The organism is Serratia sp. DD3 (assembly GCF_000496755.2).
Genome location: NZ_AYKS02000071.1, coordinates 230,687 through 410,784, shown reverse-complemented (window position 1 = coordinate 410,784; position 180,098 = coordinate 230,687). Strand labels below are relative to the sequence as shown.

General features: G+C 48.4%; 168 protein-coding genes, 1 tRNA gene, 7 pseudogenes and 1 other annotated feature (1 of these 177 cut by a window edge). Of the genes and pseudogenes, 75 read left to right on the top strand and 101 right to left on the bottom strand.

Translation table 11 applies throughout. The annotated features are described in order from the left end of the window. Positions 1–242 precede the first annotated feature (242 nt). The gene (locus IO95_RS23565; RefSeq protein ID WP_051791244.1) at positions 243–1,097 is read right to left on the bottom strand and encodes a winged helix-turn-helix domain-containing protein; all 855 of its coding nucleotides are present in this window, start codon (positions 1,095–1,097) and stop codon (positions 243–245) included. 789 nt (positions 1,098–1,886) lie between these two features. Between IO95_RS23565 and IO95_RS23560 the strand changes: the two genes are divergently transcribed. Together IO95_RS23560 and IO95_RS14340 are read left to right on the top strand one after the other, a co-directional pair. After that, positions 1,887–2,267 carry a helix-turn-helix domain-containing protein gene (locus IO95_RS23560; protein ID WP_023492931.1) on the top strand — a complete coding sequence of 127 codons (381 nt, stop codon included), beginning with the start codon at positions 1,887–1,889 and terminating at the stop codon, positions 2,265–2,267. An 840-nt stretch (positions 2,268–3,107) separates the two neighbouring features. Beyond that, complete coding sequence (locus IO95_RS14340) at positions 3,108–3,488, top strand: helix-turn-helix domain-containing protein (protein ID WP_023492932.1); 381 nt, start codon at positions 3,108–3,110, stop codon at positions 3,486–3,488. Between the two features lie 327 nt (positions 3,489–3,815). Here the strand turns inward: IO95_RS14340 and rsmC are convergent, their stop codons facing one another. Next, positions 3,816–4,856: a 16S rRNA (guanine(1207)-N(2))-methyltransferase RsmC gene (gene rsmC / locus IO95_RS14335; protein ID WP_023492687.1), complete on the bottom strand. Its 1,041-nt coding sequence runs from the start codon at positions 4,854–4,856 to the stop codon at positions 3,816–3,818. A 153-nt stretch (positions 4,857–5,009) separates the two neighbouring features. Here rsmC and IO95_RS14330 point away from each other — a divergent pair, with 153 nt between their 5' ends. Next, a complete protein-coding gene (locus IO95_RS14330; protein WP_023492688.1) occupies positions 5,010–5,441 on the top strand; it encodes a DNA polymerase III subunit psi in 432 nt (143 codons plus the stop codon). Then, complete coding sequence (rimI, locus tag IO95_RS14325) at positions 5,392–5,835, top strand: ribosomal protein S18-alanine N-acetyltransferase (RefSeq protein WP_023492689.1); 444 nt, start codon at positions 5,392–5,394, stop codon at positions 5,833–5,835. The genes IO95_RS14330 and rimI overlap by 50 nt, the downstream gene beginning before the upstream one ends. A 246-nt stretch (positions 5,836–6,081) precedes the next feature. On the opposite strand, the gene IO95_RS14320 is transcribed toward rimI, so the two are convergent. The 4 genes and pseudogenes from IO95_RS14320 to IO95_RS14305 all read right to left on the bottom strand — a co-directional run bounded on the left by IO95_RS14320 (position 6,082) and on the right by IO95_RS14305 (position 9,083). Then, positions 6,082–7,398, bottom strand: coding sequence for a type II toxin-antitoxin system HipA family toxin (locus IO95_RS14320; protein ID WP_037385738.1), 1,317 nt, complete (start codon positions 7,396–7,398; stop codon positions 6,082–6,084). Beyond that, the gene (locus tag IO95_RS14315) at positions 7,392–7,715 is read right to left on the bottom strand and encodes a helix-turn-helix transcriptional regulator (RefSeq protein ID WP_023492708.1); all 324 of its coding nucleotides are present in this window, start codon (positions 7,713–7,715) and stop codon (positions 7,392–7,394) included. Before IO95_RS14315 ends, IO95_RS14320 begins: the two co-directional genes overlap by 7 nt. Before the next feature lie 213 nt (positions 7,716–7,928). Then, positions 7,929–8,159 (bottom strand): annotated as a pseudogene (locus IO95_RS14310) (hypothetical protein); the annotation flags it as partial. 60 nt (positions 8,160–8,219) lie between these two features. Next, complete coding sequence (locus IO95_RS14305) at positions 8,220–9,083, bottom strand: LysR family transcriptional regulator (protein ID WP_023492748.1); 864 nt, start codon at positions 9,081–9,083, stop codon at positions 8,220–8,222. 183 nt (positions 9,084–9,266) lie between these two features. Here IO95_RS14305 and IO95_RS14300 point away from each other — a divergent pair, with 183 nt between their 5' ends. From IO95_RS14300 to IO95_RS26115, 4 genes and pseudogenes are all read left to right on the top strand, one after another. Further along, positions 9,267–9,776, top strand: coding sequence for a YgjV family protein (locus IO95_RS14300; RefSeq protein WP_037385735.1), 510 nt, complete (start codon positions 9,267–9,269; stop codon positions 9,774–9,776). A 68-nt stretch (positions 9,777–9,844) separates the two neighbouring features. Continuing rightward, positions 9,845–10,894, top strand: a complete 1,050-nt coding sequence (gene dctP, locus IO95_RS14295; protein ID WP_023492130.1) for a TRAP transporter substrate-binding protein DctP — start codon at positions 9,845–9,847, stop codon at positions 10,892–10,894. Positions 10,895–11,080: 186 nt separating this feature from the next. After that, entirely contained in the window at positions 11,081–13,087 is a 2,007-nt protein-coding gene (locus tag IO95_RS14290) for an alpha-glucosidase (RefSeq protein ID WP_037385732.1), read from the top strand. Between the two features lie 62 nt (positions 13,088–13,149). Next, positions 13,150–13,363 (top strand): annotated as a pseudogene (locus tag IO95_RS26115) (IS256 family transposase); the annotation flags it as partial. A 390-nt stretch (positions 13,364–13,753) separates the two neighbouring features. Here the strand turns inward: IO95_RS26115 and IO95_RS14280 are convergent. Beyond that, the gene (locus IO95_RS14280) at positions 13,754–14,494 is read right to left on the bottom strand and encodes a sulfite exporter TauE/SafE family protein (RefSeq protein WP_037385820.1); all 741 of its coding nucleotides are present in this window, start codon (positions 14,492–14,494) and stop codon (positions 13,754–13,756) included. 277 nt (positions 14,495–14,771) lie between these two features. On the opposite strand from IO95_RS14280, the gene IO95_RS14275 reads away from it, so the two are divergent. From IO95_RS14275 to IO95_RS14265, 3 genes are all read left to right on the top strand, one after another. Next, positions 14,772–17,303: a formate C-acetyltransferase/glycerol dehydratase family glycyl radical enzyme gene (locus IO95_RS14275; RefSeq protein ID WP_051791242.1), complete on the top strand. Its 2,532-nt coding sequence runs from the start codon at positions 14,772–14,774 to the stop codon at positions 17,301–17,303. A gap of 94 nt (positions 17,304–17,397) precedes the next feature. Beyond that, positions 17,398–18,357, top strand: coding sequence for a glycyl-radical enzyme activating protein (locus IO95_RS14270; RefSeq protein WP_037385729.1), 960 nt, complete (start codon positions 17,398–17,400; stop codon positions 18,355–18,357). A gap of 77 nt (positions 18,358–18,434) precedes the next feature. Continuing rightward, positions 18,435–19,496: an aldose epimerase family protein gene (locus tag IO95_RS14265; RefSeq protein WP_037385726.1), complete on the top strand. Its 1,062-nt coding sequence runs from the start codon at positions 18,435–18,437 to the stop codon at positions 19,494–19,496. 113 nt (positions 19,497–19,609) lie between these two features. Here IO95_RS14265 and IO95_RS14260 read toward each other — a convergent pair whose 3' ends face one another. Together IO95_RS14260 and IO95_RS14255 are read right to left on the bottom strand one after the other, a co-directional pair. Beyond that, on the bottom strand, positions 19,610–20,368 hold the full coding sequence (locus IO95_RS14260; protein WP_037385721.1) for a DeoR/GlpR family DNA-binding transcription regulator: 759 nt from the start codon (positions 20,366–20,368) through the stop codon (positions 19,610–19,612). 18 nt (positions 20,369–20,386) lie between these two features. Continuing rightward, a complete protein-coding gene (locus tag IO95_RS14255; protein ID WP_023492828.1) occupies positions 20,387–21,274 on the bottom strand; it encodes a PfkB family carbohydrate kinase in 888 nt (295 codons plus the stop codon). A gap of 209 nt (positions 21,275–21,483) precedes the next feature. Between IO95_RS14255 and yihU the strand changes: the two genes are divergently transcribed. The 6 genes from yihU to IO95_RS14225 all read left to right on the top strand — a co-directional run bounded on the left by yihU (position 21,484) and on the right by IO95_RS14225 (position 27,747). Continuing rightward, positions 21,484–22,377 carry a sulfolactaldehyde 3-reductase gene (yihU, locus tag IO95_RS14250; RefSeq protein ID WP_023492829.1) on the top strand — a complete coding sequence of 298 codons (894 nt, stop codon included), beginning with the start codon at positions 21,484–21,486 and terminating at the stop codon, positions 22,375–22,377. Between the two features lie 660 nt (positions 22,378–23,037). Next, positions 23,038–23,898 (top strand): class II fructose-bisphosphate aldolase, encoded by an 861-nt coding sequence (locus IO95_RS14245; protein WP_023492125.1) that lies wholly within the window; start codon positions 23,038–23,040, stop codon positions 23,896–23,898. A gap of 215 nt (positions 23,899–24,113) precedes the next feature. After that, positions 24,114–24,734, top strand: coding sequence for a TRAP transporter small permease (locus IO95_RS14240; RefSeq protein WP_037385717.1), 621 nt, complete (start codon positions 24,114–24,116; stop codon positions 24,732–24,734). A gap of 13 nt (positions 24,735–24,747) precedes the next feature. Then, the gene (locus IO95_RS14235) at positions 24,748–26,037 is read left to right on the top strand and encodes a TRAP transporter large permease (RefSeq protein ID WP_037385716.1); all 1,290 of its coding nucleotides are present in this window, start codon (positions 24,748–24,750) and stop codon (positions 26,035–26,037) included. Positions 26,038–26,153: 116 nt separating this feature from the next. Then, entirely contained in the window at positions 26,154–26,423 is a 270-nt protein-coding gene (locus IO95_RS14230) for a PTS transporter subunit EIIB (RefSeq protein WP_023492867.1), read from the top strand. 73 nt (positions 26,424–26,496) lie between these two features. Next, positions 26,497–27,747, top strand: a complete 1,251-nt coding sequence (locus tag IO95_RS14225) for an AGE family epimerase/isomerase (RefSeq protein WP_037385714.1) — start codon at positions 26,497–26,499, stop codon at positions 27,745–27,747. An 86-nt stretch (positions 27,748–27,833) separates the two neighbouring features. Here IO95_RS14225 and IO95_RS14220 read toward each other — a convergent pair. Next, positions 27,834–28,211 (bottom strand): annotated as a pseudogene (locus tag IO95_RS14220) (transposase); the annotation flags it as partial. 177 nt (positions 28,212–28,388) lie between these two features. On the opposite strand from IO95_RS14220, the gene prfC reads away from it, so the two are divergent. Continuing rightward, positions 28,389–29,978, top strand: a complete 1,590-nt coding sequence (gene prfC, locus IO95_RS14215; protein WP_023492444.1) for a peptide chain release factor 3 — start codon at positions 28,389–28,391, stop codon at positions 29,976–29,978. A gap of 163 nt (positions 29,979–30,141) precedes the next feature. Here prfC and IO95_RS14210 read toward each other — a convergent pair whose 3' ends face one another. The 5 genes from IO95_RS14210 to IO95_RS14190 form a co-directional block, all read right to left on the bottom strand. After that, positions 30,142–30,594: a hypothetical protein gene (locus IO95_RS14210; RefSeq protein ID WP_037385711.1), complete on the bottom strand. Its 453-nt coding sequence runs from the start codon at positions 30,592–30,594 to the stop codon at positions 30,142–30,144. Positions 30,595–30,844: 250 nt separating this feature from the next. Continuing rightward, positions 30,845–31,930 (bottom strand): fimbrial protein, encoded by a 1,086-nt coding sequence (locus tag IO95_RS25245; RefSeq protein ID WP_023492842.1) that lies wholly within the window; start codon positions 31,928–31,930, stop codon positions 30,845–30,847. Between the two features lie 234 nt (positions 31,931–32,164). Continuing rightward, positions 32,165–34,840 carry a fimbria/pilus outer membrane usher protein gene (locus tag IO95_RS14200; protein ID WP_023489416.1) on the bottom strand — a complete coding sequence of 892 codons (2,676 nt, stop codon included), beginning with the start codon at positions 34,838–34,840 and terminating at the stop codon, positions 32,165–32,167. 75 nt (positions 34,841–34,915) lie between these two features. Then, positions 34,916–35,632, bottom strand: coding sequence for a fimbria/pilus periplasmic chaperone (locus IO95_RS14195; protein ID WP_023489417.1), 717 nt, complete (start codon positions 35,630–35,632; stop codon positions 34,916–34,918). A 48-nt stretch (positions 35,633–35,680) separates the two neighbouring features. Next, the gene (locus IO95_RS14190; RefSeq protein ID WP_023489418.1) at positions 35,681–36,226 is read right to left on the bottom strand and encodes a fimbrial protein; all 546 of its coding nucleotides are present in this window, start codon (positions 36,224–36,226) and stop codon (positions 35,681–35,683) included. A 982-nt stretch (positions 36,227–37,208) separates the two neighbouring features. Between IO95_RS14190 and IO95_RS14185 the strand changes: the two genes are divergently transcribed. From IO95_RS14185 to deoD, 6 genes are all read left to right on the top strand, one after another. Next, on the top strand, positions 37,209–37,988 hold the full coding sequence (locus tag IO95_RS14185; protein WP_023489419.1) for a TatD family hydrolase: 780 nt from the start codon (positions 37,209–37,211) through the stop codon (positions 37,986–37,988). Between the two features lie 258 nt (positions 37,989–38,246). After that, entirely contained in the window at positions 38,247–39,512 is a 1,266-nt protein-coding gene (locus IO95_RS14180) for a NupC/NupG family nucleoside CNT transporter (RefSeq protein WP_200874174.1), read from the top strand. A gap of 505 nt (positions 39,513–40,017) precedes the next feature. Further along, positions 40,018–40,194 (top strand): hypothetical protein, encoded by a 177-nt coding sequence (locus tag IO95_RS25640; RefSeq protein WP_160165618.1) that lies wholly within the window; start codon positions 40,018–40,020, stop codon positions 40,192–40,194. Positions 40,195–40,218: 24 nt separating this feature from the next. Continuing rightward, positions 40,219–41,541, top strand: coding sequence for a thymidine phosphorylase (gene deoA / locus IO95_RS14170; RefSeq protein WP_023489422.1), 1,323 nt, complete (start codon positions 40,219–40,221; stop codon positions 41,539–41,541). A 68-nt stretch (positions 41,542–41,609) separates the two neighbouring features. Next, positions 41,610–42,833, top strand: a complete 1,224-nt coding sequence (deoB, locus tag IO95_RS14165) for a phosphopentomutase (RefSeq protein ID WP_023489423.1) — start codon at positions 41,610–41,612, stop codon at positions 42,831–42,833. Between the two features lie 77 nt (positions 42,834–42,910). Beyond that, positions 42,911–43,642, top strand: a complete 732-nt coding sequence (gene deoD, locus IO95_RS14160) for a purine-nucleoside phosphorylase (RefSeq protein ID WP_037385708.1) — start codon at positions 42,911–42,913, stop codon at positions 43,640–43,642. A 56-nt stretch (positions 43,643–43,698) separates the two neighbouring features. Here deoD and IO95_RS14155 read toward each other — a convergent pair whose 3' ends face one another. Further along, entirely contained in the window at positions 43,699–44,373 is a 675-nt protein-coding gene (locus tag IO95_RS14155) for a YtjB family periplasmic protein (protein WP_023489425.1), read from the bottom strand. Positions 44,374–44,508: 135 nt separating this feature from the next. On the opposite strand from IO95_RS14155, the gene serB reads away from it, so the two are divergent. The 3 genes from serB to nadR all read left to right on the top strand — a co-directional run bounded on the left by serB (position 44,509) and on the right by nadR (position 48,247). Then, positions 44,509–45,486: a phosphoserine phosphatase gene (serB, locus tag IO95_RS14150; protein WP_023489426.1), complete on the top strand. Its 978-nt coding sequence runs from the start codon at positions 44,509–44,511 to the stop codon at positions 45,484–45,486. Between the two features lie 3 nt (positions 45,487–45,489). Then, entirely contained in the window at positions 45,490–46,875 is a 1,386-nt protein-coding gene (gene radA / locus IO95_RS14145) for a DNA repair protein RadA (RefSeq protein ID WP_023489427.1), read from the top strand. A 106-nt stretch (positions 46,876–46,981) separates the two neighbouring features. Continuing rightward, on the top strand, positions 46,982–48,247 hold the full coding sequence (gene nadR / locus IO95_RS14140) for a multifunctional transcriptional regulator/nicotinamide-nucleotide adenylyltransferase/ribosylnicotinamide kinase NadR (protein ID WP_037385807.1): 1,266 nt from the start codon (positions 46,982–46,984) through the stop codon (positions 48,245–48,247). A 200-nt stretch (positions 48,248–48,447) separates the two neighbouring features. Here nadR and IO95_RS14135 read toward each other — a convergent pair whose 3' ends face one another. From IO95_RS14135 to IO95_RS14125, 3 genes are all read right to left on the bottom strand, one after another. After that, on the bottom strand, positions 48,448–49,449 hold the full coding sequence (locus tag IO95_RS14135; protein ID WP_023489429.1) for a zinc-binding alcohol dehydrogenase family protein: 1,002 nt from the start codon (positions 49,447–49,449) through the stop codon (positions 48,448–48,450). Between the two features lie 154 nt (positions 49,450–49,603). After that, positions 49,604–51,271: an energy-dependent translational throttle protein EttA gene (gene ettA, locus IO95_RS14130; protein WP_023489430.1), complete on the bottom strand. Its 1,668-nt coding sequence runs from the start codon at positions 51,269–51,271 to the stop codon at positions 49,604–49,606. 283 nt (positions 51,272–51,554) lie between these two features. Further along, positions 51,555–52,328 carry a class I SAM-dependent methyltransferase gene (locus tag IO95_RS14125; protein WP_023489431.1) on the bottom strand — a complete coding sequence of 258 codons (774 nt, stop codon included), beginning with the start codon at positions 52,326–52,328 and terminating at the stop codon, positions 51,555–51,557. A gap of 163 nt (positions 52,329–52,491) precedes the next feature. Between IO95_RS14125 and IO95_RS14120 the strand changes: the two genes are divergently transcribed. The 22 genes from IO95_RS14120 to IO95_RS14015 all read left to right on the top strand — a co-directional run bounded on the left by IO95_RS14120 (position 52,492) and on the right by IO95_RS14015 (position 72,424). Then, the gene (locus IO95_RS14120) at positions 52,492–53,289 is read left to right on the top strand and encodes a helix-turn-helix transcriptional regulator (RefSeq protein WP_023489432.1); all 798 of its coding nucleotides are present in this window, start codon (positions 52,492–52,494) and stop codon (positions 53,287–53,289) included. Positions 53,290–53,517: 228 nt separating this feature from the next. Further along, positions 53,518–54,912 carry a Xaa-Pro peptidase family protein gene (locus IO95_RS14115; protein ID WP_023489433.1) on the top strand — a complete coding sequence of 465 codons (1,395 nt, stop codon included), beginning with the start codon at positions 53,518–53,520 and terminating at the stop codon, positions 54,910–54,912. A gap of 487 nt (positions 54,913–55,399) precedes the next feature. Continuing rightward, a complete protein-coding gene (locus tag IO95_RS14110; RefSeq protein ID WP_023492883.1) occupies positions 55,400–55,789 on the top strand; it encodes a hypothetical protein in 390 nt (129 codons plus the stop codon). Between the two features lie 246 nt (positions 55,790–56,035). After that, positions 56,036–57,094, top strand: coding sequence for a methyltransferase (locus IO95_RS14105; RefSeq protein ID WP_037385704.1), 1,059 nt, complete (start codon positions 56,036–56,038; stop codon positions 57,092–57,094). Between the two features lie 80 nt (positions 57,095–57,174). Further along, the gene (locus tag IO95_RS14100; RefSeq protein WP_023488900.1) at positions 57,175–57,897 is read left to right on the top strand and encodes a beta-ketoacyl synthase chain length factor; all 723 of its coding nucleotides are present in this window, start codon (positions 57,175–57,177) and stop codon (positions 57,895–57,897) included. Continuing rightward, positions 57,876–58,757, top strand: a complete 882-nt coding sequence (locus IO95_RS14095; protein ID WP_081878565.1) for a lysophospholipid acyltransferase family protein — start codon at positions 57,876–57,878, stop codon at positions 58,755–58,757. The genes IO95_RS14100 and IO95_RS14095 overlap by 22 nt, the downstream gene beginning before the upstream one ends. A 59-nt stretch (positions 58,758–58,816) precedes the next feature. After that, positions 58,817–59,074, top strand: a complete 258-nt coding sequence (locus IO95_RS14090; RefSeq protein ID WP_023488902.1) for a phosphopantetheine-binding protein — start codon at positions 58,817–58,819, stop codon at positions 59,072–59,074. 13 nt (positions 59,075–59,087) lie between these two features. Next, positions 59,088–59,336: an acyl carrier protein gene (locus IO95_RS14085; RefSeq protein WP_023488903.1), complete on the top strand. Its 249-nt coding sequence runs from the start codon at positions 59,088–59,090 to the stop codon at positions 59,334–59,336. Between the two features lie 8 nt (positions 59,337–59,344). After that, positions 59,345–59,926 (top strand): membrane protein, encoded by a 582-nt coding sequence (locus IO95_RS14080; protein WP_023488904.1) that lies wholly within the window; start codon positions 59,345–59,347, stop codon positions 59,924–59,926. Continuing rightward, the gene (locus IO95_RS14075; protein WP_023488905.1) at positions 59,923–61,284 is read left to right on the top strand and encodes an acyl-CoA synthetase; all 1,362 of its coding nucleotides are present in this window, start codon (positions 59,923–59,925) and stop codon (positions 61,282–61,284) included. Before IO95_RS14080 ends, IO95_RS14075 begins: the two co-directional genes overlap by 4 nt. Beyond that, the gene (locus IO95_RS14070; protein WP_023488906.1) at positions 61,271–61,624 is read left to right on the top strand and encodes a hypothetical protein; all 354 of its coding nucleotides are present in this window, start codon (positions 61,271–61,273) and stop codon (positions 61,622–61,624) included. Before IO95_RS14075 ends, IO95_RS14070 begins: the two co-directional genes overlap by 14 nt. 20 nt (positions 61,625–61,644) lie before the next feature. Continuing rightward, complete coding sequence (locus tag IO95_RS14065) at positions 61,645–63,348, top strand: glycosyltransferase (protein ID WP_037385802.1); 1,704 nt, start codon at positions 61,645–61,647, stop codon at positions 63,346–63,348. A 3-nt stretch (positions 63,349–63,351) separates the two neighbouring features. Further along, positions 63,352–63,774 carry a thioesterase family protein gene (locus tag IO95_RS14060; RefSeq protein WP_023488908.1) on the top strand — a complete coding sequence of 141 codons (423 nt, stop codon included), beginning with the start codon at positions 63,352–63,354 and terminating at the stop codon, positions 63,772–63,774. Then, positions 63,771–64,376 (top strand): outer membrane lipoprotein carrier protein LolA, encoded by a 606-nt coding sequence (locus IO95_RS14055; protein WP_023488909.1) that lies wholly within the window; start codon positions 63,771–63,773, stop codon positions 64,374–64,376. Before IO95_RS14060 ends, IO95_RS14055 begins: the two co-directional genes overlap by 4 nt. Further along, positions 64,348–66,666 carry an MMPL family transporter gene (locus tag IO95_RS14050; RefSeq protein WP_235186771.1) on the top strand — a complete coding sequence of 773 codons (2,319 nt, stop codon included), beginning with the start codon at positions 64,348–64,350 and terminating at the stop codon, positions 66,664–66,666. The genes IO95_RS14055 and IO95_RS14050 overlap by 29 nt, the downstream gene beginning before the upstream one ends. Then, positions 66,663–67,250: a DUF3261 domain-containing protein gene (locus IO95_RS14045; RefSeq protein ID WP_023488911.1), complete on the top strand. Its 588-nt coding sequence runs from the start codon at positions 66,663–66,665 to the stop codon at positions 67,248–67,250. The genes IO95_RS14050 and IO95_RS14045 overlap by 4 nt, the downstream gene beginning before the upstream one ends. A gap of 1 nt (position 67,251) precedes the next feature. After that, positions 67,252–68,421 (top strand): beta-ketoacyl-[acyl-carrier-protein] synthase family protein, encoded by a 1,170-nt coding sequence (locus IO95_RS14040; RefSeq protein ID WP_023488912.1) that lies wholly within the window; start codon positions 67,252–67,254, stop codon positions 68,419–68,421. After that, entirely contained in the window at positions 68,418–68,894 is a 477-nt protein-coding gene (locus IO95_RS14035; protein WP_023488913.1) for a 3-hydroxydecanoyl-ACP dehydratase, read from the top strand. The genes IO95_RS14040 and IO95_RS14035 overlap by 4 nt, the downstream gene beginning before the upstream one ends. Then, complete coding sequence (locus IO95_RS14030; RefSeq protein ID WP_023488914.1) at positions 68,891–69,622, top strand: 3-ketoacyl-ACP reductase FabG2; 732 nt, start codon at positions 68,891–68,893, stop codon at positions 69,620–69,622. Before IO95_RS14035 ends, IO95_RS14030 begins: the two co-directional genes overlap by 4 nt. Continuing rightward, positions 69,619–70,848, top strand: a complete 1,230-nt coding sequence (locus tag IO95_RS14025; protein ID WP_023488915.1) for a beta-ketoacyl-ACP synthase — start codon at positions 69,619–69,621, stop codon at positions 70,846–70,848. The genes IO95_RS14030 and IO95_RS14025 overlap by 4 nt, the downstream gene beginning before the upstream one ends. 46 nt (positions 70,849–70,894) lie before the next feature. Beyond that, on the top strand, positions 70,895–71,728 hold the full coding sequence (locus IO95_RS23545) for a mechanosensitive ion channel family protein (RefSeq protein ID WP_023488916.1): 834 nt from the start codon (positions 70,895–70,897) through the stop codon (positions 71,726–71,728). A 195-nt stretch (positions 71,729–71,923) separates the two neighbouring features. Then, positions 71,924–72,424, top strand: coding sequence for an AmiS/UreI family transporter (locus tag IO95_RS14015; RefSeq protein ID WP_023488917.1), 501 nt, complete (start codon positions 71,924–71,926; stop codon positions 72,422–72,424). Positions 72,425–72,750: 326 nt separating this feature from the next. On the opposite strand, the gene IO95_RS14010 is transcribed toward IO95_RS14015, so the two are convergent. The 11 genes from IO95_RS14010 to IO95_RS13955 all read right to left on the bottom strand — a co-directional run bounded on the left by IO95_RS14010 (position 72,751) and on the right by IO95_RS13955 (position 87,162). Further along, positions 72,751–73,788, bottom strand: coding sequence for an ABC transporter ATP-binding protein (locus IO95_RS14010; RefSeq protein ID WP_023488918.1), 1,038 nt, complete (start codon positions 73,786–73,788; stop codon positions 72,751–72,753). After that, a complete protein-coding gene (locus IO95_RS14005) occupies positions 73,785–75,335 on the bottom strand; it encodes an iron ABC transporter permease (RefSeq protein ID WP_023488919.1) in 1,551 nt (516 codons plus the stop codon). Before IO95_RS14005 ends, IO95_RS14010 begins: the two co-directional genes overlap by 4 nt. 174 nt (positions 75,336–75,509) lie before the next feature. After that, on the bottom strand, positions 75,510–76,526 hold the full coding sequence (locus IO95_RS14000) for an iron ABC transporter substrate-binding protein (protein WP_023488920.1): 1,017 nt from the start codon (positions 76,524–76,526) through the stop codon (positions 75,510–75,512). Positions 76,527–76,907: 381 nt separating this feature from the next. Next, positions 76,908–79,040 carry an alkyl/aryl-sulfatase gene (locus IO95_RS13995; protein WP_023488921.1) on the bottom strand — a complete coding sequence of 711 codons (2,133 nt, stop codon included), beginning with the start codon at positions 79,038–79,040 and terminating at the stop codon, positions 76,908–76,910. A gap of 65 nt (positions 79,041–79,105) precedes the next feature. Continuing rightward, positions 79,106–79,921 carry a hypothetical protein gene (locus tag IO95_RS13990; RefSeq protein WP_051791237.1) on the bottom strand — a complete coding sequence of 272 codons (816 nt, stop codon included), beginning with the start codon at positions 79,919–79,921 and terminating at the stop codon, positions 79,106–79,108. 707 nt (positions 79,922–80,628) lie between these two features. Further along, positions 80,629–82,593, bottom strand: coding sequence for a U32 family peptidase (locus tag IO95_RS13980; protein WP_023492187.1), 1,965 nt, complete (start codon positions 82,591–82,593; stop codon positions 80,629–80,631). Positions 82,594–82,733: 140 nt separating this feature from the next. Further along, positions 82,734–83,162 carry a glutaredoxin-dependent arsenate reductase gene (arsC, locus tag IO95_RS13975; protein ID WP_023492188.1) on the bottom strand — a complete coding sequence of 143 codons (429 nt, stop codon included), beginning with the start codon at positions 83,160–83,162 and terminating at the stop codon, positions 82,734–82,736. 62 nt (positions 83,163–83,224) lie between these two features. Further along, positions 83,225–84,514, bottom strand: a complete 1,290-nt coding sequence (locus tag IO95_RS13970) for an arsenic transporter (protein ID WP_037385693.1) — start codon at positions 84,512–84,514, stop codon at positions 83,225–83,227. Between the two features lie 53 nt (positions 84,515–84,567). Beyond that, positions 84,568–86,328 carry an arsenical pump-driving ATPase gene (gene arsA, locus IO95_RS13965; RefSeq protein WP_023491705.1) on the bottom strand — a complete coding sequence of 587 codons (1,761 nt, stop codon included), beginning with the start codon at positions 86,326–86,328 and terminating at the stop codon, positions 84,568–84,570. A 39-nt stretch (positions 86,329–86,367) separates the two neighbouring features. Further along, positions 86,368–86,730, bottom strand: coding sequence for an arsenite efflux transporter metallochaperone ArsD (arsD, locus tag IO95_RS13960; protein WP_023491704.1), 363 nt, complete (start codon positions 86,728–86,730; stop codon positions 86,368–86,370). A gap of 90 nt (positions 86,731–86,820) precedes the next feature. Continuing rightward, complete coding sequence (locus tag IO95_RS13955) at positions 86,821–87,162, bottom strand: metalloregulator ArsR/SmtB family transcription factor (protein WP_023491703.1); 342 nt, start codon at positions 87,160–87,162, stop codon at positions 86,821–86,823. Positions 87,163–87,559: 397 nt separating this feature from the next. Between IO95_RS13955 and tnaC the strand changes: the two genes are divergently transcribed. From tnaC to tnaB, 3 genes are all read left to right on the top strand, one after another. Beyond that, entirely contained in the window at positions 87,560–87,637 is a 78-nt protein-coding gene (tnaC, locus tag IO95_RS26510; RefSeq protein ID WP_072011683.1) for a tryptophanase leader peptide, read from the top strand. 269 nt (positions 87,638–87,906) lie between these two features. Next, a complete protein-coding gene (gene tnaA, locus IO95_RS13950; RefSeq protein WP_037385690.1) occupies positions 87,907–89,322 on the top strand; it encodes a tryptophanase in 1,416 nt (471 codons plus the stop codon). Positions 89,323–89,712: 390 nt separating this feature from the next. Continuing rightward, complete coding sequence (gene tnaB / locus IO95_RS13945; protein WP_037385688.1) at positions 89,713–90,966, top strand: low affinity tryptophan permease TnaB; 1,254 nt, start codon at positions 89,713–89,715, stop codon at positions 90,964–90,966. Positions 90,967–91,364: 398 nt separating this feature from the next. On the opposite strand, the gene IO95_RS13940 is transcribed toward tnaB, so the two are convergent. After that, on the bottom strand, positions 91,365–92,126 hold the full coding sequence (locus IO95_RS13940) for an IS5 family transposase (RefSeq protein ID WP_037385687.1): 762 nt from the start codon (positions 92,124–92,126) through the stop codon (positions 91,365–91,367). 530 nt (positions 92,127–92,656) lie between these two features. Further along, the gene (locus tag IO95_RS13935) at positions 92,657–93,301 is read right to left on the bottom strand and encodes a YchE family NAAT transporter (RefSeq protein ID WP_023489994.1); all 645 of its coding nucleotides are present in this window, start codon (positions 93,299–93,301) and stop codon (positions 92,657–92,659) included. Between the two features lie 612 nt (positions 93,302–93,913). Here IO95_RS13935 and adhE point away from each other — a divergent pair. The 6 genes and pseudogenes from adhE to trpA all read left to right on the top strand — a co-directional run bounded on the left by adhE (position 93,914) and on the right by trpA (position 103,506). Continuing rightward, positions 93,914–96,586 (top strand): bifunctional acetaldehyde-CoA/alcohol dehydrogenase, encoded by a 2,673-nt coding sequence (gene adhE, locus IO95_RS13930; RefSeq protein ID WP_023489995.1) that lies wholly within the window; start codon positions 93,914–93,916, stop codon positions 96,584–96,586. Positions 96,587–96,831: 245 nt separating this feature from the next. Beyond that, positions 96,832–96,936 (top strand) — a sequence feature (Trp leader region). A 21-nt stretch (positions 96,937–96,957) separates the two neighbouring features. Next, complete coding sequence (locus IO95_RS13925) at positions 96,958–98,520, top strand: anthranilate synthase component 1 (RefSeq protein WP_037385684.1); 1,563 nt, start codon at positions 96,958–96,960, stop codon at positions 98,518–98,520. After that, positions 98,520–100,115, top strand: a pseudogene (gene trpD / locus IO95_RS25825) (bifunctional anthranilate synthase glutamate amidotransferase component TrpG/anthranilate phosphoribosyltransferase TrpD). The gene IO95_RS13925 and the pseudogene trpD overlap by 1 nt, the downstream one beginning before the upstream one ends. Before the next feature lie 3 nt (positions 100,116–100,118). Continuing rightward, complete coding sequence (gene trpCF, locus IO95_RS13910) at positions 100,119–101,480, top strand: bifunctional indole-3-glycerol-phosphate synthase TrpC/phosphoribosylanthranilate isomerase TrpF (RefSeq protein WP_023489999.1); 1,362 nt, start codon at positions 100,119–100,121, stop codon at positions 101,478–101,480. Positions 101,481–101,506: 26 nt separating this feature from the next. Further along, a complete protein-coding gene (gene trpB, locus IO95_RS13905) occupies positions 101,507–102,700 on the top strand; it encodes a tryptophan synthase subunit beta (protein WP_200874173.1) in 1,194 nt (397 codons plus the stop codon). Next, the gene (trpA, locus tag IO95_RS13900) at positions 102,700–103,506 is read left to right on the top strand and encodes a tryptophan synthase subunit alpha (protein ID WP_023490001.1); all 807 of its coding nucleotides are present in this window, start codon (positions 102,700–102,702) and stop codon (positions 103,504–103,506) included. Before trpB ends, trpA begins: the two co-directional genes overlap by 1 nt. 63 nt (positions 103,507–103,569) lie before the next feature. On the opposite strand, the gene ompW is transcribed toward trpA, so the two are convergent. Further along, entirely contained in the window at positions 103,570–104,211 is a 642-nt protein-coding gene (gene ompW / locus IO95_RS13895; protein WP_023490002.1) for an outer membrane protein OmpW, read from the bottom strand. A 345-nt stretch (positions 104,212–104,556) separates the two neighbouring features. Here ompW and IO95_RS13890 point away from each other — a divergent pair, with 345 nt between their 5' ends. Together IO95_RS13890 and IO95_RS13885 are read left to right on the top strand one after the other, a co-directional pair. After that, the gene (locus tag IO95_RS13890) at positions 104,557–105,309 is read left to right on the top strand and encodes a YciC family protein (RefSeq protein ID WP_023490003.1); all 753 of its coding nucleotides are present in this window, start codon (positions 104,557–104,559) and stop codon (positions 105,307–105,309) included. Between the two features lie 287 nt (positions 105,310–105,596). Next, complete coding sequence (locus IO95_RS13885) at positions 105,597–105,833, top strand: major outer membrane lipoprotein (RefSeq protein ID WP_023490004.1); 237 nt, start codon at positions 105,597–105,599, stop codon at positions 105,831–105,833. A gap of 223 nt (positions 105,834–106,056) precedes the next feature. On the opposite strand, the gene IO95_RS13880 is transcribed toward IO95_RS13885, so the two are convergent. Then, the gene (locus IO95_RS13880) at positions 106,057–106,983 is read right to left on the bottom strand and encodes a L,D-transpeptidase family protein (protein ID WP_023490005.1); all 927 of its coding nucleotides are present in this window, start codon (positions 106,981–106,983) and stop codon (positions 106,057–106,059) included. A gap of 398 nt (positions 106,984–107,381) precedes the next feature. Here IO95_RS13880 and IO95_RS13875 point away from each other — a divergent pair. Continuing rightward, positions 107,382–107,456: transfer RNA gene (locus tag IO95_RS13875), tRNA-Arg, on the top strand. Between the two features lie 162 nt (positions 107,457–107,618). Then, positions 107,619–108,800 (top strand): tyrosine-type recombinase/integrase, encoded by a 1,182-nt coding sequence (locus tag IO95_RS24200; RefSeq protein WP_023490006.1) that lies wholly within the window; start codon positions 107,619–107,621, stop codon positions 108,798–108,800. Positions 108,801–108,985: 185 nt separating this feature from the next. Here IO95_RS24200 and IO95_RS23540 read toward each other — a convergent pair whose 3' ends face one another. The 24 genes and pseudogenes from IO95_RS23540 to IO95_RS13755 form a co-directional block, all read right to left on the bottom strand. Continuing rightward, positions 108,986–110,683 (bottom strand): prophage tail fiber N-terminal domain-containing protein, encoded by a 1,698-nt coding sequence (locus IO95_RS23540; protein WP_051791235.1) that lies wholly within the window; start codon positions 110,681–110,683, stop codon positions 108,986–108,988. Between the two features lie 60 nt (positions 110,684–110,743). Next, on the bottom strand, positions 110,744–114,202 hold the full coding sequence (locus tag IO95_RS13860; protein ID WP_081878564.1) for a host specificity protein J: 3,459 nt from the start codon (positions 114,200–114,202) through the stop codon (positions 110,744–110,746). Between the two features lie 59 nt (positions 114,203–114,261). Then, on the bottom strand, positions 114,262–114,876 hold the full coding sequence (locus IO95_RS13855; RefSeq protein WP_023490568.1) for a tail assembly protein: 615 nt from the start codon (positions 114,874–114,876) through the stop codon (positions 114,262–114,264). A 52-nt stretch (positions 114,877–114,928) separates the two neighbouring features. After that, positions 114,929–115,714 (bottom strand): hypothetical protein, encoded by a 786-nt coding sequence (locus IO95_RS13850; protein WP_023490567.1) that lies wholly within the window; start codon positions 115,712–115,714, stop codon positions 114,929–114,931. A gap of 69 nt (positions 115,715–115,783) precedes the next feature. After that, the gene (locus tag IO95_RS13845) at positions 115,784–116,488 is read right to left on the bottom strand and encodes a C40 family peptidase (protein WP_023490566.1); all 705 of its coding nucleotides are present in this window, start codon (positions 116,486–116,488) and stop codon (positions 115,784–115,786) included. 2 nt (positions 116,489–116,490) lie between these two features. Next, positions 116,491–117,243: a phage minor tail protein L gene (locus tag IO95_RS13840; RefSeq protein ID WP_023490565.1), complete on the bottom strand. Its 753-nt coding sequence runs from the start codon at positions 117,241–117,243 to the stop codon at positions 116,491–116,493. A gap of 7 nt (positions 117,244–117,250) precedes the next feature. Beyond that, the gene (locus IO95_RS13835; RefSeq protein ID WP_023490564.1) at positions 117,251–117,604 is read right to left on the bottom strand and encodes a phage tail protein; all 354 of its coding nucleotides are present in this window, start codon (positions 117,602–117,604) and stop codon (positions 117,251–117,253) included. Further along, entirely contained in the window at positions 117,604–120,936 is a 3,333-nt protein-coding gene (locus tag IO95_RS13830; protein WP_023490563.1) for a phage tail tape measure protein, read from the bottom strand. Before IO95_RS13830 ends, IO95_RS13835 begins: the two co-directional genes overlap by 1 nt. Positions 120,937–120,972: 36 nt before the next feature. Continuing rightward, positions 120,973–121,254 carry a DUF4035 domain-containing protein gene (locus IO95_RS13825; protein ID WP_023490562.1) on the bottom strand — a complete coding sequence of 94 codons (282 nt, stop codon included), beginning with the start codon at positions 121,252–121,254 and terminating at the stop codon, positions 120,973–120,975. Between the two features lie 20 nt (positions 121,255–121,274). After that, on the bottom strand, positions 121,275–121,664 hold the full coding sequence (locus IO95_RS13820) for a phage tail assembly chaperone (RefSeq protein WP_023490561.1): 390 nt from the start codon (positions 121,662–121,664) through the stop codon (positions 121,275–121,277). Between the two features lie 15 nt (positions 121,665–121,679). Next, entirely contained in the window at positions 121,680–121,919 is a 240-nt protein-coding gene (locus IO95_RS26505; protein WP_369794355.1) for an Ig domain-containing protein, read from the bottom strand. Between the two features lie 21 nt (positions 121,920–121,940). Next, positions 121,941–122,378: pseudogene (locus IO95_RS26500) on the bottom strand (phage tail tube protein); the annotation flags it as partial. A gap of 62 nt (positions 122,379–122,440) precedes the next feature. Continuing rightward, entirely contained in the window at positions 122,441–122,788 is a 348-nt protein-coding gene (locus tag IO95_RS13810) for a DUF3168 domain-containing protein (protein WP_023490559.1), read from the bottom strand. Then, complete coding sequence (locus IO95_RS13805; protein WP_023490558.1) at positions 122,785–123,201, bottom strand: HK97-gp10 family putative phage morphogenesis protein; 417 nt, start codon at positions 123,199–123,201, stop codon at positions 122,785–122,787. The genes IO95_RS13810 and IO95_RS13805 overlap by 4 nt, the downstream gene beginning before the upstream one ends. Next, positions 123,198–123,536 carry a phage head closure protein gene (locus IO95_RS13800; RefSeq protein ID WP_023490557.1) on the bottom strand — a complete coding sequence of 113 codons (339 nt, stop codon included), beginning with the start codon at positions 123,534–123,536 and terminating at the stop codon, positions 123,198–123,200. Before IO95_RS13800 ends, IO95_RS13805 begins: the two co-directional genes overlap by 4 nt. A gap of 3 nt (positions 123,537–123,539) precedes the next feature. Continuing rightward, positions 123,540–123,863 carry a head-tail connector protein gene (locus IO95_RS13795; protein WP_023490556.1) on the bottom strand — a complete coding sequence of 108 codons (324 nt, stop codon included), beginning with the start codon at positions 123,861–123,863 and terminating at the stop codon, positions 123,540–123,542. A gap of 35 nt (positions 123,864–123,898) precedes the next feature. After that, a complete protein-coding gene (locus IO95_RS13790) occupies positions 123,899–124,141 on the bottom strand; it encodes a hypothetical protein (RefSeq protein ID WP_023490555.1) in 243 nt (80 codons plus the stop codon). A gap of 40 nt (positions 124,142–124,181) precedes the next feature. Next, positions 124,182–125,390 carry a phage major capsid protein gene (locus IO95_RS13785; RefSeq protein WP_023490554.1) on the bottom strand — a complete coding sequence of 403 codons (1,209 nt, stop codon included), beginning with the start codon at positions 125,388–125,390 and terminating at the stop codon, positions 124,182–124,184. Between the two features lie 17 nt (positions 125,391–125,407). Further along, complete coding sequence (locus IO95_RS13780) at positions 125,408–126,061, bottom strand: HK97 family phage prohead protease (RefSeq protein WP_023490553.1); 654 nt, start codon at positions 126,059–126,061, stop codon at positions 125,408–125,410. Beyond that, on the bottom strand, positions 126,048–127,277 hold the full coding sequence (locus IO95_RS13775) for a phage portal protein (protein ID WP_023490552.1): 1,230 nt from the start codon (positions 127,275–127,277) through the stop codon (positions 126,048–126,050). Before IO95_RS13775 ends, IO95_RS13780 begins: the two co-directional genes overlap by 14 nt. Further along, complete coding sequence (locus IO95_RS13770; protein ID WP_023490551.1) at positions 127,277–127,465, bottom strand: hypothetical protein; 189 nt, start codon at positions 127,463–127,465, stop codon at positions 127,277–127,279. Before IO95_RS13770 ends, IO95_RS13775 begins: the two co-directional genes overlap by 1 nt. A 13-nt stretch (positions 127,466–127,478) precedes the next feature. Next, positions 127,479–129,227: a terminase large subunit gene (locus IO95_RS13765; protein WP_023490550.1), complete on the bottom strand. Its 1,749-nt coding sequence runs from the start codon at positions 129,225–129,227 to the stop codon at positions 127,479–127,481. After that, positions 129,227–129,724: a phage terminase small subunit P27 family gene (locus IO95_RS13760; RefSeq protein ID WP_023490549.1), complete on the bottom strand. Its 498-nt coding sequence runs from the start codon at positions 129,722–129,724 to the stop codon at positions 129,227–129,229. The genes IO95_RS13765 and IO95_RS13760 overlap by 1 nt, the downstream gene beginning before the upstream one ends. 143 nt (positions 129,725–129,867) lie before the next feature. Next, positions 129,868–130,218, bottom strand: coding sequence for an HNH endonuclease (locus IO95_RS13755; protein WP_023490548.1), 351 nt, complete (start codon positions 130,216–130,218; stop codon positions 129,868–129,870). A gap of 140 nt (positions 130,219–130,358) precedes the next feature. Here IO95_RS13755 and IO95_RS13750 point away from each other — a divergent pair, with 140 nt between their 5' ends. Beyond that, positions 130,359–130,601 carry a hypothetical protein gene (locus IO95_RS13750; protein ID WP_023490547.1) on the top strand — a complete coding sequence of 81 codons (243 nt, stop codon included), beginning with the start codon at positions 130,359–130,361 and terminating at the stop codon, positions 130,599–130,601. A 41-nt stretch (positions 130,602–130,642) separates the two neighbouring features. On the opposite strand, the gene IO95_RS13745 is transcribed toward IO95_RS13750, so the two are convergent. From IO95_RS13745 to IO95_RS13655, 22 genes and pseudogenes are all read right to left on the bottom strand, one after another. Then, positions 130,643–130,867: a hypothetical protein gene (locus IO95_RS13745; protein ID WP_051791233.1), complete on the bottom strand. Its 225-nt coding sequence runs from the start codon at positions 130,865–130,867 to the stop codon at positions 130,643–130,645. Next, the gene (locus IO95_RS23535; RefSeq protein ID WP_023490546.1) at positions 130,839–131,162 is read right to left on the bottom strand and encodes a DUF2570 family protein; all 324 of its coding nucleotides are present in this window, start codon (positions 131,160–131,162) and stop codon (positions 130,839–130,841) included. The genes IO95_RS13745 and IO95_RS23535 overlap by 29 nt, the downstream gene beginning before the upstream one ends. Then, complete coding sequence (locus IO95_RS13740; protein WP_023490545.1) at positions 131,159–131,566, bottom strand: M15 family metallopeptidase; 408 nt, start codon at positions 131,564–131,566, stop codon at positions 131,159–131,161. Before IO95_RS13740 ends, IO95_RS23535 begins: the two co-directional genes overlap by 4 nt. After that, positions 131,559–131,852, bottom strand: a complete 294-nt coding sequence (locus IO95_RS13735; RefSeq protein WP_023490544.1) for a phage holin family protein — start codon at positions 131,850–131,852, stop codon at positions 131,559–131,561. The genes IO95_RS13740 and IO95_RS13735 overlap by 8 nt, the downstream gene beginning before the upstream one ends. Beyond that, complete coding sequence (locus IO95_RS13730; protein WP_023490543.1) at positions 131,839–132,216, bottom strand: putative holin; 378 nt, start codon at positions 132,214–132,216, stop codon at positions 131,839–131,841. Before IO95_RS13730 ends, IO95_RS13735 begins: the two co-directional genes overlap by 14 nt. A 155-nt stretch (positions 132,217–132,371) precedes the next feature. Beyond that, positions 132,372–133,670 (bottom strand): DUF6575 domain-containing protein, encoded by a 1,299-nt coding sequence (locus IO95_RS13725; RefSeq protein WP_037385675.1) that lies wholly within the window; start codon positions 133,668–133,670, stop codon positions 132,372–132,374. Beyond that, the gene (locus IO95_RS13720) at positions 133,670–134,098 is read right to left on the bottom strand and encodes a hypothetical protein (RefSeq protein WP_037385672.1); all 429 of its coding nucleotides are present in this window, start codon (positions 134,096–134,098) and stop codon (positions 133,670–133,672) included. The genes IO95_RS13725 and IO95_RS13720 overlap by 1 nt, the downstream gene beginning before the upstream one ends. 267 nt (positions 134,099–134,365) lie before the next feature. Beyond that, a complete protein-coding gene (locus IO95_RS13715) occupies positions 134,366–135,409 on the bottom strand; it encodes a site-specific DNA-methyltransferase (protein WP_023492270.1) in 1,044 nt (347 codons plus the stop codon). Positions 135,410–135,788: 379 nt separating this feature from the next. Next, entirely contained in the window at positions 135,789–136,277 is a 489-nt protein-coding gene (locus IO95_RS13710) for a hypothetical protein (RefSeq protein ID WP_037385670.1), read from the bottom strand. A gap of 133 nt (positions 136,278–136,410) precedes the next feature. Further along, positions 136,411–136,578 carry a hypothetical protein gene (locus IO95_RS25635; RefSeq protein WP_023492311.1) on the bottom strand — a complete coding sequence of 56 codons (168 nt, stop codon included), beginning with the start codon at positions 136,576–136,578 and terminating at the stop codon, positions 136,411–136,413. A gap of 183 nt (positions 136,579–136,761) precedes the next feature. Beyond that, on the bottom strand, positions 136,762–136,911 hold the full coding sequence (locus tag IO95_RS25235) for a YHYH domain-containing protein (RefSeq protein WP_023492310.1): 150 nt from the start codon (positions 136,909–136,911) through the stop codon (positions 136,762–136,764). A gap of 165 nt (positions 136,912–137,076) precedes the next feature. Next, positions 137,077–137,475 carry an antiterminator Q family protein gene (locus IO95_RS13705; protein WP_037385780.1) on the bottom strand — a complete coding sequence of 133 codons (399 nt, stop codon included), beginning with the start codon at positions 137,473–137,475 and terminating at the stop codon, positions 137,077–137,079. A 14-nt stretch (positions 137,476–137,489) separates the two neighbouring features. Next, the gene (locus IO95_RS13700; RefSeq protein WP_023492308.1) at positions 137,490–138,479 is read right to left on the bottom strand and encodes a DUF968 domain-containing protein; all 990 of its coding nucleotides are present in this window, start codon (positions 138,477–138,479) and stop codon (positions 137,490–137,492) included. Beyond that, positions 138,476–138,847: a RusA family crossover junction endodeoxyribonuclease gene (locus tag IO95_RS13695; protein WP_023492306.1), complete on the bottom strand. Its 372-nt coding sequence runs from the start codon at positions 138,845–138,847 to the stop codon at positions 138,476–138,478. Before IO95_RS13695 ends, IO95_RS13700 begins: the two co-directional genes overlap by 4 nt. Next, positions 138,844–139,713: a phage N-6-adenine-methyltransferase gene (locus IO95_RS13690; RefSeq protein WP_023492304.1), complete on the bottom strand. Its 870-nt coding sequence runs from the start codon at positions 139,711–139,713 to the stop codon at positions 138,844–138,846. The genes IO95_RS13695 and IO95_RS13690 overlap by 4 nt, the downstream gene beginning before the upstream one ends. Continuing rightward, positions 139,710–139,895 (bottom strand): hypothetical protein, encoded by a 186-nt coding sequence (locus IO95_RS13685; protein ID WP_023492302.1) that lies wholly within the window; start codon positions 139,893–139,895, stop codon positions 139,710–139,712. Before IO95_RS13685 ends, IO95_RS13690 begins: the two co-directional genes overlap by 4 nt. Beyond that, positions 139,892–140,602 (bottom strand): replication protein P, encoded by a 711-nt coding sequence (locus IO95_RS13680; RefSeq protein WP_023492300.1) that lies wholly within the window; start codon positions 140,600–140,602, stop codon positions 139,892–139,894. Before IO95_RS13680 ends, IO95_RS13685 begins: the two co-directional genes overlap by 4 nt. After that, positions 140,599–141,444 carry a conserved phage C-terminal domain-containing protein gene (locus IO95_RS13675; RefSeq protein WP_023492298.1) on the bottom strand — a complete coding sequence of 282 codons (846 nt, stop codon included), beginning with the start codon at positions 141,442–141,444 and terminating at the stop codon, positions 140,599–140,601. The genes IO95_RS13680 and IO95_RS13675 overlap by 4 nt, the downstream gene beginning before the upstream one ends. Next, on the bottom strand, positions 141,441–141,620 hold the full coding sequence (locus tag IO95_RS13670) for a DUF4222 domain-containing protein (protein ID WP_023492297.1): 180 nt from the start codon (positions 141,618–141,620) through the stop codon (positions 141,441–141,443). The genes IO95_RS13675 and IO95_RS13670 overlap by 4 nt, the downstream gene beginning before the upstream one ends. A gap of 171 nt (positions 141,621–141,791) precedes the next feature. Then, positions 141,792–142,362 (bottom strand): annotated as a pseudogene (locus IO95_RS13665) (YmfL family putative regulatory protein). Positions 142,363–142,400: 38 nt separating this feature from the next. Next, on the bottom strand, positions 142,401–142,643 hold the full coding sequence (locus tag IO95_RS13660) for a hypothetical protein (RefSeq protein ID WP_037385665.1): 243 nt from the start codon (positions 142,641–142,643) through the stop codon (positions 142,401–142,403). A gap of 46 nt (positions 142,644–142,689) precedes the next feature. Further along, the gene (locus IO95_RS13655; protein ID WP_023492295.1) at positions 142,690–142,914 is read right to left on the bottom strand and encodes a YdaS family helix-turn-helix protein; all 225 of its coding nucleotides are present in this window, start codon (positions 142,912–142,914) and stop codon (positions 142,690–142,692) included. 139 nt (positions 142,915–143,053) lie between these two features. Here IO95_RS13655 and IO95_RS13650 point away from each other — a divergent pair, with 139 nt between their 5' ends. Then, positions 143,054–143,740: a helix-turn-helix transcriptional regulator gene (locus tag IO95_RS13650; protein WP_023492294.1), complete on the top strand. Its 687-nt coding sequence runs from the start codon at positions 143,054–143,056 to the stop codon at positions 143,738–143,740. Here the strand turns inward: IO95_RS13650 and IO95_RS13645 are convergent. Continuing rightward, entirely contained in the window at positions 143,732–144,610 is an 879-nt protein-coding gene (locus IO95_RS13645) for a BRCT domain-containing protein (RefSeq protein WP_037385663.1), read from the bottom strand. The two genes, IO95_RS13650 and IO95_RS13645, sit on opposite strands and share 9 nt — an antisense overlap. An 862-nt stretch (positions 144,611–145,472) precedes the next feature. Then, positions 145,473–146,354 (bottom strand): YecA family protein, encoded by an 882-nt coding sequence (locus IO95_RS13640; protein WP_037385661.1) that lies wholly within the window; start codon positions 146,352–146,354, stop codon positions 145,473–145,475. Between the two features lie 433 nt (positions 146,355–146,787). Here IO95_RS13640 and IO95_RS13635 point away from each other — a divergent pair, with 433 nt between their 5' ends. Together IO95_RS13635 and IO95_RS13630 are read left to right on the top strand one after the other, a co-directional pair. Next, on the top strand, positions 146,788–147,159 hold the full coding sequence (locus IO95_RS13635; protein ID WP_023492427.1) for a hypothetical protein: 372 nt from the start codon (positions 146,788–146,790) through the stop codon (positions 147,157–147,159). A gap of 40 nt (positions 147,160–147,199) precedes the next feature. After that, positions 147,200–148,027: a YfdQ family protein gene (locus IO95_RS13630; RefSeq protein ID WP_023492428.1), complete on the top strand. Its 828-nt coding sequence runs from the start codon at positions 147,200–147,202 to the stop codon at positions 148,025–148,027. A 161-nt stretch (positions 148,028–148,188) separates the two neighbouring features. On the opposite strand, the gene IO95_RS13625 is transcribed toward IO95_RS13630, so the two are convergent. Then, on the bottom strand, positions 148,189–148,872 hold the full coding sequence (locus IO95_RS13625; RefSeq protein ID WP_152554943.1) for a hypothetical protein: 684 nt from the start codon (positions 148,870–148,872) through the stop codon (positions 148,189–148,191). A 69-nt stretch (positions 148,873–148,941) separates the two neighbouring features. Here IO95_RS13625 and IO95_RS13620 point away from each other — a divergent pair, with 69 nt between their 5' ends. Next, on the top strand, positions 148,942–149,523 hold the full coding sequence (locus IO95_RS13620; RefSeq protein ID WP_023492750.1) for a 3'-5' exonuclease: 582 nt from the start codon (positions 148,942–148,944) through the stop codon (positions 149,521–149,523). Between the two features lie 816 nt (positions 149,524–150,339). Here IO95_RS13620 and IO95_RS13610 read toward each other — a convergent pair. From IO95_RS13610 to IO95_RS13595, 5 genes are all read right to left on the bottom strand, one after another. After that, positions 150,340–151,116: a hypothetical protein gene (locus tag IO95_RS13610; protein WP_023492751.1), complete on the bottom strand. Its 777-nt coding sequence runs from the start codon at positions 151,114–151,116 to the stop codon at positions 150,340–150,342. Positions 151,117–151,567: 451 nt separating this feature from the next. Beyond that, positions 151,568–152,602 carry an MBL fold metallo-hydrolase gene (locus IO95_RS13605; protein WP_200874172.1) on the bottom strand — a complete coding sequence of 345 codons (1,035 nt, stop codon included), beginning with the start codon at positions 152,600–152,602 and terminating at the stop codon, positions 151,568–151,570. A 453-nt stretch (positions 152,603–153,055) separates the two neighbouring features. Then, positions 153,056–153,430, bottom strand: a complete 375-nt coding sequence (locus tag IO95_RS26105; protein ID WP_072011677.1) for a copper resistance protein — start codon at positions 153,428–153,430, stop codon at positions 153,056–153,058. Positions 153,431–153,591: 161 nt separating this feature from the next. Next, a complete protein-coding gene (gene menI / locus IO95_RS13600; protein ID WP_023490298.1) occupies positions 153,592–154,008 on the bottom strand; it encodes a 1,4-dihydroxy-2-naphthoyl-CoA hydrolase in 417 nt (138 codons plus the stop codon). Further along, a complete protein-coding gene (locus tag IO95_RS13595) occupies positions 154,005–157,064 on the bottom strand; it encodes an FAD-binding and (Fe-S)-binding domain-containing protein (RefSeq protein ID WP_023490299.1) in 3,060 nt (1,019 codons plus the stop codon). Before IO95_RS13595 ends, menI begins: the two co-directional genes overlap by 4 nt. Before the next feature lie 287 nt (positions 157,065–157,351). On the opposite strand from IO95_RS13595, the gene ydiK reads away from it, so the two are divergent. From ydiK to IO95_RS13560, 7 genes are all read left to right on the top strand, one after another. Further along, positions 157,352–158,452 (top strand): AI-2E family transporter YdiK, encoded by a 1,101-nt coding sequence (gene ydiK, locus IO95_RS13590; RefSeq protein ID WP_023490300.1) that lies wholly within the window; start codon positions 157,352–157,354, stop codon positions 158,450–158,452. A 611-nt stretch (positions 158,453–159,063) separates the two neighbouring features. Next, complete coding sequence (locus IO95_RS13585) at positions 159,064–161,220, top strand: FAD-dependent oxidoreductase (protein WP_023490303.1); 2,157 nt, start codon at positions 159,064–159,066, stop codon at positions 161,218–161,220. Beyond that, a complete protein-coding gene (locus IO95_RS13580; protein ID WP_037385770.1) occupies positions 161,220–162,305 on the top strand; it encodes an FAD-dependent oxidoreductase in 1,086 nt (361 codons plus the stop codon). The genes IO95_RS13585 and IO95_RS13580 overlap by 1 nt, the downstream gene beginning before the upstream one ends. Before the next feature lie 23 nt (positions 162,306–162,328). Continuing rightward, positions 162,329–163,516, top strand: a complete 1,188-nt coding sequence (locus IO95_RS13575) for an ABC transporter substrate-binding protein (protein WP_072011682.1) — start codon at positions 162,329–162,331, stop codon at positions 163,514–163,516. Next, positions 163,489–165,108, top strand: a complete 1,620-nt coding sequence (locus IO95_RS13570) for an ABC transporter permease (protein ID WP_023490306.1) — start codon at positions 163,489–163,491, stop codon at positions 165,106–165,108. The genes IO95_RS13575 and IO95_RS13570 overlap by 28 nt, the downstream gene beginning before the upstream one ends. Position 165,109: 1 nt before the next feature. Beyond that, positions 165,110–165,751 (top strand): ATP-binding cassette domain-containing protein, encoded by a 642-nt coding sequence (locus IO95_RS13565; protein WP_023490307.1) that lies wholly within the window; start codon positions 165,110–165,112, stop codon positions 165,749–165,751. Further along, complete coding sequence (locus IO95_RS13560; protein WP_023490308.1) at positions 165,744–166,367, top strand: CDP-alcohol phosphatidyltransferase family protein; 624 nt, start codon at positions 165,744–165,746, stop codon at positions 166,365–166,367. The genes IO95_RS13565 and IO95_RS13560 overlap by 8 nt, the downstream gene beginning before the upstream one ends. 83 nt (positions 166,368–166,450) lie before the next feature. Here IO95_RS13560 and IO95_RS24800 read toward each other — a convergent pair. Continuing rightward, positions 166,451–166,656 (bottom strand): annotated as a pseudogene (locus IO95_RS24800) (putative PEP-binding protein); the annotation flags it as partial. Between the two features lie 201 nt (positions 166,657–166,857). On the opposite strand from IO95_RS24800, the gene IO95_RS13555 reads away from it, so the two are divergent. After that, positions 166,858–167,904 (top strand): 3-deoxy-7-phosphoheptulonate synthase, encoded by a 1,047-nt coding sequence (locus IO95_RS13555; protein ID WP_023490309.1) that lies wholly within the window; start codon positions 166,858–166,860, stop codon positions 167,902–167,904. Positions 167,905–167,996: 92 nt separating this feature from the next. On the opposite strand, the gene IO95_RS13550 is transcribed toward IO95_RS13555, so the two are convergent. From IO95_RS13550 to pheT, 12 genes are all read right to left on the bottom strand, one after another. Then, a complete protein-coding gene (locus IO95_RS13550; RefSeq protein ID WP_023490310.1) occupies positions 167,997–168,455 on the bottom strand; it encodes an NlpC/P60 family protein in 459 nt (152 codons plus the stop codon). Between the two features lie 183 nt (positions 168,456–168,638). Continuing rightward, entirely contained in the window at positions 168,639–169,034 is a 396-nt protein-coding gene (arnF, locus tag IO95_RS13545) for a 4-amino-4-deoxy-L-arabinose-phosphoundecaprenol flippase subunit ArnF (protein ID WP_023490311.1), read from the bottom strand. After that, positions 169,031–169,372, bottom strand: coding sequence for a 4-amino-4-deoxy-L-arabinose-phosphoundecaprenol flippase subunit ArnE (gene arnE / locus IO95_RS13540; protein ID WP_023490312.1), 342 nt, complete (start codon positions 169,370–169,372; stop codon positions 169,031–169,033). Before arnE ends, arnF begins: the two co-directional genes overlap by 4 nt. Next, positions 169,372–171,036, bottom strand: coding sequence for a lipid IV(A) 4-amino-4-deoxy-L-arabinosyltransferase (arnT, locus tag IO95_RS13535; RefSeq protein ID WP_023490313.1), 1,665 nt, complete (start codon positions 171,034–171,036; stop codon positions 169,372–169,374). The genes arnE and arnT overlap by 1 nt, the downstream gene beginning before the upstream one ends. Positions 171,037–171,049: 13 nt before the next feature. Then, positions 171,050–171,943 (bottom strand): 4-deoxy-4-formamido-L-arabinose-phosphoundecaprenol deformylase, encoded by an 894-nt coding sequence (gene arnD, locus IO95_RS13530; protein ID WP_023490314.1) that lies wholly within the window; start codon positions 171,941–171,943, stop codon positions 171,050–171,052. Further along, complete coding sequence (gene arnA, locus IO95_RS13525) at positions 171,940–173,922, bottom strand: bifunctional UDP-4-amino-4-deoxy-L-arabinose formyltransferase/UDP-glucuronic acid oxidase ArnA (protein WP_023490315.1); 1,983 nt, start codon at positions 173,920–173,922, stop codon at positions 171,940–171,942. The genes arnD and arnA overlap by 4 nt, the downstream gene beginning before the upstream one ends. Continuing rightward, positions 173,919–174,902: an undecaprenyl-phosphate 4-deoxy-4-formamido-L-arabinose transferase gene (gene arnC / locus IO95_RS13520; RefSeq protein WP_023490316.1), complete on the bottom strand. Its 984-nt coding sequence runs from the start codon at positions 174,900–174,902 to the stop codon at positions 173,919–173,921. Before arnC ends, arnA begins: the two co-directional genes overlap by 4 nt. Further along, entirely contained in the window at positions 174,889–176,043 is a 1,155-nt protein-coding gene (gene arnB, locus IO95_RS13515; RefSeq protein ID WP_023490317.1) for a UDP-4-amino-4-deoxy-L-arabinose aminotransferase, read from the bottom strand. The genes arnC and arnB overlap by 14 nt, the downstream gene beginning before the upstream one ends. A 342-nt stretch (positions 176,044–176,385) precedes the next feature. Continuing rightward, complete coding sequence (gene btuD, locus IO95_RS13510; protein WP_023490318.1) at positions 176,386–177,141, bottom strand: vitamin B12 ABC transporter ATP-binding protein BtuD; 756 nt, start codon at positions 177,139–177,141, stop codon at positions 176,386–176,388. A 138-nt stretch (positions 177,142–177,279) separates the two neighbouring features. Beyond that, complete coding sequence (btuC, locus tag IO95_RS13505) at positions 177,280–178,314, bottom strand: vitamin B12 ABC transporter permease BtuC (RefSeq protein ID WP_037385765.1); 1,035 nt, start codon at positions 178,312–178,314, stop codon at positions 177,280–177,282. 104 nt (positions 178,315–178,418) lie between these two features. Further along, a complete protein-coding gene (gene ihfA, locus IO95_RS13500) occupies positions 178,419–178,715 on the bottom strand; it encodes an integration host factor subunit alpha (RefSeq protein WP_023490320.1) in 297 nt (98 codons plus the stop codon). Between the two features lie 4 nt (positions 178,716–178,719). Next, on the bottom strand, positions 178,720–180,098 hold the 3' portion of the coding sequence (pheT, locus tag IO95_RS13495; RefSeq protein WP_023490321.1) for a phenylalanine--tRNA ligase subunit beta. 1,009 nt of this gene lie beyond the right edge of the window; 1,379 of the gene's 2,388 nt are visible here — the last part of the coding sequence; the start codon falls outside the window, past its right edge; it ends in the stop codon at positions 178,720–178,722.

Genomic DNA, 180,098 nt, shown 5'->3' with positions numbered 1-180,098 from the left:
ACACTAACACCTGAAGCTAGCGCGTCTACCAATTCCGCCACCTTCGCAGTACCAAAACGTTACCGGAGTAACACAACCACGGTGGCGAATTCTAGAGATTTTGCAGGTTTCGTCAACCGTTATTTCCCGGTTTAGCAGCGTTTGCTGTAAAAAACGCCATCTTCTTGTTGGTGCAGGGCTGGGCGATGCGACGCCGGTAATGCGCTGTTTTTGGTTCACGCAGTGTTATCGACATATCGCGGTTATTGATAAAGATAAGGGGGTATCGTTAACAGGCTTGAACAGCGTTCTATTTGATTGCCAGAGTTACAGCGTAGGGCAATAACGTCATCATTGTGATGTTGTGTATGTCTAGTAAGAAAAATAAAATCATTGGATTTACAAATGATATTTTGCCCTTTTAGATATTCAATGATCTTACTTAGATCGACGCGTCTATTGCCATTACTCAGGTAGATAGGGCAGCCATTTACCCTGCCAACAATCTGGAACTCACGTGTGAAGCGCCTTTCCGTATCGGAACGCAATAGAATGGGTGTCATTAGTGTGAATATTACTAGCGTAATATAAAAAAAATGAAGGTTGCGAATGCTGCTTTTGCGGACTAACCAATTAATAACCCTTTTTTTTCCAGTTGGTAACTCTATTTCTGGTTGTGCTTGTATTGGGATTTCTTGATTGTTTTGAGTAGTGTCGTCCACTTCTTGGTTAGTTTTTGTCTGATGCTCAATACTCGGTTCGATGCTTTGGTGTTCATCGTCCGGCAATACCTGCACCTGCCCATGGAATGAAAAACCAGATTTTGGGTAGGTTCTAATGGTCTGGGTAAGCAGGCCCGATTTTTTTAATGCCTTACGCAATAAGGAGATATTTTGATAGAGCGTATTGGGGGCAACCTGTTGCCCATGTTTTTCCCAGACTTCTTTGAAGATCTCTTCCTGTGACACGATAGTACCGTTTTTGAGTAATAGAAGATGTAAAAATCGGCTGACTGGTGCATGCAAAATAACCTCTGTGCCACGAACAGCCAGAGGACTGAGTTTGTACTCATCAGGCGAAAACAAAACCCTGTCGTTAATGATATATTTTGTATGCATTTCTAATAGCCTGAAAAAAAATGTGAAGAACCGCGATCTACTGCATCAAGTATAGTCTCAAGTCTATCCAGGTTGCAGCGCTGATTGTCGCATTATGTGGTTCTCTGACTAACCCGGTGACAATTTTTGAGATTGTCCCATTGTCCCAATGGATGGAACTGAATTGATAGCCTATTCCCTTCACCAACATTGACCACTGAAGATCGCTGTTGCCATGTTGTTTTTTTTGCAGCTACGGGTACAACTATAGTATTTCTTCTTTATGTTGAATGTGAGGTGGAAGAAAGATTAATGCTTTATTTTATTGAATTTATTTGATTTTTTATTTTTTTTAGTGGAAGGTTTTTTTTCCTGCATTACCCCCAAAAAAAGATAGAAAAGCTACTAAATTAATTGTTAGTAAAATAAGATCATTTCACTGCGATCAGTCCATTATATCAAATCAATTATCTAATTTTATTTAATTTTTCAGTTTTTTATTCTTATTTTTTTAGTTTTAAGGTTGTGAATATGGGTTCTAGCCATGGTGTTGTTAAAGATTATGCTATGTCTATACTGTTCCAGTACCGTCGTGATATTTATTTTCTTTATTATAGATGTCAGGGAGGAAGAGACTTGGCCAGGAAATTTTTTATGGTTGTTGTATCCTGAGCGGGAAGTTTTTAAATATTTCGCCAGGATAATATTAAAATTATTTATAATAATGATAAATATGTTCAAACTGATAGGTATTAGGGTTGCTTTATTCTGGCTGTTTTCATCTGGTGAAAATCCGAGCTAATATATATTATGTCATATAGAACTTATGGTTTTATACTTAATAGTAACGTTTTATTTAATATTTCCAATAGAAAGCTCATACTGTATCAAGAGGAGGGGAGTGCATTGCCATTTTCCATTAAGATCGTGTCCTTGAATGATACACAATCAAGATTGTTGTCATTTTTACTACACAATCGTTCGGACGATATTATTGATAAAGATACAATAATGAAAAACGTTTGGGATGATTTTAGCCTTTCTTCTTCTAGTCAGCGTTTGTGGCAGTCAATAAATGATTTACGTAAAAAATTATCTGCAGTAGGGGTTGAAGAGGACATTATTATTAATGTTCATGGGAGTGGTTACAGGATAGACGAGTCAAAGGTATTGTTATTACATATATCCTGAGTTTGATAAATTTTAGGTGTTTTATGGATGAAGTTTTCATTGGATGGGGGGCAACCAATCACAAAAATTTTATATTCTAACTGGATGCTAAACACATTTATAAATTAATATGAATATTACATCGTGAGTTGTTTTTTTGGCTTGTCACTTTTTTATGAAGGGAGGACTGTTCTGGTTTTCCCATTTTTACCTAGTCATGGTTGTTCCCCCCATAAAATAGTCAGGCGATAAATAATAGAGCTGTTGGTCTAAAAAAGATGGCTATCGCTACTCAAGTTACAATGCTACTGATGACATTAGCTCTTAAAGGACCATTTTACACGGTGTTATGGAATTTTTTTAATCACCTTATGGTGGTTTTCCTAAAGAGATGCGGGTTATCGATAACTGAATTGGCGAAAAATCTATGATATTAGCCCTCGCTATGACTGACAGATTTCTCAAGTCTTTCTTTTGTTCATGACATTTCCTTATTGAATTATTTTTATTTAATTTCAATGTCTTATGGTTTTCATTCGGATTTCATAGCTCATTTTATTAAGTTTTTTCGCATGTTAGGTAAATATCTGAATTGGTATAATTAATTTAAAATCAGACAGTTATATTGAATCTATCAACTAAAGTCACTTTTGGCGAGAAAAAAGAACGTTGGCGTGGGGTTTCTACGCAATACATTGTATTTAAAGTTATTCTTTAAATCTCACAATAAGTCATGATAATTCAGTGAAGGAATCGATCTTGCATGGCTAATATATATCTCAAGCAAAAGGGCAGGGTGATTCTCAGGTGGTATTAAAGTCACGGCTGTCAATATAAATTGAGAACTGTTTGAGGTTTACTATGCCAACTGAAGTTTATGGGTTTATTATTAATGGCTGTGTTATTTTCAACGTGGAGAAGAGAAAGCTTATCTGTTATCAGGATGAAAGTGCAGATATGGCATTTTCTATTAAGATCGTCTCACTGAATGATACTCAGTCAAGGTTACTGTCTTTTTTGTTGCGTAATCGTGGTGATGACTTTATTGATAAAGAGAATATCATGGAAAGTGTTTGGGATGATTTTGGTCTTTCTTCTTCTAGTCAGCGCTTATGGCAGTCAGTAAATGATTTGCGCAAAAAGCTGTTTGTGGTGGGTGTTAAAAATGACATTATTATTAATGTTCATGGGGCGGGTTATAAGATAGATGACTCACAAGTGTTGTCGCTATATGCTTATTGAGCTGTTATCAAGATTAGATTCTTATAAAACCTTAATCGAAAAATCCGGGAGTGATTTTTTTATGATTCAAGGGTAAGAGTAATGCTTGCATTTTAAGGCGCTGGTACCTAAATTTTTATGCATGATGAGGTATAGATAAAGTGCTTATATCCCTATGTTCATTCAAGTTGCAGCGTAAAAACGCGATGCGTTATTGAATCACGTTTGCATTCTTCCTAGTGGGGGAAAAACGCAAACGTCTACTACAGCTTGAATGACACGGAGACCATATTAGAGCAATACAGGCCGATTTTTTTGCTCTTTCGGTCATAAAGCAGAACCGATTAATTATCTCTTTTTTGCTTCCCGCGCTGGGCGGCCCACCGTCGCTTTATAGACTTTAAAACGGCCATTTTGCGCTAATACTTCATGGCTGCCAAACGTGGCATCCAGAATCTTCGGGTAAGGTAAAAAGGCATTGGCCACAATGCGTAATTCGCCACCAATCGGCAGGTGTTTTACCGCACCACGGATGAGCATTTCTGCGGCAGTCAGGTCGGTGGCCAAACCATCGTGGAACGGCGGGTTGGAAATAATCAGGTCAAAACGACCAGTGATATCCGAATAGACATTACTCACCAAAACTTCACCGGCTATGTCGTTGGCTGCCAGCGTGGCGCGGCTGGACTCAACCGCCGCTGCGTTCACATCGCTCAGGGTCAGCTTCAATTTCGGTGACAGCCGGGCCATTACGGCGGCGACCACGCCAGCACCGCAACCGACTTCCAGCACTTTGCCTTTCTGGTGTTTTTCCAGCGTTGACAGGAGCAGCGCGCTGCCAACATCCAACCCATCGCGGCTAAATACACCCGGCAATGTTTTCACTTCCAGATCATGTATCGGGTAGCTTTGCCACCACTCCGCTAGCTCAAATTGAGTCTGCACATCTAGGCTGCCGTGGTATAACCCACAGCGGCGGGCACTGTCGATTTTGGTTAACTGAACATGGCCTGCCAACAGTTGTTCCGCGCTACGCACCCCACTGCGGTTTTCACCCACCACAAAGACTTCTATCCCCACCGGCAGTAGAGCCAGAATATTGCACAGTTGGAATTGCGCTTCCGGTTTGTTCTTCGGCCAGTAATAGATAAGCGTGTCGCATTCGGCGATAAACTCGGGTTCCACCGTCAAGCCGAACTGTGCATTGTCACCCATGCTGCGGTTGAGTAGCTGCCAATGATGATATTGCTGAGTATGAACCCGCACATCTGCAGCGTCGAATTGGGTGGGCAGGCTATCCTGCAGGTCACCAGCGAACAGTACGCGGCGTTTAATAAATTCATCACTGTGGCGCAGTATCACTTCACTGGCGGGGGTCATGGCAGACATCAGTTTTCAGCTCCTCAAAATTGAACCGGGATTATATACCTAAAAGGGGGGCAGTTGCAGAGTAGAACTAAAGCAAGCATGGCGCAGAGCTTGAGGGTTTGTTAGCATGACGCGGCAGAAAATAGCTAACGCACTTAACTCACGGGGAGCAGCATGGCAGCAAAACGCGACTGGCTGTTACAACAATTAGGCATTACGCAATGGGTATTGCGTCGTCCTGGTGTGTTACAGGGGGAAGTGGCGGTCAGCGTGCCACCGGAGGTGCGTTTGCTGGTGGTGGCGCAGGTTTTGCCGCAACCGCATGATGAGCTGTTTTGTGATGTGCTGCGCAGCCTGGGGTTAACAGCGGCACAAACCTATGGTTTGACACCGGACCAGGTGGCCATGTTACCGGAAGATATTAAGTGCAACAGTTGGCGGCTGGGCATTGAGGAGCCGCTTGCGGTACCCGGTGCTCAGTTATTTAGCCCGGCATTGGCCGAGCTTTCTCAAGATGCCGGTGCCAAACGGGCACTGTGGCAGCAGATTTGTCATCATGAACACGATTTCTACCCTGACCACGGCCGACCTGGCCACCGCGTTTAAAATTGAACAAGCCAGCCATGCATTTCCCTGGACAGCAGCGACCTTCGCCAGTAATCAAGGTGAGCGTTACCTTAACCTGAAACTGGAAGCGGATGGGCAGATGGCCGGTTTCGCTATAACCCAGATAGTGCTTGATGAAGCGACGTTGTTTAATATCGCCATTCACCCCACCTGGCAACGCCAAGGGCGAGGGCGCACCCTGTTGACAGCGGTGATCGAACAGTTAACTGCACGCGGCATTGCCACTCTGTGGTTGGAAGTGCGCGCCTCTAATCTGGCTGCCATTGCGCTTTACGAAGAGTTTGGTTTTAACCAGGTGACGGTGCGCCATAACTACTACCCGGCAGTGAAGGGGCGTGAAGACGCAATAGTCATGGCGCTGCCTTTGGGTTAACAAGCCGTGGGGTTTGACCTGGCAACCATTGATTGTCAGCGGTGGGTAAATCGGCGGAAATAGCCGCCAATACTCTTTTTATTACCGCTTTGTTTCGTATCTCTACCGAAGCTCAATGAAGATGCTTGTCCCGGGTATCTCGGGTTATCAGGCAACTCGAATGATTTTGGGTATATAGGCAGATGGACTAACTACAGAAACGTAATAAGAGGCCATCCTTTTTCGCATGCAGGAATAGTCACCTCACTAAATATCGAGGCGCAAGTTTTCTTTTATTTCATCTATCAGTGTTTTTGGTACTTCCCATTCCTGAGCAAGCTGACGCCAAGTTGATACGTGCTCAATCGTTGTATCAATAATATCGTCGATCTTTCTTTTGTTAAAAATAGGGCTTAGTTTCTCTAAGCTATAGAAATCACTTCGTGTAAAGTTATCTCTTTTACCATTCAAGCTCATCCAATGGTTATTCACCCATTTACTGCCTGGTTTGTAGCTATAGGCTAAATCATAAGCTGGTGCGAGAGACCATTTGTCTTTTTTCAGAATAAAGGCAAAGTTCTTTGAGTGGTCGTCATGATTTCGCGCAATGATATTGAACGTCATGCGCTTGAATAGCTGCTCAGCTTCAACAGCGGAAAGCTTCAACTGTCTGGCAATGCCGAATAATTCTGCGTAAGAAAATGACCCCGGCTTTTTATAATCAACGTGGGCAAGACCGTTTAGGGTTTGAACGTGTACCTTGCTGTTTTTAATTCGATCAAACCGCTGTGTAATGAAGTGTCGTCGATTGCCTTCGTGGAGTAAGCGGCATGGCATCATATCGACGCCGCATTTGTTAGCCATTAAATGATAAACAAACTCCATTGCTCCATAACCTAATGGGTCACCGAAGGTTTCATGATTCTTGTTGTGCTCACTAACACCATCAAATTTCATTAAATAATGAGTAAAACCACTTGGCACTTTGGCTTGGCCGGAGCGGACTTGAGTAAAATCTTCATTAAATGCTAATACGGCTTTCGGTCTTGCTCCTCCAGCACTCATACCAACAGATAATAAAGACATCATTGCCTCTCTATCGTCTTGGCCATTTTGTTTGAGTTCTACTTCAAAATTACCTCGTGAATCTAAGATTTCTTGTGCAATTGAAACGAGCGATTGGATTTCTACCTGTTGTGAAGCATTTAAACTTCGTAACTGTGTAGCTGGCGCATATTCAAGAGCTCCCATGCCTCGCTTTCCCGTACATTGGAGGCGTTGCAGTGGTGTAATGTCACTTGGTGAACGGCCCTGACCTGCAACCCATGCGTTGACAACCGAGTTACCAAAATCATCAGGTAATGAGTCAGCAATTAAACCTGGTAGTCCTTTAAACGTATTGAAATCCAGCTCGGGAAAGCTATAAATGCGATTCGATAATGGCATTTTGATCGGGGACAGCTCGACACCATTTTTTACGAAGCCTGGATCGTATTCAAATGACCCAAGTCCCTTTTCAGTGTCAAAACTCACTGCGCCAACGACATCGTCTTGGTAAGTGATCTTAATGACTTCCATTACCATTCTGGTGTTTCCTCATCTTTGTTACTGCGCTGGCCAGAGGCTCTCTGTCTTTTCTTTCCTTGTAATTTGGCCAGCTGTAAGGGAGAAATTTCTTGTTTAGGGAGAAATAGGTCAATATGTTCTGTGAGGTCTAATGCCATTAATATCGCAATCATGATGTCGAGCTGCACTTTTCCTTTTTCTGCATTCAAAACCGTTTTGCGTGCAATGCCAGCAAGCTCTGCAACTTCGGACTGTGTTAGGTCGCGATTTAGTCGAGCTTGCTTCAACCTGTCGCCGATCTCTTCTGCTAATGCTGTAGCTGTCACGCCTTTCATTTTAAAGTTCTACTTTGGTTACTTTATTGCCATTTTACTCGCTTAATGGTCTTAATTTAGGACTTTATGCAAGCGTTGTCAAATATTGTATTTAGTATCCTTTATTAGTTACATTAAATTGGTTTTAATTGGCTAGAGTGACTTTTTAGGGACTTTGTGGTGTTTGTGTGAAGCCCTTCGAGAGGGGCTGAGTGATGGGAGCCTGGTTGGCTTGTTGGAGGGACTATCTGTATCTTCTTCAGTAAAATCTTCATCGGTGGCAGGCACAGCTTGTTCAACTTCTGCTTCTTTACCCTTGGCTTGTGCAGATTTTCGCGCTCGAATTTCAATATCAATAATGCGTCGAGCAAGTTTGATGATGCGCTGTTGCCATGCGTAGTTGCCATCAACACGTTGTTTGTTGCTAAGGACGCCAGATAGCCACAATGTGTCCATTGAGGTCATCTTGTTATTTATTCAATCCTGCTTTTGCTTACTATCTTATAGTCAGCGCTGAGAGCGGTTTTACTTGCTGACCACTTTCTTAATAAACGCTTCACGCACCGGATCGGTGATCTCGCTGTTCCAAAGTAGCCCAATTTCCCACACGGAGTGTTTGCCTGTTAGCGGAATAAAGCGAATATGCGGCTGGCTGATCCGCGCTACGCTTGCAGGAATGATGGTGTAACCCAAACGGGCTGAAACCAGTGCTAACGCCGTAACAATGTCGTTGGCTTCTTCAAACACGGCTGGGCGCTGCTTTGCTTCCCATAAATAATTGGTGATGTGCTTATTAAGGGTCGGGTTTTTATCACGACTCAAGCCTAGATAGTTGTAGTGACTAAGCGAGGCCCACAGATCATCAAAGTTTAACATCTCTTCATTATGAATCGCGATGGCCAGGCGGTCCGAGTATAGCGGGATAGCTTTAAGCGGCGGATCGACTGATAAACGGTCAAAACCCAGTTGCAGGTTACCTAATTGCAGCTCTTCAACCAGTTGGTGAGAAGGGTAGTCATTAAGCGTGACGTGAACATCGGGGCAATCTTGCTTGAACTTAGCAATATAGTTTGGCGCTTCGTGGAAAGAAGAGATACCAAAGCCGATATTAAGATGACCGGAGGTACCTTCAGCAACGAAGGTTGCTAAGCGTTGAAATGATTCAAAGCCTTTAAGAACCCGCTTTGCCTCTGGCAGGAGAACCTTACCCATGGGGGTTAATTCTGCGCCATGTCGACCGCGTTCAAATAATGAAACTTTTAGCTGTTCTTCGAGGCGCTGAATCTTCTTAGTTAGCGCGGATTGAGTGATATAGAGGTGTTGCGAGGCAACACGGAAGTTCTTGTCATCGGCAAGTTGGCAAAAAGTGCGAAGTAAATCTGTATCCATTCTGGTTTGGAATCGAAAGCTGAATTTTATTCATTATAACTAATCGAATATGTAATTTATAGTCAATCCGCGTAAGAAAAACGACAAACCCTTGCAATTATAAGCTCTTGAACTTTATATATATTTTTTGCCAAGAATTGTATTGAGCGAAATTGAAAACAAAAGTTGAGCGTAGAAAATTAGATGAATGAGACACTGGTTCAAGCATTGGGATTTGTGGCATTAGGTTTAAACCTATTTGCATCATTTACAACTAACGACAATCGCATGCGAGCTGTTATCTGCCTCTCTTGTTTGACGTTCTCAATTCACTATACCTTGCTTGGCGCTGTCGTGGCTGGGTTGAATTTATTAATAAACTCGTTCCGTGCGCTAGTTTCATTGAAATATAAAGGACTTAAAGTCTTTTACCTGTTCCTTGCGGTGCAGATAGCGATGAGTGTTTATTTCTACTCAGAGCCACGTGATGTGTTACCGGCGATTGCATCAATCATTAGTTGCTACGCACTGTTTATTGCCGAAGGCATGCGAATGCGAATTGCATTCCTGATTTGCACCTTAACTTGGATGGTCAATGCGGTCTTGGTTGGATCTTATGGTGGCTTACTAAACGATATGTTTAACGCGACTATGCTCTCAATCACCATTTTTAGGTTAAAAAAACAACAAAAAATACAAATACAGACAAATTAATTCTCAATTAGTCCCACGGCTCTTTGCCCTAATAAATGAGCCGCACCAATAATGAGTAAGGAAACAACATGAAGAAAACACTACTGGGCCTTGCCACTGCATCTCTTCTTGCGGCTGGTGCTGCAAACGCAGCGGATTACAAACTAACTATTCCACACGTAACGACAGCAGATAGCTACAACCACCAATCGCTACTTGTATTGAAGAATTATGTAGAGTCTCGTTCTAACGGTAAAATTCAAGTTGATATCTACCCCGCAGGTCAGCTGTGTGCCAACGCAAAAGAGTGTATCGCTGGGGTACAAGCGGGTATGTTCGATTACTTCCAAACAACGATTCCTGAGCTAGGCGGTTTCTGGCAACCAGTTGGTGCATTCGACCTGCCATACCTACTACCAAATGACCGCGTAGCAGAGTGTGTGTACGACAACGAACAACTCATTGCGGACGTGCGTAAAGAGCTCATGCAACGTGCACCAAACGTGCGTCTAATGGCAGTATCGAACTCTGGCGGTTGGCGTAACATCGCAACAACCAAGAAAGAAGTAAAAGTACCGGGTGACGTAAAAGGTCTAAAACTTCGTACGGTACCGGCAAAAACTCAGCAAGACCTTGTTAAAGCACTTGGCGGTGCACCAACACCAATCGCATGGCCAGAAGTGTACACAGCACTTTCAACGGGTATGGTTGACGGTACTAAAAACGGTATCGTAGATATCATCATGAACAAGTTCCATGAAAGTATCCATTACATAATCCTTGATGGTCACGGTTACATGGGCGGCGCTTGGGTATTCAACGACATGAAATTTAAGTCGCTCCCGGATGAGCTAAAACAAGTGGTAATCGATGGTATCGCGGCACAAAACCAATACCTACGTTCATACCCTAAACACCGCGAATACACAGCGTATGAAGAATTCAAGAAAGCTGGCGGTAAAGTTTACAGCCCAACAGAAGCTGAAAAACAAGCATTTGTTACGGCTGCGGCACCTGTTAGAGAAGAATTTTTGAAAGAGACAGGCCCGGAAGGTAAGAAATGGCTAGAACGTTTTGAGAACGAAATCAAAATGTGTGAAGCGAAGATCAAAGCAGAATACGACATCCAATTTAAGTAATCAGTACCTAATCTAACTCGATTGACGCTGTAGCGGTGTTCACTAGCAATCTTATTGCAGCGTCAATTCGTTAAGAGCAACAAATTTCATCTATACGCTAGCTAGGCGCAGCACACCGAAGGCTTTTTCCTTGGGTGAACACCCAGGTTGCGCCAAAATTTTATCTCTATTGCAGAAGATTTTCGAATGAAACTTATCCAAACGCCATCAGGTTTTACCATTAGCCACAAAAACAGAACTGTATTTGAACACTCACAAGTTAGCCCCTCTTTGTACCTAGGTATTGGGCAAGGCACTTTTGATATGTACCGCGGTAACTTTGATATTTCTGATTATGTGTCAGAGCGTTTACCGCTGAAGAAATTCGCAATCACAGAAAACTCAGATGACGTCGTCGTTACTTTTAGTCTTGATGGTGAGGCTGTATTGCAAGCTAGGATATTTGAAACGGCAGAGGCACGCCTTAAAGTTGAATTCACTGCATTTGATGAAAAGTACAACCGTTTTTGGGTTCGTATTGCAGCAAGTGAATCAGAATCGGTGTACGGCTGTGGCGAACAACTAAGCTACCTCAATCTTCGTGGCAAAAGCTTCCCACTATGGAGTTCTGAACCAGGGGTTGGTCGTAACAAAAATACTTACACAACTTGGCAAGCAGATGTTAAAGATAAGGCGGGCGGTGATTATTACACCACAAACTACCCACAACCAACGTTTGTTTCTGATAAAAAATACTTCTGCCATCTAGAAACGTGCGCTTACGCTGATTTCGATTTTACTCACGCTGACTATCATGAGTTGCAATGTTGGAATATTCCGGAGTATCTACTGTTTGATGCCGAAGAGTCATTCCCTGCACTGATGACCAATATTACTGGCGTATTTGGACGTCAACCAGCACTGCCTGAGTGGGTTTACAATGGTGTGATCCTTGGTATTCAGGGGGGGACCGACATCACAATTGCAAAAGTTGAAGCAGCCAAAGCGGCTGGGATTGAAGTTGCCGGTGTTTGGTGTCAAGACTGGCAAGGCATCAAAATGACTTCATTTGGTAAGCGTCTGCAGTGGGATTGGCAGTGGAACAAGGTTCTTTACCCTGGTCTAGATGCTAAGATTCACCAGTTAAAAGAGCAGGGTATTCGCTTCCTAGGCTACATCAACCCTTACGTATTGGAAGATTTCCCGCTGTACAAGGAAGGGTTTGAGAAAGGCTACCTAGCAACAAAAAAAGACGGTTCAAAATACGTTGTAGACTTTGGTGAGTTTGAGTGTGGCGTGGTTGACTTTACGAACCCTGAAGCGTGTGAATGGTACAAGGGTGTTATCAAGCAGAACATGATCGATTTCGGTCTTGATGGTTGGATGGGGGACTTTGGTGAATATCTACCAACAGACTGCTCGCTCTATAACGGTGTTAGTGCTGAAATTGAGCACAACAAATGGCCGTACCGTTGGGCAAAAATACAGCATGAAGCGATTGAAGAAGCTGGCAAAACTGACGACATTCTGTTCTTCATGCGTGCTGGTGCTACTGGTATCCAAGGTTACTGTCACACTCTCTGGGCAGGTGATCAATCAGTAATTTGGGAAAAAGATGACGGTTTAGCATCGGTCATTCCAGCTGCGCTCTCTGCTGGTCTAATGGGTAATGGTATTAGCCACAGTGATATCGGTGGCTACACAACATTGCATGGTAACACGCGTTCTAAAGAGTTGTTTCAACGTTGGGCGGAAATGGCAGCATTTACGCCAATAATGCGCACTCATGAAGGCAATCGACCAGATGATAATCACCAATTTGATACGGATACAGATACGCTAGCCCACTTTGCACGTATGACTAAGATTTACAAGCACCTTATGCCGTACATCAAAGCAGCGGTAGAAGAGAATGCAACTAAAGGTATGCCAGTTCAACGCCCACTGTTTATGCACTACGATCAAGACTCTGAAGCGTATCAAATTCAATACCAATATCTGTTTGGTCGCGATTTGATGGTGGCTCCGGTTTACAACCAAGGCGAAACAGTGAAAGAGATTTACCTACCTGAGGATGAATGGGTACATATATGGACTGGTGAAACGTTCACTGGTGGCTGGATTAAGGTTGATGCACCTATTGGACAACCACCAGTATTCTTCCGCAAACAAGCCCAAGATGCTGAGCTGCTAGCCGCTATCAAGCAATTCTAATTAATTGGGGAGTGTTAGAAATCCTGTGTCATTCCAGTAATATATCCAAAAAGGAATGACACATTTCCCAACCCTTCGATTTCGATAAAGCCCTGAAAGACTTCAGGATGGCCAAGCCTTAACGGGAAAAGATAGCATTTTAACGCCGTTAATCAAACAGTTGACGGAAGCTGCTTTGGCTGCTGAACTTGATTCACATCTGGCTCAAGACATTGAAGCCAACCGGAAAAATGGCTCAACCAAAAAACAGTCAAAACACCCACTGGCGCTTTTGAATGAGCCGCATCGAGTGCTACCTTGGCTTTAAATTCAGGAGAGTTGTTTCTACGTTTTCTAGTCATAATCTGTCCCTGTATTGTTGGGTACTATCAAAACAGATCAATCACTTAAAGTTATGTCCGAAAATTGGGGGCCACTTCGGTGACATGCCCATACCACAATTTTAAGCATCACCAAACAACACTAAAAGCGAGATTCCCGCATGCGCAAGAATGACAATATTCGAGCTTAGTGATGATTACCGCATAGTTGAAGGTTAGTGTTCAACACCTGAGAGCTTGAGTCTAGCGATGAAACCTATTGAGCTAGCAACCACATAACAAAAAACAAAAACGACACTCAACAGGAGTGCCGTTTTACCAAGAACTGATCAAATCACCAAAATGTCTAAAAACTTACATTTTTGAACACCAGCATCAAGCCCATCATTAACAAGAAACTGTGCACGATTTTGTGGTAATTGATTTTGTACTTCTGTAGGAAGTGGTAGCCAATCATACCGCCAGTTAAACCAAGCACGAACGCTGGTATTGCCGACAGAACGTGTGAGATAACTTGCTCAGTAAATAACCCTTCATTCCAGAAACTAACGTTGGCACCGATCATTTGCAGCATAAAGAAGAACGCTAGTGTCGACTTAGTTTGGTCTGCTGTCCAAGGCTGCATTGATGTGTATGCAATTACTGGTGGACCTGACTCACCCACGCTCGCCCCAAGCACGCCTGAAGTAAAGCCTACACCAACAGTTAATGGCACGGAAGCCTTTTTAAACAAAGGCTTAGTCGCGCGTAGCGAGTGGATACTAGAAATAATTAATACTGCCCCCATCGTCAATAGAATGTACTGAGATGGCATGCTTGCCAGCAGTTTTGCGCCGACAAAAGAAGCCGGTACTGAGCCTGCAAACAAGATCAAACCTGTTTGGCGTTGAATAGAATGTCGCATTTTCCACACGATTGGTAGCGTCACCAACCAGCCGAAAATACCCGCAATAGGAACTGCCGTTTGAGCACCAACAATGAGTGACAGTAAAGGTACGGAAACGAGTGCTGAGCCAAAGCCAGTCAAGCCTTGAGTAAAGCCTGCTAGTGCTATGATCAGCGAAATAAGAATTATCGTGGTGTCCATAAATCCATGTTTAGAGCTTAGTGAATGTAGGATTACTATAGATTTATTATAATTAATTACCATTATTTGTGTCACATTTTGTTGTTTTTTGTCTGCATCGTTTCGCTTTGTGACCATCCTCCCATACAACGTCTACCTCTTTCGTATAATAAACCTCAGTAGTTTCGGGTATTGCGTGCAGTCAAAATGCCAATGTTTAAATAGTGACTTTGAACCGCCTAGTTGGTTCAAAGAGTTGAGCATTGGCATTTTGATTCTTTATTTTATGAGGTTATCTATGGAAAACTTCCAAGCAGACAAAGAGACGTTATTTGAACTAAAAACAACCGCCCGCACTGATGCAATAGGTACAGAGGCATTTGATAAGGTTTATGGTTTGGGTTACGAAGTGGGGCATGCGGATTGGTCTCCGTTCCCACGCGTAAATCGTCTGCGCCAAACTTTTTTAGATCGCCCATACGACATTGATGTTGAAAGATTGCGTTTAGTAACAGAAGCGTATCGTGACAATGAAACCATGCCGCGTATCGTTCAATGTGCATTGGCGTTTCAAAATATCCTGCTTAACAGTACGTTGCACATCTACGAAGAAGATTTGATTCTTGGTGAGATTGCAGCGCCTGCTAAAGCATCACCAATTTACCCTGAGTTCTCGGTAGACTGGATCATTGATGAAATTCTTAACTCGCCATTTGAAGAGCGCCCAAACGATCAGTTCTATATTCGTAATGAGCAAGAGCGTGCTGAGATTCTTGAGTTGTGCGCTTACTGGAAAGGCAAGAGTGCCAATGAGTTCATCACGGCGAACTTAGATGATGATCAGAAAAAAGGCTCTCACATGGGTGAGAAAGTGTTCCAAACCAACAACTATCACTTCGCTGGTATTGGTCACTTCGCAATGGATTTCAACAAGCTGATGACGCTTGGCTACAGCGGCGTATTGCAGCAGGCAAAACAAGCTTTTGCAGAGTTGTCAAAACAAGATCCAGATTATGGTGATAAGCGTGATTACTACACCGCAACGATCATTGCGCTAGAAGCAGCAATTAAATACATCACACGTTACGCACTGCTAGCTGAAGATATGGCGTTTGCCGCGACTGATGAAGCTCGTAAGCAAGAGTTGCAAGGGATGTCGGCGAACTGTTACCAAATTGCTGGTGGCGTACCGCAAACATTTTGGCAAGCGGCTCAGTTGTTTAACTTTGCCGTGACGATGACGCAAATCGAAGGTAATGGCCACTCAATTTCTTACGGTCGTATGGACCAGTGGATGCTGCCGTTCTATGCCAAAGATCGCGCTGAAAATGGCGTGGCAAAAGAGTTCGTTTTAGAAGTGCTGGAAGTGCTTTACGTTAAGATGAACAACCCAACCAAGCTGAAAGACAAAGGCACGGTGAAAGTGCGCAATGGTCGCGGCTTTGGTGGTGAAAGCCTGACCATTGGCGGCGTTGATCTGCAAGGCAATGATGCAACCAACGATCTGACAATGCTGATGCTTGAAGCGTCAGTGCATACTCGCATGATGAACCCATGGGTGTGTGTGCGTTTGCACGACAAAACGCCCTATGAGCTTAAAGTCAAAACCATTGAATGTATTCGCGCAGGCTACGGTCATCCGAAGTTGTTCAATGATGGTCCAGCAATTAAAGCGATGTTAGGTAAAGGTGTTACGCTTGAAGAAGCGCGTGATTATGCGGTTGTTGGCTGTGTTGAACCGACGATTCCTGGTAAAGAGCACGGTTGGCTTGATGCGGGCTATGTTAACACCGTAAAAATGATGGAAATGGTGATCAACGGCGGTCGTATTTTGTCTGGTCCTAATGCTGGGATGCAGCTTGGCCCTGATACTGGCAGCCTTGAAACTTATCAATCGTTTGAGGACGTGTTAGAGAGTGTGGACAAGCAGTTTGCTTATTGGTGTGACCAACTGTGTAGTTGCCTCAATATTACCGACAAGATGCATCGCATGATAAAACCAACGCCTTACATTTCAGCGTTTTTTGAAGGGTGTATCGAGTCAGGTAAAGACATGACTTATGGTGGCGTTAAATACAATGGCACAGCACCACAAGCTGCGGGTATTGCAAGCTGTGCAGACTCATTGGCAAGCATCAAAAAGCTAATGTTTGATGATAAGAAATACACAGGTAAAGAGCTGTTAGACGCAGTAAAAGATAACTGGGATGGTCACCAAAAACTGTATGCGTTGGTCAATAGCTCAAAGATCCCACACTATGGCAATGATATCGACGAAGCGGATGAGCTATTTAACTACATGTTCGAATGTTACTGTCGTCATATTAAAGGTCGCCAAAATCCACGTGGTGGTAAGTTCAGCCCAGGTGTTTACACTGTAAACGCTAACGTAGGGATGGGGCTATACACTAACGCGTCATTGGATGGACGCAAAAACGGTGAGCCTATCTCTGACAATATGGGACCTGTGCACACCGCGGGTGGCTCACACGATATTAGCGGCCCAACGGCAGTGATCAACTCAGTAACCAAAGTCGACCATAGCTTGGCGACAAACGGTACGCTGCTAAATTTGCGTTTCCCTGAAGATGCGGTTTCCGGCGTTGAAGGACGCGATATTCTGTTGAGCTTTGTTGATGAGTACATGGGTAAGCAGGGTATGCACGTGCAATTCAACATCATGAGTTCGGAAAAAATGCGCGCAGCGCAAAAGAATCCAGAACTTTTCCGCGATATGTTGGTGCGAGTAGCTGGTTATAGCGCTTACTTTGTCGAGCTTGGTAGACCGCTGCAGGACGATTTGATCCAACGTACAGAACTACGATTCTAATTAACCCATAGTGATACCCAAACCATTGCCCAATAGTATGCAGGCTAAAAAGTGGTTTGGGTTTTCACGTTTTAACACAAGGTTGAGGTGAATTGTGTCAAATCAGGCGATAGTGCTAAATATCCAAAGGTTCACGCTGCATGATGGGCCAGGTATTCGCACTGAAATATTTCTTAAAGGTTGCCCTTTGCGCTGTGATTGGTGTGGTAACCCTGAAAGCTTTAAACGTGATATTGAAGTAGGCGTATACCACAACAAATGTATTTCCACTGAGCATTGTGGCTCGTGTTTTGATGTCTGTCCTGATAACAAAATGCTGATCTATTCAGACGCGATGTTGCAGCAAATCGATAGACACCAATGCACCAGTTGTTTGCACTGTGTCGAAGAGTGCCCTTCGGAAGCAATAAAACAGTGGGGCGAGTCGATGTCTGTCGACGAGTGCATGGAGCTGATACGCAAAGACCGCGGATTTTATGACCGCTCAGGCGGTGGTGTGACGGTTTCTGGCGGAGAACCTCTGCTGCAAAGTGATTTTGTGGTTGAGTTGTTCAAAGCCTGTAAGCAAGAGGGCATCCATACTTGTCTTGAGTCGAGCTTCCATGTCAATTGGAACCGGATTGAAAAGGTTCTGCCCTATACGGACCTGTTTATTTCTGATCTCAAGTTAATGGACAGTGCCAAGCATAAGAAATACACCGGTGTTGATAATCGTAAGATTTTTAATAACTTAAAAGCGCTTAGTAAACTCGATAAAGAGCTGATTTTAAGAATTCCTGTGATACCAAGTATCAATGACGATGATGCCAATATTTCAGCCACCGCTGATTTTATCGAGCAGGAACTCAATGGTCGAGTAAACATCTTGCAACTGCTCAGTTTTATGCGCTTGGGTGAAGAAAAGTATCAGTCGTTGGGTTTGCCTTACAAAATGAAATCGCTGCTATTCGACCGTCATGAATTTCAGGCTCGAGTGAGTGACATTGCCAACTACTTTAATCAACGCGGTATTCGCTGCTCAGTGGGAACGAAAGAGCAAACTGAAGCGGTTTAGATAGAACAAATAGAAATGCTAAGTGATAGTGATGGTATCACTTGGCTAACAGATAAAGTGGTAAATGAGGTAACTACGTGGAACTGAAGATTGAAAATTGGGGACAAGTTGAAGGTCAAACTGCACCGGTAAAGCTGATTACGCTTACCAATAGCCAAGGTATCTCACTACAGTTGACCAACTATGGCTGTATTGTGACTTCAATTAAAGTGCCAGATCGCAATGGTGTCGCAGCGGATGTCGTGCTTGGTTACGAAAGTCTAGAAAAATACCTAGGAGGTCATCCTTTCTTTGGTGCTGTAGCGGGTCGGTATGCTAACCGTATTGCGCAGGGGCGTTATGAGCTAGATGGTGAAGTGTTTCAATTAGAAACCAACGAAGCACCAACTGGGCAACACCTTCACGGTGGCGCTAAAGGCTTTGATAAGTACGTATGGGATTTCGAGATTGAGGAACAAGAAGAGGCAACATACGTTCATCTAACGCGAGTATCGCTCGATGGTGAAGGTGGTTACGGTGGCACTTTGAATGTTACTCACACCATCGGTTTGGATGAATTCAATCAAGTTCACTATAACTTCCAAGCTGTTACTAATAAGCCTACCGTAATTAATTTAGTTAACCATAGTTACTACAACTTAGCTGGCCATGATTCCGGCACAGTTGATCAACATGAATTGAAGCTTTATTCCCAGTTTTACACCCCGGTTTATGATAATTGCATTCCAACCGGTGAAATTCTATCGGTTAAGGGAACCGGCCTCGATTTCACCGAGACCAAGCAGATTGCTTTGAATAAAGCGATGATGCCGTTAGGCGGTTTTGACCACAACTGTATTCTCGATGGTTCGAAAAAAGAAGGGGAGTACAACTATGCGGCGGAGCTTTATGAACCGCAAAGTGGACGTATGATGACGGTTCTGACAACTCAGCCAGCCGTGCAGTTTTATAATGGATTCAAGCTGTCAAACAAGTGTTGGGTAGGGCGTCATGGTGAGCGTTATGAGTCATGCCATGGTATGTGTTTGGAAACCCAACACTATCCAGATAGCCCGAATAACGTGCATTTCCCATCGACCCGATTAAACCCAGGCGAAGTGTATCAAGAGAAAACAATTCATCGCTTTGCGCAAAAATGATCAACTGAGTACAAATAATGCTCTATTTATCGAAAAAAAGGTAGATAGAGCGTTTGAGTACAGCACCAAAACAAAAACGGCTCCACGAGGAGCAGTTTCTCTTGAGAATATACTTACGAGCAAATCACCAATTTGGTATCACCTTGTTTCGCCACAGTTTCAATTGAAGGGCTGGGTTTGGAATCAGTGAAGAAGTAGGTCACATCTTTAATGTTCGCTAAGGTAATAGACCCTTTAGGAATGAACTTGCTTGAATCCATCGCGACTAAAACGTGACGAGCCGATTTCATGACCGTCTGAGTGATCATTGTTTCATTCAGGTCATACTCAAGTAAGGTACCATCAACATCCAATGATGCTGCACTGGTAATGAGATAATCAAAGCGGAAGTTAGAGATGAAATCCATAGCTTCAGTTCCAACAATACCCCCGTTGAACGCTTTCACCTTACCACTAGGTATCAATACATCTATAGACTTATTCGTATGCAAAACACTTGCTACGCGAAGGCTATTGGTAATGACCTGCAAATTATTTTTCTTGGCTAAATGACTGGCTATGACTTCCACAGTTGTTCCTATAGTGATGAACACTGTTGAATTATCAGGGATCAAATCGGCAATTGCTTTGGCTATTGCATGCTTTTGCTCGGTGTCTGACACCTGACGCACTTCATAATCAAGGTTAGTTTTGGTTGCCGGTGAGCTTGCACCACCATGGTGACGAATCACAAAACGATCATTGCTGAGCTTCTTTATATCGCGGCGAATCGTTTGTGTAGAAACGTCTAGCATTTCTGCTAGTTCTTCTACACTGTAATAACCTTTGTCATTAACTAGCTGAATTAACTTATCTTGTCTGGGATTAGTCACGTCAGTCCTTCATTTTGTTTACTTTTGTAGTTTTTGGTCCACTTCTGATCTAGCCGGGATCCCTTCTCGACCACCTCTTTTAGTGCATTTTAACGCTGCCACTAGGTTTGAGAAAGCAATCGCCTCACGGCTTTGTTTCGATTCTGCGACCGCAACCGCTAAAGCACCATGAAAAACATCGCCTGCACCAGTAGTGTCCACAACATCTACTTTGATTACTGGCTCATGATAAATTTCGTCACCTTCTAGCCAGTAGCAGCCCAGTGAACCTACTGTAACATAAACTTTACCATCTGTTTGTTTTTTAGCAACTTTTAGACCTTCAATTGGGTCACTGCAACCAGTGAATTTTTCAAGGCCAGGCTCAGAGAACGCCACATGATCGGCTAGTTTCACAAGCTCGTAAATTGGATCTGGTGCTAGGTCAGCGTCAAGAACAGAAGGGATGTTGAACTTTTTCGCTTGTTCTAAAGCGTACTTCGCACCTTCTGGCCAACGTACGTCAGTCAGAATAGTTTCATATTGTGAAAAGTCGATATGTTCAATTTGCTTTGTATCGCGGCTGAGTGATTGATCTTGGTAATTTATGATCATTCGCTCACCTTCATCATCCACAAGAACTGTGGAGAAAGCAGAAGAAGCACCGGTCACATGAACTGCTTTATCGACGTTAACACCGTAACTGGCAAGCTCTGATAACATGGTATCTGCCACGCCATCTTGACCAACACGCCCGATGAAATCTACTTGGTGCCCCATCTTGGCAACCGCGATAGCCGCTGTCGCAGCAGGTCCGCCACCCACTTCAAAGTAGTCTTTTGCGACGTATTTACCGCCTGTTGTTGGCAAAGTGGCGACACGTTGAATACGGTCAAGTACCGCAATACCTAAACATGCAATTGTCATAACTCTAATCTCTATGTGTTTACTTTTTGGAGTGCGATTTTGCAAATTGATGTCTGCAGTATATTCACATCTGTAGTTTTAACTAGGACTACAATCACAAAACGACCAAAGTAAACAAAAAACAACAAAATGTGACATTGATTGTGGTTGCAATGTCATTTTATGTTTATATTTGTCTCAAGTTAATCGCTAACGTGAAGGAAAGAACAATGTCTACTATTGGATTTATTGGTTTGGGTCAAATGGGTACGCCCATGGCGCTCAATTTAATCAAGGGCGGCCACTCAGTAAAAGTTTTTGACATCAACCAAGATGCAGTCCAGCAGCTAGTTGAACAAGGCGCTACAGCAGCGACATCACCTGCTAATGCAGCATTAGATTCAGAATTCGTTATCACTATGCTGCCAAACGGCACGCTGGTTAAAAATGTAATCTTAGGTGAGAACGGCGTTACCACGACACTAGACAAAAATTCGCTACTTATCGACATGTCGACCATCCACCCGCTTGAAACGGATAGCTTAATCAAACAGATGTCAGAGCTTGGTTTCTCAATGATGGAAGCTCCGGTTGGCCGTACTTCTGAGCATGCTGTACGCGGTGAGCTTCTTATCATGGCTGGTGGTACGAAAGAGCAGATAGAGCGCGCTAAGCCACTGTTCGATTGTATGGGCAATGAAACCGTTGACTGTGGCGGAGCAGGTAAAGGCATTCGCGTTAAGATCATCAACAACTACATGAGTATTGCTCTAAACGCTTTGTCTGCAGAAGCGGCAACCTTGTCTGAGGCAATTGGTCTAGATTGGGAAACGTCAATGAAAGTGATGAGCGGCACACCTGCAGGTAAAGGACACTTTACAACCACGTGGCCAGGTAAGGTGCTAGCGGGCGATTTATCCCCAGTATTTATGGTAGACCTAGCGCATAAAGATTTAGGCATTGCACTGGATCTTGCTAACCAAGTTAAGGTTCCAATGCCTTGTGGCGCAGCGGCTCGAGAAATGTACAACCTAACTCGTGCGGCGGGTCGTGGTCGTCAAGACTGGACTGCTGTACTAGAACAACTTCGCGTAAGTTCAGGTCTTGAGCCAAAAGTGAAATAAAAACTGACAGTTAATTGGTTTATCTGAGGTGAAGGTTAAGCAACATTTTCTGACATTTTGGTATGGAATTTGTTGATTATTGTTCCTTCTAACTATCAATTTCTCATTGCTTTAAATGTATGTTTTTTCGGTTCTTTTGACGATACACAAAATAATTCGAGTTGCCTGTAGGCGGCAACTGAGCGAATCCCTGGGAGCATAGCTAACTATGTGACTAGGGTGAACGAGGGCAGCCAACACCCAAGCAACTTGAAGTATGACGAGTATAAGAAGGGCCATAAATACGCAAGGTATCTTCACGGTCAAAATGAAGGGCTACGCTGTCGAAATCATGAATGTTGATAAGTGGTCTATTGTTGTTTGGCCTCTAACTCAAAAGGAGTGGGGCGTTATTTTGCGGTTGTTGATTTAACCAAAAATATCTATTTGAAACAGTTAGTTGCATGTAGATGGCAAACGACAAGATGACAATGGATTGAGTTCTAGCAGAAATTTATGCTTATTGAGTGTTTTGTGACTCCGTGTACATTTATGGTAATGAATGTCATTAAAGTGACAGAAAGTGTTATCCATCTAACAGAAATTGACAACTTGAATTGGTAACTTCTGTCTTAACAAAATCAAAGTCGATGAGACTAAAAAATATTACGAGGAAATAAAATGGCTTACGTATCTGGTAACACAATGATTAACGAAGCGTGGAAAAATGGTTATGCAATCGGTGCTTTCACAGCTCACAACCTAGAAACGATCAAAGCAATACTATTAGCGGCCCAAGAAGAGCAAGCGCCAATCATAATTCAAATTGGTCAAAAAGCAATTAACGAAATGGGCATGAAGCCACTTCGTACTGCGATTGACTCATTAATCGAATACCACCAAATCACTGTTCCAGTGTGTGTTCACTTAGACCACAGCCGTAAGTTTGAGCAATGCATGCAAGCTGCGACATGTAACTTCCAATCTCTTATGTTCGATGGTTCAGCGCTAGATTTCGAAGAGAACGTACGTATTACGAAAGCAGTTGTCGGCGTAGCTAACGCGCTAGGTCTAGGTGCTGAAGGTGAAATCGGTAAGATCGGTGGCACAGAAGATGACATCACAGTTGATGAAAAAGACGCGATGATCACCACAGTTGCTGAAGCTCTGGATTTCTCCGAGCGCACGGGCGTTCACTATCTTGCAGTTTCAATCGGTACTGCACACGGTCTTTACAGAACAACCCCACAACTGAAATTTGACCGTCTATCAGAAATCAAAGAAGCAGTTCGAAAACCAGTCGTTCTTCACGGTGGTTCAGGTGTGCCAGATGAGCAAGTTATTGAAGCGGTGAAACGCGGTGTAGCGAAGATCAACGTTGATACCGAACTACGCCAAGGCTTCATTGAGGGATTACAAGCTCACTGGCAAGCACACGCAAAAGACTACGTACTTGCAGACGCAATGAATACTGGTATTGCATCAATGAAAGAAGTGGTTCGCCACAAAATCCGCCTGTTTGGTTCAAACGGCAAAGCGTAATTTAACAATAAATATAATAAAACAGGGTGCTATTTACCTCTGCACCCAATTTTTCCGAAAGGCCTATACCCAAAATACTTTGAATTGCTTGAAGGCAGCAAGCGATGTAATCCCTAGAAGCATAGCCAACTATGTGACTAGGGTGATAGAGCACAGCTAACACCCAAGCGGTTTGAAGAAACAGGAAGGGTATATAAAAAAATAATGGTGATTCTATGTTACGTACATTAGAAAAAGCATTGAATACAGTAACGACCCCTGTGGCAAAAGTACTGCGCGCAGTCGCTGGTATTTTGTTGCTAGTAATGACAGTGGCGGTTGTTTTCCAAGTACTCTGTCGTTATGTATTTAATGAGCCTTTAAGCTGGACAGACGAAGCTGCACGATTCTTGATGATCTACATGACTTATCTATGCCTGCCGTTCGTGTACTTGGCCGACAAAAACATCGCAATGACTTTCGTCACTGAAATTGTTGAGAAGAAGTCTCCTCGTATGTTTGCATTGTTAGGTTTAGTTGCTCATATTTCGGCGATTCTTGTTTTTTCGGTTTGGATTAAATTTGGCTGGAACTTCTTTAACACAGGTTCGGTAATGGCCGACAGCTTGCCAATTCCAATGTATGTAATCTACATCATTCCGCCAGTAATGATGGCAGTCACCATGGTCTATGCACTGCAGAAAATCATTCAATGTCTTCGTGGCATATTAGGCGACTTTACTGATGTCTCTCTAACTCAAGCAACGGTTGCACTATACGAGCCATCAGCAATTAAAGACACAAGTTCTGAAGCGGAAGAAAAAGACGAAAAAATCGAACCTGCAGTAGCATCTTAAGAGGGCGTTAAAAATGGTTTCTCCAATTTTTATAATTTATTTCTTAGTACTGCTTATTGTCGGTGTACCAGTACTATTTACATTGGGTTTATCTCCAATGATTACGCTGTTCCAAAACGACCAAATGTTGTTTGCGAACATGCTCTACCAGCGTCTTTATTCTGGTTTAGATAGCTTCCTACTACTTGCTTTGCCATTTTTCATGCTAGCGGGTGAGTGTATGACCGCTGGTGGTATCACACCACGTATCGTCGCGTTTGCTCAAACCATGGTTCAGCATCTACGTGGTGGTTTAGGTCATGTAGTTATCCTTGCTGCAACAATATTTGGCGCACTTACCGGCTCTGCGGTAGCGGCGACGTCAGCGATCGGCGGCATGCTTATCCCGGAGATGCAAAAGTATAAATACGATACGGGTTACGCTGCAGCGCTAACGGCTGCGGCTACAGTTCTGGGCAATATCATTCCTCCATCAGGAATAATGCTAATTTACGCATTCGTAATGAATACTTCTGTAGCTGCAATGTTTTTAGCGGGTGTGGCGCCAGGCCTTATTCTCTGCATCGGTTTGATGATCGTAAATCGATTCCAAATTACAAAATATCCCGACGTACAGCCGATGGAACGTGCGCCTGCTATGGAACGCCGTCAAGCATTACGTCTTGCTATCGTACCACTAATGACACCAGTCATTATTCTTGGTGGTATCTACGGCGGTATCTTTACTCCTACGGAAGCAGCCGCGGTAGCAGTGGCATACGCAATCGTAGTATCGCTATACATCATCAAAGCAACCAACGTTAAGGCTACATACGCTATATTTGCAAAAGTTGCAGTAAACGCAGCATCGATTCTGATTATCGTAGCAGCAGCAAGTGGTTTTGCGTCACTCATCAGTCTATCTGGTGTGTCGACTATGGTTGCTAACTTTATGAATGGTATTACTGATAACCCTTACTTACTGTTTGCAATTATCAACGTACTGCTTTTCATCATTGGTATGTTCTTAGATGCGGGTCCTGCAATCCTAATCTTTGCTCCGATTTTTGCACCAATTATGACAGCCGCGGGTATCGACCCAGTTCACTTCGGTGTGGTTATGTGTGCAAATCTTTCAATCGGTTTGGCAACACCGCCAATGGGTCTAGTATTGTTCGTAGCATCAGGTGTATCGAAAGTATCTGTATCTGAAATCTCTAAGAAAATCATTCCATTCCTAATCGTAGAAATGGCAATTATCTTCCTGATTTCATTCTTCCCATCATTGGTAATCGGTCTACCTCAACTGGCTGGCATCATGTAGTCAATTGAGTAAACGCGGCACGTAAAAGGTGCTGCTTCTAGACAGCAAATGTAGCTACACACTATTTCACTAAGCATCAAAGAGTCTTTGGTTCTTCGTTATAAGAGAGAAAGTCGATGATTAACGATAAAGGCAACTTACAGGCTAAGGCGCAAAAAATCCTTAAAGCAATGGGCGGTATTGAGAACATCGTTGCTGGCAGAATCGACAACTGCGCAACACGCCTACGTATTCAGGTTAAAGATTTAGAAATTATCAACGAAGGTTTACTGCGTCGCCAAGGTGCACTCGGGTTTATCCGTTTACCGGACAACAAGATTCAAGTGGTGTTCTTTGATGTGCACAACCTGGCTGAAGAAATTCGAACTCAAGTCGCGAACGGATAATTCAAAACAAGCAAATCGCCGCTTAAGTTAAATACCCAAATTAAATGGATATAAGAAATAATAGGAAACAAATATGAAGTGGATTAACACCAAATCTCACACCTCTTGGTTAGATACTGAAACAGATCGTATCTTTGAATTCGGCCGTCGTTCAGTTGTTCCTAACGGATTTGGTTGGGTGGGTAACAACGGTAACATTCGTGAAGAGATGGGCACTCGTCTTTGGATCACTGCACGCATGCTACACTGTTACGCACTTGCTGCACACATGGGGCGTCCAGGCGCGTATGACCTAGTAGAGCACGGCATTGCTGCTCTTGAAGGCCCACTAAAAGACCACACTCATGGTGGTTGGTACGCGACAATCGATAACTCAGGCGATGGTATCGTTGACTCATCTAAACAAGGCTATCAACACGCATTCGTACTATTAGGTGCGGCAAGTGCGGTTACAACGGGGCACCCACGTGCTCACGCTCTACTTGATGAAGCGATTACCGTGTACGAAAAACACTTCTGGGTTGAAGAGAAGCAGATGTGTTACGAGTCGTGGGATCAAACGTGGACTGAAACGGAAGATTACCGTGGTGGTAACATGGCAATGCACTCTGTGGAGGCATTCCTAATCGTTTACGATGTAACCAAAGATAAGAAGTGGCTAGATCGCGCTCTAAACATCACTGAGTTCATGATCAACAAAACAGCGAAGAGCCTAAGCTACCGTGTAAACGAACACTTTGATGCTAACTGGAATCCACTTCCAGACTACAACAAAGAAACCCCAGCAAGTCACTTCCGCGCCTACGGCGGTACACCGGGTCACTGGATTGAGTGGGGCCGTTTAATCTGTCACCTACGTGCAACGCTATTAGAAATCGGTGCAGATTGCCCAGAATGGTTGCTAGAAGATGCAATTGGTCTGTTTGATGCCACTGTACGTGATGCATGGCATGTAGATGGCGCACCGGGCTTTGTTTACTCAGTTGACTGGGACGGTAAGCCAGTTGTGCGTCAGCGTATTCGTTGGGCTCCTGTTGAAGCGATTGGTACTGCTTACGCACTATACGCAGTGACAGGCGAGAAGAAATACGAAGATTGGTACCGCACATGGTGGGACTACTGCCGTACTTACCTCATCGACTACGAAGGTTGTTCATGGTGGCAAGAGCTTGATGTAAATAACCAAGCAGGTACAAGCGTAGTATGGGATGGTAAACAAGATATTTACCACTTAATGCACTGTCTAGTCATTCCTCGCTTGCCACTAACTCCGGGCCTAGCGCCTGCGCTTGCTGCTGGTCTACTAGACGTAAACCTTAAGTAATCATGGTTAGTTAAAAAATGCCTCGTGCAGTTCTAATGTATGTTGGAGCTGCACGTTTTTATTATATGCATAAGCTTTCTACCCAATCAGTCGACATTCCACGGTAACATTGCTTCTATCTTGTCCACCGTATCCGCTTCACCAATGCGTTCCAGCACATGTTGGATATAGGCCGCAGGTTCCAGCTTGTTGGCTTTCGCTGTTTCAATCAGTGAATAGCAGCAGGCACTGGCTCGGGCCCCTTGCGAACTGTCGGCAAACAACCACGCTTTTCTGCCCACCGCAAACGGGCGTATCGCATTCTCCGCCAGTGCATTGCTCATATTCAGGTAACCGTGCTCACAATAGCCGACCAGCGATGTCCAGTGATTCAACGTGTACTCCATCGCCTGGCGTGTCAGCGAACCTTTCATCAGTGAGCCAACATTCTGCTCCAGCCAAGTCTTGAATAGATTGAGTACGGGTGCACGCTGAGACTAAATGGTAACCGATTAGACAACCATTGATTGTTTATAAAGTCATGATCAGCGAAAATAGCCGCCAATTACGATTAACACGACGGATTTGACAAGCGAAGAACTGAAAAGAGAGTACTTCCAAAAGTGTGTACAAATCCGTGTACAAACTAAAAGAATTTATATATGGCAAACCAAGATTTTCTTAATGAAATCAACAAAAGAAGAACCTTCGCCATCATTTCGCACCCTGATGCCGGTAAAACCACCATTACTGAAAAAGTACTGTTATTCGGGCAGGCTATCCAGACCGCCGGTACGGTAAAAGGCCGTGGTTCCAATCAGCATGCCAAATCAGACTGGATGGAGATGGAAAAGCAGCGTGGTATTTCGATTACCACCTCGGTGATGCAGTTTCCTTACCAGGATTGCCTGGTTAACCTGCTGGATACCCCAGGGCACGAAGACTTCTCCGAAGATACTTACCGCACGCTGACCGCCGTGGACTGCTGCCTGATGGTGATCGACTCGGCTAAAGGGGTGGAAGACCGGACGCGTAAACTGATGGAAGTAACCCGTCTGCGTGATACGCCGATCCTCACCTTTATGAACAAACTGGACCGTGATATTCGTGATCCGATGGAAGTGATGGATGAAGTGGAGCGCGAGTTGAAAATCGCTTGCTCACCCATTACTTGGCCCATTGGCTGCGGTAAGTTGTTTAAAGGGGTTTATCATCTGTATAAAGATGAAACTTATCTCTATCAGAGTGGTAAAGGCCATACCATTCAGGAAGTGCGCATTGTGAAAGGGTTGAATAACCCGGATCTGGATGCCGCGGTGGGTGAAGATCTGGCCGCCCAGTTGCGTGATGAACTGGAACTGGTACAAGGGGCGTCCCACGAGTTTGATCAGCAAGCCTTCCTGGCAGGTGAACTGACCCCAGTATTTTTTGGTACTGCGCTGGGTAACTTTGGTGTTGACCATATGCTTGATGGGCTGGTGTCTTGGGCGCCCGCACCGATGCCACGTAAAACCGACACCCGCGAAGTGGTGGCCGCAGAAGAGAAATTCACCGGGTTTGTGTTCAAAATCCAGGCCAATATGGACCCTAAACACCGTGACCGTGTGGCATTTATGCGCGTGGTATCAGGCCGTTATGAGAAGGGGATGAAACTACGCCAGGTACGTATTGGCAAAGACGTGGTGATCTCTGATGCTCTGACGTTTATGGCAGGTGACCGCTCCCACGTTGAAGAAGCCTACCCTGGCGATATTATTGGCCTGCATAACCACGGTACCATTCAGATTGGCGACACCTTTACCCAGGGTGAAGATATGAAGTTCACCGGCATTCCGAACTTTGCCCCTGAACTGTTCCGCCGTATCCGTTTGCGTGACCCGCTGAAGCAGAAACAACTGCTGAAAGGGTTGGTGCAACTCTCGGAAGAGGGGGCAGTCCAGGTGTTCCGCCCCATTGCCAACAACGACCTGATCGTGGGGGCCGTTGGGGTGTTGCAGTTTGATGTGGTGGTTGCCCGCCTGAAAAGCGAATACAACGTGGAAGCGCTGTATGAGTCAGTGAACGTCTCCACTGCCCGTTGGGTAGAGTGTGATGACGTGAAGAAATTTGAAGAGTTCAAGCGCAAGAGTGAGCTGAACCTGGCGTTGGATGGCGGTGAAAATCTGTCCTATATTGCCCCCACCATGGTGAACCTCAACCTAACGCAAGAGCGTTACCCCGAAGTGGTGTTCCGCAAAACGCGGGAACACTAAGTCTTGTCAGTGTTGCCCCGCGTGATGAACTTTATGGATGAGGTTCATCACTCCTCAGCAGCATAGATCATTATGTGATGGTGGGATTTGTGCTTGTTTTATCCAGAGTAAACGTGGTCAGTAAATCTATGGTATTGACTACGTTGTTAGGAATACCGGCTCATTACATCACGATAGGCGAAGATTGAACGGTATCGGGCTGAACGTTGTTTGGTAACGTTAGGATCTTTGTTAAACACTGACGCATTTGCTGCAGTGTTCTTGGTTGCTCCAGAACTGCATAGACATTATTAAATTGCAACAAAGAATCCTTTAATGTTCCCTGATTGTTAAGTTGCGTCATAATAACCACTTTAACTTTAGGGGAAAGTGAGGGTAGTATATTCATAATAAAAGAGAGTCTCTCGCTCGCATTGTTACCGGTACTCTGCAACTCCAAAATAAAAACATCAATGTCCTGTTCGGGCTTTAACCATGATAAGTCGTGTGATAATTGTTTTTGTTCTGCAACGACATTAATAGATGAGATGGAGTTTAACTCTGCCAAAATCGATTTTATACCCTCGCGGGTGTAGCTGCATGAATGTTGTAAAAATACATTTGTTATTTTTTTCATGGTTAATTATTCCTGAGGTATTTTTATACATAGATATGATTTTATCTTGCATGTATTGGTGAATCTATCAGTACGCAGATATATACCCTTCTTACTTCAAACCGCTTGGGTGTTAGCTACGCTCAGTCACCCTAGTCACATAGTTGGCTATGCTCCTAGGGATTCCATTGCTTGCTGGCTTCAAGCAATTCGAAGTATTTTGGGTATAGGCCATTTCTGTACATTTCATTTCATGGCTATATTGAATTAATTAATAGTAATTAATAGTAAATGTTATCTTCCCATTAGCTGTTCCCGGAGTGACTTGAGGCGATGTTTGAATATAACGTGCAACCAAGGGGATGCTGACGTTGCTTCCCTGTGTGCTCAGCATCGCTTGTTGTGTTACTGAGTTAAAGTTAAATAAAGTGGGTGAACTTGCAGTGCCTGCAGCCACTTGAATCCCTACCCCACTGGCAGCATTTTGAGCGGATGTATCAATACTCATAATACCATTGGTTGCATTAATAACTGATGTATTTGGTGTTAACGTCAGGCTGATCTTGTTATTCACCGGAGTTCCTAATGATGAAGATCCACTCTCACTCCAAGAAACATAAGTATTCGACCCTGTATCAGGGTAAGTACCATAAAAGACAGGGCAGTTCGTCAGTTTGATACTTGAATCAATCCAACTGGTTGTCGAGTTGAGGCCTGTAAATTTTTTAACATCATAATTCCCCAATGACACTGATATGTCTGGGGTGGTACAGGTTCGAGATACGATATTGATAGCACCAGTAAAACAAGCTGAAACAGCAGGAACCACAGAGCCTGCCTGGCCAAGTTTATGGGATATGCAAGGCAAACTGGCTCCGGTTAAACTACCAGGGCTGACATTGCCTATTTTTATCAAAGAAATATCAAAAGTGAACCAACTTGGGCCATAAGTCAAAATGGTGCTATTACTACCAGCTAAATTGACTGTGAATGGGAAGGCAGTCCCAGCATTCCATATGGCAATGCCTATCCCTGGAATATTTGTGTTATAGACATGCCCTGGGTAGGGGGAGCCACTCCAACTTGAAAGTGGATAAGGGGTAACAGTCACTGCACGCTCCAGTATAAACCCTGCTGTCGTAGTGCATTCCACCATCTTATCATTAAAGCTCGGCTTGTATGTTTGCCGGTATATAACTGTTCCATTCGCTGTGTCTGGCCCTACGGTAATATTACTGGCCTGAAGCGGAATATTCATATTCAGTGGGGGGGACCTAGATGCCATGGAGCAAGATGCACTCACTGACTTTATCACTATTATTTGTAATAATAGGCACATTAAAATAATTTTTTTCATAAAGTTCACCTTTTAATTACTCTAAGAAACTGAGGTGGAAGTATCTTGTCTGTACACAGGTGACGGTTTTAGCCCTGAGAACGAAACTGACCAGCATTAATAGTAGACTGTACTGCGGCCAAGTGATTAGGCTTATCAGTAATAACTTCAGGGTGCCTATTATTGCTATGTTGTATTGCATATCATTATTCTCTTGTTATTGTTACACCAATAGTGTGGAGTCTGTGGATATCACTATCGGGTGGTATTCAGTGTTGTGGGGACATTGCCGGGGATTTCTACCCGGGCCAGATGACCCGTTTGTAAGGACGATGTGTCTGGCTGGCATACAGAATTAAACTGCTGCATCGGCGTTTGTTTCTGCTCTTTGGCTACCGGCATCAGGATATAACTGACACGACACTGCATATCACTGCCATCTCCCCATTTCACGCTCAGTTGCCCCTTATCTTCAACCACACGTGCATATAACTGCCCCCCCTGGCCGACAGAACCAACGTTGTTATCTTTGTTATCAAACACATCAGCGCCAAAGGGTAGGGGTTCTCCTTGATAGGTGGCATTCACCAGAATTGGCGTACCCTGCTTGGTGTTGTATTTCACTTTCACTACTGCACCGGAATACGGTGCTACTTTCTGACTGGTATTATCCAGCTCGACATTGGCCGCCGTGCCCTTCGGATCGATACTGATGTCATTCATCTGGTATGGGGTCAGGTAAGGCACCAGTGCATAGCCATGTGAATCCACTTTCACCCCAGGATACGACGAGACACCAGCCCCTGCTGCCCCTTTGGCCTCGACCAGCGCAAAAGTATCGGAGGTATAGGGCGTAAAAGTTACTCCCCCCGAATGCGCGACGACCGTGCCGCTTATCCCAGCGGCGGCACTTTGGTAACCTTTACCGGTACTATAAGTTCCGCTTAAGGCCGTAGCCGGAGTACGGTAGTTACCGCTCACTGACCCACTAGAGCCCATACTCTGGTTAGCGTTCATTGCCGTCACACCGTAGCTGAACTGGCTTTCTGCCCCGGCAGTGCCGGACACGGTGGCCTGCTGACCGTAACGGCCAGTACTGTCATGTGACAAATCCATACGCAGTTGTGGTGTGTGCGTTTGGTCATTGCGCCCCAGTGGCAGGCTGAAGCTCAGCAGATAGTTGGTTTGTGCGGTACCCAGGCTGGAAAAACTGCGATTGATGCTGAAACCATACGACAGGCTTTTGTAATGGTTGTTGTACCCCATTTGGTACTGCTTATCGCTACCGTCTTTATTCCAGTAGTTCTGCAGTGAGCCACTGATATACAATTGACCCCAATCACCCGGCAACCCTTGGCTGGCGGTGGCCGTCAGGCGGTTTTTAGCCCTTGAAACTGAATCTGGCGAATACCCTTGCGCTACCGCATCGCGGGTTTGCATCGCGGTCATAAAATCCATATAGCCATCGGTGGAGAAGCGGTACGCTGCCAGCGACAGGTTGCTGTTAGTCTCGCTGATAAGCTTACTGTAGCTCACCTGATAACTTTGTCCGCTGAGACTGTTGCTCGACGAATGTTGGCCGTTGTCATCGTTACTGCTCCCCAGTTGTGTCCGGGCCTGAGTGATATCAAAGGCAACTGCCCCAATAGGGGTACCCACCGCGGTGCCGAGTTGCAACGCGTAGTAGTTTTTACTAACTTGCAAACCAGTATAACCAGTAATGGCGTTGGTCAACCCAAGCTGATAGGTAGTCTGGTAGAGGGCTGGCTTTTCACGCAGATTATCGCTGCGCAGTTTACCCGCTGTAAAAGAATAGCGTGATGAGCCCGGGCGCAGCAATTGTGCTACCGAGGCATAGGGCACGGTGAAGGTTTGTACCGTGCCATCTGATTCACGAACCGTTACGTCAAGGTTACCGCCGTAACCAGTGGGGTACAGGTCATTAATCAGAAACTCCCCCGGTGTAACGGTGGTTTCATACAACACCTGACCGCCCTGGCTCACGGTGACACGCGCGTTGGTGCGCGCAATCCCGCGGATATCTGGCGCATAGCCACGCAGGGATTCCGGCAACATCCGTTCGTCACTGGCCAGTTGAATACCGGTGAACGGCAGTGTGTCAAACAATTGACCGGTAGTATTCGACTGACCCAACAACATCTGTCCCTTGACCTGCGGAATATCGCGCTGCAGATAGGTATTAAGGTTGCTGTACTGGCTGGGTCCGTTACTCATCTGGCTATAGGAACCGTTGTGGCGTAAATACCAGGCTCCAACGTTCAGCCCCGCATTCACTCCGGCAAACAGTGAGTTGAAAGTGGTGCCGTGCGATTCGCTGGTATAGCCATTGGCGTTATAACCGAGCAACAAGGCTGGCACGCCGCTGTCCCATAATTCCGGGCTGACGGTGCCTTGGGCTGTACTTAGCATATATACCTGGGGAATAAGAATATCCAGACGCTGCTCACTACTGTCGAAATTGACCTGGGTTTCTGGCAGTTTAGCCTGAAGATCCAGGCATTGTTCTGACTTATCTGACGAGTGTAAAAAATCCTTGGGTAATTTCTCGTAATTAAACGCGATATTTTTAATTAGCTCTTTTGTTAGGCAGGGATACACGGATTTGTCCGCCCGCACCTTGAATTCAATATCAATATTACTGACTGGCTGATTATTGACATAGACGTTAGTTTTATATACACCGGGTAATGCCGAAGATCCATTGGCAAAACGGCTCAGATCAACTGATTTATTATCATCAATATTTAGGAACGAAGGATCGAATTCCACATTCTTTGCGATGGGCGCTGGTGTATTCACCGCATTAATCTCATTTTCAGCAATAGCACTATCCATAAAAAAGGTTGATAGTATAGCCATGGCTAAAGGAGATAAGCAGCTGTGGATATTCTTTTTCAAAGAATTTGACATAAGATGTCCCTTCAAAATATTTTTCCCAAATAGTGATGGTATTATTATTTAATAATATTAATGCGTTGAGCGTTGTTATTTTATAACGGTACTGAACTCCCTAATTGCGCCATGATCATCAACGAAATCACCGGATAAAGTATTGCCGACCTGTGCTGGTAAATTAAACGTCATGGTGGCATGAGGTGCGATCATATCCCCCTCAATTTTCTTGCCGTTAACTGTCAGGGTGACCATGGACACATAATAGGGTGTCGGGTTTGATGCTTGAATCCGATTACCTTGCGCACTCCAGGTGACTGCTTTGGCGGCATCATTGGCGTTGCCTTGTAGCCCGGTAGGGCGATAAAACAATTTGATACGTGAGCGGAAGGCCATCTGCAGGCGATTTTCTGCTTCTTTTGCTTCATTTTTAGCGGGTACTTCCAAGACGTTGAGCCAGAAGACCGACTCTTTATCCATAGGAAGCGCCCCACCGGTATAGCTTATCCGTAGCGTCTGGCCTTTACTTGGATCTATCCGGTTCATCGGCGGCGTCAGTACAAAAGGCACCTGAATGGCGGAGGGTTTAGCATTGGCGTCCCCTTTGTCGATCCAGCTCTGAACAAGAACGGGGGAAGAGCCCACATTGCTTAGCTTAACGCTGACTTCCTTGGCATCTGATGGATAGATTACCCGTGTTCCGCTGATGACCACGCTGGCCAGACTGTTGGAACTAAATAAGGCAATGACAGCGAGTCCACATAGTTGCCGAATATTTAGTTGCCGAATATTGCAAAAAAGAAATGTCATAATATATTCCTGAAAACTGGGAGAGGATTTTCCTCTCCCAACATCTTATTACTTGTACTGAATTGAATAGACAACGTTACTGACTACGGTACCAGCAGTGGTTGCACCATCGGCGTAATATTCCACTGCGTACGGCAGGGTGGCGCTACCGCTTGATACATCTACATAGCTAGCGCTACCTACTTGACTGGTATTACCGGCTTTGATCACGGCTTGCGTAGCACTTAAACCGTCACGCAGTTGCAGACTTACATTTGTCGCAGTACCTGACAGGTTTTTCAAATGGCCGGTGACTAGGTCAACGGAAGGACCTGCTTCAAAGAAGGCCGATGCTGTTTTCAGCGTACCAGCACAGTCGGTTAGTGCCATATCGAAGCTAGTGCGTCCTGCAGTTTGGGTTGCAGCAGTTAACTGGTTGGTACCTACGGTTGGCAGTATCACCGTCCCATTTGCGCCTCCTCCATTCACGTTAACGTCACAGGTACTGGCGGTTAATTCACCGTTAAAGGTGATGGTACCCGTTGAGGCAGCCTGAGTTAGGCCAATAGAACCCAATACAGCAGCTAAAGAAACAACAATTGCTAACTTTTTCATATATATTCCTACTTACTTTGTTAAGCCATTCTAATATCCATTAAAATGGCGGGTGATTACCTATAAGATATAGGTGTCTTTTGTGGTTGTTAATACAACACACAGAGTAATAAATTAATATAAAATGGATGTATTCTTTACCACTAAAATTCATTGTTGGTTGTGAATATTAATCAAATGTTAATTTGCCATTCTTAGTTAAAGTATTAGATTGATGAAAATTAATTTAAAGCATAAAAAATCACCAGCATTAATTTTTGCCAGAATATATTCTTTTCATGCTTCAATTCTTTTTGGGTTTTAACTGCGCTCTGCCCCCCAGTCGCATAGTTATCTATGCTCCTCAGAATTTCATCATTCGCGGTTTACAAGCAACGAAAATTATTTTTGGTATGTATGGCTATGGTTCAGAGAGAAGAATAACTAGATATAAAGCATCCGAATCAGATGGGGCTATTTTAAACTTTAACTCAACGGAGTCAAATAACTGTAAAAAAAGTTTTCATGCTTGTTTCTGTTTTTTGTTGGGGTATAATTTCGTTAATTTTAATTAAATAGAATTAAATATTATGAAATTAAATAAAATCAGCATAAAATTCCGCTTATTTATTTAGTCACTCATTCTTATTTTGTTAGCGTTAAGTGCTTTTTTAAATTAAATTACGATATTTTATGTTGATTATAGTGGCTTTCCCATAAGGTTTGATACTTAAAGCGACTTTTTATCAAAATTGATTTTGGTTTAGCTAAACCCTGTTTTTCATAATGCCATGAATTTAATTGATAATATGGCCTCTCTGGACTGTTTGATTGGAAATGGGAAGAGTCTCTTTGCGACCCAAAGGGTGAGCGACGAGTCGGTTATTTTGAGTTTGCCGGGTGAAGGGATGCAACTGTATAACGTTACGGTTTAGAACGACATTTTGTTATACAGGAAAAACGACAATCTGATGACGATACCAGTGAGAAAACAGGGGGTGCTGTGAGCTACATTTTTACAGATACCCATTGTCACTTTGACTTTCCCCCTTTTAGTGGTGATGAACCCGCCAGCCTACTCCGGGCTGCTCAAGCGGGCGTGCGGCAGATTATTGTGCCAGCGGTCACCGCTGAAAATTTTGCCCGTGTGCTGCAGTTAGCCGCTGACCATACGCCGTTATTTGCTGCATTGGGCCTACACCCGTTGTATATCGCCGAGCATCAGGATCAACAGCTGGAGCAACTGGCCGGTTTACTGGCCACCAAGCCCGCCAAACTGGTGGCGGTGGGGGAGGCGGGTTTGGATCTGTTTATGGCCAACCCACAGTTTATGCGGCAACAAGCGTTGCTCAAGGCGCAACTTAAGTTAGCCAAACAGTACGATCTGCCGATGATTTTGCATTCCCGCCGTAGCCATGATCAACTGGCAGCGATCCTACGCCGATGCGATGTTCCCCGTGGTGGGGTGGTGCATGGTTTTGCTGGTAGTTTGGCGCAGGCCGAGGCGTTTGTTGGCTTGGGTTATTACATCGGTGTTGGGGGCACCATCAGCTACCCGCGTGCGCAGAAAACCCGTAGCGTGGTGGCTCAGTTGCCACTGAGTTGTCTACTGCTGGAAACGGACGCACCAGATATGCCATTAGCCGGTTACCAAGGGCAAGCAAACCGGCCAGAGCGGGTGCTGGAGGTGTTTCAGGCTCTTTGCCAACTTCGGCCAGAACCGCCAGATGAAATTGCTGAACATCTCCAGCAGAACGCCTGTTCCCTGTTTGCATTGAATTAACGGCGCTTTTTGCGATTGAGATTGACTCATATGGCAGTCAATCCCCTGTGGGCGACATGTTTACGGCTTGAAATGTGCGATACATCACATTAAGTGGCATTGGTTTACCTCAAGTTGTATATGTTTGTGACATAAATCGAGTCTTGCGATAGTTGGCCCAGTATAATTGCGCAGGTTATCACCCTTAGGCTATTCGTTACATTGAACGGCACTTGGGGTTTCTTTTTCGCAACAGGGGTATTTTCCATGCAACTCATCATGAGCCTGGTCGGTATGATGGTACTGATCGCCATTGCTGTGCTGCTTTCCAGCAACAGACGCGCCATTAAGCTGCGTACTGTGCTCGGTGCTTTTATTATTCAAGTCGCTATTGGGGCGTTGGTCCTTTATGTCCCGGTGGGGCGGCAAATTCTTGGCGGTATGTCGTCAGGGGTGACCAATGTCATCGCTTACGGTAATCAAGGGGTCAATTTTATCTTTGGCGGCCTGGTTTCCGACAAAATGTTTGAAGTCTTTGGTGGCGGCGGTTTTATCTTTGCATTACGTGTGCTGCCGGTGATTGTGTTTTTCTCTTCGCTGATTGCGGTGCTCTATTATCTGGGGATTATGCAGTTGGTGATTAAAGTCCTCGGTGGTGGTTTGCAGAAATTGCTGGGCACTTCGCGTACTGAATCACTGTCAGCCACCGCCAATATTTTCGTCGGTCAGACCGAGGCCCCGTTGGTGGTGCGCCCCTATATTGCCACCATGACCCAGTCTGAGCTGTTTGCCGTGATGTGCGGTGGCTTGGCATCTGTAGCGGGTTCGGTATTGGCGGGGTTCTCACAAATGGGCGTGCCGCTGGAGTATCTGATTGCGGCTTCATTTATGGCAGCACCGGGTGGGTTACTGTTTGCCAAGCTGATGATGCCGGAAACGGAAAAAACCCGTGATAAAGATAATGCCTTGGATTTGCTCACCGCAGAGGATCGCCCAGCCAACGTGATTGAGGCCGCCGCTTCAGGGGCAGCATCTGGTATGCAACTGGCACTCAATGTCGGGGCAATGTTGTTGGCCTTTATTGGGTTGATCGCGTTACTCAACGGTATCTTGGGGGGCGTTGGTGGTTGGTTTAATTATCCACAGCTCTCGTTGGAGTTGATCCTGAGTTGGATTTTCTCCCCACTGGCTTACCTGATTGGTGTGCCGTGGCATGAAGCCATGACGGCGGGTTCATTTATTGGCCAAAAAATCGTGCTTAATGAATTTGTGGCCTTTATGAACTTTAGTGCTTACCTGCGTCCAGACGATGTGGTGGCAGCTGCCGGGTTACAGGTACTGTCACCCCATACCAAGGCGATTATCTCGTTTGCGTTGTGTGGCTTTGCCAATCTCTCTTCGATTGCTATTCTGATTGGTGGTTTGGGTGGCATGGCCCCTAATCGCCGCCAAGATATTGCCCGTTTCGGCTTGAAAGCCGTGGCAGCGGGGACGCTTTCTAACCTGATGAGTGCCACTATTGCCGGGTTCTTCCTGGCTTTGTAACGACGAACAGCAAGGCGTCAGGTTATCGATAAGGGCAGGCCTGCGGGTCTGCCCTTATGTTTCAGAAGGTCTGGCTGTTTAATGATGATATCTGATGCGACCTAGTTACAACGTGAATTCCCAGAACGGATAACATCATTTTGCGTGATAAAAGTCACAAAAATTTATGTTATATTGCAATTCGTTTTACTGTGTTGTGATGTTAATCACTAATGACCTGGCGTTATCATGTTCAAATAGTACGACAGGCTATTCAATATTGAAGGGCTATACCCAAGCTTATTCAAGTTTGCAGGTAGGCGGCAATCGAATGAATCCCTAGGAGCATAGCTAACTATGTGACTAGGGTGATTGAGAGCAGCCAACAACCCTGCAGTTTGAAGGGCGCCGGGTATATACGCGGTGAGAAGGATCTCAGTTGCCGCCGTGAGGTACTCATCTCATGCGCTATCTTCAAGGAACCAAGTCCGCTCGCCAACACCAAAGTGATAAGTTGGAGAGTTTTATGACTGAATTAACCACCTCAGTGCTATCTGCGCTGAATTTACTCGCATTTAACCAAGATGACACCAACAGCAACGTGTTGGCCTGTTGTCGTCAAATGGGCAGCCAGGCAGGTTACCCTGCAGCAATCGGCATTTCCCCCGTGTTTCCCTCAGTCAGCTTGAATAGCCCTGAATAAATGCCTTTTTAATAGGAGGATGCCTTGTTCCTGGCACAAGAAATAATCCGTAAAAAACGTGATGGTCAGCCACTGAGCGAAGCGGAGATCCGCTTTTTCATTAATGGGATCCGTGACAATGTGGTTTCCGAAGGGCAGATTGCCGCACTGGCAATGACTATCTACTTTCACGATATGACTATGGCAGAGCGTGTGGCGCTAACCATGGCAATGCGTGATTCCGGCACCGTGCTGGACTGGCAAGATTTATCCCTCAATGGCCCGGTTATAGATAAGCACTCCACTGGTGGGGTGGGGGATGTGACCTCATTGATGCTTGGCCCAATGGTGGCCGCCTGTGGCGGTTATGTACCGATGATCTCTGGCCGTGGTCTGGGGCACACCGGCGGTACACTGGATAAACTGGAATCCATCCCGGGTTTTAATATTTTCCCTGATGACCCGCAATTCCGCAAAATCATCAAGCAAGTGGGGGTGGCGATTATCGGCCAGACCAGTTCGTTGGCTCCGGCAGACAAACGTTTCTATGCCACACGCGATATCACTGCCACCGTTGACTCAATTCCACTGATTACTGCCTCTATTTTGGCGAAAAAACTGGCGGAAGGGCTCGACGCTTTGGTGATGGATGTTAAGGTTGGTTCCGGGGCTTTTATGCCGACCTATCAACTTTCAGCAGATTTGGCGCAGGCGATTGTTGCTGTGGCCAATGGTGCTGGTTGCAAAACCAGCGCATTGTTGACGGATATGAGCCAGGTGTTGGCCTCCAGTGCCGGTAATGCCTTGGAAGTGCGGGAAGCGGTGCGTTTCCTGACTGGGGAATACCGTAATCCACGCTTGTTGGAAGTCACCATGGCGCTGTGCGTGGAAATGCTGCTCTCTGGTGGTCTGGCGCGCGATGAGGCGGATGCCCGGGATAAATTGCAGACGGTATTGGATAATGGTCAGGCAGCGGAACGCTTTGGCCGTATGGTGGCCGCGCAGCAAGGGCCGGTCGATTTTGTTGAGCGCTACCAACACTACCTGCCGGAGGCGACACTCAGTAAGCCGGTTTATGCTGAACAGCCAGGAATCATTACCGCTATGGATACCCGGGCGTTAGGTATGGCGGTGGTTGCTCTGGGGGGCGGTCGCACTCGCGCGGCTGACAGCATTGACTATAGTGTTGGCTTGACGGATATGGTTCGCTTAGGAATGTGTGTGGATAACCAGCAACCGTTAGCGGTGATCCACGCCAACGATGAACAGAGCTGGCAACAGGCCGCAGATGCGCTACGTAATGCGATAGTCTTGGGTGATCAAGCCCCAGAGGTGACACCGGTGGTGTACCAGCGCATCGCTCAATAATTTATATCAGTTGCAGCCAATACTGTTGCAGCCGAAATAACCAAGTGTGAAAGCACGCAGGAGAGATAATGAAGCGTACATTTATAATGGTATTAGACTCATTCGGCATTGGTGCCAGCGAAGATGCCGAGCGTTTTGGCGATCAAGGCTCTGATACTTTGGGCCATATTGCTGCTGCTTGTGCGCGTGGTGAAGCCAATGTGGGTCGTAGTGGCCCGTTGACGTTGCCAAATTTGAGCCGTTTGGGGCTGGGTAAGGCGGCAGAAGAGTCTAGTGGCCACTTCCCGGTGGGGCTGGATAACCATGCCGAGATTATTGGCGCCTATGGTTATGCCAGCGAGCTCTCATCGGGCAAGGATACGCCTTCTGGGCATTGGGAGATCGCCGGTGTGCCGGTACTGTTCGAGTGGGGGTACTTTTCTGATCACCAGAATAGCTTCCCGCAGGCCCTGCTGGATAAGCTGGTTGCCCGGGCTAATCTGCCGGGTTACCTCGGCAACTGTCACTCTTCCGGTACGGTGATCCTTGATCAACTGGGTGAAGAACATATGAAGACCGGCAAGCCGATTTTCTACACTTCTGCAGACTCGGTATTTCAAATCGCCTGTCATGAACAGACCTTTGGCCTGGAGCGTCTCTACCAACTGTGTGAAATCGCCCGCGAAGAGCTGACGCAAGGGGGTTATAACATCGGTCGGGTGATTGCGCGGCCATTTGTCGGTGACCAACCGGGTCACTTCCAGCGTACCGGTAATCGCCACGATCTGGCTGTTGAACCCCCGGCACCGACGGTGCTGCAAAAACTGGTGGAAGAGAAGGGCGGAGAAGTGGTGTCTATTGGCAAGATTGCCGATATCTATGCCAACGTGGGGATCACCCAGAAAGTAAAAGCGACCGGCATTGACGAGTTGCTGGATGCTACCTTGGTCGAGATGGAAAAGGCCGGTGATAACACCATTGTCTTCACCAACTTTGTGGATTTTGACTCTTCCTATGGGCATCGCCGTGATGTGGCCGGGTATGCTGCAGCACTGGAACAGTTTGATCGTCGTCTGCCAGAATTACTCCAGCGGGTGACCGGCGATGACATCATTTTTTTCACCGCCGACCATGGTTGTGATCCTACCTGGCCAGGTTCAGACCACACCCGTGAGAATATTCCGGTGCTGGTTTATGGCCCGCAAGTCAAACCCGGTTCATTAGGCCACCGGAAAACCTTTGCTGATATCGGCCAGACCGTTGCCGTTTATTTTGGTCTGTCGCCGATGGATTATGGTCAATCGATGCTGTAATAACGCCAACATCCGTCGTCTGGCTACCCTCTGAATGACGACGGAAATCTAACAATTTGACGTGGAAGGAAAAGAAAATGGCTACACCACATATTAATGCCGAAATGGGCGATTTTGCTGATGTTGTCCTGATGCCGGGTGACCCGTTACGGGCTAAATATATTGCAGAAAACTTTTTGGACAATGCGGTAGAAGTTAACCAGGTGCGTGGCATGCTGGGATTTACTGGCACTTATAAAGGCCGCAGAATTTCTGTTATGGGCCATGGTATGGGCATCCCTTCCTGCTCTATTTATGCCCGTGAGCTGATTGCCGAATTCGGCGTGAAGAAGATCATCCGCGTGGGTTCCTGCGGTGCGGTACGTGACGATGTTAAACTGCGTGATGTGGTGATCGGTATGGGGGCTTGTACTGACTCTAAAGTGAACCGTATGCGCTTTAAAGATCATGACTATGCGGCTATCGCCGATTTCGACATGGTGCGCAATGCCGTTGATGCCGCAGCAGCGCAGGGAATACCGGCGCGGGTAGGTAATATTTTCTCCGCTGATCTGTTTTACACCCCAGACCCAGATATGTTCCAGGTGATGAAGAAGTACGGCATTTTGGGCGTGGAAATGGAGGCGGCAGGTATTTATGGCGTCGCAGCAGAACTCTATGAAGAGTTTGGCTGTAAAGCGCTGACTATCTGTACCGTATCCGACCATATCCTGCGTCACGAAGCGACCACCGCCGATGAGCGCCAGACCACGTTTAACGAAATGATTGTGATTGCGTTGGAGTCGGTGTTGTTGGGGGATCAGGAATAAGATACCCACGAGTAGGGGCACACCTGCGAGTGTGCCTCATAAATTTAGGGTAGAGGTTACTTGGGGGGCTCACCCGCATTATCTTCTACCGCAGGCTCAACTGTGGCCTGTTCTTCTGCCAGCGGTGTATTGGCAGTCAGCAAGTAGGGTGACTGCTGCCAGTTGCTACGGCGCCCTTGGAGTAGTGTGTGCGCCAGAATAATGCCGATAGCCAGCGCCATCAGGATCATCAGGCGCAGCAGGTTAGTGGTGTTATCCACCTGCTTGGATTCTGTTGCCAGCGTATGGGTATCCAGCGTAACGCGAATAAAACCCAGCGGCCCCTCTTTACTCTCAATCGGTTCCACTAACTGATGGGTGAAATAGCTGCCCGCACGTTTACCATCCAGTGACAGGCGGTCACGAACATTAATCAGCTCTCCTGCTCGGACAACAAGTGAACCATCCAACTGATAGACACTGGCATCCAGAATTCGACTATGTGCGGTCAACTGCTTGAGAATAGCGTCAATATTCTGACTATCAATATTGCTGTTATCCATTAATGGCACCAGGCTGAAAGCAACTTGCTTGGTTAGCGTTTGTGCCAATTCTTCCACCTGTTCAGATCGCGCCATTTGATTACTCAGGCTAAAATAGGAGGCGCCCTGCATTAACAACACCAGTAATACTAGGCAAATCAAGATAATAGCAGTGCGATGCAGGCGGAATTTCAGTTTAGCTTTAGCCATAAGGCTTCCTTCAACGATTGGACGCTTTATGTTGCCAGAACCGCCAACGATAGGATAGTTTTACCCACTCTCTTTCAAGTTGCTTTTTTGTGGTTTGAAGTGACGTATTGATGCGCGTTTTTTCAGGAGTAAATGATGCCAAATAGTCTGACCTATTGTGATCTTCCCGCTGAGATCTCTCAATGGCCGGGGCTACCGCTTTCGCTAAGCGGTGACGAAGTGATGCCACTGGATTATCGTGCCGGTAATACCGGTTGGCTATTATATGGCAGAAAACTGGATAAAGCGTGTATCACGCAGTTCCAGCGCAAACTGGCCGTCCCGATGGTGATTGTCACCGCCTGGTGTGTGGAGGACTATCAGATTGTCCGTCTGGCGGGGACATTATCGACACGCGCCAAATTGCTGGCGGCGGAGAGTGGGTTGGATGTGGCGCCGTTGAGCCATATTCCGCATTTGCGCACCCCGGGTTTGCTGGTGATGGATATGGATTCAACGGCCATTCAGATTGAATGCATTGATGAAATTGCCAAGCTGGCGGGGGTGGGTGAGCAGGTAGCCGAGGTGACTGAGCGTGCGATGCGCGGTGAGCTCGACTTTGCCGCCAGTTTGCGCCAGCGAGTGGGCACACTAAAAGGTGCTGATGCCAATATTCTCAAGCAGGTACGGGATGAACTGCCATTGATGCCAGGGTTGACCAGTCTGGTCCATAAACTGCAGGCGCTGGGTTGGCATGTCGCCATTGCCTCTGGCGGGTTTACCTACTATGCCGAGTACCTGCGTGACAAGTTGAAGCTGGTTGAAGTCGCGGCCAATGAGTTGGAAATTCGTGACGGTAAATTAACCGGTGAAGTGTTAGGGACGGTGGTGGATGCGCAATATAAAGCCAATACCCTACAGGCACTGGCTGAAAAGCTGCAGATCCCGCCACAACAAACGGTGGCAATTGGTGATGGTGCCAACGACCTGAAGATGATGCAGGTTGCTGGGTTGGGCATTGCCTACCATGCCAAACCCAAGGTTTATGAGCAAGCGCAGGTGTCGATTCGCCATGCTGACCTGATGGGCGTATTTTGTGTACTCAGCGGCAGTTTGAAATTTGATTTGAGGTAACTTGTGGCAAAAGCAGCCAAACGAGCGTTTGTGTGTAATGAATGCGGCGCAGATTATCCGCGTTGGCAGGGGCAATGCAGCGCCTGTCACGCCTGGAACAGCATTACTGAGGTGCGTCTGGCTGCTGTCTCTTCTTCGGCTGCTCGCAATGAGCGCTTCAGTGGTTATGCCGGGGAGACCGGGATCAGCAAAGTACAGAAGCTTTCGGACATCAGTCTGGAAGAGCTGCCGCGCTTTTCCAGTGGTTTTGTCGAGTTCGACCGCGTGTTGGGTGGGGGCGTAGTACCAGGCAGTGCGATCCTTATCGGCGGTAACCCCGGGGCCGGGAAAAGTACCTTGCTGTTGCAGGTACTGTGCAAACTTTCCCAACAGATGAAAACCCTGTATGTCACCGGTGAAGAGTCTTTGCAGCAGGTCGCGATGCGTGCTCACCGCCTTGGCCTGCCTACCGGTGGTTTGAATATGTTGTCGGAGACCAGCATTGAGCAGATCTGCCTGATTGCCGAGCAGGAACAACCCAGGCTGATGGTGATCGACTCGATTCAGGTGATGCATATGGCGGATATCCAATCATCACCGGGGAGTGTGGCGCAGGTGCGTGAAACCGCGGCTTATCTTACTCGTTTTGCCAAAACACGCGGTGTCGCCATTGTGATGGTGGGCCATGTGACCAAAGATGGTTCACTGGCTGGCCCGAAGGTGTTAGAGCACTGCATCGATTGTTCGGTACTGCTTGATGGTGACGCCGATTCCCGTTTTCGTACCTTGCGCAGCCATAAAAATCGCTTTGGTGCGGTCAATGAGCTGGGGGTGTTTGCCATGACCGAGCAGGGGCTGCGTGAAGTGAGCAATCCTTCTGCCATCTTCCTGAGCCGGGGGGATGAAGTAACCTCGGGGAGTTCGGTGATGGTGGTATGGGAAGGAACCCGACCATTGCTGGTGGAGATACAAGCGCTGGTGGACCATTCAATGATGTCTAACCCGCGCCGTGTTGCGGTGGGGCTGGAACAGAATCGCCTGGCGATTTTGCTGGCGGTATTGCACCGCCACGGTGGTTTGCAAATGTCCGATCAGGATGTGTTCGTCAACGTGGTCGGCGGTGTCAAAGTGAGTGAAACCAGTGCTGACTTGGCGTTGTTATTGGCGTTGGTTTCCAGCTTTCGTGATCGCCCATTGCCAAATGATTTAGTGGTCTTCGGGGAAGTGGGGTTGGCAGGGGAGATCCGGCCGGTGCCAAGTGGTCAGGAACGTATTTCTGAAGCAGCCAAGCATGGTTTCAAACGAGCAATAGTCCCGCACGCCAATGTACCGAAAAAGCCACTGGCTAATATGCAAGTATTTGGGGTCAAGAAACTGGCGGATGCCTTGAGTATTCTGGATGAGTTTTAATAGGCCGTAATCATACTCTGTTTAGTATATTATACTCGTCAGGTTTCAAGTTATTGCCATCACTCCGGCAGCTTGCAGGGTGACGGGGATACATGGAGAGGGAATGATGCGGCAGTTCGATTACCTGAAAGCAGCGATTAAGCAAAAGGGCTGTACCTTACAACAGGTGGCTGAAGTCAGTAATATGACCAAAGGTTATCTCAGCCAACTGTTGAACGATAAAATCAAAAGCCCGAGTGCGCAGAAACTGGAAGCGTTGCACCGTTTTCTGGGGTTGGAATTCCCCCATAGCGAAAAGAAAGTGGGGGTGGTGTTTGGTAAATTTTACCCACTGCATACCGGGCATATCTACCTGATCCAACGTGCTTGCAGCCAGGTTGATGAGCTGCATGTGATCCTGTGCCATGATGAACCCCGTGACCGAACGTTGTTTGAAAACAGTTCCATGTCACAGCAGCCGACCGTCAGTGACCGCTTACGTTGGTTATTGCAAACCTTTAAGTATCAGAAAAATATCCGTATTCACTCTTTTGATGAGCAGGGGATTGAGCCTTATCCCCATGGCTGGGATGTCTGGAGCAACGGCGTAAAGCGTTTTATGGAGCAGAAGGGGATTGTGCCCGGTTTTGTCTACTCCAGTGAAGAGTTGGATGCTCCCCGTTACCGTGAATACCTGGGTATTGAAACCATCCTGGTGGACCCTGAACGTTCCTTTATGAATATCAGTGGCAGACAGATCCGTCAGGATCCGTTCCGTTATTGGGATTATATCCCCACAGAGGTCAAACCGTTCTTTGTGCGTACCGTGGCGGTACTCGGAGGAGAATCGAGCGGTAAGTCAACGCTGGTTAACAAGTTGGCGAATATCTTCAACACCACCAGTGCCTGGGAATATGGCCGCGATTATGTGTTTTCGCACCTGGGGGGTGACGAAATGGCCCTGCAGTACTCCGATTACGACAAAATAGCTCTTGGGCAAGCTCAGTATGTGGATTTTGCGGTGAAATATGCCAATAAAGTGGCGTTTATCGATACCGACTTTGTCACGACTCAGGCGTTTTGCCGGAAATATGAGGGGCGCGACCATCCCTTTGTGCAGGCGTTGATCGACGAATACCGTTTTGATCTGGTGATCCTGCTGGAAAACAACACCCCTTGGGTGGCGGATGGCTTGCGTAGCTTAGGTAACCCGGTTGACCGCAAAGAGTTTCAACATCTGCTGGAAGAGATGTTGCGAGCAAACAATATTGAATATGTTCATGTTGAATCCAGCGACTATGAAGAGCGTTTTTTGCGCTGTGTTGAACTGGTGCAGCAACTGTTAGCGGCGGATGCCAGCCGTTTGAGTGGCTCCCCTGCAATCGCACGCTAAGCATAAACCATCGGCGCAGCATGCTGCGCCTGAATAGTATGCTCGTCTCCCTGCGGTTTGATTGACGACGGGTATATCCCTAAGTTCAATCAATTTGCAGGTAGGCGGCAATTGAGCGAATCCCTAGGAGCATAGGCCACTATGTGACTAGGGTGAGAGACCGCAGCCAACAACCCTGCGGTTTGATTGACGACGGGATATTAGTAAGTAATCACCAACTTGCCCAACATATGCCCCGCCAGCAGTTTATGGTGCGCGGCAGTGAGTGTTTCCACCGTCAACCCAGTCAGTGTTTCCCTGAGGGTGGTGGTCAATTTGCCCTCATCAAGTAGCTGCGCCATCTGTTTGAGGATCTCCCCTTGTTGGGCGATATCCGGCGTGGTGAACATGCTGCGGGTAAACATAAACTCCCAATGTAACGCCGCGCTTTTTGTTTTTAATGCACTCTGGTCCAGAGGCTGGCGGTTTTCCACAATGGTACAGATATGGCCAAGCGGAGCGATCAAATTGCTGATGGTTTGCCAATGGGCATCGGTATCGTTCAAGCACAGAATATAATCCACCCGTTCAATGCCAGCTTGTGCCAGATTGTTTTGCAGGTCACGATAATCCACCACCAGATCGGCACCACGCGCTTGGCACCAGGCGATTGATTCCGGGCGTGAGGCAGTAGCAATCACCTTCACTTGGCTACGCAATGCCGCCAGGGAGATAGCCAAAGAACCAACACCACCGGCACCGCCGATAATTAACAGCGTTTTGCCTGCCTCAGCATGCTGAATATTCAGGTGTTCAAACAGCGCTTCCCAGGCGGTTAGCGCGGTGAGGGGGATAGCCGCTGCTTCTGCCCAGCTCAATTTACTCGGCTTGTGGGCAGCAATGCGCGCATCAATCAATTGATAGGTGCTGTTACTACCTGGGCGGGTAATATCCCCGGCATACCAGACCTCATCACCCGGTTTGAACTCCGTGACACCACTGCCAACGGCCACCACCACACCACTGGCATCCCAGCCGAGAATGCGTGGTTGTTGCAAACTATTTTTTTGCAGACCGGCATGGACCTTGGTATCCACCGGGTTAACAGAAACCGCTTTTACCTCTACCAGCAGGTCATACTGCCCAGGGGTAGGTTGATCGGTAGTGATCTCAATAAAGTGGGCTGGGTTGTTTGGGTCGACGGCGATAGCTTTGATTAACATAGTGCGCTCCTTCAATAAATGCCGACAGTATATACCCAGGATTTACGTCATACACTGGGCACATAGGCAGAGATACAGGGGGAAGAAACAAAAAGCCCGTGGAGTACACGGGCTGGTCATAGGCAGTGGGGCAAGATAATCGCCCCAGCAGGGGTTATTTGGTGATTTTTTTATACTTGATGCGGTGAGGCTCCAACGCATCGGCACCCAACGTACGCTTTTTATACTCTTCGTATTCGGTAAAGTTACCTTCGAAAAACTCCACCTTACCCTCATCCTGATAATCCAGAATATGAGTAGCAATACGGTCAAGGAACCAGCGGTCGTGGGAGATCACCATGGCGCAACCCGGGAATTCCAATAAGGCGTTTTCCAGTGCGCGCAGGGTTTCGATATCCAGATCGTTGGTAGGTTCGTCAAGTAGCAATACGTTACCGCCAACTTGCAACAGTTTGGCCAGATGCAGACGGCCACGCTCACCACCGGACAGCTCACCCACACGCTTGCCTTGGTCAACCCCTTTGAAGTTGAAACGGCCAACATAGGCGCGGCTTGGCATTTCAGTCGTGCCAATGCGCATAATGTCCTGCCCGCCAGAAACTTCTTCCCAAACGGTTTTGGCGTTATCCATGCTGTCACGGAACTGATCGACGGAAGCCAACTTAACGGTATCCCCCAGCACAATGGTGCCAGAATCCGGTTGTTCTTGACCGGACATCATGCGGAACAGCGTAGACTTACCGGCGCCGTTCGGGCCGATAATCCCGACGATGGCCCCTTTGGGTACCGAGAAGGAGAGATCGTCGATCAATACGCGGTCACCGTAGGATTTACGCAACTGACTAACTTCAACCACTTTATCCCCCAGACGTGCGCCTGGTGGAATAAACAGTTCGTTAGTTTCGTTACGTTTCTGGTATTCGGTATTGTTCAGTTCTTCAAAGCGAGCCAGACGCGCTTTACCTTTAGACTGGCGGCCTTTAGCACCTTGACGCACCCACTCCAGCTCTTTCTCGATGGACTTGCGGCGTGCGGCTTCGGTAGAGGCTTCCTGCGCCAGACGCGCATCTTTCTGCTCCAGCCAGGAAGAGTAGTTGCCTTCCCATGGAATACCTTCGCCACGATCCAGCTCCAGTATCCAACCTGCCACGTTATCCAGGAAGTAGCGGTCGTGGGTAATAGCGACCACGGTCCCTTCAAAGTCGTGTAGGAAACGCTCTAGCCAAGCAACGGACTCGGCATCAAGGTGGTTGGTGGGTTCGTCCAGCAACAGCATGTCTGGCTTTTCCAGCAACAGACGGCACAAGGCGACACGACGGCGTTCACCACCGGAAAGGTTGGCGATTTTGGCATCCCACTCCGGCAGGCGTAGTGCATCGGCAGCGCGCTCAAGCTGGGCATTGAGGTTATGGCCATCATGGGCTTGAATGATCTCTTCCAGGCGACCTTGTTCGGCGGCCAGTTTATCGAAATCAGCCCCTTCCTCAGCATAAAGTGCGTACACCTCATCAAGGCGTTTTAGCGCCCCCACCACTTCTGCCAGCGCTTCTTCTACCGACTCACGAACGGTGTGCGCCATATTGAGTTGCGGCTCTTGCGGCAGATAGCCGATCTTGATGCCCGGTTGTGGGCGCGCTTCCCCTTCGATATCGGTATCGATGCCCGCCATAATGCGCAGCAGGGTTGATTTACCGGAGCCGTTCAGGCCCAGCACACCAATTTTGGCCCCAGGGAAGAAACTCAAGGAAATATTTTTCAAAATATGACGCTTCGGCGGCACGACTTTGCCGACGCGGTGCATGGTATAGACGTATTGAGCCACTTTGCTCTAGCCTCTCTATCAGTTTTTCTACCCTTCCTACTTCAAAATTGCTTGGGTGTTAGCCGTACTCTGTCACCTCAGTCACATAGTTATCTATGCTCCTGGGGCTTCCATCGTTTGCCGCCTACAAGCAACTCGAAGTATTTTGGGTATATAGGGTGTCTTTCTGCAAGAGTGTAGCCCGTTTCATAATCAGATCCCAGACCCGACACCACGATAGGCAAATGTATATCCGTCATCAAGCAAGTTGCCGGGGCTGCAGTGGCTCGCCTTACCCATAAGGCTAGCGGTTTTTGTTCACCTCAAACATCATAATATCGCTGGTAAACGAGCCATCGTCCTGGATGGCAAAATGCTGTTGTACCTCTGCGGTTACCCCTTGCTGTAGCGCCCGAATCGCCGTAACGAAATGCTCCGGGGTACGCATTCGCGCCACCCAACTGGTGAACTCCAATGGCAGGCGGTCTGAAGTGACCTGCTGCACCACCAGCCCGGCGTCAGTGAACATGCTTAGCCATTCGCCTGGTGTATAGTCGCGGACATGTGAGGTATCACGCAACACTTCTACTGTTTGCAGATAAACATCTAACAGCGGGTGCCCCGGGGAAACCACATCCATCAGGATGGCACGACCACCGGGTTTCAACACGCGCTTCACTTCACGCAGTGCCTGGCCGACATCATGCCAGTGATGTGCCGAATAACGGCTAATCACAATATCGAAGCTGGCATCGTCAAACGGCAGTGATTCTGCCACCCCTTGTTGCACGCGAACGTTTGCCAACCCTTTTTCTGCGGCAGCGGTACTCACTACCGTTAGCATCTGTGCCGACAAATCATAGGCCACCACCTGCGCTACTTTTGCTGCCGCAGTGAAACTGGCATGCCCTGCGCCACAGCCCAAGTCCAGCAATTGAGCGGTGTTACAGTTTTCCAGCAGGTTCGACAAACGTTGCAGATCTTTCCCTTGAGCATGTACGGCACTGTTTAAGTAGGCTTGCGCCTGTTCGCCGAATTGACGTTCCACAGCGTTCTGATGGCTATTCTTGTTGTTCATATTGATTCCCGTTATTAGTTTGCCGTTATTCACGAGGTTTTATCTTGCATGGTCTTGGTCATACGATGATGGGGGCCAAGTACCTGATGGTGATTATGACTATAATTAATTCACTATACGGGTACAATATGAGAATTTATCCTAGTATAAGAGGTACCCGTTTATGGAATCAGATGATTTATCCGGCCCTAAAGCCCTAGGGGCTTTTCTGCGCGCCTGCCGGGAACGGGTAACGCCAGAAATGTTAGGCTTACCCACCGCTCCACGCCGCCGTACCAGCGGTTTACGTCGTGAAGAACTGGCACAAATCAGTGGCATCAGTACCACTTGGTACACCTGGATTGAGCAAGGGCGCGAGGTGGCTATTGCCCCTGGAACCTTGGCTCGCATTGCCAAAGCGTTGCAACTTGACCATGCCGAACGGCATTATTTATTTACGCTGGCGCGTATCGCTGATCCCGAGTTGGAACTGCATCAGGACACCATTAACCCCATCGTGCTGCAAAGTGTGCATCAAATGACGGTGCCTTGTTATCTGCTCGATTTCACCTGGCATATGGTGGCCTGGAATCAGCAGGCTGAAGCCTTATTTGGCGATTGGCTGCAACAAGCCAATACACCCAATCTGCTACATTTTATGTTCTTCCACCCCCAGGCAAAGAACTTGGTCACCCATTGGGAGGAGCGCGCCCAGCGTGTGGTCGCTGAATTTCGTGCTGAAACCAGTCACCATCAGGGAACTGAAGAAATACGCGCCTTTGTACGCCATATGACACAACACAGTGAATTTTTTGACCGTTGGTGGCGGCAGCAGGATGTGCTGGCCCGTGAAGGGGGAGAGCGGACGTTTACTCATCCGCAGCAAGGCATCCTGCATTATCAGCAAGTGACTTTTTATCCCGCTGAACATCATGGGTTGAAGCTGGTGATGCTGATCCCATTGCCCGGCGACCCCAGTTAACAAACAACCTCCGTTAGCCTGGCGTGAGCGGGTGAAAGAGGTTATGGCTAGGGGATTTTCAGCGATTCAGTGATGCTCACTGTTGATTATCTGCAAACCAGCATCGCGATTGGTAGGGTATAATGATCATCATATTTTGTGGGCAGGTCGGGCGTTGCAGGTGCTAGGGCCAGTTGGCAGCCGCAGTAAAAGCCGCGATAAAAATAGTTAACCATGAGGTTAGGATAAATGAAGACAAAACGTGTTGAGTTGGTTTCGGTTGTCCCCCCTGCCACTTTTCCGCAGGTGGCCCCCGTCATGCTGACGGCGGAAACGATGGCTGCACGCCGTGATAAAGTGCTGGCGAGGATGAGAGCTGAAAATTTTGATGCGCTGCTGATTTACGCTGATAAAGAGCATGGCGGTAACTTCGAATATTTGACCGGTTTTGTACCGCGCTTTGAAGAGGCCCTGTTGCTATTGGAAGCTGACGGTAAAGCGACCATTATTTTAGGGAATGAAAACCTGAAAATGGCACAACATGCGCGTTTACCGGTGCAACAGCTGCTTTGTCCTTATTTCTCTTTGCCGAACCAGCCGATGGATCACGAAAAGCCGCTCGATGAGCTCTTTGTGGCCGCCGGTTTGGGAAATAAACAGAAAGTCGGTTTAGTAGGTTGGAAAATGTTTACCGGCAAAATAGGCAACCAGGAAACACTGTTTGATCTCCCTTATTTTATCGTTGAATCGGTTAAAAAGAGCCTGGCTACAGGGGCCATATTGATCAATGCCATCCCCCTGTTTATTGGTGGACAAGCAGGAGCCCGAACCACCAATAATGCCAATGAACTCGCGCACTACGAGTACGGTGCCAACCTCTCTTCCACTTGCATTATGGCGGCGATGAATAGCGTTGCGGTGGGCGTTAAAGAGAGCGATTTAGGGCAACAACTTACTGCCGAGGGGCAATATAATACGGTAGTCACCATTGCCGCCACCGGGCGTCGTTTTGAACATGCCAACTTTTATCCCACTCACAAAGTGATCCAGCAAGGTGACCCGCTGTCGTTGACCACGGCGTATAAAGGGGGGTTATCCAGTCGAACCGGCTTTGCTATCGCTGATGAAAGTGAATTGCCCGCCAACCAAAGTGACTATCTGGCAAGGGTCGCCAAGCCTTACTACCGTGCAGTGGCGACCTGGTTGGAGAATATTCATATCGGTATGAAAGGCGGTGAACTTTATTCCCTGATTGAGCAGGTGTTGCCTAAGAAGGATTATGGTTGGCATCTAAACCCAGGGCACTTGGTGGCGGATGAGGAGTGGATGTCTTCCCCTGTCTATCCATTATCGGAACAGCAAATCCGCAGTGGCATGATGTTACAGATTGATATTATTCCATCCGTCGCGGGGTATACCGGAGTCAGCGCTGAGGAGTGTGTGGCGGTGGCCGATGCTGAACTCCAGGCCAACATCAGGCAGGAATACCCGCAGCTTTGGGCGCGTATCACCCAGCGGCGCGAATATCTCAAGACAGTGTTGAATATTAACTTAAGCGATGATGTTATCCCGCTATCCAATACCGTTGCCTATCTCAGGCCGTTTCTCCTGGCTAAAGATAAGGCCTTGGCGATGCGTGATTGAAGCGAGCCCGGTTTTAGCGAGTAGGGTAGTCAAGCACTATCCTGATTTCTTCAAATTACCGGTAAACAGTAACCTTACGAGCTCTAAGGACGGAGCTCGTCATCGAGCCTCTTTCAAGCGCCTCAGTATAACCATGATAAATATGTAGGGTGTTATATATAAAGCCATGGTTATAACAGACATTCTTGTGTCGAATAAAATTCGATATTCATATTCTATTACACAAATAAAGTATCTTTTATTATTCAACTTAAACAGACTCAGAGCTTGAACCTGATAAAGTGATTGTGTAAAGTTCGCGCGGGAACTTTGGTGTGGCAAGGGATACGGCCTGTCTCGATGGTCTTGTGAACCGTTATTTTCAGTGAAATAGCCTCCACTTAACCAATTCTTAACATTGTTCTTAACCCATCATTTTCAGATGCTGAGATTAATATCTTGATTGCATTGAGGTTGGGCTCAAATAATCAAAAATGGAGATTGTATTATGGGAAAATTCTTAAAATGGTGTGTCGCTCTCACTGTAATAGTTACTCTGGCAGGTTGTGCACGGACCGCGCCAGTAGTTCAAGTTCACAGTACGGTAACTGCAGGCCATACTGAAACTCAGGTAAGAGATGCTATTCTAAACGCGGGGCAGCAACGTCAGTGGATCATGACGCAAGTCAGTCCAGGTGTCATTAATGGCCGCCAGCAAGCACGTGACCACGTTGCAGAAATTCGCATTAATTATACAGCAACCAGCTATTCCATTAACTATGTCAGTAGCCTCAATTTGCAATCCTCCGGTGGTAAGATTCATAAGAGTTATAATCGTTGGGTACTCAATCTCGATAAAGATATTCAGTTGAACCTGTCAGCAGGCGCTGGATTATAATTATTAGTGTTGATTAACATTGGGTCGGTCGTGGTCCAATGAAACTATTTTTTATATCCAGACTCATTCAAGTTGCAGTCAACATCGCTGTGGCTTGAATGGTGATGGGGATAGACTCCAAATCATGTCAGTTGCTGTAAGTTAAAGAGTCACCAAGGGGATAAATGACCTGGTGGCAGGCTGAGTACCGCTAACGCACAGGCAATTTGAAAGATAGCGAGACCAGCTTAAGGGATTGCGTGAAAAATGTATGAGCATGATAAGCTCAGTGCCCTCGATGCCATTACCGAGGCACAACGAATTGCTTTTGCACCTATGCTGTTTCAAACGGCACTTTGTTTACGTAATACCGGCGTACTGGATTATCTAGACAAACAGGGAAAGCGTGGAGCCACTCTGCGAGATATCACCAATAACAGTAATATTAATGAATATGCAGTCAGCGTGTTACTGGATATGGGGCTAAGTGGGCGTATAGTGACCTGTAAAGAGGATCATTACTATATTGCCAAGGTTGGTCATTTTCTGCTTCACGATACCATGACCCGTGTGAATATGGATTTCACCCAAGATGTTTGCTATCAGGGGTTATTCTCTTTAGAAGAAGCACTTAAAGCAGGAAAGCCAACAGGCTTGAAAGTATTTGGTGAGTGGCCAACCATTTATCCGGCCTTATCACAATTACCTCATGCGGCGCGTGAAAGCTGGTTCGCTTTTGATCATTACTATTCAGACGGCGCGTTTGACGCAGTATTGCCACATATATTTGCCTATCAACCGGGCTCTTTATACGACGTGGGGGGCAATACAGGTAAGTGGGCGCTCCGTTGCTGCCAGCATGATAATGATGTCTCCGTGACATTATTAGATTTACCCCAGCAAATTGCCTTGGCTCGCGAGAATATTGAAGCGGCAGGATTATCTCATCGCATCGGTTTCCATGCGGTAGATATGCTGGGTGATGCCCCATTACCTGGCGAAGCCGACATCTGGTGGATGAGTCAGTTCCTTGACTGTTTCTCACCAGAACAAATTATTGCCATTCTGAACCGCGTCGCGGGTGTGATGAAGCCCGGCGCTCGGCTGTGTATTATGGAACTCTTCTGGGATGCGCAAAAATTTGAGGCCGCAGCATTCAGCTTGAATGCGTCATCGCTCTATTTCACTTGTATGGCTAACGGTAATAGCCGTTTTTATAGTGTAGAGAAGTTTTGTCATTACCTGGAAATGGCGGGTTTTCGGCTAGAGAAACGCGTTGATAACCTCGGAATTGGGCATACTTTACTGATATGTCAAAAATTTTAATAAAATGGCAGCATTTTTGTTGCACTGACTCCCTGTCACTCTCTCAGAGTCACCCATTGATTGCGGATGCGCTTACTTAGATGAAATTGGCTTTAAATATTATTGACTGGCAGGCCAGGGCACCTGGTTTGAGCGAGGCAGCGCAGTGGTATCAGTGGTCGCAGCAGCCCCATGCTATTGTGCCCTCAGAACCACAGGCGAAGCTAAGCGAGCTTTCAATGATGACGGCGCGTCGCTTGGCGTCAGGCAGTCGGTTGGCGGTGGAGTGTGGCTTGGCGATGTTACGCCGCCATCAAATTGATGCTGTGCTGTACACCAGCCGTCATGGTGAACTGGAACGCAATTATCGCATCTTGTCAGCCCTGGCGGAGCAGTTGCCGGTTTCTCCCAGTGACTTCACCACCTCGGTGCATAATTCGGCGGTAGGGCATTTGACTATTGCGGCTCAACAACCATTGGTTTCATCCTCATTGGCTGCCGGTATCGATACTTTTCAGCAAGGGTTGTGTGAAGTGACTTGTCTATTACAGGCAGGCTATCAACGGGTATTAATGGTGGATTTTGACGGTATGTTACCCGAGTTTTACCATGACAGCCTGCCTGAACAGATGCCGACCTGGGCTTATGCAGTGGCCATGGTATTTGAGCGTGGAGAAACGTTGCAATGTACCAGTCAGGCGGTGGAGTACGGGGAAGAACCTGCATTGCCACAAAGCTTGCAGTTTTTGCAACATTACTTAAGTGCTGTGCCGCTGTTTTCGATCCCAGGGGAGAGATTGATGTGGCACTGGAGCCGGGCATGAATCCCCTGTACGCGCGCATAAACCGGCTTTGGCGGCTGGTTATGACCGGGTGGTGCTTTGTGCTGTTTGGTATTGGCGGGCTATTGCTGTCGCTGGTTTGGTTTAATCTGCTGTTGGTGTTGTATCGCAATGAGGCCAAGCGGCGTAGCCTGGCTCGCTACAGTATTGCTACCAGCTTTCGCTTTTTTCTGTCGACGGCCAAAGTGCTGGGGGTACTTGACTATCGCATTGATGGTCTTGAGCTGCTGCGCAAGGAACGTGGTTGTCTGATAGTCGCCAACCACCCGACCTTGATAGACTATGTGCTGTTGGCGTCGGTGATGCCGGAAACAGACTGCCTGGTAAAAAGTTCATTATTGCGCAATCCGTTTATTGGTGGGGTGATCCGTGCGGCAGGTTATCTGATTAATAGTCAGGCGGATGAGTTACTCCCAGCCAGCCAGCAGCGCCTTGCCCAGGGGGATACTATCCTGATTTTCCCCGAGGGGACACGCACACGTCAGGGGGAGCAGATGGTGTTGCAGCGAGGTGCCGCCAATATCGCTGTGCGCTGCGGTTGTGATTTACGTGTGGTGGTGATCCGCTGCAGTGAGCATCTGCTTGATAAGCAAAGCAGATGGTATGACATCCCCCCCAGAAAACCCCTGTTTCAGGTGGCAGTGGGTGAGCGGGTACCGATTAAACAATTTACTGATGCAAAATCACCACAGCCGGCACTGGCTGCCAGGCGGCTCAACCAGCATATTTTGCATCTACTATCACCAGGACTATACCCAAGCTCAATCAAGCTGCAGGTAGAGGGTATCCGAGGGAACTCCGATGAGCTGGCACCAGTCAGTGATACGGGTAAACGCGGGTAACCCCAATCTCTGCGGTGTGATTGGTGATGGGAATAATTTCGTTGCAAGGAAAAATAATAATGCAAGCTCTCTATCTTGAAATAAAAAACCTGATTATCAATACATTGAATCTGGATGAGCTGTCGCCTGATGATATCGATACTGACGCGGCACTGTTTGGTGAAGGTCTGGGGTTGGACTCCATCGATGCTCTGGAGTTGGGGCTGATGGTGAAAAACCAATACGGCATCGTGTTGTCCGCAGAGAGTGAAGAGATGCGTCAGCATTTCTATTCTGTGGCGACGCTGGCTTCTTTCATCCAAAATCAACGCGCTTAAGAGCCCATCCGCTATGACAGAACAACATGCCATTTATCAGGAAGTATCTGATCTTCTGGGTAAACTATTTGAAATTTCCCCTGATGATATTAAGCCAGAGGCCCGTCTGTATGAGGACCTTGAGCTGGATAGTATTGATGCGGTTGACATGATCGTGCATCTGCAAAAGAAAACCGGCAAAAAGATCAAGCCTGAAACCTTTAAAGCCGTCCGTACCGTGCAGGATGTGGTGGATGCGGTAGAAAACCTGCTGCGAGAATAATAATCCCTATGGGTGGTTACCGTTTGCAGCGGGGTATACAACTGATTACAGCGCTGATGCTGCTGGCTTGGCCATTTCTTATCTGGTTTGGTTTGACCTATAACGGTCTGCGTTGGTTAGTGCCGCTGATGGTTTTTTTGCTGATCTTGCGAGTTCGTCAGGTCCGCCAGACTATTGGCCCGATGCGCCTGGTGATACAAAGCGTTGTTTCGGCGGGGGTTGCCTTATGCATCTTGAGCTATCTGCTGCAAGCGCACCAGTTGTTGTTGTTTTATCCCGTGATGGTGAATCTGGTGATGCTGGTGTTATTCGGCAGTTCACTATGGAGTTCAATGCCGCTGGTTGAGCGCTTGGCACGTTTGCAGGCACCGGAACTCCCCCCAGAGGGAGTACGTTATACCCGCAAGGTAACGCAAATATGGTGCGTGTTTTTTATTTTAAATGGTGCAATGGCACTATTTACCGTTTTATATGGTGAGATGTGGTTATGGACGACTTGGAACGGCATGATAGCCTATGTGCTGATGGGAATATTGATGATGGGCGAATGGCTGGTACGCCGCCAGGTGATAAAACGAGCCGCCCCATGATCAAGCCGCTTCCTCTGGCACAGTGGTTGAGTGCACCTCGTCCGGATGACACACCGGTTGCCTGGCTGGGCGAACAGACCTGGACCCTGGGGCAGCTGCGTTATGATGTCACGCTGTTGGTGAAAACCCTGCAACAGCACGAGGGTCAACGCTGGGCGCTCTGTTTTGAAAACAGCTATTTATTTATCGTCGCATTATTAGCGATGCTGCATGCAGGGAAAACACCGATTATTCCAGGGCATAGCCGGGTTTCGCTGCTAGAGGAACAACAAGCCCTGTTTAATGGCGTATTGGCAGACCGCATGCTGACCTGGGGTGGTCCAACCGTTGTCATTCATTCTGCTAATCAACAGGCTGAACAGTGTGAGCCATTACCTGCAATTGACCCGTCAGCTTATGTCGAGTTATTTACCTCTGGTTCCACCGGGCAGCCGCGACGAGTCATTAAGCCTATCACCTGCCTGGATCGTGAAGCGCTATTATTGGCGGACCGCTTTGCTGAACGCCTTGCTGGCTGCCGTGTTGTCGCCTCTGTGGTGCCACAGCATCTTTATGGGCTTACTTTCCGTATCTTTCTGCCCATGGCGTTAGGGTTGCCGCTACATGCGGCGATGCTCTATTACACCGAGCAGTTGGCCGCGTTGAATCCTGCCTATCGCTATGCGTTTATCAGCAGCCCGGCCTTTTTAAAACGTTTGGATCATCAACTGACACCGCCATCGGTAGCGATGGTGCTTTCCGCTGGTGGCGTCCTGCCATGGGAAGATGTGGTTCAAACTGCTCATTGGTTGGGAGTATGGCCTGAGGAAATCTACGGCAGTACTGAAACCGGGATTATGGCGTGGTGCCATCGCCAGCAGGAGGATATCCTTTGGCAATGCTTCCCGGGGGTAAAGATCCACGCCGATGGTGAGGTGTTTCGTGCTATTTCCCCCCTAATACCCGACAGTCAGGGCCAGTTGCTTGATGATATTTTGCAGTTTGATGATAACGGCTTGTTCCGTTTGCAGGGGCGCTGTGGCCGTGTCGTGAAGATTGAAGAGAAGCGAATTTCGTTGGACGAGATTGAACAACGCTTGCTGGAATTGGAAGGGGTGAAGGAGGCGGTAGCTCTGTCAGTGAGTTGCGGTGGTCGTCAGGGGATTGGTGCTCTGCTGGTGCTGGATGAACCTATGCGGCAACAATGGCAACAGTATAGTAAGGCGGCACAGGAACTTGAGTGGCGTCGTGCGTTGTTGCCTCGGTTAGAGCCAGTTACCGTTCCCCGTTACTGGCGTATTATCGATGAGATACCGGTCAACAGTATGAATAAGCGTGTCTATGCGCAATTACAGGAGCTTTTTCATGCAACCACATGAAATTGAAAGTCATTTGTTGCAGGCATCACAAGCGGAAATCGTCCTGTGGCTTGACCCGGCTTCATTCTGGTTTAAGGGTCATTTTGCTGCCCAGCCACTGTTGCCTGGTGTTGCTCAATTAAATTGGGTGATGCATTACGCCACTACGCTGCTGGCACCGGGTTTTCGTTTTCACAGTATATCGAACGTTAAGTTTCAAGCCCCTTTGCTGCCGGAAAATAGAGTGACATTGCTGCTTAACTGGCAGGAAGAGCGGCAGGTATTAACCTTCAGTTATCAACGTCATGATGGTGACGCGCGACAGACTGCCAGCAGTGGGAAGATCCGTCTATGTCGTTAACTGCCATGTCATTAACTGCTATGTCGCTAACCCCCGTAGCCTGCCATTTCTGTGTGGTGATCCCTTGTTATAATCACGGAGCCATGATGGCTAGCGTGTTGACACGTTTGCAGCCCTTTGGTTTGCCCTGCTTTGTGGTGGACGATGGCAGTGATGAAGCGACACGCCAAGAGCTTGAACATTTGGTGGGGCGTTATCCTCATGTGACGCTGGTACGTCTTGCTCACAATTCCGGTAAAGGGACTGCGGTAATTCGCGGGTTGGAAGAGGCTTTTCAACAGGGGTTTACCCACGCGATTCAGGTGGATGCGGATGGGCAACACACCATTGAAGATATTCCTAAACTGATGGCGTTGGCACAGCAGCATCCCAGTGCGTTAATTTCCGGGCAACCGATTTATGACGATTCAATCCCACGTTCGCGTCGTTATGGCCGCTGGATAACCCATGTCTGGGTGTGGATTGAAACCCTCTCTTTGCAGTTAAAAGATAGCATGTGCGGTTTTCGCGTTTATCCGCTGGCGCCTACGTTGCAATTAGCGCAGCAGGTAGCCCTGGGTAAACGGATGGATTTTGATACTGAAGTGATGGTGCGGCTCTACTGGCAAGGTAACCGTAGTTATTTCGTCCCCACTCGCGTCACCTATCCGCAGGATGGTCTGTCGCACTTTGATGCATTGAAAGATAACTGCCGTATTTCACTGATGCATACTCGTCTGTTCTTCGGCATGCTGCCACGAATCCCAGCGCTGCTATTGCGCCGTTCCAGCTCACACTGGGCACAGCAAAAGGAGGTCAAGGGGCTATGGGGGATGCGACTCATGCTTACTGTCTGGCGACTGCTGGGGCGTAAAGCATTTTCACTGTTACTCTACCCGGTCGTGGCCGCTTATTGGCTTGGTGCACATCAGGCACGCCGTGCTTCGCAAAACTGGCTCAAGCGGGTGAGGTATGAATTAACCCAGCGTGAGCGCCCGATCCCAGCCGGTTGCAATAGCTACCAACATTTTTTGCGCTTTGGTGACGCCATGCTGGACAAAATTGCCAGTTGGCGAGGCGAGCTGCAATTGGGGCGGGATGTTATTTTTGCACCGGGGGCTGAGGCCACTCTGGATGTTCCTTCACCAACGGGAAAATTGCTGTTGGTGTCACATTTAGGGGATGTTGAAGCCTGTCGTGCTCTGGCTCAACAACAAGGCAGTAAGACCATCAACGCGTTGGTGTTTACTGATAACGCGCAACGTTTCAAACAGATTATGGCAGAGATGGCTCCACAGGCAGGGTTGAATCTGATCCCGGTTAATCATCTCGGCCCTGAGAGTGCCATATTGCTGAAAGAGAAGCTGGACTGTGGTGAATGGGTTGCCATTGTTGGCGATCGTGTCGCAGTTAACCGGCAACGCGGTGGTGACTGGCGTGTGGTTTGGAGCCGTTTTATGGGGCGTCCGGCACCTTTTCCTCAGGGGCCTTTTATTCTGGCGTCGGTCTTGCGCTGCCCAGTATTACTGGTTTTTGCCCTGCGTCAGCAAGGGAAACTGTATTTACACTGTGAACCCTTCGCCAACCCGTTACTGTTACCACGTGCGGACCGCCAGGGAGCACTGCAACAAGCGGTTGATCGCTATGCGGAGCGCCTGGAACATTATGCGCTGGCGTCGCCGCTCGATTGGTTTAATTTTTTCGATTTCTGGCAACTTCCTGGCCAACCTGTTGATAAGGAGTAAAGGGTGCTCAACGATCCCCGTTTTACTGCTGAAGTAGAGCTTTCAGTGCCCTTCCATGATGTCGATATGATGGCGGTGGTCTGGCACGGTAACTACTTTCGCTACTTTGAAATTGCCCGCGAGGCATTACTGAACCAGTTTGATTATGGTTATCGGCAGATGAAAGCATCGGGTTATCTTTGGCCAGTGGTGGACACTCGGGTGAAGTACCGCAACATCCTGACTTTTGAACAACGGATCCGCGTCTGTGCCCGGTTAACAGAATATGAAAACCGTTTGCGCATTGACTATCAGATTTTTGATGCAGCTAGCGGCAAATGTACCACTACCGGTTACACCATTCAGGTGGCGGTAGAAGAAAAGAGTGGGGAGATGTGTTTTGTCTGCCCGGCAATTCTGTTTGAACGAATGGGAGTGACACCATGAAGTACTGGCCTCTATTTATTCTGCTGTTCACTCCGTGGGTTAGTGCCGTCACGCTGGATGAATTGCAGCAGCGTTTTACCGAACAACCGGTGGTTCGCGCTCATTTTGATCAGACTCGCAGTATCAAAGGCCTGCCACAGCCGTTGCGCTCGCAAGGTGAAATGGTCATTGCCCGTGAACAAGGGTTGTTATGGGATCAGAAAACGCCTTTTGTCATGACGCTGATACTGGATGATGCGCGTATGGTGCAAGTGATTAACGGCCAGGCACCACAGGTGATTACGGCACAAAATAACCCTCAGATGTTCCAGTTCAACCATCTGTTGCGCGCGCTATTTCAGGCTGATCGAAAAGTATTGGAGCAAAACTTCCAAATTGATTTCCAGGATAAAGGTGAAGGCCGCTGGATGTTAAAGCTAACGCCTGTCACCACCCCGTTGGATAAAATTTTTGCCACCCTTGAACTGTCCGGGCAGCACTATCTGGAAACCATCCAACTGAACGATAAACAGGGTGATCGCACAACGATTATCTTCTCCCAACATCGGCTGACCCCCAATAGCTTGACCCATGATGAGAACCAACGTTTTGCTGCACACTAGCGCTAAACGCTTGGCGTGGTTATGGGGAGCCCTTTGTCTGGTTTTACTGGGTACCTTGCTGGTCATGTTGCCACAAACGCGTATCAACAGCAGTGTGCTGGCCATGTTGCCCAAGCAGACCCTGGGGACTATCCCCCCAGCACTGAATGACGGCTTTATGCAGCGGCTGGATAAACAACTGGTTTGGTTAGTCAGCCCGGGTAAACAGGCTAACCCGCAGGTCGCGCAATACTGGCTCACACTGTTGCAGCAATCCAAGGGGGTGAAGGAACTCAAAGGCCCGATGGATGCGACTAGCCAGCAGGCTTGGGGGGACTTTTATTGGCGTCATCGTAATGGCTTGCTCGACAGTGCGACACGTCAACGCTTACAGGATGGGGGGGAAGCCCAGGCTCAGTGGATCCTCTCGCAACTCTACTCTGCATTTTCAGGGGTGAGCGGTAAAGAGTTACAAAATGATCCCTTGATGCTCATGCGCGGCTCGCAATTGGCATTGGCCCAAAATAGCCAGCGTTTGCGACTGATGGATGGCTGGTTGGTCACCCAGGATGATGAGGGGAATTACTGGTATTTGCTGCATGGTGAGTTAGCGAACTCGTCGTTTGATATGCAGCAGACTCACCAGGTGGTGTCCACGCTTAATAGGTTGGAAAACCAGTTAAAGGCAGAGTATCCACAGGCACAACTGCTTTCGCGTGGCACGGTGTTTTACAGTGATTATGCCAGCCAACAAGCGAAGAGCGACCTCTCTACCTTGGGGGTAGCGACGATCCTCGGCGTCATCTTGCTGATTGTTGTGGTTTTTCGTTCACTGCGCCCTCTGCTGTTGTGCCTGCTTTCGGTAGGTATTGGGGCGTTGGCCGGGGTCGTCGCTACATTGTTGCTCTTTGGCGAACTGCACCTGATGACGCTGGTGATGAGTATGAGCATTATTGGCATCTCCGCTGACTACACGCTCTACTATCTCACTGAGCGGATGGTCCATGGCGGCGAAGTGTCACCTTGGCAAAGTTTGCATAAAGTTCGTCAAGCGCTGTTGTTGGCATTGCTGACGACCGTCATCGCCTATCTGATTGTCATGTTGGCGCCCTTTCCGGGGATTCGCCAGATGGCGGTGTTTGCCGTGGCAGGGCTGAGCGCCTCCTGTTTGACGGTACTTTTCTGGCACCCTTGGTTATGTCAGCGATTGCCGGTCAGGCCCATTCCGGCTATGACACTACTACTGCGCTGGCTGGCGTTTTGGCGGCGTAAGCAAAAATTATCGTGGGCCTTGCCTGCGGTCCTGGCGGTGGTTTCATTGGCAGGTATCGCGACATTGCGGTTTGATGATGATATTGCTCAGTTGCAAGCGCTGCCGCAGGGGATTCTGGCGCAGGAAAAGCAGATTACCTACCTGACAGGGCAAAGCGTCGATCAGAAATGGTTTGTGGTTTATGGGGCAACCTCGCAACAAGTTTTGGAACGCCTTGAAGCATTGACTCCGGTTTTGGAGCAGGCTCGTCAGGGGGGAACGCTGACTGGGTTTCGCTTGCTCCCACTGAATTCGCTGGTTCGTCAGCAACAGGATCTCATCCTGTTACGTGAGGCGGCACCAGCCAGCCTCCGCGCACTGCAAAGTGCGGGGTTGACGGCAATCACCCCGGCATTGCAGGCGATGCCGGTCACAGTTGATGAATGGCTTGCTAGCCCTGCCAGTGAGGGGTGGCGTTTGATGTGGTTAACGCTGTCAAACGGTGAAAGTGGTGTGTTGGTTCCGGTTGATGGTGTGACAGACAGTACCGCATTGAAGGCATTGGCAGCAAAGCAGGAGGGCGTGGCGTGGGTTGATCGTAAAAGCACCTTCAACGAACTTTTTGCGCTCTATCGCACGCTGCTCGCTGGTTTGTTGCTGGTGGCTCTGGCGGTGATTGCCTGCGGCGCAATGATACGTCTGGGGTGGCGTAAAGGATTAGTCAGCCTGGTACCTTCGTTGCTGTCCCTCAGTTGTGGGCTGGCTGTTTTATCCTTGAGTGGTCATGCGGTGAACCTGTTTTCGTTATTGGCACTGGTGCTGGTTTTGGGGATCGGTATTAACTACACCCTGTTTTTCAGTAATCCACGGGGTACGCCGGTGACTTCATTGCTGGCGATCACGCTGGCGATGATGACCACATTACTTACGCTAGGCATGTTGGTTTTTAGTACCACACAAGCAATTAGTAACTTTGGGATGGTGTTGGTGAGTGGGATCTTTACTGCTTTTCTGCTTTCCCCATTAGCCATGCCTGACCGAAAAGAGAGAAAAAAATGAGAAAGAACCACCTTTGGCATACGGTTATGCTGCTTGGGGTACTGTTAATGAGTGGTTGTCGCCATTCCCTCGGCCCCGCAGATAGCTCCGCCCCACAGGCGTGGCTTGAGCCTGGCGTGCGGGTGACGCTACCGGCTCCGGGCATTACGCCAGAAGTGAATTCTCAACAGTTGCTGACGGGCAGTTTTAACGGGCAAACCCAGTCTTTGTTGGTGATGTTGAACGCTGACGCCAACCAAATTACGTTGGCAGGTCTCTCGTCTGTGGGGATCCGTCTGTTTCTGCTCACCTATGACCATAATGGCATCCATACCGAGCAGGCGTTAGTGGTGCCACAATTGCCGCCAGCCAGTCAGGTTTTAGCTGATGTGATGCTCAGCCATTGGCCGATTAGTGCCTGGCAGAAGCAATTACCCAAAGGCTGGACCCTGGTTGATCAAGGGGATAAGCGTGAGTTGCGCAATGCCAGCGGCAAACTGGTCACTGAAATCACCTATTTACAGCGTAAAGGCAAACGTGAGCCTATTAGCATCAGGCAGCATGTCTTTAAATATCACATCGGCATTCAATATTTGGGCGACTGATATGATTTACATTTCTGCTATCGGCATGATTAACGCCTTAGGACAATCGAACGCGGAGATTGCGGCCAACCTGACGCGCGGTGTTGCGCCAGGTATGCGTCCGCGCCCGGGTTGGTTACAGAATGATCTGCCAGTGGTGTTAGGGGGTGTTGATGGTGAATTACCGCCGATTCCCGACAGTTTTGCCCCCCATCGTAGCCGCAATAATCAACTGCTATTGGCAGCGCTGGCACAAATTCAACCGGTGGTGGATGAGGCGATACGGACTATTGGTCCTGAGCGCATCGCAGTGGTGTTGGGTACCAGCACGTCTGGGTTGGATGAAGGTGATCAGTACGTTAATCTGCGGCTCAATGGTGAAGAGAGTTCAAGTTGGCATTACGCGCAACAAGAACTGGGTGACCCGTCGCGCTTTCTCAGCCGTTGGCTAGGATTGAGTGGCCCGGCATTTACGCTTTCCACCGCCTGTTCTTCCAGCGCCCGGGCGATCATCAGTGGGTGCAGGTTGATCGAAGCAGGTTTGGCGGATATGGCGATTGTCGGTGGGGCTGATACCTTAAGCCGGATGCCGATTAACGGGTTCGATAGTCTGGCGTCGCTTTCTACTACTCTTTGTCAGCCGTTTAGCCGTGACCGTAGCGGCATTACCATTGGTGAAGGTGCAGCACTGATGGTACTGACGCGTGAACCACAGCCAATTGCCGTGCTGGGGGTAGGTGAGTCGAGCGATGCCCACCATATTTCAGCACCACACCCACAAGGAGAGGGGGCAATACGCGCTATTCAACAGGCGTTGCAGCAGGCGGGTCTACAACCTGCGGACGTGGGTTATATTAATCTGCACGGCACGGCCACATTACTTAATGATCAGATTGAATCCAAAGTGGTACATGATCTGTTCGGTACCGGAGTGCCTTGCAGTTCGACCAAGCATTTAACCGGGCATACCTTGGGAGCCGCCGGCATCACCGAAGCGGCTATCAGCGCACTGATTTTGTTGCAGAATCTGCCATTGCCACCCCAGGATTTCAGTCGTTCACCGCTGGACCCCGATTTACCGCCTTGCGGTCTATTACATACCGCAGCACCCCTGGCGCGTCCGGTTATTTTGTCTAACTCTTTCGCCTTTGGTGGCAATAACGCCAGTATTCTGCTGGGGAGAGTGGCATGAGTGATTACTTACTGCCGGTGAACTACCTGCCACATGATGCACCCATGTTACTGCTGGCTGAAGTGGTGAGTGTCAGCGAGGAGAGTGCGCATTGCCGGGTCGCCGTGACAGCTGACAGCGTATTGGCCCCCTTTCTTGATGGTCAGGGTAACTTGCCAGGTTGGTATGCGTTGGAGTTGATGGCGCAAACCATTGGCGTTTGGTCTGGTTGGCATCGTCAGCAACAAGGCCAACAAAGTATCACGCTTGGCATGGTGCTGGGAGCCAGGGAGTTGGTCTGCACTGCCGGTAGTTTGCCAGCCGGTGCGGTGCTGGATATTGAGGTTAAGCTACTGATGCAAGATCAACGGTTTGGTAGTTTTGACTGTACCATCTGCGTGGAAAATCACACGCTGGCGACAGGCCGTGTAAATACCTTTCAACCCGCGCCGGAAGAGCTAACATTACTTTTTAATCAGGGATCTACTACATGAGTCGTTCAGTTTTGGTCACGGGGGCCAGTAAAGGTATCGGGCGTGCCATTGCCTGCCAGTTGGCGGCAGATGGATTTATCGTCGGTATACATTATCATCAGGACCGCGCAGGCGCAGAGGCGACACGCGAGACCCTGATCGCCGCCGGGGGGCAAGGGCGCTTGCTATGCTTTGATGTAGCCAACCGCCAGCAATGTCAGGAGGTCCTCGAACAGGATATGGCAGAACATGGCCCGTGGTATGGCGTGGTCAGCAATGCGGGGATTACCCGCGATGGGGCTTTCCCCGCGTTGAGTGGCGATGACTGGGGAGCGGTAATCCACACTAATCTCGACAGCTTTTATAACGTGATTCACCCCTGTGTGATGCCAATGATCGCTACACGTCAAGGTGGTCGTATTATTACCCTCTCTTCCGTTTCTGGCCTGATGGGCAACCGTGGGCAGGTTAACTATAGTGCCGCTAAAGCAGGGATTATTGGTGCGACCAAAGCACTGGCCGTTGAATTGGCAAAACGCAAAATTACGGTGAACTGTATTGCGCCGGGCTTGATTGATACCGGCATGATTGAGATGGAAGAGGCTGCATTACAAGAGGCGATGGCGATGATTCCCATGAAGCGTATCGGGCAAGCGCAAGAAGTCGCTGGGTTGGCGAGTTATTTGATGTCTGATATTGCCGGTTATGTTACCCGCCAGGTTATCTCTATCAATGGAGGGATGTTATGACACGCCGTGTAGTGATTACCGGAATGGGGGGCGTCACCGCCTTTGGTGAGGATTGGCAAGCAGTGTCCCGTCGGCTGTTGGGCTATAAAAATGCAGTGCGCAGCATGCCAGAATGGCAAATCTACTCTGGCTTGCATACGTTATTGGCAGCCCCAATCGATGACTTTGTGTTGCCTGAGCACTATACCCGGAAGCGTATTCGCTCCATGGGGCGAGTGTCACTGATGTCAACCCGGGCGACAGAGTTGGCGTTGATTCAGGCCGGGCTGATTGATGATCCGGTTCTGACCCAGGGGCGGACCGGTATTGCCTATGGCTCATCAACGGGCAGCACGGGGCCAGTGAGCGAATTCGCCACCATGTTAACTGAGAAACACACCAATAATATTACCGGCACCACCTATGTACAGATGATGCCACACACCACGGCGGTTAACACCGGGTTGTTCTTTGGCCTGCGTGGGCGGGTGATCCCGACTTCCAGTGCCTGCACCTCGGGTAGCCAAGCCATTGGTTATGCCTGGGAAGCGATTCGCCATGGTTATCAGACGGTGATGGTTGCTGGCGGTGCAGAAGAGCTATGTCCCTCAGAAGCGGCGGTGTTTGATACCCTGTTCGCGACCAGCCAGCGTAACGACGCGCCCCAGACGACGCCGGCACCGTTCGATCATCAGCGTGATGGACTGGTGATTGGTGAAGGTGCAGGAACGTTGATCCTGGAAGAGCTGGAACATGCCAAAGCGCGAGGGACAACCATTTATGGTGAGGTCGTCAGCTTTGCCACTAATTGTGATGCCGCACATATCACCCAGCCACAGCGTGAAACCATGCAGATTTGCATGGAGCAATCACTACAGATGGCTGGTTTAAGCCCAGGTGATATTGGTTATATCTCTGCCCACGGTACGGCGACTGATAGGGGGGATATTGCTGAAAGTCAGGCTACCGCCGCGATTTATGGTGATAATGTGCCAATCTCATCATTAAAAAGCTATTTTGGTCACACATTAGGGGCTTGTGGTGCATTGGAGGCTTGGATGAGTCTGCAAATGATGCGTGAAGGTTGGTTTGCCCCGACACTCAACCTGCATACGCCAGATAAGCAGTGCGGAGCATTGGATTACATTATGGGGGAAGCACGTAATATTGATTGCGAATACCTGCAAAGTAATAACTTCGCTTTTGGTGGCATTAACACTTCGCTGATTATTAAGCGCTGGGCGTAAACAGCTTGGTTGAGGAATATTAAGTGATAGCCAGAGAGAACAAAAAATGCACACATTAAAGCTTGGGGAAGTTAATTTGCTTTCCTTTCTAAGCCCGGATAGTTTGTTCGGGGCGCTGATTTACCTCTTTTTGTTTATACTCGGCGCATTGATACTGTCCCGCGGTTTGTCGCTCACGGTGAGTAAGGCGATATCGCGTCACGAGCATCTTGACCGCACCACCATCAACTTCTTGCAACAATTGCTGTCAGCGTTGATCTGGGTGGTTTCACTGATTCTGTATGCTCACCTGATTCCAGCACTTCGAACTATGGGAACGGCAATGTTGGCCGGTGCCAGCGTGGTATCGGTGGTACTGGGTCTGGCTGCGCAAAGTACGCTGGGCAACTTAATCGCCGGCCTTGCTATTACTATCTACCGGCCATTCCGCTTGGGGGATACCTTACAGGTGGCGGTACCCAGTGGCACCGAGATTGGGGTAGTGCAGACTATTTCCCTGGGCTACACCACATTACGTACCGGGGATGGGCGGTTGGTGGTGATCCCAAACAGTGCTGCGGCCAGTCAGGTGGCAGTCAACCTTAACGTTAACAGTACCCACTTCCCGATGAGGATCAAAATTTCGATTGATCGCAGTGTTGATATTGCTGCCGCCTGCTCGCGGGCTCAAGCCCTTGCTGCAGAAGTGCTTGGGCAGCAGGCCGTTGGGTGCTGTATTTTGACCCATATTGATGGGGCTGTAGCGCAGTTGGAACTTTGCTTTCATGGTGAAGATAGTGAAGCTATCGCCGAAACTCGATCGAAATTACTGACTCGCCTTGCCAGCGGTTTTTCAGGGGATCCCGCCTGGGGACCAGCGCCAGGCCCGAGCTTCCTCTGATTTAAACAGCGTCATTGTGAGTGTTTATCAAGAAAACTCCGTAATCAGAGATGAAGATCGAATTTTAATATTGAAAATCAATAAGTTATTTATTTGCTCGGCGAATTATACTGATACTGTTGCGAAGTTTCTTAGTCAGTAGAATCTCGCTGACCCATCATGGACGGGCATGTCTGCCAAGCCAAGGAGAAGAGTATGTTAGGGCTGAGTTTATTATTTATTGGTGCAGTGTTGTTAGTGAATGCCCAGTCACTTTATGGCCGAGTCGCAGCACGGGAATGTGCCCCCTTCAATCTGTTAGTGGGGTTATTGGCGCTAGGGGTTAATGCATTGGGGATTGTGCGGGCCACGGATAACCCGGCATTACTGGCGGCAGCGGGTGGTTTACTGTTTGCGTTTACCTATCTTTATCTCTCTGTGGTGCAATGGTGGTCACTGGATGGTAGTGGGTTTGGATGGTACTGCCTGTTTGTGGCGATAAATACACTGGTTTTTGCCTTGCTGAGTGTCAACCAAAAAGCCTGGTTGTTTACGGTGCTATGGTTAGCTTGGGGCTGCCTGTGGTTGATGTTCTTTATTGCCCAGGGGTTGAAGCGCGACCTGGGACGAGCGTTGCCCCATATGACGTTGCTGGTGGGGATATTCACCTGTTGGTTGCCCGGCATTCTGATGCTCACCGGAAATTGGCCCAATTGAGCGTCAACACCCCTGTATACACAAAATAATTCGATTTTCTTGCAGGCGGCAAGTCTGGGAGTCGCCAGGAGCATAGATAACTATGTGACTGGTGCGAGCGGATGCAGCCAACACCCAAGCAACTTGAAGGATGACGGGTATATACCCAAGTTCAATGAAGTTGCAGGTAGGCGGCAACTGAGGGAAGCCCCAGGAGCTTACACGAGTAAGTGACTGGGGTGAGTAAAGGCAGCCAACACCGCTGCAGTTTCATTGGCGACGGGTATAGTTTGATTGATGGCGGGTATCAACCTTACCCGCCTCAGTTACTGAGCCTGACCCACTGCTTACTCTGTAAAAACATGCGCCAAACCAAGAATACTCAGGTTAATGTGAGCACCAACATCAAGTCCTGCGCGGCTGATAGTTTTAACTTCCAGGATTTCGTTACTGTCGTTCATCTGTAACGTTACGGTAGTAATAAACCCGGCGAAGTCGATATGGGTGATCGTTGCCTGAGAATCTGCCAGTTGCGGGGTTGGCTCGAGCAGCACTTGTTCAGGCCGTAACATAATACGACCTGGCCCACGCTGTTGAATATTGTCCACCGCCACTCGGCCGAGAACACACTCGGCAACGCCCGCTGCCAGTTGTGCAGGCAGTATCAGGGTATCACCAAGAAATGTGGCGGTGGGTTCATCTACCGGGTGGAGATAAAGATCTTTGGGGGGGCCCACTTGGGTTAAACGACCATTGCGCATAACCGCCAACTGGTCTGCAAATGAGAGCGCTTCAACCTGGTCATGGGTAACCAGAATAGTGGCGATACCTGCTTCAGACAGCAGTTCAGTCACGGCTTTACGGGTGGCTGCGCGCAATCCGGTATCCAGTGCCGAAAAAGGTTCGTCAAGCAGCATCAGCGTGGGCTGTTGTGACAAAGCCCGGGCCAGAGCGACTCGCTGTTGTTGCCCACCGGAAAGTTCGTGGGGCCAGAGCTTGGCAAGCCTGCGGTCCAGGGCGACCATATCCATAAGCTTATCAATGTGATGCTGTTTTTCTCGTTTGCTGCCTTTCAGGGCAAAGCCGATATTACCTGCCACGGTAAAGTGCGGGAACAAGGCGCCATCTTGTGGCACAAAACCGATCCGCCGTTGATGAGCGGGGATCCAGACTTTTTCCGCCGCCAAGGTGTTGCCTTGTAACTGAAGCTCACCAGCATCAGGGGCTTCAAAACCGGCGATAATTCTCAGCAGTGTCGTTTTACCCGAGCCGGAAGGGCCAACGATAGCCGTTCTACTCCCTTCAGCCACTTGCAGGCAGATATCATCCAGAATTTTAACCCCATGATAAGATTTACCAATGTGATGTAGCGACAGTGTGTTCATAATCCTGCTGTACGTTTAGATTGAGAGTAAAGAAACCAGGTCAAGGGCAAGGACAACAGCACCATGAGAGTGGCGTAGGGGGCTGCGGCAACATAGTCTATTTCGCTGGTTAATGCCCAGAACCCGGTGGCCAACGTGCGAGTGCCATTGGGGGCCAACAGTAATGTCGCGGTCAGCTCATTGGTGATAGCTATAAATACCAGTGCCGCCCCTGCCGCTGCACCGGGGGCGGCCAAGCGCAACGTGGTACTGAATAGCGCCTGCAACGGTGTTCGCCCGAGGCTGCGAGCCACATTTTCCAGTTCAACCGGGGCTTGTGCGATACCTGCTCGTAGATTGATCAGCGCTCTTGGCATAAACATCAGTAGATAGGCCAACAGTAAGGTGATTTCTGTTTGGTAAATGGGGCGAATAGCATGAATAGTGATCGTTACCAGCGCCAGGGCGACCACAATGCCGGGTAAGGAACTGGTGATATAGTTACACGCCTCCAGTACCCGATAGAGTTTGGACGGATAACGTATCGAGAGCCACGCTGTTGGAATGGCACACAGGGTAATGATCACCGCACCACTGGTGGCCAGCGTCAGTGTCTGCCAGATGGCTGGCCAGAGCTGAGGGTTATTCCAGACGGCAGTACCCCCTAACAGCAGCCAGCGAGATAGCGTGATAAAAGGGACACCCAGCGCCAATACTGTGAGCGTGATGGGTAATAGTAGGCACAGCCAACCCATTGATGGGCGAAGTGCGTACAGGTATTGACGGCGAGCACTACCAGAACCCACTCGGGCGTACCGTGTTCGGCCACGGCTGGTGGCCTCAATCAACAGCAACCCCAAGCAACAGAGCGCCAGAACACCCGCCAGCATATTGGCTGCTGGCCCATTAAATGTTGACTGGAACTGGTCAAAAATCGCCGTGGTAAAAGTATCAAAACGGATCATGGCATACAGGCCATACTCTGCCAGTAAATGTAAGGCAATCAGTAATGCCCCCCCCCAGATGGCCAGTTTAAGCTGTGGCAGGATCACCCGAAAGAATACCACCCGAGGGCGGTTACCCAGCGAAGTCGCCACGTCTTCAATCGCCGGGTCAAGACGCCGTAATACGGCGGCTACGGGGAGATAGATAAACGGAAAGTAGGCGAGCACCGAGATAAATACCCCAGCAGCCAGCCCATGCATGCCGGGTACCAGGCTTATCCAGGCATAGCTTTGTACAAACGCCGGGATCGCCAACGGTAAGATGGCGAGAATAGCCCAGAGCCGACGCCCCGGTAGTTGGGTTCGCTCTGTCAGCCAAGCTAGCGTGACCCCCAAGAAGGTGCAAATTGGCAGGGTAAAAACCACCAATAACAAGGTATTAACCAGTAATTCGCCCACCCGGGGGCGGAAAACCAGTGCTTTGACTGTTTGCCACCCGGTGTCAATGGCGATCCCCAGAACAAATCCCAGCGGCAGCAGTGCTAATAGCGCAAACAGGACTGCGGTAATCACCAACCATAATGGCGGGTGTTGGTGGGGCGTATGAACGTTATTATTCGGCATCGCTTGGGTGATATCTGAAAAGGTATTTGATGACATTACGGTTAAAACACGCTGCACCACAGGGTCTGTGGAGTGGCAGATAGGGATGATTTTTCTCCACTATCGGCCACTTGATACATTGGGAAATTAACACCTTAAGTAGGCAATGTAATGCGCCTGAATGCTGGTTGGTGGTTATAGCAAACCGGCTTCGGTCATTAATTCCACCACTTTCTTGCTGTTCAGATTAGCAGGATCCACCGCGGGTGCGTCCAGATCTTTGAGTGGTGTTAATTTAGGGTTGGATGCTGCTCCTACGCCAACGGCATACTCAAACGCATTATTAGTGCGCAACATCTCTTGCCCTTGTTTACCGGTGATCCATTTTACAAATGCTTGTGCTTGCTCAGGTTGTTTACTGGATGCAAGAACGCCAGCACCAGAAATGCTCACGAAAGCGCCAGGGTCCTGGTGTTTAAAGTAATGCACTTTGACATTTTTGCTGTTTTCACCGGTCTTGGCACCATCGACAAACGGATAGTAATGATAGATGACACCACTGTCGATTTGGCCCGCGTTGACGGCTTTCATCACGGTATTATTACCTTTATACGCGGTGAAGTTGGTTTTCATCGCCTTTAGCCATTCTCGGGTGGTTTCTTCCCCTTTTAAGTCGAGCAATGCACTGACGATCGCCTGGAAATCTGCACCAGAAGGGGAGGCGGCCCAGCGGCCTTTCCATTCAGGTTTGGCTAAGTCCATCAATGAGGCTGGTAACTCGCTGCTGTTGATCTTGGCCGGGTTATAAACAAACACCGTAGAGCGAGCAGCAATGCCGATCCAGTGACCATGATCTGGGCGATATTGTGGTTCAACCTGTGCCAATGTGGTGGCATCAAGTGGGGCAAACAGTTTGGCATTATCCACCAACACCATGGCGGGGGAGTTTTCAGTCAAGAACACGTCTGCTGGCGAGGCTTTACCCTCTTGAACGAGTTGATTACCTAACTCGCTGTCACCGCCGTTACGCAATGTGACCGGAATACCGGTTTCTTGAGTAAAGGCATCTACCCAAGACTTAACCATACTTTCGTGCTGGGCGTTATACACCACGATCCCTGGATTTTTTGCTTCAGCATAGGCAGAGAATGCCGATACTGTCGAGCAAGCGAAGAGAGTTAAAGCCTTCAGAGCGGTGAAACGCGACTTCATATCGTGGTCCTTTTAGAGTTCATGGATGAAAGAGGTGAATCGCTAAAAGCGTAGACTTGACAATTGTATCTAAAATCATCGCGAATGATAGTGAAAACTATTCGCATTACACTTTTTTTGCGTTAGATCAATAAAACGCTTTTTCTGGGGCGTTGACGAGGCGTGTTACTGGGGAGGACCTGGTTTTAGCTAACGCAGGGGGCATGAGCGGCTGGTGAGCACAAAAGGGTGTGACGGAAAGGCTAATCTTCAGACTGCTAATGAGGGGCTGATTATCTGTAACTAGCTTGCATTAGTTAGAGTATAAAGGCCGTAATCTCTTCCGAGATTACGGCCTGTTAAATGCAATTAGGATCGTTCAATCGATCCTAAACGGAGAGATTAATCTTCTTCCGATGGATAGATAACATACTCAAACGGATTGTTGCTGTTATCCCTAGGCGTTTTACTGTTTACATTCGACGCTGGCGTTGGACGAGCATTGACCGTGCCCGGGATAATTTCAAAGTCCGGCGTGAATCTGGTCAAGGTACCTTTCAGCTTGCTATAGGCTGAACGATCCCCCTCCATCTTCACTTTTCCTTCTTTTTCCAGTGCTTCAAATGTGGTCGCGCCCATCATGACGTTGTCCAGATCGGTACGATTAAGGGTAATGGTTAAAGTCGGATTTTTGGCCTGATAATCGGCAATATTAGTTAAGGTTGCATTACTCATCTCTATCAAGTAACGCTCCTTGTTATCCGGTGTGACCAAATTAATGGTAAAGCCCATGCCCTCGGCCTTTTTGCTGTCCATACTGATCCCAAGGAAATCCAGCCATAATGAGGTTGGCATGGCGCGAATAACATCTGGGCCAGTTGTTCTCGGCGGTAAAGCTTGCGGAATACCGGTGCGTAACTCATAAGCACCTTGCAAGAAGCTGTTACGCAAACTGGTACTTTCTTTCTGGTAACCCAGTTGTTCGTAAGCATCAGCCAGCAAATTACGCGCATCCTGATTTTTCGGTTCGGCGTAAACCAGTTTGTTGAGGATTTCTGTGGTTTCCAGATATTTGCCTTGTGCATTAAGCTCCTTGCCCTTGGCCAGGATCTTCGCGGCTCCACCCATCATTTCGACATACAAAGGTGCCGACTCACGTGGTGATAGTGGGGTCAACGTGGCTGGGTTACCATCCCAATAACCAATAAAGCGGTTGATGATGGCTCGGGAGTTATGTTCCTCAGAACCGTGGTAACTGCGTGCTGCCCATTGACGCTGCAAACTGGGTGGCGCCTGATAAATATTATGAATTTCATTGATAGTTACGCCTTGGTTAGCGTAATGCAATACTTGGTTATTCATGTTGGCGTACAGGTCACGCTGGGCACGCAACACTTCTTTAATGCGATCATTCCCCCAACGCGGCCAACTGTGTGAGGCAAACATCACCTGTGCATCATCACCAAATTTGTGTAGGGCTTTGTTAATCTGTTTTGACCAGTTGAGGGCATTACGCACTGGTGCGCCACGTAAAGTATAAATGTTGTGGATAGTCCCCGTGACATTCTCTGCTGCCCAGAACGCTTTAAACTGCGGGAAGTAGGTGTTCATTTCTACGGGTGCTTCAGTATCTGGCGTGTTCTGGAAGACCATTTTGACGCCGTCGATGGTGATCTCTTCAAAGTCGTTCTTGATAAAACGGTTCGGCACCAGCAGGCCGGTGTTACCGACAGCCACATTCTTACCGATCGCCTGGTCCACATGACCAAACGGGCTGCGATCTAACAAGACCGCATATTGATACTGGAACCGGCGGGCCATGGCGTTACCGGCAAACACGTTCTCGGAAATAGCCGCCTCTACAAAGCCTTCTGGCGCAATCAGCGGTATTTTACCGCTGGTGACATCAGCCTCACTCACGACACCACGAACCCCACCAAAGTGGTCTCCGTGGGAGTGAGAAATCACAACGCCCACCACGGGGCGCTTACCCAGTTTTTCATTAACAAATGCCAGACCTGCCGCCGCAGTTTCACGGGTGGTTAGTGGATCAAAAATGATCCAACCGGTATCACCTTTAATAAACGTCATGTTGGCGAGGTCAAAACCGCGAACTTGGTAGATACGATCGGGTACCACTTCATACAGGCCATAAGCCATGTTGAGGATTGCTTGACGCTGTAGAGAGGGGTTGATACTGGTAAAATCTTTACCTTGCAGCAGGAATTCATAGCTGCCCATATCCCAGGCGACATTCCCAGCATCTGCCATGATCTTGGTAAAGGTGGGTTTAGCGATGAAACCCTTTTGTGACTCTTCAAAATCACGAGTATCTTCAAAAGGTAATGATTTTTTTGCCTGGTTGTACAGGTCAACAGTAAATTGGGACGGTAGTTTACCTTGGGGATGGAAATGCACATCGGGGTTGCTGGTCTTGATATTGGTAGGCCCGCCATCACCGGCAGCATAAGCGAGGTTGAAGGTATTAGCCGCGATGATGATGGCGGTAAACTGTGCAATCTTACTTAATTTCATAGAGTGATCCTTAAAAACGATTTAACCATTGTGATGTTATTTTTAACTAATGCAGTGAACAGGTTTTACCAGGCAATACCTACCCCGGTATAAAATCCTGATGTTGCTACATCATAAATAAAACCGTCATTCTGATAATTGATAGCGACATAGCGATAACCTAGCTTACCAATCACGTCAGGACGAAAGGCATAGTTCACCCCACCAAGGAGTTGCCATGTCAAGTTTGATCCTGAACTGGCCCCCCCGATGTCGGCATAGCCAACAACACTCCATTGCTGATCGAAACGATGTGTAACCCGAACCCCTGCGTAGGGATCAACCCAACTTTTGCGCTCTGAAAAACTCTGGGAGATAGAGGCACCAGGAAACAGTGGTGATGCGAGTTGTGCGTCTATATCCCAACTGACGATGTTATAGCGCAGCCCTGCCAGCGCATCTACGGTAGTTTGACCCTCGATGGCTCGGTAATAACCGGCAGCAGAGTACTGCTGCTGAGTCACGTTACCGTCTGCTGACAGGCTGATCAGGCCATTAGGGCCAGAAATACCGGCATTGTCAGAGACTCTAAGATAAATACCATCCAGTAATAAGCCCCAGCGATTATAGCGCGCTTCAAAAGCCGCCATTCCACCGATATCCATACGATCCCAGATGTCAGAAAAGCTCTGATCGAATGACTGCCCGTCGCCAGGGCCTCTCTCTACACCGAGGGTGCCACTTTGACCAGTAGCCCAAATATAAGGTGTAAATTCAAAGTGCCATTGATCGGCATTGACATCGTTTACTGCGGCTTGAGTGAGAGGGACGAATGAAGAAGAGAGTCCTAAAATCAACGTGAAGCAAGCTATCCTTTGCCGACAATTATCTTTATTACTCATCTGACTTTTCCTGTTTAAAAAATGCCCAGAATAAAAAGGCACAATATATTCAAGGGATTGTTTGAGGTGAGAATAGGTAACCCGTGCAATCCTCGATATCACCGTGATACTTTTTGCTGGCTGGCTGGCTGGCTGGCTGGCTGGCTGGCTGGCTCGGTTGGATATATTCTTGGATTAGTATAGCGTTCCGAAATGGTTTCTGCGTAACTCTAACCCCTGCTCCCATAGCAGCGATCTGATTGTCATGAGGGTGTTCTAGGCGATATGCCTGTGCTGTTTCGACGATAGGTACCAAGATCTGTATTATCCTCTTTCCCATGGTACTTTGGGTATCAAGGCTATCAGCCAGAAACTGAACGACTTATAGTCGTCAATACTAGGGCTCATCTTTAATGTCATATAGATCTCATAAGTCGTGATTGCTGATATTGGTACTTAGTCCCTTTTAAAGTCCCTTTTTAACGGCCCCGAAGTCTACCTTGTTTGAGATGATTAAAAGGAGACATAAATCATATTTATGCAATGGACCTTGGGTAATATCTCTTATGAATGAGTTGGGCTGGAGGTACAGTGCGGTTTTTTCGGGTTTTCATGGCGGAGACGCAGTAGTTTGACTAACAGGCATGCCTTCCAAGGTTATTCGGCAAATATCGCCATTGGAGACGATCAGTTTGCGGTATCAACACCTTGAAAGGCAGCCGTTGAGTTTATCCATTCTTACGCGGCGGTAGGGTTTTCCGCAGATCTTCCGGGCTAATTGACGCGACGATATTCCCGGGCGGCGGCATTTTGAGAATGTGGCTTTTGATTTTACCCATTACGTGCATTTCACACGGCTTGCAGTTAAAACGCAGCGTCAGCACTTCATTGCCATGTACCAATTGCATCGGCGTTGCCTGCCAGCTTTTGATATTCCCTTTTGCCTGTTTCGGACAGAGGTTAAAGGCAAAGCGCAGGCAGTGTTTGGTGATCATCACCGGCACATCGCCCTTCTCTTGGTGCGCCTCATAGGCTGCATCAATAAGCTTAACGCCGTAGCGCTGATAAAATTCACGTGCCTTATGGTTATAAACGTTGGCGAGGAAGGTCAGGTGGGTTTCCGGGTAAACGGGCGGCGGTGAGGATACCGGCTTGCGGCTACCGCGCGGGTAAGCCGCCAAGCGCGCAGCATCAAGCAGTTCGACTGTTTCACGACGCAGTTGATTCACCTGGCTGTTCGGCACAAACAGCATGTTCGACAGATTGATCACCACATCGCGGGCATAATAAATCGTTTGCCCCAGTTTCGTGATGCCGTCCTGCAGGTTACTCCGTGCCTTTTCCGCGTTTGCGGCTTCGGTAAAATGGCTTTCAAGGGTATGGGTGACACTCACGCCATCTTCACTGGTTATGGTGAGGATCAACTGCTCTTGCCAGCCGCCAAGTTCAATATCTACGGCAATGCGGCGCTCGCTGGAGGTTTTCAGTAATGCTTGCTGCCAGTTGTGGTCAAGATTGCGGTTAATTATCTGGTGTGGGCGCACGCTATGCAGTTCTGCTGGCATTTCGTTCGGCCAGATGCGATAGCGATTTTCAGCAGTTTTCTCTACTGTATTGACGCGAAAGCCCACCACTTCACGCTTGATCATCACATTAAGCCCATCCCCATTGGTCAGCGGCTCAGTGACTTCCACATCCAGATGATCTTTGCTGACCTTCAGCACCTCTCCCACCGGCAGGCCGATAAATTTGGGGGAGTCAAAAGCACCGATATCGCTTTTACGGCCATTGACGAAGTAGTCAGTGCTGCCACGGTGGAAGGTTTTGTCCGTTGAAGGAATAAAGAAGTGTTCGGTATGGCCTGCGGAAGAGCGAGCCAAGTCACTTCTGTCTTCGATGATTGCGTCGAGCATTTGGCGGTAGTGCGCCGTAATGTTCTTCACGTAGCTCATGTCTTTATAGCGGCCTTCGATTTTGAACGAACGCACCCCTGAGTCAATCAGCGCTGCCAGGTTGGTGGTTTGGTCGTTATCTTTCATCGAGAGTAGATGTTTTTCATAAGCTACTACGCGCCCCTGATCGTCTTTCAAGGTAAACGGCAGACGACATGCCTGCGAGCAGTCGCCGCGGTTAGCGCTACGCCCGGTCTGGGCGTGGGAAATATAGCACTGGCCGGAATAAGCCACACACAGGGCACCGTGAATAAAAAACTCAATGGTTGCGTCAGTGGATTTATGGATCTCTTGAATTTGATCAAGAGTCAGTTCCCTCGCTAGCACGATCTGGCTAAAGCCCACATCGGAGAGGAATTTTGCTTTTTCGATACTACGGATGTCGCACTGAGTACTGGCGTGCAACTCAATCGGCGGCAGGTCCAGTTCCAAAATCCCCATATCTTGCACAATCAGCGCATCTACCCCATGGTGATAGAGGTCAGTAATCAACTTTTGCGCCGGTTCCAGTTCATCATCATGCAGAATCGTGTTCAAAGTGACGAACACCTTGGCGCCATAGCGATGGGCAAATGGCACCAGTTCTGCGATATCGCGCAGGCTGTTACTGGCATTATGACGGGCACCAAACCCAGGGCCACCAATGTAGACGGCATCCGCACCATGCAAAATTGCTTCGCGAGCGATGGCGGTGTCACGGGCTGGGCTGAGTAGTTCAAGATGATGGTGTGGTCGGCGCATATAATCGTCGTTATCCGTTATGGTCAAAGCAGCGGCTATTGTAATCAGAAGTGAAACTGGACGAAAACATTTTCAATCTGTATGGCGAGAGCGGTACAGGCAATAAAAAGGGAGCCTTCAATGCTCCCCTTGAGGTTAGCTTATTTCTCTACCCGTTTCCCTTGTGCATCCACCACGCGTTCGCCATCTTCTTTGGTGAAGGCACCGCGTTGTGCTTCGGGCAAAATATCCAGCACCAATTCAGAAGGGCGGCACAGTTTGGTTCCCAATGATGTGACCACAATTGGGCGGTTGATCAGGATGGGATGCTGCAGCATAAAATCGATCAGTTGGTCATCGCTGAAGTTATCTTCTGCCAGCCCTAGCTGCTCATAAGGCTCAACGTTCTTACGTAATAATGCCCGAACGGTGATCCCCATATCAGCGATCAGCTTCACCAGCACATCGCGGCTGGGGGGTGTTTCCAGGTAGAGAACAACTGTAGGTTCCGTACCACTGTTACGAATTAATTCCAGCGTGTTACGCGATGTTCCACAGGCCGGATTATGATAAATAGTCACATTGCTCATCGTGGTGATCTCTCATTGAAACGCCAACCGGTTATACCTGCTGGCGAGGTTGTTTAAAAACATTAAAGGGATATCGATAATCGCAGGGCCAATGCCGCCAGCGTGACCAATAGCACCGGGATCGTCATAACAATCCCCACCCGGAAGTAATATCCCCAGGTGATGGTCATATTTTTTTGTGATAGCACATGCAGCCACAGTAAGGTAGCAAGACTACCAATAGGGGTAATTTTCGGCCCTAGATCGCTGCCGATCACGTTGGCATAAATCATTGCCTCTTTAATCACACCGCTGGCGGTGCTGCCATCAATTGACAGCGCCCCCACCAGAACGGTGGGCATATTGTTCATGATGGAAGAGAGGAACGCGGTCAGGAACCCCGTGCCCAGTGTGGCTACCCACAGCCCTTGCTCGGCGAATTGGTTCAGCAACGCAGAAAGGTAATGGGTCAGCCCGGCATTGCGCAGGCCGTAAACCACCAGATACATGCCCAGCGAGAAGACTACGATTTGCCAAGGCGCACCACGCAGTACTTTGCCGGTATTGATGGCATGCCCTTTTTTGGCGACAACGAACAAAATCAGCGCCCCGACGGCAGCGACCAGGCTGACGGGAACACCCAGTGGCTCCAGGGCAAAGAAGCCGACCAACAGCAGAACCAGCACCAGCCAGCCAGTTTTGAAGGTGTTCAGGTCGCGGATGGCCTCTTTCGGCGCTTTTAGCAGCGACAAATCGTAAACGGCGGGTATCTCTTTGCGGAAAAACAGGTGCAGCATCACCAGTGTAGCCGCAATCGCCGCCAGGTTAACTGGCACCATCACCGCCGCGTATTCAGTGAATCCGAGGTTGAAGAAATCCGCCGAGACAATATTCACCAGGTTCGACACGATCAACGGCAAGCTGGCGGTATCGGCAATAAAGCCCGCCGCCATCACAAAGGCCAAGGTCGCGCCACGGCTGAAACCCAGCGCCAGAAGCATGGCTATGACAATCGGCGTGAGGATTAATGCTGCCCCATCGTTGGCGAACAATGCCGCTACCGCTGCCCCCAGCAGGATGATATAGGTAAACAACAAACGGCCACGGCCATTGCCCCAGCGCGCCACATGCAAGGCCGCCCATTCAAAGAAGCCTGACTCATCCAGTAACAGACTGATGATGATCACCGCAATAAAGGTGGCGGTGGCATTCCAGACAATTTGCCAGACCACCGGAATATCATTGAGATGAACCACGCCAGTCAGTAACGCCAGTACGGCACCCAGTGTAGCGCTCCAACCAATGCCCAACCCCTTGGGTTGCCAGATAACCAATACAATGGTTAAGACAAAAATAGCTCCTGCCAACAACATAACGCCTCCAAAAGGGCAAGGGCGAACCCTTGCCCTGAAAAAATGATCCTGAGTTAAACTCCGCCAGCCAACAGGCTCAGACGGGCAATACCGATTGGCTCCTCTTCCTGCAGAGGAATAAGAGCCAGGCGTGAAGCCAGTGAGTCTCTGACTTTTTTAATCTGTTCAACTTCATGCGATGCACGTAATTGCAACAGCGGTGATGATGTGGTCGCAGCAACCAGGCTGTTATTGATAACCCATGCCCAAGGTTCAATACCTGCGCGGCGCAGGTCTTTCTGCAGGTTGGCGGCTTCCAGCACCGGAGTGGTTTCAGGCAGCGTCACCAATAACACTTTGGTTCGTTTTTCATCCTGCAATTGCATCATCGGGGTCAGGTAATGGCCACTTTCCCCCATACGTTTGGCGACCTCACGGTGGTAGGCACCGGTAGCATCCAACAGTAGCAACGTATGGCCGGTCGGTGCCGTATCCATCACCACAAAGCGCTTGCCTGCTTCCCGTATCACGCGGGAAAAAGCCTGAAATACCGCAATTTCCTCAGTACAGGGGGAGCGGAGATCTTCTTCCAGTAACGCCTTACCTTGTGCATCCAGATCCTTGCCTTTGGTGGATAAAACATGCTGACGATAACGTTCTGTCTCAGCCAGTGGATCTATCCGGCTAACCATCAGGTTCGGAAGTTGCCCATGCAAGGTGTTCTCGAGATGCGCGGCGGGATCAGACGTGGTCAGGTGGACATCCAGCCCTTTTTCCGCCAGTTTTACTGCAATTGAGGCGGCCAGGGTGGTTTTGCCTACGCCACCTTTCCCCATCAGCATGACTAAACCGTGTTCATCAGCAGCTATTTCCTCAATCAGTGTGGACAGCGTGGGTAACTCGGGTAATGCTTCGGTCATGTGAGGTGTTGATGCTGAACGTAGGACTTCGCTGTTTCCCAACAGTTGGCGTAGCGCATCAGTTCCCACCATATTTACCGGTTGCAACATCAAATCATCCCTGGGCAATGCGCTGAGAACGTCGGGTAACTCACTCAAAGCCTGCTGCTCACGTAGATACAATGCACTGGCTAGTTTGTCTGCCTGAGCTTCAGTTGCGGGCAATATCCCATTGATAACGAGAAACTGGTTACCTAAGCCGACTTGGGCCAGTTCGTGATGGGTTCTGGCGACTTCAGCAAGTGTTGATTTTTGCGCCCTGGCAACCAGTATCAAGCGGGTTCTTGCTGCATCAGATAAGGCCTGTAATGCTTGGGCATAGCGATCACGCTGCTTTTCCAAACCGGCCAGCGGGCCCAGACACGAAGAGCCTTCTGGGTTCTTGTCGATAAAACTGCTCCAGGCACCGGGTAGCTGCAACAAACGAATGGTGTGCCCGGTGGGCGCAGTATCGAAAATGACATGATCAAAATTATTCAGCAGGGCGGCATCAGTCAATAAACCGGTAAATTCATCGAACGCGGCAATTTCAGTGGTACAGGCGCCTGACAATTGCTCTTCGATACTGCGAACCACCTCCTCTGGCAGGAGACCTTTCACGGGGTCAACAATACGGGAACGGTAAAGTTGAGCCGCCGCCTGAGGATCAATTTCCAGCGCAGATAATCCTGGCACGGTTGCGATCGCGGTAATCTGGTTACCAATAGACTGATTAAACACTTGGCCGACATTCGATGCCGGATCGGTGCTGACCAGCAAGACGCGTTTACCGGCATCAGCCAAGGTAATCGCACTGGCACAGGAAATGGATGTTTTACCGACACCGCCTTTCCCGGTAAAAAAGAGGAAAACGGGTGGGTTTTGTAAGAATTTCATGGCGTTCCCTCTATGCGTTGATTAACAGCAAGGCGTTGATTAACAGCAGGACGTGTTACCACCACAGCAGTTTTTGGGTGCGATGCTGGTGATTTCCAGCGGCAGTTTGCACCAGCGAGCCAGGTCAGCACGGGTAGGGTAACGCCCTGCCATGACAAATTCACCATCAAGCAAAAGTAACGGCAGTCCTTCAGCCCCTGAATTTTCAAGGAAGTTTTTGACTAGTGCATTGTTGATAAAGGCCATCGGTTGCTGGGCCAGGTTGTAACGAGCAACGGTGACACCACGTTTTTTGAGCCAGTCAACATCAGCAGAGAAGGTGACCAAGGCTTGGTCAACGTCAGTACCGCATACGCCGGTACTGCAGCAGAGTGCCGGGTCATACACTGAGAGTGTTTTCATCTATACCGTCCTTCCGTTATTAAATCAGTTTGTCGTACTACCCTATCAAATGTAATAAAACAGATATGAAAGCGTCAGTTTTTTAGTACATCAAAGACAAGCGGCCTTGCCGCTCATTGTGCCATTACCTCGTGCAAGCAAAACGATTTGGTCTTGTTGACTGAGGTAGGCTTGCTCAATCACGGCGGCAGCCCAGGCCGGAATATGTGGAGACAGGCGATAGTGGATCCACTTTCCAGCACGGCGATCCAGTAACAGCCCGGACTCTCTCAGCATGGCCAAGTGCCTGGAAATCTTGGGTTGAGACTCATCGAGGGTGTTACAAAGCTCGCAAACACACAGCTCACCAGACTCTCGGAGCAGTAGAATGACATTCAGGCGGGTTTCGTCTGACAGGTTTTTGAAGAGCTGTAATGGGGTAAGTGTGGTCATGGGAGCTCCAAGACGGAATACTGCGGTTATCTTAAGACTCTTAAAGTCAAAGTCAATAATACATTTGATTATTCATATATGTTATCAAGTGACGGGATCGTAAAGAAACGGGGGGTGCTGTCATAGAGGTCGATGACAACGGATAAACTCAAAGGCTGCTCGTGACCACCGGTCTATCTCACTACCGCCAGTGTTCAATTTGTTGATTTTTAACTTCCGTTTTGCCAAGGGGTTGCCAGTATTGGCGGGATGATGTTTGCTCTGCTCCTACTGGCCGGAACGATTCGATTTATCCAATAAAGTAGTTGTGAATCCAATCACATTTACTCGAAATACTCATAGACAAATTTATCCATTATAATAATGTAATGCTACGTTTAATGAGGGCTGATATATTATGATTACCTTAAAAGAGACATATATAACCCCGAAATGGTTTAACATTGACTATATGATCGTCAATCATCGCCCTTGATCTTCCTCGCCCTACCATAAACATATAAGTAAAACTGGATTCGCCGTAATCTGTTTTGCTTGTCATGCTATTAATAATTTAAATTTCACGAAGGCAGCAGAAAAGTAAACTCTTAATTGGGTTGGCTTATGCAATTCACTGTGTGAGCTAATTCCGCTAGCATTCATGAAACTTGATATATTTTAGGCATATTAATGAAAATTATCATGGCTATTCATTTTTAATGAACAGCTATCAGGCTAGCTATATTTAAATTTAAGGATTATACGATGAATAACTTCAAACATCTCCCTGAGCCATTCCGTATTAGAGTTATTGAACCTATCAAGCGCACGACAAGAGATCATCGTGATAGTGCGATCATAAAATCAGGAATGAACCCTTTCCTACTTGATAGTGAAGATGTATTTATTGATTTACTGACGGACAGTGGTACCGGGGCTGTCACGCAAAACATGCAAGCCGCAATGTTACGCGGAGATGAAGCCTATAGTGGAAGCCGGAGCTATTATGCTTTAGCTAACGCAGTCAAAAATATTTTTGGATACCAACACACTATTCCGACTCACCAAGGGCGTGGTGCGGAACAAATTTATATTCCGGTATTAATTAAAAAGCGTGAGCAAGAAAAGGGTTTGGATAGAGCAAAAATGGTTGTCTTCTCTAACTATTTTTTTGATACCACCCAAGGGCATAGCCAAATAAATGGTTGTACGGTACGCAACGTTTATATTAAAGAAGCGTTTGATACCGCAGCCCGTCAAGACTTTAAAGGTAACTTTGATCTTGAGGGGCTAGAGAGAGGTATCATAGACGTTGGCCCTAATAACGTGCCTTATATTGTGGCGACCATAACGTCTAACTCTGCTGGTGGACAACCGGTTTCCATAGAAAATTTAAAAGCCGTATATGCTATTGCTAAAAAATATGACATTCCAGTGGTTATGGATTCGGCTCGTTTTGCTGAAAATGCTTACTTTATCCAGCAAAGAGAAGCGGGATATAAAGATTGGAGCATCGAACAAATAACGATGGAAACCTATAAGTATGCCGATATGTTAGCTATGTCTGCTAAAAAAGATGCGATGGTTCCGATGGGGGGGTTATTATGCATCAAAGATGATAGCTATTTAGATGTTTATACAGAGTGCAGAACGATTTGTGTTGTTCAGGAAGGTTTCCCTACTTATGGCGGTTTAGAGGGTGGGGCGATGGAACGTCTTGCTGTAGGGCTTAGTGATGGTATGAATCAAGATTGGCTAGCCTATCGTATTGCACAAGTTCAATATTTGGTTGATGGTCTTGAGGCTATTGGCGTGATTTGCCAGCAAGCTGGTGGCCACGCTGCTTTTGTTGATGCGGGCAAGTTGCTACCTCATATACCTGCTGAGCAATTCCCAGCTCAAGCTCTCGCTTGTGAGCTATATAAAGTAGCAGGCATCAGAGCGGTGGAAATTGGTTCGTTTTTACTGGGCAGAGACCCTAAGACTGGGAAGCAATTACCTTGCCCTGCTGAGTTGCTTCGTTTGACTATTTCAAGAGCCACCTACACACAAACGCACATGGACTTTATTATTGAAGCGTTTAAATATGTAAAAGAAAATGCTCATAATATTAAAGGGTTAACCTTTACCTACGAACCTAAAGTATTACGCCACTTTACGGCCAGGCTAAAAGAGGTCTAGTAAGAAATAGAGTAAGAAATGATTTTGTGTCGCAATGTTTATACGCAAAATAATTTGAATTGCTTGTGAACGGTCATTGATTGACAAATCGGTTAATAACCGATTTGAACAGCACTTGTGCTGACCCTTAGGGTGAACCTCATGAATGAGGTTCATTAATCCCCAGTCATATAGATAACTATGTGGCTGGGGTGAAAAAGGTGGCCAAAGCCAGGGCGGTTTGAAGGGCGCGGGTATATGATGCTTTAAGTGACATACTATTTTTTATCAACTGGGTTGCTCATTGCGTGAGGCAATAATTGTTCTTATTTTTATGTAACTTGAGCGTCGCTATCTGATAACTTATTTAAAACAACAATAAACATAGATTCTCTATAAATAGAGGGCATCATGAACGAAACATCAAATACTAAACACTCCTCCTTTTGGGGCGTGATGGTTATAGCGGGTACAGTCATCGGCGGGGGAATGTTTGCTTTACCCGTTAACCTTGCAGGGGCTTGGTTTTTTTGGGGAGCCTTCATATTAATAATCGCCTGGTTTTCAATGTTACACTCAGGGTTGTTATTGTTAGAGGCAAACTTAAATTACCCAGTGGGCTCCAGTTTCAATACAATAACTAAAGATTTGATTGGGAATAAGTGGAACATTGTAAGTGGTATAACGGTGGCTTTTGTACTGTATATACTGACTTATGCTTATATCTCTGCCAATGGTGCAATAATAAGCGAAACCCTATCAATGAATTTAGGGTATCAGGTAAATTCTCGGGTGGTTGGCATATGTACTGCGGTTTTTGTTGCCAGTGTATTGTGGTTTAGTTCGTTAGCTGCGAGTAGAATTACATCCCTTTTTCTAGGGATAAAAATAATAGCATTTGTTGTTGTGTTTGGGACACTTTTCTTCCAGGTTGATTACTCAATATTAAGGGATGTTAGTGGGGGCGATGGTGGTGGTAACAATTCCTACTTCCCTTATATATTTATGGCTATACCTGTGTGCCTGGCCTCCTTTGGCTTTCATGGTAATATTCCTAGCCTGATTATTTGTTATGGAAAGAGAAAAGATAAATTAATAAAAAGCATTGTTTTAGGTTCCCTGTTAGCGCTTGCTGTTTATTTATTTTGGTTATACTGCACCATGGGTAACGTTCCCCGTAATGATTTTAAAGAGATTATTTCATCAGGAGGAAACGTAGATTCTCTCGTTAAATCATTTTTAGGGACAAATCAAAGTAGTTCGATAGAATTTTTCTTGCTTGTTTTTTCTAACTTAGCGGTTGCTAGCTCATTTTTTGGCGTTACACTGGGGTTGTTTGATTACCTTGCTGACTTATTCAAGCTAGATAACTCATCTTCCGGGCGTTTTAAAACCATATTATTAACTTTCCTACCCCCGAGTATTTTGTATTTATTTTTCCCCAATGGTTTTATTTATGGGATAGGTGGTGCAGGGCTATGTGCCACAATATGGGCCGTAATAATACCTGCAGTTCTTGCCTTGAAATCAAGAGAAAGATTCCCAAACAAGACGTTCACGGTTTGGGGAGGCAAAGTCATTCCATTTTTAGTTATTACTTTCGGCGTAGTGGTTATATTTTGCTGGTTTGGTAGTACGTTTAATATACTGCCAAAGTTTGGTTAAAGGCCATTATATCCCAAGCTGTAGGCGGTGATGCCAAACCACTCAGAGTTGCATCCGTTAAGAGGGCGTGGTGCGGGCTCGGAATAGCAATAAATCAGTAAACCTTTGTGATTTAAAAAATATTGTGTTGCGTAATTCTGGGGGCCATCAATAGGGCCCCCAGATGGCTTGCCAGCAAAAAGGGGATTGGTACGGCGGCCAGTAAAACCCCGTACCTTGTTAAGCTCGGTCTGCTATCTGCCGACCAGTGTAATTGCACGGTATGCTGATCAATCTTTTGAGACTTGAAGTATAAAGCGCCATTTATATTACCGTACTGCTTTAACGCGATAAGGTGAGATTGTTTACAGTAACGTTTTGAAGCGTTCTAGGGCTTGTTGATCTTTGCTGTTCATCATTCAGCCAATCCACATTGGCAGCCACATGAGGCAACAAGCCAAAGCCAGCGTACTTGCGTAATTCCGGGCTAACTTATCGTACCTTGTTGCTACTGAGCGGTAATGCTTTAACCTGGCAAATGCATTCTCTACAAGGTGGCGATACTTGTACAAACACCAGTCAATCTCGCCATTCCCAATCTTTGAGTTCCGTTTGCGGGGTATGGTCGGGATTCCCCTTTTCTGCCGAACCTGCTCACGGATTTTCTCACTGTCATAACCCCGATCAGCAATAACATGCTCTGCATCTGGCAACCTATCAAGCAATTCCGGGGCAGCTTTACTGTCATGAACCTCACCGCCCGTAACAATGAAATCTATCGGTAAGCCACAACTATCAACAGCCATATGGATTTTCGTCGTGTTGCCACCACGGCTTTTTCCTATAGACTCTTTGCCTTCAGAGCAAGCGCCTGTCGCATGTTGATGGGCTTTAACAATGCTACCGTCTATAAATTCCCATTCTAAATCAGCTAATTGCCTAAGCTCGACAAAGAGCTGCATAAGAATGCCTTTCTTTGACCACAAGTTAAACCGGCGGTAGATGGCACTCCAATGTCCAAAAGCGTCTGGAACATCACGCCAAGGGCAGCCAACCCGCATTCGATACAAAATCCCTTCTAAAGTATTTCTGTGTTCCGGCTTGTCATAGACACGACCCGTTCTCAGCATCAAGCGGATTAGCTTTGACCAGTATTCATCTGTTAATATCGTTCTTGGCATGTTGGGCTGTCGTGGTTAGTTTTTGGCGAAAGTAATTATACCAGTCCTTCATGCCGCCTAATAATCCACCACGAAAGATCAACAGCCCCTAATTTTTATGCTTATTTTAAAGATTAATTAACATTGTGATTAGCACAGTCAACTATCAATCCCCTTTCGTCAGGCCATGCCAAGATAACAAATAAATTGCAAAATATTTTCAATTAATCAACAAGTAACAAATGATCACTTGATCTAAGATTATTAATCACTAATAACATCTGAATGAAACCGAGACAACCCTTGCAGAATTGTATGGATAAATTAGCAACAGCGTTGACATTGTGGTGGTGAAAATAACCAGATAGGTCGGCAGACAAGAATTGAACAAACAAGCAGCATAGCAATGATAAATTGGAAAAATAGCGAAACCAGTCAAATAAAAACACTGGCCTTCACAAGAGGATAGAATAATAACCCGCTCTATCCCCTCTCCTCCTCCACGGCGAAATCCGCGCAATCTGAATAAAAATAAATCTACTTTCTAAGATTTATAGTAACCCAGGGAACAGAGTTCTCATGCCGGTCACGATAAATTCAATACCCAGAGCCATCAATAATAACCCCATGATACGTGTCACCACGTTAATCCCGGTTTGCCCCAACAAACGTACCAACAGCGGGGCTGCGCGAAACAACAGCCAACAGCAAAAAGCAAACAAGGCAACCGCCAGCGAAAAACCTAACAGATTCTGCCAACTGTGATAACGAGAACTCCAGACGATTGTGGAACTGATTGCCCCTGGCCCGGCCATCAAAGGTAATGCTAAAGGCACCACACCGACATTTTCGCGGACGGAACTCTCTGATTTTTCCTGTTTATTCTGTTTGTCTTCCCCTAGCTTACCGCTGATCATCGACATGGCAATGGTCACCACCAGGATCCCACCAGCAATACGGAATGAATCAATAGAGATGCCGAAAGCACGTAAGATGGCCTCACCTAAAAACAGCGAAGTCCACAAGATGATCGCCACCGACAGGTTAGCTGTCAGGTTAGTCTTATTGCGCCCCGCCTCCGCCTGATAGCTGGTCATACTGATAAATACCGGCAAGATACCGACTGGGTTTACCAGCGCAAACAGACCAACAAAAAACTTGATGTAGACGGATAAATCGAACAGAGATTGGCCCACAAAAAACTCCGCATTGCTAGCTATAAAGAGAGACGCTCTAATGAGCGCTAATGTAATAGAATTGAGTTAGGTAATCCATCCACTCACGTAGCATTTTTCACTATATCGAGCGACTTTTCCTCTGCCATTAGAAATCAATGCCAGTGACAAGCGCTTAATTAGCGAAATGTCGGTGAGCTAGAATGTTGCATATGATAATGCCTTGTTAAAAACATATGCTATTCTTTATGTCTTGTCATAAATAATTCAACAATCTACTTGTTATTGAAAATAGTTCTCAATAAACAATAGCTGAAAGGTGTCAGCATCCTATTTTTATGATGCATGTCACAAAATTACCACTCAAGAATCGTTAAGCTCTTAACCATAATAATAAGGGAGTAACCGGGCTGATAAACCACCCTATGTTGTCTCTCTCTTCTTAAAGTAGCCTGCTACCAAATCTTGCACTTGGTAAAGCTCTTTAAGTAAATCAGCAGGATGCGTGGTGGTAAGGTGTTTTTCAACCCACACTTTCCGCAACGTTGAAGATGGCAGGTCGATGCAGAATCGGGACTTGACACTCAAACGGCTTATTTACTGAAAGAGTTTAACATTTATCAGGAGAGCATTATGGCTGTAACGAATGTTGCTGAACTAAACGAGCTAGTCGCGCGTGTCAAAAAAGCCCAGCGTGAATATGCCAACTACTCACAAGAGCAAGTTGACAATATTTTCCGCGCTGCGGCCCTCGCCGCTGCTGATGCCCGTATTCCTCTGGCTAAAATGGCCGTTGAAGAATCCGGTATGGGTATTATTGAAGACAAGGTGATCAAAAACCATTTTGCTTCAGAATATATCTATAACGCTTATAAAGATGAAAAGACCTGCGGCATCCTTTCAGAAGATGATACTTTCGGTACCATCACCATCGCCGAGCCTATTGGTCTACTGTGCGGTATTGTCCCCACCACCAACCCGACATCAACGGCCATCTTTAAAGCGCTGATCAGCCTGAAAACCCGTAACGGTATCATCTTCTCGCCACATCCACGTGCCAAGAACGCCACCAACAAAGCGGCAGATATCGTGCTACAAGCCGCCATTGCTGCTGGTGCCCCCAAGGATATTATTGGCTGGATTGACCAACCTACCGTTGACTTGTCCAACCAATTAATGCACCACCCTGACATCAACCTTATCCTGGCCACCGGTGGCCCAGGCATGGTTAAAGCCGCTTATAGCTCAGGTAAACCTGCTATCGGTGTTGGTGCCGGTAATACCCCGGTAGTCATCGATGAAACGGCCGATATCAAACGCGCTGTGGCGTCTATCCTGATGTCAAAAACCTTTGATAACGGTGTTATCTGTGCTTCTGAACAGTCAGTAATCGTCGTTGATTCAGCCTATGATGCTGTTCGTGAGCGTTTTGCTTCCCACGGCGGCTATATGCTGCAGGGTAAAGAGCTGAAAGCGGTACAAGATATTATCCTGAAAAATGGTGGCCTGAATGCGGCTATCGTGGGTCAGTCTGCACCTAAGATCGCTGAAATGGCGGGTATCCAAGTCCCTGCCAATACCAAGATCCTGATTGGTGAAGTCAAAGTGGTTGACGAAACTGAGCCATTTGCTCATGAAAAACTGTCACCCACTCTGGCTATGTACCGTGCCAAAGACTTTGCCGATGCCGTCAGCAAAGCCGAAAAACTGGTCGCGATGGGCGGGATCGGCCACACCTCTTGCCTGTATACCGACCAAGACAACCAAACCGAGCGTGTTGAGTTCTTCGGCGACAAAATGAAGACCGCACGTATTCTGGTGAATACCCCAGCATCTCAAGGGGGTATCGGTGACCTGTACAACTTTAAACTCGCGCCATCACTAACGCTGGGCTGTGGTTCATGGGGGGGTAACTCCATCTCTGAAAACGTCGGTCCAAAACACTTGATCAACAAGAAAACTGTAGCGAAACGAGCAGAAAACATGTTGTGGCACAAACTTCCTAAATCAATTTACTTCCGCCGGGGTTCATTGCCTATCGCGCTGGAAGAAGTGGCTAGCGATGGGGCAAAACGCGCCTTTATCGTCACCGACCGCTACCTGTTCAATAATGGTTATGCAGATCAGATCACCAAAGTGCTGAAATCTCATGGCATTGAAACAGAAGTGTTCTTTGAGGTGGAAGCTGACCCAACACTGAGCATCGTGCGCAAAGGTGCTGAGCAGATGAACTCCTTCAAGCCCGATGTCATCATCGCGCTGGGTGGTGGTTCACCAATGGATGCAGCCAAAATCATGTGGGTGCTGTATGAACATCCGGAAACCCATTTTGAAGATTTAGCACTGCGCTTTATGGACATCCGTAAGCGTATCTACAAATTCCCGAAAATGGGTGTGAAAGCGAAGATGATCGCGGTCACCACCACCTCCGGTACCGGTTCAGAAGTCACCCCATTTGCAGTGGTGACCGATGATGCTACCGGTCAGAAATACCCATTGGCTGACTATGCGCTGACCCCTGATATGGCCATTGTCGATGCCAATCTGGTGATGAACATGCCTAAATCCCTGTGTGCCTATGGTGGCCTGGATGCGGTAACTCACGCACTGGAAGCTTACGTTTCGGTACTGGCAAACGAATACTCAGACGGTCAGGCACTGCAAGCACTGAAATTACTGAAAGAGTATCTGCCAGCCAGCTATAGAGACGGTGCCAAGAACCCGGTTGCCCGTGAACGTGTGCATAACGCTGCCACCATCGCGGGTATTGCATTTGCCAACGCCTTCTTGGGTGTGTGTCACTCAATGGCGCACAAACTGGGTTCAGAGTTCCATATCCCACACGGTCTGGCTAACGCCATGTTGATCGCTAACGTTATCCGTTATAACGCAAACGACAACCCAACCAAGCAGACTGCATTCAGCCAGTATGACCGGCCACAAGCGCGTCGTCGTTATGCTGAAATCGCTGATCATCTGGGGTTAAGTGCTGCCGGTGACCGTACCGCTCAGAAAATTGAAAAACTGCTGAAGTGGTTGGATGAGATTAAAACTGAACTGGGCATCCCTGCTTCAATCCGTGACGCCGGTGTACCAGAAGTTGATTTCCTGGCAAAAGTCGACAAACTCTCTGAAGATGCGTTTGATGACCAATGTACCGGTGCTAACCCACGCTATCCGTTGATTGCTGAACTCAAGCAAATCTTGATGGATACCTACTATGGCCACGCATTCAGCGAAGCACTAGAAGATACTGTGGTTGCTGCCCCTGTTGCCGCCAAAGCGGAAAAAAAGTCAAAGAAATAATCGGCTAGCGAAATAGTTCTGAATCACCAACGGCCCTCTACGGGCCGTTTTCTTTTTCTATATCCCCCATTTTTGTCACCTTATTGAGTTCGCTACCCATTTGCACCATTCAATGACTAAGAATTGGATGGAAATACACTTGACTTTACATGCGCGAACTAGTTAACTAGTACACGAGTTCGGAGTGATAACCCTGTCTAGATGAGATATAGAGAGCAAATAAAATGATTAAGCAAACTTCTCTTCTTCGTTGGTGGCGTCAATCTCAATCAAGGGTTGAGTGGTAACGCATGCCTGTCATCTGACACTGCAAATTCCCGAGGCCCGCCGAAAGTAGCGGGCTTTTTTATGGACAAGATTTAACTGGACCCATGATGAACAATAAACCTCAGCTTCAACTATTTACCGCCCAGGCGGGTTACCGGAGTGACCCTACCGCCATTTTTCATCAGTTGTGTGGGGCTCGTCCGGCTACGTTGTTATTGGAATCGGCTGAGATCGATAGCAAGCAAAACCTGAAGAGTCTGCTGATTGTTGACAGCGCATTACGCATTACTGCCTTGGGTCGTCATGTCAATCTGCAAGCCTTGACAGCCAATGGCGCTGCATTGCTGCCACTATTGGACCAAGCGCTCCCTCGCGTGGTGCAGATCAAGGTGGTGCCTAATGGGCGTGAGTTGACCTTCCCAGCCATTGATAGCTTGCAAGATGAAGATGCTCGCCTGCGTTCACTGTCAGTGTTTGATGCACTGCGAGCGATACTGACATTGGTTGAAACTCCTGCTGATGAGCGTGAAGCCATGCTGCTCGGTGGGTTGTTCGCCTATGACCTCGTCGCCGGGTTTGAAGAGCTGCCAGAGGTTCGTCAAGAGCAACACTGCCCCGATTTCTGCTTTTATTTGGCTGAAACATTGCTGGTGCTCGATCATCAACATGCTGTTGCCCGTTTGCAAGCCAGTGCCTTCACCGGCGACCCCGTAGAGACATTACGTTTACAGCAGCGCCTTGAACAACTTCAGGGGCAACTGCAACAGACGCCTCTCGCTATTCCCCAGCAAAAACTGGCAGATATGCAGTTACACTGTAACCAAAGTGATGAAGAGTATGCTGCCGTCGTCAGCAAACTACAGCAGGCGATTCGCCATGGTGAAATATTTCAGGTGGTTCCTTCGCGCCGGTTCTCGTTACCTTGCCCCAATCCGCTGGTTGCCTACCAGACTCTGAAGGAAAATAACCCGAGTCCCTATATGTTCTTTATGCAGGATAACCAATTCACCCTGTTTGGTGCCTCACCGGAAAGTGCTTTGAAATACGACGCCATCAGCCGTCAGATCGAAATTTACCCGATTGCCGGAACGCGCCCGCGTGGACGCCGTGCTGATGGCTCGCTGGATCGGGATCTCGATAGTCGTATTGAACTGGAAATGCGCACCGATCACAAAGAGTTGGCAGAGCACCTGATGTTGGTGGATCTGGCTCGTAACGATCTGGCTCGTATTTGTGAACCAGGCAGCCGTTATGTTGCTGACCTGACCCAAGTTGACCGCTACTCCTTTGTCATGCATCTGGTTTCTCGTGTTGTCGGCAAACTGCGTGGCGACCTTGATGTACTCCATGCCTATCAGGCCTGTATGAATATGGGCACCCTGAGTGGTGCGCCAAAAGTGAGAGCCATGCAATTGATTGCCGCCTCAGAAGGCACCCGTCGTGGTAGTTACGGTGGTGCCGTCGGCTATTTTACCTCTCACGGCGATCTCGATACCTGCATCGTCATCCGTTCGGCCTATGTTGAAGACGGTATTGCCACCGTGCAAGCCGGCGCTGGCGTGGTGTTGGATTCAGTACCTCAGGCAGAAGCAGACGAAACACGAAATAAGGCGCGTGCCGTGTTACGTGCTATTGCCAGCGCACATCACGCCAAGGAGGTGTTCTGATGGCTGATATCCTATTGCTCGATAATGTCGACTCCTTTACTTACAACCTGGTTGATCAATTGCGCGCTAGCGGTCACCACGTGGTGATCTATCGCAACCAGATTGCCGCCGATATCATCATTGACCGCCTGCAACAGATGAAAAACCCGGTGTTGCTGCTTTCCCCTGGCCCGGGGACGCCTGCCGCTGCAGGCTGTATGCCAGAGTTATTGCAGCGCTTGGTCGGGAAAATGCCGATTATTGGTATCTGCCTTGGGCACCAGGCGATCGTGGAGGCTTATGGTGGCCATGTGGGTCAAGCCGGTGAGATTCTGCACGGCAAAGCATCGGCAATCACACACGATGGTGCAGGCATGTTTACCGGCATGCCCAACCCACTGCCGGTAGCTCGCTACCATTCACTGGTGGGCAGCCGTCTCCCTGCCGAACTCACCGTCAATGCCCATTTCGGTGACATGGTGATGGCCGTTCGCCATGATCAACACCGCGTATGTGGTTTTCAATTTCACCCCGAATCGATTCTGACTATCCAGGGCGCCCGTTTGCTTGAGCAGACGCTGGCCTGGGTACTGGCGAAATAATTAAGGTAAATGACTATGCAACCTATTCTTGAAAAACTGTATCGCTCAGAGACGATGGATCAGTTGGAAAGCCAGCAACTGTTCAACGCCATTGTGCGTGGTGAGCTGGAACATTGCCAATTGGCCGCTGCGCTGATCAGCATGAAAGTGCGCGGTGAACGCCCGGAGGAGATTGCCGGTGCCGCGCAAGCATTGTTAGCCAATGCGCTCCCCTTTCCACGACCAGATTATGACTTTGCTGACATTGTTGGTACCGGAGGCGATGGCACCAACAGTATTAATATCTCTACGGCCAGTGCCTTTGTCGCTGCCGCCTGCGGAGCTAAAATCGCCAAACATGGTAACCGCAGTGTTTCCAGCCGTTCCGGTTCTTCTGATTTACTGGCGGCCTTTGGCATCAATCTGAATTTACCTGCAGAACAGTCACGCTTGGCGCTGGATGAACTTGGCGTATGCTTCCTGTTTGCACCGCAATACCACATCGGTTTTCGCCATGCGATGCCCGTTCGTCAGCAATTGAAAACCCGCACCGTGTTTAACGTACTGGGTCCACTGATCAATCCAGCACGCCCCCCTTTGGCGTTAATTGGTGTCTACAGCCCAGACCTGGTGCTACCCATTGCCCAGACGCTGCGTGTGCTCGGTTACCGACGTGCTGCTGTGGTTCATGGCGGTGGCATGGATGAAGTGGCAATCCATACCACTACCCATGTCGCTGAGCTGCGTGATGGCGAAATTGAAAGTTATCAATTGTCGCCGAGTTCTTTTGGTTTAGAGAGTCACCCATTGTCAGCACTGCTGGGCGGAACACCTGAGGATAACCGTGATATTCTGAGCCGGTTATTACAAGGTAAGGGTGAGCGCGCTCATGCGGCAGCCGTAGCGGCTAACGTAGCACTGTTACTGAAATTATTCGGACAGGAAGACCTGCGGCATAATGCGCAGCAGGCATTAGATATGCTCCACAGTGGGCAAGCTTACCAGCTTGTCACTGCCTTGGCAGCGAGAGGATAAATAATGCAGGAAACCGTACTTAACAAGATTGTGCGTGACAAAGTGCAATGGGTCGCGGCACGTAGCCAACAGCAACCACTGTCCAGCTTTCAACATGAGGTGGTGCCCACTACCCGCAATTTTTATCAGGCATTGCAAGGGCCTAAAACCGCCTTTATTCTTGAATGCAAAAAAGCCTCCCCTTCCAAGGGATTAATTCGTGAGGATTTTGACCCGGTGGCTATCGCTTCGGTCTACCGGGAGTTTGCCTCAGCGATCTCGGTGCTGACTGATGAAAAGTATTTCCAGGGCAGCTTTGATTTTTTACCCCTGGTGAGCCAAGCCGTCACTCAACCGGTGCTGTGCAAAGACTTTATCATCGACCCTTATCAGATCTTTCTGGCCCGTTATTACCAAGCTGATGCCATTCTCCTGATGTTGTCGGTGTTAAATGATGAACAATATTGTCAGTTGGCCGCCGTAGCTCATAGCCTGAATATGGGGGTGTTGACTGAAGTCATCAGCGAGGACGAACTGCAACGTGCCATACAGCTTGAAGCCAGGGTGATTGGCATCAACAACCGTGACCTGCGCGATCTCTCCATTGATTTGAACCGTACCCGTTTGCTGGCTCCACAGGTACCAGCAGGGGTGACTGTGATTAGTGAATCCGGCATTAACAGTTACCGGCAGATCCGTGAACTCAGCCAGTATGCCGATGGTTTTTTGATTGGCAGTGCACTAATGTCAGAAAGTAACTTACGCCGTGCCGTGTGCCGCGTTACCTTAGGTGATAATAAAGTCTGCGGTTTGACCCGGCCCCAAGATGCCGCGGCTGCTTACCAGGCCGGTGCCAACTATGGTGGGTTGATCTTCGTCAGCCGCTCACCGCGTTATCTGGATGTCGGCCGTGCAAGAGAAGTGCTCACTGGTGCACCATTGAAATATGTCGGTGTATTCTGCGATGAGCAGATAACGAAGGTGGCACAAACTGCCGAACAGCTTGGTCTGCATGCCGTGCAATTACACGGTATGGAAGATCAAAATTATATCAACGCATTGCGAGCCCAACTCCCCGCAAGCTGCCAGATCTGGAAAGCACTGAGCGTCAAGGCATATTTGCCAGACCGCAATCTACAATATGTTGACCGTTACCTGCTGGATAATGGTGCAGGCGGTACTGGAATGCGTTTTGATTGGTCACTGCTACCTGGGCAATCGCTCGATAACGTGATGCTGGCCGGTGGTTTAAACGCCGATAACTGTGAGGATGCCGCATTACTGGGTAGTGTTGGCCTGGATTTCAATTCGGGCGTTGAGCAGCAACCCGGCATCAAAGATGCTTCACGCCTGGCGGCAGTTTTCCAGGCTTTGCGCAACTATTGATCTTTTCATAGATAATAACGGGAAAAATAATGACCTTACTTAACCCTTACTTTGGCGAATTTGGTGGGCAATACGTACCACAAATTCTGATGCCGGCGTTAAAACAACTTGAAGAAGCCTTTGTCAGCGCGCAGCGTGACCCAGAGTTTCAAGCAGAATTTATCGACTTACTACGCAACTACGCAGGGCGGCCAACTGCGCTAACACTGTGTAAAAATCTGACTGCAGGTACTAAGACCAAGCTCTACCTGAAGCGTGAAGATCTGCTACATGGTGGCGCGCACAAAACCAACCAGGTACTGGGCCAAGCGCTGTTGGCCAAGCGTATGGGTAAAACTGAGATCATCGCAGAAACCGGCGCAGGTCAACATGGTGTCGCCTCTGCACTTGCCTGTGCCCTGCTCGGCCTCAAATGCCGCATCTATATGGGTGCCAAAGACATTGAACGCCAATCGCCAAACGTGTTCCGTATGCGTTTGATGGGTGCGGAAGTGATCGCCGTACACAGTGGTTCTGCGACCTTAAAAGACGCCTGTAATGAAGCCCTGCGTGACTGGTCTGGCTCCTATGAAAAGGCTCACTATATGTTGGGTACTGCTGCCGGTCCTCACCCCTTCCCGACCATCGTCCGTGAATTCCAACGCATGATTGGTGAAGAAACCAAACGCCAAGTGTTGGAGCGTGAAGGTCGCCTACCTGACGCCGTCCTGGCTTGTGTCGGTGGTGGCTCCAACGCCATCGGCATGTTTGCGGATTTCATTGATGAAAGCAGTGTTGGCCTGATTGGCGTTGAACCCGCCGGTCTGGGTATCGAAACCGGTCAACATGGCGCACCGCTGAAGCATGGCCGCATCGGTATCTACTTCGGGATGAAATCGCCGATGATGCAAACCTCTGAAGGGCAGATCGAAGAATCCTATTCAATTTCTGCCGGGCTGGATTTTCCTTCTGTCGGCCCACAGCATGCCTATCTGAACAGTATTGGCCGTGCAGAATACGTTTCTATTACTGATGAAGAGGCTCTGGATGCCTTTAAAGCGCTTTCTCGCCACGAAGGGATTATCCCGGCACTGGAGTCCTCTCATGCTCTGGCACATGCGCTGAAAATGGTGCGTGAAGCCCCGGAGAAAGAGCAAATTCTGGTGGTTAACCTATCTGGCCGCGGCGACAAAGACATATTTACCGTTCACGATATTTTGCAAGCACGGGGAGAAATCTGATGGAACGATATCAGCAACTGTTCAAGCGCTTAGAACATAATAAAGAAGGCGCGTTCGTCCCATTTGTTACCCTGGGGGATCCAAACCCGGCGTTATCACTAAAAATCATTGATACCTTGATAGAAAACGGTGCCGATGCCCTGGAGTTGGGGATCCCCTTCTCAGATCCTCTCGCTGACGGCCCAACCATTCAAAATGCCACACTACGTGCTTTTGCTGCTGGGGTGACACCTACACAATGTTTCGAAATACTGGCGGCAATACGCCAGAAACATCCCCAGATCCCCATTGGCCTACTGATGTATGCCAACCTGGTCTTCCATCGTGGTATTGATGCGTTTTACCAGCGTTGTGCTGAGGTGGGGGTTGACTCGGTATTGGTGGCTGATGTGCCATTCGAAGAATCGGCACCCTTTCGTGCTGCTGCAACCCGCCATGGCATCGCTCCCATCTATATTTGCCCACCCAATGCTGATGATGATTTGCTGCGCAACATTGCTTCCCATGGCCGTGGTTATACCTATCTGCTTTCACGCGCCGGGGTGACAGGAGCCGAAAGTCGCGCGCAGTTACCACTGCACCATTTGGTAAATAAGCTACGTGAATATAACGCACCGCCACCATTACAAGGGTTTGGCATCTCTGAGCCTTCTCAAGTTAAGGAGACCTTACAAGCGGGGGCCGCGGGGGCAATCTCTGGCTCCGCTATTGTCAAAATCATCGAACAGAACCTGGCTCAACCTGATGATATGTTAGCTAAATTAGGGGACTTTGTTCGCAGAATGAAAACGGCAACGCGCGTATAACCGCTTCTATTATGACCGGGTCACAAGAAGGAGGCGCCAAAAGCGCCTCCTGAATGGACTGATTTAGAAGCGATAACCTGCGCCAAACATAAACACAAAGGGATCGAGACGAGTGTCAATACTCTGACTTTGCCCGGCAACATCAAAGCGTACATCGGTTTTGATATCCATCCACCAGACTGACATATTCAGCATCCAGTGCTCATCCAGGTTGTAATCCAGGCCAGCTTGCCCCGCTACACCCCAGGAGTTTTTCAGGTCCAGATTACTCACACCAGCACTGTTACCATAGTCGTTAAACTTCTCATCAAAGAACATGGTGTAGTTGACACCGATACCCAAGTAAGGACGCAGTTTGTCCTGCTTATCACCAAAATAGTACTGCGCCATCAGGGTCGGCGGTAAATGCTCGACTGTCGCTATGGTTCCATTAACAGCGGAACCATTGAGCGAAACTGAATGGCGGAAAGGGGTGGCAGCCAACAGCTCAACACCAATGTTATCGGTGACCATATAACCAAGGGTCAGCCCTAATTGTGTATTGTTATTAACATCGAAAGAGCCCTGCCCCAGAACATTATCGGAGCCGGCATTCGGACGTACGGTTGCCGTACCTGCACGGACCAAGAAATCACCAGCTTGATGCGCGCTTGCTAACATCGGCGTCAGCATGGTAGCCAATATCACCAGAGTTGTCTTTTTCATTATCCATTCCATTTTTGTGGTTTATATCCGGGTTAAATATACCTATTTACAGCGAGTTATGATCCAATCGAGATCACATCTTGTGCCTAGAGTTGTAAATTTCCACCAAAAACAACAATTAACAGAATCGAAATAAAAACCTATTTTGATGTAAATCAAAAATCACAACCTGCCAGTGAACGGATCGATATGAAATTCCAGTTGCTCAAACCGCTGCCATTTTCGTGGCTGATACAATAATCGTAGAAGAAATCAGCGCTGAGTATTTCACGGGGTGCAACAGCAGCACAGAACAGGGTACAATTACACACTGATTTATTTTGCTATCGACGCCAAGGAGTCCGCATGCCTATCACGGCCAGCATGTTATACCGTGACAGTTTTAACTTTTTCCGTAACCAGGTGGTCGGTATCTTGCTGATAGCCCTGCTGACGGCATTTATTTCTGTGTTGCTTAATCATGCTTTCAGACCAGATGTTGAGCAGTTAAAACTGTTGAGTGTCACGGAAAATGATTTAGCTTCCACAGCAGGAATGGGGATCCAGGAAATCATTCAAAGTATGACACCAGAACAGCAAATGCTGTTATTGAAACTCTCTGCTACCGCAACCGTCTCTGCCTTGGTAGGGAATGTTTTACTGGTGGGCGGGGTTCTCACGTTAATAGGCATGGTATCTGCGGGCCATACCACCAGCGCATTACGAGCAATGGGTAACTCCGTACCACAATTACCCGGCTTACTGCTGATGTTGTTTATCTGTACCCTTCTGATCCAATTAGGTCTTACGCTATTTATTGTACCGGGCGTGATCTTGGCTATCTCGTTCTCATTAGCTCCGGTGATTTATTTTGCTGACCGCCCTGGCATCTTTGCTTCTCTCAGGCAGAGTTGCAAGCTGGCTTTTGCCAATGCCCGAGTGATCGTCCCGGCAATGATGCTGTGGTTAGCCGCTAAGTTACTGGTGCTGTTTATGATCAGTCAGTCATCTGTGTTAACGCCTCAGGTTGCCAGCGTAGTGTTGACTGCATTGAGCAATCTGGTTTCTGCTCTATTACTGATTTATCTATCCCGTCTGTATATGTTACTACGTAACTGATCATTACCAAGCAGGCACGATTTTTATCAGCCCCGTGCCTGCTTTTGAACCTGAGTTCTTAAGAATACATCCACCTGCTCATTATTTAACCAGGCAAAACCAAAGATTACGCCGTAAAATCCACCTGTTTTTCTTTGCTTTTTTAACTCTTTTGTAAAAAAAGGTGCAAGTTTGAGCGAACGATCAAAAATAAGAGCCCAAATATAAAAAATTATTCTCTTTCGAAAAAAGTTTATGTAATACTTATGACGCTACATGGAGATTAACTTAATCTAGAGGGTGTTATAATGAATCGTACTAAACTGGTACTGGGCGCGGTAATCTTAGCTTCTACTATGCTGGCTGGTTGCTCAAGCACTGCTAAATTGGATCAACTGTCTTCTGACGTTCAGACTCTGAACTCTAAAGTTGACCAACTGAGCAACGACGTGAACGCAGTTCGTGCTGACGTTCAAACTGCTAAAGACGAAGCAGCGCGCGCTAACCAGCGTCTGGACAACATGGCTCATTCTTACAGAAAGTAAGATTGCCTATGTTATCAAAACGGCGCTTAGTGCGCCGTTTTTTTTTGCTTCTCAGCTCCACTATATCGCATTTTAGTCCACTCACTACCAGCCACAAAAAAGGGCCGACAGATGCCAGCCCCCTTCTTGTTAACCCATTAGCCAAGCGTTTTTAACCCACTCAACTGATTGATGGTTCAAGCCTGCAATTAGCTCCTATAAGGCGCTACAAGCTGTTTAAATGCTATTGCCCTACACTGACCAGCACCGGTATGCCAGAACGCCGTTCCATCGCGCTGTCGAATTTTGCTCTATCTGTCTGCCCATCAGCAGCAAATGCTTTCTTACTACTAGAAAGCAGGATTGGCATAGTCTGTGGATCATCACTCTCTACTTTCGACAAAGGCTGATGAACTTCTACATAACGTTTACCATCCGGCTCAACCGAGGCTTTTACTGGCTCATTGATAATCTGTACTCGTGTTCCTGCTGACACCATATTGAACAGCGCTTCAATGTCATCTGGACGCAAACGAATACAACCCGAGCTAACACGCATGCCAATACCGAAATTAGCATTGGTACCGTGAATCAGATAATTGCCCCCTGCCATGGACAGACGCATAGCAAACAACCCCATCGGATTTTCAGGCCCTGCCGGTACCACAGCAGGTAACGTGATACCGTCTGCAAGATAGCGCTTACGAATATTTGGTGTCGGTGTCCAGGTAGGGTTACGAATCATCTGACTGATTGACGTCACCTTCAGCGGTGTATGCATACCCGTCTGACCAATACCGATCGGATAGACAATCACTTTGTTTTCACCTGGCGGGTAATAGTAAAGACGCAGTTCCGCAAGATTCACCACAATCCCTTCCCGCGGCGTATCTGGCAACAGCATCTGCAGTGGGATAGTCAACGCCGAACCCGGCTTTGGCAGGTAAGGGTCAGTCCCCGGATTAGCTTCTAACATTCCCAATAGGCCCACTTTGAACTCAGCAGCAATGGCTTCCAAGGAACGGCCATCCTTAGTGACGTTATAGACCTTATTTTCACCAATCAGACGGCTGCCTGGCGGTGGTAATGGATATTCGTTTACATTAGTGGCTTGGGCACCGGTCACTACCGTAGCCAACAGCACACCAATTAAAGTCAACACACGTTTCATTATCATCCCTACTATTATCACGGTTTATTGCTGGTTATCGGCAGTTTGCCAGTGAATAAATTTGACTAATACCATTGCAATAGTAGCAAGAATAAGTTCAAAGGCAACAAGTCACCTAGAAATCAATATGTTATACACTAACCATCATCAGTATTGTCAATGAATCGTCAACAACTAACTTAATGAAAGATCACTGTTTTAGCTTGGCAAGGAAAACAGTGAACCGAATTGTAAATTCTCATTGACATAATATGAGCCTGCATCTGCCCTGTCTCTTGCCACCCTGAGTGAACAAACACCGAAAAGCTCACTGAACCGCGCGCAGAGGATGACTTGAAAAATCATGAGGAATTACGGTAAGATAACGACTTGATCAAAGAGTATAATCTCTGCTCAGCGTCCTCTTAGTTAAATGGATATAACGAGCCCCTCCTAAGGGCTAGTTGCAGGTTCGATTCCTGCAGGGGACACCATCTCAAAGCGAACCGACATAACCCAAAGCGAACAAACCCCCGCCACATAAGCCTTTAAGCGCTTTCATTGCGAACATAAAAGAATCAAAGCGAATTGACTACAACGACCTTTTGCGGGCATATTGTGGGCACAATGAAAAAACCATGCGGAATTATGCCCACATGCTCACAGTCAAGCAGATAGATGCAGCAAAACCAAAAGAGAAGGCATACCGCCTGGCTGATTCTGGCGGTCTGTTTCTTTTTGTGCCAACAAGCGGAAAGAAGGTCTGGCGCATGCGTTACCGTTTCGACGGTAAAGAGAAAACGTTAGTCATTGGCCCCTACCCTGAGATCGGATTAACCGAGGCAAGATCTAAGCAATCAGACGCAAAAATGAAATTGCTTGTTGGTATTGATCCTGCAGAACTCAAGCAGGTGGAAAAAAGACAGAAACCACTACAACCAGGTGCGGTTGAAGATTCATTTGGAAGTATTTTCAATGAATGGCATGCGCACAAATCAGCGGTATGGTCTATCAAATACGCTGCAGATATTAAAACCATGTTTGAGGATGACATTCTGCCCACCATTGGCCATTTAACAATGGCAGAAGTCGAGCCAATGGTATTGCTGAAAGTGATTCGATTGTATGAAGAACGTGGTGCCATGGAAAGAGCGGATAAAGCCAGGCGGCGATGCGGTGAGGTTTTCCGCTATGCCATTGTGACGGGCCGCGCAAAGTACAACCCTGCGCCTGATCTGGTTGATGCTATGAAGGGGTACAGAAAGCAGAACTATCCATTCCTCCCCATGGATCAGATCCACGAATTCAATAAAGCGCTGGCAAGTTATGGCGGTAGCGTTATATCAAAAGTGGCCACTCAGATTTTGCAATACACGGCACTTAGAACGATAGAGCTCCGCACAATGACATGGGAAAACATCGACTTTGAAAACGCGCTGATAACCGTCGATCCTGAAGTCATGAAGGGAAGAAGATTGCACGTTGTGCCTATGTCACGGCAAGTTATAGATCTGCTTATAGGGCTGCAGCCAATAACCGGAAATTATAAATATGTTTTTGTGGGGAGAAGTGACAAGAATAAATACATTAGTGAAAACACGATCCTGGGTGTTATTCGCCGGATCGGTTATGAAGGCAGGACATCAGGCCATGGATTTAGGCATCAATTCAGTACCGTGTTAAATGAAAAGCACTGGAATAGTGATGCTATAGAGGCACAGCTTGCTCACGTTAATAGCGCGGGAACCCGCGGGATATATAACCACGCCAAGTATTTAGACACTCGGCGTGAAATGATGCAGTGGTGGGCTGACTGGATTGATGGGGATGTAATTTAACCAGAATCCGTTCCGTCATGGGGTGTCGGGGGTCGGAGGTTCGAATCCTCTCATGCCGACCAACTTTTTGTAGAAAAACCAACCTGTTACGGTTGGTTTTTTTATGTCTGTAATTTTACCATGGTAAAAAAATGGTAAAACTATGGTAAAACCTCCGACGAAAAACGCCAGGGGTGCATAAAGTTTTACTTCTTGGTTTCGGCCTCGGGTGTATCCCCTTGTTCCAGCTCGGCAGGCTGATCAGTTTCTACCTCGGGCTGCTGGATTGATTCAGATTCAATCACCGGCTCAGGTTCGTCACCTGCTGGCATCTCTACGCGCAGATCGATCCAGCGCCCAGCAGGAATGTCGATCGGCTGACCTTCCTTGTATCCGGCTTTGACGTTTTGGGCGAACTCCGGGGCGGTCGAATTGATGCGGTGGAAAGTCTTGATCAGCAAGTCGCCCGCCTCATCGACTTCATAATCCACCCACACAAGAGGTAGCTTGTTGCGATCTATCGGTATCTCAATTCCACCGTCAACACCGCCCCATTCAGCATCAGAGTTAAAGCCGAGAGTGCCAGAAATCCGGTAGACACCCTCGCTGATGCGCTCAGTTGTCACACTGTGGCTTTCGTCATTCAGTTCGCACTGGCCATCGCCGAACAATTTGACTATCGGGGATGCTTTCTTGATGAAGCCGTTCGCATCGACCGTGGTGTTAGTACTGTGCCATAGTATAGACCAGGGGGAAAACACCCCAGCGCTTGTTCGTCCCCGGACAGCTATCTTATTGTTCGACGGCGAACCAATGCCGAAGACCATAGTCCATCGAGACGTAGAGTCAAAACCACCACTGATTCCAGCCCAATATCCCGGTCCTTCGGCATTCGGCGTATTTGGGCCATATTTGATAAAGCCGTTAGCACTGATGGTATTAGCATCTATTTCATTAATTGGATCAGTGCCCCCCAGCCCATAATCGCCTTTTTTTAAAGGTGATACTAGATTAGTAGAGGTCCACGATTTAACTATCTCATGTCCTAAAATAATCTCAGGCTCATCTATAACTGTTCTATCCCAAGTCCAATTGCTAAACGTATCTGAAATTGAGGTATTGTCTATCGTCGCAGTAATGTTACTAGCAAAACTATCGTACTTAATATAAAGCTCATATGTATTAGCTGCAGATTCGATGAGTCCGATGTCTAAAATTAGCGTTCCTGCGGTCACGTATGCACTAACAGAGGCTCTACCTGGCTTATTAATTGTTGTTACAGTACCATTTCCCGATCTGATAATGATTGTCGCAAAACCATTATTTCCGGTGCCTCCGTTATACCCACCATTTCCACCTAAATGGATCATTAGTGTTCGGCCATTCTGGCCAAAGTTTGCAATTTTCCCCACCCTTTGCCATGTTACTGTATTTGAAAGGTAACTGGCTGTCGCATTTAGTTTGTTAATATTGTCCTTAGTGTACGTATTTGCTAAAACCGAGGCGGAATTATCTGAGCTGGTTTTTGCATTCACTTCACTAATCTTTGCCGCTGCTGCTGATGCTGCTGCTTCTGCACGCATACGATCAACAGCTTCCACAATTGCAGGGTTTAGATCTGCTTCGCCCGGCATTGTCAGGAAATCGTTGAGCGTGCCGGGCTTTGAGTTAAGCGCTACTGTGATGCCGCCCACACGCTCAGGCTGGCGACCATCTGTCGTAACGGTTACGTCATATGCGCCAGGCTCTACAGTCAACGTGTACTTGCCAGTTGCATCAGTGATCGACTGAGAGCGAGCCTGATTAACAACCGTTGCCGAAGTTCTGACTGCGCGTAATTCAATGACTACACCGGATCGTGGGCCACCAATAGGATCCTTCAGAATACCGCTGATTACTGTCATGGTTTTATTCTCCAATTAAAAAACCCGCTCAGTGGCGGGTATAATTGATTATTAATTTGGTTATACAAGAAATACTATGTTGGGCGTTGCCCGAGAGGTTGTTATTGCACATTGTAACGCACAACTAATCCAGTTACCCTCTCTACCCGAGTTTTTAATGCGCAACACTAAATAACTAGTGCCGATATTAGCGTTAATGCTAAACGGTGTTGTAGGTATTGAACCCCCGCCACCCTTGGCAATATTTTCATCATTCCAGCTGTCTGTTTGAGCTATTATCGAGCCGTTTAAAAGCAGTTGAACATCACTAATGGCCCCACCCAGACCTACGGCGCTAACAACACTGCCGGGTTGAGCGTAAATTTTTTTCTTCCAATCATCACTCCGATACAGCATTATTCTATGCAGCATTCCAGTGATAAATCCGCGCCTATTAAACTCAGCGTTTTGTATGTATGCAATTGGTATGTCAACGTAACCACCTCTTTCTATCCATCTGCTGACATTAACATTCGTCAGCATGTTGTTAATATCAACTAAATCCCCTTCAATTCTATTTGCATATACAGTGCCAGAAAATCGACCCGTTGCAGCGCGAAGTTCTCCAGCAAAATACCCGCCGTCCGCATAAATAATTCCCCGCACGGACACTTGATTAAATTGAGCATTACCTGTTTCGCTATTAATAGCCCAACCAGAAGCACCATTTGCATAATTAACGGATTGTATTTGTTCTGCGATTTTTGCAGTGGTGATTGTACCGTCTTTGATAAACGCAGAATTGATAAATGTCTGCCCGCCATCAATAGCGAACGGCGTGGAAATCACGCCATTTGTCACGTTTAAGAACGCGAACCGGTCAGCCATGAAAAGCACTTGGCTCTGCATGCCTGCTGGGGTGTTTTCCACGCCGACACCGATCCCCGCAGAGTAAAGCTTTCCATCCCACGTCTGGCCAACTTTGATAGACCACATGTTTTTTAGCTGACTTGCGTCCTCGATAGGGCCGATCAAATCTTTACCCAACTGAGTTTTAGTTATTTCCCCCGTCAGATAGTCCAGTATCTCGTCAGCTTGATTGCTAGACGCTCCCAGCGTCCATACAGTCCACGGCCCGGTATTGCCTAGACGATCGACAAGTCGAGCTTGAAAAAAGAACTGCACGCCAGCGGCTAGACCGGTCATGGTGTGGCTCCGTTGAGGGTAAGCGTAATCGCCCAAATGCATAGCGCCTGAGCCGTCTGGCTGCGTGCTGTACCAGATTTCAGTGCGTTGGGTGTCTTCAGCACCGGGCGGGAATGCCCAGTTCAACACGATGCCAAACACCTGCCCTGTGGTCGTAAAGCTGGCCAGCGCGGGTGGCTCGCCGATTTTGCCGTAGAGCTGCTGTTCCAGGGCATTAGCCCACACGCTCGAAATCTCAACCGGGTTTATCGCCCGGACACGGGCCTGATAGCGACCAGCGTAGATACCCTCAATTTCAAAGCCTAGCGTTGATACTCTTGGGCCGGGTATCCAGTTACCGTTATCCCGACGCCATTCTGTTTCGTAAGCTATCGCGTTCTCGGCCCTGTCCCATGTCACGTAGAGCGTGGCAACGGCCAGCCCTTGAATCGTTGCTGAGTTCTCGCTGATCCTGACGTTTGTTGGCGGTGCCTGGACGCCAGGCGGGATAACAGAGATCGGGCGGTCTTCAATCCGCGCACCGGTATCGATACGTGCGTACTTGTCCGGGTCATACTCGATGGCCGTGATATCAAACGATATGCCGTCATTAGCCTCAGTAATGCCGGTGACACGGAATAACTGAATGGCCAAGTCTGTAGCATCAACAGCCCACACGCATTCTGCAACTGGTGTTTCACTGTAGTTCGTCGTGACCGTCACAACTCGGCCATTCACTGACTGAATAGTGCGGGCCTGCGACTTACCGCTAGGCAGGTTGACAATCAGGCGTTCACCCGCCACCGCCGACGATTCTCGATCAAGTGTGATACTGCGCCCGGATACTGAGCTAATACGACCACCGAGGGGACGGCCAGCAAAGGCTTCATCTGCAACACCAATGATCCAGCCGGGCAGTGGTATATTGCCATCAGCACCAACGGTAAAACTGATCACTCTGTCTTTCTCATTGGTCAGCAGCAACCATTTACCGCGCCTGATTGCTTCGGTTTGCCGCGTGCACCCTATGGCTGTGATTTCGGCCTGCTTGACCTGATAACGGCGGATCAGGTTGTTATCGAATACTGGCTCAACCGAGTCCTGATAACCGTTCGCCGGGTCACTCCAGCTCACCATGCAGGTGCTGTAATGTGTTTTCTCGCTGGCGCTGGCGTCGGTAAACAGCCCGTCTTTAACGTTGGCGCGGGTGTAGATGTAGTCCACATCGCGGGGCATATCGGCCAGCACGTTCATACTGTTGTTGGCCCAGAACGTCATACCACGGAAAATATTGGCGAAGTCGCGCAGAACTGACCAGGCTTCTTCCTGCGACTGGATATAAACGTCACATATAAAGCGCGGCTCCATGCCACCGCCACCGCGCCCGTCCGGTACCAACTGATCGCAATACTGCGCAATGGTGTACAAGTCCCATTTCGTCAGCGCCAGATTCTCTGCACGAACGCGGGTACCGATGCTGTAACGGGCATTAATCAGCAAATCGTAAAATATCCAGGCTGGGTTATTCGTCCAAGCCCATTTAAAGCTACCATCCCATACGCCAGTATAAGTTCGAGCAATCGGGTCGTAAGTCGTTGGTATGCGGATAATGCTGCCCTTCGGCTCACAGGAAATCTGCGGGATATTCTGAAACTGTTTCGCGTCGAACTGCACAAACAGCAGCGCGGTTTCTGGATACCGGAGTTTGACGTCAATCAACTCTGTGAGTGATTCGATAACCATTTTGTCAGCAACCAGGTTGCTGCTGCTGTTTTGTGTAATACGGCGCACACGAATCTGCCATCCGGTTGTGGCCTTCGGTAAATCAATGCGGTGGCTACGCTCATACTTCGTCGTAGTCTTGCCATCCACCGCCGTCTTTAACAACTCCTGATAAGTGCCTCCATCGGTGGCCACGTCAATTCCGTACTCAATGCGATAGCCCACGACGTCGCCGTTATCCTGTTGCCGTTGAAGCTGTTGCCACGAAAAGCGCAGGCGGATTGCTGAAAGCTGGGTGTTGGTCAGCGAGCGCACCCAGGGATTAAGGCTGGTCAGTTCGGTACCGACCGTGATTTCGTTCTCGACGTTTGGCATGCCGGGAATATACGTCTGATCTGGCGTGCCCGGTCGAAATTCCCATTTAACGCCGGGGAAATTTTCGGAGCCGTCCGGGCCGATGATCGGCGTGCCATCGAGAAAAATGTTTGTGCCGTCTAACCCGCCTGCAAACTCCCCCTCGCCCAACGCCAGCAAAATCTTGGCGTGTGATGTGGACTGCAGGGAGTCAGGTGATTCAACAGGGCTATGCTGGCTACCACCGCCACCCTTGCGACCTTCAATAATTGCTGACATTAAGTTTCTCCGGGCGTAAAAAAACCCGCATTGAGCGGGCATGATTGAGGGTGATTACGTTACTGCTGATCTTCAGCGAATATCCCGGCTGAAATGATTGCACCACCAATCCGCCGCTTGCCGTATAGAATGGGTACAGGATTACCCTGGGCGACCGTATTCACAGGACCGCCGAATGCATACGAGGGTTTGTTATCTGGGCTCTCTCGCATTGCCAGCCCGCCCTGCATCGGGGATAGCATCTGGATAACGCCACCGAGCATCATTGCGCCACCAATCTGCATTGCATAAGATCCCCAGGCTGCGCCGCCTAGCGCCTGGCCGAATGGGGTGAACATCCCAACTGCGCCAGCGATCACCAGCACAGCACCAAGGATAGTCTGAAATACCCCGCCGCTTTTGCTACCGATGATGATAGGTGCGATTCTGATATCATCGGTACCAGAGAACTCTAGCTCGTCACGGTCGATATTTCGCTTACCGTTAAATACTGCAAAGGTCAGGCCGCGATCTTTGGCGGTCTGTAGGAACTTTTCAAACCCTGGAATAGTGACAGACAGCGCCTTGATGGCTTCCTTCGGTGTAGATACCACCAGCTTATGAACCCGGCCAAATGTTGCGCCGAGGACGCCGTAGAGTCTGACCATTCGATATTCGTGCGTTGTGATTGGCATATTTTCTCCAATAAAAAACCCGCACAATGGCGGGCTTTTGACTTTTGGCTATTCATTTATGTGCTTCGTAAATAGCATCCAATATTTTTATTGACGATTTGAAATAGCTTATATTTAATTCTTCATCTATGGGATTTTCATATGGCCACCTTGTATACCTTGTAACCACCTTATCTTTATCACTACTAGATAGTGTATCAATTATTGACTTTGAGTCCACCAGTGAAAAAACACCATGCCCACCAGACTCAAGAGGTTTGCTTTTTCCAAACCTAATATATGCTGGCGTATTAGGGAAGTGCTCACTACCGACAGCGACCATGTAGCCATTTTTATCTCTATGCAAATAAAAAGACCCCTTGTAAATATAACAAGTTAAATCGTCTGTCATGGAGTCGGTCTTGCACCCAAGGCTCCACGATGATTTATCATTATATCCACCACCAATGGTTCCCGAACCGCCCCAGTGGTAAAAACTAACTTTCACTCCATCTATTAGAGCCTCTTCTACAACGCTAACCTTAGTTTTGTCTTTTTTCAATACATCTACTTCGAATAAGCAAATCAATTTCCCATTTTCAAAAACATGCTTATTCTTAAAGTAATCTTCTTTTATATCAAACCCAATATTTTGGGGTATGGTCGCCTTTCCCTCCTCGGCATATAACTGGCGGTAAGCAGAGCATTCGAGGTCTTTTATTCCTTGTTTTTTCTCTAACCAAATAACATCTTTTTTTGCTAAAGGTATTTCTGAATTAACATTGGTGCTTATGACTAACAATAGAAGTGCCGCGCTAATTTTTCTAACTACCCTTAACGGTGTTACATTGGCAAGCATTTAATATCTCCATGTTAAATCGCAACGGTATCAAATCGTAGCATCTGTTGACTTGGAGATCACTATCAGTTAACTGGCATTATAGCGCAGAGTGATCACCGTCCTATCCTGCCAATATCCACCATATGGGACGCGGGTGCTTAGTTGCCCGTACATGTGGTGGATCATCACCCCATCACCCACATAAACCCCTGCATGGTTCGGCTCATCCGCTCGTATCTGCATAATGATTACGTCACCAATCTGCAGATCACCTGCCGCTGGTGAAAAACCGGCTTCGGCATAGTGCTGCATGTAGAGGTTTTCACCCCGGATCCACCACCCGTCTGCCCGCTCGAAGTTTGGCAACGTTACATCTCGCTCTAGCTGGTACCAATCGCGGATGATTGCGTAGCAATCACAGAAGCCATGAACGAATGGGCGACCAAGCAAAGGCTTGATGCCCTCAGCTGGGGTGATCGTCCTTATGTCCCCCTCTGGCCAGCTCACGATTACCCACGGCAATTGTGACGCGTCACACTGAGCAAGGTCGAGCTGACTTGGCTGGGTTGTGCAGTCGGGGTGGCTATGGACTATCGCAATGATTGTGCCTGCGTCCTCAGCTGTCGCGTAGTCATCCGGGTGCATGCTGAATTGTTCAGTCGGCGCTGGCGCGGTGTTGCGGCAGCGGTGGTACTGCTGGCGGCGTCCATTTTGAGTTACAAGCCCACAGCACTCTGCGGGGTAAGCTTCCGCCGCATGAGCCAGCATAGCGGTGGTGATATGTTTGCGCATGGCTACCTCTTTAGCAATGACGAACCAACAAAACCGCCGTGCGGCAGTGGGTTACCTTTGCCGAACCGGGGCTCACAGCCGGTGGACACCAGACCCGAACAGGCATCCTTTGACGGATCATCAACCGGGTTGCCGTCCATATCAAAATACAGGGTGCCGGTATAGCCGCATGACGCCCCACGGTATTGGCCACGGATACACCAGGTACACAGCGCGTGAATCTGCCGGGTCGGGATCATGATGCCCTGCAGGTCTGCCGGTGATGAGAGCGCAAACTGGATCACTGTATTGGTGCCGGTCAGTTTGCGGTCGATATACCAGACGTCTAGTTTTTCCTGTGTTGGATCAGCACTCGGGTTACCCTCTGGGAAATTACGTGCATCAAGATAGTGCACATAGGTATCGCGGATCGTCACTTTGAACAGCGCTAAATTTTGGAATGCCAGACACATAGCAGCGACCGTGCCATCAATGTTACCGACCGATAGCGTTGGACTCGGGGCCGTACCGTCACTGGTTACCTCCAGCCCTTCAATTTGCACTGGCCATGGCTTGTACTCTCGGCCTCCCCACCAGATCGGTTTTGCGGGCAGCTTCGCCGGATCATCACCAGCATTCTCCAGTTCCTCAGGGGTGTGTGGTATAGCGTGGCTGTGAAAATACAGTTCCGGCCCACCATATTGGCTCCCGTCCACTTCGAACAGGCGCACTTTACTCCCAGGCGCTAACACCTGGTGATCTGTTTTGATAGACATGATTTCCCTACGGATGGAATGCAGTTTCGAATGTAGCCGCAAGTTGGTACATTGGTTCGCCAAGGGAGTTTTTCCCCATCGCGGTAACCTGGTAGGTTTTGCACGTGTATAGCCCAAGCTCAAAGTTGGGACTTGTCCACTTAAACGCCTTATACCCTGCGTGTCGTCGAAAGAAATTGCGGATTTCGTTAATACGCTGCCAATTGCCGATGAAGGTCATAGGCCAGCTTTGATGCTCGCCATTCAACCCATCACCAACGCGTTGCTTGTATCCATCGCCGAACTGAACCTCGCGAACGCGAAATGTGTGCTCGCCAACAGGGTTAACGCGGGCGCAGTAATTGAATGTTTCTAGTACCATTACCTACGCCCCTTTATTGCTGTGCTTAACATCCGCCCCTGCCCAGTTTCCTTCTGCAGTAAAGACTTAAACCGCTGATCAACAAACTGCGCGAGTTCGTTGCCAAACTGTTCCATGCCGGGTGGGGTAGAGACTGTGCTTTGTCCATCGTTGTTGATTGTGATATTCACAATCGTTGCGTTACTCGCAGCATCACGCATTGCCGGTGGCAGATTGGCAGTGGTAGGGCGAACATTCAAAGAGGGGCTGAGGGCCGGTGATACCAGACCACCATTTGCATAGCCACGAAGGTCCCCAACACCAACATTACCATGCATCAGCGCATAGAGATTCTCTACACCGATACGCTCAGTCGCTTCTTTGGGTATGACAAATTCACCGCGATGCACAATACCAGCAGGATCATACTTACCGCCTGATCCGGTATACCCACCACCATCGAAGAGGGATAAACTGTTGAATGCTCCGCTGCTAAATGCACTGCTGCCACTTGATGCAGCAGCGCCACCAAGTGAACCCATCATGCCACCAGCAACTGATTTTATTACACCGACCATCGCTGCGTTAACCAGGACCTTCTCTATCTCCTTCAGCACGCTGATAGACCAGTCTTTCCATGATGCTTTGTTGTCGTTCAGCATTTCGGTGATGTTAGTAACCATGCCACTCATGGCATTGTTTGTTGCGCTCGCTGCCTGCCCAGCATAATTTGATGCCTCGTCAACCCAATCAGCCATACCAGCACTAACGCCAGCCATCCAATCCGCTTCGGCGGCTTTGGCTGCTTTATATTTTGAGTCGAGCGCATCAAGTGCTGCAGCCTTGGCAGTAAACGCTTCTGTTCCTTTATCCGATTTATCGAAAATGCGTTCAACCTGCTGACGCTCATCAAAATAATCACGCTGACGCTGCCCCATACCGCGAGCTTTTTTGCTAGCCGTGGCCTCATCGCTGTATTTACGGGCGGCATCAGTCAGATCCTTCAATGCGTCAGCCATTTCACGCTGCTTTCTGACAGCCTCGTCGGCTTTTTGCGTCCAGGTCGCCAACTCTACAGCTGACGACTCGATCGCTTTCCGCTGTTCGTTAGTCCACTTTGCACCGTTCTCATGAGATGCCGCGTACAGTTCGGCGGCTTTCTCCCCCTGAGTTGCCCTAACCCTTTGGACGTCTACAGCAATACTCAGGTCGGCAATTTTTCGGCTGTACTGCTCGGCGGTACGAGCGGCCTCATTTTCAGCCTTATTATGTGCGCTGGTTGCAGCCGTGCCTGCTTTCTTGGCCTGCGATAGCCGCTGGGTTTCGTTATGCTCCTTCACCGCAGCCTGCGTCCACTCTGCGGCAAACGTGGCGTTTTCGGGGCCAGTTTTGCCCATTTTAAGCAAATCAAACTCGGCCTGTTTTGTTACTCGAGCAACACCATCAAACCCAGCCAGTTCTGCAGCCTGCTGCTTTTGCAATAACGCTTGCTGCTCTGAGTCTGTAACTGTTGCCTGCGGCAAACGAAGTGGGCCGTTAGCAAGTAATCCCTGACGGGATGCTAATAACTGGTTACCGATTCCCAGCACTCGGTTAAATTCAGTATGCTCCCCTGTCATCATTAGCAATGAGTTATATGCGGCACTCTGTTCTGCAACACTTTTACTGATGAGAGAGTTACGCTGCTCTTCTATTCCTGAGAGCGCCTCCTGGATCGTCTTTGCCTGGCTTTGCATATCAGACAATCTTGATTGCTCTACAGCAAGATTCGAAGTTGCTTTTGCTATCCCGTCAACAAGGTCGGCATCTCTGATGCTTGCCGAATATGATGGATTCGCCCTGGCCTGATTTAGCGTTTCAATATCCTTCTGTAACGCTTTAACTTTCGCAGCTTGCTCATCAATCAGTCTATTTTGCTCGACAAGTGCCTTCTGGGCGTTCTTGCCTTCATCTGCCGTCTGGGACAACGACATTGTCTTAACTTTTTCTCTTACCTGGTCTATCTGAGCGGCGTATTCCTGTGCTGATGCCCGCGCCTGCTCTTGCTGTTGGTACATGTAGTACCATGCTCCAGCTCCCAGCATGAGTAAGCCGGGGATACCGCCAACAAGCCCCAACGCGCCGGACATTAGACGTGACCCTACCGAGGTCACGCTATTTAGCGCGGTTTGTGCCGCTGTTCTTGCAGCAATATTGCGGGTTACTGCGGCCTGAGAACCAGCAAGACGCCTTTCTGCCGCTGCCTGTCCGTCCGTTCCCCTTGCTGCAATCAGTGCCTTTTGCGCACGATATTCAGCCGCTTTTGCCCTTGCCACAGCAACTTTTGTACCCTCAACCTGAGCAGCGGCGAGGGCTACCTCACTTTTTTGCGCATGGATCACGCCAATTGTCGCACCGCTGATCGATTGAGCCATACCGCCAAAATAGCGAGACACACCAACGCCAATCAGTAGGCCAGTGACGGTTGCCACCGTGTTGATATTGTCCGCAAGGTGCCCTATCCCTGCAGACAGCGCCTGCGTAGTACCGTGCGCCTCATTAGTTTCACCGACATACTTTTTCCAATGATTGGAAAGCTTGGTGATCGCATCGCCGACAGTGGTTGGCATAGCATCCGCCAACTCTGCGTTACGCTTCTGCGCTGCAATAACTGCATCAGAAAAGGTTTGCATAGAGAGCTTACCTTCACTGGCCAGTTTTTTAACGGCGGTTTCAGTGATACCCAGGTATCGGCCAATGTCGCCGATCACTGTCGGCATAACCTCCATCACGGTTTTCCACTCATCACCAGAAACTTTGCCGGTCACCATAGATTTAGACATGGCATCAATTGTTCTGGCCCCCTTTTCAGCACTGGCGGCGTTGATCGTCAGCGAGCTAGAAATGGAATCAATGAAGTCAATGGTTCCTGCTGTGTTGTAACCCAGCTCCTGCATTGCCTTGGCGCTGCGAATGAATAACTCGGACTGTTCCTCGATCGGCTTGTAGGTGCGATCGCTGATTTCCATCAGCCGTTGCTGCACCAGGTTATATTCATCCGCCGAACCTGTTGCCATTTTGATGCGTGACGACAACTGCCCCCAGTTATCCGCAGTGGTAATAAGTGAGTCCACGGCAAACGCGCCCGCAACTACCCCCGTCAAACCTGCTGCAACCCCGGCAACAGAGGCCAGTTCAGTATTCAAAGCCTGAATTGCCTGCTGTTGCTGGCGTGTGGCGGCGGCTGCTTTCCTGCCACCTTGCTCCATCGTTTTGTAATAGTCAGCCCCCATGCGTGACGCACGGGAAATCTCAGACTTGAACGAACTGGCGTTGGCCGAAATTTTAATGATTAATTCACGCAGCGATGCCATATCTCACCTATAAAAAGCCCGCTGCATGAGCGGGTGTTAATCAGCCAGATCTCCTAGGAAGGCTTCAAGCTCTGATGCATTTTCTTCTTTTGCATCTTCCGTAGCGTTCCAACGCAATAACACATCGGAGATAGACAACGGGTCTTTTGTTCGCTGGGAGTTGTAGACTGCGGCGGTGATTTGCGCGGCACGGTAATCGTTACGCTCATCACCGATGGGGTTTATATGGTCAAAAGCCATCCACAAGCGTAATTCACTAATGCTCACCGACTGGCGCATCTCGCCCAGGGTTTTTCCCAGGCGAAGCGCCAACTTCATCAGGAATTGAGTTTCAGGCTCTAGGACTTTTTTTCGGCATCTGCCGGGGTAGTGCTAAGATCAAGCGCCTGCTTCAGTAGGCGTGCATGCACTGGCCCGTAAATTCCCGCAACCAGCTCCTTGTCATTTGCGGTAAACACATGCTTCCCGCTTTCATCAAGTAGCGCATCAATGAAAAGCACAACATCGGCATCAACGTTGCGCCGAGCAGCCACCGCCGCGCTCAGTTCCCCAGGAACTTCACCTTCTTTCGGGGTGATAATCTGTCGCCACTCCACCCACGCCATGCCGGATGGCTCTCGCAACACCACCGTTGCCCCTTCCCATTCCTCAACTGTGACGGTTTTTGTGCGAAATCCCCCCATTGGGGCCGAGGCCAGCGCCTTCAGATTCAGTTTTTTTCCTGCCATGGGGTGATGTTCCTATTAGGCTGTGACCGTCACGACACACGTAGCGGTTTTCCCGCCGTCCGTAGTCTTAACGGTGATCGTTGATGTGCCGACCGCAAGGGCGGTGATAACACCCGCTGTGCTAACCATGACGTTTGCCGGGTTTGAGGATGTCCAGGTAACAGCCTTGTTTGTTGCCGTTGTTGGGGCTATCGTCGGGGTAAGTTGCAGGCTATTACCAAGAGATACGCTGGCCGTGGTTTTATCTAGAATCACACCTGTTACCGGGATGTTTACCGCAAAGATTCGTATTGGTTTACCGATAATGCGCAGCGTGAAAGAGGCCGAAACAACGCCGGATGTGGCAACGCTCCAACTGTTCTGGCGTACCTCAGCCAGGTAAGCGAACCCATTACCAGACGGAAAGATCACACGAACGGCGCGGCGGGTGTCCGTTTCGTAGGCTGCCATCAGTGAATCTTGAGCGTCATCGTAGGCGCTCCAGTTTTTGTTGATGGTCATTTCAGCCGGTGCCGATAGCCCGTTGGTCATTTCTTTTTCAGTGGAGCAGAGGGTGGTTACTTCGATATCGTCCTTCTGCCCACCCGTATAGCTGAGCTCTTTGGCTGAGCATGATGTGGATAGCCAGGTAATGCCTGCCGGGTTGGCTTCGCTGGCTTCGGTAGCGGAAATGCTCACCACCGTGCCTTGTGTTTTTTCGAACTTAGCTGTCATGAGTTTTCTCCAGACATTAAAAAACCCGCACTTGGCAGGTCGGGATAATGATTATTTTTTGGCTATTGCCAGACTTTGAACTCGAACGAGGCGCGGAAAAGTCCAGTGTCGGGTTCGTGGCCGCTGAACAGGTGTATTTCTACCGGAGACAGAACAGCGATCGCCTGCTCAGCTTTGGCACGGAGTTCCTTCGCTTGGTCAATGCTGCTGGCGTACACGTCGATCTGTGCCAGGTAAGCGGTTTCTGCGGTACCGCAAAATACATCGGCACGATTTTCATCGGGCACCGTGTAGATTATCCACGGTGGCTTTACAGCTGGCATTCCCTCTGGGGTCAACTTGACCACGTAAGGATACGCTTGCCCACCAACCAGCGGTTTTAGCAGCGGGTTGAGATCGGCCTCAGTCATTTTGATAACACCTTGTCGATCGCTTCGTTGGCTTTCGCGAACGCAGCCGCCGCTGCATCATCCTGTCTAGCGTCGAACGCCGGGCGGATGAATGGAACTGCTGGCATATGCGATGTACCCAGTTCGACAAAGCGCCAGTAGAAAGAGTTATTGCGGTTTTCTGCCTTGCCAGCACTGCGAACATGGACACCTGCGACCGCGCCGCCATCATTGGCACGTTGGTTAATGACAACGATATTGCGTTTCAGCTTACCCGTTTTCTCCGGTGCACGCTCCCGAGCCTCGTCACGAAAGACCGTGGCCGCTGCCCGCGTTGCCTGTCGCAACACGTTACGGCTTTCAGCCTTACTCAACACATCCAGATCCTTGGAGATATCGAGCAGCCCGGAAAAATCCAGCCTGGTATCGATCATGGTTTCACCCCACTTTTACAAAGGATCTCCAGCCGGGTTCCCTTCGTATCGGGAATAGGTGGGCCGGTGATTTCCAAAATAGAGCCACGAAACGGGCCGGTAAGGCACAAGAGACGGGAAGATGCTGTAACGTCTGTGCGGTAACGCATCCAGACGCGGATTGTTGCCTCTGCTTTTTCTGCTGCGGATGCCACTAACTCACGCCCGCTAATCCCCATAACTTCAGCACATACGGTTTTTCCATCCTGCCACTCTTCAATTTCAGTGCCGGATGGTAACTCCACCGTGACAAAGTTTTGAATGGTGACGCGGTGACGCAGTCGGCCTGCTTGCATAAATCACCTCATTGGAATAAATCGATAAGGCCCCATCAGTGCTTCAAAGGTATAGGGCAGTGTTGATGTGATGTTGCCGATGTTTACAGGCTCACGGTTTTCGTACCAGTGACCAACAAGAAGCATTAACGCCAGCTTGATATCGTCACTAATCACCACCCCGTCAGCATCATCTTCCGGCACCGCTACATCGTATAAATTTCTGTTAATGAATTTCTCAGCCTTCTTTCGGGCAGCTCCAACATAGATAGTTAAAAGCTGATCCTCAGCAGCATCTTCATAATCTATACGGCACTGAATGCGCAGTTCTTCCAAGGAAGGGATCATTCGTTGACTCCAAAGAAAAACCCGCACGCGGCGGGTTATTTTTTACCTTTTTTTTCTGGCTCTGGCTCTGGCTCTGGCTCTGGCTCTGGCTCTGGCTCTGGCTGCTTGCCAGCATTTTGTTGGCCGCCGCCACCGTCAATGAATTCAATGATCTTGAGCTCACCGGCGATAACTATCGCGCGCTCTGGAAGATCATCCTCCTGGTATTCACCGGCAGGAATGGTTTCAACCACGCAGCCATTCGGCGACCACTTCAACTCTTGCAGTAATTTAAGCATTCGTCACTCCAATTAAAAAAGGGGCCAAAGCCCCTGACGATTAAGCTGTGGTACCAATCTTCAGCAACTTGATGGCCTGTGAGTCAACCAGCATGCCGCCTGTACGCTTGGTTGTGTAGAAGCCCACAAACGGCTTGTTGGTGTATGGATCACGCAGAATGCGGGTACCGATGCGGTCAATGATGGTATAGCCGCGCTTGAAGTTACCGAACGCGATAGCCTTGGCATCTGCTGCGATGTCTGGCATCTGCTCATTTTCAGCGATGCCGTAACCCGCTAGCATGGAAGGCTGGCCAAGCTCCAGCCCTGGACGCCACAGATAGTTACCCTCGGCATCTTTCAGGATGCGCACCTGGAACAGGGAGTTATTGTTCATCATAAACTTAGCGCCACCACGGTGCACTTTGCGCAGGGTGTACACCAGTTTAATGATCGCATCCGCCGTTACACCGGCAGCAGCGCCGGAAGCGATATGCTGTAGCACGCCGAATGCACGGGTTTTATCATCGGTTGGCGCTGAGGCATAGGCCAGGAAACCCTTTGGTTTCAGGACGCCACTCCCGCTGGTAAAGGCGATTTCTTCCTGTTCGGAGAACTCGGAAGCCAGTTCGCTGTTGATCCAGCTTTCGGCGTTAAAGAAGACATCATCAAGCATCATCTGGGTGGCTTGTGGGTTACCGTAGATTTCCCCCATGAACGGAGTGATCTGCCCCAGCTTTGAGGCGTCGGTTGCGGGACGTGCAGCGGTTTCGCCAACCCATCCGGATGCTGTGCCGCCCAAGTTAACCAACTTCTTATAGTCTGATCCACCAATGCTCATAACGTTGGCTTCCTGTCGCATCACAACCTCATCAGCCAGCAGGTCGAGAATGGTGCGATCAAGTTCTTCCGGCACTGCATAGCCGCCATCAGAATCAACGCCAACCTGTAGAGCCTTTTGCTCCAGTTCGCGCAAGCCATCTTCCTTCCCTTTGCGAACGAAGTTCATGAAGGCAGCTTTATGCTCGCTGGCTTCTTTGGTCTGGGTACCGCCGCCAGGGCGCTTGACCTGCTTCAGTTCCTCTTCCAGAGAGGACTTCAGCGCATCCAGTTCTGAAAGCTTACCGTTGAGAGTTTCAACTTCCCCCGCCAGCTTGCCTTTTTCCTGCTCGATAGCTGTCACACGCTTATCGTTCTTTTCCTTGAACTCATCAAACTTCTTCTGAAGATCCTGCGCGACCTGCTCTACATCTTTGATTTCAACTGGCATGGTGTAATTCTCCGAATTTAGAAATTAATAGATTTCAGTATGTTAAGTGCGGTACCTGTATCGTCAGCATCACGCTGAGATAGGGCGCCGTAGCCTTCAGCCATGAAAGCCTTGGCTTGAGAGCGGGATAGCCCAGCGTCGCGCAGGACTCGCTCAATACTTTTTGGTGACGGGGTTTCGCCACGGGAAAATGCCGATTTAACGTCACTCACCCGCGCTTCATCATTTGACGGGAAGGTGACCGGGCTAACCTCCCACAGGTCGATCTCCTTCAAAATGAAGGCATCTTTCGCCCTGTCGTACTCCCAATCATTCAGCATGTAACCAATAGAAAGGCCGGTTATTGAACCGGCCTTCATGTGGGCGTGGGCACGCTTTGCCAGGGGATCATCATCGATGAGTAATCGCCCCTTAACGAACAGGCCGACATCGTCCTCACGCATCTCGGTGTAGACACCGATCGGTTCATCCGATTTATGCTGCCAGAGCATAGCGGGCTGGCTTCCCTTGGCCTTCCAGTTATCCAGCGATTTAACAAATGCTCCCGGAATAACGATGTCGCCGTAACTGTCCTTCACGCCAAAGACTGAGCCATAACCCTCAAACTCACCGGTGTCACTGACCGACTTTAGTTTTAATGGGACGTCCAGCCGCTGCTTAGTCATTGCCATCAGTGTTTTCCTCTATTGGTTTGTTCTTGCTGCTCTCTGTCGGCTTGGTCGTCATGTTCATTGGAGTGAGATAAATATCACCACCGCTGCGCGGGTTAAGCTCTTCCAGTTCCCGGCACTCATTAGGGGAATAAATCCCCCAATTGATCCCGGTGGCATAGGCTTCGAACCGTGACTTCATGTCACCGCGCAGCAGTGCGCCAGCGTTGAACTTGGCGTAAAAGCGGCCTTGCGCGGAGGGTTTGACCAGCCCGACATTGATCCGCTGCTCGATGCGGGTGAGGTAAGGCACCAGGGAGTAGTTGATGAAGCCGATCCCCAGGTTCTCGATATTGTTGAAGGTGGCCCTGTCGGTGTTCTGCACCATGTGGAGCGGAACGCGGAAAATGCGGCAAATCTCTTCAAGCTGAAATTTGCGGGTTTCCAGAAATTGCGCATCCTCTGAACTCAAGCTGATCTGTTGCCACTTCAAACCCATCTCAAGGATCATCGGCTTATGTGCATTTGATAGCCCCTGATGGTTACCTTCAAAATCATTTTTCAGCCGATTGAAAGCCTCATCGGTTAGCACTTGATCGGTTTGTAAAACACCGCTGGTAACAGCCCCGTTCCCAAACAAGCGGGCACCATGCTCCTCGGTAGCCAATCCAAGGCCGATCGCCTGCCGGGCATAGGCAATAGGACTTAACCCCACCAATCCATCCAGCGTAAAAATGCGGACATGCCAGATTTCCTGTTGAGATAGAGAGGCTGTGGTGCCATCTGGGAATGTCACCTGGTATTCTGGCTCCCATTGGCTGTTCAGCTTCGGTACAACGCTGCCTGGGTCGAGAGGCAGCAGTTCGACCACCTCCCCCAGCGCCATGACCTTATAGGCATAAAAGTTGCCGCGCAGACAAAGGCAGGCAACTAGCAGTTCCCAAAACTCCTGAGGGGTCATATAGTCGTTGGGTTTGACTGACAACAGCTTATTCAACCGCTCTTTAACTGCCCGCTTATTCCCTCGCTCGAGCTGCTCGTATAACCCACACGGCAACATACCCACAGACTCAGCCAGCACCCGAACGCAACTGAAAACAGAAGTTAACTGCATCGAGAGCTGAGGACTGATCCGCCTGCCAACGTAAGTCTCATAAGAAAGGCCAATGATTTCAGCCAGTTCTTTTGACGTCATCGGCTTGTCGGCCGACTTTCGAAACATGCCAGGAAAGAACATCAGTCCCCCTTATCCGGCTTTGCTGGATTAAACATTTTTGATACCAGCCATGACCAGAGCAGGCAGAGCAGCCCGGCAACAACAAACCCGGCAGGTTGATAAATCAGCCAAACACCATAGGTCAATAGCAGTACACCAGCCACGCCCACCAGCACGGATAGGGCTGTAATTAGATATAAAACTCTCATTGGGTGACCTTCATTAAAGAGTGCGCAAACCATGGGTTTGAATGTGCTCAGATAGACTTTCAACTGCGCCGCCACCGTTGACAAGCAAGCGGCTCATCCCTGTGAACAAGGCTGTCGGGCCGTCAATCTTGGCTTCGGGTGTGGATTTGTTCGGGAAAATGTTGTCGTTTTTATCCGGCTTCACGGTAACGTTACTCATCATCCAGTTCATTACCGGGTGATTGCTATGATGGAATCGCCCGCCGTAAACCAGCGCCTCAACCTCCTTCATGGCCTCGGAGAAGTTACGCACCGTTTGCGGTACCTCCACCAGCGGCAATCCTTCTTCCGCCAGCGCCAGACTAAACTGGGTGGCACTCCAGGGGTCAAACCCGATTTCACGCAGACTTTCACCGGACACCCACTGCTGCAATTCCTCCTTGATCTGGGCGTGATCGATAACATCCCCATCAGTCAGGATTAGTTTGTCTTGCTCTGCCCACTTGCGGTAAAGCTCAGCCTGCTGGCGGGAGCAGCGCTCTAGTCGCCCTTCCGGTAACCAGAATTTAAAGTCGGCATGCACATGCCCATTATTGGCTTGCCAAATCTTGATGGCGGCGCAAATATCAATCTTGTTGGACAGGTCAACACCCGCCCAACACGGATAGGTCTTCAGTTCATGTTGCGGCGCAATGTATTCACACTTGCCCCACTTCAACATATCCATCCACGCCGACTCTGCGGTAACCCACAGGTTCATGTGTTTGGTGAAGAAATTATGCCGGGCTGAAACCTGCTCGCGGGCCTTCTTCGCCAGGCGGCGCAAATCATCCCAGCGCTTACAAATACCCAGGCCCGGATTAGCCTTCTGCCACACCGTTTCATCGAAGGGATCGTCCTCTTTGTCCAGGGTGAAGATGATGGCGAAAAAGGTATCGTCCTCAAACTGGCCGGTTTCCGCCCCCTGCAGAACCTTGATTGCATAGTCGCGCAGCTCGTAGCAGATGCCCTCTTTGTTGAAGCCCGCTGTTGTGATGCCAAACAACAGAGACTGAAGGCGCGCACCGGTCGCCGTTTCTAGCACATCCCACACATCGCGGGTTTTGTGGGCATGGAGCTCATCAACGATAGCGCAGTGAATGTTCAGGCCGTCGAGGTTATTGGCATCACTGGACAGTGGCCCAAAGCGTGACGAAGTTTGCTCTTGATAGATCGCCAGCTTGTTGAACTCGAACAGCCTGCCCAATGTTGGCTTGGCCTGCTTAACCATGCTCTTTGCATCTTCAAACACAATCCGCGCCTGGTCGCGAGTAGTGGCCGCCGAATACACCTCGGCACCGCCTTCACTATCCGCCCCGGTCATGTATAGCCCAACACCGGAAGACAATGTTGATTTAGCGTTTTTTCGCGCTACTTCGTTGTAAGCGGTGCGGTACCGGCGAACCATCACCGGGCGGCCACTGCCATCATTTCGCAGCACCACTTCTCCGGTGTTCTCATCCACCAGCGGGATGATAAAGCCGAAGATATTGATCAGGATAAAAATGTGCCAGTCCATCAACTCAATCGGTTGACCAGCTAGCGCACCTTTAACGTGCGGAACAAATTTATAGAAATTTAGTATGTGCTGAGCCCTGGCTTCACTAAACGTTATCCCGCGCTCAGGCCCACGTTTCAGATCGTTAAAAAAACGCTTGCACGCCAGCTTGACCAGATCACAAGCAACAATCTCCCCAGCCATGACTCGCTCGGCGTAGCGAATACCATCGGCAACTTTAGCCATTAATCTCTCGCTTTCAGGAATTCAGCCATCGGGTCAACTTTGTCGGGACCAGTGGCATTAACTTTTGAACGGCTGGAGGGAGTCATACCAAACTCGGCAAGCATTGCACGGATGCGTTTCCAAGCATCGGCTTTCATAATTGCTGCTGGGTGGGGTTTGATCATGCGGATTTCACGGTCTTTATCTTCATCGCTATCGCTTTCGCTGTACACGGCATAGGTGTAACCCTCGCGTTCAAGCGTGTCACAGTGATGCCGATATTCGGTATAGGCTTCGACCAGTAATTCCAGGGCTCGCGCGTCGAGTTGAGACATGACCCCAAGCGCGTCAAGTTCCTCCGCCATCCGCTTAAACCAATACTTCCCCTGCTTATCAAAATGCTTGGGAGTTGGGGGTACCCCTGAAGGGGGTTTTGGCTCGTTTTTGTTAATTGCTCGTTTTGATGGGTTACCCCTCACTAAAGTCAGATGGGTCGGGGTTTTCGGTGGCCCTGGCATAATCGAAAACTCCTATTAATCATTACGTGGGGTACCCCAAAAAAAAGTTTCTAACCTGCGGGTGTGTGAGAAAAGGCAAAGCGGCGGTACTTTGGGCCCAGGGCGGCAGGGATTTGCCCCCCTCCCCGTGATGATATTGATTCTCATTTGAGATGGTCGCGGCCCGTCTTCGCCCTATGGCACGGCCAGCACAGGCTTTCGAGGTTTGAATCATCATCGGTACCCCCACGCGCCTTGGGTACGATGTGATCGACGGTTGTGGCTGGTGTTGCCATGCCATTGCGTAGACACTCTTGGCATAGATAGTTATCACGCTTCAGGATGCGAGCGCGGCGGATAGTCCAATCGTTACCGTAGCCACGCTGGTGCCTGCTCTTACCCTGCTGATGCATCTCCCAACCGGTGTTCTGGTGTTCGGTGCAGTAGCCTGAACGGTCGGTGGTGGTATGGCGACAGCCGTGCTTACGACATGCTCTGGGTATTCTGGGTGGCATGAGTGCACCTTCTTTAGCTCGAAAAGTCTATTTCATAGCCCTTCATTAAAGGACTTGAAATTTGGAAGCTCGCCACCATGTTATTTCTGTTGCACCTCAATTAGATGGTGCAACATCCAAAAACAAACGAGGTAATTATCATGAAAGTTAAGGAGTACCTCGCGTTACACGGAAATATCAATCGCATTGTTGAAATGGATGCGGGAGGTATGGGAGCAAATGCGATTGCTGGCACCTTTCAGGATAACGACATCCTGATTAATGCCGATGATGTCCGCTTTGTCCTAGCTCGGTTTCCTGTCTTGAGCAGTAAAGCACTCCCCAAGGCAGTTGCTCGGAAAGCCATTAAAGCTACAAAAATTTTTAATGGTGAAACAGCGTAATGCGATTTCCAAAGCCTACGATTTTGTAGGCTTTTTTGCATTTATTTACCCTCGGTCGTTGACAACCACTTAATTAGCCCCTCAATACGAGAGGCGCACACATCCAGTTCGCTCTGCGCCACCTGCAACGCCATCACCGCATCACCGAACGTTTCACCCGTGAATGGCGTTTGCTCACATTGCTGGAGCAGTGCCGCTGGCGGGTACAGGTAAATAAGTTTCGGTGCCGGTGTGGTTTTATTTGCGCAGGATGTTAATGACGTCATCAGGCAGGCGCTGACGATCGCAATCACTGGACGCCAGCGCATGGCGCAACGTTTTGTTTTCAGCATCGGCCTTTGCCCTCTTCTGCTGTTCAATTTTGAGCTGCTCCTCTGTGGCGCGGCGGTCGTCATTGGCGGCGTTTTTCAGGCCGGTGATTGCCCCGTCACGGTCTTTCACTGCATCCACCAGCGATTTGTTTTCCTTCTGGGCATCATCCAAATCGTCTGATAGCGAAGACGCATACCAACCAAGGAAAATGGCTACCAGCAGCGCCCCCATCAGGATATATTTGCTCATGCTGATAGCTCGAAGTGGGGGCTATCATTTTCGCCCTTTTCTTGCACACTGTTTCCGTTCCAGTCCGCACCCCATACGATTTTCACACCCAACTCGTTAGCGGCTTGAAACATTGCTTTGGAAACACTCTTGAAAGACTCCAGGTTATCCCAGCCTGTAACTGGCAGAAGATCAACGGCCTTCCCTTCAATGTGCTTTGATCTCATCGTCCACGTAACGATTTTACCCGGCTTTGTCCTGCCCTGATCCCATAGCTCTTGTTGCCTGGCTTTAGTGCGGACACCCTCGATCACAGTAAAATCAACAGGGGTAATTTCAATAGCACGACGAACCACTTTGACGAGCTCAGGGTTTACGCCAACGAGATTACTTTCACTGCGCTGGCCAAGTCTGAAATTAGGCATCGCTATCTCTCCTTACTTTGAACAACTGCACTACGTTGCCTTTGGTGCGCAGAACCATCACGCAGAGCACCGCATTGATGAAAAGCTCTGCCGGATCGGTGGTGCCTTCGTATGCACCCATGGCGATACGGATTGCCACAGAGCCAGTGGCCAGAATTAAGCAGTAGGCCAACCAGGCCGCCCATTGAACATGCGCCCCACCATCGCGGCGGAACGTCAGAAGGCGAATGGCGATCACTGCGCAAATGACAGCATTGATTAACGTTTCGGGATCATGAGTTACCATCGCTGCCCCCTTTCTTTTTCAGAAACCCGCCGCCGCTGTTGATCATCATCAGCAGGCGAATGACACAACCGGCGGCCAGTAATGCGCCAGCGGCATCTGCACCCCGGTCATAACCGGCTGGCAGGAAATCAACAATCCATGCCGCAGCAGGCTTATACATCGTCAGCCCGGCTGTAAAGCTGCCGATCGCCAGAATCACGCGGGAACGGATGCCGTACTCCGAGGCGGAAACAACAAACAGGATTGCGCCTGCAAAAGCGCCCAACACAACGTCAGCCGGTAACCCGACAAAGAACGTCATGATCGCTACCCCTGTTACTGCTCCGCCTGCCACGGTTGTTGTTGTGGTAACAGGCTCTGCCATTTTTGCTCCTTTGTTCGCCGTCCAGCGAACGCCGGGCGTTAGAAATGAAAAAGGCCCACCGAAGTGAGCCTATAACGAAAAACCCCAGTGAATACTGGGGTTAGAAAAATAATATCGCATTAAAAGCCCGCGAGGCTGAGCTCCAATACGCCCTACTACCAAGAAACATAGTATTTCTGTAATTCACGACACCATCTAGCGAGTGTTCTAGCTCGGCGATGAGCTGTACTACTGCTAAGTGATGGACAACTTTGCTTCAGAAACTGCTCAGCTTTTGTTGAATCAACCTCAGTTAAGTTTTTTGCGCCGCTCCAGTTTATCCAAGCCCAACCACAAGCACTCATTTCAAAGCTTCTCGCTGCCATCCGATATCTAAGTTCACCGCCTGGATCAACTGATGCAACTTGCTGCCCTAATGCAGATAACGCCCCGTTAGACTCCAGAAAACCAAGGATTTTAGCTGCTTGTCTATAGTATTCAACGTGTCGGGGATCAACGCCCAACCTGTCCTTTGTTATTTCATCACCGTTCCAAGTCATATCGACTATTCTGAATACTTTACCTAAGTCATCAGCCTGAGGAACCTGATATGTTGATACATATTGCAAGGATAACGAAGATATATCCCTGAGATAACGAATCGCATCCGCTTTATATATAACAATTAGTTCGTCTTCATTAAATTTACTTTTAAGCTCAAAGTTAACACTTGTAGATACTATTGCTTCTAGCAATGAGCTAAATGCTTTAACATCTATATCATTTCTTATTAAGTATGGTTTAATGTCTTTCTTATGCAGCATTAAACCACTAACTTCAGATATGAACCTCTCAAACTTTTCCATTTCTGTTGCATGCAAAGATAAAACAAAAGAACCATATCTAGCCGTCAATGGCTGTATGTCACCCTTTATTTCGTTGGTTGAATTAAATGATGAAACTAATTCACTGAACTTTTCACAGACCCTGGTCACATGGTCCAACAATACATTTTTTTTCGCCGCTTTATTGCTTCTCGACACTTTTATTTCATGAGTTGGAATCAAGTCATTATTTAGGTTAATTAGTGAAGCAGAAATAATTTCATCTGCATCAACAAATATGCCAGAATCAGGTAGATCTATACTGGACATTTCCTCTAGAGGCAATGGTGTGATAATTATATCTTTATTTTTATCGAAATGAGTGATTACTTTATAAAATGAGTGTTGTTCAAGCTTAGTTAGCATACCTAACAAATCAACTTTCCCTTTCTCAAAAGCAACGATTCTCATTCTTGAGCAAGGAATAACAAACCATTCATCAGAACTTGATGACGTACCAACCCAATAAACCAAGAAGGAAGTTCCTATTTCATTCTCAGCAGAAAATAACCTAGGTCCATCATACTCTTCATATATATTAACCATCCGTAGTTTTCCAAGGAAGGGGCTTTCTATAAATATATTGTCCATTACTCTGCCTCCCTGAAAAACTTATGCACTTCACAGCCTACCTTTAACCATGCCGTGTAGTGAGCTTTTCCACCTGTTTTTTTGAGCCTCCCCATATGCGGATGAAGTGTACCATAGGCGACTTTCCTAGCACCTAATACATTCTTGAACACTTGGCGTTTTCTCTCAACCGCTTTCCTGTCTGAAAAAAAACTCGTCCCACAGACATTTGCACGAGATTCATCATCTTGACAAGTCAAATACCGTTCGGGTTGCTCCTCGTGCGTTGAAAGAAAACAATCCTGAGCGGGAGGAACACAACAGACTAAACGAAAAAAATCCCCTTGAGCATCAATAGCATCATTAGGGGGTATAGCAATCTGACTAAAGATCGCAGGATAATCTGGAAACAGCAGTTCTTCTTTTGGTTTTGTCGCTGAGTTGGCCATTTTCTTTACCTTGCCGATTCGTAAGATATCTGCCCCTTACGGGTATAATCCATTAATTTTTTACGAATATAACAAAGCTTCTAAATGGAAAATACTATATATCCAACCAGTGAACAAAAATAAACTTACAAAACTATATCTGGTTGTTTTAATCAAAAAACACACTATATGTATGCTAATCAACCACACAACACACTTTTAGCTCAGCAATTTATATCTACCCCTCCCCGCTGAAAGCTGAAAAGCCCGGATTATGCCGAGGCTGATTTACCCATTCGGATAGATCTCCCGAACAGTTTGATCGAATCGCTCCCTTTCCAGCTCCACACCCAGACCAACGCGGCCAAGTTTTATCGCAGCCTTTATTGTTGCGCCCGATCCCATGAAGAAATCGGCCACCACATCACCGGGACGGCTGCTGGCGCTGATAATGTGCTCCATCATTGCCGCTGGCTTTTCGCACGGATGTTTACCGGGGTAATACTGTACCGGTGGGAATGTCCACACATCGGTGTACGGCACATCTACTGAAACGGCGAATGGTCGCCGCAACACTTCATACTCTTTGCTCAACTGCTGATATTCCCTAGCCAGCAGTGCATAATCTTTGGCAAGTTCATGGTGTGGCTTATCTAGCCCTGCAGCCTGATGCGCTTCAATCGCTTTACGTTGGAACAGTGCCTGTAATGCCGAATACTGTTCTTCCGTTGGTAGCTGCCATTGGCTGTCGCTAAACCAGTGACTGGCCATCTGCCGCCCGGTGACCTCATTGATCTCTTTTGCCGACACATTCAGCGCTTGCCTAGCCGATTTGAAATAGTCGATCAGCGGCTTAAAAACGTTTTGCTTTAGCTCTGTGCACTTTGAAGCATGTCCGGTGTCTTTTGGCTGATACGGTCCGGCATAATGCCCGGCAAAAATGATCCGCTCCGTAGCTGGGAAGTAACTCCGCAAACTCTCTTTTCTGCACCCCTGCCAGCGCCCTGATGGTTTTGCCCAGATGATGTGATTCAGAACGTCAAAACGCTGGCGCATCGTCAGTTCGATATCTGCCGACAAGGCATGACCACAAAACAGGTACATGCTGCCGTTCGGCTTCAACACTCGCCAGAACTCGGCAAAGAATTCATCTAACCACGCTAGATACTCTGCTTGGCTGCTCCATTGGTTATCCCAGGCGCACGACTTAACCCGGTAGTACGGGGGATCCGTAGCTATCAGGTCAACGCAGTTATCAGGAAGGGTTTTGATGTATCCGAGAGAGTCAGCATTAACGAGGTTAACACTGTTTAAATTTACAGTATTTTTCATAGATCAAAAGCACCAGATTTGATAGGCTTTCACTGCTGTACAGCATGGGCCTTGGTTTGCTTGTGATCGAACGCATGAGCAGATGGCGGTTTGAGTGTTGCTGCACTTTAACCGTCGCCCATTTCACAACATTACGCCCTGGCAACTGCTGGGGCTTTTTATTGGGTCCAGAAACGACAAAACCCCACCGGAGTGAGGCTTTTTGACTGGATAAGCTACCGACTGAGTAACTACTCTTATCACATTACAATAGTTTTTGCGGACCGCACAACGATTTGATAGTAAATTAAAGCACCGGATGCTGCCACCAGCGATGCCAACATAACCTCAGCGGTCAACCTGAACAGTTTGAAAACCAGAACCTCGCTTAGCCGTGTGTCTATTGTTCGCGGGTAAGACGTAAATACTGAGATAGTAATTTAGTTACCATATTGAGATTGTCCTCTTGCTCTCGCAGCATATATTCCCACTTCCTACCGTGGAACAGGTTATGCCTCAGACGAATGGCAATTTTCATTACAGCATTCGCCATTTCAACTCGTGATGGCTCTTGCTTGTTAAGTGCGTTATAGATTTCTGTCTTTTCTCTTGCATGTGGGCACAGGCTTTCAAGCCTATTCGTTGCATCACCGGCACTTATATATCTTTCTTTGAAATATTCAAACTGTTGTTCTGCATTGATGTCATTATCATCAACTAAAATTGATGCATATTTCTCACTGTTTGCGCCTTTTGCATAACCATCCATAAGCCTTTGCTCTGCAAGAGAAAATACAAGAGTAAACTCAAACAATGCTTGGAGAACCTTCTCGCCAATATCGCCGTTAATACCTAGAAGTTCTGGTATGTGTTCGATGTTAATATACATTTTACCTCCATTAAGTGATCACCTTGCTCGGACTATCACTATTTATTGATTTGGAGGATTATAACGCGATTACTTGGTAGGGGGAGGTGCTGCTACTAGCATGGCGCGATAGATTTGTGAGACGAAAAACATGTTACTCCAAAATGTCGTCTAATGCCTGTCGCCCCCCTGCATCTATCATTCCCTGTGTCGGGGTCATCGGCACCAGCTTATGGTTATCAGGAACCTTAACCTTGGAATGGTCAACCTTTTCGTTGCCATCGCCGTAAGAAGATCGGTTATTACCCCCATCAGTCATCATCCTTGTCCATGACCAACTGCGTATCATTAGGCGGTGTGATAGGCTGGCTTTGATTTTTTAGTATTGTGACATTGGCGGCCCGGAAAGGCCGCTTTTGTTTTATTCGTCCTCTTTATAAACCGGAATAACATTCCTGCTCAAACCTAAGTAATCCTTATGTTCGATGGAAAATTACTCTAAGAGTTACTTATTGTTGTGACAGTGATAATCACCAGTTTTACGGTTTTCATGACAACCATCAGAATTTGTACCACCAGAGTGGGCAAAAACCTGCGTCGAAATACTCATAAACATAGATAGACCAACCAGCAACATCATAAATACCTTTTTCATTCCATCTTCCTTAACATAATTTATAATCATTTGTTTGGTGCCATACCATCAGTCATCGGGATGATGAAAATACGGCCCGTTTAAAGTTGCTGAGAAAATATAGTTAGCAAATAATGATCCTTCCAATGAACATCGTTGTAATAAAAATATTTTTCTTGCTAATAACTACTTTTTTCCACAAATGTGACGAAGCTCTACTTCCGGATCCATTTCCAGTTCTATATCGATCATCGCCAAACATCCTTCAATGAAGTTTTCACCCATCTGGAGCATTATGCGTATCAGCTTTTCATCTCGCTTGTGCTTACGAGCAATGGCCCGCTTAGGGATATTAAAAACGTAATGCTGAACTATCAGCTCATGTTCGTCTGGCCTAAGCGTTTTCAGCCTTGCCATGCACCCCTCGATGATCAAACCGTCATCATCACAGCATGAAAGTCTTGATTTTGATGATTGCGGGAGTAACCCCTTAAAACCTGCGGCAATCGGTGAATAGTCAACACCGCTATGGTCACCAGCAGCCCAACCCCCCCAACGCTCAAGAACCGCCTGAATATCTCTCATAGCCTCACCCCGCATTAAGCAATTGCGCCAAGCGCAACAGACAAATCAAAAAACGCATACCACAGATCAACTTGGCTTCCGTATTCCTGTTCCCACGCCACCATGTCGAGGTGTAGCTCGTCATGGTGGCGCCGGCACAATGGGATTGTTAACAGGTCGTGGGCTTTGGTAGCCATTCCGCCCTGTCCGTGCCCAATAATGTGGTGGGGATCGTCAGCGCTTACCCCACAACAAACACACGGGCGCGATTTCACCCACTGCAAATACTTTGCGTTTTCCCACCGGTGCCGTTTGGGGATCTTCATGAATGCTTGCGGCGGCTCTGGGTCTATTTTTAGTACCTTCGCCGCCTTGGTTGCTTTCTGCTGGACAATTTCACGCGCTGCTGGCGTGTGTGTAATGTCTGCCTCTTTCGTTGTACCGGTTGGTACCGTGTGTGGCTTAACGCGCAGTGAGGCTGCGGCCACTGTTTCTGGTAGCAGATCAAAAAGGTCATGGAGTACAGCCCACCAGCACAATTCAGGAAGCGTTAGCTGGTGGCCTTCCGGTAGCAAAAAATGACTGCGTACATGATCAACGATGAAAGCGGCCCGGTTGGCCCTCGCTATTGCGTCCAGCTTTGGCGTGCTCTGTTCACGCAAAGTGTGATCATGATGCCAACACAACCGGATTGCACTGGTTCCATAGCTTAGGGTCGTCATATTGCGATCATGATAATCGCCATCCCACTGGCATGATGTCATTCGTTCAACCCAGCCAGTAAGCGCTGCAGTACCACCAGCAGCACGCAATACCTTTTCATGCTGATAGAAGAGCTGGAAGCGTGGATCGTTGGCTATCAGTTGATCGGCAGCAGGCAATGGCCCCGATGGCAGTTCGTTAAACTCTCTCGGTTCGGTCGATACCAAGACGCGGCTACCGAACATCGGCAATAGCTCAGCGCCGGGCCTTAAAATCACTTGCCCTAGCTCGCGTACAATGATCGGTGTTAGTAGTCCTCTCACGGCAACACCTCACTGATCAGCAGCTCTACCGATCCACCAGCCTTTACTGGCCCCCACTCCGCAACAATCTTTTTTATCTGACTGTCATCCAACCAGATCCCCGCCTGGGTCATTGCATCAAATAGAGCCTTGAAATAGTTATCCAGATCCCGGCGTGCTTTGTTTGGTGGGCAGAACACGACAGATACGTGAACAGAACCAGTGATTGGCTTGGGGCGGCGGCGTAGTTGCTCAAGCACTCGAGCAATAGCTTCGGCCTGGAATTTACGACCACGATCACTAACAAGGTGACGCCCTTTAGACGCCCCCTTGTTTGGTGCCCGCCAGTAACCGTTTACGCTTGGTGGAAATGGCAGGGTTAACATCATGCGGCCACACTCCCCATTGACTCAGCCATGCTTGCCACTGCTGCTAAAATTTCGTGGCTTGGCATGCGCTCTAACCACATCCTGTTGATATGCGATTTCAATTTATTTTGCTGTGCCGGTGGTAGTTCAACGGCTTGTGGTACCTGCTCAAACATCAGGCCCACTTCAAGTGGCCACACTCTGTTCTCTTCATATGCTGGGATTTCTGCGGTAACTTGCGGTTGCTTTTGTGGTACCAGGCGTTCAGCTTCGCTGCGGATTTGAGCCAGAAACGCATTACCCTGGGCCTCTAACTGTTCACGCTTGACATAGCTCATGGCTGGACCGCGCCAATCTTTATCGAAGATGGCGATAGCCCCGGCGAAAAATGCCCCGGTTGGTATCTGTTTCTCATTGGCTGGAACAAACCACTCTGGAACGTCGAATCCAACTCGCCCACGGATGAAAGCAATGTGATCGGCTTGCTCTGGCCACCATGCTTCAGACGTTGCGGCTTTTATCAGAAATACATACCGACCACCCCGCTCACGCATGTTTATTGTGTGGGCCATGATGTGGCGCATTCCTGTGATGTACTGACCACCATTTTCTTGAGCTCGGGAATATGGTGGGTTACCGAATGCAGCGCCGTGCAACTCTTCCAGCTTTTCTGACCAGTCATGGGTAAGCGCGTTGTCTTCAGCGGTATAGAACGCAGGGCATTTGCTGTTTTTGCCATCTGTAAACAAGTCCAGCACCAAGGGGCCGAACATCGCATTGATACCCCAAAACAGTGGTTCAGGGGTGCGCCACTCGTCGCCAATCTCTTTCAGTTCATGAGTGGGCTGTGAGCGTAGGTCGTTTAGTTTTTCGCAATAGGCGTTCACAGGTTACCCCTCATCTTTTCAGCTTTGGCATACTGCCTTATCAGGTGATAGCGGCTTTCAATATCAAATTGGTCAAGTACCCAGAGCCAACCACGGCGGCGGGCAACGCTGCGAAATTGCATATCATCTGCCCACAAGCAACGCAGTTTGCGCAATTTCCACCAACGGTAAAAACGCTTCATAATGTGGCCCCTTTCTGCTTGGCGCGGATCATCGCTAACAACTCTGCGCCCTTCCGTTGATATTCACCGTCTTTATCCATCAGCTCTGCGGTAGATGGTGCCCGTGTTTTGTTCTCAATCTGAGCTGCAGGAGTTGGTACCGTTTCGCCAGCTGCAATCTTTTTTGTCCAGCGGGTGAGCTGTGCTTGCAGGGCTTTTTTGGTTTCGGCTTCGGTGTGGTTGTAGCGATACATGGCACGGCGTACATCCAGCACAATCCAGTACAAAACAGGTGAGGACCACGGGAACGCCTCGGCGGATTCATAACGATCACGGTTAGCGCAGTACCGCTCGAACTCAGCCAGAGCATCATCAAGACTTGGTAACCCTGCTGCTGTTGAATACGCCTCTTTGCACCAGCCAATAAACTTGCCGCAACTGGGCCAGAAATCGGTGTATTGTTGGCGGGCTATGCGCATGCCTGCCGCTATCTGGGCCTTGGTTGTGATGCCGTTCTCGGCAAATGCCATGATCCACTGCTGCTTCATGGCTCCCGTTTCTTCTGGGGTCCGGCGTCCGGTAGAAAAAATCTGCGCGAGATTGAGGAACAACTGATCAACCAGCTTCTCAGCCAATGGGTTAACTACGCGCTGATTGTCTTTTGGCAGGTACTGAGCCAATGCCCCCGCATCACGGTTTTGGATTGCTGCAAAAACTTGGTTGTTCATAGCACTCCCTCCCATGCTTCCGGGCTGTTCCAGTGCGGTGATTGCTGGGCAGGTTGAACCCACTTGCCATTCACGCAAGCTGGGCGACCGCTGGCACGCCATTTCTTGGCCTTCTCGAAATATTCAGCGCAGTTTTCAGGGCCAAACAGCGTTCTGGGGCGCAGGTAATCACCCATCTTGGGATCTTCAAGCCACTTGGCTGTTAGGTAATCCACAACCAAGATCAGGTCTTCGGCGCTGTAGTCCTCGCCAAGTCTCCCGCGTATGTAACCCATCGTGGTTTTGCCATCGCGATAGCTTGAGTTGGTTACTTGGTTGAAATGATCAAGAACTTGCTGTGCGGGGTCGTCAGTTTCCGCAGGAAGCTGACAAGATCTTTTACCTGATGGATCTTGTTTTGATTTTACTGACGGATCGTATCCAGATTCTGGAGGGTCAAAAGTCCTTTTTTTGCTGGATTTTGACGGGTCAGATTTTGAGGCGTCAGAATTTGATACATCAGAATTTGATACCTCAGTTTTTGAGGTGTCAGATTCTGGATGGTGAGCATTAGCAGCGGCCCGTAACTTCTCAACGTTTAGTTGAGTCATGCTGGACGTATTGCGATTGCCTTGGCGGCGTTGTTTCCGTGTTATCCAGCCTTCTTCTACAAGCTTTGCCAATGCCGCGCTTACCGTGCTTTCGCTTGCGCCAATCTGGCGGGCGATAGTCTTGGTGGATGGCCAGCATAAGCCCTCATCGCTGCTGAAATCAGCCAGACGGGCCATGATTGCCACCATTGATAACTTCATGCCCGCCGCCGCGCAGCCGTCCCAGACGTATGCAGTTAATTTTGTGCTCATGCATCTATCCTTTTGAAACGTGCCCGGAATATGATTAGGGGTGACGCGCACTCCCACTCGTAACCCGTGCGCTTGTAAATAACCCGCTGGCCTAGGCGGTCGTAGCCAATAACGTGCACAACAATGCCGTTCCGGTCGCGGTAGTATCTGTCGAGTTCTTCAATTAGCTTTGCCATCAGTCCGCCGCCTACGTTTAATGACCTCAAGAATGGCCGCTGCTCTGCCGTAGTTGCATGGCACCCAGTGGGAAGCTATGCGGCGTTGGTAATGGAATCTGACTGGATGAGCGCCGCCCGGTAATGCCAGGCAGCGCAGTTGCGGTAATCGGTTTGTTGCTGCTAAACTGTTCATGCGGTTATTTCTCCACATAGTGAATTAATTGCACCGACGCCCGAGGCTGCAATCCTTGGGCGTCACCTTTTCTGGCGGGCAAAAAACACGGAGAACCAAGGTTAAATGCTCCTGCAATTTTGCAATTGTCAGGTGCAACTCATCGGTAATCGCCTCTTGCTCGTTAGGGTCAATAACGCCATCCTCAATTGATTTTTTAATCTCTTGCGAGTAGTGGCCGATCTGCTCAAAAGCCTCAATAAGTCGCTGGTTTATGTCGGCGTTATCCACCTGATCAATATCTGCTAGGGGCGTGAATATGCCTCCGGACGCTTTGGCAACCGCGCGGGCAATGTGATAGTTACCACTAGCGCTTTGCAAAACGATTGCCCAGCCCAGCGGGAACGTCTGATCGCCAGCAGGACGCACGCGATTAAACAGCGAATTAGTTGTTACGCTGGTTTCCTTTGTGTCACCACTCAACCAGGTAACGGCCTCGGCATACCCACCAGGCAGACTGGCGATCGTCTTCTTGATTGCGTCCACCAGCCAGGCTGGTTGTTTCTCCGCTTGCCAATTCTGATTCACTTGATGAACTCCTTAGAATTTATGGGTAATATTCAGCATTACCGCCCGATAAAACTGGAGAGGAAATGGATAACCCGCTGGTAAAGGCTTCCCTTGATTACTGGTGCAAGGCGCTGATCCTTGCTGGATTCCTGCTTATCGCTTTCTGTGCAATCAAGCTGCTCTAATCGCCACCCGATAAGGGTTACCGCTCCAGTGTTTTTATCCACTCGTACCGTTCCCGGCGCAAAACGCTCCATCTCATCAAGCAACCTCATACTGATTATTTTTTTCTCGCCCACAGTTACCCCCTATCTGCTGTGGTGTTATCGGATCTAAAAAATCGCTTTAATTACTAAAGATGTCAGGCCGTAGTTTTTCTTTAGAAATGCCCGTTAATTTCTCAATTAATACAGCGTGCTTGACCGGTGGTTTTTTCTCACGATGTAACCAGTTCCACACTTGCTGCTGCTTAACCGGACCTGAATCATCAGAAGATAACTTCCTGGCTAATTCGGATTGCCCACCAGCAATTCTTATCGCCTCCTGCAGAGCGGTTTGTTCGGGTGTCATTTTGCTTCTCCTGCCCCAGATGTGAATCAAAGTTGTTTTTCTCGATAATCATACAACATTAACAACTTTTACCACAACTTTTGGGTGTTGGAAAGCTAAAACATAAAGTTGTAATCTCTCAGCAAATAGGAGAAAAGTTGTGAATTCGCTCGCAGAACGCTTAAAGGTAGCCCGTGAAAAGTGCGGTCTTAGCCAATTACAATTGGCTGAAAAGGTGGGATTGACCCAGCAATCTATTGGAAAAATAGAGAGCGGTGTTACCGTGCAGCCCAGAAAACTAAAGCAACTTGCCCTTGCTTTAGGCGTGAGTGCTAATTGGCTGCAGTTTGGCGCTGATGAGAATGGAAGCTACCAAGAGTTGGTTGTAAAGGAATGGGAGGATACAAAACCAGATCCACAGATCTTTGCTGAAATTCCTATTCTTGATATTGAGCTATCAGCTGGTAATGGATGTGAGGCTGAAGTAATCGAATCGGAGGAATCTACGTTTCCTCTTAGAAGAGATGAACTTAGAAAAGCAGGCGTTAGTGCCGCAAATGTCAGAATGGTAAAAATATCAGGCAATAGTCTGTACCCCGTCCTGACAAACGGCGATAAGGTGGCTGTCGATGTAAGTGAAAAACAGTCAATTAATGACGGTGACCTATATGCGGTGCGGGATGGGGTTCTTCTAAGGGTTAAGATTCTGATAAACAAGCCTGATGGCGGGTTGATTTTACGCAGTTTTAATAAAGATGAGTACCCAGAGGAGGTGCTCACCTTCCAAGAGCGCAGAGCTAGAATTCATGTCATTGGTCGCGTTTTTTGGTCCTCTCGCTCATGGTAGTACACTAAAAAGCATTTCTTCAGAAATGATCTTGATGTCTTCTCCCCTATCGCGATAGCTAACAGCTTTCTCAATTTTTCTTCCGTGACTTGAGAAGCGCCAGTCACGCGAAGAAAGGGTGCCAATCACAAGGTAATTGATATTTTTTGTTACCCCAGAACTAAGCTTTCCACCTGCTTTTTCTATTACCATCTCGATTGATGCCCTCTTTCCGGCCATAAAGACCCCTGTAAGGCAAAATGTTTTGTTTGTTAAGTTCACGGTCGCGTCAGCATTGATTGGTAATCTAGTGGCAAGGCCATCAACCACCCCGCTATCTAAATCACAACCCGTAAAATCAATAAGGGTCGTGTGGAGCTTGGAACTTTCATCTTTAGTTATGACGCCATCGCTAAGAATGCTTTTTATAAGCGAATACAGCTCTTTACCAGGGTAATTATTTTTTAGAATTCCGTTTTGCGTTAGCCACCAATCTAGGTAATGAATCTCATCATCAGAAAGTTGCCTGTCTGCTATTAATCCCTTGCATAACCCATTCAACAAATGCAGGTCTGACTCTACGGAATAAAAATCAACATCTGGAATATCTAATATATCCTTTTGAATTTTATAAAGACTACCCTTTAGCTCCTCTCTCTCATCATCCGTGATGATGCGGTCAGTAAGGATATCGGACACTCTTGCACTCAGGCTTTTTATCACCCCGTTATTAATAATATGCTTCGCCTCAAGTAACCATGTATCCAGGTATAAAACCTCATCATCCCTAACAACTCCATCCGCCAACACTCCATCAATGATGCTCACCAAGTTGGCAAATAGTTTGTCTCGATTTTTCGTGTAGTTAAAAGCGTACAACTTATCTTCCATGTAGCCCCCTTTATTTTTAACCATCCTCGCACTCAGCATAATCACAATCAAACTACATAAAGTTGTTGACAAGTGTTTTAACGACAACTAGATTACACCTTAAAGTTGTTAGTTTATAAGCGGGCAGGAGAACCGAACAACATCAACCACACAATAATCCTGGGTGGTTCGAAAACAGCCAAGCCGCTGACGCTCTTTAACAATCCAAACCGCATGACAGGCTGACCACCGCGCCATTGCAGATGATTACGCGACGTTAGGCTGATAAGTCATGCAAGTTGAAGCGCCACGATGATGTGGTGAATGTTTTGGGGTGCGGTAGGTGCACAGCGTTAGCCAACACCAGGGCAGCACCTACCGCTTACCTCTTTAGTGTTTTTAACTGCGCCAGGAGGTTCTATGAGTTACAGAGGTAAATGGATTCTGATCAGCGTAGCAACCTCCTTGGTTTTCTGGGTTGCCGTGTACCAAGTCTTTATCGCCGGGTAACCGGCCTAATTAGAGAGTTGCAAGATGAACGCAGCACAAGAACAGGAGATAACAGGAGGGCGGGATTATGTAACAGATTAACGGTATAGCGGCCACCAACAGATGGCCAGTTCCCGAAGCGACGTACCAGGGGAAAGGAGGCTCATTGCGCACTGGGTAGTTCGGAGTGGCGACCCGTTTAACGCATCAGCAGCCATAAAATGCAAAGTGGGTTTACCCTGCCGCTGCTGATACAGGGCGGTAGGTATAAAACCACTAATCAGTAATGAAAAAATTAGAACTAAAGATAATTGCATAGAACTATTGCTTTAGTGTAGCGATTTTATGAAGTTATTTGGCAAGGGCACTTTTAACAGCTGCGTGATGTTAGCTTTCATACGAGTAAGCCGTGACATTGTTTAAATATTAATCCGCTACCACAGGGGCAAGGACTAACACGGGATTTTGGTGAATAGGGCAGCAATGATGGGTTTTGACGACATACAAGATTTAATTTTATACTCATTCCGGTGGGGCCATCAAAAATAAAACCATCTCCTAATCTAATCTGATTAATCGTGGTACCTGATGATTTAAATTCAATGCCCGTCCCCCCGACTACGTAGTTTACCTCTACAACAGTAATTGGATACTTTATTCTATCATCAAAAAAAGCTTCGTTATTATATTTTTTATACCCTAACGTTGCTGTTTCAACTACCAAAAACTTAACTAAAAGGTGGTCACCATTCTCGTAATCGATTTGAAGTTCTTTTCCTTGTGGTGGGGATCTAACGTCTTTAGGGGATCCAATGTTTTTCCATATATTATCTTCGATCAAAGCCCTCTCTCTGGGAAGAATACTGAGCATTTTTACATTTAATCTAAGATAGCCTTCTTCATCACGCTTGAACCAAACTACATCGTGCCCATCTATCTGTAATACTTTTAAAATATTGTAGTAGAAAATTCCACCAACCACAGCCAATAGATCATTTCTTAACCAATCAAACTGTCCTTTTACTTTCTCAGCTTGTACCTTGTTATTTTTGAAAGCAGTTAGCTGATCATTCGTGAATGCACCACCATCAGCAACTTTATGGTGGTGCGTACAAAGAGCAATCATCCCTTCTGGATTATGGTGATTTTCAGTATGCCAAGGAGGATCAAAGTGATGCCATTCCAAGTATGGGTTTGCACAATTATCAATGGGGCAGCCAAAGCCAACTTCACTTCTTAATTTGCGTAATACATCTATTGGCGGGGTCCGATTCATGCGTATCCTTAAGTAATAATATGAAAGTTACTACATAGTAACGTGTTCTGATTTCAAATATCCACTAAAAATCACCCACCAAAAAAGAAGATTATTTTCAATACGTTGACTAATAATTATGAGGCCCATTGGCGGATTCAAGTCTGAGATGGAGAAGTACCCAGGCACCAAACCGAAAGAGCACTAGCTCATGACGGGCTCATTCCCCAATCCATGAGTGGCTTTGCGTCAACAAAATCAAGTGCTCTTTCAGTTGGTTGGTTTAGCGGCCATGCCGAACTTCTACTTAATAGAGGTGACGACAATGTTCATAGGCTGGCCGCTCATTTTACACATCCGGTGGCGTACTGTGCCAACACCCTCTACCCGCCAACACCAAGCACGGTGCGCCACCCGATGTGTGGAGAAACTGTCAACTATAGAGGGCTATTCGATGAGTGATAATCGTAAGACAAATGTGCCCGACTTCCTGGGTGAATTGGATGCCGGTGTATTTCAAAACAAAATCTCAGCCGCCTTAAACGCTACGGCGCTGGGTGTTCTCAATAATGGCGGGAAAGGTAAGGTAGTTCTTACGTTCGACCTTGACCGCCTCAGTAATTCAGTTGAAGAAAAGCGCGTCAACATTAAGCATCAACTGAAATTCGTCACCCCTACCCCTCGCGGGAAAGTCTCAGAAGAAGATACCACCGAGACACCTATGTGGGTTGGTAAAGGCGGAAAACTCACAATCCTGCAGGAAGACCAAGGGCAGTTATTTACCATCGCCGGCCAGCCTGACGGGAAATTAACAGTCGCACAGTAATAACGTGCGTTCCTCAATCCAATAAATAAGGTCAATTCCTATGTCGCAATTAGACGGATCCGCGATCAGTCAAGTAACGGGTATGGCTCTTGCCGCAGCATATCTGGATAACGTAAAGCTTACTGATTGCCCTGTTTCTGTTTTACCAAAGGACGTCAATATCGAAAGTCTGGAATGTTTCCAGAAAAACCGCTTCCGTTTCCGGGGGCGCATGGAAACAACCAGCATCGATGATTTTGCCCGTTATTCTATCGGCTACGCCAATGCTGGCGACCCGGCACGCTGCTTTATCGATGCTGAAAAAATGAGTGCGCGATCTGTGTTTAATATCGGGACCCTAACCGCTCCTGGTCACGCTGATAATGTCGCAGATATCAATCTCAAGAAAACCGCCCCATTCCGTGCGTTGTTGGAAATTAATGGCAAGCGTCTCAACCAGAAGCAAATCGCAGAATGGCTGGAAGATTGGAGCGACTTCCTTACGGCGTTTGATGCGAGTGGTGAGACAATGACGATGGCCCAAGCTGCCAGCGCAGTACGTCGCGTCAGTATCAAGCAGATGCAGGAATCGGATCATGAAGATGGGGATTTCAGTGGCAAGCGTTCACTGATGCAGAGCGTTGAAGCAACAAGTAAGGAGGTCATGCCAGTAGCATTTGAGTTTAAGTGCGTACCGTATGAGGGGCTTAATGAGCGACGTTTCAGCCTCCGCAACAGCCTGCTGAAAAGCGATGAACCGAGCTTTGTTCTCCGCATTGTCCAATTGGAAGCGCAAGAAGAAGACATCGCTATCGAGTTTCGCGATCTACTGATCAGCAAGTTCTCTGATGAATCAGTTGAAACCTTCATCGGTAGTTTCAAAGCCTAACTTCTAATTAATCAGTACAGCCTCAGGTGCCACATTACTGTGGCACTTGGTGAAGTATTGCCTGAAAAACGAGCAGGGGAATAACTATGTGAATTAAAACGTTTAGTAGCAAGAAATTTAATTATGCTATACCAACAATAATTAGTATTTATATTGAGGCATTACTTATTTGCACGCCTGAAACATATTTTCAGCTCATCTACATCCCTACCCTTAATTTTCTTTAATTTAATGTTTTCATCTTGTTTTGTGACAAAATAGCTTGCAGATTCTTTAATGCATTTACCCCATACATAATTATCACCATAGGATGCTAACAAAACCTTATTCCCATCACCCCTGTAAAGGGTTGATTTTATATTCGCAGAAAGCCATCCTGAAAGATAAAAAGCTGCCAGGATAGCCAGCACAGTATATATAAGTTGCTTTTTGTTTATAAATGAAAATCCATTATCTAAAAAAATACCAGTGGAGTTAACAAGATAAACTAGCACAATACCCATGAGCACAATATAACTAAAATTCTCTTTAAAACCATGCTGAATTAAATAGTTGCTTGTTCCAAAAAACCATGATGAAGTGATAATTATTGAAAATAAAACATAATTAAAGTATTTTTTTAAAAAACCATCCCTCTCACAATCAAACCTGGAATAAACAACAGAAGAACATGATACAAGTATAAATCCAAACCAAAAAATTGAACTTAATATCTGAATTAAATCAAGTGATATTACCTCCATTGGATATCCATAATAATCAGAAATACCATAGTTAAAGATAAAGCTACATGCATACAGCATCGATATAATAATTGATACAATAGATATTTTTTTGTCAATCATAATTGAAAATACCAGTTTTTTTAATGCTTTATTATAGATGTTTATAGCTAAATCTCAATAGGAGTTTCCGTGAATAACATAATGCTTGACCTTGAAACAATGGGTAATAATCCCAACGCGCCGATTGTTGCGATCGGGGCCGTTTTCTTTGATATAGCCAATGGCACGCTGGGTGATCAGTTTTATACAGCCGTTGATCTAGAAAGTGAAATGGCTCTTGGTGCTGTTCCGAACGCTGACACTATCAAGTGGTGGTTAAAGCAAGGCAGCGAAGCCAGAGCGGAAATTACCAGCATTGCCGCAAACAATATAACAGCAGCCCTCTCCGGCTTATTTGGTTTCGCTTGTTCGCACTGCTCTGACACTGGTCGCCTTGACGTGTGGGGAAATGGTGCATCTTTCGATAACGTCATCCTGCGTGCTGCCTATGAGCGCGTTGGAATAGATCCATTCTGGAATTGGTGGAACGACCGCGACGTGAGAACAATGGTTATGCTGGGACGCCAAATAGACTTTGATCCTAAGCGAGACATGCCATTTAGCGGGGAACGCCATAACGCGCTGAATGATGCTATTCACCAGGCGCAATACGTTTCTGCAATCTATCAGCGACTGATGAGCGCCCACCAGCAAGATCAAGAACTATCGTAATTTATATGGCCCGTTGCAGCGGGTCTATTGTGTGGAGGTATTAACGTGAGAGAACTAAGAGCAGATTCCCTGGTTGACATGAAATTCATGACAAGCGATAGTGGCTTCACCAGCCGCTTTTTTTATAAGCAGATAGAACAAGGCAAGCTGGCCCCACCAGCAAAGTTTGGCAGATCATCCCGCTGGACGTTTAGTGAATACCAAGCCTGGAAAAAATCCTATATTACCCTTCCTCAAACGGAGCCTAATTAGTGTGGGCACTTTTGCGGGCATTTATTTTTTCACACTAAAAAAACACACCGCCTTTCAATCCCCTGCATGCTAAATTCGATGTTTGCAGGGGACACCATTACACCTCTACTGAACTCCCCCAAACTCAATACAAACCTCGTATAATCAGCAAAGATCCCACCGTTAAGGCAAAATGCTATCTACCTAACTAAAAGCAGATCAACTTGCCAAAAAATTATCTGCTGAGAATACATTCGAAACTATTGTAACTGAATGGTACACGCCAAAATTTTCGGGTTGACCAAAAATCATGCAGTTACGTTAACAGAGCTGTCAAAAACACTGTGTTCCCATATAAGGTTCTCGACCTATCAATAAGATCAAGCCACTTAAGTTACTATTTTTACTGCAGTGTATAGAAAAGCGAGGAGCGCCAGCGTTAGCAAGTAAAGTCCGTCAACGCTGTGGGGAGGTTTTTCGATATGCAATCGTAACTTGGCTGAGAAAAATTTAAGCCAGATGTAGTCTGACAGATACCTGTATAAATAATCGGTAACTATCAGATCTCGTCTGAGCTAATACAACTTATAAGGTACTCCAGGGAGCTTCTGGTGTTCTATAGTGGACAAATGTACCTGCCACTATTTCTGGCCAAGCATCCTTACAGTTACCGGCATCATAACCCACAACTTTACCATTAAGGAAAGACAAACTGAATTTGCAGTCGTAATCGAAACTTATCACTACATCGCCCGTTGACCACTCAATGTAGTAGGTTTTAACTACTTTGCCGTTGCTCAATTTATCAATACTGCTGACGTCTTTGTACCAAATATGTATCTGCTCTTCTGTTTTACCGACTTTGGTAGCCAGATAGTCAGCAAATGTTGCTGATCGAGAGATCTCTTTGTCTGCATTAGCCCGGGTGGCTGCGGCAATGCCTGCAGGTACAACCGGTTTCGGAATAGGTGCTGTCGCAGCTATTTCGCCATACATTTTATCTGGCGTATTTACAGCACAATCAGAAGACCAGCCCACAAGTTGTCCTTTTGTATCCAGCGCAAAATTTTGAACGCAGGGGATTTCCCGCTTAGTATTTTCGCTTCGATGCGCCGTATTCCAGCGCCACACCACATAGCCAGGGTATTGCGTGTCTTTTTTATCAGGTTCACCCAAATTCGCCCTAAGCCATGCGCTGTCTTTGGTACGCATGATGTTGTCCATCACATCAGCAAGCGTTTTAAAACGTTGACCTGCTGCGAGGGTGGAAGTTGCTGCATGTGACGACTGCGACAACGTTAACAGTAACGCCAGTGCTAACCCGGATACGCCAAAATTTTTTATAACCATTTTTCCCTGCATTTATATTCCTTAAAAATCAATAAAATATAGTGAAAAGATACTCTGTGATTCGGACGTACCTCATCATAGCAGCAGAGTATTGCGATTGGAGATTGAAATATGCGCTTAGTACTTTAATAACAATCCGATTATTGAATATTTTAGAGCATACCGGATTAATAGCACTTCATAATCTGCCCATTAGGCTGTTCGAGCTTACCAGCTCGTAACCTAGTCTCCAACTATCATGCGGAGTAAGTGAGAGATGAACCGCTGGCCATTCGAACGATGACTTTAGTATGACGAGTCGGACTGATGGGCGAAATGCTACTCAAACTCGGAATTGGAAAATTGGATCTTATAGCCCGGCAAAATCTGGAATTCCGGCTTACACCCCAAGGGGCTTATCGCCGGAAAAAGTATTTTCCTGGCTTATCTACGCTAATAAGCGAGAGCCACTCGTCGTACCATTTTAATGGGCGGGAAGCTTCAGTTTTTCAACACTAACTTCATCACCGATGTTAATTCTCATTAGATCTTCTCCAACCACTAGCGGCCCCTTATATGTCTCTCTGGTAAGAGGGATCAAGTCATCGGCGCTAGGTGCCGGAAAGGAACTATTACCTAAAAGAACAATATGAGTATATACAGCGAGCTTTGGCTTGACAACACTAAATACTCTCCCTGCATCATCCGGTGGGGTATGAAGTGCGACGATACCTCTAGCCGCTTTAGATTGAGCTAATAACTCTTTATTTCCTGCGGTCACTTCATGAATAAGAACATCCGTCCCTTTGGCATGTTTGATCAAGTTTTCATTAAAGCGCGTATCACCAGAGATAACCACTGACTTCCCAGCATAATCTACTCGATAACCGAATGCCGGGGTAAGGTCAGAATGTCCGTGATCGACAAGAAATGCAGTCACCATGACGCCATTTCGATTAAAAACGACACCTTCTTTAATTTCTGTGGCATTAAAGCTAATAACAGGATTTCCTGGACCATTTTCCCTGCCACGAATATCCCAATCAAATGCTTTCCTCAAATACAACATCATATTTTGAGTACCTTCAGGTCCATAAATTTCTAATGGTGTCTTACGTCCACCATAGGGTGTTGCAACATAGCCATTCAACCAAATATCAGGGATATCCACTGTATGGTCGGAATGAAGATGTGTCAGGAAAAATGGACCGGCTTTACCAATAGGAATACCTAGCTGCCATAGCCGTTTGCCAGTGCCAGCCCCAGCATCGAAAATCATTTTTTCCGGCCCCGCCTCTACGAGTGCACTTGAACCAAAGCGCTGAATAGAGGGTTCTGGAGTTCCTGTACCAAGCAAGGTGACTTTTATCGAAGGTTTGCTTTCCGCAAGGGAAGATTTGTTTTCTGCCAAGGCAGAAGGCGCATTCAGTAACATTGCAGTGATAACAATATTAAACAGAGTAAATTTTAATTTTGAATTTTTCTTAAAAAACATATAATTAACCATTTTCGGTAACATATTTCACTCAACACAATTAAGGTTGTGCGTAAATATTTATCTTAAGTTCATTGGTCAGACGATACCTATCGTCATTCATGGCACCTGGGTATGGGCTGAACGCTATCTGCACAGTCACATAGTGCTCTATGCGTCTGGTGCTTCGCTCAACTCTCGCCTAGTTGCATCTTGAATCAACCTGGGTTAATGCCTAACACAACACTTGTGTGAATTTTATATTTATTAAGTTACACAGGGCGGTATCTCATACCGAAATATAATACTTATACCTTTTATTAACTTTACAACCATTGGCACAGAGTCATATCTTTCAAGATGAATTTTGCCGATGACCTTCAATCAATATCTTTAACTTTATGTATAGGTAAAAGATATAATTTTAAGCAAAGTTAATACTAATGAAATAAAATTTCACTTATTAGTAACAAGCACCCCGTATAACAGAGGATTTATTTATTCTCGAAAAACACATAATCGAAGATGTAGCCGGAGGGTAGTTGGAGAGATAACTCTTGGCGGAGGGAAACGTAACTGTAAGCGCGGAACAATGAGCAGGGACTGAATAAAGAACAACATTCCTAGCCCAAATATCACTGCTTCAAACATCACTGGTGATGCTGCCATTAGCAGTTTGGCACCAAGTTTACATGAAACAGAGGAAGTGGTATCTACATCACTGTTAATAGAATGTTGGTTTACGCTTACATTAGATGATTCAACGGCAAGTTGTAACGGATGAAATACGACCATTCGCTGTGTTACACAAGTTAACACAACTAAGCAAGTTAAGTATAAAAACCATTTCGCAATTCGCTGGCGCGCAATCATTCGTTAGCTACTTATTATTTCAGATTGAGCGACAGTATCCTTTTTTAGTTTTTTTTGCAATAAAACTAAAAAACAGAACTGTCAAATTACGTAAATTCCATATTTAATGACTCGGCTCGTCCCTAAGCCTCGCCACCTTTATTGCTATTTACGCCAGCACCTTACTCCAGCACCGCCGTGGTCAGGCGTGAAGTGCAGCATAGACGATCACGATCATCGAAAATTTCTATCTGCCACACCTGATTGCGGCGCCCAATATGCAAGGCACGGCAAACACCGCGCACCTGCCCTTTAAATACCGCCCGAATATGATTGGCATTAATCTCCAACCCCACTAGCTTCTGATCCCCCTCGGTGCATAAATAACCGGCCATGGAACCCATCGATTCCGCCAGTACCACCGAAGCACCACCATGTAACAGACCAAATGGCTGAGTGGTACGGTGATCTACTGGCATAGTTGCCTCCAGGTAATCCTCTGCCATATGAGTGAATTGGATCCCCACATGGCCTACCATGCAACCTTCACCGGTCTGGTTAAGTTGTTCCAAGGTTATTTCGCGCTTCCACAGCTTCACACTATTATCTCCAACAAAGCCTGTAACGGATGACGTAACCGATTACCTTCCATACGTTTCACCTGGCTACGGCAAGAATACCCCGTTGCCAGGCAACGTTGCTGTGGCAAGCGTTGTAGCGCCTGATGCCATGATAACTGGTAGATACCGAGCGAATTTTGTTGGTTTTTGGCTTCGTGCCCATAGGTTCCCGCCATACCACAACAACCTACATTCACATTTTCCAGTTTGGCACCCAAACAGGCAAAGATGGCGCTCCATTGCCCAGCGCTCGCCGGTAACTCGGTGGTTTCAGTACAGTGCCCAAGCAGATACCATGCCTCCCCCTCCGCTGTCGGCTGCTGTTCACGTGCCGCCAGCAAGGGTTGTAGCCACTCATGTACCAGCTGTACCTGGAAACTCCCCCGGCTATCGCCAAGAATTTCTTGATATTCATCGCGATAGCACAGTACCAACGCAGGGTCGACCCCCACCATCGGTAAGCCTAATTTGGCCACCCGGTTGAGGAAATCCGCGGTTTTACGTGCTGTTTTGGCAAAATGCGCCAAAAAGCCTTTGATATGTTGCGCTTTTCCATTTGGCGAGAAAGGCAGCAGCACCGGTTGGTAGCCCAATTTCTCAACCAGGCGAACAAAATCAGCCACCACCTGTGCATCGTAATAGCTGGTAAAGGGATCTTGCACCACCAGCACATACTGTTGGCGCTGTGCTTCACTCATCGCTTCTAACTGCTCCAGCGTGGTACTGACGGCACCATGGCCGGCAAGTTGCTGGCGCAACGTTGGGCTGGAAAGCAGCGGTAAATCCACCATACCGATCGTACGACGGCTCAGTTCACCCACCCACGGTTGTTTAAAGAAAAAATTAAACACTTTCGGCGCTTTGGCCATCAATGGGGTATAGCCTTCTACGCCAGCAACCATATAGTCACGCACCGGCCGTAAATAACGAGTGTGATAGAGCTGTAAAAAGCGTGAGCGGAAACTCGGTACGTCGATTTTAATCGGGCATTGCGTTGAACAGGCTTTGCAAGCCAAGCAACCTGACATGGCTTCTTTCACTTCATGGGAGAAGTCATACTCGCCTTTTGCCGCCTGCCAGGTGTTACGCGTTTTTTCGATCAATGAGCGGAAACTGAGTCGCTGTTGTGGCAACTGCTTTTCCAGGGCAAGTGGGTCACAGCCCTGCTCCGCCAGCAGACGCAACCATTCACGAACCATGGCAGCCCGCCCTTTCGGTGAGTGGATCCGGTTGCCAGTGATCTTCATTGATGGGCACATCGGGCTGTTAACATCGAAGTTAAAGCACAACCCATTACCGTTACACTCCATGGCACCACGGAACGAGAGACGGGTATCCAGCGGGATCTGGCGATCCAGTGTGCCGCGTTTCTGCGCATCCACTTTCATCATCGGGGCATCCACACCCAGTGGTGGGCAAATCTTGCCTGGGTTCAGGCGATTAAGCGGATCAAATGCCGCCTTAATGCGCCGTAGCTCTTGATAAAGCGTCTCACCAAAGAATGCCGGGCTGTATTCCGCCCGGAAACCTTTACCATGTTCCCCCCATAACAACCCACCATACTTGGCGGTCAGAGCGACTATTTGGTCAGATAACTGCTTCATTAACACTTCTTGTTGCGGGTCACACATGTCCAATGCCGGGCGCACATGTAACACACCCGCATCAACATGGCCGAACATGCCATAGCTCAGGTTATGGCTGTCGAGTAGTTGACGGAACTCACTAATATAATCCGCCAAATGCTGCGGGGGTACGCAAGTATCTTCGGCAAACGGGATGGGTTTAGCTTGCCCTTTAGCATTTCCCAGCAGCCCTACTGCCTTTTTGCGCATATTGTAAATACGCTCGATGCTACTGAGGTCACCGCATATCTGATAACCAATCACCCCAGACTGCTGCGTAGCGATCAATTCATCCAAGCGTTGACAGAGCGACGACACCTGGCTATCGATAATGGAGCTATCATCGCCAGCAAACTCGACGATGTTCAACCCCAGCATCTCTTTATCCACCACATTGGTGATCAACTCACTGACCGAATGCCAGACAATATCTTCACGGGCCAGATTGAGCACTTTAGAATCAATCGTTTCTACCGATAAGGCGTTGGCTTCCACCATAAACGGGGCATTACGCAGTGCGGAATCAAAAGAGTCATATTTTACGTTGACCAAACGGCGTACCTTCGGCAACGGGGTAATATCCAGCCGTGCTTCCGTAATAAATGCCAAGGTGCCTTCGGCCCCGGTGAGAATACGGGTCAGATCGAAGGTTTGCAGGTCGTCGCTCAAAACGTGGCGCAAATCGTAGCCAGTAAGGAAGCGATTAAGTTTGGGGAATTTTTCTAAAATCAAGGCGCGCTGCTCACGGCAACGGTTTAGCACGGTATTATAGATACGCCCTTCGGGTGTCTCTTCCTGGGCAATGGTTTCAGCCAACAGGGTGGGCATCGCGCGGGTATCGATCATCTCCCCGCCCAACAATACTGCCCGCAACCCCAGCACGTGATCCGACGTTTTACCATAAACCAGTGATCCCTGGCCGGAAGCATCGGTATTGATCATCCCCCCCAGCGTGGCTCGGTTACTGGTGGATAATTCTGGCGAGAAAAAATAACCGAAGGGTCGCAGATACTGGTTAAGCTGGTCTTTGATCACCCCAGCTTCAACCCGGACCCAACCTTGCTCTGGGTTGATTTCCAGGATGCGGTTCATGTAGCGCGACATATCAACCACAATGCCACTGTTAAGGGATTGGCCGTTAGTACCGGTACCGCCGCCGCGTGGGCTGAAAGTCAGCGCTTTGAAACGCTCGTCCTCCGCCAAACGGGCCAGTAATGCCACATCTGCCGTTGAACGGGGGAACAGCACTGCATCAGGTAATAATTGATAGATACTGTTGTCCGTTGCCATCGTTAGGCGATCCGCATAACTGGTGGCCATATCGCCGCTGAATCCGTTCTGTTTTAGCGCTGCTAAAAAATCGACTACCGGTTGAACGATGCCGGGTGACTGGGAAATCTGTGGGATCATTCGCTTTTTTGACCCTGTCTGTTTTTTAATTGCATGATGATAACCAACTGCATGGGTGCAGGTGGCAACGAAATAAATTGGGGAATACGCCTATATTCACAATTCCCCCTATTTTTTATGGTCAGTAAAAACTAACATACTTCATTTCGTGAACGCATTCACATTATCATAAAGTGAGAGCAACAGAAGCGGTCGCCGTTAAGCGCTCTGCCAACTGTGAAAATTGCTGCAAATGCACCATGATGAAAGCGTAAAGGTTTTAACTGAAACAGGATGAAAATGCATTCATGACACAACTGCAACGCCGATACGATTTACCCACGATTATTTTTGGTGTGTTGTTTATCGCCATTATGATTCTTGCCAGTTTTTGGGTAGTGCAACCGTTTATTCTTGGCTTTGCCTGGGCCAGCATGGTGGTGATTGCCACTTGGCCGCTGTTGATTAAGCTACAACGTATGCTCTGGGGTCGCCGCTCCCTCGCCGTAGTGGTGATGACCATCCTACTGCTTTTACTGTTTGTTCTCCCTATTGCACTTTTGGTTAGCAGTGTGGTGGATAACAGCGCCCCACTCCTGGAGTGGGTGAATACCCCCAGTAAAGTCAATATTCCTGAATTAGCCTGGTTACGCGATATTCCGCTGATCGGGGAGCGTGTATATAGCAGCTATCATCTGTCAATCAATACAGGTGGCAGCGCATTGATTGCTAAAGTGCAACCTTACCTCGGTCAGACAGCCACCTGGTTTGTCACCCAGGCAGCTCATATTGGCCGTTTCCTGATGCACTGCGTGTTGATGGTGTTATTCAGTGCCTTGTTGTATGCCCGAGGGGAACAGGTTGGTATGGCGATTCGCCACTTTGCCGTGCGTCTTGGTGCTGCCAGAGGTGATGCCGCCGTAGTACTCGCCGGGCAAGCTATCCGCGCCGTGGCTCTCGGGGTGGTTGTAACCGCATTGGTACAATCAGTGCTAGGAGGCATTGGTTTAGCGATTGCCGGTATTCCCGCCGCGACCTTGCTGTCAGTATTGATGTTTATATTTTGTGTTGCTCAATTGGGGCCATTATTGGTCTTAATCCCTGCCATTATCTGGCTGTATTGGAGTGGCGATACCACTTGGGGGACAGTGTTGTTGATCTGGAGTTGTGTGGTGGGCACCCTAGACAACGTCCTCCGCCCAGCATTGATCCGCATGGGTGCCGACCTGCCATTGATTCTGATTCTTTCCGGCGTTATCGGCGGTTTACTGGCCTTTGGTATGATTGGTCTGTTTATTGGCCCGGTGGTTCTGGCGGTCTCTTATCGCCTGACCAGCGCCTGGGTTAATGAAGCACCAGAGCCGATTACTGCGCCAATGGATGCCGAAAAAGAGCCTGAACAGCAATAAATAGCGCCAACAATAAATGTCAAACGCCGCCACATCCCGTGACGGCTTTCAGATCGCTGACAAAGCCCTGACCATTGGTCAGGGCTGTGATCTAATAACATCAGTGCAATAAATGGACTGTTCTCCATGCTCAAAGAACCGTCTGCCCATCACATGACTCACACCGAAAAAGTTCCTTACGCTTCTACCCTTAGCCAGAACTGTAGCAACCACTTCAACCACAGCGTCATCTTCCAGCAGATTTTTAACCACATCGTCGGACAGGCTCTCAGCCGTGGCCAATATTTATAGGAAGGTCAGCCCAAAAAATATTTCAGCATGACTATAACCGTGAGCGTTACCTATACTCAACAGCATGAAACTGAAAAGGAATACACCATGATACAGCGTCCTGAACTGATTCAGCCGCTCAGGAAGCGGATATGGCAGCATTGGAACAACTGCTGGCTCATTGGCAGCACACCATAAAGCGAATGGCCAAAACACAATGCGCCGAAGGCGATTCCAAGAAGAAACCTGGTCTGGAAAAATTCTGGTAATTTGCGCCCCGCCGGCCTCTACGGGTGGCCACAAACGCTTCACTTTGCTTCCCCCGTCAAAGGATGTTGAACATGATAATGAATCACAAAAAAACGCTTTTGCTGATGATCATCCTGCTGGCTGTGGGGCTTTTCACACTTTTCCCGCCAGCGGAGTACCTGAATCTGGCAGTATTGAAAAGTCATCAGGCGAGGTTGAATGGCTGGGTAGCAGAGAAACCCTGGCTGGTCGGTGGCGTCTTTTTCCTATTGTATGTGCTGTTTACCGCGCTCTCTGTACCGGGTGCTGTACTGATGACGTTACTTGCCGGGGCCTTGTTTGGCCTGATGCAAGGCACCGTACTGGTTTCCTTTGCCTCAACCCTGGGGGCAACACTGGCCATGTTGATCAGCCGTTTTCTGCTTCGTGATTGGGTACAGCGGCGTTTTCAGCATCGGCTTGGGGTCATTGATAAAGGGATCGTGCAGGATGGGGCTTTCTACCTGTTCGCATTGCGGCTGGTGCCGGTTTTCCCCTTCTTCCTGATCAATCTGGCGATGGGGGTAACCCGCCTGCCAGCACCAACCTTCTGGTGGGTCAGCCAATTGGGCATGTTGCCAGGGACGCTGGTCTATGTGAATGCAGGCCGCGAGCTGGCGCAGATCACCTCTCTGGCGGGGATTATCTCGCCGGGGTTGCTCGGGGCATTTGCATTGCTCGGTCTGTTACCCCTGATTTCCCGTAGTGCATTGAAGGTGTTTAAACGCCGTCAACTGTTGGCCGGTTGGCGTAAACCGGCACACTTTGATCGGAATCTGGTGGTGATCGGTGCAGGTTCCGGCGGTCTGGTCTCGGCTTATATCGCGGCAGCCGTCAAGGCAAAAGTGACGCTGATTGAAAAAGGTGACATGGGTGGAGACTGCCTGAATACCGGGTGTGTGCCTTCAAAGGCGTTAATTCGTGCAGCCCGTTTGGCAAACGATCTGAAACATGCTGAGCAACTGGGTTTCCGCCATGTCTCCGGTCAGGTCGATTTTGCTGCGGTGATGGCGCAGGTCCAACAGGTTATCCAACGTATCGAACCTCATGATTCTGTTGAGCGTTATTCTCAACTCGGCGTAGAGGTGATCCAGGGAAAAGCGACAGTGACCTCCCCCTGGAGCGTGGAGGTCAACGGACAGCACCTGAGTACTCGCTCGATGGTGATTGCAACCGGTGCCAGACCTGTCATCCCGGATATTCCTGGCCTGGAACAGGTTGATGCCTTGACGACCGACACGATTTGGTCACTGCGTGAACAACCCCAACGGTTATTAATCCTCGGGGGCGGCCCTATCGGGTGTGAGTTGGCGCAGGCATTTCAGCGCCTGGGGTGCGCGGTCACGCTAGTTGAACGGGGGGATCGGGTGCTAAAGCGCGAGGACCACGAGGCCAGTGAAGCCGTGATGCAGGCACTGCGAGCCGATGGCGTGGATCTACGCCTGCTGCATCATGCGGTGCGCTTTGAGACAAACGCAGGCAAGCATCAGTTCATCTGCCATAGTCAGGCCGATGCCACGGAAGTCTCTCTGCCCTTTGATCGCGTGCTGCTGGCATTGGGTCGCGTGGCTAATGTGAGTGGATTTGGCCTGGAGACGCTCTCCCTGGTTGTCAGGGAAAATGGTACCCTGGAAACCGATGAATATCTGGCTACCCGGTTTCCGCACATTTTTGCCGTAGGGGATGTCACTGGCCCCTATCAGTTTACGCACGCCTCGGCGCATCAGGCCTGGTATGCCGCTGTCAATGGCCTGTTTGGCCAGATAAAACGCTTTAAAGTGGATTATCGACTAATGCCTTGGGCGACCTTTACCGATCCCGAAGTCGCCCGGGTTGGATTAAATGAACAGGAAGCCAGACGGCTAGGCATTGCTTATGAGCTTACCCGGTTTGAACTCAGTGAACTTGATCGGGCCATCACCGAAAACGCGGCGCATGGCTATATACAGGTGTTAACCGAGCCAGGTCATGACCGTATTCTGGGGGTGACGGTGGTGGGTGAACAGGCCGGCGAACTGATCACGGAATATGTCGCCGCCATGAAGCACGGCTATGGGTTAAACAAGATATTGGCGACCATCCATATTTATCCTACGCTGAGTGAGGCTAATAAATACGTTGCAGGTGCATGGAAAAAGGCCCACACACCGCCATGGTTAATGCAGTGGCTGGCACGTTTTCATCGTTGGCGTTTGGGGGGGAAGGCCTGATGGCTGCAGCGTTCGATATCCTGTTGCTCGGTGCAGGGCATGCACATGTGGTGGTGTTGCGTCAGTGGGCAGCCCATTCTATCAAGGCAAGGCGCATCGCCTTGCTTTCTCCATCCCCCTATGCGTGGTACTCCGGTATGCTGCCGGGATTATTGGCCGGGCACTATCGACCGGAACAGTGCCGTATTCATTTGCCCCCTCTTTGTCGGGCTGCGGGGGTGGAGTTTATCCAAGGCACGCTGGATATACTGGAGGCTGACAGAAAAAGAGTCAGGTTGACAGACGAAACCTGGCTGCAAGGGCAGTGGTTATCAGTTAATACCGGTTCAATACCCCGGTTACCCGAGTGTCAACGCTCATCCATCGAGATATGTCCGGTGAAACCCTTTGCCGATTTTCTGCTGACAGTGGAGCGGTGGCAGAAAAATCCCGAACCTGTGGCGATCATCGGTGGCGGCGCAGCTGGCGTGGAGTTAGCCCTGGCACTGGTGCATCAGACCCCCTCTTTAGCACTGTTTTGTGGCGGTACTCTGCTTCGCGGTCACCCCCCCTCGCTACGGACACGAGCGCTGCGTCATCTGCGCCAAAGGGGTATTCAGGTGCATGAGCACTGTACTGCTGATACCCTTGCCGGAGACAAGTTGATGAGCGGAAAGCAGGCGGTGTGGCAGGGAAACAGGGTGATCATGGCAACCGGGCCGGCACCATTAGCCTGGTGGCAGAGTTCGGGGCTGCAGTGTGATCGGCAAGGCTTTATTCAGAGCTCTGCCACGCTACAAAGCCCCTCTCATCCCCATGTTTTTGTCACTGGAGATTGCGCAGCAATCCCCAATACCCCCAAAAACGGCGTATATGCGGTACGCCAGGGAGAGGTTTTGGCAAATAATCTGAAACGTCTGTTCACTCGGCAACCCCTTGTCCGCTTTAAACCCGCCACCTCGGCATTGGCACTCTTGGCTGACGGGCAAGGAGGCGCACTGATGAGTTGGGGGCCGCTGACTGGCGAAGGGCGTTGGGCGGGGCGGTGGAAGGATTTTCTCGACCGACGGTTTATCCGGCATCACAGCGTCGACGAATTGATATGAGGAAAGAGTATAAAATGAGGTTGATGAGGCAACTACAAAGCGTAAGTGTAATCGTGATGTTGATGTTCGGCTGGACCTTTCAGGCAACAGCGGAAACGTCTCATTGGGAACGGCTCAAACAACAGGCACAAGGACAAACGGTCTATCTTAATGCCTGGGGTGGCGATGCTGCTGCCAATGCCTATTTACGTTGGGTGGCGATAGAAATGCAACAACAGTACGCCATTACCCTGAAGCTGGTTCCTCTCTCTGACACTGCGGATGCCGTGCGGCGCATACAGGCAGAGGCAGCAGCAGGTCGGCGCGAAAAAGGCTCCGTCGATCTGCTCTGGCTGAATGGTGAAAACTTCAAAACTCTGAAAATGGAAGGGTTATTGTCTACCGACTGGGCTGAGCAATTGCCCAATTGGCAGTATGTCGATACCACGCTGCCGGTACGGGAGGATTTTTCCATCCCCACTGAGGGGGCTGAGTCTCCTTGGGGCAAAGCACAACTGATGTTGATTGCCGATAGTCAGCGTGTGGCAACACCACCCAGCGATCCCGCCAGTCTGCTGGCATTAGCACGCGCGCATCCCGGCCAGTTGACCTACCCTCGCCCACCGGATTTTATTGGAACGGCTTTTCTAAAGCAGTTGTTGCTATCACTAACCACAACACCCAAGGCATTCACCACGCCTCCACAGCCAGAACAATTTGCCACACTCACAGCCCCGTTGTGGCACTACCTTGACCAACTCCATCCGTTACTGTGGCGTCAGGGCAAAGACTTCCCGGCCTCTGCTGCACAGATTGATCGCCTGTTGGCGGATGGTGTGGTCAGGCTCTCTATGACGTTCAATCCAGCACATGTTGCCAACCTGATTGCCGGTGGACAACTTCCTGACAGTGCCTATGCCTTTGGTTTTCAGCAAGGGATGCTGGGTAACGTCCATTTCGTGGCTATCCCTTTTAATGCCAACGCCAAAGCGGGAGCCCAGGTCGTGGCCAACTTTCTTCTTTCCCCACAGGCACAACTGCGCAAAGCTGACCCTCAGGTCTGGGGCGATCCGACTGTCCTCGATCCTCATAAACTTCCTCTGCACTGGCAAGCCGAACTGGAGAGAAACCAGCCCGGCACTCAAGCGTCGGTGCCTGTTTTGGCTGAGCCCGATTCAGCCTGGATTGCAGCATTGGAGGCTGAATGGTTGAAACGGTACGGTGTACGTTGAAACCTAGCCGTGCGTTGAGCGGCAAAGTGTTGGCCTGGAGTGGCGTAGGGGTAGTGTTTTTTCCTGTCTTGCCGGGGCTGGGTTTCATGTTGGAACCCACCCTCCATGGGCAGAATTGGGGGGCGTTCTGGCGTGATGGTCAATGGTTTCCGGCCATGCTGACCACCCTCATCTCTTCTACCATCGGCACGCTGGGTGCCCTGCTACTTTGCCTGTCCGTTGTGCTGGGGTTGTACCCAGGAGTTGGCTGGCAGCGCTACATGCGCAAATTGCCTGCGTTACTGGCGATACCACACGTGGCATTCGCGGCCGGAAGTCTGCTGCTTTTCTCCTCAACCGGATGGTTGGCTCGGCTGATGGCGGCAAGTGGTTGGGAAGCCCTGTATGATCCTTATGGCGTGGGCCTTGGTCTGACTCTCGCGCTGAAAGAGAGTTGGTTTTTATTATGGGTCGTCAGTGCCCAACTGAAGCAGACTGACTTACAGCCTCAATTGCTGATCATGCGCAGCCTCGGATATGGCCGCCTGCAAAGCAGTTGGCTGGTGTTGCTTCCCCAATTGCTGCCCTCCCTGGGGTGGGCGATAGTGGCCGTGCTGGCCTACAATATCTCAGTCGTCGATGTGGCGATTATCCTGGGGCCAGGTAATCCGCCCACATTAGCCGTGCTGACCTGGCAGTGGCTCAATGACGCTTCACCAGCCATCCAGGCCAAAGGCATGATTGCTGCGTTGCTACTGATTGCCCTGCTCGCTGCACTTTCGTTGGCGGGGTATCTGCTGTGGCGGGTGTGGCGTAGCTGCCTGTTCCCACATTCTGGTCAGCGCTATCTGGCGTCTGGCACGCATGCACTCTCCTGGCTGGCAGATATGATGACCCTGATAGGGGGGATGGTATTGCTGATATTGTTGGTCTGGTCATTGGCCAGCAGCTGGTTTTACCCCGCTCTGTTACCACAACGCTGGTCATTGGTAGCCTGGCAGCTCACCGACTTGACCCCACTTTTGACAGCCCTGATGCTGGGGATCGCGACCAGCCTCTGTGCACTAGTGATGGTCGTTTTCTGGCTTGAATGGGGAACTCCGCGCTACGGTTTCTTTCTGTGGCTACCTCTCTTGCTGCCTGCATTGCCGTTGGTGATAGGCCAATACGGTGTGTTATTGCGCTGGGGCTGGGATGGCACGTTTATTGCCGTGGCATGGAGTCATTTGCTCTGGATGATCCCGTATATGTTACTGGTTCTAACTCCGGCCTACCGTCAGGTTGAACCCCGTCTCCTGCTATCAGCGCGCTCTCTGGGGCTACCTGCCTGGCAGGTTTTATTGTGGGTGAAGTGGCCATCATTATTGCGCCCCTTCCTCTCCGCTTGGGCGATTGGTTTTTCCGTCAGTATTGCCCAATATTTGCCCACACTTTATGCCGGTGCGGGCCGTTTTGTTACCGTAACCACTGAGGCCGTCGCCCTGAGCAGTGGTGGCGATCCCCGAACGCTGGCCGTTCAGGCCTTGCTGCAATTTTTCTTACCCGCCATGGTATTTCTGGTTGCTGTTTTGTCCGGCCTGCTGGCTGGTTACTATCGACAAGGATTACGCTGATATGCTGTCTGCTCGTGCGGTTACGCTCACCCGCTCAACACATCCGTTGTTGCAAAATATCAGTTTCGATGTGCCTTCCGGTCACATCGTGACCCTGATGGGGCCTTCAGGCACAGGAAAATCAACATTGCTCAGTTGGATGATAGGTGAACTCCCGCCTGCCTTTGGCGCGGAGGGCGAGTTATGGTTGAACGGGACTCGTCGGGATCTACGCCCGACAGAGCAGCGGCGCATCGGTATCCTCTTTCAGGATGATTTACTGTTTCCGCATTTGAGTGTCGGGCAAAACCTGGCTCTGGCGCTACCCGCTACTATGACAGGTAAAGATCAACGCAAACAATATATTGAACGCCAACTGGATGAGACGGAATTGGCAGGATTTTATACCCGGGATCCGGCAACGTTATCCGGTGGGCAACGTGCCCGGGTCAGCTTGTTGCGTGCCCTGCTGGCTGAACCGGAAGCGTTGTTACTCGATGAGCCGTTCAGCCGATTGGATATTCATCTGCGCGCACGATTTCGTCAGTTTGTTTTTGAACACATTGCATGCAAGGGTATACCGGCGGTGCTGGTGACTCATGATGCTCAGGATATCCCTCCTAATGGAAAGGTCATCCTACTAGGAGAAAGTCACCATGTTTGATCGTTACCTGCTGGAAAAGAGTAAAAAAGTACGTGAAACCGTCGCTAGAAAGTTTCAACGGATGGGGGTAAAAGCCGATCAGATCACCTGGCTGGGGTTTATACTGGGCTTGTGCGCGCCTCTTTTAATTGTTTCTCATGCATACTATTGGGCACTATTGTTTATCGTACTGAACCGACTGGCCGATACACTCGATGGTGCCCTGGCAAGATTAAACGGCCCAACCGATCGGGGAGCCTTTTTGGATATTACCCTGGATTTTTTATTCTATTCCTCCATTCCGCTGGGCTTTGCCTTTGCCGACCCCACTAACAATGCTCTCTCCGCCAGCGTCTTGATCTACAGTTTTATTGGTACCGGTTGCAGTTTTCTCGCGTTTGCTGTTATCGCCGAGAAACGCGCTATTGCCAGCAGCGCTTATCCTAACAAAGGGTTTTATTATCTGGGGGGCTTAACGGAGAGCAGTGAAACCCTGTTGCTGTTTGTATTAATGTGCCTGCTACCTGAGCACTTCTCCTGGCTGGCCTATGGCTTTGCCGCCTTGTGTGCCATCACCACCGTCACGAGGATAATGGCTGGGCTCACACTCTTTTCATCCAAAAGCACGGACGGATAACCCAAGATGATAAGAAGGGCTTCGTCAACAGCCTGTAAGCCGCCACATCCCGTGACGGCTTTTTGATCTCAACGCACCAACAACTAGCTTCTCTGCGCTAAACGTACCCAGGTTTGCACCACCGTATCGGGATTGAGGGATAAACCATCGATGCCCTGGTCCATCGAATCACCATAGAAAGCAGTGCGTTAATCACACCTTTGCATTCATCAAACAATTCAGAAACCGCACCGGAGTCTCGCTCCTGCCCCGACGTTAACTGGGTCATATCGTTAGAACCGATAGAGAAAATACAGCGTCTTTTGCTCTTACTACAGCGACTGTGTTATTTGATACGTAGTTTTTTTGAACACTGTCCGTGGCGTTTTTTATCCGCATCAATCAGCAGAGCCTGCTCTCTACAGTTGAATTCGGCGGTTTTTAGGTTATTGTGAGCAACATCACTTCCCGGTACTTCTACCGTCGCGAAGAACAGCTTTCAGAGAAAACCATGCAAAAAACAGATGAACTGCGGACTACGCGCATCGACAGCCTTATCACGCCAAAATCACTGGCTGAAAAATTACCCATCACACCCTCAGTCGCACAATGCGTGACAATGTCACGTGAAGCTATCGGAAAAATCCTGACAGGTGAAGATAAACGCTTGCTGGTGGTGATTGGCCCTTGTTCCATCCATGACCTGGATGCCGCAACCGATTATGCTCATCGCCTGCATTCCCAGCGCCAGCATTATCAAGATCGCCTGGAAATCGTGATGCGTACCTATTTTGAGAAACCACGCACCGTAATCGGCTGGAAAGGGCTGATATCCGACCCTGGCCTGGATGGCAGTTATCAGGTTAACCGTGGGATTGAAATGGCCCGTAAGCTGCTGCTGGAAGTGAACCAGCTTGGCCTACCGACCGCCACGGAGTTCTTGGATATGGTGACCGGGCAGTATATTGCCGACCTGATCAGTTGGGGAGCTATCGGGGCCAGAACCACGGAAAGCCAGATCCACCGTGAAATGGCCTCAGCACTCTCCTGCCCGGTAGGTTTTAAAAATGGTACCGATGGCAATACCCGAATCGCCATTGACGCCATCCGCGCCGCTCGCGCCGGGCATCTATTTCTATCACCCGATAAACAGGGACAAATGACGATTTATCAAACCAGCGGTAACCCTTACGGCCACATCATTATGCGTGGTGGTAAAAAACCGAATTATCATGCCGAAGATATTGTTGCCGCTTGTGATAGTCTGCGCGAATTCGATCTCCCTGAGCAGTTAGTGATTGATTTCAGTCACGGCAATTGCCAGAAATTACACCGTCGCCAATTGGATGTCGCTGAAGATATCTGCCAACAAATTCGCGCCGGCTCAATGGCAGTCGCCGGGGTCATGGCAGAAAGTTTTCTGGTGGAAGGAACACAAAAAGTCGTGTCTGGTCATGCATTGACTTATGGTCAGTCCATCACTGACCCCTGCCTGAGTTGGTCTGATAGCGAGCGGTTGCTGGCTATGCTAGCTGATGCGGTAGATAGCCGTTTCTGATCCAGGGCAGAAAAAGACACAACCTTAAGCGCAACTTGAATGATGATGGATACGTACCTTCTACCCAGTAATAAGTCAGAAGTTGCTATCCATCAAATGCGACGTGCTTGCCAGTACACTTTACGCCAATAGCTATTATTCAATGACGACCGCGTCACGCCTCTGCTGGTTGACGCATGAATAAATTGATCATCGGTATCATAAATACCCACATGCAATCCATTCTCACCACTGCCGGTTTTGAAAAATACCAAGTCACCCGGTAGCAGCTCATCACGAGAAACTTTAGTTCCTAACTCCGTTTGCTGCTCGGTAGAACGCGGCAATTGCATATCAAAGCGATCACGGAAAGTACGGTAAACAAAACCGGAGCAATCAACACCATTACGATCCAAGCCCCCATAGCGATACGGGGTACCATTCCATTGATTCAATTGTTCATTGAGTTTTGCCACCACCACTATCGAGTCTGATAAACGGCCACTCGGTGGCGGTGCCTGGCTACTGCAACCAGCAAGAATTAAACAAGCCAATAAAAACCATATGCGCATCGCATTGTTCTCTTCACTGATACATTGCCGGATTTATACTGCCCAAGTCTTACCCTGAGCCCCGATATACAACGGATTATTTCTGGCTAATTTATCTCTGAGTATAACCAAAAGCAAATTTTGCAAGAAATATATCTGCTGTTATTTAAACAGCAGATATCAATAGTAACAAAAGGAATTTGTTTATTTAGGGTGAGATCCTACCGGGCTTCGGCTATTAATCAACCAGACGCCAAATAGAATAAGTAACGTGCCCAGCGTTTTAAACAATGTCACTGGCTCATTAAACCAAGGTAGAAGCACCGCACCGAAATAAACTAAGGCATAACTGACGCTCAATAACGGATAAGCCCGGTTTAACGGCAGATAACGCAAGGCAAAGAACCAACATAACATCGACAAAGCATAGGCAAAGATCCCGCCAGCTACTGCCAGCAAGACTAACCAATATTGCTGCAAAAATGATAATGTCATTTCAGCGAGAGATAATAATGGGATCTGGGTCATCCCCCACTTCATTAGCAACTGTGCCAACGTCACCAAGAGGACGCTGGCAGCCCCCCATAGGTAACCTTTCATAAATCAAGGCTCATCAGTAATATCCCCAGCATGATAGATGCGACACCACACCAATGACGTGGTGTCGTCGGCTCATTAAACAGCCAGCGTGCCGCCAACGTCACCAGCACAAAATTAAAGCTGATCATCGGATAAGCCAAGCTGAGTGGCAAACGCTGTAACACATTAAGCCAAAACAACATCCCCAGGCCCAGAAAAACAATAGCCGCAGCCAGCCAGCGCAAAGTCACTGCCAACCGCCGTTCAGAGACCAGTTGCCAGGACTGTGCTGCCTGCTTCTGGCATAATTGCCCAGCGCAAGTCAGCAGGCAGACCAGGATCACTAAAAAATAAGCCATCAGGGTTGCTGCTTATACCATAACAAAGCCAGACGGTGCGTCGTAGTTACACTATCGGGCTTGGGTAGGCTGGGGGATACCTGCTCATTGCGGGAAAGCTGTAGTACCAAGGCAACCGCCCCTTGCTTACGCGCCTGTGCCAACCACTGGGGGAAATCCTGCTCACTGACGTAATGGTCGCGTGCATCAGCATAACTCAACCCGTAAGTCACCTCGTCTTTCGCGCTAAACATCAGTATGTCGCTACGCTTCAGCTCCCAAGCCAGGCTGGCAGCCACGCCGACGTTATCAGCAAGCACAAACTTGCTCTCTCGTAGAGGAGTCATATTGGCAGCAATAAACTCTTGCGGTTGTTTCGAGTTAATCACTTGCTGCGGAATGCTATAACCAATTAATAAACACAGCACCACCGGGCATGCTGCCGCCCAAGGCCAATAACGGGCATTACCACGGGTAGAAACGACCGCAAACAACAACCAACTGGCAAAAGCGATCACGCCTAGGACGATTTTTGGCCACTCTTCAGAAGAAAACGGATTTACATTCGGTAGCCAACCTGACGCCAATACCAACAAGGCAAGAATGCCGACTACACCAAATAACCCATTGATAATGGCATTCGCCTTGAATACCCCACGGCGCAATTGAGCCATACAATCATCAGCATAAGCTGCCATCAGCAATGCCAGCGGTGCCATGCAAGATAGGATATAAGTCAGCAGTTTGCCTTTAGCGATACTGAAAAACAGTATCGGCATTACTACCCAACTGAGTAAAAAGAATAACTCAGGAGCGCGAACACGTTCACGCCAACCTTTCAATAATGAGCCCGGTAATAACGCTACCCAAGGCAGCACACCGGCAATCAGAACTGGAATGTAATACCAGAATGGCGCTTTATGCTGTGCATTCTCCTCAACAAAACGCTGAATATGCTCTATCCAGAAAAAGTAATGCCAGTAATCCGGCTCACGCTGCGCCACTGCCAATGCCCACGGCAAACTAAGTAGCACCGCGACCACCACAGCGATCGGACCATAACTGAATAGCTCTTTAAATTTCCGTTGCTGAATAACAATCGGGATAACCGCAATCACCGGTACCGCCAGGGCTAGAAACCCTTTGGTCATAAAGCCCATACCACAAGCCAGACCCAGCAAAATAAAGCCACCCAGCTTACCTTTTTTGCTGGTTGCGTTCTGTGCCAAATAATAACTGACCATCGCCGCAGTCAGCCACAATGCGATCATCGGATCAAGCGCACTGTAGGTTCCGATACCGAAAACCAAGAACATCGACAAGAAAATCAGGGCTGCCAAACTGGCTCTACGGGCGTTTTTCCACATCAGCCAGGCTAAGGCAAAGACCAATAGCGCGGTCAGAGCAGTACTCAATGCTGAAGCAAAACGGACAGAAAAATTGTTGTCACCAAATAGCCACTGGCTGATATTGTTAAACCAGTAACCTGCTACCGGTTTTTCAAAATAGCGCAAGCCAAGCAAATTGGGCACCACCCAATCACCTTTTGCCAACATTTCACGGCTAATTTCTGCATAACGGGTTTCATCCGGCTGCCAGAGTTGGCGCCCGTTAAGCGGGATCAAATAAACTAAAACAAAAAAAATGGCTAAGATGATAGCCCAGGTTCCTTTCAGCGCTTTCATTGAAACGTCTTTCCTATATTTCCGTTTGACAACCTAGCCAACCTTCACGGCCAGGAAACGGCGCACGGGTTATATAACCTAACGGCAGTGATGCGGTATCTTGCGGTAATAAGTTGCTGAGCGGGCAGAATTCAATCTCTTGCTGTCTGGCACGCTGTAATAACTGTTCAAACATGGCTGACTGCGACATCCCCTCGACTTCAGCATGAATGGTATACACCGGCACGCCCGCATCATTTTCAATGGCACGCAAAATGTAATCATTAAAATCTGCCATGCTGACGTCACGCCCTATCACTTCATCAAAGGTAGGGAGAGTAACGGGAATTTGTACCGTCCCGTGCTGCCCATTGGCTAATAATGGACGGAACGGATGGGTGCCACGGCAATCACTGTTGTACTGAAAAGCAAATTCTTGTTTCACCTCAACCACCCGCTGGTCAGCTCGCCACCCGGCCACCGCAGAACAGCTAACCGGTTGGCCGATGCAAGCGACCAAGGCATCAACCCCTAACTGAATCTGACGAGCCAATTCGGCTTCTGACCAACGAGCGACACGCGCCTGCCAGCCTTGATGGTCCCAGGCATGCAGCCCCACTTCATGACCAGCTACCACGGTACGCTTGATAACCGGCCCTTGGGTTTTGGCAATAATCCGCCCTGGCCAGGCAGTGCCTGCCAATAGAATATCCCAGCCATACAGCGAGGCCGCATTGGAACGCAACATTTTTAGCAGGAATTGAGGCCGAAGCAGGCGCCACAAATGGCGCCCCATGTTGTCTGGCCCGACACTGAAGAAGAAACTGGCCTGAATACCATAATTATTAAACAGTTCCAGTAGTCGCGGTACCCCATCACGGGTACCGCTAAAGGTATCTACATCAACGCGTAGGCCAACCTTCTTCATGCATCATTACCTTCCGTTACCGTAGTACGCAGGAAATAGTCCAGCGTATCGGCAACGGTTTGCTGCATGGCAATCGTTGGCTGCCAGTCCAGCAAACGGCGAGCGTTTTTGATGCTTGGAGTACGGTGTTCAACGTCCTGATAGCCTTTACCGTAATAAGCGCTACTCTCTATATCCTTAAACCCGGCAAAAGGTGGGAAATTGCCGCGCAGTGGATGCGCGTTAAAGCTAGCCAACAACATTTCCGCCAATTCACGAATACTCGCTTCGTTAGCCGGGTTGCCGATGTTGATAATTTGTCCATCACACTGACCATCACGGTTTTCAATAATGCGGTACAACGCTTCAATACCGTCATTGATATCAGTAAAGCAACGTTTCTGCTCACCACCGTCCACCAGTTTAATCGGTGAACCTTCAACCAGATTAAGGATCAACTGAGTGATCGCACGGGAAGAACCGATACGTGCGGCATCCAGGTTATCTAAACGTGGGCCCATCCAGTTAAATGGACGGAATAACGTGAACTTCAACCCTTCTTTGACACCATAAGCCCAGATGACACGATCCAGCAATTGCTTGGAAACCGAGTAAATCCAACGCTGCTTGTTGATCGGCCCAACGATGAGACGCGAATTGTCCTCATCAAACTCTTTGTCATCACACATACCGTAAACTTCGGATGTGGATGGGAAGATAATGCGTTTGTTGTATTTCACGCAGTCACGGACGATTTTCAGGTTCTCTTCAAAATCCAGTTCGAAAACACGTAGCGGGTTACGGGTATACTCAATCGGCGTAGCAATAGCTACCAGTGGCAATATCACATCACATTTCTTGATGTGATATTCGATCCACTCCGAGTGAATACTGATATCCCCTTCCACAAAGTGGAAACGTGGGTTATCCAGGAAACGGCTGATAGCATCAGAACCGATATCCAGGCCGTAAATATCATACTGATCTTCACGCAGCAAACGCTCGGTCAAGTGATTACCAATAAAGCCATTAACCCCGAGGATCAGTACACGTGTTCTACGCTTCTTGGTAACACTAGCCTTTGGTGACAAGTGGACATCAGTGACAATGCCCATTTCCAGCGCCAAGCGGCTACCCTGCACGTATAAACCGGACTCACTTTGCCCAGCGACGATTTCCAGTGCCCCTTCACCACAGGCAATAACCAACGGTGATGTGCTTAGCACTGTGCCAGGTTGTTTGTCATGTTGCATATTCAACACACGTGAACGCCAGACAATCAACTGCCGTTGCCCAAGATAGCTGAAGGCACCGGGATAGGGTTCGGTTACGGCACGCACCAGATTGTTGAGCTCACGGGCAGATTTATGCCACTGGATCTCACCGTCAGCCGCAGTACGGCGACCAAAATAACTGGCTTGCGCTTCGTTTTGCGGAGTAAAGATCGCCGTGCCGTTCTTCAGCTTAGGCAACTGCTCTGCCAAGACGACCTTAGCAGCTTCCAACACTTTCTTGTGAAGCGTCAAGGCGGTGTCATCTTCGGTAATGGTCACTTTATGCTGACCAACAATATCACCTGCATCTGGGCGCTTAACCATCTTGTGTAGCGTTGCCCCGGTTTCCGTTTCCCCGTTCAATACGGCCCAATTAATGGGTACACGACCACGATATTTTGGCAACAGTGAACCATGCAGATTCAAGCCACCTTGCGGGGCCAGAGAGAGGATCTCCTCCCCCAGCATGTTGCGGTAATAAAAAGAGAAAATAATATCTGGCTGCAGTTCACGTATACGTTCGACCCACAGCGGGTGATTCACATCTTCTGGTGCATAGACAGGCAGATCAAGCTCCGCCCCTTGACGCGCTACAGAGGAGAAGAAGTTGTTCTCACCAGGATCATCGGTATGTGTAAAAACAGCCTGCACATCATAGCCCGCTTCAGTGACTGCTTTTAAGCCGGCACAGCCGATATCGTGGTAAGCAAATACAATGGCTTTCATCTTTCTTCTTCCTGAGTATTTTGGGCCTGCTTAGCACCGACTACTTTCTGAACAAAATAACGTGGGCGAGCACGAACATCGTTATAAATACGACCGATATACTCCCCCAGCAATCCCATACCGATAAACTGTGCACCAATAAAGGTAAACAGCACGGCAAACAGGGTGAATACACCGCCAACGGCCCAATCCGGGCCTAAAATCAAGCGCAGTACCAGCAACAATATCGCCAACACAAACCCGGACAACGCAATCACACTACCGACAACACTAAGCAAACGCAGTGGTGTGGTGGTCAGGCTGGTCACCAGGTCATACATGAGATTAATCAGCTTCATCAGGCTGTATTTGGATTCACCAAACTCACGCTCTGCATGGCTCACTTCAATCTCTGTTGTACAGCGCGCAAACGTATTCGCCAGAATCGGGATAAAGGTGCTGCGCTCATGGCAATGCAGCATTGCATCAATGATATGGCGACGATAAGCCCGCAACATGCAACCGTAATCCCCCATGGATTTACCGGTGGCTCGCTGGATCATCATATTAATCACACGCGAGGCCGTTTTGCGGAACCAAGAATCCTGACGGTTGGCACGCACCGTACCGACGACGTCATAGCCCTCTTCTGCCACACTAACCAACCGAGGAATTTCTTCTGGTGGATTTTGCAGGTCAGCATCCAGTGTGATCACCAGGTCACCACTGACCTGATTAAAACCCGCCATAATGGCAGAGTGCTGACCATAGTTACGATTGAGTAATACCGCGATAATACAGCTATCCGGCTGCTCCGCCGCTGCGGTCAGCATCTCGGCTGAGTTATCACTGCTACCATCATCAACCAAAATGATTTCATAGGGTTGTGATAATTGCTTACAGGCGGTGGTGGTGCGCTCCAGTAATGCAGGCAAACTTTCCTGCTCATTAAATACCGGTATCACCACCGACACTTTTTTAATCGGTTCAAAGCGAGACACGTGAAGACTCCAGAATAGAAAATAAGGCATTTACGACGCGGTCAACATCTGCTTCTGTCATATCCGGGAATAGCGGTAACGTGCATAAGCGCGCTGAATTCCACTCAGTATTCGGCAAAGAGAGATCTGGATAGCGTTCACGATAATATTTTTGCGTGTGGGCAGCGCGGAAATGCAAACCCGTCCCCACCCCCACCTCTTTCAAGCGCTCCATCAATTGATCACGCTCAATGCCACAACGTTGTGCATCAACACGGATCATAAACAGATGCCACGCATGATCATGGGGATAATCGGGCAACCCTAAAGGCTGAAATGGGGAATCTTTCAGTGCGCTGAGGTAGCGTTCAGCCAACACTTTGCGCCGCGCGTTAAGCTCAGGCAACCGAGCCAGTTGTACCACGGCAATGGCGGCATGGATATCAGAAAGGTTATATTTATAACCCGGTTCAATCACCTCGGCCTGTGGTTTACGCCCCTGCAATTGACGGTCAAAAGCATCAACAGCCAAGCCATGAAATTTCAAACAACGCAAGCGATCAGCCAGCGCATCGTTATCAGTGGCAATCAAGCCACCTTCAGCACAAGTCAGATTCTTGATGGCATGGAAAGAAAAAATCGCTGTGCCACGTGCGCCAACCCACTCCCCATTGAAACGCGTCCCCACTGCATGGGCGGCATCTTCGATCAAAGGGATATTATGGCGTTGGGCCACTTCGCGTAACGCCGCTATCGGTAGTGGCGCCCCCGCATAATGAACCGGGATAATGGCTTTAGTCCGTGCAGTAATGGCAGACTCAACATCCGCAGCGCTAACCATCAACGTATCGTGATCCACATCGATCATCACCGGCGTTGCGCCAAGCAGTTCGATCATATTGATGGTAGACACCCAGGTCTGGGAAGGGGTGATCACCTCATCGCCTGGCCCTATTCCTAATGCCATCAAGGTGATATGCATACCCGCAGTAGCGGAGCAGACAGCAATTGCGTGTTTACATCCAAACGTTTTGCAAAACTCACTTTCTAATTGCTGATTTTGCGGCCCGGTAGTGATCCAGCCGGAACGTAATACCTTTTCTACTGCCGCAATCTCTTCATCACCAATCGCTGGGCGCGAAAAAGGTAGAAATTGATCCATAATTAAACCCCAAACATCTCAAAAATTCGTTAAGCCACGGTAAAGCTCTAATGTTTAACAAGTGGTAAACATCAGAGAGTGATCCCAGATAGATCGAACAGGCTATTTTCAAGAAAGGAGCTAACTACCTGTATTACCGATAGATATCGCTAAAAATTTGAAAAATATTTTTATGCTATAATAATTATTTACTTAATTCTAGCTTAGAGCTTCCATCGTAGCACGAAACTCGAATCATTCAATATTAAATAGTTTTTTAACCGGGTTTTTCAGATACTCTTTAAATATATGCCCACACTTAAGTGACCTCAGTGCACAAGGATAACCAACGCCTAGTAATAGTTACAGCGCCTTGGCTATCAGCCAATTTTGATCACCTAACGCCTGTAGATGAAAATCAATACCATAAACATCGGATAATAACGCTGGCACCATCACTTCCTGCGCACGGCCCTGGGCCACCAAACGCCCCTGATATAGCAGCCATATCTGGTCTGCCTGCTGTAATGTATGGTTAAGGTCATGTGCACACACCAAGGCAGTACGGCCACTATGGCAAAGTTCACCTAGCAGCCTGTCCAGCGCCATTTTCTGAGCAATATCCAGGCTGTTGGTGGGTTCATCAAGTAGCAATAGTTGGCTTTGCGGATTCACCGTCGGCCAAACCTGCAGCAGTACCGCAACCAGACGAACACGTTGCCATTCCCCACCGGAAAGTTGTGTCAGCATACGCGGCAACTTATCCTCAAGTTTGAGGCTTTGTGTCAGGTAGCAAATCGCCTCTTCCAAATGACTTTCATCTGATCCAGTCGGTTGATGTAGTGCGAGGTATTGAAATACCGTCATCAGTGCCATTGGAGGTTGTTGCTGGCAAAGGTAAGCGCGGTATCTGGCCAGTTGATTGGCTGAATACTCATCGATTGGCACCCCTGATAAGCGGATTTCACCTACGCCCGGCAATATTCCCGCTAACCGTGCCAACAAGGTGCTTTTCCCTGCGCCATTTGGACCGACCAAATGGAGTTGTACCCCAGCGGCAATCTGCCCAGAAAAGGGGGTCAAACGCCCTGCCACACCCGCCTGACTCAATTGCAGCATATTCGTGATATTCCTTACGTCAACAGAGGTTGTTGGTTATGCCCGTTAACTTTTGCACCGTACCACTGGCTGGCTGGCTGGCATAGTTATCTGGCATAGTTATCTGGCATAGTTATCTGGCATAGTTATCTGGCATAGTTATCTGACATTTTTTGTCCCAATCAACAACCAGATAAATACCGGTGCGCCCAATGTCGCGGTCACCACACCGATAGGTAATTCTGATGAAAAAAGTACAACACGTGCGACCACATCAGCAGCCAATAGCACTCCAGCCCCGGCCAAAGCGCAACCCGGCAACAGGAAACGTTGGTTAGTCAACCCCGTCAAACGCAAAATATGCGGAATAACCAGCCCAACAAAACCAATAACGCCCGCTAAAGCCACGCTGGTACCGACCAGCCAACCAATAGCCAGCACGATAAGATTGCGCCAAAGGTGAATAGAAAGCCCCAACTGCCTGGCTTGTACCTCACCCAGTGCCATCATGTTTAACACCGAACCTTGCAAGCATAACCAGACCAGCACCGGTAACAGCAACAATAATAGCCACTTCTGCCGCCAATCCACTCCGCCAAATCCCCCCATCATCCAATACATCAATTGGCGCAGATCAAGGCTTGAGCTAAAATAAACCGCCCAGATCATCACTGCGCTGCATACCATCCCCAACGCAACCCCCACCAACAGCAAACGGGCATTGCTCAAGCGATGGCGCAAGGCAAAACCCAGCAGCAGAAAAGTCATGGTCAGCGCACCGCCAATGGCACTCAAACTCAGTAATATGACAGGGAGCAAGCCATGCCCCAACAGAACAGCCAGTACTAACGCCACACCAGCACCATTCGCCACCCCGAGTAAACCGGGTTCTGCCAACGGATTTTCAAACACTGCCTGCATCGCCGCTCCCGCTACTGCCAGACTCGCGCCGACCACCATCACCGCTAATGCACGTGGCAGACGCAACTGCCAAACAAATAGTTGGGCTGATTCACTGAACCACTGTGAGGGCCAGATCCAGATATCTCCCGCACTTAAGCTGAGAATAAAAACCACTAACATTGCCAGCATCAATAACAACAAATAACGCTTATCAAGGCGCTGCTGATTTTGTTGCAACCAAGTGAAGGTGTGATTGGTTGGTGTGTTATTTGGCGTGTGATTGGTTGGCATGTTATTGGCAGACGTGTTATTGGCAGACATAGCGCCAAGCTCCCAGTCCTCATATTTCCCATAAGAAAAAGGCCGCAGACGCGGCCTTTTTGGTTTAATCCAACTTACTCTTTCGGGTTCGCATTCTCAACCCGGCTTTTCAGTTTCTGACCCGGACGGAAGGTGACCACACGACGCGCCGTAATCGGAATGTCTTCACCGGTTTTCGGATTGCGTCCCGGACGTTGGTTTTTATCTCGCAAATCAAAATTACCAAAACCCGATAGTTTCACTTGTTCCCCATTCTCCAAAGCCCGACGGACTTCTTCAAAGAACAGTTCTACCAGGTCTTTGGCGTCCCGTTTGCTAAGCCCAAGCTTTTCAAACAGGTGTTCTGACATTTCAGCTTTAGTAAGCGCCATAGGTTCAATCCCTCAAGGATGCTTGGAACCGCTGTTTTAGCGCCTCTACACATTTCGCAACGGTAGAGGCAATCTCCTCTTCTTCCAGTGTACGGGCATTATCCTGCAATATCAGACTGATAGCCAAGCTCTTGTAACCCTCTGCTACGCCTTTGCCACGGTACACATCGAACAAGTTTACGCCAACTATCTGATTTACGCCAACTTTCTTGCACTCTGCCAAAATATCTTCTGCCGCGACGTTTTCAGCCACTACGACAGCAATATCACGGCGGTTTGCAGGGAAGCGGGAAACCTCACGCGCCTGAGGCACAGCGCGGGTCGCGACCTTGTTCCACTCCAGTTCAAATACCACTGTTCTGCCGTTAAGATCCAGTTTACGCTCAAGTTCTGGGTGAATTACACCGATGAAACCGATGCGCTCACCCTGCAAATAAATTGCAGCACTCTGCCCTGGATGTAATGCGGGATTGGCCTCCGATTTGAACTGAATGTCAGATAATTTACCTGTCAATTCTAATACAGATTCCAGATCGCCTTTTAAATCATAGAAGTCCACAGGCTTTCTTGCCAGATCCCAATGTTCTTCGTGTGTATGCCCAGCGATCACCCCTGCCAGCATGACATCCTGACGGATACCCAGATCAGCATGAGTATCAGGCACAAAGCGCAACCCGCTTTCAAACAGGCGTACACGTGTCTGTTGACGATTCTGGTTATATACCACCGCTGACAGCAACCCCGTCCACAACGAGAGACGCATTGCCGACATATCAACGGAAATAGGGCTTGGCAGGATCAGCACCTCTTCATTGGGGTGCAGTAATGCCTGCACTTTCGGATCAACAAAACTGTAAGTAATTGCTTCCTGGAAGCCATGATCCACCAACATGGTTTTCACGCGCTTCAAGTCCAGATCAGATTCACGATGCTGAGACATGACTAAATCGGCACGCACTGGCACATCGGGAATGTTGTTATAACCATAAATACGGGCAACTTCTTCCACCAGATCTTCTTCGATTTCCATATCAAAGCGCCAGCGTGGTGCAACCGCCAGCCAATTATCACCCTGCTCAGTTACCTGGCAACCCAAACGGCGCAAAATATCACTCACCTGATTGCTCGGCACCACATGACCAATCAAACGGTCAAGTTTTTCACGACGCAACAGGATGGAGGCGCGTTTTGGTAAGCTGTTTTCATCGGTAACATCAATCACCGGGCCGGCCTGACCACCGCAGATTTCGATAAGCAAGCTTGTTGCGCGTTCCATGGCTTTGTATTGCAATGCAGGATCCACGCCGCGCTCATAGCGGTGGGAAGCATCGGTATGCAGGCCATGACGACGCGCTCGGCCAGTAATGGCCAGTGGATTGAAAA

What these genes read in the sequence shown, in the direction of transcription:
- IO95_RS23565 (WP_051791244.1), bottom strand. Translation starts at nt 1,097, where the DNA reads ATGCATACAAAATATATCATTAACGACAGGGTTTTGTTTTCGCCTGAT.
- IO95_RS23560 (WP_023492931.1), top strand. Translation starts at nt 1,887, where the DNA reads ATGTCATATAGAACTTATGGTTTTATACTTAATAGTAACGTTTTATTT.
- IO95_RS14340 (WP_023492932.1), top strand. Translation starts at nt 3,108, where the DNA reads ATGCCAACTGAAGTTTATGGGTTTATTATTAATGGCTGTGTTATTTTC.
- rsmC (WP_023492687.1), bottom strand. Translation starts at nt 4,856, where the DNA reads ATGTCTGCCATGACCCCCGCCAGTGAAGTGATACTGCGCCACAGTGAT.
- IO95_RS14330 (WP_023492688.1), top strand. Translation starts at nt 5,010, where the DNA reads ATGGCAGCAAAACGCGACTGGCTGTTACAACAATTAGGCATTACGCAA.
- rimI (WP_023492689.1), top strand. Translation starts at nt 5,392, where the DNA reads ATGAACACGATTTCTACCCTGACCACGGCCGACCTGGCCACCGCGTTT.
- IO95_RS14320 (WP_037385738.1), bottom strand. Translation starts at nt 7,398, where the DNA reads ATGGTAATGGAAGTCATTAAGATCACTTACCAAGACGATGTCGTTGGC.
- IO95_RS14315 (WP_023492708.1), bottom strand. Translation starts at nt 7,715, where the DNA reads ATGAAAGGCGTGACAGCTACAGCATTAGCAGAAGAGATCGGCGACAGG.
- IO95_RS14305 (WP_023492748.1), bottom strand. Translation starts at nt 9,083, where the DNA reads ATGGATACAGATTTACTTCGCACTTTTTGCCAACTTGCCGATGACAAG.
- IO95_RS14300 (WP_037385735.1), top strand. Translation starts at nt 9,267, where the DNA reads ATGAATGAGACACTGGTTCAAGCATTGGGATTTGTGGCATTAGGTTTA.
- dctP (WP_023492130.1), top strand. Translation starts at nt 9,845, where the DNA reads ATGAAGAAAACACTACTGGGCCTTGCCACTGCATCTCTTCTTGCGGCT.
- IO95_RS14290 (WP_037385732.1), top strand. Translation starts at nt 11,081, where the DNA reads ATGAAACTTATCCAAACGCCATCAGGTTTTACCATTAGCCACAAAAAC.
- IO95_RS14280 (WP_037385820.1), bottom strand. Translation starts at nt 14,494, where the DNA reads ATGGACACCACGATAATTCTTATTTCGCTGATCATAGCACTAGCAGGC.
- IO95_RS14275 (WP_051791242.1), top strand. Translation starts at nt 14,772, where the DNA reads ATGGAAAACTTCCAAGCAGACAAAGAGACGTTATTTGAACTAAAAACA.
- IO95_RS14255 (WP_023492828.1), bottom strand. Translation starts at nt 21,274, where the DNA reads ATGACAATTGCATGTTTAGGTATTGCGGTACTTGACCGTATTCAACGT.
- yihU (WP_023492829.1), top strand. Translation starts at nt 21,484, where the DNA reads ATGTCTACTATTGGATTTATTGGTTTGGGTCAAATGGGTACGCCCATG.
- IO95_RS14245 (WP_023492125.1), top strand. Translation starts at nt 23,038, where the DNA reads ATGGCTTACGTATCTGGTAACACAATGATTAACGAAGCGTGGAAAAAT.
- IO95_RS14240 (WP_037385717.1), top strand. Translation starts at nt 24,114, where the DNA reads ATGTTACGTACATTAGAAAAAGCATTGAATACAGTAACGACCCCTGTG.
- IO95_RS14235 (WP_037385716.1), top strand. Translation starts at nt 24,748, where the DNA reads ATGGTTTCTCCAATTTTTATAATTTATTTCTTAGTACTGCTTATTGTC.
- IO95_RS14230 (WP_023492867.1), top strand. Translation starts at nt 26,154, where the DNA reads ATGATTAACGATAAAGGCAACTTACAGGCTAAGGCGCAAAAAATCCTT.
- IO95_RS14225 (WP_037385714.1), top strand. Translation starts at nt 26,497, where the DNA reads ATGAAGTGGATTAACACCAAATCTCACACCTCTTGGTTAGATACTGAA.
- prfC (WP_023492444.1), top strand. Translation starts at nt 28,389, where the DNA reads ATGGCAAACCAAGATTTTCTTAATGAAATCAACAAAAGAAGAACCTTC.
- IO95_RS14210 (WP_037385711.1), bottom strand. Translation starts at nt 30,594, where the DNA reads ATGAAAAAAATAACAAATGTATTTTTACAACATTCATGCAGCTACACC.
- IO95_RS25245 (WP_023492842.1), bottom strand. Translation starts at nt 31,930, where the DNA reads ATGAAAAAAATTATTTTAATGTGCCTATTATTACAAATAATAGTGATA.
- IO95_RS14200 (WP_023489416.1), bottom strand. Translation starts at nt 34,840, where the DNA reads ATGTCAAATTCTTTGAAAAAGAATATCCACAGCTGCTTATCTCCTTTA.
- IO95_RS14195 (WP_023489417.1), bottom strand. Translation starts at nt 35,632, where the DNA reads ATGACATTTCTTTTTTGCAATATTCGGCAACTAAATATTCGGCAACTA.
- IO95_RS14190 (WP_023489418.1), bottom strand. Translation starts at nt 36,226, where the DNA reads ATGAAAAAGTTAGCAATTGTTGTTTCTTTAGCTGCTGTATTGGGTTCT.
- IO95_RS14180 (WP_200874174.1), top strand. Translation starts at nt 38,247, where the DNA reads ATGAGCCTGGTCGGTATGATGGTACTGATCGCCATTGCTGTGCTGCTT.
- IO95_RS25640 (WP_160165618.1), top strand. Translation starts at nt 40,018, where the DNA reads ATGACTGAATTAACCACCTCAGTGCTATCTGCGCTGAATTTACTCGCA.
- deoB (WP_023489423.1), top strand. Translation starts at nt 41,610, where the DNA reads ATGAAGCGTACATTTATAATGGTATTAGACTCATTCGGCATTGGTGCC.
- deoD (WP_037385708.1), top strand. Translation starts at nt 42,911, where the DNA reads ATGGCTACACCACATATTAATGCCGAAATGGGCGATTTTGCTGATGTT.
- IO95_RS14155 (WP_023489425.1), bottom strand. Translation starts at nt 44,373, where the DNA reads ATGGCTAAAGCTAAACTGAAATTCCGCCTGCATCGCACTGCTATTATC.
- serB (WP_023489426.1), top strand. Translation starts at nt 44,509, where the DNA reads ATGCCAAATAGTCTGACCTATTGTGATCTTCCCGCTGAGATCTCTCAA.
- nadR (WP_037385807.1), top strand. Translation starts at nt 46,982, where the DNA reads ATGCGGCAGTTCGATTACCTGAAAGCAGCGATTAAGCAAAAGGGCTGT.
- IO95_RS14135 (WP_023489429.1), bottom strand. Translation starts at nt 49,449, where the DNA reads ATGTTAATCAAAGCTATCGCCGTCGACCCAAACAACCCAGCCCACTTT.
- IO95_RS14125 (WP_023489431.1), bottom strand. Translation starts at nt 52,328, where the DNA reads ATGAACAACAAGAATAGCCATCAGAACGCTGTGGAACGTCAATTCGGC.
- IO95_RS14120 (WP_023489432.1), top strand. Translation starts at nt 52,492, where the DNA reads ATGGAATCAGATGATTTATCCGGCCCTAAAGCCCTAGGGGCTTTTCTG.
- IO95_RS14115 (WP_023489433.1), top strand. Translation starts at nt 53,518, where the DNA reads ATGAAGACAAAACGTGTTGAGTTGGTTTCGGTTGTCCCCCCTGCCACT.
- IO95_RS14110 (WP_023492883.1), top strand. Translation starts at nt 55,400, where the DNA reads ATGGGAAAATTCTTAAAATGGTGTGTCGCTCTCACTGTAATAGTTACT.
- IO95_RS14105 (WP_037385704.1), top strand. Translation starts at nt 56,036, where the DNA reads ATGTATGAGCATGATAAGCTCAGTGCCCTCGATGCCATTACCGAGGCA.
- IO95_RS14100 (WP_023488900.1), top strand. Translation starts at nt 57,175, where the DNA reads ATGAAATTGGCTTTAAATATTATTGACTGGCAGGCCAGGGCACCTGGT.
- IO95_RS14090 (WP_023488902.1), top strand. Translation starts at nt 58,817, where the DNA reads ATGCAAGCTCTCTATCTTGAAATAAAAAACCTGATTATCAATACATTG.
- IO95_RS14085 (WP_023488903.1), top strand. Translation starts at nt 59,088, where the DNA reads ATGACAGAACAACATGCCATTTATCAGGAAGTATCTGATCTTCTGGGT.
- IO95_RS14080 (WP_023488904.1), top strand. Translation starts at nt 59,345, where the DNA reads ATGGGTGGTTACCGTTTGCAGCGGGGTATACAACTGATTACAGCGCTG.
- IO95_RS14075 (WP_023488905.1), top strand. Translation starts at nt 59,923, where the DNA reads ATGATCAAGCCGCTTCCTCTGGCACAGTGGTTGAGTGCACCTCGTCCG.
- IO95_RS14070 (WP_023488906.1), top strand. Translation starts at nt 61,271, where the DNA reads ATGCAACCACATGAAATTGAAAGTCATTTGTTGCAGGCATCACAAGCG.
- IO95_RS14065 (WP_037385802.1), top strand. Translation starts at nt 61,645, where the DNA reads ATGTCGCTAACCCCCGTAGCCTGCCATTTCTGTGTGGTGATCCCTTGT.
- IO95_RS14055 (WP_023488909.1), top strand. Translation starts at nt 63,771, where the DNA reads ATGAAGTACTGGCCTCTATTTATTCTGCTGTTCACTCCGTGGGTTAGT.
- IO95_RS14050 (WP_235186771.1), top strand. Translation starts at nt 64,348, where the DNA reads ATGAGAACCAACGTTTTGCTGCACACTAGCGCTAAACGCTTGGCGTGG.
- IO95_RS14045 (WP_023488911.1), top strand. Translation starts at nt 66,663, where the DNA reads ATGAGAAAGAACCACCTTTGGCATACGGTTATGCTGCTTGGGGTACTG.
- IO95_RS14040 (WP_023488912.1), top strand. Translation starts at nt 67,252, where the DNA reads ATGATTTACATTTCTGCTATCGGCATGATTAACGCCTTAGGACAATCG.
- IO95_RS14035 (WP_023488913.1), top strand. Translation starts at nt 68,418, where the DNA reads ATGAGTGATTACTTACTGCCGGTGAACTACCTGCCACATGATGCACCC.
- IO95_RS14030 (WP_023488914.1), top strand. Translation starts at nt 68,891, where the DNA reads ATGAGTCGTTCAGTTTTGGTCACGGGGGCCAGTAAAGGTATCGGGCGT.
- IO95_RS14025 (WP_023488915.1), top strand. Translation starts at nt 69,619, where the DNA reads ATGACACGCCGTGTAGTGATTACCGGAATGGGGGGCGTCACCGCCTTT.
- IO95_RS23545 (WP_023488916.1), top strand. Translation starts at nt 70,895, where the DNA reads ATGCACACATTAAAGCTTGGGGAAGTTAATTTGCTTTCCTTTCTAAGC.
- IO95_RS14015 (WP_023488917.1), top strand. Translation starts at nt 71,924, where the DNA reads ATGTTAGGGCTGAGTTTATTATTTATTGGTGCAGTGTTGTTAGTGAAT.
- IO95_RS14010 (WP_023488918.1), bottom strand. Translation starts at nt 73,788, where the DNA reads ATGAACACACTGTCGCTACATCACATTGGTAAATCTTATCATGGGGTT.
- IO95_RS14005 (WP_023488919.1), bottom strand. Translation starts at nt 75,335, where the DNA reads ATGCCGAATAATAACGTTCATACGCCCCACCAACACCCGCCATTATGG.
- IO95_RS14000 (WP_023488920.1), bottom strand. Translation starts at nt 76,526, where the DNA reads ATGAAGTCGCGTTTCACCGCTCTGAAGGCTTTAACTCTCTTCGCTTGC.
- IO95_RS13995 (WP_023488921.1), bottom strand. Translation starts at nt 79,040, where the DNA reads ATGAAATTAAGTAAGATTGCACAGTTTACCGCCATCATCATCGCGGCT.
- IO95_RS13990 (WP_051791237.1), bottom strand. Translation starts at nt 79,921, where the DNA reads ATGAGTAATAAAGATAATTGTCGGCAAAGGATAGCTTGCTTCACGTTG.
- IO95_RS13980 (WP_023492187.1), bottom strand. Translation starts at nt 82,593, where the DNA reads ATGCGCCGACCACACCATCATCTTGAACTACTCAGCCCAGCCCGTGAC.
- arsC (WP_023492188.1), bottom strand. Translation starts at nt 83,162, where the DNA reads ATGAGCAATGTGACTATTTATCATAATCCGGCCTGTGGAACATCGCGT.
- IO95_RS13970 (WP_037385693.1), bottom strand. Translation starts at nt 84,514, where the DNA reads ATGTTGTTGGCAGGAGCTATTTTTGTCTTAACCATTGTATTGGTTATC.
- arsA (WP_023491705.1), bottom strand. Translation starts at nt 86,328, where the DNA reads ATGAAATTCTTACAAAACCCACCCGTTTTCCTCTTTTTTACCGGGAAA.
- arsD (WP_023491704.1), bottom strand. Translation starts at nt 86,730, where the DNA reads ATGAAAACACTCTCAGTGTATGACCCGGCACTCTGCTGCAGTACCGGC.
- IO95_RS13955 (WP_023491703.1), bottom strand. Translation starts at nt 87,162, where the DNA reads ATGACCACACTTACCCCATTACAGCTCTTCAAAAACCTGTCAGACGAA.
- tnaC (WP_072011683.1), top strand. Translation starts at nt 87,560, where the DNA reads ATGATTACCTTAAAAGAGACATATATAACCCCGAAATGGTTTAACATT.
- tnaA (WP_037385690.1), top strand. Translation starts at nt 87,907, where the DNA reads ATGAATAACTTCAAACATCTCCCTGAGCCATTCCGTATTAGAGTTATT.
- tnaB (WP_037385688.1), top strand. Translation starts at nt 89,713, where the DNA reads ATGAACGAAACATCAAATACTAAACACTCCTCCTTTTGGGGCGTGATG.
- IO95_RS13940 (WP_037385687.1), bottom strand. Translation starts at nt 92,126, where the DNA reads ATGCCAAGAACGATATTAACAGATGAATACTGGTCAAAGCTAATCCGC.
- adhE (WP_023489995.1), top strand. Translation starts at nt 93,914, where the DNA reads ATGGCTGTAACGAATGTTGCTGAACTAAACGAGCTAGTCGCGCGTGTC.
- IO95_RS13925 (WP_037385684.1), top strand. Translation starts at nt 96,958, where the DNA reads ATGATGAACAATAAACCTCAGCTTCAACTATTTACCGCCCAGGCGGGT.
- trpCF (WP_023489999.1), top strand. Translation starts at nt 100,119, where the DNA reads ATGCAGGAAACCGTACTTAACAAGATTGTGCGTGACAAAGTGCAATGG.
- trpA (WP_023490001.1), top strand. Translation starts at nt 102,700, where the DNA reads ATGGAACGATATCAGCAACTGTTCAAGCGCTTAGAACATAATAAAGAA.
- ompW (WP_023490002.1), bottom strand. Translation starts at nt 104,211, where the DNA reads ATGAAAAAGACAACTCTGGTGATATTGGCTACCATGCTGACGCCGATG.
- IO95_RS13890 (WP_023490003.1), top strand. Translation starts at nt 104,557, where the DNA reads ATGCCTATCACGGCCAGCATGTTATACCGTGACAGTTTTAACTTTTTC.
- IO95_RS13885 (WP_023490004.1), top strand. Translation starts at nt 105,597, where the DNA reads ATGAATCGTACTAAACTGGTACTGGGCGCGGTAATCTTAGCTTCTACT.
- IO95_RS13880 (WP_023490005.1), bottom strand. Translation starts at nt 106,983, where the DNA reads ATGAAACGTGTGTTGACTTTAATTGGTGTGCTGTTGGCTACGGTAGTG.
- IO95_RS24200 (WP_023490006.1), top strand. Translation starts at nt 107,619, where the DNA reads ATGCTCACAGTCAAGCAGATAGATGCAGCAAAACCAAAAGAGAAGGCA.
- IO95_RS23540 (WP_051791235.1), bottom strand. Translation starts at nt 110,683, where the DNA reads ATGACAGTAATCAGCGGTATTCTGAAGGATCCTATTGGTGGCCCACGA.
- IO95_RS13860 (WP_081878564.1), bottom strand. Translation starts at nt 114,202, where the DNA reads ATGTCAGCAATTATTGAAGGTCGCAAGGGTGGCGGTGGTAGCCAGCAT.
- IO95_RS13855 (WP_023490568.1), bottom strand. Translation starts at nt 114,876, where the DNA reads ATGCCAATCACAACGCACGAATATCGAATGGTCAGACTCTACGGCGTC.
- IO95_RS13850 (WP_023490567.1), bottom strand. Translation starts at nt 115,714, where the DNA reads ATGCTTGCCAATGTAACACCGTTAAGGGTAGTTAGAAAAATTAGCGCG.
- IO95_RS13845 (WP_023490566.1), bottom strand. Translation starts at nt 116,488, where the DNA reads ATGCGCAAACATATCACCACCGCTATGCTGGCTCATGCGGCGGAAGCT.
- IO95_RS13840 (WP_023490565.1), bottom strand. Translation starts at nt 117,243, where the DNA reads ATGTCTATCAAAACAGATCACCAGGTGTTAGCGCCTGGGAGTAAAGTG.
- IO95_RS13835 (WP_023490564.1), bottom strand. Translation starts at nt 117,604, where the DNA reads ATGGTACTAGAAACATTCAATTACTGCGCCCGCGTTAACCCTGTTGGC.
- IO95_RS13830 (WP_023490563.1), bottom strand. Translation starts at nt 120,936, where the DNA reads ATGGCATCGCTGCGTGAATTAATCATTAAAATTTCGGCCAACGCCAGT.
- IO95_RS13825 (WP_023490562.1), bottom strand. Translation starts at nt 121,254, where the DNA reads ATGAAGTTGGCGCTTCGCCTGGGAAAAACCCTGGGCGAGATGCGCCAG.
- IO95_RS13820 (WP_023490561.1), bottom strand. Translation starts at nt 121,664, where the DNA reads ATGGCAGGAAAAAAACTGAATCTGAAGGCGCTGGCCTCGGCCCCAATG.
- IO95_RS13810 (WP_023490559.1), bottom strand. Translation starts at nt 122,788, where the DNA reads ATGACTGAGGCCGATCTCAACCCGCTGCTAAAACCGCTGGTTGGTGGG.
- IO95_RS13805 (WP_023490558.1), bottom strand. Translation starts at nt 123,201, where the DNA reads ATGATCGATACCAGGCTGGATTTTTCCGGGCTGCTCGATATCTCCAAG.
- IO95_RS13800 (WP_023490557.1), bottom strand. Translation starts at nt 123,536, where the DNA reads ATGCAAGCAGGCCGACTGCGTCACCGCGTCACCATTCAAAACTTTGTC.
- IO95_RS13795 (WP_023490556.1), bottom strand. Translation starts at nt 123,863, where the DNA reads ATGATCCCTTCCTTGGAAGAACTGCGCATTCAGTGCCGTATAGATTAT.
- IO95_RS13790 (WP_023490555.1), bottom strand. Translation starts at nt 124,141, where the DNA reads ATGCTTAAATTACTGCAAGAGTTGAAGTGGTCGCCGAATGGCTGCGTG.
- IO95_RS13785 (WP_023490554.1), bottom strand. Translation starts at nt 125,390, where the DNA reads ATGCCAGTTGAAATCAAAGATGTAGAGCAGGTCGCGCAGGATCTTCAG.
- IO95_RS13780 (WP_023490553.1), bottom strand. Translation starts at nt 126,061, where the DNA reads ATGGCAATGACTAAGCAGCGGCTGGACGTCCCATTAAAACTAAAGTCG.
- IO95_RS13775 (WP_023490552.1), bottom strand. Translation starts at nt 127,277, where the DNA reads ATGTTCTTTCCTGGCATGTTTCGAAAGTCGGCCGACAAGCCGATGACG.
- IO95_RS13770 (WP_023490551.1), bottom strand. Translation starts at nt 127,465, where the DNA reads ATGAGAGTTTTATATCTAATTACAGCCCTATCCGTGCTGGTGGGCGTG.
- IO95_RS13765 (WP_023490550.1), bottom strand. Translation starts at nt 129,227, where the DNA reads ATGGCTAAAGTTGCCGATGGTATTCGCTACGCCGAGCGAGTCATGGCT.
- IO95_RS13760 (WP_023490549.1), bottom strand. Translation starts at nt 129,724, where the DNA reads ATGCCAGGGCCACCGAAAACCCCGACCCATCTGACTTTAGTGAGGGGT.
- IO95_RS13755 (WP_023490548.1), bottom strand. Translation starts at nt 130,218, where the DNA reads ATGCCACCCAGAATACCCAGAGCATGTCGTAAGCACGGCTGTCGCCAT.
- IO95_RS13750 (WP_023490547.1), top strand. Translation starts at nt 130,359, where the DNA reads ATGAAAGTTAAGGAGTACCTCGCGTTACACGGAAATATCAATCGCATT.
- IO95_RS13745 (WP_051791233.1), bottom strand. Translation starts at nt 130,867, where the DNA reads ATGACGTCATTAACATCCTGCGCAAATAAAACCACACCGGCACCGAAA.
- IO95_RS23535 (WP_023490546.1), bottom strand. Translation starts at nt 131,162, where the DNA reads ATGAGCAAATATATCCTGATGGGGGCGCTGCTGGTAGCCATTTTCCTT.
- IO95_RS13740 (WP_023490545.1), bottom strand. Translation starts at nt 131,566, where the DNA reads ATGCCTAATTTCAGACTTGGCCAGCGCAGTGAAAGTAATCTCGTTGGC.
- IO95_RS13735 (WP_023490544.1), bottom strand. Translation starts at nt 131,852, where the DNA reads ATGGTAACTCATGATCCCGAAACGTTAATCAATGCTGTCATTTGCGCA.
- IO95_RS13730 (WP_023490543.1), bottom strand. Translation starts at nt 132,216, where the DNA reads ATGGCAGAGCCTGTTACCACAACAACAACCGTGGCAGGCGGAGCAGTA.
- IO95_RS13725 (WP_037385675.1), bottom strand. Translation starts at nt 133,670, where the DNA reads ATGGACAATATATTTATAGAAAGCCCCTTCCTTGGAAAACTACGGATG.
- IO95_RS13720 (WP_037385672.1), bottom strand. Translation starts at nt 134,098, where the DNA reads ATGGCCAACTCAGCGACAAAACCAAAAGAAGAACTGCTGTTTCCAGAT.
- IO95_RS13715 (WP_023492270.1), bottom strand. Translation starts at nt 135,409, where the DNA reads ATGAAAAATACTGTAAATTTAAACAGTGTTAACCTCGTTAATGCTGAC.
- IO95_RS13710 (WP_037385670.1), bottom strand. Translation starts at nt 136,277, where the DNA reads ATGTATATTAACATCGAACACATACCAGAACTTCTAGGTATTAACGGC.
- IO95_RS25635 (WP_023492311.1), bottom strand. Translation starts at nt 136,578, where the DNA reads ATGATGACTGATGGGGGTAATAACCGATCTTCTTACGGCGATGGCAAC.
- IO95_RS25235 (WP_023492310.1), bottom strand. Translation starts at nt 136,911, where the DNA reads ATGAAAAAGGTATTTATGATGTTGCTGGTTGGTCTATCTATGTTTATG.
- IO95_RS13705 (WP_037385780.1), bottom strand. Translation starts at nt 137,475, where the DNA reads ATGAGAGATATTCAGGCGGTTCTTGAGCGTTGGGGGGGTTGGGCTGCT.
- IO95_RS13695 (WP_023492306.1), bottom strand. Translation starts at nt 138,847, where the DNA reads ATGATGTTAACCCTGCCATTTCCACCAAGCGTAAACGGTTACTGGCGG.
- IO95_RS13685 (WP_023492302.1), bottom strand. Translation starts at nt 139,895, where the DNA reads ATGAAGCGTTTTTACCGTTGGTGGAAATTGCGCAAACTGCGTTGCTTG.
- IO95_RS13680 (WP_023492300.1), bottom strand. Translation starts at nt 140,602, where the DNA reads ATGAACAACCAAGTTTTTGCAGCAATCCAAAACCGTGATGCGGGGGCA.
- IO95_RS13675 (WP_023492298.1), bottom strand. Translation starts at nt 141,444, where the DNA reads ATGAGCACAAAATTAACTGCATACGTCTGGGACGGCTGCGCGGCGGCG.
- IO95_RS13670 (WP_023492297.1), bottom strand. Translation starts at nt 141,620, where the DNA reads ATGGCAAAGCTAATTGAAGAACTCGACAGATACTACCGCGACCGGAAC.
- IO95_RS13655 (WP_023492295.1), bottom strand. Translation starts at nt 142,914, where the DNA reads ATGACACCCGAACAAACCGCTCTGCAGGAGGCGATAAGAATTGCTGGT.
- IO95_RS13645 (WP_037385663.1), bottom strand. Translation starts at nt 144,610, where the DNA reads ATGGAAGATAAGTTGTACGCTTTTAACTACACGAAAAATCGAGACAAA.
- IO95_RS13640 (WP_037385661.1), bottom strand. Translation starts at nt 146,354, where the DNA reads ATGAATCGGACCCCGCCAATAGATGTATTACGCAAATTAAGAAGTGAA.
- IO95_RS13635 (WP_023492427.1), top strand. Translation starts at nt 146,788, where the DNA reads ATGAGTGATAATCGTAAGACAAATGTGCCCGACTTCCTGGGTGAATTG.
- IO95_RS13630 (WP_023492428.1), top strand. Translation starts at nt 147,200, where the DNA reads ATGTCGCAATTAGACGGATCCGCGATCAGTCAAGTAACGGGTATGGCT.
- IO95_RS13625 (WP_152554943.1), bottom strand. Translation starts at nt 148,872, where the DNA reads ATGATTGACAAAAAAATATCTATTGTATCAATTATTATATCGATGCTG.
- IO95_RS13610 (WP_023492751.1), bottom strand. Translation starts at nt 151,116, where the DNA reads ATGCAGGGAAAAATGGTTATAAAAAATTTTGGCGTATCCGGGTTAGCA.
- IO95_RS13605 (WP_200874172.1), bottom strand. Translation starts at nt 152,602, where the DNA reads ATGTTACCGAAAATGGTTAATTATATGTTTTTTAAGAAAAATTCAAAA.
- IO95_RS26105 (WP_072011677.1), bottom strand. Translation starts at nt 153,430, where the DNA reads ATGATTGCGCGCCAGCGAATTGCGAAATGGTTTTTATACTTAACTTGC.
- IO95_RS13595 (WP_023490299.1), bottom strand. Translation starts at nt 157,064, where the DNA reads ATGATCCCACAGATTTCCCAGTCACCCGGCATCGTTCAACCGGTAGTC.
- ydiK (WP_023490300.1), top strand. Translation starts at nt 157,352, where the DNA reads ATGACACAACTGCAACGCCGATACGATTTACCCACGATTATTTTTGGT.
- IO95_RS13585 (WP_023490303.1), top strand. Translation starts at nt 159,064, where the DNA reads ATGATAATGAATCACAAAAAAACGCTTTTGCTGATGATCATCCTGCTG.
- IO95_RS13580 (WP_037385770.1), top strand. Translation starts at nt 161,220, where the DNA reads ATGGCTGCAGCGTTCGATATCCTGTTGCTCGGTGCAGGGCATGCACAT.
- IO95_RS13575 (WP_072011682.1), top strand. Translation starts at nt 162,329, where the DNA reads ATGAGGCAACTACAAAGCGTAAGTGTAATCGTGATGTTGATGTTCGGC.
- IO95_RS13570 (WP_023490306.1), top strand. Translation starts at nt 163,489, where the DNA reads ATGGTTGAAACGGTACGGTGTACGTTGAAACCTAGCCGTGCGTTGAGC.
- IO95_RS13565 (WP_023490307.1), top strand. Translation starts at nt 165,110, where the DNA reads ATGCTGTCTGCTCGTGCGGTTACGCTCACCCGCTCAACACATCCGTTG.
- IO95_RS13560 (WP_023490308.1), top strand. Translation starts at nt 165,744, where the DNA reads ATGTTTGATCGTTACCTGCTGGAAAAGAGTAAAAAAGTACGTGAAACC.
- IO95_RS13555 (WP_023490309.1), top strand. Translation starts at nt 166,858, where the DNA reads ATGCAAAAAACAGATGAACTGCGGACTACGCGCATCGACAGCCTTATC.
- IO95_RS13550 (WP_023490310.1), bottom strand. Translation starts at nt 168,455, where the DNA reads ATGCGCATATGGTTTTTATTGGCTTGTTTAATTCTTGCTGGTTGCAGT.
- arnF (WP_023490311.1), bottom strand. Translation starts at nt 169,034, where the DNA reads ATGAAAGGTTACCTATGGGGGGCTGCCAGCGTCCTCTTGGTGACGTTG.
- arnE (WP_023490312.1), bottom strand. Translation starts at nt 169,372, where the DNA reads ATGGCTTATTTTTTAGTGATCCTGGTCTGCCTGCTGACTTGCGCTGGG.
- arnT (WP_023490313.1), bottom strand. Translation starts at nt 171,036, where the DNA reads ATGAAAGCGCTGAAAGGAACCTGGGCTATCATCTTAGCCATTTTTTTT.
- arnD (WP_023490314.1), bottom strand. Translation starts at nt 171,943, where the DNA reads ATGAAGAAGGTTGGCCTACGCGTTGATGTAGATACCTTTAGCGGTACC.
- arnA (WP_023490315.1), bottom strand. Translation starts at nt 173,922, where the DNA reads ATGAAAGCCATTGTATTTGCTTACCACGATATCGGCTGTGCCGGCTTA.
- arnB (WP_023490317.1), bottom strand. Translation starts at nt 176,043, where the DNA reads ATGGATCAATTTCTACCTTTTTCGCGCCCAGCGATTGGTGATGAAGAG.
- btuD (WP_023490318.1), bottom strand. Translation starts at nt 177,141, where the DNA reads ATGCTGCAATTGAGTCAGGCGGGTGTGGCAGGGCGTTTGACCCCCTTT.
- btuC (WP_037385765.1), bottom strand. Translation starts at nt 178,314, where the DNA reads ATGCCAACCAATCACACGCCAAATAACACACCAACCAATCACACCTTC.
- ihfA (WP_023490320.1), bottom strand. Translation starts at nt 178,715, where the DNA reads ATGGCGCTTACTAAAGCTGAAATGTCAGAACACCTGTTTGAAAAGCTT.